The organism is Streptomyces sp. NBC_00385 (assembly GCF_035917155.1).
Lineage (GTDB): Bacteria > Actinomycetota > Actinomycetes > Streptomycetales > Streptomycetaceae > Streptomyces > Streptomyces poriferorum.
In genome coordinates this window covers 4,543,050-4,773,735 of record NZ_CP107951.1, presented here as the reverse complement: position 1 = coordinate 4,773,735, position 230,686 = coordinate 4,543,050, and the positions used below count along the sequence as shown (strand labels likewise).

Here is a 230,686-nt window from a genome sequence, read left to right as displayed (position 1 = left end):
AACCGCCGTAGTTGGCGAGCGCCGCGCCGAGGTTGCCGATGCCGACGATGGCGACCGGCCAGTCCTGGGTGAGGCCGAGCTCGCGCGAGATCTGGTAGACGAGGTACTCGACGTCGTAACCGACTCCGCGGGTCCCGTACGAACCGAGATAGCTGAAGTCCTTGCGCAGCTTCGCGGAGTTGACCCCCGCCGCCGCGGCGAGCTCCTCGGAGGAGACCGTGGGGACCGAACGCTCGGAGAGCGCGGTCAGCGCACGGAGATACAGCGGAAGTCGGGCGACGGTGGCCTCGGGAATTCCTCGGCTACGGGTCGCCGGTCGGTGATTTCGGCCAGTTGCCACGGTGCTCCTGCGGGATGAGCGGGGCTGCAGGCGGCCGTATGTCCCAAGACCGCCCCGTCGAATGCAGGCTATGTCTTTGTGAACGCGTGCACAAAGATAGTGTCCGTTTTGTCCGGTCAAAGTGACCGGGGTCACGCGCACTCGTCGCGCGATCCAGGAACCACGGATCGCATCAGCCCGTTGCAGGCCCGAAGGGGGCAAAGCGGAACACACTCCTCACAGCCACGCCCCCGAGACCACTCAAAACGCCCACGATGGTAACCAGGTTTCTCTCAGGAAAGCAGCGCGCTGCGCAGTCTTACCGGGTCCACCCGCCAGAACGTGTGCTGTTCGTTATCTACGAGCACCACGGGAATCTGCTCCCAGTACTCCTTGTACAGCTCCTCGTCCCGGGTGATGTCCTTCTCCTCCCAGGAGGCGCCGGTCTCCTCGCAGACCGCCCGCACCACCGCCCGGGCGTCGTCACAGAGGTGACACCCCGGCTTCCCGACCAGGGTCACCACGCGGTCGGCGGGCTTCTTCTTCGTACGACGCAGCAGGGCACTCATACCTCTCATTCTGCGCCGCTCCCGGCCCCGTTCCGCCCTTGAACCGGTACGCCCGGGAATCGCCCGTTTAACGCGTCGGTCTCCGAGAGTTCACGCCGCCGCATCCCGGCAGGTCGGGAAGGAGCGGGGTGACTGGCTATGCTCACGGCATGGCCGCTCTTGGATGGCTCACACCGCGTAGGCGTTCCGCGACAGCACGCAGCGTGCTGGCGGGCGAAGCGGCGGCGGAGGCAGCACGGAAGTCCTCGCTCGCCGCCGAACAGTCCGCCGGCGCCGAGGAAGGCACCGCGCAGGACGGGGAACCCGAGTTCCCCGTCGTCGGCGACGACCGGGCCGCCGCCTTCTTCGACCTCGACAACACCGTCATGCAGGGCGCCGCGATCTTCCACTTCGGCCGCGGCCTGTACAAGCGGAAGTTCTTCGAGCGCCGCGAGCTCACCCGGTTCGCCTGGCAGCAGGCCTGGTTCAGGCTGGCCGGCGTCGAGGACCCCGAACACATGCAGGACGCCCGCGACAGCGCCCTGTCCATCGTCAAGGGCCATCGCGTCTCCGAGCTGATGTCGATCGGCGAGGAGATCTACGACGAGTACATGGCCGACCGCATCTGGCCCGGCACCCGCGCGCTCGCCCAGGCCCACCTCGACGCCGGCCAGAAGGTCTGGCTGGTCACCGCCGCCCCGGTGGAGACCGCCACGATCATCGCCCGCAGGCTCGGCCTGACCGGCGCGCTGGGCACCGTCGCCGAATCGGTCGACGGCGTCTACACCGGACGCCTGGTCGGCGAACCCCTGCACGGCCCCGCGAAGGCCGAGGCGGTACGCGCCCTGGCCGCGGCCGAGGGCCTGGACCTGGCCCGCTGCGCGGCGTACAGCGACTCGCACAACGACATCCCGATGCTGTCCCTGGTCGGGCACCCGTACGCGATCAACCCGGACGCCAAGCTCCGCAAGCACGCACGCGCCCGGGACTGGCGGCTGCGCGACTACCGGACCGGCCGCAAGGCCGCCAAGGTCGGCATCCCGGCCGCCGCCGGCGTGGGCGCTCTCGCCGGCGGCACCGCGGCGGCCGTCGCCCTGCACCGCCGCCGCCACTGACCCTGCCGCCGCAGGCCGCCGGGGCCGGGCCACGCCCGGCCCCCGCCGCCAATCGGGACCCCATACCCACCGACCGCTCCGGCCAGTCGGGTTACCCGCACTCGACCACAACCCGTCGCGGCCTGTGACAGATCTCGAAGTAATCCGATCAATAACCGGTCACGATGTGCTACTTGATGCGTCGAATAGTCGCTACAGAAGCGACGTAATCGATGATTTGAGCAACTGGGTGTAGCACTGCCTGTACGAAGCGTTATTCTCCTCAGACGCATTCCGGAACCCACCACTCACTACGACGAGTGACGGTTTCGCACTGCACGTGATGGAAGCTCTGCCTCTGGGAGTCCCGTGTACCCACACGTCGGGGTTGACGCCTCGGGCCTGGCTACGCTGCGCGCAACGGTCGGCGACCGCTTGCGCGGCTTCGTCCCCACCGCGTACGCCGTACCCGCCTTTGCCACCCCTGCACCTGCCGGCCCCTGCTACGCCCTGGCCGAACGCGGCGCGGCGGTCGGAAGACGCAGCAACCGCGGCGCAACGACCACGTCCACCGTTCGTCGGCCGACCGCCGACAGCGACAGCGCGCGCATGATGGATCTCGTCGAGCGCGCACAGGCCGGTGAGGCTGACGCCTTCGGCCGCCTCTATGACCAGTACAGCGACACCGTGTACCGCTACATCTACTACCGGGTGGGCGGCAAGGCGACGGCGGAGGATCTCACGAGTGAGACCTTCCTCCGCGCCCTGCGGCGCATCTCCACCTTCACCTGGCAGGGCCGCGACTTCGGCGCCTGGCTGGTCACCATCGCTCGCAACCTGGTCGCCGACCACTTCAAATCCAGTCGTTTCCGACTGGAAGTGACCACCGGCGAGATGCTCGACGCCAACGAGGTCGAGCGCAGTCCCGAGGACTCCGTCCTGGAGTCCCTCTCCAATGCCGCACTGCTGCAAGCCGTGCGCCGACTCAATCCCCAGCAGCAGGAGTGCGTGACCCTGCGCTTCCTGCAAGGCCTCTCGGTCGCCGAGACCGCCCGGGTGATGGGCAAGAACGAGGGCGCGATCAAGACCCTGCAGTACCGCGCCGTCCGCACCCTCGCCCGGCTCCTTCCGGACGATGCCCGCTGACCCCACCCCCGGACCGAGTCACTCTCGGCGATATGTTCATCACGCACTGGTCCGATCATCTTTCGTGCGTAACCCCAATGCCGCGCCGCTCGTTGTGCCGGTTGCAGGCTCCCTGTCGTCACCCCATGTCCGCAGACACTCACTCAATCGTGTGGATGCGCTCAAGGTGTGCAACCTTCCGGACCCACAGGGGAGTCGACCGTCATGACGAGAGGAGGTGCCGCCAGTGATCGCAAACGTTTCGGCACACCGGCGGGCGAACGCCTTCGCCCAGGCCCTGGAGGAGCAGTCGCTCCGCGGTGCGGCGGCCGTACAGCCCGAGGACCCGGCCGAACAGGCCGACCCCGGACCGCTGTTGGCCCTGGCGAACGGCCTCGGTGAGCTACCGAAGCCGGAGTTGGACCCCGAGGTCAAAGTGGTGCAGCGAGCCCAGCTCGTCGCCGCCATGGAGGCCATGTTCGCCGAGGGCGGCGCGTCCGCGGACCCTACGGTGCCCGAACAACGGGGCAAGGGGGCCCACCGGGCCTCGCCACTCCGGAAACTGCGCCCCAGATCCCGCTGGACGAAGGGCCTCGCGGCCGGCGGGCTCACCGTCGGTGTGGCCGCGGGAGCCTTCGGCGGCGTGGCCGCTGCCAGTTCCGACGCCCTGCCGGGTGACTCCCTCTACGGGCTGAAGCGCGGCATGGAGGACATCCACCTCGGCCTGGCCGACGGTGACACGGACCGCGGCGAGGTCTACCTGGACCAGGCCTCGACCCGGCTCAGCGAAGCCCGCAGGCTGATGGAGCGCGCCCGCTCCGGCGACCTGGACCACGAGCAGCTCGGCGAGGTCAGACGCACGCTGGACCGCATGACCCACGACGCCACGGAGGGCCACCGCCTGCTCCACGCCGCCTACGAACGCGACGGCGGGATCGGGCCCATCCAGACCCTCGACTCCTTCTCCCGCACCCACCGCGACAGCTGGAGCAGCCTCCGCGACCGCCTCCCCGTACAGCTGACCGACATCGGCGACCAGGTGAGCTCGGTCTTCGCAGCCATAGACCAAGAGGTCGAACCGCTGCAGTCGCTGCTCCCCCGCCCCCTGGAGACGGACAGCGGATCCAAGGAGTCCGGCACCACCGGCAACGGCTCGGCACCGTCCTCCCGTTCGCACCCCCCGTCGCCCTCGTCGCCCTCCGGCACCCACGACAGCAGTGCGGGCACCAGCTCCTCGCCCCGCCCGTCGGGCTCGGGCAGCAGCCCCGCGGACGGCCTGATCGGCGGCGGCACGGATGGCCTGCTCGACCCGCCGTCCCCCGACGCCACCACACCGTCGCAGGACACACCGAGCACGACCCCGTCGCCGGACATCACCCTGCCGCCCCTGATCCCCGGCCTGATCGGCGGTCTGGGAATCGACGCCCAGGACGACAAGAACTGACGCACCCGGGGCGGCCTCACCAGGGCCGCCCCGCCCAGCCCTATCAAGCCCGTCCGGCGCTTGAGGACAAAGCCCGCGCCCCGGCGCACCCGCACCCGAGGCCAACCAACCCCAGCCCGTCCGGCGATTGAGGACAAACGCCACGCCCGGGCACCCGGGCAACGTCAGAAGAACACCGACCGCCGCTGCACCAGCAACTTGTACAGCGTGTGCTGAATCTGCTCCCGCACCTGATCCGTCAGGTTGAACATCAGCATCGGATCCTCCGCCGCCTCCACCGGATACCCGTCCGTGGGAATCGGCTCACCGAACTGGATCGTCCACTTCGTCGGCAACGGCAGGGCTCCCAGCGGCCCCAGCCAGGGAAACGTCGGCGTGATCGGGAAGTACGGGAAACCCAGCAGCCGCGCCAGCGTCTTCGCGTTTCCGATCATCGGGTAGATCTCCTCCGCCCCCACGATCGAGCACGGCACGATCGGCACCCCGGCCCGCAACGCCGTGGAGACGAAACCGCCCCGCCCGAAGCGCTGCAGCTTGTACCGCTCGCCGAACGGCTTGCCGATGCCCTTGAACCCCTCCGGCATCACGCCGACGACCTCGCCCTGCCGCAGCAGCCGCTCCGCGTCCTCCGCGCAGGCCAGCGTGTGGCCGGCCTTGCGGGCCAGCTCGTTCACGACCGGCAGCATGAAGACCAGGTCCGCAGCGAGCAGCCGCAGATGCCGCCCCGCCGGATGGTTGTCGTGCACCGCGACCTGGAGCATCAGCCCGTCCAGCGGCAGCGTCCCCGAGTGGTTGGACACGATGAGCGCCCCACCGTCCGACGGGATGTTCTCGATGCCCTTCACCTCGACCCGGAAGTACTTCTCGTACATCGGCCGCAGCATCGACATCAGGACCTGGTCGGTGAGCTCCTCGTCGTAACCGAACTCGTCGACGTCGTACTCGCCCGTGAGCCGCCGCCGCAGGAACGCGAGTCCGCCCGCGATCCGCCGGTCCCAGCCAGCGCCTCCCACGCCCTCAGGGGCCGCCACGGCCTCCTCCTGCCCCTCCGGCGGCAGCGCGGCCGCCGGCTGCCCGGGCAGGGCGCTGACGGACCCCGTGCCGCGTCCCGAGGTTCGCCGGCGCGCAGCACGCGGCACGCCTCCTGACCGCGAACGGTCGTCGTCGAACGGAATGACCTTGGCATCCGCCATCGTCGGTGCGCTCCTCTACCTGACGCTCGGAGTCGGGTGTGTGTCGCCGCTGCTCCCCGGGGCCCCGGCGAACGGCAGCGCGGCCAGCCGGTCGACGGCCCGGCCCACCGCCGCGGGCGGCAGCAGCCCCGGACCCCGGCTGCGCGCGAACTCGGCGAACGTCTCCGCCGTGGAGAACCGCGGGCGGAAGCCCAGCGTCTCGCGCATCTGGACCGTGGAGACCACCCTGCCATGGGTGAGCAGCCGGATCTGTTCCGGCGAGAAGTCCGTCATGCCGACGGTACGCAGCGCCTGCCCGACCCACGTCACCGCGGGCAGCAGCAGCGGCATCGTCGGCCGCCCCAGCCGCCGCGCGCACTGCGAGAGCAGCAGCACCCCGTCCCCCGCGATGTTGAACGTGCCGCTGTTCAGCGTCCCGCGCCGCGGCTCGCCCGAGGCGATACCGAGGACGTCGAGGACGTCGTCCTCGTGGACGAACTGGAGCCTCGGGTCGTACCCGAACACCGTCGGCAGGACCGGCAGCGCCAGATAGTCGGCGAGCGGCGAGTCCGGGTCGGGCCCCAGGATGTTCGCGAACCTCAGCACGCACACGGCCACGTCCGGCCTGCGGCGCGCGAAGCCCCGTACGTACCCCTCGACCTCCGCCGCGTCCTTCGCGAAGCCGCCGCCGGGCAGCGACTTGGGCGGGGTCGTCTCGTGGAAGACCGCCGGATCGCGGGGCGCGGAGCCGTACACGCCCGTACTGGACTTGACCACCATCCGCCGGACCGACGGCGCCTTCTGACAGGCGCCGAGCAACTGCATCGTGCCGATGACGTTGGTCTCCTTGACCGCGGTACGCCCCTGGGCCCCGAGCGCCTTGCCGCTGACGTCCAGGTGCACGACCGTGTCGACCATGTGCTCGGCGAGGACCCTGGCGATGGCGGGCTGGCGGATGTCCGCGCGCACGAAGACGGCGTCGCCCAGCCGGTGCCCGGGCGCGACCGCGTCGACCGCGATCACCCGGTCCACGTCCGGTTCACGCTGGATGCGCCGCACGAACCGGCCGCCCAGCTGCCGGGCCGCTCCCGTGACGAGCACGACCTTCCCCAAGATCAGCGCCTTCCGTCGGTCTCCGTGAGGTGATGGAAGGGGTGCCCGCGAAAAGGCACTCCCCCGGTCGTCACCGTAGCGGGTGGATGGTGCCCTGTGACGTCTGCGCGGCGGCGTTCTCCCGCGTCTTGGCCCGAATGTGCGCACCCGCCGCCCGCACCGCCGCGTACCGGGCCCGCACAGCACCGCAGCCCTCCCGCCTCATCGGCGAAAGGGCTGCGGATTTCACGAACTGCGTTCGCTTACTTCTTGTTGCGACGCTGAACGCGCGTGCGCTTGAGCAGCTTGCGGTGCTTCTTCTTGGCCATCCGCTTACGCCGCTTCTTGATAACAGAGCCCACGACTACCCTCGCTCACTTCTTCTTCACTGGTGCGGGGCGTCTGGGCCCACACGACCTACGTCGGCCTAGCCTACCCGCCACCGCGTGAGGTACGTAATCCGAGGGGAACGTCAGGCCGTCCCCACCCCCACGAAGGACTCGCGGAGATACTCGTGAACCGCTTGCTCCGGCACCCGGAAGGACCTTCCCACCCGGATCGCCGGCAGATGACCACTGTGCACCAAGCGGTACACGGTCATCTTCGACACTCGCATGACCGAGGCGACTTCCGCCACGGTCAGAAACTTGACCTCGTTGAGAGGCCTCTCGCTGTCAGCAGCCATGACCCACCTGTACCTTCCGCACGAGACGCGCACCGGCTTCCCCTCCGGTGACTCTTCGTCGTTGTGCGCTCACTCCCCAGATTAGGGGCGGGTGATGCGAGTGGGGAAGAGGAGAGACGATCGGCCGCCTACTGTGACAGACACGCCCGATTGAGCACATAGCGCGTCAGCGGCAGGTAGTAGGCGGACCGCACGCCGTCGTCGAGCGGAACGGCGACCGCGACCCGGCCCTCCGCCTCCCCGACGAACAGCGCCGGATCGTCCGTATCCGCCAGGCCCATCGCCTCGATGCCCAGCTGACCTGCCCCGCAGACCCAGCCGTGGTCCCCCACGACGAGTTCCGGCAGCGGCCCGCGGGCCTCCGCCGCGGCCTCCAGGGCCACCCTCAGCGGCAGCGGTGAGTGGGTGTGTGCGCCGGTGCCACCACCGGGCACCCGCGCGCCGGGTTCGCGCACCAGCGCGACTCCCCGTACGTAGTCGAGGTTGTACGTGCGTACCCCGAACCGGGTCGTTATGTCGATACGTCGCCCCTGCGCGGGGGTGAGTACGGCACACCCGACCGCCGACAGGGCGTCTGCCAGCGCTGCGTAGAAACCGATCAGCCGATGCGGATGCCCCGTCCCGAACAGCACCGGCGCCCGCCGGACCGCCGCGTCCGACAACCGCTCGGCAAACGCGTCAAGACCCGCCATCGTCCGCTCCGGATCGATCACGTCGGGACCCGACACATGGGACGGGTCGTCCGAGACCCCGCACTTGTCGGCCATGAGCCGCAGCAGGTCCCGCTCCCCCCACCCCCGTCCGGGATCGAGTCCCAGCGTCACCCGAGGGTCCCTGGCCGCGAACAGCCGATAACTCCGCAGGCTCGTCTCCCGCGAGGTGGCCACGGGCCCGGCCAGCCGGGCCGCCAGCAGATGCGCACGCAGCGCTCCGGTGCTCAACACCCTGCCGATGCTCCCCCACCGCCGGCGCCGGGGGGCCAAAACCCGGATTACGCCCCACAGTTGGCGTAACCGGAACGCGCCACCGCTCCAGCCGTCAGGTCAGCAGCCCCCGCAGCGGAAACGCCGCACGCCGGGTCGCGAGGACCGCCTGATCCAGCCGGTCCGCAGGGTCGTAGCCGTCCTCCCACGCCTTCCACGACGGAGTACGCCCGTCCGTCATCCGGGCCGGCCCCAGCTGCCGGGTCCGGGCGTAGACCTCGTCGCGCCAGGACGACGGGATCACCGACTCCGGATCCACGGGCGCGTGCGCGGCGATCCCCACCAGATGGGTCCAGGACCGCGGCACCACGTCCACCACCGCGTACCCGCCCCCGCCGAGCGCCACCCAACGCCCGCCCTCCGCGTACTCATGAGCCAGATCGTGGCAGGCCGCCATCACGGCCCGCTGCGCGTCCAGCGACACGGCGAGATGGGCCAGCGGGTCCTCGAAGTGCGTGTCGGCCCCGTGCTGCGTCACCAGGACCTGCGGCCGGAAGTCCGCCAGCAGCTCCGGCACCACCGCGTGGAACGCCCGCAGCCATCCGGCGTCCCCCGTGCCGGCCGGCAGCGCCACATTGACCGCACCACCCTCGCCCGCCCCGGCACCCGTCTCCTCCGGCCACCCGGTCTGCGGGAAAAGGGTGCGCGGGTGCTCGTGCAGCGAGATGGTCAGTACCCTCGGGTCCTCCCAGAACGCCGCCTGCACCCCGTCACCGTGATGCACGTCCACATCGACGTACGCGACCCGCTCCGCCCCCAGCTCCAGCAGCCGCGCGATGGCGAGCGCCGGATCGTTGTAGATGCAGAAACCCGCCGCCCCGCCTGGCATGGCGTGATGGAGCCCGCCGGAGAAGTTCACGGCGTGCCCGGTCTCGCCCCGCCACACGGCCTCGGCCGCCGCCACCGACTGTCCGGCGATCAGCGCCGACACCTCGTGCATCCCGGCGAACGCCGGATCGTCCGTCGTCCCGATCCCGTACTTCTGGTCCGCGGCCCGCGGATCGGCGGACGCGGCCCGCACCGCCGCCACGTAGTCCGACCGGTGCACGAGCCGCAGCGTCGAGTCCCCGGCCGCCTTCGCCGCCACGACATCCACCGCCCGGTCGAGACCGAACGCCCGTACCAGGCCCATCGTCAGGGCGAGCCTGACCGGATCCATGGGATGACTGTCCCCGAAGTCGTATCCCGTTACTGCGTCATCCCACATCAACTGTGCGCGGCCGCTCATGCCCGCCACCGTATCGGGCAGGCTCCGCGCCGAACGACTTGGCGTACACGAGCGTCGCGAGCACCAGCACCATCGGCACGAGCATCGCGCCCCGGTAGCTCCACGCGTCCCCGAGCGCCCCCACCAGGGGCGAGCCCACCAGGAACCCCACGTAGTTGAAGATGTTCAGCCGCGCGATGGCGGTATCGCTCGCCCCGGGGAACATCCGCCCGGCGGCCGCGAACGTCTGCGGCACGATCACACAGAGCCCGAGCCCCAGCATCGTGAACCCGAGCATCCCCACCCAGGCCCCACCCGCGACGGCCACCACCCCGAAACCGGCAGCGGCCAGCACACTCCCCGACCGCACCACGGCCACGGCACCGAACCGCCGCACCCCGAAGTCCCCGACGGCCCGCCCGAGCAGCGTCGTCACCATGTACACGTTGTACGGGACCGTCGAAAGCTGCTCCGAACTCCCCAGCACATCCTGCAGATACTTCGCGCTCCAGTTCGAGACCGTCGAATCCCCGATGTACGCGAAACACATCACCAGACAGAGCGGCATCAGCAGCTTGAACGAAACCGACCCGGCCGCACCCCGCGCCGCACCCTGCTGCCGCTCGTCCTCCTGCTTCCCCTCGACGTACCACCGGCTCCCGATGAACGCGACAGGCAGCAGCACGACGACCACCGGAAGGTACGAGACCAGCAGCGAGAGATCCCAGTGAGCTCCGGCCCACGCCATGGACGCCCCGGCGATCCCGCCCAGGCTGTACGCGGCGTGGAAGCCGAGCATGATGGAGCGCCCGTACGCCCGCTGGAGACTGACCCCCATCATGTTCATGGAGGCGTCCAGCGCACCTACGGACAGCCCGAACACACCGAGCGCCAGGGCCGCTTCCCACACCTCGCTCCCGGCACCGACGCCGAGCAGCGCAAGCAGCACCACCGGCTGCGCCCACCGCAGGACGACCCTCGGACGTACCCGTGCGACCACCTTCTCGGTGACCACGCTGCCCACACCGGCCAGGATCGGCACGGCGGCGAGGAACACGGGCAGCAGGCCGTCGGATATCCCGTACCGGTCCTGAATGGCGGGGATCCGGGTCACGAGGAGAGCGAAGGTGACGCCCTGCACGAAGAAGCTCAACGCAAGGGAGGCTCTGCCGTGCCGCAAACGTGCATCTGTCATGGGCGCGAGCGTAGGGCCAGTCTCTACCCATGGGTAGAGACGTCAGGCAAGCAATTCCCGCAGCTGTCCCATGTCGGAGAAATGCCCGGTCACACCGGTCAGCCGGTCCGCCGGCATCATCGACGTGAACCCGTACACGTCCATGCCCGCGGCCCTGGCCGCCTCGACGCCCAGCGGGCTGTCCTCGATGACGACGCACCGCTCGGGAGCGACACCCATCCGCTCGGCGGCGAGGAGGAACAGGTCGGGTGCCGGCTTCCCCCGGCCCACGTCCTCGGCCGAGAAGATCCACTCCTCCTCGAACCACTGATCGAGCCCGGTCCGGTGATGGCTGACCCGGATCCGCTCGTGGCTGCTGGAGGAGGCGACGCAGTACGGGATCCCGTCGGCGACGAGCTCCCCCAGCACCTCCTGCACGCCGGGGACGGGTTCCAGCTCCCGCTGGAACGCGGCGAAGATCCGTGAGTGGAGCGTGTCGTCGAAGTCCGCGGGCAGCTTCTCCCCGCCCCGCTCCTCGACGAGGTCGTGCACCCGGTGCACGGCGGACCCCATGTAGTCACGGAGGGACTCCTCGTACGAGGTGGGGTGCCCGAGCTCGGTGAGGTAGCCGGCCAGGATGGTGTTGGAGATCGGCTCGCTGTCCACGAGCACACCGTCGTTGTCGAAGATGACCAGTTCGTAGCGCATGCCACGACCTTAAACGGTCGGAACGCAGAAAAGCCCCGTGCCACAAGGGCACGGGGCTTAACTATCAAAAGGAGTTCGGCGGCGTCCTACTCTCCCACAGGGTCCCCCCTGCAGTACCATCGGCGCTGAAAGGCTTAGCTTCCGGGTTCGGAATGTAACCGGGCGTTTCCCTAACGCAATGACCACCGAAACACTATGAAATTAACCAACACCGGAACAAAACACGGCCGTTCGTTATTTCAGAACTAACACAGTGGACGCGAGCAACTGAGGACAAGCCCTCGGCCTATTAGTACCAGTCAGCTCCACCCGTTACCGGGCTTCCACATCTGGCCTATCAACCCAGTCGTCTACTGGGAGCCTTAACCCTTCAAGAGGGTGGGAATACTCATCTCGAAGCAGGCTTCCCGCTTAGATGCTTTCAGCGGTTATCCTTTCCGAACGTAGCCAACCAGCCATGCCCTTGGCAGGACAACTGGCACACCAGAGGTTCGTCCGTCCCGGTCCTCTCGTACTAGGGACAGCCCTTCTCAATATTCCTACGCGCACAGCGGATAGGGACCGAACTGTCTCACGACGTTCTAAACCCAGCTCGCGTACCGCTTTAATGGGCGAACAGCCCAACCCTTGGGACCGACTCCAGCCCCAGGATGCGACGAGCCGACATCGAGGTGCCAAACCATCCCGTCGATATGGACTCTTGGGGAAGATCAGCCTGTTATCCCCGGGGTACCTTTTATCCGTTGAGCGACAGCGCTTCCACAAGCCACTGCCGGATCACTAGTCCCGACTTTCGTCCCTGCTCGACCCGTCGGTCTCACAGTCAAGCTCCCTTGTGCACTTACACTCAACACCTGATTGCCAACCAGGCTGAGGGAACCTTTGGGCGCCTCCGTTACTCTTTAGGAGGCAACCGCCCCAGTTAAACTACCCATCAGACACTGTCCCTGATCCGGATCACGGACCCAGGTTAGACATCCAGCACGACCAGAGTGGTATTTCAACGACGACTCCACAACCACTGGCGTGGCCGCTTCAAAGTCTCCCACCTATCCTACACAAGCCGAACCGAACACCAATATCAAACTATAGTAAAGGTCCCGGGGTCTTTCCGTCCTGCTGCGCGAAACGAGCATCTTTACTCGTAGTGCAATTTCACCGGGCCTATGGTTGAGACAGTCGAGAAGTCGTTACGCCATTCGTGCAGGTCGGAACTTACCCGACAAGGAATTTCGCTACCTTAGGATGGTTATAGTTACCACCGCCGTTTACTGGCGCTTAAGTTCTCAGCTTCGCCGACCCGAAAGTCAGCTAACCGGTCCCCTTAACGTTCCAGCACCGGGCAGGCGTCAGTCCGTATACATCGCCTTACGGCTTCGCACGGACCTGTGTTTTTAGTAAACAGTCGCTTCTCGCTGGTCTCTGCGGCCACCCCCAGCTCAGGAAGCAAGTTCCCTCACCAGTGATGGCCCCCCTTCTCCCGAAGTTACGGGGGCATTTTGCCGAGTTCCTTAACCATAGTTCACCCGAACGCCTCGGTATTCTCTACCTGACCACCTGAGTCGGTTTAGGGTACGGGCCGCCATGAAACTCGCTAGAGGCTTTTCTCGACAGCATAGGATCATCCACTTCACCACAATCGGCTCGGCATCAGGTCTCAGCCTTAATGTGTGACGGATTTACCTACCACACGGCCTACACCCTTACCCCGGGACTACCACCGCCCGGGCTGGACTACCTTCCTGCGTCACCCCATCGCTTACCTAGTACAAGTCTGGTTCGTCGGCTCCACCACTACCCTCAACTCCGAAGAGATCGGGCCGGCTTCACGGACTTAGCATCGCCTGATTCAGTATTGGGCGTTTCAAAGCGGGTACCGGAATATCAACCGGTTGTCCATCGACTACGCCTGTCGGCCTCGCCTTAGGTCCCGACTTACCCTGGGCAGATCAGCTTGACCCAGGAACCCTTAGTCAATCGGCGCACACGTTTCTCACGTGTGTATCGCTACTCATGCCTGCATTCTCACTCGTGAACCGTCCACAACTCGCTTCCGCGGCTGCTTCACCCGGCACACGACGCTCCCCTACCCATCCCAGCCCCCGTTGGGGGTACATGCTGGAATGACACGACTTCGGCGGTACGCTTGAGCCCCGCTACATTGTCGGCGCGGAATCACTTGACCAGTGAGCTATTACGCACTCTTTCAAGGGTGGCTGCTTCTAAGCCAACCTCCTGGTTGTCTCTGCGACTCCACATCCTTTCCCACTTAGCGTACGCTTAGGGGCCTTAGTCGATGCTCTGGGCTGTTTCCCTCTCGACCATGGAGCTTATCCCCCACAGTCTCACTGCCGTGCTCTCACTTACCGGCATTCGGAGTTTGGCTAAGGTCAGTAACCCGGTAGGGCCCATCGCCTATCCAGTGCTCTACCTCCGGCAAGAAACACACGACGCTGCACCTAAATGCATTTCGGGGAGAACCAGCTATCACGGAGTTTGATTGGCCTTTCACCCCTAACCACAGGTCATCCCCCAGGTTTTCAACCCTGGTGGGTTCGGTCCTCCACGAAGTCTTACCTCCGCTTCAACCTGCCCATGGCTAGATCACTCCGCTTCGGGTCTTGAGCGCGCTACTAAATCGCCCTATTCGGACTCGCTTTCGCTACGGCTTCCCCACACGGGTTAACCTCGCAACACACCGCAAACTCGCAGGCTCATTCTTCAAAAGGCACGCAGTCACGACTGCATGTGCAAGCACACACAGCGACGCTCCCACGGCTTGTAGGCACACGGTTTCAGGTACTATTTCACTCCGCTCCCGCGGTACTTTTCACCATTCCCTCACGGTACTATCCGCTATCGGTCACCAGGGAATATTTAGGCTTAACGGGTGGTCCCGCCAGATTCACACGGGATTTCTCGGGCCCCGTGCTACTTGGGTGTCTCTTAAACGAGCCGTTGATGTTTCAGCTACGGGGGTCTTACCCTCTACGCCGGACCTTTCGCATGTCCTTCGCCTACATCAACGGTTTCTGACTCGTCTCACGGCCGGCAGACCATGAAAAAGAGATCCCACAACCCCGCATGCGCAACCCCTGCCGGGTATCACACGCATACGGTTTGGCCTGATCCAGTTTCGCTCGCCACTACTCCCGGAATCACGGTTGTTTTCTCTTCCTGAGGGTACTGAGATGTTTCACTTCCCCTCGTTCCCTCCACACTGCCTATGTGTTCAGCAGCGGGTGACAGCCCATGACGACTGCCGGGTTTCCCCATTCGGAAACCCCCGGATCAAAGCTTGGTTGACAGCTCCCCGGGGACTATCGTGGCCTCCCACGTCCTTCATCGGTTCCTGGTGCCAAGGCATCCACCGTGCGCCCTTAAAAACTTGGCCACAGATGCTCGCGTCCACTGTGCAGTTCTCAAACAACGACCAGCCACCCATCACCCCGCTCCGAAGAACGAGTTCACTGGGGCCGGCAACCGAAGGACAGACTCAAATGAGCCCGTACCTTCAGATACCCAACAGCGTGCCCGACCCGATCAACCCGTTCCCGTTTTCCACGCCGAAGCAGTACTAACGAAACCGTGCTCATCGTGCCGAATAGTCAACGTTCCACCCTTGAGCAACCACCGTCGAACATTTGCCGACGAAATGGTCTCTGGATTCCTTGCGGAATCTAGATGCTCCTTAGAAAGGAGGTGATCCAGCCGCACCTTCCGGTACGGCTACCTTGTTACGACTTCGTCCCAATCGCCAGTCCCACCTTCGACAGCTCCCTCCCACAAGGGGTTGGGCCACCGGCTTCGGGTGTTACCGACTTTCGTGACGTGACGGGCGGTGTGTACAAGGCCCGGGAACGTATTCACCGCAGCAATGCTGATCTGCGATTACTAGCAACTCCGACTTCATGGGGTCGAGTTGCAGACCCCAATCCGAACTGAGACCGGCTTTTTGAGATTCGCTCCGCCTCGCGGCATCGCAGCTCATTGTACCGGCCATTGTAGCACGTGTGCAGCCCAAGACATAAGGGGCATGATGACTTGACGTCGTCCCCACCTTCCTCCGAGTTGACCCCGGCAGTCTCCTGTGAGTCCCCATCACCCCGAAGGGCATGCTGGCAACACAGAACAAGGGTTGCGCTCGTTGCGGGACTTAACCCAACATCTCACGACACGAGCTGACGACAGCCATGCACCACCTGTCACCCGACCACAAGGGGGGCCGTATCTCTACGGCTTTCCGGGCGATGTCAAGCCTTGGTAAGGTTCTTCGCGTTGCGTCGAATTAAGCCACATGCTCCGCTGCTTGTGCGGGCCCCCGTCAATTCCTTTGAGTTTTAGCCTTGCGGCCGTACTCCCCAGGCGGGGAACTTAATGCGTTAGCTGCGGCACCGACGACGTGGAATGTCGCCAACACCTAGTTCCCAACGTTTACGGCGTGGACTACCAGGGTATCTAATCCTGTTCGCTCCCCACGCTTTCGCTCCTCAGCGTCAGTAATGGCCCAGAGATCCGCCTTCGCCACCGGTGTTCCTCCTGATATCTGCGCATTTCACCGCTACACCAGGAATTCCGATCTCCCCTACCACACTCTAGCCTGCCCGTATCGACTGCAGACCCGGGGTTAAGCCCCGGGCTTTCACAACCGACGCAACAAGCCGCCTACGAGCTCTTTACGCCCAATAATTCCGGACAACGCTTGCGCCCTACGTATTACCGCGGCTGCTGGCACGTAGTTAGCCGGCGCTTCTTCTGCAGGTACCGTCACTTTCGCTTCTTCCCTGCTGAAAGAGGTTTACAACCCGAAGGCCGTCATCCCTCACGCGGCGTCGCTGCATCAGGCTTTCGCCCATTGTGCAATATTCCCCACTGCTGCCTCCCGTAGGAGTCTGGGCCGTGTCTCAGTCCCAGTGTGGCCGGTCGCCCTCTCAGGCCGGCTACCCGTCGTCGCCTTGGTAGGCCATTACCCCACCAACTAGCTGATAGGCCGCGGGCTCATCCTTCACCGCCGGAGCTTTTAACCTTCCCCCATGAGAGAGAAAGTATTATCCGGTATTAGACCCCGTTTCCAGGGCTTGTCCCAGAGTGAAGGGCAGATTGCCCACGTGTTACTCACCCGTTCGCCACTAATCCACCCCGAAAGGCTTCATCGTTCGACTTGCATGTGTTAAGCACGCCGCCAGCGTTCGTCCTGAGCCAGGATCAAACTCTCCGTGAATGTTTTCCCGTAATCGGGTAGACACCACGAGAGCGGAACAACCGAGTCGGAATAGGACCGGCCGTTCGCTATGTCCTCGCTGTGTGCATTGCCTACCAAGCCGGTAAAGGCCTGGCAGGACTTTCAAAGGAACCTCGAACCTGCCGAAACAGGTCGGGGTATCAACATATCTGGCGTTGACTTTTGGCACGCTGTTGAGTTCTCAAGGAACGGACGCTTCCTTCGTACTCACCCTCTCGGGCTTTCCTCCGGGCGCTTCCCTTCGATCTTGCGTTTCCGACTCTATCAGACTCTTTCGTGTCCGGTTCCCGGTCGAAGCGGGTTTCGCATTCTCGCTTTCCAGTTCTTCGCTTTCGCGCTTTCCCTTTCCGGCGAGTCCGACTCTATCAGATCCTTTCGGGCCTGATTCCCAGTCAGCGGGGCTTGTCCTCGCGGCTGTTGGGCCGTTCCGACGAGTGAGACGTTAGCGGAATCCGGGGCCTCGACGCTAATCGGGGTCACGTTCCTTCGAACGTGGATTCCTCATTTCGCGAATGCGCACGCAGAGACAGGCGACAGCTGTCGCTCGCTCGTTGTGGTTACTGCGGAATGGCTGTCCGGGGACCGACCGGGGTCGGCGCTCACGTCGGACAACTCGGAGCACACTACGGATGCGAGGGGGGCGTGTCAACCCCGGTCCTCGTCGGGGTGCGGTGGAAGGCGAGCCGGTAGTCGCGGGGGCTGGTGCCCAGGTGGGTGGCGAAGTGCTGGCGCATGGTGATCTCGCTGCCGAAGCCCGTGCGGCGGGCCACCTCGGGCAGCGGGAGGTCCGTGCGCTCCAGCAGTTTCTGAGCTGCGGCGATGCGCTGGGCGATCAGCCAGCGCAGCGGTGTGGTGCCGGTGCTCGCCTGGAAATGGCGGGCGAAGGAGCGCGGCGACATGCCGGCCCGGTCGGCCAGCTCCGCCACCGTGTGCGGATCCGCCAAGCGGGTCAGGGCGAAGGCACGGACATCGGCGAGCGTGTCGGCGTCGCGGTCGGTGTGCGGCGTGGGGTGCTCGATGAACTGGGCCTGGGTGCCGGTACGGAAGGGCGCCGTGACCATCGACCGTGCGATCGTCGCCGCCGCCTCGGCGCCATGGGCCGTCCGGACGAGGTGGAGGCAGAGGTCGATACCGGCTGCCGTTCCGGCGGACGTCCAGAGATGGTCGTCGTGGACGAACAAAGCGTCCGGTACGACGGTCACGGCGGGATGGCGGGTGCGCAGGAGGTCCGTGAGGTTCCAGTGGGTGACTGCCCGCCGGCCGTCCAGGAGGCCCGCCTGAGCCAGGGTGAAGGCGCCACCGCAGAGGGCCGCGATCGGCGTCGCGCGGGCGTGAGCGCGGCGCAGGGCTGCGAGGACCGGCTCCGGGGCCGGTGTCACATGGTCGTCGAGCCCGGGGACGACGATCAGGTCGGCGCGGGCCAGCCAGCTCAGCGTGCGGTCGGGGGTCAGGGAGAGGCCGCCGCGCAACGGAATGGGGGCATCGGTGACCGCGGTGCGGTGCAGGTCGAACCGCGGCACTCCGCGGTCCGTACGGTCCACGCCCCATACCTCCGTGATGACCGAGACATCGAACGCCCGGACACCGGGGAAGGAGACGAGGGCGATCCGGGTGGGGGCGGAATGAGGAGTCCCAAGCGTCGGCATGCTGGCAGTAAAGCATCGATCGATGACTTTTTGACCTCTGGGCTGCCGGAGTCCCCAGCGGCAGGATCGTAGCCATGGAGATCGCAGGCAACGCAGCGCTGGTCGTGGTGGAAGTGCAGCAGGGATTCGAGGAGGAGGCGTACTGGGGGCCGCGGAACAATCCCGAGGCGGACGAGAACATCGCCGGGCTGATCGATGCCTGGCAGTCGAGCGGCCGGCCCGTCGTCTTCGTACGGCATGACTCGCCCAAGCCCGATTCGCCGTTGCGGGTGGGATATCCCGGGAACGACTTCAAGCCGTACGTGGAGGAGCGGCGGGGAAAGGGCGGCGGGGCGGAACTGTTCGTGGCGAAGAGCGTGAACTCGGCGTTCTACGGGACGCCGGATCTGGGTGCGTGGCTGAACGCCGCAGGAGTGCGGCAGATCGTGGTGGCCGGGATCCAGACCAATATGTGCGCGGAGACGACGGCGCGGATGGCGGGGAACCTGGGTTACGAGGTGTTCTTCGCGCTCGACGCGACGTACACCTTCGACGGGACCGGTCCGTGGGGGTGGACGCTCGGTGCGCAGGAGTTGGCGCGGGCCACCGCCGTGTCGTTGCACGGCGGTGGGTTCGCGAAGGTGGTGCGCAGTGCGGAGCTGATCGCTGCCGCGGAGTAGGACCCGGGTCGGGTCGTCCCGGGAAAGAAGAAGCGGCCGCGCGACGCCGCGGGGCATCCCCACCCGGGCCCTGGCTCAGCCGTTGCCGGAGGCGAGCTCGCGGCTGCGGTCGCGGGCCGCTTCGAGGGCGGCGATGAGAGCGGCGCGTACGCCGTGGTTCTCCAGTTCGCGGATGGCGCTGATCGTGGTGCCGGCCGGGCTGGTGACGGCCTCGCGGAGCTTGACCGGGTGCTCGCCGCTGTCGCGGAGCATCACGGCGGCGCCGATGGCGGCCTGCACGATGAGGTCGTGGGCCTGGGCGCGGGGCAGGCCGAGCAGGATGCCGGCGTCCGTCATCGCCTCGACGAGGAAGTAGAAGTAGGCGGGTCCCGAGCCGGACAGGGCGGTCGCCGCGTCCTGCTGGGACTCGGGGACGCGCAGGGTCTTGCCGACGCCTCCGAAGATCGACTCCGCGGTGGCGAGGTGTCCGGTGGTGGCGTGGCTGCCCGCGGAGATGACGGACATGCCCTCGTCGACCAGGACGGGGGTGTTCGGCATGACGCGGACCACCGGGGTGCCTGCGGTGAGGCGCTCCTCGATGAAGGCGGTCGTGATGCCGGCCGCGGCACTGATGACCAGGCGGTCGGCGGTGAGGTGCGGCGAGAGTTCGTCCAGGAGACGGCCCATGTCCTGGGGCTTGACCGCGAGGATGAGGATGTCGGCGCGCTTGGCGGCCTCCGCGTTGGTGACCGCGTCGACGCCGTAGCGGTCGTGCAGCTCGGCGGCACGCTCGGAGCGGCGGGTGGTGACCAGCAGGTTCGCCGGACGCCAGCCGGCCCGGATCATGCCGCTGAGCAGGGCCTCGCCGATCTTGCCGGTGCCGAGGACTGCAACTGTCTGGGTCATGCGCTTCACCCTCCGGGCGGTGCTCACGGTTCTCGTGGCGCCATCCTCGCACCGGCCCGTCAGGTGGTGCGGCGGCGGAGGGTGGCTGCGCCGAGGCCGAGGACGAGGAGGGCGCAGCCGCCGACGATCACGACGTCGCGGATGAAGTGTCCGGTGATGTCGGTGTGGTGGAGGACCTCGTTCATGCCGTCGACGGCGTACGACATGGGCAGGACGTTCGAGATCGCTTCCAGGACGGGGGCCATCCGGTCCCGGGCGATGAAGAGTCCGCAGAGCAGGAGCTGCGGGAAGATCACGGCCGGCATGAACTGGACGGCCTGGAACTCGGATGCCGCGAAGGCCGAGACGAACAGGCCGAGCGCCGTGCCCAGCAGGGCGTCGAGCAGGGCGACCAGGAGCAGCAGCCACGGTGATCCGGTGACGTCCAGGCCGAGGGCCCAGACCGAGAGGGCCGTGGCCAGGAGGGACTGGACGATGGCGACGGCGCCGAAGGCGAGCGCGTAGCCGGCGATCAGGTCGCCCTTGCCGAGTGGCATGGCGAGGAGGCGCTCCAGGGTGCCCGAGGTGCGTTCGCGCAGGGTGGCGATCGAGGTCACCAGGAACATCGTGATCAGCGGGAAGATGCCCAGGAGCGAGGCGCCGATGGAGTCGAACGTCTGCGGGCTCCCGTCGAACACGTACCGCAGCAGCGTGATCATCAGAACCGGGATCAGCAGCAGGAGCGCGACCGTGCGCGGGTCGTGCGTCAGCTGGCGCAGGACCCGGCCGGCGGTGGCGAGGGTGCGCGCCGCGCTCAGGGGCGGGGTGCCGGTGGTCGTCGTAGTCATCGGGCGTTCTCCTGACGGGTGGCGGCCGCGTCGACCAGGTGGAGGAAGGCTTCTTCGACGGTGTCGGATCCGGCGCCCCGGCGCAGGGCCTCGGGGGTGTCGTCGGCGAGGATCTCGCCTTCGCGCATCAGGAGCAGCCGGTGGCAGCGCTCGGCCTCGTCCATGACGTGGGACGAGACGAGCAGGGTGGTGCCGCGGTCGGCGGCGAGGCGGTGGAAGAGGTTCCAGAGGTCGCGCCTGAGCACCGGGTCGAGGCCGACGGTGGGTTCGTCGAGGACGAGGAGTTCGGGGGTGCCGAGCAGCGCGACGGCGAGGGAGACGCGGGTGCGCTGGCCGCCGGAGAGGGTGCCGGCGAGGTCGCCGGCGTGGCTGCTCAGGTCCACCTCGGTGATCGCGCGGGTGACGGCCGCGCGGCGGTCCTCCCGGTGCCGGCGGCCCGGCTGGAGGATCGCCGCGAAGTAGTCGAGGTTCTGCCGGACGGTGAGGTCGGTGTAGACGGACGGGGCCTGGGTGACGTATCCGATCCGTGGCCGGAGGGCGGGGTGGCCTGCCGGGCTGCCCAGGACTTCGAGGGTGCCGGTGACCTTGGCCTGGGTACCGGCCACGGCCCGCATCAGGGTGGATTTGCCGCAGCCGGAGGGGCCGAGGAGGCCCGTGATCCTGCCGGGTTCGACGGCGAAGCCGAGGCCCTTCAGGACGGTGCGGCTGCCTCGTACGACGGTGAGGCCACGGGCCTCGATGGCGGCACCCGAAGAATTCATCACGTGATGAATTTTGGTCCCGGTGGGCGCCGCCGTCAAGGGACCGGGCAGGGCCGGACTGTCAGCGGACGGCGACGTTCAGGTCGACGACGTATGCCTCCTCGACCGTGCCGTCCGGGAAGAGCCGCGCGAGGTGCTCGCGCTCCTCCGCGAGGAAGCGCCGGGTGGGTTCCTCGCCGAGGACCAGGAACGCGGAGTGGCTGCCGAGGTTGTCGAGGTGTGTGGTGAGGGCGACGCGCCGGGTCCAGGGGATACGGCGGTGCTCGAAGGCGAGCTCGGGCAGCAGACCGCGGGTGCGGGCGGGCGCGCCGTGGGCGCTTTCGTCCTCGGCCCCGACCTCGTCGCGGAAGAAGTGCCGCAGCCGGGTGTCCTGGTCGGCGACCCACGGGACGGTGTGGTCGGAGACGTTCCACCAGAGGGCGAGCGCCCCGCCCGGCCGCAGAACGCGCAGGGCCTCGGGCGTTGAGCGGGCGCGGTCGGTCCAGTGCCAGGACTGCGCGTACGTGATCAGGTCGGCCGAGGCCGGGGCAAAGGGGAGGCTGTTGCCGTCACCCCGCACCAGCGGAACGTGCGGCAGGGACCGGCGCAGTTCGGCCGCCATGCCGGGTCCCGGCTCCACGGCGACGACGCGGGCGCCGCGGTCGTGGAGGCGTCGGGTGGAGATGCCGGTGCCCGCGCCCACGTCGAGCGTGCGGGCACCGTGCAGGGGCAGGCCCGCGAGTTCCTCGACGGCGTCGAAAAGAGCGGCGGGGTAGCCGGGGCGGGCGGCGGCGTACTGGGCGGCCGCCCCCTCGAAGGACAGAGCGCGGGAGGGGCGCGCGGCGGCGTGTTCCGGGGAATCCGTTGCGGTCATGGGGCCATCGTGGCCCCCGGCCGTACGGGACGGGCCGGGTCCCCTACTTGCGCCGCGGCTTCTTCGCCTTGGCCGCCTTGCGGGCCGCCGGGTTGCCGGTCCTGGACGAGCGGCGCTTCGCGAACCGGACCTGGGCCGCCTCGTACTCCGCGCGGCGGAGCTTCTCGCCCGGCGCCTCGGTGAACGTACGGAAGAAGTACGCGAGGAGCGAGCCGACGAAGCCGATGGTCTTGAGGCCGCGCAGCGTGTCCTCGCGGGCCGGGTCGGCCGGGCGGCGGCTGAAGCCCTCCCACGTCTTGCGGAACGCGACCGCGCTGCAGATGGCGAACATCAGGACGACCAGCAGGCCGACGAAGCTGCCGACATCGGCGATCTCCAGGCCCTGGTAGGCGAAGCGGAGCACGAAGCAGGAGGCGACCGCGGCGGCCAGCGACCCGATGGCCGCTCCGGCCCTGCGGAGCCCGTAGTTGCCGTCGTGGGCGACCCAGGTCGTGCCGAAGAAGCGGATGGGCTCGGGCTGCGGGCCGGGGGCGGTCGCGGGGGTGCCGGTGGGCGTCGCGCCGGACTCGGTGGTGCCGGGAGCCGTGCCGTCGGGGGTGTCGCTGTTCTCGGTCACGCGACCGATTATCCCAGGGTCGGGGCGGAGCCCGGGCAGCCGTGCGCGGCGGCGCCGCGCACGGTGCGGGTGCGGGTGCCGTTCAGCCGCAGTGTTCCCAGGAACTCGTGTAGGTGTACGTGCCGACACCTGCCTCGATCATGCCGCCCCACTTCACACAGCGGCTGCCCGCGGCGAGCCTGACGGGTCCCGCGTACGAGGAGTACGCCCCCTGGTCCTTGGCCTGGCCCTTGCCGTCCCCGTCCACGTCGAGCCAGGCGCCGGTGGTCAGCGCGTAGCCGCTGGTGGAGGCGGAGTGGAAGGTGACGACGCAGTTGGACCTGGTGCTCGCGTTGTAGAGGAGATGGACGCGGGCCAGTTCGGTCGACGCGTTCCGGAACGCGTGCGAGTCGATCTGGGTGTACCCGGATCCACAGATCCCCGCCGGGGTGGCGGCCGCCGTGGCCGCGCCGGCCGGGGTGGCGCCGGCCGGGGTGGCGCCGGCCGGGGTGGCGCCGGCCGGGGTGGCGCCGAGTGCCGCGAGGGCGGCGACGGCCGCCGCGATGATCGCCGGGCGGCGTACGGAAGTGCGCATGCTCCCCCAATCATGATCCTTGCATGACAAGGGTGCGAGCCTACTGCGAGCAGACGGTCACGGGGAGTTGGTTTCACGCCACACGCGCTGTGGCGGACCGCGCTTCCGGCCCCTCCGGGGAGGGGCCGGAAGCGGGTGGCTCAGCCCAGCTTGGAGACGTCGCGGACGGCACCGCGGTCCGCGCTCGTCGCCATGGCCGCGTAGGCGCGCAGCGCCGCCGAGACCTTGCGCTCACGGTTCTTCGGCGCGTACACGCCGTTCAGCGCCTCGCGACGGGCGGTCAGCTCGTCGTCGGCCACGAGGAGCTCGATCGAACGGTTCGGAATGTCGATCCGGATCCGGTCGCCGTCCTCGACCAGCGCGATCGTGCCGCCGGACGCCGCCTCGGGCGAGGCGTGGCCGATGGACAGGCCCGACGTACCACCGGAGAAGCGGCCGTCGGTGATCAGCGCGCAGGTCTTGCCGAGGCCCCGGCCCTTGAGGAACGAGGTCGGGTAGAGCATCTCCTGCATGCCGGGTCCGCCGCGCGGGCCCTCGTAACGGATGACGACGACGTCGCCGTGCGTGATCTCCTTGCGGAGGATCTTGTCGACGGCGTCCTCCTGGGACTCGCAGACGACCGCCGGACCCTCGAAGGTCCAGATCGACTCGTCGACGCCGGCCGTCTTCACGACGCAGCCGTCCACGGCGATGTTCCCCTTGAGGACCGCGAGGCCGCCGTCCTTGGAGTACGCGTGCGCCACGTCGCGGATGCAGCCGCCGGCCGCGTCCAGGTCGAGGGTGTCCCAGCGCTCGGACTGCGAGAACGCGGTCGCGGAGCGGACACAGCCCGGGGCCGCGTGCCACAGCTCGACGGCCTCGGGGGACGGCGAGCCGCCGCGGATGTCCCAGTTCTTGAGCCACTCGGCGAGCGTGTCGGAGTGCACCGAGTGCACGTCCTCGTTCAGCAGACCGCCGCGGTGGAGCTCACCGAGGAGGGCGGGGATGCCGCCGGCCCGGTGGACGTCCTCCATGTAGTACGTACCGCCGGGGGCCACGTTGGGCGCGACCTTGGAGAGGCACGGGACCCGGCGGGAGACCTCGTTGATGTCGTCGAGGTTGTACGCCAGCTCGGCCTCCTCGGCGGCGGCCAGCAGGTGCAGGATCGTGTTGGTCGAGCCGCCCATGGCGATGTCCAGCGCCATCGCGTTGTCGAACGCGGCGCGGGTGCCGATGGCGCGCGGCAGGACCGTCTCGTCGTCCTGCTCGTAGTAGCGCTTGGTGATCTCGACGACCGTGCGGCCGGCGTCCTCGTACAGCGCCCTGCGAGCGGTGTGCGTGGCGAGGACGGAGCCGTTGCCGGGGAGGGAGAGACCGAGGACCTCGGTCAGGCAGTTCATCGAGTTGGCGGTGAACATGCCGGAACAGCTGCCGCAGGTGGGGCAGGCGTTCTCCTCGATCCGGAGGATGTCCTCGTCGGAGATGCTCTCGTCGACCGCGTCACTGATGGCGTTGACCAGGTCCAGCTTGCGGACCGTGCCGTCGACGAGGGTGGCCTTGCCGGCCTCCATCGGGCCGCCGGAGACGAAGACCGTGGGGATGTTGAGACGCATCGCGGCCATCAGCATGCCCGGGGTGATCTTGTCGCAGTTCGAGATGCAGATCAGCGCGTCGGCGCAGTGCGCCTCGACCATGTACTCGACGCTGTCGGCGATGAGGTCGCGGGAGGGCAGGCTGTAGAGCATGCCGCCGTGGCCCATGGCGATGCCGTCGTCCACCGCGATGGTGTTGAACTCGCGGGGCACCGCGCCGGCGGCCTTGATCGCCTCGGAGACGATCCGGCCGACGGGGGCGAGGTGGGTGTGGCCGGGGACGAACTCCGTGAAGGAGTTGGCGACCGCGATGATCGGCTTGCCGATGTCCTCGCTCGCTACGCCCGACGCGCGCATAAGGGCGCGGGCGCCCGCCATGTTGCGGCCGTGGGTGACAGTGCGGGACCTCAGCTGGGGCATCGTCTCTCGCTCCTTCGACAGAAAAGACTGGTTCCGAGCGTACGCCTCCGGTGCCAGGATCTGGACAGGGTGTCCGGAATGCGGGATGCGGTGCTCAGGGGGTGGGCGGGGGTGAGTGCAGTGTGGGTGCGGGGTGCGGGCGGACCGTGGGGGCCCCGATCTCAATCGCCGGAGGGGCTTGGATGGCCCGGGCCGTCCGGATCGGTGGAGGGGCTGGGGCTTGAGTTGTCCGTCAGGTAGCGCTGCAGGGTGGGGGCCACCATCTCGATGATCTTTTCCGGGGGCGCCGATGCCAGGGGCTCCGCCTTGAGCACGTACCGCAGCATCGCGATGCCCACCATGTGCGAGGCCGCCAGTTCGGCGCGGAAGGTGGCGTCGGGTACGTCGAGCTGTTCCGCGATCCGTCCGAGCAGGCGGCGCAGGACGAAGCCGCGCAGGACGCTCGCCGCCGCCTCGTTGGTCAGGGCCGACCGCAGGACCGCCAGCAGCGGTGTCCTGGACGCCGGGTTCTCCCAGATCGCGATGAAGTAGCGGGCCAGCCGCTCCCCCAGGCCGTCCTTGTCGCCGCCCAGGATCGTCGGGACCACCAGGGCGGGCTCGAAGGAGAGCTCGATCGCGGCGGCGAAGACCTCGTCCTTCGTCCCGAAGTAGTGATGGACCAGCGCGGGGTCCACGCCCGCCGTCTTCGCGATCCCGCGGACCGACGTCTTGTCGTAGCCGCGTTCGGCGAACTCCGTGCGGGCGGACTCCAGGATCCGGGTACGCGCGTCGGGACCCGCCGTCGCCGTGGTGCGGGCGGGACGGCCGCGGCGCCTGGGGCCCGGGGCTTCGGCACCCGGGGTCACGGGCGCGGCACCTGCGCGGAGGAGGCGAGGTGCAGCCGGGTGAAGGCGAGCGCCTCGGCGAGGTCGGCCTCGCGTTCGGCGGTGGACATCGCGCGGCGCGTGTTGACCTCGATGACGACGTGGCCGTCGAAGCCGGTACGGGCCAGCCGCTCCAGCAGTTCGGCACAGGGCTGGTCGCCCCGGCCGGGCACCAGGTGCTCGTCCTTGCCCGAGCCCTTGCCGTCGGCCAGGTGGACGTGGGCCAGCCGGTCGCCCATCCGGTCGACCATGGCCATGCCGTCCGTCCGTGCCGTCGAGGTGTGCGACAGGTCGACCGTGAAGTGGCGGTAGTCGTCGTTGGCGACGTCCCAGTCGGGGGCGTACGCGAGCATCTCGCGGTCCCGGTAGCGCCACGGGTACATGTTCTCGACGGCGAACCGGACATCGGTCTCGTCCGCCATCCGCCAGATCCCCGTGACGAAGTCGCGGGCGTAATTGCGTTGCCAGCGGAACGGGGGGTGGACGACGACCGTCGACGCACCGAGCTTCTCGGCGGCGGCGCGCGCCCGCTGGAGCTTCACCCAGGGATCGGTGGACCAGACCCGCTGCGTGATCAGGAGACAGGGGGCGTGAACGGCCAGGATCGGCACCTGGTGATAGTCGGAGAGCCGGCGCAGGGCCTCGATGTCCTGGCTGACGGGGTCGGTCCAGACCATGACCTCGACGCCGTCGTATCCCAGGCGCGCGGCGATCTCGAAGGCCGTCGCCGTCGACTCCGGATAGACCGAGGCCGTCGACAGGGCGACCTTCGCATCCGGGATGCGCACCACTGGTTCTGCCACGCAGACAGCGTACGGGCAGCGATGCGCGGCGCCGAGGGCGTCCGGCCGAAAGTGAGAAGGGCCATGACGGCGACACGCCCGGGGGCGGCCCCTTTCAGTTGAGGGCCACGTCCTCGCTCGACGTCAGGTGGTCCAGGCGGCGCAGGATCACTCCCTCGCGCAGCGCCCAGGGGCAGATCTCCAGGTCCTCGACGCCCAGGAGGTCCATCGCCCCCTCCGCGACCAGCGCGCCCGCCAGCAGCTGGGCGGACCGTCCCTCGGAGACGCCGGGCAGGGTCCCGCGCTCCTCCACCGTCATCGCGGCGAGCTTCGGCACCCACTCCTCCAGGGCCTTGCGGCTGAGGGTGCGCTGCACGTACAGCCCTTCGGTGGAGCGTGCGGCACCGGCGATCCTGGCGAGCTGCTTGAAGGTCTTGGACGTGGCCACGACATGGTCGGGGCGGCCGAAGCGGGTGAACTCGCCGACGCTGCGGGCGATCCGCGCCCGTACATGGCGGCGCAGCTCCTTCACCTGTGCCGGATCCGGCGGATCGCCCGCCAGCCAGCCGGCCGTCAGACGTCCGGCGCCCAGCGGCAGCGACACGGCCGCGTCGGGCTCCTCGTCGATGCCGTACGCGATCTCCAGCGAACCGCCGCCGATGTCCAGGACCAGCAGCTTCCCCGCCGACCAGCCGAACCAGCGCCGCGCGGCGAGGAAGGTGAGGCGGGCCTCCTCCGTGCCGCTGAGGACGGCGAGGTCGACACCCGTCTCGTCCCGCACCCGGGCGAGCACCTTGTCGGCGTTGCTCGCCTCCCGCACCGCGGAGGTGGCGAACGCCAGCACGTCCTCGCAGCCCTTGTCCTCGGCGGCCTGGAGCGCACCGGCGATCGTCGTCACCAGCCGGTCCACGCCGAGCGGGCCGATCGCCCCGTCCCCGTCGAGGAGCTCGGCCAGGCGCAGCTCCGCCTTGTGCGAGTGCGCGGGCAGCGGGCGGGCGCCGGGGTGCGCGTCGACCACCAGCAGATGAACCGTGTTCGACCCCACGTCGAGGACTCCGAGTCTCATATGCAGAACGCTACTGCGGCTTCGGGCGGGGGTGGACCGGCGCACTGTCTCCGCCCATGCGCCCCGCGGTCTTACTCTGGGCGCGTGCCAAAGACGAAAAAGGCGAAGCCGGGCAAAGTCACGAAGAAACAGAAGACGAAGCAGGAGATGCAGCAGCCGCAGACAGACGGACCCCAGGGGTCCGACGAGACGGGGATCGACTTCGCGCGGGCGTGGGTGGAGTTCCCGGACCCCGCCGATGACGAGCAGGTCTTCCGATGTGACCTGACCTGGCTGACGTCCAGGTGGACCTGCATCTTCGGCAGTGGCTGCCAGGGCATCCAGGCCGGTCGCGCGGACGACGGGTGCTGCACCCTGGGCGCCCATTTCTCGGACGAGGACGACGAGAAGCGGGTGGCCGGTCATGTCGCCCGGCTCACCCCGGACCTGTGGCAGTTCCACGACGTGGGCACGGAGTCGGGCTGGGTCCAGACCGATGACGACGGGGAGCGCCAGACGCGGCGCTGGGAAGGGTCCTGCATCTTCCAGAACCGTCCCGGATTCGCCGCGGGAGCCGGCTGCTCCCTGCACATCCTGGCGCTGCGGGAGGGCAAGGAGCCCCTGGAGACCAAGCCGGACGTGTGCTGGCAGCTGCCGGTCCGGCGTACGTACGACTGGATCGACCGGCCCGACGACACGCGCATCCTCCAGGTGACGATCGGTGAGTACGACCGCCGGGGCTGGGGACCGGGCGGGCACGACCTGCACTGGTGGTGCACGTCGGCGACATCGGCGCACGGTGCCGGAGAGCCGGTGTACGTGTCGTACCGGCCGGAGCTCACGGAGCTGATGGGCAAGCAGGCGTACGACCGGCTGGTCGAGCTGTGCGAGGAGCGGCTCTCCTCGCTGCTGCCGATGGCCCCCCACCCGGCGGACCCGGTGAACCCGGCGTAGGGCCCCCGGGCCCGTCAGTCCGCCGCCGGCGGGGTGCTCGGGCCCTTGCCCGGGTCCGCCGGGGACGGGGAGTCCGTCGTCGGGTCCGGGGACGGACTCGGTGAACCCGGGTCCGTCGGCGTCGGGGTGTCCGACGGGCCGGGTGTCGGCGTGGGCGTCGGGTCGGGGTCCGGTGAGGACGGCGACGGCTCCTGCGGAACGGGCGGGTGCGGGCGGACCGGGCCGCTCGGCAGGGGCGGCCGCGGTGCGGTGGTCGACGCCGGTCCGCCGTACCCGTGCATCGCCACGACCGACCCCGAGGGGGCGACGGCGATCCGTGCCGTCCAGTACCCGTCCGGTTCGCGCGCGTGGTCCACGAGGACGCGGACCGTGATGCTGTCGCCCGCCGCGAGCGTTCCCGAGGTGCTGCTCATGCGCAGCCAGGACTGGCCCGTGCCGGCCGACCAGACGACCGGGCCCGTCTTCGACGCGGTGAGCGTGATCGTCGTCGTGCCGCCGGAGGACCGGGCCTCGACGGTGAGGCGGCCCGCGGCGGCCCCCGCGCCGCCCCCGTCCGGGTCCGTACCCACGCTGATGACCTCGGCGGAGACGTCCGGGAGGCGGGCGCCGTCCGTGAAGCCGGGGCCGGGCTCGGGGCGGGCGTTGCCCGCGTTCTCGTAGTGGCCGTACGGGTCGTCGCTCTCGTGGTCGCCGTCCGCCTCGGTCGCGGTGACCGCCGAACCGTCGCGCCCCTCGCCGGTGAGCGGCGCGCCCCGGTAGGCGGACCACAGGGCGATCACGGGGGCGGCGACGACCGTGGCGACGACCGTCGTCGTCATGACCCTGGACCGCATCCGGTCCCGGCGCGCGGCGTGGTCCTTCGGGTCCATCGGGAAACCCGTCCGGTCGAACCGCGGAGTGGCGGACCGATTCTTCTGATGTTTCTGCGCGTACATCATCGCCACATAGGCGGAGGGGCGCGGCGCCTCGACGACCGCCAGCGCGGCCACGGGCGTGACCGCTGCGCCCGGCCAGGGGCCCTGGGCGCCGGCCCGCTCGGCGGCGCGGCGACAGCTCGGGCAGTCGTCCACATGCCGTACGAGCTCGCGGCGCAGGGTGGCGGAGAGCAGCACTCGGTGGTCGCCGGTGAGCCGGCCGACCGCGGGGCAGTTGCCCTTGTCGACGATCGCGAGGGCGGCCCTCGTCCGTTCCACTTCGCAGGCGGCTGCGGCCAGGAGCTCCCGGGCCGTCGCGGGTTCCAGCCCGAGGACGGCGGCGACCGCGCGCGGGGTGAGGCGGTGGCGGACCGCGAGCTCCAGCGCCTCGCGCTGTTCGGGGGTGGTGCCCGCCGCCTCGGGCCAGGCCAGCTGGGCCAGCTCCCGGCGGTGCGCCTCGGCGGATGCGGGGCTCTCCATGGGGACGGCGGAGGACAGGGGGACGGCGGGCGGGGCGGACGCCGACGCGGCGGACCGGAGCGCGGAGGACGTCGGGGGCGCGGAAGGCGCGGCGGGTGCTGCGGACGCCGGCTTCGTGGCGTGCGCGCCCCCGGGCGCACGCCGTCCCGCGCGGGCCCCCGGTACGGCGGTGGTGCGGTGGTCGTCCTGCGCCCTGGCCGGCTGCCTGCGCGCCTGCGGCCCGTCGGGCCTGCGGTGCGCCCGGCGGCCCTGCTTCTGCTCGCCGAGCCTGCGCAGGCACATCCACCTGGCCAGGGCGTACAGCCAGGTTCTGCGCTCCTCCTCGCCGGTGGGACACCGGCCGTTCTGCCGCTCGGCCAGCGCCAGTACGCCGCCGAGCGTCTCGGTGGCGGCGTCGTGGTCGCAGAGCACGGAGAGGCAGTACGTGAACAGGCCGTCGAGATGCGGCTCGTAACGGGCGGGAGGCCGCTTCGGCGAGGAGTGGGGCGCGCGGTGCTGCGCCCGGTGTGCGCCGGGGGTGTTCGTGGGGGTCTCCAGCCTGCTGCTCGTCACCTTGCGACCGTAGGCAGCGCGGGGCAGGGCCCTGGCACCCCTTGAGCACATTTAACCCTTACGGGTGAACGTATCGCTCAATAAGGGACAGGAATCCGTGATTCCGCGCCCACGCCCGGGCCCCGCCGCCCGCGCCCGCACCGCTGCGGGCCGCACTGTCCGACCCCACCTATACGGTGGCGCCATGGCTGCCCGTACGAAATCCGCGAAGGACCGGCCGTCCTACCGCTGCACCGAATGCGGCTGGACGACCGCCAAGTGGCTCGGCCGCTGCCCCGAGTGCCAGGCCTGGGGGACGGTCGAGGAGTTCGGCGGCGCCCCCGCGGTGCGCACCACGGCGGCCGGCCGCGTCTCCACCGCCGCGCTCCCCATCGGTCAGGTCGACAGCCGCCAGGCCACCGCCCGCTCGACGGGCGTGGGTGAGCTGGACCGGGTGCTGGGCGGCGGCCTGGTGCCCGGTGCCGTCGTGCTGCTCGCGGGCGAGCCCGGCGTGGGGAAGTCGACGCTGCTGCTGGACGTGGCGGCCAAGGCCGCGAGCGACGAGCACCGCACCTTGTACGTCACGGCGGAGGAGTCCGCCAGCCAGGTCAGGATGCGTGCCGACCGGATCGGGGCGATCAACGACCATCTGTATCTGGCCGCCGAGACGGACCTGTCCGCGGTCCTCGGCCATCTGGACGCCGTCAAGCCGTCCCTGCTCGTCCTGGACTCCGTACAGACCGTCGCCTCCCCCGAGATCGAGGGCGCGCCCGGCGGGATGGCGCAGGTCCGCGAGGTGGCCGGGGCGCTGATCCGGGCCTCCAAGGAGCGCGGTATGTCGACCCTGCTGGTCGGCCATGTCACCAAGGACGGCGCGATCGCCGGGCCCCGGCTGCTGGAGCACCTGGTCGACGTGGTGCTGTCGTTCGAAGGCGACCGGCATGCCCGGCTCCGGCTCGTGCGCGGCGTCAAGAACCGTTACGGGGCGACCGACGAGGTCGGCTGCTTCGAGCTCCACGACGAGGGCATCACCGGCCTCGCCGACCCTTCCGGCCTCTTCCTCACCCGCCGCGACGAGCCCGTGCCCGGCACCTGCCTGACCGTCACCCTGGAGGGCAAGCGCCCGCTGGTCGCCGAGGTGCAGGCCCTCACCGTCGACTCCCAGATCCCGTCGCCCCGGCGCACGACCTCGGGGCTGGAGACGTCCCGGGTCTCGATGATGCTGGCCGTCCTGGAGCAGCGCGGCCGGATCAGCTCGCTGGGCAAACGGGACATCTACAGCGCCACGGTCGGCGGCGTGAAGCTCTCCGAACCGGCCGCGGACCTCGCGATCGCGCTCGCCCTGGCCAGCGCGGCCAGCGACACACCCCTGCCGAAGAACCTGGTGGCGATCGGCGAGGTGGGGCTCGCGGGCGAGGTCAGACGGGTCACCGGGGTCCAGCGCCGACTGGCCGAGGCGTACCGTCTGGGCTTCACGCACGCCCTGGTCCCGACCGATCCGGGAAAGGTCCCGGCCGGTATGAAGGTCACAGAAGTGGCCAACATGGGCGATGCGCTCAGGGTGCTCCCGCGCCGCTCTCGCGCACAGGCCCCACAGGAGGACGGCGCACGCCGGTAGACTTTGCCCTGGTCTCGCCCGTCCGTACGAACGGTATGAGGGACATAGGGTCTTTCAACCGGATCGGGTTCGATCCGGACGAGAGGCCCCGAGGGGCACCGCAAACCTGTGACCGGAGGAGTGCAGTGGCAGCCAGCGACCGGGCAGCATCGCCCGGAAAGTCCGGCCAAGGCACCGGTAACGAGGCGCTGATGCGCGCCTCGTTGACCGCCGTCGCGCCCGGAATGGCCCTGCGGGACGGCCTGGAGCGCATCCTCCGTGGCAACACCGGCGGGCTGATCGTGCTCGGCATGGACAGGACCGTCGAGTCGATGTGCACCGGCGGGTTCGTGCTGGACGTGGAGTTCACCGCGACCCGGCTGCGCGAGCTCGCCAAGCTCGACGGAGCACTGATCCTCGACAAGGACATGACCAAGATCCTGCGGGCCGGCGTCCAGCTGGTCCCGGATGCCTCGATCCCCACCGAGGAGACGGGCACCCGGCACCGCACGGCGGACCGGGTCTCCAAGCAGTGCAACTTCCCGGTCGTCTCGGTCTCGCAGTCGATGCACCTCATCGCGCTGTACGTGGACGGGGAGCGCCGGGTCCTGGAGGAGTCCGCCGCGATCCTCTCCCGCGCCAACCAGGCGCTCGCCACACTGGAGCGGTACAAGCTCCGGCTCGACGAGGTCGCGGGCACGCTCTCCGCCCTGGAGATCGAGGACCTGGTGACGGTCCGGGACGTGACGGCCGTCGCCCAGCGTCTGGAGATGGTCCGCCGGATCGCGACCGAGATCGCCGAGTACGTGGTGGAGCTCGGGACCGACGGCCGGCTCCTCTCGCTCCAGCTCGACGAGTTGATCGCGGGCGTGGAGCCGGAGCGCGAGCTGGTCGTGCGCGACTATGTGCCGGAGCCGACCGCGAAGCGCTCGCGCACGGTGGCGGAGGCGCTCACCGAGCTGGACGCGCTGTCCCACACCGAACTGCTCGAACTCCCGGTCGTGGCAAGGGCGCTGGGCTACAGCGGCTCCCCGGAGACCCTCGACTCGGCGGTGTCGCCGCGCGGTTTCCGGCTGCTGGCGAAGGTGCCGCGGCTGCCCGGGGCGATCATCGACCGGCTGGTGGAGCACTTCGGCGGCCTGCAGAAGCTGCTCGCCGCGAGCGTCGACGATCTCCAGACGGTCGACGGTGTCGGCGAGGCGCGGGCGCGCAGCGTGCGCGAGGGCCTGTCGCGACTGGCCGAGTCGTCGATCCTCGAACGGTACGTGTAGCCGGGGCGGCAGCCCTGCCGGGAGCACCCGCCGCTCCGGCCGCTCCCGGTCGGTCCTCCGCGGCCCCGTCCCTCGCTGCCGTCAGCCGATCTCCGTCGCCAGCCGATCTCCGCTGTCAGCCGATCGCCGTCGTCAGTCCTTCGCGAGGACGAACGAGGCGCGCTGCACGGGCTCGCCCGGGGCCTTCGCCTCGACCAGGTACGTACCGGCGCCCACGGCCCCGGCGGGCGGCGTCGCGCACTTCGGGGCGCTCTTCGCGCGGTCCCACTCCACGGCGTGCTCGACGGTCGCACCGGCCGGCACCTTCAGCAGCACGGCGGCCGCGTCGCGCGGGCAGTCCTTGGAGGACCACACCTCCTCGTCGTCACCGCCGGCTTCCGTGACGGTGAGGACAGCGGACTTCGGGCCGAAGTCGGCCTTGCACGCGGTGGACGAGGTGTTCGTGGCGATCAGCCGGAACTTCGGCTTCTCGCCGGGCCCGTAACGGAGTTCCGTCTTCAGCGCCAGACGCAGCGCGGCGGGCGCGCAGTCCGGGAGCGAGGAGCCGGGTGGGAGCTGCTGCCCCGCGGTCGCGCTGCCTGAGCCACCGCCCGCGCCGGAACCGGCTTCCGTGTCAGCGCCGTTGCCGCTGTCGCCCGTTCCGTCACCGGTTCCGCCGGAGCCCGCGTCCGAACTTCCGCCGCCGCTCCCGCCGCTGCCGCCGGTGTCGCCCGACTCGTCGCGTCCGCCGGGCTGTTCACTGATCGCCGGGCCCGAACCGGAGGGGCCCGGCGTGATCGAGTTCACGGGACCGGAGCCGGGGGCCCGGGAGTCGTCGTGATTCCCCTTGCCGCCACCGTTGGTGACGGCCCATACGACCAGCAACGCGAGCAGCGCAATCAGCGTCGCCGCTACCGCCCTCCGTCGCCAGTAGATGGTGGAGGGAAGCGGCCCGATCGGATTACGCAGAGATCCCACGGCGCAAACTGTACGAGAGAACGGCACCAACTCCCGCCCCACCCGCCGCTACAGGCGTCCAAGTTTTGCGGATCATCATCCCGGGGCGGCCCGTTCCCGCTCCGCCCGCACGATCCGGACACCTCACGTGATCACGTAAACGCTTTGGGTGACCCCGCGCGGGGGCCATGGGCCAGTTGCCGCAACGGCTCGCGGGACGTGCGGCCACTTGCCGGAACGCGGGTACGGCGGGGCACGGAAAGAAGGGGGTCACTATCACTCCAAGGGCTGTCATGAGGGGCGACACCCCCGTGCCCCCGACCTCTCTCCACACTTCCGTGCCAGGATCGAGGGTGCGATGACTGCAACGACTGCGACACAGACGCCCCCCGCCTCCCTCCACACTCCCGTCATCGGGTGGTTCGACCAGCACGCCCGCGATCTGCCCTGGCGCCGCCCCGAAGCGGGGGCCTGGGGTGTGATGGTGAGCGAGTTCATGCTGCAGCAGACCCCCGTCAACCGGGTCCTCCCGGTGTACGAGCAGTGGCTGGCCCGCTGGCCGCGACCCGCCGACCTCGCAGCACAACCGCCGGGCGAGGCGGTCCGCGCCTGGGGCCGGCTCGGCTACCCGCGGCGGGCCCTGCGCCTGCACGGCGCCGCCCAGGCCATAACGGAACGGCACGGCGGCGACGTACCGAGCGAGCACGCCCAGCTGCTCGCACTGCCCGGGATCGGCGAGTACACGGCGGCGGCCGTGGCCTCGTTCGCCTACCGGCAGCGGCACGCCGTCCTCGACACGAACGTCCGCCGGGTGTTCGCCCGGGCCGCGACCGGCATCCAGTACCCGCCGAACGCGACCACCGCCGCCGAACGCAAGCTCGCCCGCGCCCTGCTGCCGGACGAGGACGAACAGGCCGCCCGGTGGGCGGCCGCGACGATGGAGCTCGGCGCCCTCGTCTGCACCGCGAAGAGCGAGGACTGCACGCGCTGCCCGATCTCGGAGCAGTGCGCCTGGCGGCTGGCCGGGAAGCCCCCGCACCAGGGGCCCCCGCGCCGCGGCCAGACCTACGCCGGTACGGACCGGCAGGTACGCGGCAGGCTCCTCGCCGTACTGCGCGAATCGGTGAACCCGGTGACGCAGTCGGCACTCGACGCGGTGTGGGAGGAGCCGGTGCAGCGGGCCCGCGCGCTGGACGGCCTGGTCGCCGACGGCCTGGTCGAACCGCTGGCGGGCGGTCAGTACCGGCTGCCGCTGACCTGACGGACCGGGCGGAGCCGTTCCCGTTCGCCGGGCCCTTTGTCCCTCTCCTCCTGCGCTGTTACACAACCGATGGGCAGCCGTGCGTCCGCGTACGGCTGCTCCGCACAGCCTCGTGACAACAGCTCCGTAGCGTCACCGACGTCAGCCCGACGACCAGGCGGCTGGCGGTGGTCTACGGGGTTTCACGGGGACGGAGGCGGTTGTCATGGCGCAGGGTGAGGTGCTCGGTTTCGAGGAGTACGTACGTACCCGGCAGGACGCGTTGCTGCGCAGCGCGCGCCGGCTGGTCCCCGACCCCGTGGACGCGCAGGACCTGCTGCAGACCGCGCTGGCCCGCACCTACGGCCGCTGGGACGGCATCGCCGACAAGTCCCTGGCCGACGCCTATCTGCGCCGCGTCATGATCAACACCCGCACCGAGTGGTGGCGGGCCCGCAAGCTGGACGAGGTCCCCACCGAACAGCTCCCCGACGCCAGCGTCGAGGACGGCACGGAGCAGCGCGCCGACCGCGCCCTGCTGATGGACGTCCTGGGCGTGCTGGCTCCCAAGCAGCGCAGCGTGGTCGTGCTGCGACACTGGGAACAGATGAGCACGGAGGAGACGGCCGCGGCGCTCGGCATGTCGGCCGGTACGGTGAAGAGCACCCTGCACCGCGCCCTGGCACGACTGCGCCAGGAGCTGGAGAGCAGGGAGGCGGCGAGCCGTGCGGAGCGGATCCGCGAGGACGGGGAGCGCGTGGCGGATGTCCGCGTCGTGGCGCCCCGGACCCCGGTCCGGTCGCGGGCACAGGCAGGGGCGACCCGGGAGGGGCGTCACGACGAGCGGGGGCGGGAGCGGTGCGCGGCCTGACAGGCAGCGGTGAGGGCGGCGGCGGGAGCGGCGGTCCACTCACCGGAGGACCCACGGGGGACGGGACCGGCTTCACCGGCGGACCCACGGGGGACAAAACCGGCGGCGGGCGGAGACCCCGGCTGACCACCTGGGCGGCGAGCAGCACGGCTCTGGCCGGCCTCGCCGCCTTCGGGCTGTTCGCCGTGAGCTGTTCCACCGGTGGCACCGGCACCCGGGACGAGGGCCCGGCGGGCACCCAGCCGGTCGCCCAGGTCACGCCCAGTGCCACGGACCCGTCCGCGGCGAGGCCGACGCCCCGGGTCGACGCGGTGGGGCTGCTCAAGGCGGATTCCGGGGTGAGCGAGCGGGTCAGGAGCGATCTGAGGCCCTGCACCGGTGACGAGTACCCGGTGGACACCTCGTACGGCACCCTGACCGGCGGCCCGTCCGCCGACGTGGTGGTGAACGTGATGACCTGCGGCGACTCGGTCGGCGTGGGCACCTATGTGTACCGGCCGCGGCCCGACGGTACGTACGAGAACGTGTTCACCATCGAGCAGCCCGCGGTCTACGGGACCATCGACCGCGGTGATCTCGTGGTGACGACGCAGGTGTACGGGAAGAAGGACGCGGTCGCCTACCCCTCGGGCGAGGAAGTGATCACGTACCACTGGGCGAACACCCGGTTCAGCGAGCAGGACCGGGTGCACAACGACTTCAACAGAGCCGTCGGTGCCGGGGACGGGGACTTCCCCGCGCCGGCCGAACCGACGAGGAACTGAGAGCAGTCCGATGGCCGAGACCCATGTTCTGTTCGTCGAGGACGACGACGTCATCCGCGAGGCCACCCAGCTGGCGCTGGAACGGGACGGCTTCGTGGTCACCGCGATGCCCGACGGCCTCCTCGGCCTCGAGGCGTTCCGCAGGGACCGGCCCGACATCGCGCTGCTCGATGTGATGGTCCCCGGCTTGGACGGGGTCAGCCTCTGCCGGCGTATCCGGGACGAGTCGACGGTTCCGGTCATCATGCTGTCGGCGCGGGCCGACTCGATCGACGTGGTGCTCGGTCTGGAGGCGGGCGCCGACGACTACGTCACGAAGCCGTTCGACGGAGCGGTCCTGGTCGCCAGGATCCGGGCGGTGCTCCGCCGCTTCGGCCATGCCGCGGGGAGCGGGGCGGGCGGCGGCGAGAGGGCCGAGGGGTCCGAGGGCGGCGTACTCGTCTTCGGTGACCTGGAGGTCGACACCGAGGGCATGGAGGTGCGCAAGGGCGGCGAGCAGGTGGCTCTGACCCCCACGGAGATGCGGCTGCTGCTGGAGTTCTCGTCCGCGCCCGGCACGGTCCTCTCCCGCGACAAGCTGCTGGAGCGGGTCTGGGACTACGGCTGGGGCGGCGACACCCGGGTCGTGGACGTCCATGTCCAGCGACTGCGTACGAAGGTCGGCCAGGACCGGATCGAAACGGTCCGCGGCTTCGGCTACAAGCTCAGGGCATGAGGCGCCCGGCCCTGCGGACGGGCGTCCGCTGGAAGATCAGCATCGCGATCGCGTCGGTCGGCGCCCTGATCGCCGTCGCGCTGAGCCTGGTCGTCCACAACGCCGCCAGGGTCTCCATGCTGGAGAACGCGCGCGAGGTCCAGCTGGAGCGGCTGAACTACGCCCAGCTGCTCTACGAGGCGACGAAGACGAAGAAGGCCGATCCCCGCTTCGGGGCGAAGCTCAACGATCCGACGATGCCGCAGAGCCTGCGCCAGGAGACCCGGCGCAACCGGCGCGCGACGCACGTCGAGGACGGCGGCGGAGTGCCCGACGTCTGGGCGGCCGTACCGCTGCCCGGCGGCGACGTGCTCTCGCTGCACACCCGGTTCGCCGACCGCTCCACCACGATCCTGGGCGATCTCGACCGGGCCCTGATCATCGGCTCGGTCTCGGTGGTCTTCGGCGGCTCCGCGCTGGGCGTGCTGATCGGCGGCCAGCTCTCGCGCCGGCTGCGCAAGGCGGCGGCCGCCGCCGGAAGGGTCGCGCAGGGCCATACCGATGTACGGGTCGGGGACGCCGTCGGCGGGGTCGTACGCGACGAGACCGATGAGCTGGCCGGCGCGGTGGACGCCCTGACGGACGCGCTGAACGAACGGATCGAGGCGGAGCGCCGGGTCACCGCGGACATCGCGCACGAGCTGCGCACCCCCGTGACGGGTCTGCTGACAGCGGCCGAGCTGCTGCCGCCGGGCCGTCCCACGGAGCTCGTACGGGACCGGGCGCAGGCGATGCGCACCCTGGTCGAGGACGTCCTGGAGGTGGCCCGGCTGGACAGCGCGTCCGAGCGGGCCGAGCTGCAGCAGGTCGCGCTGGGCGAGTTCGTCAGCCGCCGGGTGGCGCTGCTGGACCCCGAGGTGCGGGTCCAGGTCGTCCACGAGTCGTGGGTCAGCACCGATCCGCGCCGGCTGGAGCGCATCCTGTTCAATCTGCTGGGCAATGCCGCCAAGCACGGCTCCACCCCGGTGGAAGTGACGGTCGAGGGCCGGGTGGTGCGGGTCCGCGACCACGGCCCCGGGTTCCCGGCGGCGCTGCTGCGGGAGGGGCCGAGCCGGTTCCGTACCGGATCCACCGACCGGGCCGGGCACGGGCACGGGCTGGGGCTGACGATCGCGGCGGGTCAGGCCCGGGTGCTGGGTGCCCGGCTGACCTTCCGCAACGCGGCGCCCGAGGGCGCGGCCGAGGGCGCCGGCGGGGCGATCGCCGTCCTGTGGCTGCCCGAGCACGCGCCCACCGACACCGGCAGCTTCCCCATGCTCCAGCTGGGCGAGCAGCGCGGTCCCGAACCGAGGGCCGGCAGGAAGTCCGCCGGCCGCGGCGTCCACCCCGACCGCTGAGCGGCCGTTCCGCGCGGAGATGCGGGAAGGGCCGCGGGGTACGTACCCCGCGGCCCTTCCCGTATGAGGGGCCTTACACCGCGTCGACCACCGGGGCGGCCTTCTCCGGTCCTGCGCCCCGCAGCGGCACCTCCTTGACGAACAGCGCCGCCACCAGGGCGACCAGTCCGACCGAGGCACCGACCAGGAAGGCGATGTGCGTGCCGGACGCCACCGCGTACTCGTACGCCTCGCGCACCGGCACCGGCAGCTTCGCCAGGCTCGCCGCGTCCAGCTGGGCGCCGTGCATGGTGGCGCCCGCGCCGCCGCGGGCGGACATCTCGTCGCTCACCCGTCCGGTGAACAGCGCGCCCATGATGGCGACACCGAAGGAGCTGCCGAGCGTACGGAACAGGGTGGTGGAGGACGAGGCGACACCCATGTCCTTCATCTCGACGCTGTTCTGCGCGACGAGCATCGTGATCTGCATCAGGAAGCCCATGCCCGCACCGAGCACCGCCATGTAGATGCCCGAGGTGAACCGGGTGGTGTCCGTGTCCATCGTCGAGAGCAGGAAGAGTCCGGTGACCATCAGGATCGATCCCACGATCGGGAAGATCTTGTACCGGCCGCTGCTCGTGGTGATCCGCCCGGCGACCAGCGAGACGATCATCATCGCCAGGAGCATCGGCAGGAGCAGCAGTCCGGAGTTGGTCGCGGACGCGCCCTGGACGGACTGCTGGAACAGCGGCAGATAGAGCACCGCGCCGAACATCACGAAGCCCGCCATGAAGCCGACCACGGACATCAGCGTGAAGTTGGCGTTGCGGAAGATGTGCAGCGGGATGATCGGTTCCGCGGCCTTGGTCTCGACGAAGAGGAAGCCGGCGAGCGCGGCGACGCCGATCGCGATGAGCTCCATGATGACGGCGGAGTTCCAGTCGTACTCCGATCCGCCCCAGGTGGTCACCAGCACGATCGCGGTGATGCCGACGGTCAGCAGTCCGGCGCCGAGGTAGTCGACCTTCGCCTTGGTGCGTTCCCGCTTGGGCAGGTGCAGCACGGTGACGATCATGGCCAGGGCGACGGCGCCCAGCGGCAGGTTGATGTAGAAGCTCCAGCGCCAGCCGAGGTGGTCGGTGATGGTGCCGCCGACCAGCGGTCCGCCGATCATCGCGATCGCCATGACGCCGGCCATCATGCCCTGGTACTTGCCGCGCTCGCGGGGCGGCACGAGGTCACCGATGATCGCCATGACGCCGACCATCAGACCGCCGGCGCCGAGCCCCTGAATCGCCCGGAAGCCGATCAGCTGGCCCATGTCCTGGGACATGCCGCTGAGGACCGAGCCGATCAGGAAGATCACGATGGACGTGAGGAAGATGCCCTTGCGCCCGTACATGTCGCCGAGCTTGCCCCAGATGGGGGTGGAGGCGGCGGTGGCCAGGGTGTAGGCGGTGACGACCCAGGACAGGTGCTCCAGACCGCCGAGGTCACCCACGATGGTCGGCATCGCGGTGCCGACGATCAGGTTGTCGAGCATGGCCAGCAGCATGGCGATCATCAGGGCGAGCACCACCACCCGCACGCTGCGCTCTCTCGGGGCGGGTTTCTCCGCCGGTCCGGGCGGCGCTTCCGCCTTCCCGTCAGCCGCCTTCATCAGGTCCGCCATGTTCCCCAACTCCCCGGTTCCCCTGTACACCGGGCACTTACTTGCCGCCCGGCTAGTTGACTACACTAGGGGAAGGTAGCCCCGTAACTAGCCGGGCGTCAAGTAAGTTTTGGGAGAGCACCATGGGCAGCACGCCGCAGCCGCGCCGGGGCAACACCCGACAGCGCATCCAGGACGTCGCCCTGAACCTCTTCGCCGAGCAGGGCTACGAGAAGACCTCACTGCGTGAGATCGCCGAGCACCTCGACGTCACCAAGGCCGCGTTGTACTACCACTTCAAGACCAAGGAAGACATCCTGGTCAGCATCTTCGAGGACCTCAACCGGCCCGTCGAGGAGCTGATCACCTGGGGCGAGACGCAGCCGCGCACGCTGGAGACGAAGACGGAGATCCTCAGCCGCTACAGCGAGGCACTGGCGGGCGCCACCCCGCTCTTCCGTTTCATGCAGGAGAACCAGGCGACCGTGCGCGACCTGAGCATCGGCGTGACGATCAAGGACCGGGTCCTGGCGCTCGTGGACCTGATCAAGGATCCCCACGCACCGCTCACCGACCAGGTGCGGTGCTTCAGCGCGCTCTTCACCCTGCACGCCGGCATGCTCGCGCTGAAAGACGTCGACGGCGACCCCGAGGACAAGCGGAAGGCCGCCCTCGAAGTCGCCGTCGAACTGGTCACCCGGGCCCACGGCCCGGATTCCGCCCAGTAGCGGGGTGGTGTCGCGGTCGGATCAGACCGAGATGCCGTGCTTGTGCAGGTAGTTGACCGGGTTGACCGCCGAACCGTAGTTCGCGGTGGTCCGGATCTCGAAGTGCAGGTGCGGACCGCTGGAGTTGCCGGTGTTGCCGGAGAGAGCGATCTTCTCGCCCTTCTTCACGTGCTCGCCGATGTGCACCTGGATCTTCGAGAGGTGCGCGTACTGCGAGTACGTGCCGTTGCTGTGCTTGATCACGATGGCGTTGCCGTACGCGGGACCGTCGCCGCCGCCGTTCGGGCCGGCCTTCACGACGGTGCCGTTGTGCGCGGCCTCGACCTTGGTGCCGATCGGCACGGCGAAGTCCTGGCCGGAGTGCTTGTGCGCCCAGCGGGCTCCGTCGTTGCCGAAGGTCGCGCTCAGCTTGTAGTGGTGGACCGGGGTCTCCCAGGCGAGCTTCGCGGCCTTCTTGGCAGCGGCCTTCTTCTTGGCGGCCGCCTTCTTCTTCGCGGCGGCCTTCTTCTTGGACGCCTCGGCCTTCTTCGCCGCGGTGTGCTCGGCCGCCTTGCCCTGCGCGGCCGCCTGCTGGGCCACCGACTCGGCGGTGGTGGCGCTCGCGAGGCTCGCCGTACCGGTGGTGCCCGCCGTGCCGGCCGCGAACGCAGCGCCCGCACCGAGAACCATCGACGTCCCCAGGCCGGCTGCCACCACGGCGCCACGGACACGGGAAGCGGACGGGCGGCGGGTCTGGAACGTAACGCGCTTCGACATAAGCAGAAAACCTCCGGGATGACTGGACCCGGCGTCGTGCCGGGCTGGCCATACCTTGGTAACCCGCACCCCCGGATGCACTCAAACCCCCCATCTACGAAGAAAAGCCGTAGTCGGAGGCCCGGGAATTCGCTGCCACAGGGCCCGCTCCGCACCCCTCGACCGCTGCCGAAAGTCTTCGTCAGGACAGGTTTAACCCCAGTTCCAAACCATCCATACCGGACACAGCCCCGCCATCCAGGCAGTTCACCCCAAACCCCCGAAGGCCCCGCCGCACACCGGGCCGAAGGTCCCGCCCGCGATCAAGGCGTTTCCTCCTAACGCGCCTAGTAGGCCTCGAAAGGGCTGTGCGCCTTGTCACCGGCGGTGGGACCAAGGGCTGTCCGTTTCGGGACCTTCGGCCCGGGGTGTGACGGCGCTACCCGATGGGCAGCGCCGTCACCTTCTTCGCATGCAGAGCCACCAGCTGGTTCGCACCTGCGGCCAGATACCACCGCTGGAGGTCGCCACTGCCGTCGTTGTACGTCCAGTGCAGCTTCCCGCTACTGGGGTCGTAGGCGTGGATGCCGCCGTTCTTGTCGAACTCCGTCGCCCCGTAGAGGACGTCACCCACCTTCGCGAACTGCCAGGGGACGGCTACGTCCAGGCTCCCCTTTTCGTGCCAGTGCGCCTTCCCGGTCGCGGGGTCGGCCGCCCAGAGGCCGTGCGCGCTGTCGGAGACGTAGAGGACTCCGTCCAGGACCGCCGGGTCGTTGAACCGGCTGAACTCCTCGGTCCTGAAGGACCAGCGTTCCCTGCCGTCGGCCAGGTCGAAGGCACGCACCCGCTCCCCGTTGGCGAGGATGGCGAGACCGTCATGGACCACGAAACCGCGGTTGTTGGACCGGCCGATCTTCTTCGTCCAGATCTGGCGGCCCGTCACGGTGTCGCGCACCGTGAGGTTCTCCCGGAAGTCCGTGTAGACGAGACGCCTACCGGCCACCCGGGCGGTGATGCCGTTCTCCTCCGTCCCCTTGTCACGCTTCTCGCGCCAGAGGACCTTGCCCGAGGTGGTGTCGATCGCGGCGATCACGTTCTCCGGCGTCCTGAACTCCTTGTCCAGGATTCCCGCGACGACGTAGAGCCGGTTCGTGTCCACGGCGATGGGCCGGGGCTGGGAGTACTGCTTCCCCATATGGCTGCGCCAGGTGTCCTTGCCCGTCGCGGGGTCCAGCCCGACGACGTTCCCGTCGTAGCGGGCGCTCTGGAGGTAGAGCGTCCCGTCGCCGACCAGCATGGTGGCGCCCGGAGTGGTGACCTCGGCGCGGGACCAGATCTCCTTGCCCGTGGAGATGTCGCGGGCCACCAGCGGATCGCCCGAGACCAGGACGACGTTGCCCACGACCGCGATCGCGTCGATCCAGGCCAGTCCGTCGTATGTCGAGGCGTGCTGCCAGGAGGGCTTCGGCTTGCTCCCCACCGTCGGCGTGCTGGGCCTCGGCACGTCCGGTCCGCCGGCGCCCGGCTCGTCCTCCGGCCCGCAGGCCGATGCCCCGGCCCCCAGCAGTACCAGCCCTGCTCCCGCCAGCTTCACCAGCTGCCTACGTGACACATCGCTTCTGCGCATGATCCGCCCCGTCCCCCTCGCTGTTTCGTCCGCGCCCGGACGACGCGTCCGGAGCCGGGCCAGACTAGCCAGCGATTTTCCGCCCCTGCGCGGCGCGGACCCGACCGGGACATCTCTGTGACACGCCCGTCACTGTGTACGCAACAGCAAAGAGGCGGCCCCGAACCGGTGTGAAACCGGTCGGGGCCGCCTCTTCGTGCGCTCGGGCGCTAGGCGCCTGTCACGCTTCCTTCGTCATGTTCGGGCCGGCGCCGCCTGCCGCCTGCTCGATCGGGGGGACGTCGGGCAGAGCCGACTTCTCCTCGCCGCGGAAGGTGAACTTCTGCTCGTCACCCTCGCCCTCGGTGCCGACGACCACGATGTGACCGGGGCGCAGCTCACCGAAGAGGATCTTCTCGGAGAGGATGTCCTCGATCTCGCGCTGGATCGTCCGGCGCAGCGGCCGGGCGCCCATCACGGGGTCGTAGCCCTTCTTCGCCAGCAGGGACTTGGCGGCCGGGCTCAGCTCGATGCCCATGTCGCGGTCCCGCAGGCGCTCGTCCACCTTGGCGAGCATGAGGTCGACGATCTGGATGATGTCTTCCTCGGTGAGCTGGTGGAAGACCACCGTGTCATCGACACGGTTGAGGAACTCGGGCCGGAAGTGCTGCTTGAGCTCTTCGTTGACCTTCGTCTTCATCCGCTCGTAGTTCGTCTTGACGTCGCCCTGGGCGGCGAAGCCCAGGTTGAAGCCCTTGGAGATGTCCCGGGTCCCGAGGTTGGTCGTCATGATGATGACCGTGTTCTTGAAGTCCACGACCCGGCCCTGGGAGTCGGTCAGGCGACCGTCCTCCAGGATCTGGAGCAGGGAGTTGAAGATGTCGGGGTGGGCCTTCTCGACCTCGTCGAACAGGACGACGGAGAACGGCTTGCGGCGCACCTTCTCGGTGAGCTGGCCACCCTCCTCGTACCCGACGTAGCCGGGGGGAGAGCCGAAGAGCCGCGAGACCGTGTGCTTCTCGCTGAACTCCGACATGTCGAGGGCGATCAGCGCGTCCTCGTCACCGAAGAGGAACTCGGCGAGCGTCTTGGACAGCTCGGTCTTACCGACACCGGACGGACCGGCGAAGATGAACGAGCCACCGGGGCGCTTCGGGTCCTTCAGACCGGCTCGCGTACGGCGGATCGCCTGCGAGAGGGCCTTGATGGCGTCCTTCTGGCCGATGACGCGCTTGTGGAGCTCGTCCTCCATGCGCAGCAGACGGGAGGACTCCTCCTCCGTCAGCTTGAAGACCGGGATGCCGGTGGCGGTGGCGAGGACCTCGGCGATGAGCTCGCCGTCGACCTCGGCCACGACGTCCATGTCGCCGGCCTTCCACTCCTTCTCGCGCTTGGCCTTCGCCGCCAGCAGCTGCTTCTCCTTGTCACGGAGAGACGCCGCCTTCTCGAAGTCCTGGGAGTCGATGGCCGACTCCTTGTCGCGACGCACGCCCGCGATCTTCTCGTCGAACTCGCGGAGGTCCGGCGGCGCGGTCATCCGGCGGATGCGCATCCGGGAACCGGCCTCGTCGATCAGGTCGATCGCCTTGTCCGGCAGGAAGCGGTCCGAGATGTAGCGGTCGGCCAGCGTCGCGGCCTGGACCAGCGCCTCGTCCGTGATGGACACGCGGTGGTGGGCCTCGTAGCGGTCGCGCAGACCCTTGAGGATCTCGATGGTGTGCGGCAGCGACGGCTCCGCGACCTGGATGGGCTGGAAGCGTCGCTCGAGAGCGGCGTCCTTCTCCAGGTGCTTGCGGTACTCGTCGAGCGTGGTGGCACCGATGGTCTGGAGCTCGCCTCGCGCCAGCATGGGCTTGAGGATGCTCGCCGCGTCGATCGCGCCCTCGGCGGCGCCCGCACCCACGAGGGTGTGGAGCTCGTCGATGAACAGGATGATGTCGCCGCGGGTGCGGATCTCCTTGAGGACCTTCTTCAGGCGCTCCTCGAAGTCACCGCGGTAGCGGGAGCCGGCGACCAGCGCACCGAGGTCGAGGGTGTAGAGGTGCTTGTCCTTGAGGGTCTCGGGCACCTCGCCCTTGACGATGGCCTGCGCCAGGCCCTCGACGACCGCCGTCTTGCCGACGCCGGGCTCGCCGATGAGGACCGGGTTGTTCTTCGTACGGCGGGACAGCACCTGCATGACCCGCTCGATCTCCTTCTCGCGCCCGATGACCGGGTCGAGCTTGGATTCACGAGCGGCCTGGGTGAGGTTCCGGCCGAACTGGTCGAGCACCAGCGACGTGGAGGGCGTGCCCTCCGCGGGGCCGCCCGCTGTGGCAGCCTCCTTGCCGCCCGAGTAGCCGGACAGCAGCTGGATGACCTGCTGGCGCACCCGGTTAAGGTCGGCGCCCAGCTTCACGAGGACCTGGGCTGCGACGCCCTCGCCCTCGCGGATCAGGCCGAGCAGGATGTGCTCGGTGCCGATGTAGTTGTGGCCGAGCTGAAGGGCCTCGCGGAGCGACAGCTCCAGGACCTTCTTGGCTCGGGGTGTGAAGGGGATGTGGCCGGACGGGGCCTGCTGGCCCTGACCGATGATCTCCTCCACCTGCTGGCGGACCGCCTCGAGCGAAATCCCGAGGCTCTCCAGGGCCTTAGCGGCGACACCCTCACCCTCATGGATCAGGCCCAGGAGGATGTGCTCGGTGCCGATGTAGTTGTGGTTGAGCATCCGGGCTTCTTCCTGAGCCAGGACGACAACCCGCCGCGCGCGGTCGGTGAACCTCTCGAACATCGTTAATCGCTCCTCAGAGCGGTCAGGCAGTAAGGGGTCGGTCCCCTCCCTGTCCTTCCGCAGCTTAGTCCCGCAAGCGGGGACCGCTCATTTCAACTGCCGACACCCGGCCCTGCTTCCCGGGGGGATCTCCTGCCCCGAACGCCGACAACTGCTCCAACCCGATGGTGCGAGACGATGTTCCCGCAGGCCAGGCAGATACCCCTATCGCCTGTACGCCGATGGCGAACGTGAGACGTCCGTGGCTTGCGTGTCGCCCCTCCCACTAGGGATGTCTTACCCGCAATTACAGACAGTCCATGCGGCGTACGCGGGTTCCCTCCGCTACGGGCGAACATCTTCGTACTCCCGAATGCGCCCGTACGCCCCCAACCCGGACACAGTACGCGTTCGATCAAGGACTCTGCGTAACTCTTGGCGCGGCTCGGGAGTTCTTCCGTCATGACCCTCACCGTCCCGCCTCCCCGCACGGCGCTCCCCGCGGAGCGGAACAGTCGCGCCGGCGGTGTGTCACGGGGCACGTGTGCCCGGTGGTACGAGCAGGAGCTCGGCTGGGCCACGGCCGGCAGTGCGCCGGTGCGGCTGCTGACCGGGCTGCGGTTCGACGCGTTCGTCGTCCCGGCGGCCGCCGGTCATGCCGCGCTGGAACGGGTGGGCCGTACCGGCCCTGTGGCGCTGGCGGGCCGGCGGATGAGTCTGCTGGTGGCGCCCGGGAGCGCCGACGAGCTGCCGGGGCTGCTCGACTGGCTGGAGTGGGGCGGGGTCGCCCTCGAACTGACCGCGCTCGGTGCGGGCGGGCGGATCACCGCGCCGCCGCCGCCGGGCCGGCCGGGTCCGCCGGGGGCCGCCGTATGGCTGCGGCCCCCCAGCCCACCGCACGAGCAGGAGGGGGAGCCGGTGTTCCCGGCCCTCTCCGGCTTCGGGAGCAGGGGTGGGGATGCTCCCGATCTCATCCGGCTCGTGGACGCCGTGGCGACGGAATGCCACCGGGCACGGCTGACGCGTGCCCGGACGGGGTTGCCCCCCAGAAAATCGGCTGCTCAGCCGTTGGCCTTCTCGTAAGCCTCACGGATCTCCGCGGGAACACGGCCGCGGTCATTCACACTGTGGCCGTTCTCGCGCGCCCACTTACGGATCTCGGCGGTGTCCTTGTTGCCGCCGGGAACGGCACGGCCCTTGCCGCGACCGGATGCCGCACGGCCACCGGTGCGCCGGCCGCTCTTCGCGTACGGCTCCAGAAGGGACCGGAGCTTGTCCGCGTTGCTCGTCGTGAGGTCAATCTCGTACGTCTTGCCATCGAGAGCGAACGTCACGGTCTCGTCCGCCTCGCCACCGTCGAGGTCGTCAACAAGAAGGACCTGAACCTTCTGTGCCACCGGGATTTCCTTTCATCGAAAATGGAGTACGCGGAAAGGAAACCGCTTTTCACCGGAAAACACAAACCCCCGGGAGAGGTTCAGGAGCACAAGAAGACGGGAAACGTGCGCGATTCGGACATAGGGATCGGGCTTCTTCCGACGGTCACAGGTGCAGAAGCATCCGGCTGTTGCCCAAGGTGTTCGGCTTCACTCGTTCGAGACCCAGGAACTCCGCGACTCCCTCGTCATAGGAACGCAGCAGCTCGCTGTAGACATCTCCGTCGACCGGCGTCTCTCCGATCTCCACGAAGCCGTGCTTCGCGAAGAAGTCGACTTCGAAGGTGAGGCAGAAAACCCGTCGCACGCCCAGCCAACGGGCGGTCTGCAACAACTTGTCCAGTACTTGATGTCCGACTCCTGCGCCCTTGATGCTGTGATCGACGGCGAGAGTACGCACTTCGGCCAGGTCTTCCCACATCACATGCAGTGCACCGCAGCCGATGACCCGGGCGTCCTCGTCGCGTTCGGCGATCCAGAACTCCTGGATGTCCTCGTAAAGCGTGACCGTCGCTTTGTCGAGCAGGATGCCTTCTCGTACGTAGCCGTCGAGGAGGCGCCGGACCGAGGCGACATCGCTCGTCCTCGCACGGCGGACGGTGATGGCCATGTTTATAACCGACTGAGCGGTCTGGAAATCGGTATGCGGAAGCTCTGAGGACATACCCCGACGCTATCGCCCGGCGTCCGGCCCCGCGTCATCGGCTGCTTCGGTACCTTCACCGGATCCACCCCCGGTGTCTTCACCGGCGTCTTCACCAGTGCCTTCACCGGCACCTTCACGACCGTCTTCACCAGTACCTTCACCGGTCACCGGAACGGAACCCCCGGGAAGTGTGGGCAGAACGATCCGCATGGCGTCCCGGAGGGCATCGTGCTGATCGGCGGACATCATGCCGAAGAAGGCGACCAGTGCGGCGGCGGGGTTGTCGCTCTGCGACCAGGCTTCGTTCATCAGTGCGGCCGAGTACGCGGCACGCGTGGAGACCGCCGTATATCGATATGCGCGGCCGTCCACTTCCCGGCGGACCCAGCCCTTCTGATGGAGATTGTCCATAACCGTCATGACGGTGGTGTAGGCGATGGACCGCTCCTGCTGAAGGTCTTCAAGGACTTCCCGTACGGTTACCGGTCGGTTCCATTGCCAGACCCGCGTCATCACGGCGTCTTCCAGCTCTCCCAATTGGCGGGGCACAGCGTCACCTTAGTGCCAGATGTCTGGAATGGGCGGTTATTTACACAACAAAAGGGCGTACGGCCCCTGGGAGCCGTACGCCCTTCGTATGCGTGGTGCGCGCGCCGGGAGGTCAGACCCCGTCGGTACGCGGCGTGCGCTGCGCCGATTCCGCGCGGCTGATCGCGGCGTCCACGGCCGCGTCCTCCTTGGCCTTGTTCGGCCCGCCCTGGCTCTTGACGATCGTCACGACCAGGCCGATGAAGAAGGCGGCCATCACCACGGGGGGCACAAGCGCGGATACGTAGTCCATGGCGTCCAGAGTAGCGAGCCCGGCCGCCGCCCCCGATGCAGGGCCCTACCCCGCGGCGCGTTGCTGCGGCGGCGGCACAGGGCGGCGGCGGGGCGGGAAGACCTCGGAGGGCTTGGGCGCCGGACGCTCGGACGGCGCGGCCGGACGGGCCGGGGCCTCCGGGGCCTTCGGCTTCTCCGGCTCCGCGGCACGGCCGCCGGGCAGCGCGAGCAGTCGACTGCGTGGCGCGGGCGCCGTGGCGGGGACCGCGCGTCCGGCGAGACGGGCCCGCACCGAACGCTCGGCGAGCACCTGGCAGCGCTGCAGGAGCGCCGCGGCGACCGGTCCGCCGCGCAGGGCGCGCAGCGCGGCGAGATCCTCGGGGCGGGGGTCGTATCCGGCGGCCAGGGCGTCCTGGAGGCGCTCCAGATAGCCGCTGAGGGAGCCGGGGAGGGCGTTCCGGTAGCGGACGAGGTCGGCGAGGAGGAAGGCGCGCAGCCGTCCGGCCTCACCGACCGCCTCGTCGACGGCGCCTGCTAGCCGCAGGCAGTCCTGGACGTCCTCGTCGGGCAGGGGCGCGGGGTGGAGGGCGATGGCGAGGGCACGGCGGAGCACTCGCAGCTCGTCCGCGCTGAACGCCATACCGCCGCGTGATCCGTAGGGCGTGGGCATAGCGCGACAATACGTGCTAAATGGACAAAATCCGTTTAACTGGCCGTCGGCGGCGCGGCGGCTCCGGTGAGCCGCCGCGCCGGGAACCTCCCGGTCAGGGCCGCGTCGCTACAGGCGCGCCACATTGCGCTCGTACACCAGGCGCAGCCCGATGAGCGTGAGCCAGGGCTCGTGCTCGTCGATGACGGAGGACTCGCCCAACACCATCGGAGCAAGGCCGCCCGTCGCGATGACAGTGACGTCGTCGGGGTCGGCGGCCAGCTCCTTCTTCATGCGTCCGACGACACCGTCGACCTGGCCGGCGAAGCCGTAGATGATGCCCGCCTGCATGGCCTCGACGGTGTTCTTCCCGATCACGCTGCGCGGCCGGGCCAGCTCGATCTTGCGCAGCTGCGCGCCCTTGACCCCTAGCGCCTCGACCGAGATCTCGATGCCGGGCGCGATGACGCCACCGGTGTACTCGCCGCGGGCGGAGACCGCGTCGAAGGTGGTGGCGGTGCCGAAGTCGACGACGATCGCCGGACCGCCGTACAGGTCGACGGCGGCGACCGCGTTGATGATGCGGTCCGCGCCGACCTCCTTCGGGTTGTCCATCAGGATCGGCACCCCGGTCTTGATGCCCGGCTCGACGAGGACGGCGGGGACGTCGCCGTAGTAGCGGCGGGTCACCTCGCGCAGTTCGTGCAGGACCGCCGGGACGGTGGAGCAGATCGCGATGCCCTCGATGCCGTCGCCCAGCTCCATGCCCAGCAGCGGGTGCATGCCCATCAGGCCCTGGAGCAGCACCGCGAGCTCGTCCGCGGTGCGGCGGGAGTCGGTGGAGATGCGCCAGTGCTCGACGATCTCCTCACCGTCGAACAGCCCGAGGACCGTGTGGGTGTTGCCGACGTCGATGGTGAGCAGCATCAGACGCCGGCCCCGTCGGTGTCGCGGAAGTCCAGGCCGATGTCGAGGATCGGCGAGGAGTGGGTCAGCGCGCCGACGGCCAGGTAGTCCACGCCGGCCTCCGCGTAGGCGCGGGCGGAGTCCAGGGACAGCCGGCCCGAGGACTCCAGGAACGCGCGGCCGCCGACCAGCTCGACCGCTTCGGCGGTCTGCGACGGGGTGAAGTTGTCCAGCAGGATCAGATCGGCACCGGCGTCCAGAACCTCGGTGACCTGCTGCATCGTGTCGACCTCGACTTCGATCGCGAGGTCCGGGAACTCCTCCCTGACCCGCTTGAACGCCTCGGCGACGCCGCCCGCCGCGATCACGTGGTTGTCCTTGACCAGTGCGGCGTCGGACAGCGACATGCGGTGGTTGACGCCGCCGCCGCAGCGCACCGCGTACTTCTCCAGGGCGCGCAGGCCCGGAGTCGTCTTACGGGTGTCGCGGACCTCCGCCTTCGTGCCCTCCAGCACGTCGGCCCAGGCGCGGGTGGCGGTGGCGATGCCGGAGAGCCGGCACAGCAGGTTGAGCGCGCTGCGCTCGCCGGTGAGCAGGTCACGGGTACGGGTGGTGACGGTCAGCAGCTTCTGGCCGGGCACGACACGGTCGCCGTCCTCGACGTGCCGCTCGACCTCGAACTCGTCCGTGCAGACGATGGAGAGCACGGCCTCGGCGACCCGCAGACCGGCTACGACGCCCGCCTCACGGGCGGTGAAGTCACCGGTGGCCACCGCGTCCTCGGGGACGGTGGCGACGGTCGTGACGTCCACCCCGCCGTCGAGGTCCTCCTCGATGGCGACGTGCGCGACGTCCTCGACGGTGACCGGGTCCAGGCCCGCGTCCGCGAGGAGCTGGGCGAGTGCGGGGTCCAGGCCGCACTCCAGGGCGTCCAGGTCGTAGCCGTCCTCCCCGCCGCAGCCGCAGCCGTCACCGCAGCCGCCCGCGGCGGACGCGGGCGCGCCGATCTGGATCAGCGGTACGTCCACGGGTGTGGGGCGCGGATTCTCTTCGGGCGTGCTCACGGTTACGGCTCCTCGGGAGTGGGGTGGGTGGTGCCTGTCGCTGCGCAGTCTGCTGCCCCGGACGGCTGTACGGGCCCGAACGCCTCGGTATCCGTCCGACGGAGGACCAGCTGCCGGTCCGGGGTGAGCTTCACGACGAGGTGGCGGCGCCAGTCCTCGTCGTCGCGCTCGGGCCGGTCCTCGCGCCAGTGGCAGCCGCGGGTCTCCTCGCGCTGCCGGGCGGCGGCGACCAGGACCCGGGAGACGAGGAGCAGGTTGGTGACCTCCCAGGCCTCGACCCCGGGCACCGCGTCCTTGGGCTCGGCCGCCCCTGCCTTCAGGAACGCGCTGCGGTGCAGGTCCTCCAGCTCCTCGGCGGCCCTGGCGAGGCTGTCGGCGGAACGCACGACGCCGGCGCCGCGGGTCATGATGCGCTGGATCGTGCTCCGGGCCTCGGGGGGCAGGAGCGGGGAGGGCGCGGGGTGGTCGCCGACGGTGGCGGCGGCGGACCGGGGCCGGTCGGCGACGATGTCGGCCGCGATGCGCTCGGCGAAGACGAGGCCTTCCAGGAGCGAGTTGGACGCCAGCCGGTTCGCGCCGTGCACCCCGGTGCAGGCGACCTCGCCGCAGGCGTACAGACCGGGCACGGTCGTACGTCCTTGCAGGTCGGTGCGGATGCCGCCGGAGGCGTGGTGCGCCGCCGGGGCGATCGGGATCGGCTCGGTGACCGGGTCGATGCCATGGGTCCGGCAGGCCGCCAGGATGGTGGGGAAGTGCTGTTCCCACATCGTGGCGCCGAAGTGGCGCGCGTCGAGGTACATGTGCTCGGTGCCGTGCAGCTGCATCTGGCGGGTGATGGCCTTGGCGACGATGTCGCGCGGGGCCAGCTCCGCCAGCTCGTGCTGCCCGAGCATGAAGCGCGTGCCGTGTGCGTCGACGAGATGGGCGCCCTCGCCCCGTACCGCTTCCGAGACGAGCGGCTGCTGGCCCTCGGCACCGGCGCCGAGGAAGAGGACCGTGGGGTGGAACTGGACGAATTCGAGGTCCGAGACCTCCGCGCCCGCCCGCAGCGCGAGCGCCACGCCGTCGCCGGTGGCGACCGGCGGGTTGGTGGTGGCGGAGAAGACCTGGCCCATGCCGCCGGTGGCGAGGACGACCGCGGGGGCGTTGACCGCGCCGACCCCGTCGTGCTGGCCCTCGCCCATGACGTGCAGGGTGACGCCCGCGGTACGGCCTTCGGCGTCGGTGAGCAGGTCGAGCACGAGGGCGTTCTCAACGGTGTGCAGGGCGGCTTCGCGGACCGCTTCGACCAGGGCGCGGGAGATCTCCGCGCCCGTCGCGTCGCCGCCCGCGTGGGCGATGCGGCGGCGGTGGTGGCCGCCCTCGCGGCCCAGCGCGATGGTGCCGTCGTCCGCGGTGTCGAAGTGGGCGCCGGTGCCGATCAGCCGGCGTACGGCGTCGGGGCCCTCGGTGACGAGGGTGCGGACCGCCGTCTCGTCGCACAGGCCCGCGCCGGCGACCAGGGTGTCGTCCAGGTGCTGTTCCGGAGTGTCGCCCTCACCCAGGGCGGCGGCGACGCCGCCCTGGGCCCAGCGGGTGGAGCCGTCGTCGAGGCGGGCCTTGGTGACGACGACGGTGGCGAGGCCCGCGGCGGCGCAGCGCAGCGCGGTGGTGAGGCCGGCCACGCCGGAGCCGACCACCACGACGTCGGCGTCGATGGACCAGCCAGGGGCGGGGGCGGTCAGCCGTATTCCGGTCACGCGGTGGCTCCGAAGGTCAGCGGGATGTTGTCGATGAGGCGGGTGGTGCCCACCCGTGCGGCGACGGCGAGGATCGCGTCGCCCGCGGTGCGGTCGTCGGGGATCTCGGTGAAGTCCGCCGGGTCAACGAGCGCCAGGTAGTCGAGGGCGAGCGGGGGCTGCTCGGCCGCCGCGTCGTCCAGGATCGCGCGGGCCGCCGCACGCACGGCGGCGGGGCCCCCGTCCGGCCTGGCCCGGGCGACGGCCTGGGCGTCGGCCGCGAGCCTCGCCTCGCCGAGCCGGTTGAGTCCGGCGGCCCGGCCCTCCGTCGCGCCCGTCGTCTGCGCGCGGGCGTGCAGCGCCTGCTGGGCGGCGAGCCGGTCACGGGCCGCGAACAGGGCCCTGGACAGGGCGAGCGCGGTGTGGCGCTCGTACGCGTCGAGGAAGCGGTTGCGGCTGGAGAGGGCGAGGCCGTCGGCCTCCCGGGCCGTCTCCACGCCCACGATCTCCACCGGGAAGTTCAGATCGCGCACCATGCGGCGGATCAGCGCCAGCTGCTGGGCGTCCTTCTGCCCGAAGAACGCGACATCGGGGCGGGTCAGGTGGAGCAGCTTGGCGACGACCGTGAGCATGCCGTCGAAGTGTCCGGGGCGGGAGGCGCCTTCGAGCCGCTCGCCCATCGGGCCCGCGGAGATCCGGACCTGGGGTTCGCCGCCGGGGTAGACCTCGTCGACGGACGGCGCGAAGACCACGTCGGCGCCGGCCGCGCCGGCGACGGCGAGATCGGCGTCCAGGGTGCGCGGGTAGCGGTCCAGGTCGGCGCTCTCACCGAACTGGAGCGGGTTGACGAAGACGGTGACGACGACCTGGCCGCCCGGTCCGACAACCGCACGCGCGGTTTGGATCAGGGAGGCGTGCCCCTCGTGCAGGGCGCCCATCGTCATGACGACGGCACGCTCGGCCCGGTCCCCTTGAGGGGCGTACCCCGCCAGTTCGGCGGCGGTACGGAGCAGCGTGGCGGCGGATGCGGTCATCGGGACTCCTCCGGTCCGGTTCCGGCGCTGCCGGGGGCGCCCGAGCCGTCGGCCAGGACGTCGAGCAGGTCCTCGGCCAGCTCCGGCTTGAGCATGCCGTGGGAGAGGGCGCGGTCTGCGGTGGCGCGGGCCATCGCGACGTAACCGGCCACCGTCTGCGGGGCGTGGGTGCGCAGCTCGTGGATGTGCGCGGCGACCGTGCCCGCGTCGCCGCGGGCGACCGGGCCGGTCAGGGCGGCGTCACCGGAGCGCAGGGCGTTGTCCAGGGCGGCGCCGAGCAGCGGACCGAGCATCCGGTCGGGGGCGGCGACCCCCGCCGCGCTCAGCAGTTCCATCGACTGGGCGACCAGGGTGACCAGGTGGTTCGCGCCGAGGGCGAGTGCCGCGTGGTACAGCGGGCGGGACTCCTCGGCGATCCACTCGGGTTCGCCGCCCATCTCGATGACCAGCGCCTCGGCGGCGAGCCGCAGCTGCTCGGGCGCGGTGACCCCGAAGGAGCAGCCGGCCAGCCGCTGGACGTCCACGGAGCTGCCGGTGAACGTCATCGCCGGGTGCAGGGCCAGCGGCAGGGCGCCGGCCCGCAGCGCGGGATCCAGCACCTTCGTCCCGTACCGCCCCGAGGTGTGGACGATCAGCTGGCCGGGGCGGACCGCACCGGTCTCGGCGAGGCCCTCGACGAGCCCCGGCAGGGCGTCGTCGGGCACCGTCAGCAGCACCAGCTCCGCGCGCGCGAGGACCTCGGCGGGCGGTACCAGCGGGACATCGGGAAGAAGGGTGGCGGCGCGGCGCACCGAGGCGTCGGAGACGCCCGACACGGCGACCGGGCGGTGCCCGGCGAGCGCCAGGGAAGCGGCGAGAGCGGGGCCGACGCGGCCCGCGCCCACGACGCCGACGGTGAGCCGGGCGGGACGGTCCCTCGCGTCGAGGGGTTCTTGAGGGGTCATTGCGTTCACGCGGCGGTGGCCTTCCGTTCCAGTCCGCGGGGGGTACCGGACGATTTCTCTGCATGCTACGCCAGCACATCGCCCGGACCCCCGGCTGTCCACAGGCTGTGGACAGTCCCGGCCACGACGGCACCCGGCGTCCATATCCTGTGGGCAGGGGCTGCGTTCTGCGTGATGATCGTCCCATGGCAGACAGAGACGAGCAGGTGCGCGACGAGGCGACGGACGGGCCGCAGGCCCCCCGCGGATACGGGGACGAGGAGCCCGACCCGCAGCGGCTGCGCCGCGTCGCCGCGTGGCGGCAGGCCCGAATGCTCCTGTCCCGGTCGCCGGTGGACCGCCCGCTCGGCGAGCAGCTGGCGTCGCTGGCCGCGGACGCGGCCACGGTCACCGATCTCGACCGGCCCGCCGACATCTACGGCAACGGGATCGTCGCCGAGCTGGAGCGGCGGATCGCCGGACTGCTGGGCACCGAGGCCGCCGCGTTCTTCCCGACCGGGACGATGGCGCAGCAGGTCGCGCTGCGCTGCTGGGCCGGGCGCACCGGCAACCCGACGGTCGCCCTGCACCCGCTCGCCCACCCCGAGGTGCACGAACGCGGCGCCCTGTCCGCGGTCAGCGGGCTGCGTACGGTCCACCCGACGAACGAGCCGCGGCTGCCCACGGCGGACGAGATCCGCGACTTCGCGGAGCCGTTCGGCACCCTGATGCTGGAGCTCCCGCTGCGTGACGCGGGCTTCGTCCTGCCCACGTGGGAGGAGCTGGAGGCCGTGGTGGCGGCGGCCCGTGAGCGCGACGCGGTGGTGCACTTCGACGGGGCGCGGCTGTGGGAGTGCGCCGACCGCTTCGGCCGGGAACTGCCGGAGATCGCGGCGCTCGCCGACAGTGTGTACGTGTCGTTCTACAAGACCCTCGGCGGAATCTCCGGGGCGGCGCTCGCAGGCTCAGCCTCGCTCATCGAGGAGGCCCGTACCTGGCGGCACCGGTACGGCGGCCAGCTCTTCCAGCAGTTCCCGGCGGCGCTCGCCGCGCTGATCGGCCTGGACCGGGAGCTGCCGAAGCTGCCGTCGTACGTGGCCCGGGCGAAGGTGGTCGCGGCCGCGCTGGCCGAGGGGTTCACCGAGGCCGGTGCCGGGTGGTTCCGGGTGCATCCCGAACCTCCGCACACCCACCAGTTCCAGGTCTGGCTGCCCTACCCGGCGGACGTGCTGGAGGAGGCGTCGCTGCTCCAGGCGGAGGAGACGGGCGTGGCCCTCTTCCGCCTGTGGCACCCGGCCGCCACGGGCCCGCCCGGGGTGTCGTTCACCGAGGTCACGGTGTCGGAGGCGGGGCTGGAGTGGACGGCGGCCGACGTCCGCGCGGCGGCGGCGGAGTTCCTGGAGCGGGTGGCGCGGCAGCAGTGAGGCACGCCCGGCGGGCCGCCGATTGACGCCGGCCGTCAATCGGGGTCCGGACCGTCCCGCTCACCCCGCACCATGGACGGGTGAGCGTAACCATCGGCATCGCGGGCCTCGACCCCCGGCACGTCGTCTTCGAGACCTCGCCCCTCGTCGAGCTGGGGGTCGCCCTGCACGCGCTCTCCGAGCCGGGGCACCACCCCGGACTGCACGGCTGGGCGACGGCCACCACCACGTCCCTGGAACCGGACCTGGCCGACCGGCTGCACGAAGCGGACTTCCTGTGGCGGAACACGTTCTCGGACATCTTCATGCCGTTCGCCGGTGTCCTCGGCGGCAACGGCAGGACGGGCGCCGACCTCGCCGAGGACCTGGACATCCTGGACCGGCTGGACGACGAGCGGTTCGTGTCCGCGGCCCTGGAGTTCACCTGCGCGAACCTGTACGGGACCGGCGCGGCCTCCCCGCTCCACGATCCCGGCATGCGGGCCCGGGCCCTGGACATGGCGGCGGCGCGCGGACCGCGGCAGGTGGAGTTCACCCAGCGGCTGCTGGCCGACCCCGCCCCGGTACGCCGCTGGATCCGGCGCCTCTTCGAGGACTGCGACGAGGCGTTCTTCGCGGACACCTGGCAGCGGGTGCGGATCCCGCTGGTGGCCGACGCACGGCACAAGACGGATCTGCTGCGGCACAAGGGGATCGCCGAGGCCGTACGGGCCGTCTCGCCCGCCCTCTCCGTCGACGAGGACGGTGCCCGGATCAGCGTCGACAAACTGACGGAGGGCTCGACCGACGCCACCGACCCCGCCGTCGGCGCCGGACTCACCCTCATCCCGACCAGCCTCGGCTGGCCGCATCTGATGGTGCTGCACGCCCCGGGCTGGCGACCGGTGATCCACTACCCCGTGCACCGGCCCGAGCTGCCCTCGCCCGCCTCGGTGGAACTGCTCCAGCTCCGGATGGAGGCCCTGGCCCACCCGCTGCGGATGCGTCTGTGCCGCAACATCGCCCGCTCGCCCTACACGACCGGCGAGCTCGCCGACACGAACGGGATCACCGCCCCCGAGGTCTCCCGCCATCTCACCGTCCTCAAGAAGGCGGGCCTGGTCACGACGCGACGCCGCGGCCGGTACGTACTGCACCAGCTGGACCTGACGGTGGTGGCGCGGCTCGGCAGCGACTTCCTGGAGGGGATCCTGCGCTGAGCCCGGGGCGGTGCCGGACGCCCGTCTCAGTCGAACCGGATGTGCCGGATCCCCGTCCAGGCCCGCCGCACCCGGTGCCGCAGCGCGCTGTCCGTGTCCGGCAGCAGGGTGAGGCCCGCCGACGCGGCGATCCGGTCGGCGACCTGCGGGACCGTCAGCCGGTCGGTACGGATCTGCTCGGCGAACTCCGGGGCTTCGAGCCGCTCCAGGCAGTGGTCCAGTTTCGCGACGGCGAAGCTCTCACGCTTCAGCCCGCGTCCGAGGCCGCGCTCCCGCAAGCGCCCCAGCACCGTCTCGCGTTCGGCGAGCAGGGCGAAGTGATGCACCGTCCGCCCGTCCTCGCGCAGCCGCCCGACGATCTCCGCGAAGTAGCCGGGGTCGACCAGGGTCATCGGGGCGATGACCGTGCCGGGATGCCCGCTCAGGGCGAGAGCGAGCATGTCGTGCACCCCCTGGCGCCAGGCCGGCAGATCCTGGAAGTCGCCCCGCAGCGCGGGCGGCAGCGTCCGGTGCAGTCCGAAGCCGACGTGCTCCGGATCGCAGACCACGCTTCCCGGCAACCGACGCCGGAGTTCGTACGCCGTCTGTGTCTTACCGCCGCCGAACGGACCGTTGATCCAGAGGAGCGCCCCCATCGGTCAGCCCGCCCCGCCTCCGGCGCGCACCAGCCCGGTCTCGTAGGCGAGGACCACGACCTGCACCCGGTCGCGCAGGCCCAGCTTGGTCAGGATCCGGCCGACATGCGTCTTCACGGTCGCTTCGGAGAGCACCAGCCGCCCCGCGATCTCGCCGTTCGACAGGCCCTGGGCTACCAGCAGCATCACCTCGCGTTCGCGTTCGGTGAGCTTGGCGACGTCCTTGTGCTGCGGCTCGGCCGTGCTGCTGGGCAGCATCGGCGAGAAGCGGTCGAGCAGCCGGCGGGTGGTGGACGGGGCGACGACGGCGTCGCCGCTGTGCACGGAACGGATCGCGGCGAGCAGTTCGCCGGGCGGCACGTCCTTGAGCATGAAGCCGCTGGCCCCTGCCTTCAGCCCCGAGAAGGCGTACTCGTCGAGGTCGAACGTCGTCAGGATGAGCACCTTGGGCGCGTCGGGCTGCGCGCAGATGCGGCGGGTGGCCTCGACCCCGTCCAGCCGGGGCATCCGGACGTCCATGAGCACCACGTCGACGGCGGTGGCGCGGAGGTTCTCGATCGCCTCCGCGCCGTCGCCGGCCTCGGCGACGACCTCCATGTCCGGCTGCGCGGCGAGCACCATCCGGAAGCCCGTACGCAGCAGCGCCTGGTCGTCGACGAGCATCACGCGGATCGCCATGGGTCCCTGTCTCCTGTTCGTCCTGCGGTCGGTTCCGGCGTATCGGCAGGCCCGAAGGCCTCGTAGGACCTGAGGGGCCCCGAAGGCCCCGGAAAGGCCCTAGTTCGCGGCCTTGAGCGGCAGCAGCGCGCTGATCCGGAATCCGCCGCCGGGGCGCGGTCCGGCATCCAGTGTGCCGCCGACCATGCCGACCCGTTCGCGCATACCGATCATGCCGTGGCCCGCGCCGTCGGCGCCGCCGTCCTCGTACAGTTCGTGCGCCGCGCCCCGGCCGTCGTCCTCCACCAGAAGGCCGAGCCCGTCGTCGAAGTAGACCAGCCGCACACTGGCCCCGGCGTTCGGACCGCCGTGCTTGCGGGTGTTGGTCAGCGCCTCCTGCACGATGCGGTACGCCGTCAGCTCGACTCCGCTGGGCAGCGAGCGCGGGGTGCCCTCGATCCTGAAGTCGACGGCCAGACCGGCCGCTCTGACCTGCTCGATCAGATCCTCGATCTGCTCGACGTCGGGCTGCGGGACGTACTCCCCGGTCTCCGGGGCGTCGCCCGTGCGCAGGACTCCCAACAGCCGGCGCATCTCCGCGAGCGCCTGCCGGCCGGTGCTGGAGATCGTCTCCAGCGCCTGCCTGGCCTGGTCGGGGGCCGCGTCCATCACATAGGCGGCACCGTCCGCCTGCACCACCATCACCGAGACGTTGTGCGCGACGACGTCGTGGAGCTCGCGGGCGATACGGGCCCGCTCGGCCGCCACCGCGACCTTCGACTGCGCCTCGCGCTCCCGCTCCAGCCGGGCGGCGCGCTCCTCCAACTGGTCGAAGTAGGCCCGCCGGGTCCGCATCGAGTCGCCGAGCACCCAGGCCAGCACGAACGGCACCGTCATCACGACGACGAGGAAGACCGACTCGGCCCAGCCGCGCGGCATGTCCTCCCGCTCCGGCCAGCGGAGCTGGGAGAGCGTGGCCGCGCACAGACTGCACGCCAGGGCGAGCCGGGAGGCCCAGCGTTCGCCGACGGTGGCCACGGTGAAGGTGATCACCAGCATGGCGAAGTTCGCGACGGTCGGTCTGACCCCGAACGCCAGCTGGGCCACGCCCATCGCGATGGCGAGCAGCAGCATCTTCTCGGGTGCGCGCCGGCGCAGCGCCACGACGACGCAGAGGCCGATGACGATCGGCACGATGGCGACGCGCTCCGCGCGGCCGCCGTGCCCGACGTCGCCGACCACGATCGTCATGCCGGAGATCCCGAGGAGGAAGACAGCCCAGAAGCTGTCGACGCCCGTCGGGTGTCTGCGGATGAAGTCGTAGAGGCGCTGCACGTAACCCAGCGTAGGGAAAGGCGAGGGGGGCACGGGTCAGCCGAAGGACCGATCCGGGTCCGGAGACCGTACTCCCCAAGGTGGAGACTTGGGAACGTGACGGATGAGTGGCGTGGGTGGCAGGAGGCGGCCGAGACCGCTTTGTACGGGGACGGGGGGTTCTACCGGAGCCTGGAGGGGCCCGCGGGGCATTTCCGCACCTCGGTGCACGCGTCCCCGCTGTTCGCCGCGGCCGTCGCCCGGCTGCTGGTCAGGACGGCCGGGGAACTGCGGACCTCGTCCGTGGACCTGGTGGATCTGGGGGCGGGGCGCGGAGAGCTGTTGACGGGAGTGCTCGCCGCGCTGCCGGCCGAGGGCGGGGACGGCCTCACGGTACGGGCGTACGCCGTGGAGCTCGCCGCCCGTCCGCCCGGCCTGGACCCACGGGTCCAGTGGTGCGCGAAGCCGCCGCAAGGGGTGTGCGGGCTGCTCTTCGCCAACGAGTGGCTGGACAACGTGCCGGTGCCGGTCGCCGAGACGGACCCGGACGGGGTCGAGCGGTACGTCCTGGTGCGGACGGCGGACGGTGCGGAGCGGCTGGGCGAACCGGTGAGCGGGGCGGACGCGGAGTGGCTGCGCCGCTGGTGGCCCTCGGCCGGGCCGGGCAGCAGGGCGGAGATCGGCCGCCCGCGCGACGAGGCGTGGGCGGATGCGGTGGCCGCGCTGTCCGGCGGGCTCGCGGTGGCGGTGGACTACTGCCACGTACGGGAGGAGCGGCCGCCGTTCGGCACGCTGACCGGCTTCCGGGCGGGGCGCGAGGTGCGGCCGGTGCCGGACGGCAGCTGCGACCTCACCTCGCACGTGGCCCTGGACGCGTGCGCGGCGGCGGGCGGACCGGGCGCGGAGATCCGCACGCAGCGCGAGGAGCTGCGGCAGCTGGGCGTCACGGGTGAACGCCCGCCGCTGTCGCTCGCCTCCAGCGATCCGGCGGGTTACGTGCGGGCGCTGGCCTCGGCGGGGCAGGCCGCGGAGCTCACGGCCCGGGGCGGACTGGGCGACTTCGGGTGGCTGACGCAACGTGTCCGGGCCCCGTCCAGCCCCTCCGGCGATTGAGGAGCGGGGTCCGGGGCGGAGCCCCGGGAAGCCGGGCCGCAGGCAATACTGTCGGCATGACGGAGACGACAGTCGGCATCGGCGGCGCAGCGGAAAGCACCGACATGGTGCTCAACATCGGCCCCCAGCACCCCTCCACCCATGGCGTGCTCCGTCTGCGCATCGTCCTGGACGGCGAACGCATCCAGCACGCCGAACCGGTCATCGGCTACATGCACCGCGGCGCGGAGAAGCTCTTCGAGGCCCGCGACTACCGGCAGATCGTGATGCTCGCCAACCGCCACGACTGGCTGTCGGCGTTCTCCAACGAACTGGGCGTCGTGATGGCCGTCGAGCGGATGCTCGGCATGGAGGTCCCGGAGCGCGCGGTGTGGACCCGCACCCTGCTCGCCGAGCTGAACCGGGTCCTCAACCACCTGATGTTCCTCGGCTCGTACCCGCTGGAACTCGGCGGGATCACTCCGGTGTTCTACGCGTTCCGGGAACGCGAGGAGCTCCAGGCCGTGATGGAGGAGGTCTCCGGCGGCCGGATGCACTACATGTTCAACCGGGTCGGCGGCCTCAAGGAGGACCTCCCGGCGGGCTGGCTCGGCCGCGCCCGGGACGCCGTCGCGTCGGTCCGTTCCCGGATGGACGTCTACGACAAGCTGGTGCTCGGCAACGAGATCTTCCGGGGCCGTACCCGTGGAGTGGGCGTCCTGTCGGCGGAGGCGGTGCACGCCTACGGGGTGTCCGGGCCGATCGCCCGCGCCTCGGGCGTCGACTTCGACCTGCGGCGCGACGAGCCCTATCTGGCGTACGGGGAGCTCCAGGACACCCTGAAGGTCGTCACCCGTACCGAGGGCGACTGCCTCGCCCGGTTCGAGTGCCTGCTGGAGCAGACGCACAACGCCCTGGACCTGGCGGACGCCTGCCTGGACCGGATGGCGGACCTGGCGCCGGGTCCCATCAACCAGCGGCTGCCCAAGGTGCTGAAGGCCCCCGAGGGCCACACCTACGCCTGGACCGAGAACCCGCTCGGTGTCAACGGCTACTACCTGGTGTCCAAGGGCGAGAAGACCCCGTACCGGCTGAAGCTCCGCTCCGCCTCGTTCAACAACATCCAGGCACTCACCGAACTGCTGCCGGGCACGCTCGTCGCCGACATGGTGGCGATCCTCGGTTCGCTGTTCTTCGTCGTCGGCGACATCGACAAGTAGCCGCCTGCTCCGTCCCGTTCTACGAGATCGCGCTGCGGAGCTCCGCCACGTCCAGCTGCTCGGTCTCGTCGTGCGCGGTGAGGTCGATGACCTTGCCGACGGCCCGGTTCTCGGCCGCGCCCGTACGGTGCGCGGCCAGCGCCTCCTCGCCCACCACGTCGGCGAGGTCCTCGTTCTGCACGGACTCGATCGCGGCGTGCGCCTTCTGCGTACCGAAGAAGTCGAAGCTGCCCTGCGGCACCAGATGGCGGCGCGCCGCCGCGTAGGGAACGACCGCGCTGGCCGCCGGAACCGCGCGCGGAGCGGGCAGGGCCCGGTCCGGGCGGGTCGCGGGCAGGGCGGCCTGCGGACGACGGTGCTCGGCACCCGCCTGCCCGGCTGCTGCCTGCGGGTCCGCGGCCGCCGCGTGCTTCCCCTGCGGCTCCTCCGCCTCCCGGGCCCGCTCCGCGAGATCGCGCTTCCTGGCCTGCTCGGCGGTGCGCCGGGCCTCCTGGAGCGCCCCGTTGCGCGAGAGGTCGTCGAGGGCCTGGGCGGCCCGCAGATACGCGGACGGGGTGGGGGTGCTGCGTGCGGCGGGCAGTTCGCGGGGCGGCGCGGACGCCTCCAGCGCGAGCTGCCGACGGCTCTCCAGGACACTGGCGCGCTCGGTCTCCGCGTTGGCGTACCGCCGCAGCAGCGCGGCGTGCTCGCCCCGCAGCCCGGCGAGCTCCACGCGCTTGCGGCGCAGCTTCGTCTCCAGGCGGGCGCGCAGTTCGCGCGACTCCTCCAGATCGGCTTCCAGCTCCGCCACGCGTTCCTCGGCACGCCATTCGTCACTGGCGCGGGCGCGCGTCAGCTCCGCGACGCGACGGCCCGCCTCCCGGTCCCAGCTGCGCATCAGATACGCGCCGGTGACGGCGGCGGCCGCCGCGGCGGCGACCAGTCCGCGCAGGACCAGCGGCTCGGCGAGCAGCCAGGCCCCCGCGGCGCAGAGAACCGCCGCTCCGGCGACGACCGAAGGCGGAAGGATTCTGTGCAGAGGTGGCGAATGGCGATGGCGTCCACGTGGCATGGCCTGAAATTTACCGTGCGTACGGTCCGCTTGGGAGGCCGCCCGGCAATCTGTTCCCCGGCAGTTACCTGACGGCCCCTGAATCGCTCATTCCGCCCTTGCTACTTCTTGATCAGACCTTTCGTCTCCAGGTATTCCCTGGCGACATCGCCGGGCTTGGCGCGCTCGGCGTCGACCTTGCGGTTCAGTTCGGCCAGATCCTGTGTCGTGAGCGCGTCGGTGAGCTTGCCGAGAGCGTCGGCGATGTCCTGGGCACCGGCGTCCTCGGCATTGAGGACGGGCAGCACGTTGTCCGCGTTCTGCAGCTTCTTGTCGTCCTCCAGGAAGACCAGCCCGAAGGTGTCCAGCACCGCGTCCGTGGTCGTGGTCAGGACCAGCTGGTCCTTGCCGTCCTTGACCGCCTGCTTGGACTGCGGGGTGCCGACTCCCTTGGGGTCGATGCCGGTGACGTCGATGCCGTACGTCTTCTTCAGCCCGGGTGCGCAGAACGGCCGCACCTCGCACTCGTCACCCGCCGCGATCTTCACCTTGATCTTGGAGGCACCGAGATCCGAGAGCGTCTTGAGCTTGTTCTTGTCGGCGAATTCCTTGGTGACCGCGAACGCGTTCTGGTCGACGGCCGCACCGGCCGGCAGCACCTTCAGCCCGCGCGGAGTGGCGAGCTTCTCCAGAGCGGCGACCGTGGCCGCGGTGTCGCCCGAGGCGACCGGCTTCGCCTCGGCCGCCTTCGCCCCGTTCACCTTGGCGTTGAGGAATTCCGCGATCGTCGCCGCGTATTCCGGAACGACGTCGATCTCGCCCTTCTCCAGCGACGGTTCGTAGAGTTCGCGGTTCTTCACCGTGGTGACCGACGTGCTGTATCCGGCCTCCGACAGAACGCCGGCGTACAGCTCCGCGAGCACCTTGGACTCGGTGAAGGCGGCGGCGCCGACGACCAGCGAGCCCTTCTTCCCCGAGCCCTTGTCCGCGTCGGACGCTGCGGATCCGCCCTTGTCCTTCTCCAGGCTGTCGCCGCCGCAGGCGGCGAGCGAGCCCGCGAGCGCGACGATGCCGATGACCGCACCGGCCAGGCGCGAGGTCCTGCTCATACTGTTCTCCGTCCACGGCAACGAGGCCATATGCGATATGCGTTATCGGTTGAGTGGGCCGGCCGGACGCTCATGCCGTCCGGCGGCGGCGCAGCGGCGACAGCAGCCGGTCGATGCCGACCAGTGCCGTCTCCACCAGCAGCGCCAGTCCGGCGACCAGCAGGGCGCCCGCGACCACCTGCGGGGTGTTGTACGTGTTGAAACCGGCGGTGATGATCCGGCCGAGACCGCCCTGGCCGACCATCGCGGCGATCGTCGCGGTGGCCACGACCTGCACCGCCGCCGAACGCAGCCCGGTCATGATCATGGGGTAGGCCAGCGGGAGTTCGACCCGGAGGAAGAGCTGACCGCCGGACATGCCCATCCCCCGCGCGGCCTCCGCCACCGAACGGTCCACCTCCGTCATCCCGACGTAGGCGTTGGTCAGCAGCGGCGGTACGGCGAACAGCACCAGGGCGATGATCGTCGGTATGTATCCCGCGTTGCGCAGCGGCGAGACCATGAAGAGGGCCAGCACCGCGAAGACCGGTATCGCCCGCCCCACGTTGGAGATGTTGACCGCGAGCGCACCGCCCTTCCCGATGTGTCCCAGGTACAGGGCGATGGGCAGGGCGATGGCACAGGACAGGGCGAGCGCCACCCCGCTGACGTACAGATGCTCGCCGAGCCGGTGGGCCACCCCGCTCTCCCCCGACCAGTTGGCACCGGTGGTGAGCCAGGTCCAGGCCTCGCCGAGAACTCCCACGGTCAGACCGCCTTCGCCGGAACGGGTGCGCCCACGGCGTCGCGGGCGGCCGGTATTCGGGTCCAGGGGGTCAGCAGCCGCTGGACACCGAGCAGCAGCAGATCCGCGACCACCGCGAGCAGGACGCAGAGCACCGAGGCGGCCAGCACCTGGGCCTTGAAGAAGCTCGGCAGGGCGTCCTCGATGAGATTGCCCAGGCCGCCGCGGCCGACGATCGATCCGACGGTGGTCAGCGCGATCGTGGACACCGTGGCGATCCGTATCCCGGCCATCAACGCCGGCATGGCCAGCGGGAGTTCCACCTCCCACAGCAGGCGCACCGGCCCGTATCCCATACCCCGGGCGGCTTCCTTCGCCTCCTGCGGCACCGCCTGGAGACCCGCCAGGATGTTGCGTACGAGAATCGTCAGCGAATACAGCACGAGTCCGGTGACGACGAGCGCCGCGGAGAGTCCGAACAACGGCAGCAGGAGCGAGAACATCGCGAGCGACGGCACCGTGTAGAGCACCGTCGTCAGCCCGAGCACGGGTCCGGCGAAGCGCCGGCCGCGACGGGCGAGCAGCGCCAGCGGAAAGGCCACGGCCACCCCGATCGCCACCGAGACGGCGGTGATCCAGATGTGCTGCACCGTCGCGTCCGTCAACTCCTGGCTGCGGGAGCGGAGATACTCACCGCAGATCCAGTCGTTCGTCACCAGGCAGTTCCGTCCGGCCATCCGTCCCCCACCTCCCGATCGCCTCTCGTACTGATGTCCGGCGAGCCTATCCTCGACCACTGACAATCACCGAGGCCGTTGTATTCCAGCAACACGTCCTTCACAGAACACGCGCGACAATGGGGAACCATGATCCGTTTCGAGCACGTCACCAAGCGGTATGCGGACGGCACCACCGCCGTCGACGACCTTTCCTTCGAGGTCGCCGAAGGTGAACTCGTCACGCTCGTCGGGCCGTCGGGCTGTGGCAAGACGACCACCATGAAGATGGTGAACCGGCTGATCGAACCGACCGAGGGCCGGATATTCCTCGACGGGGACGACATATCCGCCATCGACCCCGTCCAGCTGCGGCGCCGTATCGGCTATGTGATCCAGCAGGTCGGTCTGTTTCCGCACCGGACCGTGCTGGAGAACACCGCGACCGTCCCGCATCTCCTCGGCTGGAAGCGAGGAAAGGGCCGGGCCCGCGCCGCGGAACTCCTCGACCTGGTCGGACTCGATCCTTCCGTTTATGGCGACCGCTATCCGGAACAGCTGTCCGGTGGTCAGCGCCAACGCGTCGGCGTGGCCCGGGCATTGGCGGCGGACCCCCCGGTGCTGCTGATGGACGAACCTTTCGGCGCGGTCGACCCGGTCGTCAGGGAACGCCTGCAGAACGAATTCCTGCGGCTTCAGGCCCAGGTCCGCAAAACCGTGCTGTTCGTGACGCACGACATCGAGGAGGCCGTCCGCCTCGGCGACCGTATCGCCGTCTACGGACAGGGCTCGATCGAGCAGTTCGACTCACCTGCCACCGTGCTCGGCGCCCCCGCCACCGACTACGTCGCCGACTTCGTCGGCGCGGACCGCGGACTCAAGCGGCTCTCGGTCACCCCCGTCGAGGAGAGCGACCTCGACCGGCCGCCGGTCGTCCATCTCGACGACCCGCTGGACCGGGCGACCGAGCGGCTGCGCGCGGAAGGGGCACGCTGGGCCGTGGTGCTGGACGGCGACGGCCGGCTGCACGGCTGGATCCCGGCCGATGACGCACTGAGCGGCGCCAAGGGCACGGTCCGCGAGCACGCCCGCCGGATGGAGGCCTGGCTGCCCGTCGGCGCCCCGCTCAAGCAGGCGTTCGCCACCATGCTCCAGCACGACGCCGGCTGGATCGCGGTCATCGACGAGCAGAGCGAGGGCCGGTTCCTCGGAGTGCTCACCCCGGCCCGGCTCCACGAGGCGCTGCGGCGTTCCATCAGCGCCGACGACCGGGCCGTTCCGCGCGCCGAAGTGGCCGTCGAGAGCGTGGCGGTCGTCGCGAAGACCACGGGGGACTGAGGCGGCCCGGCTCAGCGCCTCCGGTCAGCTCTCGCTCAGCCGGCCGCTCATCCACTCCAGCGCCGCGGGGATCTCCCGGCGCCAGGTGTTGAAGTTGTGCCCACCGCTGTCCAGCACGATCGACGAGACCCGCGCGGGCCGCTTCACCTCGGCCACGAACTTCCGCGTCGCGGCGTAGTTCGCCTCACCCCGGCGGGACGTCGTCACCAGGAAGGACGATTCGGGCTGCGGCCGGTGCTCCAGGGACCACAGCAGATCGGCACGCTCGCGCGCCCGCCGGTCGCCGTGGAAGAGGTCACCGGTCGTCGGGTCCTCGGCCGCCTTGTAGTACGCCGAGAGCCCCGCGCTCGCCGTGAAGCGTCCCGGATGGTGCAGGCCGATCTTCAGGGCGCAGTAGCCACCGGTCGAGTTGCCCATGATCCCCCAGTTCCGGGCGTGCCGCCCGACCCGGTACTCCGCCGAGACGGCGGACTGCAGGTCGTCCGAGAAGAACGTCTCGGTCTTCGGGCCGTCCTTTATGTCCACGCACTCGGTGTCCCGCGGCGGCGCCACGGTCGGCCGCAGCATCACCAGGATCATCGGCTGGGAGCGGCCCGCCCGCACCCGTCCGAGTGATGTCTTCGGGTAGTCGAGCCCCTTGATGAGGTTCTCCGCGGTGCCCGGGTAGCCGGTGAGCACCACGACCGCCGGGAACTTCCGCCGGGCGTACGCCTCCTGGAAGTACTCCGGCGGCAGGTACACATAGGCCGAGGTCTCGATTCCCGAGCTCCGCCCGGCGATCACGACCTTGTCGATCCGCCCGGCCGAGGCGGGACGGGAGCCCCCCGGCACATCGGGCCGCCGCGTCCCCACCCGGACGATGTTCTTCTCCGCCAGGGTCCCCTGGGCATGGTCGGTCACCACACCCAGATCCTGCTTCTGACCGAACAGATCGGCCCAGGAGCCGTAGAAGAGGAACGAGTTGTTGGCCATCAGGCCGACGGAGACGAAGACCGCCACCTGGGTCCCCAGCAGCAGCCCCACCCTGCCCAGCACCACGGGGACACTGCGCCGGGCGAGCCTCGGCCAGCACCAGATCGTGACGGCGAACAGCACGACGGCCAGCGTGATCGCCGAAATCAGCACGGCGTTGCCGGTAAGGCCCATGGCGGTAGAACTTTCTTGTCAGGAAATTTCCGGGTGCCGGGTGAACCCACGGCCCGGAAGCCTCGTCCTAGAGGTCGCACATCGTCCGCAGGGCTCCGGCCGACGGACTCCAAGAATCTCTCGCGGAACCACGGGAAGCGATGTCTGTCACGCTAGATGGGGATAAATCGGGATCGGTTCCGAATGGTGTACGCCGGTTCGTACACGGACCGCGACCCGAGACCGTGCCGGCACTCGTCGGCACCGCCAGCACCGCCGTCGGCCTGATCGACGTCGCGGCGGGCGTCTTCCCGCGCTTCCGGCACAGCCGGATGCACACCCTCGCCGAGGTGCTCCCCGGCGCCCTCGGCCCCTTCGCCGCCGCGCTCTCGCTGAGCGCCGGCGTCCTGCTGCTGCTCCTGGCCCACGGGCTGAAGCGGCACAAGCGCCGGGCCTGGCGGGCCGCCGTCGTCCTGCTCCCGGCCGGTGCGGTGGCCCAGTTCACCTACCGGCACTCGGTCCTGGGCGCCGTCGTCTCGCTGACACTGTGCTACCTGCTGGTGCGCCACCGGAGTGAATTCGCCGCGCTCCCCGACCCGCGCAGCCGTTGGAGGGCCCTGGCCAACTTCGTCCTGCTCGGAGCGGGTTCGCTCGGGCTCGGCCTGGTCATCGTGAGCGTCCACCCGGGCCGCCTGGTCGGGAACCCGAGCATCGCCGACCGGCTCCAGCACGTGCTCTACGGGCTGTTCGGCTTCGAGGGCCCGGTCGAGTACTCCGGCGACACCTCCTGGACCGTGGCCTACTCGCTGGGCGCGCTCGGCCTGCTGACCGCCGTCACCACGATCTACCTCGCCTTCCGGCCCGAACACCCGGCGGCCCGTCTCACCGAGGACGACGAGGCACAGCTGCGCGCCCTGCTGGAGCGGCACGGCCGCCGCGACTCGCTGGGCCACTTCGCGCTCCGCCGCGACAAGGCCGTGGTCTTCTCCCCCAGCGGCAAGGCCGCCGTCTGCTACCGCGTGGTGTCCGGGGTGATGCTGGCCAGCGGCGACCCGATCGGCGACGTGGAGGCCTGGCCCGGCGCCATCGAACGCTTCATGGACGAGGCCAGGGCGCACTCCTGGACCCCCGCGGTGATGGGCTGCAGCGAGACCGGCGGCGAGGTCTGGACCCGCGAGACCGGCCTCGACGCGCTGGAACTCGGCGACGAGGCGGTGGTGGATGTCGCGGATTTCTCGCTCGCCGGACGCGCGATGCGCAACGTGCGCCAGATGGTGAAGCGCATTGAGCGCGGTGGGTACGAGACGCGGGTCCGGCGCGTGGCCGACATCGGCGAGGCCGAACTGGCCCGCATCCGGCGGGCCGCCGCCGACTGGCGCGGCACGGACACCGAGCGCGGCTTCTCCATGGCACTCGGCCGGATCGGCGACGGCGCCGACCGGGACTGCTTCGTCGCCACCGCCCACAAGGCCGGGGAGCAGGACGCGGACTCCCCGTACGGCGATCTGAAGGCCGTGCTCCACTTCGTCCCGTGGGGCACCGACGGGATGTCCCTCGACCTGATGCGCCGCGACCGCGCCGCGGACCCGGGGATGAACGAGCTGCTGATCGTCGCCTCCCTGCAGGCCGCGCCCCGGCTCGGCATCACGCGTGTCTCGCTGAACTTCGCGATGTTCCGCTCCGCCCTGGCCCGCGGCGAGAAACTGGGGGCCGGGCCGGTTCTGCGGGTCTGGCGCGGGCTGCTGGTCTTCCTGTCGCGCTGGTTCCAGATCGAGTCCCTGTACAAGTTCAACGCCAAGTTCCGGCCCCGCTGGGAGCCCCGGTTCGTGGTCTACCGCACCGCCCGCGACCTTCCCCGGATCTCCCTGGCGGCGATGCAGGCGGAGGGCTTCGTCAGCTTCGCGCTCCCCCGCCCGCTGGCCCGCCGGCTGCCGGCGGGCGGGCGGCGCCCGTGCCCGCACATGCGGGCCTCCACGGGGGAGCACGGTGTCCGTCCGGCGTGACCGGTCTCCGTACGGGCCTACGCTGGTCGTATGAGTACGTTGCATGGACGAGGCACGGTGCAGGGCCTGCCGGAGTGGGACCGCTGCGCGGTCATGGGTGTCGTGAACGTGACCCCGGACTCCTTCTCCGACGGGGGCCGCTGGTTCGACACCACCGCGGCCGTCAAGCACGGCCTCGACCTGGTCGGCGAGGGCGCCGACCTGGTCGACGTCGGCGGTGAGTCGACCCGCCCCGGTGCGAGCCGGGTGGACGAGTCGGAGGAGCTGCGGCGGGTGGTCCCGGTGGTCCGCGGCCTGGCCTCGGAGGGGGTCACGGTCTCCGTCGACACCATGCGGGCCCGGGTCGCCGAGCAGGCCGTCGCCGCGGGAGCGGTCCTGGTCAACGACGTGAGCGGCGGGCTCGCCGACCCGGACATGGTCCCGGTCGTCGCCGCCGCCTCGGTGCCGTTCGTCGTCATGCACTGGCGCGGCTTCAGCGAGTCCATGAACAGCAGGGCGGTGTACGGGGACGTCGTCGCCGAGGTCGTCGAGGAGCTGCGGGTCCGGATGGACGCCGTGGTCGCCGGGGGTGTCGCCCCCGAACGGGTCGTGATCGACCCGGGCCTCGGCTTCGCCAAGGACGCCTCCCACGACCTGTCGCTCATCGCCCGCCTCGACGCGCTGCACGGCCTCGGCCGCCCGCTGCTGGTCGCCGCGTCGCGGAAGCGGTTCCTGGGGCACGTACTGGCCCGTGAGGGTGGGGCCCCGCCGCCCGCCCGCGAGCGCGACGCGGCCACCGCCGCGGTCTCCGCGCTCTCCGCCCGGGCCGGTGCCTGGGCCGTCCGGGTCCACGAGGTACGGGCCACCGCCGACGCCGTCCGGGTCGCCCGCGCGGTCGAGGGAGCCGCGTGAACGAGCCGCAGGACGAGCAGACCTCCGCCGCCGACGACATCGAGGCGGTCGAGCGGGCCAACACCGCCTTCTACGAGGCCATGGAGCGCGGCGACCTGGACGAGCTGACCGGGCTCTGGCTGCCCGGGGAGGACCTCACCGTCTCCTGCGTCCACCCCGGCTGGCCGGTGCTCACGGGACGCGGCGAGGTGCTGCGCAGCTACGCCCTGATCATGGCGAACACCGAGTACATCCAGTTCTTCCTGACCGACGTCGGGGTCTCCATGACGGGCGACACCGCCCTGGTGACCTGCACCGAGAACATCCTCAGCGGCGGTCCCGCCGAGGAGGGCAGCTCCCTGGGGCCGCTCGTCGGCCAACTGGTCGTCGCGACCAATGTGTTCCGCCGCACTCCGGACGGCTGGAAGCTCTGGTCCCACCACGGCTCGCCCGTACTGGCCGAAACCGGTGAGGAAGAGGACGAAGACTCCTCGTCCTGAATGGGTACAACGCCGTTATGGGCCCGAAAGGCAGCTCGGCGGGGTTGGAACCGGGCACATCGGGGTATCAGCGGCTACCAGTCCCGTACCGCCGTGTCCATAGCCCCCGCGGGGGAGGACTGTCGGCGCTCGCAGGTAGATTCGGAAATGGGTATGCGGCCGCCCGCACGTGGTTCCGTGCCCCTTCGACAACAACAGCAGGAGTGATTCGCGTGGATCGTGTCGCGCTGCGCGGCCTCAAGGCCCGTGGGCACCATGGCGTCTTTCCCCGGGAACGGGAAGAGGGACAGACGTTCATCGTGGACCTGGTGCTCGGCCTCGACACCCGCCCCGCGGCAGCCGCGGACGACCTCACCAGGACCGTGCACTACGGCGTGGTCGCCGAAGAGGTCGTGGCCGTGGTCCAGGGCGAACCGGTCGATCTGATCGAGACGCTCGCGGAGCGCATCGCCCAGCAGTGCCTCAAGCACGAAGGCGTCGAGGAGGTGGAGGTCGTGGTCCACAAGCCGGATGCGCCCATCACCGTCCCCTTCGACGACGTCACCATCACCATCACCCGGAGCCGAGCATGACTGCATTTTCTACCGAGGGGCAGAGCGACCCGACCGTACAGCCGGTTCCCGCCTCCGTGGTCGAGCAGGTGGACGCCGCGGACATCACCCTCTCCAACCCCAAACGCGCCGTGATCTCCCTCGGCTCCAACCTGGGCAACCGCCTGGAGACCCTCCAGGGCGCCATCGACGCTCTGGAGGACACGCCGGGCCTCCGGGTCAAGGCCGTCTCCCCCGTGTACGAGACGGAGCCGTGGGGCGTCGACCCCGGCTCCCAGCCGTCGTACTTCAACGCGGTCGTCGTCGTGAAGACGACGCTCCCCCCGTCCTCCCTCCTTGAGCGCGGCCAGGCCATCGAGGAGGCCTTCGACCGGGTCAGGGAGGAGCGCTGGGGGCCGCGCACCATCGACGTGGACATCGTCGCGTACGCCGACGTCGTCTCCGACGACCCGGAGCTCACCCTCCCCCACCCCCGGGCCCGCGAGCGCGCCTTCGTGCTCGCCCCGTGGCACGACGTGGACCCCGAGGCCCAACTGCCCGGCGCCGGCCCGGTCGCCGCTCTGCTGGCCGGTGTGGGGCGCGACGGCGTACTGCCCCGGGCCGACCTGGAACTCCGGCTGCCCGAGTAGTCGTTAGGCTCGAAGGAGACAGCAGGACATCCACAGGCCAGGCCTCCACGGGCCGGAACACGAACGGGCCTGGACATCCACAGGCGGCGAAGGGCGGCTCACCCGGTGAAGCAACTACGGCTCGGAGTACTGGCCGGCCTCTTCGCCGCGGCCGGGGTGCTGTCCTGGGGCGGCGCCCGCCTCTGGGACTCCCTCGGCACCCTGCCGAGCGTCCCGCTGTTCGCGCCCATCGTGCTCGCGGTGATCGCCGTGGTCCTGCTGGCGACGGCGCTCTCCATCCGCTCCCGGCTGCGCGCCCAGCGCGAGCGCCGGCCGGGCGCGAAGGGCGTCGAGCCCCTGATGGCGGCCCGTGCCGTGGTCTTCGGCCAGGCCAGCGCACTCGTCGTCGCCCTGGTCGCCGGAATGTACGGCGGCGTCGGCGTCTTCCTGCTCGGCTCCCTCGACATCCCGGCCCGCCGCGACCAGGCCATCTACGCGGGCTTCGCGGTCCTGGCGGGCATCGCGGTGATCGCGGCCGCCCTGTTCCTGGAACGCGTCTGCAAGCTCCCCGACGACGAGGACGACAACAAGAACGCGGCGGCGGCGTAGGCCGCCCGTTCCCGTCCCGGCCGGCGCGTCAGCGCGCCATGATCAGGCTCATGGCCTCGGCGCGCGTCGCGGGGTCGCGGAGCTGTCCGCGCACCGCCGAGGTCAGCGTCTTCGCGCCGGGCTTGCGGATCCCTCGCATCGACATGCACATGTGCTCGCACTCCACGACGACGATGACGCCGCGCGGCTCCAGAATCCCCATCAGGGACTCGGCGATCTGCGTGGTGAGCCGTTCCTGGACCTGCGGCCGGCGGGCGTAGACGTCCACGAGGCGGGCCAGCTTCGACAGGCCGGTGATCTTGCCGCTGGTCGCCGGGATGTATCCGACGTGCGCCACTCCGCGGAACGGCACCAGGTGGTGCTCACAGGTGCTGAACACCTCGATGTCCTTGACCAGCACCATCTCGTCGTGGCCCAGGTCGAACGTGGTCGTCAGGACGTCCTCGGGCTCCTGGTACAGACCCGCGAATATCTCCTTGTACGCCCGCGCCACCCGCCCCGGCGTCTCCCGCAGCCCTTCCCGGTCCGGGTCCTCCCCGACGGCGATGAGCAGCTCGCGTACGGCCGCCTCGGCCCGCTTCTCGTCGAACTCGCCAATCGAACCCTGGCCGTCCAGCGTCACCGGGTCGGTCATCTGTGCCTCGTTCCTCAGAGCTGTCACTGCGTGGACATCCGCGCAGGTGTACGGAAAAGCCGCGCCCCCACAGGCTAAAACCTGGGGGGCGCGGCATCCATTCCGGGCCCGGTGAAGCCCCCGTGACAGGGGCCACACCGGGGTCGGTGTCTAGCTCTCGGGACGCTCCTCGGGGATCGCCTCGGTCACCGGAACCGTATCCGTGACCGAGCCGTTCGCCGTGGTGGCGCCGTTGGTGAGGGCGAGCTCCTTCGGGGAGAGCACCGGCGGCCGGGTGGACGGCGTGCGCCGGGCGGAGCCGGTCCACGCCGGACGGGCCGGACGCTTGACGATCGGAGCGAAGATCTCGGCGATCTCCGCCTTGCCGAGGGTCTCCTTCTCAAGGAGCTGGAGAACCAGGGCGTCCAGAACGTCGCGGTTCTCGACCAGGATCTCCCACGCATCGTTGTGCGCGGTCTCGATGAGCTTCTTGACCTCTTCGTCGACCAGCGCGGCGACCTCTTCCGAGTAGTCGCGCTGGTGGCCCATCTCGCGGCCCACGAACGGCTCGGTGTTGTCGCCACCGAACTTGATCGCGCCGAGCCGCTCCGTCATGCCGTACTGCGTGACCATCGCGCGGGCCGTTGCCGTGGCCTTCTCGATGTCGTTCGCAGCACCGGTCGTCGGGTCGTGGAAGACCAGCTCCTCGGCCGCGCGCCCGCCCAGCATGTAAGCCAGCTGGTCGAGCATCTCGTTGCGCGTCGTGGAGTACTTGTCCTCCTCCGGGAGCACCATCGTGTAACCGAGGGCGCGGCCGCGGGAGAGGATCGTGATCTTGTGGACCGGGTCCGCCTGAGGTGAGGCCGCCGCGACCAGGGCGTGTCCGCCCTCGTGGTACGCGGTGATCTTCTTCTCCTTCTCGGACATGATCCGGGTCCGCTTCTGCGGACCCGCCACCACGCGGTCGATGGCCTCGTCGAGCATGTTGTTGTCGATCAGCTTCAGGTTGCCGCGCGCCGTGAGGAGCGCCGCCTCGTTCAGCACGTTCGACAGGTCGGCACCGGTGAAACCGGGCGTACGACGGGCAACGGCGCCGAGATCGACGTCCGGTGCGACCGGCTTGCCCTTCTGGTGGACCTTGAGGATCTCCAGTCGGCCCAGCATGTCCGGCCGGTCGACCGCGATCTGCCGGTCGAAACGGCCCGGGCGCAGCAGCGCCGGGTCGAGGATGTCCGGACGGTTCGTGGCGGCGATCAGGATGACGCCACCCTTCACGTCGAAGCCGTCCATCTCCACGAGCAGCTGGTTCAGCGTCTGCTCGCGCTCGTCGTGGCCGCCGCCCATACCGGCACCGCGGTGCCGGCCGACGGCGTCGATCTCGTCGACGAAGACGATCGCCGGGGCGTTCGCCTTGGCCTGCTCGAAGAGGTCACGGACACGGGAGGCACCGACACCGACGAACATCTCGACGAAGTCGGAACCGGAGATCGAGTAGAACGGGACGCCCGCCTCGCCGGCGACGGCGCGTGCGAGCAGCGTCTTGCCCGTACCGGGAGGTCCGTACAGCAGGACACCCTTGGGGATCTTGGCGCCGACGGCCTGGAACTTCGCCGGCTCCTGCAGGAACTCCTTGATCTCGTGGAGTTCCTCGACCGCCTCGTCCGAGCCCGCCACATCGGCGAACGTCGTCTTCGGGGTGTCCTTGGTGATCAGCTTGGCCTTGGACTTGCCGAACTGCATGACCTTGGAGCCGCCACCCTGCATCTGGTTCATCAGAAACAGGAAGACGACCACGATGAGGACGAACGGCAGCAGCGAGAAGAGGATCGAGACGAACGGGGACTGCTTCGACGGCGAGACGGTGTAACCGTTCTCGATGTCACCGCTCTCGAACTTCTTCTGCAGCGTATCGGCGAGCTCGACGCCCTGGTTGCCGATGTAGCTCGCCTGGAACTTGCTGCCGGACTCGCCCGAGAGCTTCTGGTCCTTTTTCAGCTCGATCTTGATGATGTGATCGTCACCGGTGGTGAGCTTGGCCTCATCCACCTGGTTCTTACTGATCGCCTGGATCACCTTGCCGGTGTCCACCGTCTTGTAGCCGCCACCCGAGCCGACGACATTCATCAACACGACCACGGCGAGGACGGCCAGCACGATCCACATGACCGGCCCACGGAAGTATCGCTTCACGTCCATCCATACGGAGCGAAGTCGCCCCGTCCCTCCTGCCCGTAGGTAAATGCTGCTGTGAGTAAAGACTGTTCTTCGGACGGTACCCCAGCATTGTCACCGACGACCGTCGGGGACGTCTGTCAAACCCGCCTTCGAAGGCTCAACGGCGGGAAATCGGTGAGGGTTCCCCGCCGCCGGGGCGGGTTCGCCGGTGCCGCCGTCAGCCGCCGTCAGCCGCCGTACACGTGCGGGGCGAGGGTGCCGACGAAGGGCAGGTTGCGGTACTTCTCCGCGTAGTCCAGCCCGTAGCCGACGACGAACTCGTTGGGGATGTCGAACCCGACCCACTTGCAGTCGAGCGCGACCTTCGCCGCGTCCGGCTTGCGCAGCAGGGTGCAGATCTCCAGCGACGCGGGCTCGCGCGAACCCAGGTTCGACATCAGCCAGGACAGCGTCAGGCCCGAGTCGATGATGTCCTCGACGATCAGGACGTGCTTGCCCTTGATGTCGGTGTCGAGGTCCTTGAGGATCCGGACGACACCGGAGGACTGGGTGCCCGCGCCGTACGACGAGACGGCCATCCAGTCCATGGTGACGGGGGTGGACAGCGCGCGCGCCAGGTCCGCCATGACCATCACCGCGCCCTTGAGGACTCCGACGAGGAGCAGGTCCTTGCCCGCGTACTCCGCGTCGATCTTCGCGGCCAGTTCGACGAGCTTCGCGTCGATCTCTTCCTTGGTGAGGAGCACCGACTGAAGGTCGGTGCCCATGTCCTTCTCGTTCACCCGCGTCTCTTTCTTTGCCTGCCGGGTCCGGGACGGTGCCCGGGCCTGCGCGGCCGCTCGCCTGCATGTCAGCCGCTTGTACGTCAGCTCTGCCGAATCACCAGTCTGCCACCCTGGCGCAGGGCTTCGACGCGGCCGGGGAGGTTGATGGCCTGCTGGCCGCGCCAGCCGGTGATGAGGCGGTCGACTTCCTCGATGTGCCGGGCGAAGAGGGACCCGGCCGGGGAGCCCGCCTCTATGGCCGCGCGGCGCAGGACGCGGCGGCGGACGGCGGGAGGCAGCGCGTGCAGCTTGGCGCACTCCAGCCGGCCCGCGTCGTCGCGTACATCACGCCCGGCCTCGGCGGCCCAGGTGTCCAGGGCGTCGGCGTCGTCGCGGGAGAGCTGCGCCGTGCGGGCCAGCGCCTCGACGACTCCTTTGCCCAGCGCCTTCTCCAGGGCGGGCAGGCCCTCGTGGCGCAGCCGGGAGCGGGTGTAGGCGGGGTCGATGTTGTGCGGGTCGTCCCAGACGGGCAGGGACTGGGCCATGCAGGCCGTGCGGGCGGTCTGCCGGTCGAGTTGGAGGAAGGGGCGGCGGTAGCGGCCGGCCGGTCCGGATGCGGCGGCCATGCCGGAGAGGGAGCGGATACCCGAACCGCGGGCGAGGCCCAGCAGTACCGTCTCCGCCTGGTCGTCGCGGGTGTGGCCGAGGAGAACGGCGGCGGCGCCGTGGCGTTCGGCGGCGGCGTCCAGGGCCGCGTAGCGGGCGTCGCGGGCGGCGGCTTCGGGCCCGCCGTCATGGCCGACCCGCACGGCGACGGCCTCGACCGGGTCGAGGTCCATGGCGGTGAGGCGGCCGACGACCTCGGTGGCGCGGGTGTCGGAGCCGTTCTGGAGGCCGTGGTCGACGGTGATGCCACCGGCCCGGACGGCGAGCTTCCGGGCCTCGAAGGCGAGGGCGGAGGCGAGCGCCATGGAATCGGCGCCGCCGGAACATGCGACCAGTACCAGGGGGGTATCGGTGCGTTCGGGAAGTGCGGGGCGCCGCCTGCCCGCCCCGGCCTCGGCGAGCTCGGGATGCGGGGCGCGCGGGACGCGCCCGGTGCGTTCGGTCTGTTCGGCGAATTCGGTGAGTACGTCGTGGAGTACGCGGCGGACCGCCAGGCGTATCGCCGCGACCGCAGGATGGGGACCCATGTCCGGTGCCCTTCGTGAAGTTCTGGAGAGGTGCCTCCGAGTGGCGGGACGGAGAAAAGTGCCGTCACTCAGAGTGCGTCGATGGTGACAGAGCAAACCCGTTCATCGAGCATTGCACGCCTTCCCATGCCCCTACGGTCCCTCGGATGGGTGATTACCGGCGCGTTGCCCTCGGGTCCCGGGCTCGTGCGCGAGCCGTGATCATGACTCTGCCTTACGGTGCACCCTCGCGATCCAGTCCTCCGGCCGGGCGATCTCCGCCTTGGTCGGGAGGGTGTTGGGCGAGGTCCAGACCCGGTTGAAGCCGTCCATCCCGACCTCGTCGACCACGGCGCGCACGAACCGCTCCCCGTCGCGGTACTGGCGCAGCTTGGCGTCGAGCCCCAGGAGCTTGCGCAGCGCCTGGTCGAGGCGGCTCGCGCCGCGCGCCCTGCGCTGCTGGAACTTCTCCCGGATCTCGCCGACGGAGGACACGACCTCGGGGCCGACGCCGTCCATCACGTAGTCGGCGTGCCCCTCCAGCAGGGACATCACCGCGGTGAGCCGGCCGAGGATCTCGCGCTGGGCGGGCGTCTGGACGATCTCGACGAGGCTGCGGCCGCCGTCCTCGCCCTCCTCGCCCTCGGGCCGGCCGCCGGCCAGCGACTGGGCGGCCTCGCGGAGCCGTTCGAGCACCGTCATCGGGTCGACGTCGGTCTCGTCGAGAAATGACTGGATCTCGCCCTGCAGATGGTCGCGGAGCCAGGGCACCGCGGTGAACTGCGTGCGGTGCGTCTCCTCGTGGAGGGCGACCCAGAGGCGGAAGTCGTGCGGATCCACCTCCAGCTCCCGCTCGACGTGGACGATGTTCGGGGCGACCAGCAGGAGCCTGCCGCCGCCGTCGGCCGAGGCCGGGAGCTCACGGGTGGCGGGGGCGAACGTCTCGTACTGGCCGAGAACCCGGGAGGCCAGGAACGACAGCAGCATCCCCACCTCGACACCGGTCACCTTGGAGCCGACCGCGCCGAGCACGGCGCCGCCCGCACCGCCGCCGCGCCGCTCCTCCATCTTCTCCAGGAGGGGGCGCAGCAGTTCCCGGAAGCCCGCGACGTTCGCCTTGATCCAGCCCGCCCGGTCGACGACCAGGACCGGGGTGTCCTCCGGTTCGGTCCCCTCCGGGATCATCCGGGTGAAGGAACGGACGTGCTCCTCCGCCGCCTTGGCATGCCTGCGCAGCTCCGCGACGACCTCTCGGGCCTCCTCGCGGCTGATCTCGGGACCCGGCCGCACAAGCCGGGTCGCTGTCGCGACCGCGAGATTCCAGTCGACCATCCCGGCACCACCGATGCTCGTCATGCGTCAACCGTACGTGCTCGGTCCTTGTTCGGGTGAGGTGTTGACCGGCTCATCGCCTGCCGGCGGCCAGTGCGGTCGCGAGCGCGTCGAGGGCGGACTGGGCCTCGGACGGGGCGGTGGTGCCCGACGCGAGGAAGGCGAAGGCGAGCAGCCGGCCGTGGGGGTCGACGACCGTGCCGGAGAGGCTGTTGACGCCCGTGAGGGTGCCGGTCTTGGCGCGGATCAGGCCGGTGCCGCCGGATTTCGTGGTGTAGCGGTCGCTGAGTGTGCCGCTGAAGCCGGCGACCGGGAGACCGGTGAGGACGGGGCGGAGCTCCGGGTGGTCCTGGTCGGCCGCGCGGGCCAGGAGCCCGGCGAGCAGGGCGGCGGTGACCTTGTCCTTGCGGTTGAGCCCGCTGCCGTCGGCGACGGTCACGCCCTTCAGCGGCAGACCCAGCTTCTTCAGCTGCGCGGTGACGGCCCGTCGGCCGCCGTTGAAGTCGGCCGGTTCGCCCGCGGCGAGCGCGGTCTGCCGGGCGAGTGCCTCGGCGATGTCGTTGTCGCTGTTGGTCAGCGCGCGCTCGACGAGGGCGGACAGCGGGGCAGACAGGTGCTTGGCGACGGGCCGGGACTTCGCGGCCGCCCGGCCGGGGGCGGCGCCGTCCCCGATGCCGATCCCGGCCTCGTCCAGCAGTTCACCGAAGGCGTCGGCGGCGTCGCGGGCGGGGTCCCCGCTGCGCGGCGCGGGGCCACTGGAGGTGTCGTCGAGCCGGCCCTCGTTCATCATCAGGGCGCTCACGGGCGCGATGTTCTCGTTGGGGCCGATCGGGTGGAGTGCGGGTCCCGAGTAGCCGGAGGTGTCGTACCGAAGCCGCACCGAGCGGACCCCGCCGTCCTTGAGGGCGCGGGCCGTGTCGGCGGCCAGGGAGCGCAGGGCCGCCCGGTCGAGGGTGGGGTCGCCGCCGCCGACCAGCGTCACGGTACGCAGATCGGCGGAGGCTCCGACGGTCGTGGGGATGCGGTGGGCCGGGCCGAGCGCGGTCAAGGCCGCGACCGTGGTGGCGATCTTGACGGTGGACGCGGGTGTCATGGGGGTGTCGGCCCCCAGCCCGTACAGCCGCTTGCCGGTGGCCGTGTCGATGACGACGGCACTGCGCCGGGTACCGAGCGCCGCGTTCTTCAGCAGCGGGTCCAGCACGGCACGGAGTCCGGCCGCTGCTCCGTCCGGGGCGGCCGCGGCGTCCGGCGCGGGCTCGTCGGTACCGGTGCCGAGCGCCGCGAGTACGGCCGGGGCGCTGGGCGCCGGGGCGGGCCGGGAGGGAGCGGCGGGCTCGTGATGTGCGCCACCTGTACGGGCCCGGGCGGCCGCCCAGTCCTGCTCGGCCTTACGCTGACCCGAGTCCCAGGGACCGGCGGCGAAGACGGCGCCGGCTGCGAGCGCCAGGCCCAGGGCAGCGGAGACGGCCGTGAACTGCCGGTTACTCAGTCCGCCGCGCACACCCAGGCGGTCCGCGAGAGCCGTCCCGGTCTGTGCGGAGAACGGATTGATCGACCGTCTTTTCACCGGCTCGGCCACCGTTGACCAGCCCCTTTCGCGAGCACACAACTCCGTGGGGGACACTTAACCATCAGTCGTATGTGTTGATCATGGAGGAGCCACCCGTGGAGTTCGACGTCGTTATCGAGATCCCGAAGGGTTCGCGGAACAAGTACGAGGTGGACCACGAGACCGGTCGGATCCGCCTGGACCGTCGACTCTTCACCTCGACCAGCTACCCGGCCGACTACGGCTTCGTCGAGAACACCCTCGGCGAGGACGGCGACCCGCTGGACGCGCTGGTCATCCTGGAGGAGCCGACCTTCCCCGGCTGCCTCATCAAGTGCCGCGCGATCGGCATGTTCCGGATGACGGACGAAGCCGGCGGCGACGACAAGCTGCTGTGCGTGCCGGCCTCCGACCCCCGGGTGGAGCACCTGCGCGACATCCACCACGTGTCGGAGTTCGACCGCCTGGAGATCCAGCACTTCTTCGAGGTCTACAAGGACCTGGAGCCCGGCAAGTCCGTCGAGGGCGCCGACTGGGTCGGCCGGGTCGAGGCCGAGGCCGAGATCGAGAACTCGTACAAGCGCCTCGAGGCGCAGGGCGGCGCGCACTGACGTTCCGCTTGCGGTTCTGAGCACGCTGCCGGGCGGCACACCTTCACGGGTGTGCCGCCCGTTCGCATGACCGCCCATAGGCGTGGCCATACTGGGCAGGAGTGCGGCCGAAGACGCGCAGCCGACGAGGAGCGAGGTCGAGTGGTAGCGGAACCGGGCGGTCCCGAGGACCAGAAGCCCCAGTCCGACGAGGCGCGCAGCGCCTTCTCCCAGCCCGCCGGGGTCGGGAGGTCCGCAGGCCCGCCGGACGACGACCATCCGACGTCGGAGTTCTCCCTGCCCTCGGGGCTGACACCCGAGCCACCGGGTCCGCCGTCCGGCCCGGGAACGGGTTCCGCTTCCGGTTCGGACACGATCGGTTCCGCTTTCGCCCCGCCGCGCACCTACGACGCCCGGAACTCCCCGCCCGCCTTCACGCCGGCGCACGGCATCCCGATGATCCGGCTGACCAAGGAAGCCCCCTGGCAGGACCGGATGCGCACGATGCTGCGGATGCCGGTCCACGACCGTCCGGCACCGGAAACGGTCCAGCGGCACGACGACGACGCGGGCCCCGCGGTGCCGCGCGTGCTCGACCTGACCCTGCGTATCGGGGAGCTGCTGCTCGCCGGCGGTGAGGGGGCCGAGGACGTCGAGGCGGCGATGTTCGCGGTGACCCGCAGCTACGGGCTCGACCGCTGCGAGCCGACGGTCACCTTCACGCTGCTGTCGATCTCGCACCAGCCGTCGCTGGTCGAGGACCCGGTGACGGCGAGCCGGACCGTACGGCGCCGAGGCACCGACTACACCCGGCTGGCCGCGGTCTTCCGGCTGATCGACGACATCACGACCGTGGAGGGCGAGATCTCGCTGGAGGAGGCCTACCGGCGCCTCGCGGAGATCCGTCGTAACCGGCATCCGTACCCCGGCTGGGTGCTCACCCTGGCCGCCGGCGGGCTGGCGGGCGCGGCATCGGTGCTGGTCGGCGGTGGGGCGCTGGTGTTCCTGATCGCCGCGCTCGGGGCGATGCTCGGTGACCGGCTGGCCTGGCTGTGTGCCGGACGCGGGCTGCCGGAGTTCTACCAGTTCGTCGTGGCGGCGATGCCGCCCGCCGCGATGGGCGTGGCGCTGACCCTCACCCACTGGTCGGACGTACGGCCGTCGGCGGTGATCACCGGTGGGCTCTTCGCGCTGCTGCCGGGGCGGGCGCTCGTGGCGGGGGTGCAGGACGGCCTGACCGGGTACTACATCACCGCGTCGGCGCGCCTGCTGGAGGTCATGTACTTCTTCATCGCGATCGTGGCCGGGGTGCTGCTGGCGCTCTACGGGGGTCTTCAGCTGGGTGCCGAGCTGGACCCGGAGGCACGGTTGATCTCCCATGACCGGCCGGTGACGCAGATCCTGGCGTCGATGGTGCTGACGCTGGCCTTCGCGATCCTGCTCCAGCAGGAGCGGTCCACGGTGCTGGCGGTGACCCTCAACGGCGGTGTGGCCTGGGTCATCTACGGGGCGATGGCGCGCACGGGCAATCTGTCCGCGGTGGCGGCGACGGCCGCGGCGGCCGGTCTCGTCGGGCTCTTCGGGCAGTTGTTCTCGCGCTACCGCTACACCTCGTCGCTGCCGTACATCACGGCGGCGATCGGTCCGCTGCTGCCCGGCTCGGCCACGTACTTCGGTCTGCTGGGCGTCGCGCAGAACGAGCTGGACCGTGGGCTCGCCTCCCTGTCGACCGCGGTGGCGACGGCGCTGGCCATCGCGATCGGGGTGAATCTGGGAAGCGAGATCTCCCGGCTGTTCATGCGAGTACCGGGAGCGGTCGGCGGAGCGAACCGCCGCGCGGCCAAGCGGACGCGCGGCTTCTGACGGGGGCCTGCGGGCGGGGCGGTGTCAGCGCTTGGCGTGGCGGCCGCCGCGGCGGCCCGCGGCCGTGCTGCCACCGGCGGCCGGGTCCTGGTGCTCGTCCTCGCCCGACGCGGCTTCCTTCTTCGACTTGCTGCGGGCGCGCAGGAACTCGATGCCGATCGGCACGACCGAGATCAGCACGATCAGGACGAGCATCGCCTCGATGTTCTTGTGGACGAACTCGATCTGGCCGAGCCCCGCGCCGAGGAGCGTCACTCCGACGCCCCACAGGATTCCGCCGATGATGTTGAACGTGATGAACGAGCGGTAGTTCATCCGGCTGACACCGGCGATGATCGGCGTGAACGTCCGCACGATGGGCACGAAGCGGGCCAGGATCAGCGACTTCGGCCCGTACTTCTCGAAGAACTCGTGGGCCTTCTCGACGTTCTCCTGCTTGAAGAGGCGGGAGTCCGGGCGGTTGAAGAGCGAGGGGCCGACCTTGCGGCCGAAGAGGTAGCCCACCTGGTCGCCGATGATCGCCGCCAGGGCGACCAGGACGCAGACCAGCCACAGCGGGGTGTCCAGCTTGTCCGTCGTCACCAGCAGACCCGTGGTGAACAGGAGCGAGTCGCCGGGCAGGAAGAACCCGATCAGCAGCCCGGACTCGGCGAAGACGATGACCAGCACACCGATCAGCCCGAACTGCCCGATGAGGTGGTCCGGGTCCAGCCAGCTCGGTCCGAGCGCAAGCGTATTCAAGGGTCCGGGCTCCAGGATGTGGTCGATGGCGGCTGCGTGGCCGCCCAAAGCTATCAACGCCGCAGCCCCCCTCCCGGTTCCACTGGCCCCCGTGGAGATGCACACAGGATGAACCGGGGCAAAACTCGGTCCCAGGAGGTGCCACACCATGGGCATTGAGGATTACGGCGGCGGTCAGACGGCACAGTCCGATGTGCTGGTCGTCACCACCAATGACGTACCCGGCCACCAGGTGACACAGGTCATCGGCGAGGTCTTCGGCCTGACGGTCAGGTCCCGCCATCTCGGCAGCCAGATCGGTGCCGGACTGAAGTCCATGATCGGCGGCGAGCTGAAGGGGCTGACGAAGACGCTCGTCGAGACCCGCAACCAGGCCATGGAACGGCTGGTGGAACAGGCGCGGGCCCGTGGCGCCAACGCGGTGCTGATGATGCGCTTCGACGTGACCGAGGCGGCGGACGTGGGCACGGAGGTCTGTGCGTACGGCACCGCCGCGGTGATCAGCAGGATCTGAGCGGCGTACGGGGGTGGGGCGCCCCGCCCCCGTACGCGCGGCCCCGGCTATTCCTGGCGCTCCGCGTTGGCGTTGATCGCGTCGCGCAGGTGCTCGGCCAGCCCCGGCCGCATCGAGTCGTAGAACGCCTTGAACTGCGGATCGGCGACATACATCTCGCCCAGTCCCCGGTGGATCTCCGTCGTGCAGTCGTAGAACCAGGTCGTGATGTGGAGCCGGTGCTCCTCGGCGAGGTCCATCGCGCGCTCACCGGTGGCCGGCTCGCCGTCCTCCATGAGCGCGTCGTAGCGCTCGCCCCAGGAGGCGACCTCGGCCTTCATCCGCTGCCAGTCCTCCTTGGTGTAGCGGGCGGCCCGGCGCTGCGACTCGGCGTAGGTGTCGCTGCCGCCCCAGCGGCGCTCGGCCTCCTCCGCATAGCGCTCCGGGTCCTTGTCGCCGAAGACCTCGAACTTCTCCTCGGGCGTGAGGTTGATGCCCATCTTCCGTGCCTCCATGGCTGTCTCGACGGCCGTGGCCATCCGCTGCAGTTCGGCGATCCGGTGCGACAGCAGCGCGTGCTGGCGGCGCAGATGCTCCTGCGGGTCCGCGTCCGGGTCGTCGAGCAGTGCGGCGATCTCGTCGAGCGGGAAGCCGAGCTCCCGGTAGAACAGGACCTGCTGCAGCCGGTCGAGGTCGGCGTCGTTGTAACGCCGGTGGCCCGCGTGACTGCGCCCGCTGGGCGAAAGCAGTCCGATGCCGTCGTAGTGGTGCAGCGTGCGCACCGTGACCCCGGCATACCCGGCGACCTGTCCCACGGAGTGCTCCATGGCTCCCCGCTCCTTCCGTGTGGTCGGTACGTGTCCGAGCCTCGGCCCTGACGTGACGTGAGGTGCAAGCCCGAAATACCGCAGACGCTGACCCATTTGAGGGGTTATAGGTCTTTTGCGTCGCTATGGTGAGCCGATGGCCATCGAATCCGCCGCCGGTTCCCCCGCCTCCACCGAACCGGCCCCCGCGCGCCGCCTGCTGATGCTCATCGTGCCCGCGCTGGCCGTCGGCGTGGTCTCGGCCCTCGTCCTGCTCGGCGTCAGCCTGCTCGCGGAGCAGTTGCAGGACGTTCTGTGGGAGACGCTGCCCGACGCCCTGTCGATCGGCCGGTACTCCTCGCTGTGGATGATCGTGATGCTCACCGCGATCGGCCTGGTGACCGGGCTGACCATCCGGACGGTGCCGGGCCACGCCGGACCCGACCCGGCGACCACGGGGCTGGTCGACCCGCCCCTGCCGCCGGCCGTCCTGCCGGGACTGCTGATCGTGACGGTGCTGGCCCTGGCGGGCGGGGTCAGCCTGGGTCCGGAGAACCCGATCACCGCCGCCAACATCGCGCTGGCCTGCTGGGCGGGCCGCCGGTTCGCGCCGAGCGCCCCGGCCGAGCTGTGGCTCGCGCTCGCCGCCGCGGGCACCATCGGCGCGCTGTTCGGCACCCCGGTCGCCGCCGCGCTGATCCTCACCGAGACGCTCGCCACCACCCCGGGCAAGGGCGCCCTCTGGGACCGCCTCTTCGGCCCGCTCGCGGCCGGCGCCGCAGGAGCGCTCACCATGACACTGGCCGCTCACCCCAGCTTCGACCTGTCGCTGCCCGCGTACACCGGAGCCCACTGGGGCGACCTGCTCTCCGCCGTCGTGATCGCCTGCGCGGGCGCGGCGCTCGGGCTGGCCGCGGTGTACGCCTTCCCCTATGTGCACCGCGCCTTCCGCGCCCTGCGCCACCCGGTCCTGGCCATGACGGCGGGCGGGCTGCTGCTCGGCCTGCTCGGGGCGCTGGGCGGCCACCTCACCCTGTTCAAGGGGCTGGACGAGGTGAAGGTGCTGGCCGCCGATCCGGACGGCTGGTCGGCGGGCGGTTTCGGGGGCATGGCGGTGGTGAAGACCGCGGCCCTGCTGGTCGCGGCCGCCTGCGGCTTCCGGGGCGGCCGGATCTTCCCGGCGGTGTTCTGCGGCGTCGCGCTCGGCCTGTGCGCGCACGCCCTGGTCGACGGGGTGCCGGTGACCCTCGCGGTGACGTGCGGGGTGCTCGGCATCCTGCTCGCCATCACCCGGCAGGGCTGGCTCAGCCTGTTCACCGCGGCCGTCCTGGCCTCCGACATGACCCTGCTCCCCCTGCTCTGCGTCGCCACCCTGCCGGCCTGGCTGCTGGTCACCGGGCGGCCGCTGATGCAACTGCGTGCGGACGGTACGCCGCTGCGCTGAGAACGCGGCGCGGTGCCGTGACACGCCCTGCGACCGGGCGGGCGTCCGTCCGGCGCGCCGGACGCCACCGTCATCCGTATCGTCAGACATTGTCCGTTTCGCCGGATTCATTCCGTCATGCCGGCGACAGCCGAGAAGGGCAGGTCTGCGATGGCTCTCCACAAGGGCTCCGCACACAGCACCGAACCGTCCGACGCGCGACGCCGGCTCGCGCTCAACCCGTTCTTCGGGGAGGCCGACCCGACCGCCGGGATGGCTTCCGCCCCGCCCCGGCACAAGCTGCCGGACGGACCGCTGCCGCCTGCCACCGCCTACGGCCTCGTCCACGACGAGCTGATGCTCGACGGCAACTCACGGCTCAACCTCGCCACCTTCGTCACCACCTGGATGGAACCCCAGGCCGGTGTGCTGATGAGCGAGTGCCGCGACAAGAACATGATCGACAAGGACGAGTACCCGCGCACCGCCGAACTGGAACGGCGCTGCGTGGCGATGCTCGCCGACCTCTGGAACGCCCCCGACCCCGCCACGGCCGTCGGCTGTTCGACGACCGGGTCCAGCGAGGCCTGCATGCTGGCCGCCATGGCGCTCAAACGCCGCTGGGCGGCCAGGAACGCCGACCGCTATCCGGCGACCGCCCGGCCCAACCTGGTCATGGGCGTCAACGTGCAGGTCTGCTGGGACAAGTTCTGCACGTTCTGGGAGGTCGAGCCGCGCCTCGTCCCGATGGAGGGCGACCGCTTCCACCTCGACCCGCAGGCCGCCGCCGACCTCTGCGACGAGAACACCATCGGGGTCGTCGGCATCCTCGGCTCCACCTTCGACGGCAGCTACGAACCCATCGCCGAACTCTGCGCCGCCCTCGACGCCCTCCAGGAGCGGACCGGCCTCGACATCCCCGTCCACGTCGACGGGGCGTCCGGCGCGATGGTGGCGCCGTTCCTGGACGAGGACCTGGTGTGGGACTTCCGCCTCCCCCGGGTCTCCTCGATCAACACCTCCGGGCACAAGTACGGCCTGGTCTACCCGGGCGTCGGCTGGGCCCTGTGGCGCTCGCCCGCCGAACTGCCCGAGGAACTCGTCTTCCGGGTCAACTACCTCGGCGGCGACATGCCCACCTTCGCGCTGAACTTCTCCCGGCCGGGCGCCCAGGTCGTGGCGCAGTACTACACCTTCCTGCGGCTGGGCCGGGAGGGCTACCGGGCCGTACAGCAGGCGTCGCGGGACGTGGCGATGGGACTGGCGAAGAAGATCGAGGAGCTGGGCGACTTCCGCCTGCTCACCCTGGGCGACCAACTGCCCGTCTTCGCGCTGACGACCAAGCCGGAGGTGACGGCGTACGACGTCTTCGACGTGTCGCGCCGGCTCCGTGAACGCGGCTGGCTGGTGCCCGCGTACACCTTCCCGGCCAACCGCGAGGACCTCTCCGTGCTCCGGATCGTGTGCCGCAACGGGTTCTCGTCCGACCTGGCGGAGCTGCTGCTGGAGGACCTGCGGCTGCTGCTGCCGGAGCTGCGCAGCCAGGACCACCCGCTGAGCGCCGAGCACGGCCCGGCGACGTCGTTCCACCACTGAGCGACTGTCACCGGCATGCTCCGGCCCCCGCCCGTGAACGCCGGGCGGGGGCCGGAGCCGTACGCGGCCGTCAGTGGCTGAGCCGCGCGAACCGCCGTACCGCCAGCGGGAAGAACACCGCCAGCAGCGCCAACGGCCACACGACCGCCAGCAGTCCGGCATGGTCGGCGGCCCAGGAGCCCCCGCCCCCGCCCGGGTTGCCGAACAGATCGCGTACCGCCGTGGCCGTCGCCGACATCGGGTTCCATTCGACGACCGCGCCCAGCCATCCCGGCATCGACTCCGGCACCGCGAAGACGTTGGACAGGAAGCCGACCGGCCAGACCAGGATCTGCACCGCCTGCACCATCTCCGGCCGCCCCGCCACCAGCGCCAGCAGGATGCCGAGCCACAGCATCGCGAACCGCAGCAGCAGGAGCAGCCCCAGGGCCCCCAGGGCCGCGAGCGGCCCGTGGTGCCAGCGCCAGCCGATCGCGTACCCCACCCCGGTCATGACGGCCAGCGCGGCCACCGACTGGAGCATGTCCGCGACGGCCCGCCCGACCAGCACCGCGCCGGAGGCCATCGGCATCGAGCGGAACCGGTCGACGACGCCCTTGTTGAGGTCCTGGGTGACCGCCAGCATCGTCGACTCCAGGCCGAAGGCCATGGTGAGGGCGAGCATGCCGGGCACCAGGTACTCGGTGGTGTCACCGTCGACCCCCCGGCCGCCGCCGACCAGGTAGTTGAACATCAGCAGCAGCATCACCGGGAAGACCAGCCCCACGACGACCTGCACCGGCTGCCGCGCCCAGTGCGCCAGTTCGCGCCGGGTCATGGTCCAGGAATCGACTGCCGCCCAGCCCGCCGTACTCATACCGCCACCTCCACGTCGTCCTGCCTGCTCCCTGTCAGGGACAGGAACACCTCGTCCAGCGTGGGCCGGCGCACCGCGATGTCCTCCGCCTCGATGCCCGCCTCCTCCAGGGCCCGTACGGTCCGCGAGAGCGTCGCCATCCGGTCCCCCGCGGGTGCGCCGATCAGGCGCCGGTCCGGGTCCGTCACTGTTCCGCCCGCGAGCAGGGCGGCCGCCCGTTCCAGTTGCGCGCCGTCGCGGACGACGACGTCGATCCGGTCGCCGCCCACCCGGGCCTTCAGTTCGTCGGCCGTGCCCTCGGCGGCGACGCGCCCGCCGTCGATCAGCGAGATCCGGTCCGCGAGCTGGTCGGCCTCCTCCAGGTACTGGGTGGTCAGCAGTACGGTCGTGCCACCCCCCACCAGGGCCCGCACCGCCGCCCACACCTCGGCCCGGCCGCGCGGGTCGAGTCCGGTCGTCGGCTCGTCGAGGAAGAGCACCTCGGGGTCCGTGATCAGCGAGGCGGCCAGGTCGAGCCGCCGCCGCATGCCGCCGCTGTACTCCGCGACCGCCTTGCGGCCGGTGTCCGCGAGACCGAACCGGTCCAGCAGTTCGTCCGCCCTGGCTCCCGCCCGGCGTGCGCCCAGGTGGTACAGCCGCCCGAACATCTCCAGGTTCTGCCGCCCGCCGAGCTGCTCGTCCACCGCCGCGTTCTGGCCGAGCAGCCCGATCCGGCGCCGGACCTCGCCCGGCCGCTGCCGCACATCGTGACCCGCCACCTCGACGCGGCCCTCGTCGTACCGCAACAGCGTCGACAGGATGCGGACCGCCGTGGTCTTCCCCGCCCCGTTGGGACCGAGCACCGCGTGCACGGTGGAGCGGGCGACCGTGAGATCGAGGCCGTCCAGCGCATGCTTCGTGCCGTAGCGCTTGTGCGCTCCTTCGACGACGATCGCGTCGTCGGACATCGCCACACCCCCCATTAGTCAAACTTGACTAGAACGGGAAAGGTAGCGGACCGTCCGGCATTCGTCAAACTTGATTAGTGAGTGTCCCCCGGATCGGCGACCCCGGTCGCGTACGGGTTCGTCTCGCCCTCGGCCAGCACGCCGACGAACGGATCACCCTCACCCGCGAAGGTGTACGCCCCGCCCTCGATGCGCTCGATCAGCCCCCGGGTCCATTCGGCGCCCGAGTCCGCCGAGTGCACCCACATGTTCATGATCTCGCCGATGTGCCCGATCGACTCGGGCCCCTCCTCGGGCGTGTAGTACTCGGTGACCGAGGTCCGCCACCGGGCGAGGCCCGCCACCCGCTCCTTGAGCAGGGCCACCGCCTCGGCCCGTTCCAGGTCGACGATCCCGCCCAGCCCGGCCGACAGCACGTCCAGCTTCTGGTCGTACGAGGTCAGCGCCGCGCGCAGCAGCGTGAAGTACTCCTCGTCGCCCTGCTCGGTGATCTCGTACTCGGTGCGCGGCGGGCCGCCCACCGTGCTCGGTGCGACCTCGTGGGCGAGCAGCACGCCCTGCTTCGCCATCTGCTTCAGTGCGTGGTAGATCGACCCCGGCTTGGCGTTGGACCACTCGTGCGCGCCCCAGTACTCCAGGTCGTTGCGGATCTGATAGCCGTGTGCCCGGCCGTGCTGCCGCACGGCGCAGAGGACCAACAACCGGATCGCTGACATCCCACCCACCTCTCTACTCAACTTTGACGAGAGTATCGGTGCGGTGATCGGGAACGGGGCAGGGCTCCGGGGTCAGAGCGGGAAGTGGCTCCGGCCGTGCTGGATCGATATCCACTTCTGGGTCGTGAAGGCCTCGACCGTCGCCTCGCCGTTCAGCCGTCCGTTCCCGGAGTTCTTCTCGCCGCCGAAGGCGACCAGCGGATCGTCCTGGACGGTGGCGTCGTTGACGTGGAACATGCCGCTGTCGATCCGCTGGGCGAAGCGCACTCCGCGTTCGGCGTCGGCGGTGTGCACGGCGCCGCTGAGGCCGTAGGGGCTGTCGTCGGCGATCCGTACGGCCTCCTCCTCGCCGTCGAACTCGAACAGCAGCGCCACCGGGCCGAAGATCTCCTGGGAGAGCAGCGGCGAGCCCTCCGGGAGCCCGGTGAGCACGGTGGGCTCGACGAGGTTGCCGCGGGTGCGGCCCCGGACCGGCGCCGTGGCTCCGTCCGCGAGCGCCTGGTCGACGAGGGCGGTCAGCGCGTCGGCCTGGAAGGTGTTGATGACCGGGCCGATCTGCGTCTCCGGGTCGCGCGGGTCGCCGGCCCGGAGCGCGGCAACCCGGGCGACGAACTTCTCGGTGAACTCGGGGGCGACGGCGCGGTCCACCAGGATCCGGTTGGCCGCCATGCAGACCTGGCCCTGGTAGACGAAGCGGCTGAAGACGGCGGAGTCGACGGCGTAGTCGATGTCCGCGTCGTCGAGCACCACCAGGGCGCTGTTGCCGCTGAGCTCGAGAATGGTGCGCTTGAAGAGCGCGCCCGCCGTCGCGGCGACGTGACGGCCCACGCGGTCCGACCCGGCGAACGAGATCACCTTGGGGACGGGGTGCTCGATGAACGCGTCGCCTATCTCGGCTATGTCGGTGACGACGACGTTGAGCAGCCCGGCGGGCAGCCCGGCCCGCTCGAAGATCCGGGCGATCAGCCCGCCGCCGGTCACCGGCGCGTTCTGGTTGGGCTTGATGACGACCGCGTTGCCGAGCGCCAGGGCCGGTGCGACGGACTTCATCGTCACCAGGAAGGGGAAGTTGAAGGGGCTGATGACGCCGATGACGCCGACGGGGAGCCGGTAGAGGCGGTTCTCCTTGCCGTCCACCGGGGAGGGCAGGATCCGGCCCTCGGGATGCAGCGCCTGATGGGCCGCCTCGCGCAGGAAGTCCTGGGCGGCGCTCAGCTCGTACAGCGCCTTCGCCCGGGTGCCGCCCAGTTCGTCGATGACCGCGTCGACGATGTCGTCGGCCAGCTCCTCGGTGATCCGCACGGCCCGCTCCAGAACGCCCCGGCGTTCGTACGGACTTGTGGCGGCCCACTCCCGCTGGGCGCGCTCGGCGGCGCGGTAGGCGGCATCGACCTCGTCCGCGGTGGCGACGGTGATGGCGGCGAGCTTCTCCCCGTTGTAGGGATTGAAATCGATGATGTCCCACGAGCCGGTGCCGGTGCGCCATTCACCGTCGATGTACTGGGCAGCCAGCTCGTGGAAGAAGGACATGCGATCCCTTACTGCAGGTGCAGACTCCTGTCGGTACCTCATGGTACTGAAATATCAGGAGAGTTGGAGAAGACCACGGAGCAGATCCCGGCTCTCCTCCGGCCCCGGGCTCTCGTGGTGGAGCCGGACCATCGCCTTTTCGTACTGGGCGACTTCTTCGGCCTTGTCCAGATAGAGCGCACTTGTCAGCTGCTCCAAATAGACAATGTCCGACAGATCGGATTCCGGGAATCGCAGCATCGTAAAGGAACCGCTCTCACCCGCGTGCCCGCCGAAACTGAAAGGCATCACCTGAAGCGTGATGTTCGGCCGTTCCGACATTTCGATCAGATGGCGCAATTGGGTGCGCATCACTTCCCGCCCGCCGTACGGGCGGCGCAGCGCGGCCTCGTCCAGTACGGCGTGGAAGCGGGGCGCCCGTTCGGACACGAGAGCCTTCTGGCGCTCCAGCCGGAGCGCGACGCGGCGGTCGATCTCGGCGGCGGGAGCGCCTCGCATGCCCCGCGAGACGACCGCGTGCGCATAGTCCTCGGTCTGCAACAGGCCGTGAACGAACTGGACTTCATAGATCCGGATGAGCGAGGCGGCGCCTTCCAGGCCGATGTACGTCTGGAACCAGCCGGGCAGCACATCCCCGTAACTGTGCCACCAGCCCGCCACGTTGGCCTCACGCGCCAGGCCGAGCAGGGAGTCGCGCTCCGCCTCGTCCGTGACTCCGTAGAGCGTGAGCAGGTCCTCGACGTCCCTGGCCTTGAAGCTCACCCGTCCCAACTCCATGCGGCTGATCTTCGATTCGGAAGCCCGGATGGAGTAGCCGGCCGCCTCACGCGTGATGCCGCGTGAGTCCCGCAGCCGCCTCAGCTGCGAGCCCAGCAGGATGCGCCGCACCACGGATCCACTCGACTCGCCTGCCGCCACCGGTCCAACCCTCCCCATCGCTTCCTGGGCATCGGGGTCCCCCCGAACCCCAAGAGCCGGATTCTGCCATCAAAACGCTTCAGCCCGTACTCATTCGATTACGGAAATGAGAAGACTTCCCGAAGGTCCCGAAACTGCACACAGGAAGAAATGAGCAAGAACCGGCACGGTATCGGACAGGTCAGGCGCGTGCACGTGCATCTGCCCTTGCATCTGCCCTGCGCATTCGGAACCATGGGCCTCGCGCACCTGCGTGCTCGTTCGTGTTGTGCCGCTGTAGCCGCGTACCCGCAGTACCGATACAGCCGCGATTCTCGGGAGTGCCTCGCATGGGGACGAATGGATCGACGATGCTCGAGCCGTTACGGCAGGGGCTTCCCCCCATCGACCCCTCCGCCGTCTCCGGATCAGCCACCTGCGCCCTGCCCGCTCGCTACGAAGCCGTCGGCGGGGCCCGGCAGTTCACCCGGGCGACCCTGAGCGGCTGGGGTTTGAACGAGCGCTTCGACGACGTCGCCCTGGTCGTGTCCGAGCTGGTCACCAACGCCCTGCGGCACGCCCTGCCCACCGACGGACCGCGCGAGCCCCAGGACCCGCCGGTCCGCCTGCACCTGATGCGCTGGACCTCGCGGCTGGTGTGCGCGGTGCGCGATCCCAGCCAGGCGAGCCCCGTCGCGTCCGAGGCGGAGGACTCCGCCGAGTCGGGCCGCGGGCTCTTCCTGGTGGACTCCTTCAGCGACTGCTGGGGCTGGCACCCTTCACCCGTACTGGCGACCGGGAGCACCGTCACCGGGACGGCGCCGCGCGGAAAGGTCGTCTGGGCACTCTTCCGGCTGTCCGAACGGGCCTGACGCCGCAACAGGTACGACGCACGGGCGAAAGTGCGGCGCGCAGAGGGCGTTCAGACCTCCGCCGCACAGAAAGCGCTCTCACGCCTCCGCTATGAGGTGGTCGAACTCGCCGTCCTTCACGCCGAGCAGCAGAGCCTCTATCTCCGCGGGCGTATAGACCAGCGCCGGACCGTCGGGGTGGCGCGAATTACGCATCGCCACATCGCCGTCGGGCAGCTTCGCGAACTCCACGCAGGATCCCTGGGAGTTGCTGTGCCTGCTCTTCTGCCAGACGACTCCGCGAAGCTCTGTGGCCGCCATGCCGTTGTACACGTGGTGCACAGGACGCTCCCCGAGTTGCAAAGTGCAAGTGTCAACTGTCTCGGATCATAGCTGTGTTCAATTTCTGATGCATGAGCGGATGCATCGGCAGATGCACGTGCACGCGGGGTGTTCCCCCGGTTACAGCTCTCCGCAGAAGAAAGACGAACGAGAGAGCTGTTCCGCTCCCGATTCAGGGAGTTGACCGCTCCGCCCCGATGGTGACCGGCTGGTAGCTTGGACGGTCATTCGTCTACCAGGGGGAATTCAGCATGCACAAACGCGTACGTACCGGCGCCGTCCTCGCCACCGGACTGCTGACCGTTCTCGCGCTGACCGGGTGCAGCAGCGACAGCGACAAGGAGAGCGCGGACAGGAGTTCCGGCTCCACCGCCACCCCCGCACCCGCCGGCAGCGCCGGCGACGACGCCACCTCCGGAACCGACGACGCCACCGGCGGCCTCAAGGCGCTGGAGGGCGCCTGGGCCGGGCAGACCGACGGCAAGGCCGTGGTGCTGTCCGTCGCATCCGGGAAGGCCGTGGTCGTCGCCGACTCCCATGTGTGCTCGGGGACCGCCAAGGACATGGGCAAGCCGATGCTGGCGCTGACGTGCGCCGACGGCGACACCGACCGGACCATGGGAGCCATCGAGTCCAACGACGGCAAGACCGTCGTCGTCTCGTGGGACGGCGGCACCAAGGACACGCTCGCCAAGACCGACGCCGACTCGCTGGAGGGCCTGCCCGACCTGCCGACCCCCTGACCCCGGGCGCCGGCCCGGGTCCTGACGGCCACTCAGTCACGGGAGGCGGCGCGGGAACTCGACGAGCCGCTCTCCAGGCCCTCGGAGAACTCCTCCAGGGCTTCGAGCAGGAGGTCGGCCCCGTTCCGCACCACCGGGTCCGCTCCTCCTTCGCGCAGCCGCTCCTCCTCGTCCCACTGGGCCAGCGCCTCCCGCACCGCCGTCCAGTCCGGTACCCGCCGCTCCCGTACCGCCTTGGCCCCCTGTTCGGTGGCCCGGCGCAGCGCGTCGGCGAGCGGAGCGGCCGCCGGTACGGGAGTGGCGCCGCCTTCCGGGAGATGCGCCTCCATCAGCATCGCGACGCGGCCGAGCTGGGCCAGCGCGTGCTGGGTGTCGTCGGCCGCCGTGTGCGAGAGGCCGCGGTGGCGCACCGGTTCGTGCTGGGCGGTGGCCACCGCCTCCTGCCAGGCGACGCGGGCGTTCCGGGTGGCGAGCAGGGCCTGGCGGACGTCGTCATGGCCGCGGTCGGCCGGATCCGCATACTGGTCGACGACCGAGGCGGCATACCGGCCGTCCTCCTTCAGCCAGTCGCCGAGCCGGCCGCGCAGCCGCGGGGTCTCCCATGCCGGGTAGACGGCGTACGAGATCATCGCCAGGACACCGCCGAGAAGCGTCAGCAGGACCCGTTCGAGCACGGTCTGCGAGAGGTCGTCGCCCGCCATGCCGAGCAGGAAGACCACGTACGCGGCGACGCAGGCCTGGCCGACGGCGTAGCCGGTGCGCATCAGCAGGTACATCAGCAGGGCGCAGACCACGGCGAGCACGGCGGAGAGCCCGGCGCGGGGGTGGGCCGCCTGGACGATGACGCTGGCGACGAAGACCCCCACGACGGTGCCGCCGAAGCGCGCCACGGACCGTTCGTACGTCCGGGAGAACTCAGGCCGCATCACCATGACGGCCGCCATCGGCACCCAGTAGCCGTGGCCGTACGGCAGGACCAGACCCAGCAGGTAGCCGGCCGTGGCGACGACGGAGATCCGGATCGCGTGCCGCAGGATCGGGGAGCCGTGGTGCAGCTCGCGGCGCATCGACGCGATCACGACCGGGATCAGCCGCAGCAGGGTCGGCCGCCGGTGGTGCTCGGCGGGGAGCCGGCCGCCCCGACCGGCCTCGATGGCGTCGGCGGCCTCCGCGGCCCCGGCCCGCTCCTCCCTCGTACCGTCGCCCTCGGCGGCCTCGATGACGTCGGAGAGCAGGGCGGCCAGCCGGTCGGCGGCGCGGAGCGGGGGGCCGGTGAGCAGCGCGCCGGTGTCGGGGGTCTTCAGCGCGGCGACGGCGGGGGCGGGCAGGCGTACCGGGTCGCCGTGGCGGATGGCCCGCGCGGCCGCGTCGAGCAGGGAGGCGGCGGCGGCCAGGAGCTCGCGGACCCGGTCGCGTTCGGGTCCCTCGGACGGGACGCCCATCGCCGGGTCCGCGAGCGAGGCGAGGACGGGCCTGATCCGCTCGGCGGCGCCGCGCGAGCCGTGCAGTTCGGCGGGGCGGCGCCGGGCCTGGCGGGCGGTGACGGCGGCGGCTCTGCGGGCTTCCATCAGGGGGACCGGGTCGAAGTGGGCGACCGGGTCGTGGCGCAGCCTGCGGGCGTAGTCGGCCTCGGCGGCCAGCGCGTCGGCCAGGGCGTCGCGCTGGGCACCCCATCTGCGGACCGGGAACATCACGATGAGCGCCGCCTGGACCACCCCGCCGAAGGTGATCATCAGGGCGTGCAGGGCCGCCTCGGCGACGGAGGTGGGCAGTGTGACCGTCACCAGCATGATCGCGACGTTGGACGCGGCGATGATGCCGCCCGTCGGGCCCGCCGCCCAGGCCAGCCCGGCCAGGAAGGTCCAGAGCACCAGCAGGACCATGAAGAGCGGGAGATGGGAGCCGGTGACGTAGCCGAGGAACGTCGACATGCCGAGGCTGAAGCCGGAGACCAGGGCGAGTACCGGCCGGGGCCGCCAGCTGCGCTGGAAGGTGGCGATCGCCGCCTGGTAGGCGCCGAACGCGGAGCTGGCGGCGACCACCGGTCCGAAGAGCGCGAGGCTCACCCCGATCACCAGGGCGAGACCCGCCGCGCCGCGGATGGCGATCAGCGGTTCGAGACGCGTCCTCTCGATCGTCAGCCCCGAGCGGGCGGTCTCCTTCAGCGCCCGGAGCCAGCTCATGCCCAGAGCCTAACCGGATTTCCCGATATGCCCGAGTTGTCGGGTCTCGATTCCGGTACGCGGACTGCTGCACGGGGAGGCGCCACCGGGGGCGGGGCCGTCCTCAGCCGGAGATCTCCGGCTCGATCCCGCCCATCCGGGCCCGGTCCGCCGCCGCCGTCCCGTGGGTCCACCCGTCCAGGTCCGTGGCGCCGCGGACCCGGGTGGTCGTGGTCTCGGGGAACATCTTCTCGGCGGCGCCGGTGACCGCCACGTCCCGTGCGGCCAGCACCGGCAGCAGCCCGGCCCCGGAGGCCGGCGCACCGGGGACCGCACCCTCGGCTTCGGCCTCGGCGGTGGCGCGGGCGGTGCCGTCGGCCAGCCGGGCACCCAGCCGCTGCGCGTAGGCCATCAGGAAGGACTGCCGGAAGGTCTTGGTCCGTTTGCGGCCGCCGGCTCGCTGCCCCGCTTCGGCCCGCGTCATCGCCGCCGTGCCCTGCACCAGCAGCGAGGTGTGGAGCAGTTCCACGGCCTCCAGGTCCGGCTCGAAGCCGACCACCGTCGAGAAGCCGAGGTCGCTGTTCCACACGGCCCGGCAGCGGTTCGCCGAGGCGACGGCGTCGAGCAGGATCGCCTTGGCCGTCTCGTACGGGGCGTCCACCCCGATCCGGCAGGCACCGGGCACGCTGCCGCTGTGCGTACGGGCCGCCAGCAGGGCCTCGTCGATGCTGTGCCGGGCCATCAGCTCCTGCGCCTTCGTCGTGAGCGCCTCCGCCTCCTCGGGAAAGCCCGTCGCCTCGGCCTTGGCCAGCAGGGCCCGGATCCGGGTCAGCATGCGCGGTTCGTCGTGCGCGGGCGGCAGGTGCAAGGCGTCGCGCAACGCGCCGGGCGGCGGCCCGACGGGTTCGATCGCGGGCAGCCGCAGCAGCAGCCGGTGGAGCGCGAGGAGTGCGGAGGCGTACGAGAAACGGTCCGGCCGCCCCGCCGGCGGCGGGGCGGGCAGCTCGTCCAGCTGGGCCCGCCAGCGGGGCGGGAGCACCTCGTAGCGCCGGACCTCCGAGCGGATCAGCCCGGCGGCAAGGCCGGCCGCGTGCTCGTCCAGTTCGCGGCGGACCAGGCGCACGAGGTCGGCCGGCAGCCAGCCGCGGTCCCAGGCGCGCCGGACGAACTCCTCGCCCCGGCGCAGCAGCTCCGCGTCGGAGGCCGGGTCGGCGGCGAGGAGGGATGCGCCGGTGTCGAGGCCGGAGTCGTCGTCCGAGTACAGGGCAGCCGCGAAGGCCTGGTCGATCACCGGTTCCATGAGGTCAGGGTAGGCATGGCGGGCTCACCGGAATTCATCCACACCCTGTGGACAACTTTGGCCGAGCGCCCTGCCCGCCCTCCCTCACGGCAGCAGCACGACCTTTCCGCGTACGTGCCCCGCCTCGCTCAGCTCCTGCGCCCTGACCGCCTCGTCGAGCGGGAACGTCTTGGCGACGGGCACCCTCAGCTCGCCGTCGGCCGCGCGGCGGGCGTGCTCGGCCAGCTGCTTCCCGGACCGCGAGCCACCGCCGGAGAACGCGACGCCGTGCTTGCCCGCGTCCGGGTCGGCGATGGTGACGATCCGGTCCGTGGTGCCGCCACGCAGCTCGATGGAGTCCGGCAGCGCGCCGCGCCCCGCCGCGTCGAAGACCGCGTCCACACCCTGGGGAGCGAGTGCGCGCACCCGGCCGATCAGCCCGTCCCCGTACTCCACCGGGGTCGCACCGAGCACCCGCAGGTAGTCGTGGTTGCCCGGCGACGCCGTGCCGATCACCGTCGCGCCGCGGGCCGCCGCCAGCTGGACCGCGGCCGATCCGACGGCTCCGGCGGCCCCGTGCAGCAACAGGGTCTCCCCCGCTTCCACGCCGAGTTCGTCCAGGACGCGCTGGGCGGTGTTCGTCGCGATGGTCAGGGCGGCCGCGTCCGGCCAGCTCAGCTCGGGAGGCTTGGGGGCGACGAGAGCGGCGTCGGCCAGGGCGTACTCGGCATAGGAACCGGTGGCGCTCCAGCCCAGCACCTCGTCGCCCACCGCGACGTCGGTGACCCCTTCACCGGTCACGTCGACCACCCCGGCGAACTCGACACCGGGGATCGCCGGGAGCGAGGTCGGGAACACGTCCTCCATCCAGCCCCGCCGGATCTTGTAGTCCATCGGGTTGACCGCCGCGGCCCTGACCTTCACCCGCACCTGCCCGGGACCGGGATGCGGGTCCTCGACCCGGGCGGGGTGCAGTACCTCGGGTCCGCCGAACTCCTCGAAAACGATCGCTTCCATCGTGTCGCCTGCCTCCTCGTCGCAACGGATCCGGACCGGGACGTGTCCCGAAAAGTCCCGCCTGCCCGGGCCCGGCCCATCCTTCCAGCGTCCCCGCCCGCGCGCGCTCCGCCTCGCTGTCAGTGCCGGGTGCCAGACTCGAATCCATGACCGAACGCTGGGCTGTGGCCGTCACGGAGAGCGGTGGCGCGTGCCTCGCCCCGCTGGACCGCACCGGCCGTCCCACCGCCCCGGCCGTCACCGAACCGGACCTCGCCGAGGCCGTCCGCTCGCGGCCAGGTGTCACCCGCTGGGTGTGGCGTTCGTCGGCCGAGGTCTACCCGAAGCTGCTGGCCGCCGGGGTCCCGGTCGCGCGCTGTTACGACATCGAGGTCGCCGAGTCCCTGCTGCTGGGCCACGAGGGCCGGCTCGGCGAACCCCGCTCCGCCGCCGCCGCCCACGCCCGTCTGCTGCGCGGCCCGGTGCCGCCCGATCCGCCGCCGCGCTCCGCCGTGCCGGGCTCCCAGTCCTCCCTGTTCGAGCCGCGGTCGGGGACCGGGCTGCCCTTCGACGCCCTGCTCCAGGTGTACGCGGACCAGCTCGCCCGGCACGACGCCACGGACCGGCCGGGCCGGATGAGTCTGCTGACGGCCGCCGAGTCCGCCGGCACGCTGGTCGCCGCCGAGATGAACCGCTCGGGCCTGCCCTGGCGGGCCGACGTCCACCGCGAGGTGCTGCACGAGCTCCTGGGCGAGAGGTACGCGGGCGGCGGCGAGCCCCGGAAGCTGGCCGAGCTCGCGGACGAGGTGTCCGCCGCGTTCGGCCGCAGGGTCCGCCCGAACCTGCCCGCCGATGTGGTGAAGGCCTTCGCGCAGGCAGGCATCAAGGTGCGGTCGACCCGCCGCTGGGAGCTGGAGGAGCTTGACCATCCGGCGGTACGGCCGCTCGTCCAGTACAAGAAGCTGTACCGGATCTGGACGGCCCACGGCTGGAGCTGGCTCCAGGACTGGGTCCGCGACGGCCGCTTCCGCCCCGAGTACCAGCCCGGTGGCACGGTCAGCGGCCGCTGGACGACCAACGGCGGCGGGGCGCTGCAGATCCCGAAGGTGATCCGGCGGGCCGTGGTGGCCGACGAGGGCTGGCGCCTCGTCGTCGCGGACGCCGACCAGATGGAGCCGAGGGTGCTGGCCGCCATCTCCCGCGACCGGGGCCTGATGGAAGTGGCCGGTCATGACGGCGACCTGTACACCGCGCTGTCCGACCGCGCCTTCCACGGCGACCGCGACCACGCCAAGATCGCGCTGCTCGGCGCGGTCTACGGCCAGACGTCGGGAGACGGGCTGAAGAACCTGGCCGCCCTGCGCCGGAGGTTCCCGCACGCGGTCGCCTATGTGGACGACGCGGCCAAGGCGGGCGAGGAGGGCCGGCTCGTACGGACCTGGCTGGGCCGGACCAGCCCGCCCGCCGCGGGCAGCGGGGACGACGGGGAGGCCGGCATGCCGCAGGAGGGCGACGACCCGCCGCCGGACGGTTCGGAGGCGGCGGACGGCGGATTCACTCCTGGCTACGCCTCCTCCAACGCCCGTGCGCGGGGCCGCTTCACGCGCAACTTCGTGGTGCAGGGCAGTGCGGCCGACTGGGCACTGCTGCTCCTGGCCGCGCTGCGGCAGTCGATCGCGGCGGCCGGGCTCCGGGCGGAGCTGGTCTTCTTCCAGCACGACGAGGTGATCGTGCACTGCCCTCAGGAGGAGGCCGAGACCGTGGTGGAGGCGATCCGGGCGGCCGGTGAACTGGCCGGGCGGACCGCCTTCGGTGACACGCCGGTCCGCTTCCCGTTCACCACGGCGGTGGTGGAACGGTATTCGGACGCGAAGTGAACCGGCCCGCAGCGGGGTTCGCGCGGGACCAGGGGGCCTTTCGTCCGGATCATCCCGGCCCCCGCGAGCCCGGCATGATCCGGACGAGAGGCCCCGGGGAAGCGGCCCGGGCCGGAAGGCTCCGGCCCGGGCCTGGCGCGCCGCACCCCCCGGGAAGAGGCCCGGGGCGTGCGCGCGCGGCGGTGGTACCCCGCCGGTCTGCCCGTCTACCCGCGCTCCCACAACGCGGGGACGTTCGACGGCTCCCAGCCGGTCAGGGCGGTGTGAGCCTGCAGACAGCGGTAGGTGACCCCGCCGTACGTGACGCGGTCGCCCGCGTTGTAGAGCGTCCCGGCCCTCCAGCTGCCGCCCGGACCGGTCGGCGGGTCCGTCGGGTCGGTCGGCGGATCGGTCGGGTCCTGGGCGACGTCGAGGACGAAGTCGAAGGTCCCCTCCTTGCCGGAGCCCACGGACCGGACGTTCATCAGGAGCGCCGGGTCGTACAGGGCGTCGGTGCTGTTGCGCGGTTCGCCCGGGAAGTACAGCTGGGTCGTGAGGATGCCCGAGCCGGGCGCCCGGGCCTTCACATGGATGTGCCGGGTGCGGCCGGGATACAGCCCCGCCACGATCGTCGTGAGCGTGAACGCGCCGGCCTGGTCGGTGAACTGGTGGCCGCGGAAGGCGTATCCGCTCATGTCGTACGCACCGTTGGTGTCGGCCTGCCAGAAGTCCAGCAGCACGCCGGGGACGGGCCGGCACTCACGGCCGAAGACATAGCCGCTGACCGTCAGCGGAACGCCGGGGGTTCCGGCGGTCACCAGGCTTTTGCGCAGCGGGGAGTTGGGCTTGAAGTACGGGCCCTCCATCTGGTCGTGCGTGGGCTCGTCGCCGTCGTCGCAGTCCGGCGTCGGGGCGAGCCGCACTCCGGCGGCACCGGCGTCGCGCGCCAGCGCGACCCCGCCCCCGGCGAGCAGCGGGACGGCGGTGGCGACCAGGGCCGCCTTGAGGAGGGTCTTGCGGCTGATGGGCCGGTCACCGGCGGAGCCGCCGGACGGGCCGGGTGCCGGATCGGGCATCGGGTCGGGGGTCAGGTCGGGGGTCATGGCTGATTCCTCGGGGTGGTGGGGGAGGGCACGTGCGGGGCGGGGCGGGGACCCGAGTTCAGGGCTCGGGCCCCCGCCCCCCGTTCCTCTGTCGCCGGAGGGGTTCGGCCGGGCAGGCGGGACTTTCGGAACACGCCCTACAGGGCCTGCCAGAGCGCGGGGACGTTCGGGGGTGTCCAGCCGGGCTGCGCCTGGTGTCCCTGGAGGCAGCGGTAACTGGCGGAGCCGTACGTCACGACGGCACCGGCCGCGTAGGTCGTACCGGCGGCCCAGCTGCCGCCCGGGTTGGTCGGCGGGTCCGTCGGGTCGGGCGGATCGGTCGGGGTGCCGCTGGTGACCAGGGTGAGTCCGTAGGCCTGGAGCGCCGGGTTCACGGGCTGGAAGTACGTCGTACCGCCCTGGGAGCAGTTGCCGCTCCCGCCCGAGGTGACGCCCTGGGCCTGGCTGCCGGAGATGAACGAGCCGCCGGAGTCGCCCGGTTCGGCGCAGACATTGGTGCGGGTCACGCCGGAGATGGTGCCCTCCGGATAGGTGACGCTGGTGTTGCGCTGCTGAATCGTGCCGCAGTGCCAACCGGTCGTCGAACCCGAGCGGCAGACCGACGCGCCCACCAGTGCGTCGGTGGAACCGGTGACCGTCACATCGCCGTTGCCGTAACCGTTCACCGTCGGACGCGGCGTCCAGTTGGCGTTCGTGGCGACCCAGGCGTAGTCACGGCCGGGGAAGGTGGATCCCTGGAAGGAGCCCTGGGCCTGCTGGTTGTAGCCGCTGGTGCTGACGCCGGGCGTTCCGCAGTGCCCGGCGCTGACGAAGCCGCTCTGGGTGCCGCGCTTGACGGGGAAGCCGATGGAGCAGCGCCCGGAGCCGTTCATGTAGTACGCGTCACCGCCGCGCAGATCCGCGAACGTGCGCGGCTGTTCGGCACTCCGAGTGATCGTCACCAGATCGCGCGCGACACCGGCCGCGGCGAGGAAGGTGTCGGCGGCGGTGGCCCGGCCGGCCTGGACGACGACACGGTTGGTGCGCACGTCGACGTACCAGACGGGCACGTCCTTCGGCGCCTTGCGCAGCGCCACCCGGTCCAGGGCGGCCTTGGCGGAGTCGAGTTCGGCCAGGCTGTGGTCGACGACGACGGCCCGGGCGCCGGCCTCGGCGATCCGGCCGGTGTCCGCGGCATCGGTCGTGGCGACGGTCAGCTCCGCCGCATCACCGCTCACCCGGGCACCGGCGAATCCGGTGCCGAGCGACCGCCGCAGGCCGGCGGCCACGGCGGCCGCACGGGACTCGTTTCCGATCCGTTCCGTCGCCTGGTCGGCGGTGAGTCCCAGGTCGCGCCGCATGGCCTTCAGCAGACCGGGCGAGAGCTGGTCCGTCGCGGCCGGCGACAGGCGGGGGAAAGGGTCGGCGGACGCGGTGCCGGTCAGCCCGGCCAGCCCGAGCGCGCCGACGGCCACGGTGGCGGTACACGCGGCCAGTGCACGTCTGCGGAGCATGGATCTCTCCACGGAACTCTCCTTGACTTCGGGGGAATTGCCGTCAACGTAGCCGCGTACACGTCATCTTCAGGAGATCCCGTCCGCCCCATCGCATCGCGTTATGGGGCAGTTCCGAGGCCGTCCCGACCGGCCCCGATACGGGGACACGCGCGAACGATCTCCCCGTGGGCGCCCGTCACGAGTAGGTTCCCCCCATGCGAATAGGCCAATTGCTGGGCAGCGGACGCGACGCCGACGTATACGAACTGGATGAGGCGTGGGTCCTGCGCCGCTACCGCTACGGGCTGGACGCCACCCCCGAACTGCCCGTCATGTCCTACCTCTCGGCCTCGGGCTACCCGGTCCCCCGGCTCGGCCCGCAGCCTCCGTCGGCCGGTCCCGGCGATCTGGTCCTGCAGCGGCTGACCGGTCCGACGATGCTGGAGTCCCTCCTCAGCGGCGGCATCGACGCCGCCGAGGGCTCCGCCCTGCTCGCCCGGCTGCTCGCCGAACTGCACACCGTCCCGGCCCGGCTCTCACCGGATCCCGAGGACCGGATCCTCCACCTCGACCTGCACCCGGACAACGTGATGCTGACGGCCGACGGCCCGGTGGTGATCGACTGGAGCAACGCCGAGGAGGGCCCGCCGGCCCTGGACCGGGCCATGTCGGCGCTGATCCTCGCCCAGGTGGCGGTCGATCCGGGCAGCCCGGCGGCGGACGGCGGGCGGGAACTGCTGACCGCCCTGATGCCGCATCTCATCGCGGACGGCGGTATCCCGGCCCGCCATCTCGCCGACGCGGCGGCCCGCCGGGACGCCAACCCGACGATGAGCCCGGCCGAACGGGACCTCATCGGCGAGGCGGCGGCCCTGGTCGGCACGCTCTCCCGCTGAGGCCCCGTCCGGCCGGACACCCGGACTACTCCCGCGCGCCCGCCCGTTCGACCGGTCTGACGCGCAGCGCGAGCGAGGCGGGCAGCACCGCGAAGACCACGGCCAGGAGCGCACTCACCGCGACGACCGAGCCGATGGTCCCCCAGGGGACGACCACCGCCGAGCGGACGTCGAGCAGTGCGAGCGCGGTCCGTACGCCGAGCAGGTTCAGCGCGGCCACCGCCCCGCCGAGCACCGCCCCCACCGCCACCACGACCAGCGCCTCCGCGCCCACCATCCGCAGCACCTGCGCCTTCGTCGCCCCCGCGAGCCGGAGCACCGCCAGGTCGCGCACCCGGTCCGAGGTGGCCATCACCTGCGTGTTGGCCAGGGCGATGCCCGTGTACACCACGGCGATGAGAAGGATCATCAGCAGCCCGAGACGGGTGTTCCCACCGGTCCGCCGGTGGTTCTCCGCCAGCCACCCGGCCCTCGTCGCCACCTCCGCCCCCGTCGCCCGTCCGGCCGCCGCCAGCTGCGCCGCCACCGCCGAACGCCCTTCTCCGTCAAGGACCTTGACGTCGAGCCGGTCGACTGCGGCTCCCCCGGCGTTGCGCGGGGTCACATACACCCCGTTGTTCCCGGTGCCGGTGCTCAGCACGGCCGCCACCCGCAGGGTGACCTTGCGGCCGTCGGCCAGCCAGACACCGACGCGCGCGCCGACCGTCGTGGTCATCCACTCCTCGTTGACGACGAGGGAACCGTCGTCGAGCCCGGCGAGGCTGCCCGCCACCACGGGGAGCTCCGACACCGCCGCCGCGTCGTCCGGGTCCACCGCCCGCGCCTCGGAGGTGACGAGTGCCGTGCCCTCCTCCAGCACGGTCACGGAGGTGGACCGCGAGGCGCTGACGACGGCGCCCGGAATCTGCCGGGCCCGCTCCACGAACTCCGGCGGGAGCGCGGCGCCCTCGCTGCCCGCCGTGACCACGAAGTCCGAGGTCACCTGGGTGCGCGCCTCGGTGGCCCGGGCCTCGTCGAGCGTCGCCGTGGTGCCCATCAGCGAGGCGGCCAGCGCCACGGTGACGATCACGGGTGCGGCGACCGCGGACGTCCTGCGCAGCCCGGCGGAGGCGTTCTCCCTGGCCAGCACACCGGTGGCGCCGCGCAGTTGGGCGGGTGCCCAGGCGAGGAAGCGGGTGACGGGACGTACCAGAACGGGGGCGAACTGGGCGCACCCGACGATCAGCAGCATCGGCTGGGTGACGTACGTCTTGCGCTTGAGGAGGCTCCCGGGGTCCTGGACGAGCGCGACACCCAGCAGCACGGCCCCGGTCAGCAGGACTGCCGCGCCCAGCAGCACGCGGCTCAGGGGCATCGAACCGCTGTCGACGGCGGATTCACGCAGCGCCTCGACCGGCCCCACCCTCCCGGCCCGGCGCGAGGCGGCGACCGCTCCGGCCAGCGCCACCGCGAGCCCGGTCCAGAAGGCGGTGTGGAGCGGCCAGTTCTGGTCACCGATCGCGAACCAGGGGGGTGCGATGCGCTCACCGGCCATCCAGGAGGCGAGCCGGGGCGAACCGAGCACGCCCAGCCTGCAGCCCGCCGCCGACGCCAGGACGCCGATGACGGCGGCTTCCGCGTACACCGTCCGCCGCACCTGACCGGGGGTCGCGCCCGCCGTGCGCAGCAGGCCGAACTCGCGGCGGCGCTGGGCGACCGCGAAGGAGAACGTCGAGGCGACCACGAAGACCGAGACGAACACGGTGATGCCGGCGGCCGTGCCCAGCAGCGCGTTCACGGAGACCAGCGCCTCGGCGTCCCGGTCCGGGTCGGGATCCGCCCGGCGGCGGTCGTCGCCGGTGAGCACCGCCATCCGGTCCTCGTGGGCCACGACCGCGCGCACCGCCGCCGGATCCGCGTGCACCACCACGGCGTCGACGGCCGGGGAGATCCTGGCCGCCTCGGCCGCGGTGAAGAACACGGCGGTCTCGAACCCGGCGGGGCGCACCGTGCCGACGACGGTCCGGGCGGCGGTCCCCGAGCCGGTGGTGACCGTGATCCGCTCCCCCGTACGCACATCGGTGCCGTTCCCCGCAGTGACGACGACCTCTCCGTCGGCGGCCGGGGCCCTTCCGGTGGCCAGCCGGTAGGGGGTGGCGGCCGCGACGGGCCACGGGTGGCCGACCGTTCCCTCGCCGTCCCCGTCGAGGCGGGCGCCGCCGACCGAGACGGAGAACGTGCGGTCCTCGACCGTACGGCCGAGCTCCGCGAGGGCGGTGACGAGCTCCGCCGGGACCGACCGGGGCGAGGTCAGCTCCTGTGTACGGACCCCGATCGGCGTCCGTACCCGCAGCCGGTCCTCCCCCCGGACCACGACGGGTGCCGCGGCGAACCGCTCCGGCCCGTGCCGGGGGGCGTCGAACGTGGCCGCGAGGGCCAGCCCGGTGGTGGCGACGATCCCCACCCCGAGGGCCAGCGCGAGGAAGGAGCCGACGAAGGTGACCCAGCGGGTCCGCATGCCGCGCAGCACGATGCTCAGCACGGGACGGCCGCCATTCGCGTCATGCGCGCCGCGACCTGCTCGGCGGACGGGGCGGACAGCTCGTCCCGCACCCGGCCGTCGGCCAGGAACAGCACCCGGTCCGCGAAGGAGGCGGCGACCGGGTCGTGCGTCACCATGATCACGGTCTGGCCGCCGTCCACCATGCTCCGCAGCAGCGTCAGCACCTGTCGGCCGGTCTCGGAGTCCAGAGCTCCCGTGGGTTCGTCGCCGAACAGCACATCGGGCCGGGTGACCAGGGCGCGGGCCAGGGCCACGCGCTGCTGCTGACCGCCGGAGAGCTCACCGGGCCGGTGCCCGGCCCGGTCGCGCAGCCCGACGCGCTCCAGGACGTCCAGGACCTCGGCCCGCTTCGGCCTACGGCCTGCCAGCCGGAGGGGGAGGGCGACGTTCTGCTCGGCGCTGAGCGAGGGCAGCAGGTTGAACGCCTGGAAGACGAAACCGATGCGGGTGCGGCGGAGCAGCGTCAGCTTCCGCTCGCTGAGCCCGGTCAGTTCGGTGTCGCCGAGGAACACCTGCCCGCCGGTGGGCCGGTCGAGACCGGCGGTGCACTGGAGCAAGGTCGACTTGCCGGAGCCCGACGGGCCCATGACGGCGGTGAACGTGCCCCGGGGGACGTCGAGGGTGACCCCGTCGAGTGCGGTCACCGCGCCGTTGTTCCTGCCGTAGGACCGGGTGACCGAGCGAAGCCGGACAGCTGCGTGATTCATGGCCACCACTCAACCGGCGCCGCCCCGGCGGCACATCGCAGCGAGAGGGAGTCCCGGGGGTGGAGTTGGCTCCACCCCCGGGCTCCACCTCGCCGGGTGGTCCGCCCCACCGGACCCGGCCTACCGTTCCCCCATGCCCTCCCCCGCCGCCCCCTTTGCCGAACCCCTGCCCTCCCCGGGCCTGTGGCAGGCCGTGCGCCGGCGCCGCTACCTGCGCGGCGCCTGGCCGTGGCGCGCCACGCTCTACCTGCTGACGAGCGTGCCCCTCGGCCTCGCGACCCTCACCGCGCTCCTCCTCCTGGCCATCGTGGGCAGCGCGCTCACCGTGATCCTGATCGGCATCCCGCTCCTCCTCACCCTCGTGCTCGCCGGCATCCCGCTGGCCGCCCTGGAACGGCGCAGGCTGCGGCTGCTCGACCCGCGGCCCCTCGCCCCGGCCCACCGCGAACCCGACGGCACCGGCCTCTCCGCCTGGCTCCGCACCCGCCTCCAGGAGCGGGCCACCTGGCGGGAACTGGGCTACGCGCTGCTGTTCGCCCTGGTCCTGTGGCCGCTGGAGGCGCTGGCCGTGGGCACCGCCCTCGTCGTCTGCGGCGGGCTGATGGCCGCTCCCGTGATGCTGGCGGCGAGCGGCGGCGAGGAGGCGCGCGTACTCAAGATCTGGCTGATCCACAGCTACCCGCCCGCCTTCGCGGCGCTGCTCGCCGGACTGGTGCTGCTCCCGCTGTTCGCGTATCCGCTGGGGGCCCTCGCGGCCGTCCGGGCGGCGCTGACCCGGCAGTTGCTCTCCGCGCCGGAGGCCGGCCTCGACTCCCGGCTGCGGGAGATGGGCCGCTCCCGGATGCGCCTGGTGGACGCCTTCGAGGCGGAACGCCGGCGGATCGAACGCGATCTGCACGACGGCGCGCAGCAACGGCTCGTAGCCCTGTCCATGACGCTCGGTCTGGCCCGGCTGGAGAACCCGGCCGAACCGCTGGCCGGGCTGCTCACCAAGGCCCACGAGGAAGCAGGGGTCGCGCTGGTGGAGATCAGGGAGCTCATCCAGGGCATCCACCCCCAGGTCCTCACCGACCGCGGCCTCCAGGCGGCGGTCGAGGACGTCGCGGACCGTTCGGTGGTCCCGGTGGACACGGACTTCGACCTGCCGGACCGGCTCCCCCGAGCGGTGGAGACGGCGGTCTACTTCGCGGTCTGCGAGGCGCTGGCCAACGTGGCCAAGCACAGCGGAGCGGGGCGCGCCCGGGTGAGCGGCCGGACGGAGCGGGGCCTGCTGGTGGTGGAGGTGTGGGACGACGGGGCGGGCGGCGCCGACACCCGCGGCGGCACGGGCCTCCAGGGCGTGGCCGACCGTATCTCGGTGCTCGACGGCCACCTGCTAGTGTCCAGTCCGCCCGGCGGGCCCACGGTGTTTCGGCTGCAGGTCCCCCTCTCACCTGCGGATACGAGGACGTGAGCGTGCGCATCGTACTGGCCGAGGACAGTGTGCTCCTGCGGGAAGGCCTGATCGGGCTGCTGGAGCGGTTCGGCCATCAGGTGGTGGCGGGCGCCTCCACGGCGGACGAGCTGATCGCGGCCGTGGCCGAACACGGCCCGGACATCGTGGTGACCGATGTGCGCATGCCGCCCGGCTTCTCCGACGAGGGCCTGCGCGCCGCGATCGAACTGCGCACCCGGCAGCCGGAACTGCCCGTCCTCGTGCTCAGCCAGTACGTCCAGCGCGCCTACGCCGAGGACCTCCTGGACTCCGCCGACGGTGCGGGCGTCGGCTATCTGCTCAAGGAACGCATCGGCAACGTAGAGGAGTTCGTCGACGCCCTGCACCGCGTCGCCGCCGGGAACACGGTCGTGGACCCCGAGGTGGTCCGCCAGCTGATCCGTCGCCGCCGGGACCCCCTCTCCCGGCTGACCGCGCGCGAGCAGGAGGTGCTGGCCCTGATGGCGGAGGGCAGGTCCAACGCGTCGATCGCCGCGGCGATGACGGTGAGCGAGGGCACGGTCAGCAAGCACTTCGGCAGCATCCTCGGCAAGCTCGACCTCGCGCTGGACGACACCACGAACCGCCGGGTGCTGGCGGTGCTCGCGTACCTGCGGGGCTGACCGGCGTCGCCGGCGCACCGGCACCCGCACCCGCACCCGCACCCGCACCCGCACCCGCACCCGCACCCAAAAGACATTGCCGGGGCGCGCACCCGTGACGCAGGATTCCACGCTGTGACCACAGCCGAACCACACCCACGTCCGCAGCCCTCCGCCTCGCCCCGCCCCCTCGCTCTGATCACCGGCGTCGGCCGCACGATCGGCATCGGCGCGGGCATCGCCCGCCAACTGGCCGCCTCGGGCTGGGACATCGCCTTCACCTACTGGACGCCGTACGACCGGCGCATGACCTGGGGCGAGGAGCAGGGCGCGCCCACAACCATCACCGAATCCCTCACCGCGCACGGCGCGCGCACGGCCGCGATCGAGGCGGACCTGGTCGACCCCGACGCCCCGTCCCGCATCTTCGACGAGGCAGAACGCCGGATCGGACCGGTCACCGCGCTCGTGCTGAGCCATGCCGAGTCGGTCGACTCCGGTCTCCTCGACACCACCGTCGAGAGCTTCGACCGGCACTTCGCCGTGAACGCCCGCGCCACCTGGCTGCTGATCCGGGAGTACGGACTCCGCTTCCGCGCCGCCCCGGGTTCCGGCCGGATCATCGCCCTCACCAGCGACCACACGGTCGGCAACCTTCCGTACGGCGCCAGCAAGGGGGCCCTGGACCGCATCACCCTGGCCGCCTCCCACGAGCTCGCCCACCTGGGAGTGACCGCCAACGTCATCAACCCGGGCCCCGTGGACACCGGCTGGATGAACGACGAACTCTCCCAAATCCTCGTACGCAACACCCCACTGGGCCGCCTGGGCACCCCGCAGGACACCGCGCACCTGGTGGACTTCCTCTGCTCGCCGCAGGGTCAGTGGGTCAACGGCCAGCTGCTGAAGAGCAACGGCGGGTCGGCATAGTCCTCACCGGCCGCGCAGAGAGCGCGGCCGGCCCCCGGCCCCCGGGAACTCAGGACATGAGCCGTTGCAGGCGAGGCTCGACAAGAGGCCGGAAGATCCGCTGCACCACAGCGGTCATCAGCACGACGGCGACAACGGCGGCCACGGCGGTCAGCGCCACCTTGCCCCACGGCGAATCGAGCCGGGAGTAGACCCCCGCGTCGACAGCCGCACGGTAGAGCAGCGGGTGCAGCAGAAGGGCGTACATGGTGCGCGTGCCCATGACCGTGAACCATGTCCTGCGGTTCGGGACGAGAGAGAAGAACGCCGCCGTCATGACAACTGCGGCAACGAACAGCGCGATCCGCATGAAGAACCAGAAGGAAAGCGATACGTGCAGCTCGGTGTAGTCGTGCCGCCAGCTGAACCATTCCCAGTCGTTCAGGCGCGGCGCCACCAGATAGGAGACGGGCAGAGCCAGGCACATCACCACGGCCGAGGCCACCCTGATATGCCGGGAGCGCAGCCATGCGAAGTGCTCCCGGCGCAGTTGCAGGCCCAGCACGAAGAAGGGAAGGAATTGGAGCACCCGGGCAAACTGCAGGATGTTCCCATTGCTGGTGAGGCCCGAAAGCATCGAGATCACGACAGCGACGGCCACCGGCCACCGCACAGCACGCCAGACAGGCGTGGTGATCCGCCAGATGAACAGAGCGACGAGGAACCAGCACACGAACCAGGGCTGGAGGATCGTGATGTCGATCTCGCCCTCGTCGAGGACGTACTGCCGGACCAGCGCGTAGAGGGTCTCGAAGATGAGGTACGGGACCAGAACCCCGGTGATCAGGCGCTTCACCTGATCCGGACGCCCGGTGTAACTGCGGGAGAGGTAGCCGGAAAGCACGATGAAGGCCGGCATGTGAAAGGAGTAGACCCAGGCTGCCGCGGACCTGACGGCATCGCTGTGGTTGATCCAGTCGGCCCAGAAATGCGCGCAGACCACCAGGACGAGCAGCAGGAACTTGGCATTGTCGAAAAAGGGATCCCTGCCGTCCCGACCGGGCGCGGGCGCAACCGTCCGTTCCGGTACCGGGGGCGCCGTCAGCACGGCTCTCTCGCTTGCCGGCCCCGGTATCTCCCCGCCCATGGGGCTTGTCATCCGCCGTCTCCTCCAGAACACCCTGCTGATCGGCTCCATTGCAGCGGCGCAGAATGCCGGCCGACCGGCCCGGGCGGTGATCATACACATCAGCCCCTGCCGGACGGCACCGTGGAGATCCCGCGCCGACCCACCGTATTCCCCTGCCGGCCACCGCCCGGCCACCGGGATGCGCGGCGCCTCCGGGCGTCCCGCCGACAGGAGCGGGCCGCGGGGTTCGGACATGAAAAAGCCCCAGGTCACGGCGAGTGAGTCCTGGGGCTGATCCGAGCCGCCTTCGGGATTCGAACCCGAGACCTACGCATTACGAGGGCCTGCAAGATCATCCCGAGTGGTGCTGGGCGGTGTCTGTGAATCCCGTTTCCCCAGGTAGGAGACCTGAACCGCCCGCTACGCGTACCACCCGATCCATCCGGTGCCGCCTCGTCCGCTCACGCAGCGCTCACGCACTCCGGGCACGTGATCGTTTATCAGCCAATACGCGCCGACTCGACGACGCCGAGCTGTACCAACACGACGAAGAACTATGAGCTCGGGAATCATCCGGCACACAGGCACTGATCGGTGGCAGATGAGGACTGCGGATATGCCGACGAAGGCAAGGAAGTGCTCGGGTTTGCGTTCGTAGCGGCGGTGCAGGCGTCGGCAGCCGGCCAGCCAGGAAGCGGTTCGTTCGACGACCCAGCGGTGGCGGCCGAGCCGGGCGGAGGCTCAACGCCCCTGTGGGCGCGGCGGTGACGTATGCCGCGCCTGCGGAGCCATCGCCGCAGATGGTCGTAGTCGTAGCCCTTGCCCGCGTGCAGCTTCCCCGGTCGCCTGCGGCGGGGCCCACAAGGGGATCGGATGGGCGGGATCCCGCGCACGAGCGGTTCCAGGCCCTGACGATCGTGCATGTTGGCGCCAGCGATACCCAAAGACAGCGGCAGTCCGTTCCGGTCGGTGACCAGATGGTTTCGATCCCAACTTGCCACGGTCAGTCGGATTCGGTCCCCTCAGAAGCCCCCTTTTGCCGCCCGGACGCTGACGGAGTCGATCGCGCACCGCGACCAGTCCAGCTCACCCCGCGCCCCGAGTTCGTCCAGGACCACACGGTGGAGCCGGGCCCAGACCCGGTCCCCGCTCCACTTGGCGAACCGCCGTTAGACCGTCTGCCAGGCCGGACCGAAAACCGGCGGAAGCTGCCTCCACGTGCAGCCCGACGTCGCCACGAACACGATTGCGGCCAGGGCCTCACGGTCACCAGCCCGACGCCTGCCCCCGCCCTGCGGACGCCTCACCTCTGTGGGCTGTACGACCCGCCGGAACAACACCCACAACGCATCCGGCACCGAACGCTCAACTAGTCCCGTATCAGGCAATGTCCGCCCTGTTCTGATGGGTGGGTTGTCGCCTGGTAGCGTCGCTCTCTTCGGCTGGGGCAGCCTGCTGGAGTCTTGATGGGGTGCACGGTGACTTCTCCAGATGGCGATGTCCTTGCCGCTGCGGTGGCGAGGGTCGCGACGACCTTCGGCGGCATGACGGCCCAAGCGGACGAGACTGTGTGCGGCCGGTGCTTCGATGAGGTCGAGGTCGAGCTCCTGCGGACTCCTGACGTCCGTCTCCCGACGGATCTTGTCGGCCGGGTCGCGCAGAAAGATCCTTTCCACTGGGACGACCAGCCCGCGATCATCCGTCGGGTCCTGCCGCAGCTCGTCGTGGTGCTCGCCGAGGGCGCGGTCGAGTCCACTCTCATGGCTCGTGGACTGGCCGCGGCGGGCTGGTCGCGGTGGCCCCGCGAGCAGGCTGGGGCGGTGGCCGGTTTCCTGGAGGCGTGGTGGACACAGGCCCTGCGGGTGGAGTCGCCACCGACCCCGGCGTGCGAGGTCTTCGAGAGCTGTGTGACCGCGAGTTCCTCAGTCGCCCCGTGGCTCGCCCGCTGGGAGGTGGAGAGGGGCACGGTCGCCCGCCACCATCTGACTGAGAGCGTCGGCTGGTGGCGGGAGGAGTTGACGTCCGACGACTCGCCGTTCACCTGGTGGTGGGGCACCGCGGCGGAGGAACAGGCCGCCTGGCACGAGGTTAAGACATGGCTGGCCGCTCAGACCCAGGCAACCGTGGTGCCGGACGGACTGTGGCCTGACCGGCAGTAGTGACCGCCGACGAGATCGGGTTCAGGCGACATTCGCTCCGGCCACGACCATGCGGAGGCGCTGGTCAGCAGCGTGGTTGTTCCGCCAGATGATGTAGCGGCGGATCATGCTGCCCTGTTCCTTGTGGTCCGCGTGGTCGGTGCCGTCGAGGGTGAAGTAGCGCTGGGCCGTGAACTGGGCCTCGATGCGGTTGAGCCAGGAGCTGTTGGTCGGGGTGTAGGCCATCTCGACGTTGTTCGCCGCAGCCCAGGTGCCGACGCGCTGGCACCTCTTCGTGGTCAGGTGCGGTGAGAAGTTGTCACTCACGATCGCGATCCGGACCTCGGGTCTGCTGCACCTTCAGGTGACAGGTTCAGTCACGCGGCCTGAAGGGCCGGTGTGGTCATGACGGTCTCGTATTCGACGGGTGTGAGTCGGCCGAGTCCTGTTTGTCTGCGGCGTCGGTGGTAGGTCCGTTCGATCCAGGTCACGATCGCGATTCGGAGTTCTTCGCGGGTGGCCCAGGTGCGGCGATCGAGGACGTTCTTTTGCAGCAGGCTGAAGAAGGACTCCATGGCCGCGTTGTCACCGGCTGCTCCGACTCTTCCTATCGAGCCGGCCATCCGGTGGCGGCCGAGGGCCTGGACGAATTTCCTTGATCGAAATTGCGATCCTCTGTCGCTGTGCAGGATGCACCCGGCGACGTCCTGGCGCCGGGCGACTGCGTTGTCCAGGGCGGTCACGGCCAGCCGGGACTTCATCCGTGCGTCGATGGAGTAGCCCACGATCCGGTTGCTGAAGACGTCCTTGACCGCGCAGAGATACAGCTTGCCCTCGCCGGTGGGGTGTTCGGTGATGTCGGTGAGCCAGAGCTGGTTCGGGCCGGTCGCGGTGAAGGCCCGGTTGACCAGGTCGTCGTGGACGGGCGGGCCCGCCTTCTTTGTCCGGCCGCGTTTCTTGCCGAACACGCTCCACCATTGGTTGTTCCTGCAGATCCGCCACGCGGTGCGGTCGGCCATGTCGGTGCCGGCGTCGCGGGCCTCGTCGGCCAGGAAGCGGTAGCCGAACTCCGGGTCGTCGCGGTGGGCGGAGAACAGCGCGTGTGCGCGATGCGCCTCGGCGAGCTCGGCTGGGGTCACCGGGTCGTCGAGCCAGCGATAGTAGGGCTGTCTGGCGAGCTTCAGCACCCGGCACGCGACCGTGACGGGCACTCCGCCTGCGGCCAGCTCTTTCACGAGCGGGTAGATCCTTTTCCCGGCAGGTTCGCCTGCGACAGATAGGCCGCCGCCCGCCGCAGAACCTCGTTCTCCTGCTCCAGCAGCTTGATCCGCCGACGGGCTTCCCGCAGTTCCACGCTCTCCTGACTGGTCGCCCCGGGCTTCGTGCCGTCGTCGATGTCGGCGCGGCGCATCCACTTCCACAACGTCATCGCGTGGACGCCGAAGTCGGCGGCCACCTGCTCGACAGTGACGCCCGGGCCGCGGTTCCTCGCGACCCGCACGACGTCCTCGCGGAACTCCTGGGGATAAGGCTTGGGCACAGCAACATCCTTCCCACCTGCCCTACACGGCAAGCCAGTTCAGATGTCACCCGTTCGTGCGGCAGACCCGGCGAAGGATCTTGTGAAGGACTTGTGACTACCATCCTCCTGTTCTGATCGTCTCCCGCTTGCCGGGAGTACCTGGGGGTGGAGAATGACTGGGCACAGCCTGAAATTCATAGGTAGATCGTTCATAGCCTTCGCGCTCTTAGCTTCGGTATCCGGGGTCGCCGGTAGCGCGCAGGCGACCACTACAGGGACCGACGGGGCGACCGTCTGCCACCTTCCTGAGGAAGGAGCGTTGAGCCCCACTGACCTGCCTGCCGGCGCCTCCGTGATCGACTGCGGGGCAGTCGGCCGCATCGTCACCTACGACGGAACCGGTGTGACTGTTCCCGAACCGGGCACGGCCGTGAGTGTCGACGCACTGACGACGAGCGGCGAGACGCACGGGTTCACGTTGGAGGTCGCAGCCAACGGCAAGGTCTCCTACAACCTGACCGACACAGCTACGGACTCCTCCACTGCGGGTTCCGACATTCCTGATGCCCTGTCAAACCCAGTGATTACTGCCAGGGACCTGTCGCAGGAGTCTGATGGGGCGGACGCAGATGCAGCTGACCCCTCCGCGCCGGAGGATGTCGAGGTGGCAGATGTCGATGCCACGGCCTCTCCAGGGGCTTGCAGCGATGGCGCCTACGCCACAGCAGATCGCAAGGAATACGGCTCCTACGAGTGGTGGATCGGTGACGGAGGAATGCCCGGCGCCCTGTCGCGCACAGACGCAATGTGGGCATTCTACGACGCCATCGACAACATCACCGATAGCTACAACAATTGTGGCTACACCGACCAGGTCCCCGCGAAACACAACTACAGGGCCCCCACAACCTATGAAGCAGACATCAACAGCACAGGCCAGTGCACCGATCGCGACGAACTGAGCACGTGGGACGCAGGGGACCTCAAGTCCGGCGTTGTAGCCTCGAGCTGCTCATGGACCTGGTCCATGCCAGGCGTCAAAAATGACCTCCGCGAGGCCGACGTCCGCTTCAACACCCACGACTACGACTTTACGAACAAGCCGGTCAGCGGCTGCTCAAACAAGTACGACATTCGATCCGTCGGCACGCACGAAGCCGGGCACATCTTCGGATTGAGTCATGTCAAATCCGGACACGAGAACCTCACTATGTACACGAACTCATTCACCTGCACGACAAAGGCAAGGACCCTGGGCAAGGGCGACATCCTCGCTCTTCGCAGCATCTACTGAAGGAGGATGTCCATGAGCTGGGCCGGAAGATCTACAGGTTTGCTACTGGCAGGGCTCTTAGCGATGACAGCGGCCGGATGCGGGGCCGATGCCAGCAGCGACGAAGGGTCGGGATCTTGCGCGCTCGAGTTCACCTACCAAGGGCGTACATACCGGGATGTCGCCAACGTGGACTTCACGGTATCCGACAAACTCGGCACTGCCGTCAAGCCGCCGTGTGACGACATCGGCGGCAAGGACGAAGCAGGGGGGGCGGGCACCACGGAGACTGCCTACAAGGTCAATGGCCTCTCCCCTAGGATGGCCATCGCAGTCGGAGACTCACCTGGTGACGCCGTGCTCGTCGTCTCCTACTCCGGCTCGAAAATTCCGCCAGAGGTACAGAAACTGATCGACGGCTCATAGCGCGCCATGAGGGGTGCCGCTACGTTGACGGTAGCGGCACTCCATGTGGGGTGCCGCTACGTTAACGGCAGCCTCACACGCACCTACACCTCGGCTCGCCTCAACTGGTCACCTGGTCCGGCCCCGCCGTTATCCCGCTGAGGGTGCACCAGGGCATGCCGTGCGGCAGTGATGTGGTCGGCGACGGTATTGGCCATGTAATCTCCGGAAGCACCAAGGCCGCCACGGGCTCTCCAGTGCCGCTGCTTACGTGGTCGGCGAAGCCGATCAGAGAGTAGTAGCGAGCACCCGAGCTGGCAGGCCACTCGACTGACCACCGAGGAGTGTTCCGAGTTGTCAGCGGTGCGCCTTCTCGATGGCTTCGAAGATGTCGGCGTCTGTTTCCTGCTGCCAGGACGGCAGGTCGGGCCAGTCCGCGACATACCCGGGCTTTGGGTCCTCGAAGTGCTTGAACATCTGGGCGGTCCAGCACGTGGCGACGAAACGGCTCTTCTGCTCGCGGGAGAGCTTCGACGTGTGGCCGTTGCTGACCTCGATGAATTGCCGTACCTGGTCGTGGACCGATCCGGCGGCTTCACGTTCCCACTGTGGGGTGTCGTCCCACGGGGTGATGTAGCCGGCCTTCGGCTCTCCGGGGAAGTGCTGGTGCACTCCGGCGATCCAGGTTTCCCGGAACAGTCGTGCACCTTCGGTCTGCGACATGCCTACCCCTCTCGTCACGGCGTGCTCAGCGTGGCGATCTCGGCCCCCAGCTCCGCCACGCGGTGGTCGCGGCTCAGTGGACCGAACTCGTCGCACAGGTCTCGGAGTCTACGGGCGACGTACCCGGATGCTGAGGCTCGGGCGAGGCTGATGGCTTCCCTTCCGTAGGCCACCACCTGTTCGGGGTCTCGCCGCTTAGCGCCGATGGCGGCCAGATCGGTAAGCACTGCTCCGCGCCGCCGGTACGACTGTCCTGACGCCAAGGCCGTCTGCTCCAGGGCATCCTTCAAGGCGTCCTCTGCCAGGTCGAGTCGGCCCAGCTGCACGTAGCGGGAGCCTCGTTCCTCGGCGAGGCGTGCACCGTCGAAACGGAGCCATCCGCCGTTGACGCTCTCCGCAGTGAGTTCGCGGACGGTCTCCGCTTGGTCCATCGCCCGCTCGCACGCGGCCAGATCACCGAGGCCCGCATACGCCTCGGCTTGGACAGAAGCGACCCAATGCCGGGTCGAGAGGTTGCTGTCACCCCGGCTGGCCAGCCTTTCAGCTGCACCCAGCATCTGAGCGGCCTGGCGATAGTGCTGCTCAGACATGTCTACGTAGGCGTGGCGAACGAGTGCGCACGCCCACAGGTCATACGCCTTGGCATCCTTGCTGACGGCAGCCGCTAGCGAATACGAAGCAGCGGCGTCGGAGTAACGGCTTCCGTCGAAGGCCACCTCGCCGGCCAATTGAAAGAGGTCGGCAGCCGCGTTCAGAAGTGGGCGTGTGCCCCCTCGGTTGCCTGCCAGAGCCTCGTTCAATGTGGCCAGTTGGTCGCGGACAACGGGGTAGACGGAGCCCTTTGAGCGCGCCAGTTGGTAGACCTGCCAAAGGTGACTGTTCATTCGTGTGAAGTCGGCTGGCATCCCCCTGCGGACGCCCTCCGTGAGCGCCTCTGCCTCGTCGGTCGGCAGAACGGTCAGCGCACCGCTGACAGTGAGTATGCGGAGGAATTCGCGGCGGATCATTTCGTCAGAGTCTCCCGCGTTCGGGGGGGTCGCTGGAATGGTGCCCGGCAAGCTCCTGGCCAGCGGCTTGTGGCGGTGTCAGAAGGGCTTCCAGCTCTTGAAGGCTGACTTCCAGGGCGATGGCCAAGCCTCGCCGCTGAGGCGGCTGCGGGTCGATCCTGCCGCTTTCCCAGCGCCCGACCGTTGTGCGGTCCACGCCGAGTAACTGGGCCAGTGTTTCTTGACTGTAGCCCAGGGTCTTGCGTCGTTTTGCCAGTCCCATGGCGCCCCCTTCCCGCGGCTTCGGCCCCTTCGGAGCCTGTGCACGGATCTGCGTCAAGAGTGCCGCATCGATGCCGTGGAGACCTCCGACTATGCGCGGTTTCCTGGGTGTTGTCGCAAACGAGGTGGGCCAGGAACTGCGGAAGGGTGCGGACATGGCAAATCGCAGTGATGCTGAGGGGCGCGGATACGAAGGAGCCTCGCGGGCGGCGGACCCGGCGGGCGAGAGCCGCGTTCTGATGACGCTTCGCGTGTCCCGCGACTCCGGACGTTCATGGTCACAGACGACCGCTATGCGGGAGGGCGACCCCTTCGTCATCCTCTCGAACCCGGGCTGCTTCCCTCCGTGCGAGTGTGCGCGTTGCGTGGGCCCGTCCGTGTCGGCTCGCGGGCTTCGCCGGGTGGCGGAGCCGGGGTCGGCTTAGTGGATGCCCTGTCGCGGTGGGTCCAGCGCCGGATCGGCCGGTTTGCAGGGCCGTTGTACGTCGCTTTGATCGTCGGCTCGCTGGGCCTGTTCGCCGCCGGTATCTACAGCACGTCGTAGCGGCTCTCGGCCTACCCGACTCCAGTCGTCCTGCCGGGCCTCCGGTGGGAGTTCCCCAAGTAGAGAGGGAAGTTCGATGATGGTAGAGAACACTGCTTCAGTGGCCGCTGAGGGGGGCTTGCTCGTGGCGAAGCGGAAGATCGTGGCCGCTCGCACCCGAACCGAGCAGGAGTCCGACGTCAGTGGCGGCCGTTCCGACGGCAACGACTGATCGGGCCGCCCACGATGCTTGATGCTGCCTCGTGGGCGGGGCGTCTGGGCGGGGACACGTTCCTCGCCCAGACGTACAACCGCTCCTACGCTCTCTTCCCCGGTGCCGCCGACACGGCGGGCCTCTTCTCCTGGGACGACCTGAACCTGATCATCGCCACTCAGCGCCTGGAGCCGCCCCGGCTAAGGCTCTCGGTGGACGGCGAGATGGTCCCTGTACACAAATACGCGGCCCCGACGACGACCCGCCGCGCGGTGACCTGGTCCCGCATCCTGCCGGCCGAACTGCACGCCCAGCTCAAGGACGGCGCCTCACTCGTCCTGGACTCGGTAGAGAAAATCCACCCGCCCGTCGGGATGGCTGCTGAGGGCCTGGAACGCTTCCTCGGCACCCCCGTGCAGGTCAATGCCTACGCTTCCTGGACGGAGCGGCAGGGCTTCGGGCTCCACTGGGACGACCACGATGTCGTCGTGGTCCAGGTGCATGGCTCCAAGCGATGGCAACTGTACGGATCCACTCGCGAGGCTCCGACGTTCCGCGATGTCGAGTCGCCGGAGAAGCCCGAGGGCGAGCCGGTTGCAGACCTCGTCCTGGCGCCCGGTGACGTGCTCTACCTGCCACGCGGCTGGTGGCACGCGGTCACCGCCGACCAAGGTACGGATTCGCTGCACCTGACGTTCGGCCTCGTCTCCCACACAGGCGCGGACCTGCTCCACTGGGTCGTGGACCAGCTTCGATCCGTCCTCGCGTTGCGCAAGGACATTCCGAGGTTCGCCTCGCTGCCTGACCAGACGGACTATCTCGTCGCGATGCGCCGGGAACTTCTGAATGAGCTGGCCGACCCCCGGCTCGTCGAACGGTGGGCGGAGTCCATCGATACCACCGACCACGGGCACGCGATCCCCTCCCTGCCCTACGTGGACGGGCTTCCCGCACGGCCGGAGATCTCCGTACGCCTGACTGCTCCGCGGAGCCGTGTGGCTGAGAACGACGGGCACAACACCGTCACGTTCTCGGCGGCAGGCACAGCTTGGGACTTTGCCCAGTCGGCCGCGCCGATCCTGCGCCGATTGCTTCTCGGCCGGTCGGCCACGTTGGGCGATCTCGCTGAATGTGCCGGGCTGGAAGTGAAAGACGTGGCCGCGCTCATTTCGGTCCTCGTCGAGGGACAGGCAGTAGCTGTTGTCGGGACTGCCCTGTGACGGCGGCCCTGTCCCTGGGGACCTATCGGGTCCGGGACGTGTGCGAGGCGGCCCGTATCGCTCTGCGGGCCGGTGCTCCCTGGATCGACACCGCACCGAATTACGCGGACGGTATGGCGCAACAGCGCCTCGGACCAGTCCTGCGGGAGCACCCTGGTTCCACGCAGACGGCCACCAAGACTGGCTTCTTCACAAGGAGTCAGGCTCAGACGGCCATGGCGCTCGGCGTCCTCACTGACGAGGATGCCGCCGTCGGGCACAGCCTCGATCCCCGGTTCGTCTGCCAACAGGTGGAGGAGGCCAGGGAACAGCTCGGCCGCGTGGACCTGGTATTCGTCCATAATCCCGAGCGAGCCGCTCGCAACGGACACCGCGCCGCATTGCACGGGCGCCTGAGAGAAGCGTTTGCAGTCCTCGAAGGGCTCGTGCAACTCCGCCGGATCGGCGGCTACGGGGTGGCCACCTGGTCAGGTCTCCGGGAGGGCGCCTTCAGCGTCCCCGAGCTGGTCACCCTTGCCCGGGAGGCATCGGGATCGGAAGGCCACCATCTGATCGGGATCCAGATGCCCGTAAGCCTGATCATGGACGCTCCGATCACCCAAGCACTCGATGGAGGCGGGGCATTGGTCGAGGCACAGGATGCCGGCATGCTCACCTTCGCCTCGGCACCCCTGCACGGCGGCGAACTCCTCGACGCCATGACACCCGAAGTGATCGACCTGATACGCCCCGGCCTCTCGCCTGGTGCCGCCGGCCTCTTGGCTGCCGCTTCCTGCCCGGCATTGGACGTCGTGTTGACCTCGGCCAGCAGCCTTGGTCACTGGGACGATGCCGCAAAGGCCCTGGCCGCGCCCCTCACCCGCGAACAGCTCAGGAGAGTGACCGATGAACTTGCCACCGGATGAGGCCACGCGAGCGCTGATGGAAGCCGCTCACCAAACGGCTGCAGAAGCGGTCGGCCTGACCTGCACGGGGCCGTTGGCGTGGGGCTTCGGGGGCTTCACTCTGGGCCGTCAGTCGGGCGCCTACTGGCTGCGTGTCAGCCGGAGTCTGGTGAAGAACGTCGGGCGCAAGCACGGGGAAGGGATCGTCGGAGCGGACCTCTTGGTACCGCGTGACGTGCCGCGTCCAGCCCTCCATGGAACGTATGACTGGGCTGAAGGGGACTACTCCTTCGAGGCTGAGGTACTCGACCTTGTAGAGGATCCAGTCATCTCACCTCGAAGGCCGGACCTCACCAGTAATCCGGCCTTGCCGGAGCAGTGGTGGGGCCTGCTGAGACAGGCTCTTGACCGCCTGGCGGAAGTGGACGGGAGGAAGGAGACCGTGAGGCAACAGTGGATCGAGCGGGCTTTCCCCCAGTTCCTGGGCATCCCCGCCCCGTCAAAGGTTGAGCGCGTCACTGGTCATGGTGACCTTCACTGGGGCAACCTCACCGGAATGCCGCTGACCCTGCTGGACTGGGAGCGCTGGGGCCACGTGCCGGTCGGGTACGACCCGGGCCTTCTCCACGCGTACAGCCTTCGCGTGCCACTCGTGGCCACTCGAATCCGCAGTCAGTTCGCCCACGTCCTCGACTCCCCCGCCGGCCGCATCGGTGAGCTCGCCGCACTCGCAGAAATGCTCCAGGCTGTGGCTCGGGGGTTCTATCCAGAGCTCGCGCCTCTCCTGCTGAGCCGTGCTGAAGAGCTGACTGGGGTTCGTCCACCGGTCTCGGCCCCGGCTGAGGTGACAGCCTGACCGGAAGTCTCCGCGGTTGGGTTTGGTAGAGCCAGGTGGAGCTCTGGGATCGGGCGCTCCTCTTCGAGATCAGCCAAGGGGACGCCCCGGCCGGCGGGCGGGAGCGGCTGTCGCCTTGAGCGGCCAGGTGTCGGGGGGCGGAGCGCTGACGCCCGTTGCCCTGGTGCTTCGCAGGCAGGCTGCTTCGGCGCGGCGGTTGGGTGCGGGGTTGCGGCTGGTGTGCTGGATGCGGGTGATCAGGACCCGGGCGGGGCTGTGGGCGGTGCCGAGTTCTCGTCGCGCGGCGGCTTCCTTGAGGAGCTGGTGGGGCTGGTGGCCTCCGGCTTCTGCGTCGGCAAGGACGGTGGCGAGGGCGGGCCAGCCGGGATCGGCGAGGATTCGCTCGGCGTGCTCGGGAACGGCCGCGCGTACGTCGCTGGCCAGGGTGTGACGGGCCTCCTCCGTGGGGCGGCGGGCTTCGAGTTCTGTGAGCGTCGGAGCGAGTGCATCGTCGGCGGCTGCCTCGAGGTGCTGCACGGCTTGGCGGGCGGCGTTGGCCTGGTGGGCGTGCCCCTTGGCCTCGTGCCAGCGTCCGGCGAGGATGGCGGCCCAGACGAGTGCGGCGGTCAGGGCTGCGAGGGCGCTGCCGTCGGGGCCGCTGGCTGTGTTGACGATGTCACGGGCTGCGGTCCGTAGAGCGCGGGCGGTGCGGTCTTCGGCCCGGATTTGAGAGCGTTCAGCGCGGGCGAAGGACCGGCTGGCTGAACGCAGTTGGCCACGGAGGTTGGCGTGGGTCTTCTGCGCGGTGGCTTCGATGAGTTCGCCCAGGGCGGTGATGTGCGCCTGAGCCCGCGCGTCCCCGCTGTCCCCGGCGCTCGTGTCGGTGAGCTCTGTGTGGAGCGTGTCGAGGGCGTCGGTGGCCTGATGCCAGGCAGTGGTGTGTCGGTTGCGACGGGCGGTGGGGTGTTCCTCAGGAGTGATGGTCTCCAGGCGGGCTTCCAGCTTGGGCAGAGAAAGGTCGGGGGCGATCTTCCCGCCGGGGTGGTAGATCTGCTGGCCGTCCTTGTTCAGGTCGCCGGGTCGGCCGACGGCGTAGCCGAGGAGATCTCCAGAGGGGCCGCGGCGTGGTTTGACCAGGATGTCGTCGGCTTCGAGGTAGGCGAGGAGCTGTTCGGCGCTGGTGGCGTGTGGGATGGCTGCGCGGATGCGGTCCTGGAGCCACTCACGGCTGGTCTGCTCCCAGCCGAGGCGCTCGGCCTTGTGCATCTCTGCCTGGGTGGGGCGCCGGGTGGCGGTGCGGTCGCCCTTCGTCAAGCGGCGCAGCCCGTAGTCCTTCTCGATCTCCCGGCACGCATCGCCGACCCGGATGCCGCTGTCGTGCAGCTTGGGGCGTCGGCCGTCTTCGCGGACGGTGGTCGCGAGGATGTGGATGTGGTCGTCGGCGTGGCGTACGGCGATCCATCGGCAGGCGAGGTCGTCGCCGTCGGGGGCGATGCCGGCTGCCCGGACGATGCGCTGTGCGATCTCGCCCCACTCGGTGTCGGAGAGGTAGCGGTCTTCGGGTGCGGCGCGGACGGGGCAGTGCCAGACGTGGTCGGTGACGGGCTTGCCGAACTCGCTGTTGCGCAGGAGTACGGGCTCGTCGAGGTAGTGGCCGAGTTGAGTCAGGGTGGTGTTCTCGTCGCGGCCGGGGTCGGGCATGCCGAGCATGGCGAATCCGGTCACGAGGTGTGGGTCGAGGTGTTCATCGTGTCGGCCGGGACCATAGAGGTAGGCGAGCAGACCGCGGGTGTTGGAGCCGGCGGGCTTGATGGCTGCGATCACGCGGATCAGACCACCCTTGCGTGGGTGGGCTCGCGCAGGGCCGCGGCGATGAGGGTGAGCAGGTCGTGGAGTTCGTCGAGACGCTGCCGGATGTCGGGCGGGGTGTAGTCGCTGTTGAGGGCGCGGGCGATCTGGTTGACGTTGACGCCGGTGCGGTTGAGGGCGCGCAGAACCTGGGCTCGGAAGATGTGGGTGCGGCGTCGGTCCTCGGACAGGGGGAGGTTCGCGGTGAAGCGGCCGTCGAGGAAGGCGAGGACGATGTCGGCGGCGAACCCGGATTCGCCCTTGTAGCCGTGCTCGGCTGCGGCCTCGCGCAGGCTGGTGTGCTCGTCATCGGTGAAGCGCATGGGGCCGACGCGCTTGGTGCGTTTGTCGCCGGTGAACCGGCGGATCGTTGGCTGGACGCTCTGCACAGCGGGCTCGCTGACGGCGAGGGCGGCGGCGCGTGTTGGGCGGAGGATCGCTTGCTGGCTGGCGTGAAGAGTGTCCGGGTCGGGGCCGTTCTCGGTCACGACCTTCTGGTCCGGCGCCCCCTGGCGCTGGGCCGTCTCCGCCACCCCTGGGGCGGAGACCCCCGAAGACCGGCCTTGAGTCGGACTCGGGGTACTACTGGCTCCGCCAGGGGCAGCCCGTCCGAACGCCCGACGCAAACGCTCCGTCAGCGTAGGTGACTGCGAAAACGCAGACGGCTCGGTGTGGGTGTCGTCGGGCAGGTGCTGGTTGTGCGTCAAGGAAGATGCTCCAAGTACGTCTGGGCTTACGGGGTGGCGATGCCTACGCGGCACGGCCATCGCGTTGGCCACGGCTGTGGAAGTCTGCGAATCGGTTGGCCAATGCTCGGGTGACCGGAAGGGTTCCGGTCACCCGAGCAGGCCAGGCGTCAGCGCCTGGAGACCTCGATACCGACGGCTTCGAGTTCCGGCCGAAGCCGCTCCATCACCTCGGTCTGCCGCTCACTGCCGATCGTCAGGTCTCGGTCCTTCACAGCCGCTCGGAGCAGGCCGCGCGTGAGTTTGCCGTGCTGATGACCGGTGGCCCGGCCGATATCCGTCAGCTCCGCGATGGTCGCCTTCGGCGGTCGGCCACCGCTCGGTTTGCTATCTGACGTCTGGGACGCAGGTTCCGTCCGCTCGTTATTCGAGGCTTGCGCACCATCGGGAGGGGAATCCGTTCGGTGGCTGTGGCTGATGTCGCCGACCGACCGGTCTTGTGCCTGTGCGGAACCGGTGTCCGAGCCGTCGTCGGACGGTGCGACGAGCTGGTGGATCTGTCGCATCAGGACGCCGAAGGCGACCATCGCGGCGGCCGGAGGAACAGCTGCGACCACGTAGTCGAGGAACGGGACGCTGCGCGCGTTGTCCGTGCCGCTGACCCCGGCGACGTTCAGCGCGATCGAGCCGACTGATCCGGCAGCTGTCACGGCTATCGCCCAGGGGTCGGTTGTCCGGCGCAGCACCGCGCGCAGCATGAGCAGTTCGCCCGCGACGATGAACGCGTCCAGAGTGGCGGGCCAGGCCCAGCGGCGGATGCGGGATGCGCCGAGCCCGTGCTGGCCGGCGACGTCGGCGAGGTGCGCGTAGGAGAGCCAGAACGCTCCGGCTGTCAGCGCGACGATGACGAGGCCGGCCGCACCGAGGACGAGTTGCTCGGCGTCAGCCCGCTTCTTCGGCTTCTCGTCGCTGCGGGCGTCGTCTCGTGGTCGTGTTGGTTGCGTGGTGAGGTGCGGGGCGGTCAAGAGGGAAGCTCCTGGGGGTAGTGGCGTGGGGCGTCTTTGCCGTCTTGGCCGTTGCACGTGCAGGTCAGCGCGGGACGGCAGCGCTCCGGACATACCGTTTCGGCAGGCAGCGCCACCGTCTTGTCCTGACTCGCGACAAGGAGGTGGCAGCTTCCTGCCAGGGCGCAGCCTGCCGCTGCCGGGACGGCTGCTTCGCGGCATCCGTCCCGGCGAGCAGGGCGGCGACCGGCGGCGATACGGCAAGGACGCCTGGGACGGGGCAAGACGGATCCGGGCGGTGTCTCCTGACTGGCGCGCTACCTGCGCGGAGACGCCTGCGTTGCCGTCTTGCCCTCGGCTGCCGTCTTGCCGGTATGTGCTCTGACCTGCGAGATCACGGCAGGGACGGCAAGTACGGCAACCAGGGAGGGTGGGGTTCAGTCCTCGCCGCGGGGGGCGAGGACCGGGTGGACGGTGGGGCAGTACCGCCGCCAGGCGTCGAGGAACTTGTTGCGCGTGTAGCCCTTGCGCTGCGACCGGTCGGCCATACGCACGTTGCCGGGACGGATGTCGTAGTCGCGCAGCATCGCTCCGAGTTCCCGGGAGGTCAGGCCGTAGCGCCCCCGCTCTCCCCACGGAGCTTCGTCGTCCGCGTTCAGGTGGTAGAGGAGATCCGCGGTGGAGAGGCTGTCCGCCTCACGCTGGGCGAAGAAGACCCGGCGGATGTCGGCGAGTATGCGTGCCCCGCTGGGATGGTCCTCCTCGGCCGCCACTTCGGCGGCGACCATCCGCGCGCAGGCAATCCGCGCGAGCCGGGGCCAGCTAGCGCCTGCCAGGTCGGCAACGATCACCAGGGGCTCCCATGTGTCGGCAGCACGGTCCTCAACCGGCATGTCCGGTTCCAGGTCTGCGGCGTCCTCCAACAGTGGGCGGGCCCAGGTGTGGATGCGGTCGCGCAGCTCGTGCAGGGCCGGGATGTCGCGCCGTGAGCGGAAAGGCTTGACCTTCTCGCCATCGGCCCGGCGCCGCATGCGGATGACCACCGACCGGTCCATCACCGTGTCCGGCAGGTCCCCGATACCCGCGATGGCCGCCATCGCGAACGTGGCGAACTTGTGCGGGGTGTGGTCGTTGCCGACGACCCGCGTGACATACCGGCCGCGCTGATGACCGGCGTTGAGCAGGCCACGCGTCTCCTCGTTCTTCTCCGCGACCTTGGGGCCGAAGATGGTGTCGGCCTCGTCCACCAGCAACGTCGGTGGCTCGTCCTCGTTGATCGAGCGGAAGATGGCCGCTGGTGTGGTGTTGATGGTGAGCATCGGCTCGTGAACCGTCTCAGTCAGCACGTCCAGGAGCCGCGACTTGCCGCAGCGCTTCGCCGGCCCCACCACCGCCAGACGTGGGGCGTGCTGCCACGCGGGCTGGAGATGTGTTGCCGCCACCCACAGGGTGATCGCGTCCAACGCCTCCGATGAGGGAGGGATCACGAACTGGGCTATCTGGGAACGCAGTTCGTCAAGCAGCTCCGAGCCCGGTGTCGGCTCCGCGTCGGGGATGGCCTCCAGCCTGTCCGCAGGATCCGCTTCGCTGGCGCTGGCGTCGGCCGTACCGTCGCTCGGGTCCGCCGCGGCACTGTCAACTTGCGAGTGGGCGCTCGGCCGGCCGGGGATGGCTGTGGCGGGCCAGGTCGCTCGGGCGGGGGCGGAATAGGACTCGGGGTCCTCGGGTTGCACTGGGCGACTCCTCGTCTGGCGGCGTTGGGCTAGCACGCCCCTGCCGCCGGGTCGGTTCTCACGGGATTGCTGGGGAGTCTCGGGGCCTCCGGCGTTGCACCGCCGGAGGCTCTCCCCCTTCTCGCGGGGCTTTCGGCACCGCGAGCGACCACGGACAGTACGTCCACGCCGCACCACAGTCCAGCGTTTCTGTGTCAGCTCAGCGCAGAAGCCCCCGACATCCATCTGACGCCTCACGCTGCCAGCCCCAGTAGGGACAGCAGGTCTGCGGTCACCACCCGGTAGGCGTTCCCGAGCCTGAGCACCTTGCACGGGTACTGGCCACGCTTGGCCAGCTCATACCCCTTGCTCCGCCCAAGCCCCAGAGCCCGGTTGCCCGTCTCCAGGTCAACGGACACAGGAAGCTCCAGAAGCTCCTCGCGGCTCATCCCCTTCGCCCGGCCGGCCTCTTCGTTCTCACGCATGCGCGCTCCATCCATGACTGAGCCCACGGCGAACGCGGCTGCCGCGCTCGTCTCCAGGTCTTGGAATCAACGCTAAGCAAGCTAATGTGTCTACATGACACAACGCCGCAGCCATCATGGATCTAAGAAGGCCGACGACGAGGACGACGTCCTGGAGTGGGTGGATCAGGTCATGGCCACCGTGGCCATCGAGGTCCGCAGACGACGGAAGGAACTGGGTTGGAGCGCGCAGGACTTGGCCGACAAGTGCGCGGAGATCGGCCATCCGATCCCCCGCAACGTGATCGCCAACATGGAGTCCGGGCGCCGCTCCAACCTGCCTCTGGTCGACGTCATGGTCCTGGCCCAGGCACTGAACACCCCGCCCATCTGCCTCATCTATCCCGTCGGCTACATCGACGACGTACAGCAGCTCCCGCTCCAGGACTCCACCTCCGCACTGAACGCGCTGCGCTGGTTCACCGGGGAGGAGACCGAACTCGGCGCGGACGACGACATGCTCCGCTACTTCCGGGCTCATCACGCCGCCCAAGAGCGACTGCGAAGCGCGCGACGCGACGAGGAGTACGCCCGCTACCACGCCCAGACCGCACCAAATGCCGACCGGAAGGCCGAGGCCCTCCGCTCCCAGGCCCGTGCCGCCGAGGCGGCCGACGACGCCGAAGACCGCCTGCGCAGGGTTCGCGCCTTCATCGAGGAAGAGGGCGTCACGCCCCCGTTTCTGTGGCCGGACGTGGCCGGCGTAACCGACTCCCCCGAGAGCGATCCCGACACCACCGAGGAGAATGATCTTTGAAGGGCTCCACCTACCGCCGCTGCTCCTGCCGCGACCCCAAGTCCGGCAAGGAACTCGGCACCTCCTGCCCCAAGCGCAACAGCAGGAACCACTGCACCTACTCCGTACGCCAGGAGCTCTCACCCCGCGAGGACGGCAGCCGCCGCTCCTTCGCCCGGGGCGGATACGGCAGCCTCAAGCCCGCCCAGGCCGACCTCGACCACGTACGCGCCCTCCTCGGACTCGCCGACTCGGACGACCCCGAGGGCACCGAACTCATCGCCGAGATGCTGGCCGAGGTCAGCCGCGAACGGTCACCCCTGCCGGAGGTCGAGGAGACGAGGCGGCGGCTCAACGCCGGCCAGGACCTCATCGGCAGCCTCACCGTCGCCGAATGGCTCGACCGCTGGCTGGCCGGCAAGCGCATACGCAAGTCCGGCCTCAACCGCTACGAGACCGACATCCGCATCCACCTGAAGCCGCACATCGGCGGCCGGCGCCTCGACCGGCTGCGCGTCAGCCACCTCAGCGAGATGTTCACCGACATCCGCGACGCCAACGCCCAGATCCTGGAGGACAACACCCAGCGCCGAGCCGCGATCGACGAACTGGCGACCGTCCCGTGGAAGGGCGCGGACAACCGAGCCCGCCGCAAGGCGATGAAGGCCGCCATCGACGAGATGCCGCCCTACCGTCGCATCACCGGACCCGCCACGCGCCAGCACGTCAAGGCCACCCTCCGAGCCGCTCTGAACGACGCGATCGGGCAGCAGATCATCACTTTCAACCCCGCCGCCCACGTCGAGATCGACCCCGTACGCAAGCCGAAGGCGCTCGTATGGACCGACGAGCGGGTCGCCAAGTGGGAGCAGACGGGCGAGAAGCCGTCCCCGGTCATGGTCTGGACACCCCAGCAGACCGGCGCCTTCCTCGACTTCGTCGCCAAAGACCGGCTGTACGCCATGTGGCACCTGATCGCCTTCCGTGGCCTGCGCCGGGGCGAAGCGTGTGGGCAGCCCTGGTCGGAGACCAACCTCGCCACCCACTCCCTCACCGTCTCCGCCCAGCTCGTCCAGGACGGATGGGACGTCGAGACCTCCGAACCCAAGACCGACAGCGGCTTCCGCGTCGTCGCACTCGACAATGACACCGTCGAGGTCCTGGAACACCACCGCGCACAGCAGAACGCGGACCGAGCAGAGTGGGCCGCAGCCTGGGTCGACACCGGCCTCGTCTTCACCCAGGCCGACGGCTCCTGGCTCCACCCCGGCAAAGTCACCGACCTCTTCGAGAGGCTCGTCGCCGCGTCCGGCCTCCCACCCATCCGCCTCCACGACCTCCGGCACGGCGCGGCCACGCTCATGCTCGCCGCCGGCATCGACGTCAAGATCGTCTCCGACACCCTCGGACACAGCGACACCCGGATCACGCGGGACATCTACCAGAGCGTCCTGCCTCACGTCGGAAAGAGCGCGGCCGAGGCCGCGGCCAAGCTGGTCCCCCTCCAGCGGCGGACCGAGGCCGAGCAGGCCGCCCGCAAGGCCGCGAAGGCCGCCAAGAAGGCGAAGACCAAGGAGAAAGCCCAGGCCATGAGCAAGAGGAAGGGCAAGGCCAAGCGGCCCAAGAAGTAGATCGCTGAGCCGCTCCGCTCACGCATCGCTCACGCATGCACTTCCACGACATCCCGTCGTGCGGCTCGTCACGCCCCGGGCATGAAAAAACCCCAGGTCACGGCGAGTGAGTCCTGGGGTAATTCCGAGCCGCCTTCGGGATTCGAACCCGAGACCTACGCATTACGAGTGCGTTGCTCTGGCCAACTGAGCTAAGGCGGCACGCCCTGTCGCACCATGATGCGATCAGCAGCGACGCCAAGTCTACACAGTTTCGAGGGGTGCTCCGTACCGCCCCGATTCCACGCCTCAGCCGCAGGTCAGGAGCACTTCTTGCCGTCGTCCGGCGCGGTGCCCTCCAGGAGATACGTGTTGATCGCCGTGTCGATGCAGTCGCTGCCGCGGCCGTACGCCGTGTGCCCGTCGCCCTCGTAGGTGAGGAGCGTGCCCGACGACAGCTGGCCGGCCAGGGACTGCGCCCACTTGTACGGGGTCGCCGGGTCCCGGGTGGTGCCGACGACCACGATCGGGGCGGCGCCCTCGGCCTTGATGGGGTGCGGGGTGCCGGTGGCGGGGACCGGCCAGTACGCGCAGTTCAGGGAGGCCCAGGCGAAGCCCTTCCCGAAGACCGGCGAGGCCTTCTCGAAGGTGGGCAGGGCCTGGGTGACCGCCTGGGAGGTGGCGAAGGCGGGCGGGAGGTCGAGGCAGTTCACGGCCGCGTTGGCGTACATGAGGTTCGCGTACGTGCCGTTCGGCTCGCGCTCGTAGTAACTGTCCGCCAGGGAGAGCAGCCCTGAGCCGTCGCCCGCCTCGGCACCGGTGAGCGCCTCGCGGAGCTGGGGCCAGGCCGTCTCGTCGTACATGGCGGCGATGACGCCCGTGGTGGCGAGGGACTCGCCGAGCTTGCGGGACTCACCCGTGGCGATCGGCTTCGCGTCGAGGTCGCTGAACAGCTTCTTCAGGTTCGTCGCCGCATCGGCGGCGGACGTCGTGCCGAGCGGGCAGTCCGCCTTCTTCACGCAGTCCGCCGCGAAGGACTGGAACGCGGTCTCGAAGCCCGCGGTCTGGTCCCGGTTCATCTCGGCCGAAGGAAGCGAGGGGTCCATCGCACCGTCGAGCACGAGGCGTCCCGCCCGCGCCGGGAAGAGCTCGGCGTACGTCGCACCCAGGAACGTTCCGTACGAGGCGCCGACGTAGTGCATCTGCTCGTCCCCGAGGAGCTCCCGCAGGATGTCCATGTCGCGGGCCGTCTCCACGGTGGAGACGTGCGGCAGGATCTCGCCCGAGCGCTGCTCGCAGCCGGTGGCGAACTTCTTGAACGAACTGCTCAGCTTCGTGACCTCGACGGCGTCGTCGGGGGTCTGGTCGACCTGGGTGTAGGCGTCCATCTGTGAACCGGTGAGGCACTCGACGGGCTCGCTGCGCGCCACCCCGCGCGGATCGATGGCGACCATGTCGTAGCGGGCGCGCACCTGGGCGGGGTAGCCGATCGCGGCGTATCCCTGGAGATAGCCGATGGCCGATCCGCCGGGACCTCCGGGGTTGACCAGGAGGGAGCCGATCTTCTTGCCGGGACCGGTGGCCTTCTTGCGGGAGACCGCCAGCTTGATCTCGCCGCCGTCCGGCTTCGCGTAGTCGAGCGGCGCCTTCATCGTGGTGCACTGGAATCCGGTGACCCCGCAGTCCCGCCAGCCCAGTTGCTGGGCGTAGAACGGCTTCAGCGCCGCCGGTACGGCGGAGGGTGTGGCCGAGGCCGCCTGCGCGGGCGACGAGGCTCCCGTCGTCGAACCCCCGTCGGTACAGCCGGAGATGAGGAGGCCGGCGGTGCCGAGCGCTAGGGCGAGGGTGCGGAGCGGACGCCTGGTATGCATGTCGGGAGCGTAGCCGCCGGGCGTCGGCTCGTCCGATTCCCTGCTCTTTCGGGTGATTCGGAGATCGGCCGGCCTGTGCGACCGTCGCGCCGTGACCGGCGGTCTCAGCCCGCCCGCAACGCCATCGTCATCGCCTCCACGGCGAGCAGCGGCGCCACATTGCGGTCCAGGGCCCGGCGGCAGGCGGTCACCGCCTCGATCCGGCGCAGGGTGCGCTCCGGTGTGGACGAACGGGCGATGCGGTCGAGGGAGTCCTGGGCGTCCGCGTTGGCGATGGCGATCCGGGAACCCAGCTGCAGGGCGAGCACATCGCGGTAGAACCCGGTCAGTTCGGTGAGCGCCAGGTCGAGGCTGTCTCGCTGGGTGCGGGTCTTACGGCGCTTCTGCCGGTCCTCCAGCTCCTTCATCACCCCTGCGGTACCCCGCGGCATCCGGCCCCCGGCCGAGGCGCCGAGTGCGGCCTTCATGTCTTCCGTCTCCTTGACGTCGACGTCCTCGGCCGCCTGCTTCGCGTCGTCGGTGGCGGTGTCGATCAGTTCCTGGGCGGCCTTGAGGCAGCCGCCGATGTCGTCGACCCGCAGCGGCAGTTTCAGGACGGCCGCCCTGCGGGCACGCGCCCGCTCGTCGGTGGCGAGGCGGCGGGCCCGGCCGATGTGTCCCTGGGTGGCGCGGGCGGCGGACGCGGCCCGCTCCGGATCGATACCGTCGCGCCGGATCAGGACATCGGCGACGGCGTCGACCGACGGCGTGCGCAGCGTGAGGTGGCGGCAACGCGACCGGATCGTGGGCAGCACATCCTCCAGCGAGGGCGCGCAGAGCAGCCACACCGTGCGCGGCGCGGGCTCCTCGACCGCCTTGAGCAGCACATTGCCCGCGCCCTCGGTGAGGCGGTCGGCGTCCTCCATGACGATGACCTGCCAGCGCCCGACGGCCGGCGAGAGCTGGGCACGGCGGACCAGCTCGCGGGTCTCCTTCACGCCGATGGACAGCAGATCGGTGCGGATCACGTCGACATCGGCGTGCGTACCGATGAGGCTCGTGTGACAGCCGTCGCAGAAGCCGCAGCCCGGCGCCCCGCCCAGGGCACGGTCCGGGCTGGTGCACTGCAGGGCGGCGGCGAAGGCCCGGGCGGCGGTGGACCGGCCGGAGCCCGGGGGGCCGGTGAACAGCCAGGCGTGGGTCATCTTCGAGCCGGGCGGCACCGGCTGCCCCGTGGAATGTGCGGTGACCAGCGCGTCGGCGTCCCGGGCGGCGGCGCCGAGCTGCTCCTGAACGCGGTCCTGGCCGACCAGGTCGTCCCATACGGACATGGGTCACCGCCCTTCCGGTGGTGTGCGAGCCGAGCCGCCGTTCCGGTGGAACGGGGTGCGGCCCGTGTGGCTCTCGTCACGGCTGTCACGACTGTCGCCGTGATGTTCGTCGGTCCGGTTTCCCATTGTGGGGGACGGGTCTGACAATCCCGGCAGACTGCCGGCGAAACGAAGCCGGCCCGGACGGCCGGACGCCGATGGCCCCGCGCCTGTTCGCGCGGGGCCATCGGCGTCGTACCCGGTCAGCGACGCGGGCGGCGTCCCCGGCCCCTGGGCCCGGGGTCCTCGTCGTCGTGGTCGCCGAGCAGCTCGTCCGCCAGCGTGGGCAGATCGTCCAGCGGCGTCTCCTCCGCCCAGTCCGGGCGCGGACGCCCCGGCCGGCCGGACGCCCCCTGCCGGTCCCGGTCCGCGGGCGGGTTCGCCTGCGGGTCGGTGATCTGCGGCAGTTCGCGGGTGCGCTCGTTCTCGCCCTCCGGGGCGGAGGCCGCCGGGCGCTCGTCCCGGAAGATGCCGCGCGGTACCCGGTCCGCGGGGTCGGCGTCGCGTGCGGAGTTGTGCCGCCCCTCGTCCCGTACCGGCGGCAGCACCGCCGTCTCGTCCGCCGCACCGGGATGCCCGGGCGCGTCGGAGATCTTCGGGATCATCGCCGTCTCGGCCTCGTCCGAGGGCCAGGGCGCGGACGGCGACGCGCTGCGGGGCCGGCCGGAGCCGGACTGCGGATCCACCGGGGAAGGCACCGGCTGCGTGATCTCGTTCGGATTGACGATCGGGGTCGGCACCGTCAGCTCGCTGTCCGACACGGAGGGCTCGGACGACTCGGACCGCCCGGACGACCCGGGCCGCCCGGACGACCCGGACCTCTCGGTCGCACGCGAAGCCTGCGCGGCCTCGGCGGCCTCCGCGTCGGCTTCCGCCTGCGCGGCCGCCGCCCGGGCGCGGGCGCTCTCCGCGGCGGCAGCGGCCTCCGCCTCTGCCTGCCTCCGGGCCGCCTCGGCCCGGAGCAGGGCCTCCTCCGCCTTGCGCTGCTTTTCGAGCCGCCGGGCCTCGGCTTCCTGGCGCAGCCGGGCCTCTTCCTCGGCCTGGCGGCGCAGCCGGGCCTGCTCGGCCTCGCGGGCCGCGTCCTCGGCCTCGACCCGGGCGCGCTCCTCCTCGGCGATGCGGCGGGCCTCCTCGGCTCGCTGCCTGGCCTCCTCCGCCTGGCGTTCGGCCTCGCGCCTGCGGGCTTCCTCCTCCTCGCGGCGCTTGCGCTCCTCCTCCTCGGCGCGGAGCTTGGCGAGCTGCTCCTGGCGCTCGCGCTCCAGACGCTCCTCCTCCGCCTTGCGCGCGGCCTCCTCCTCGGCGAGGCGCCTGGCCTCTTCCTCGGCGGCCTTGCGGGCCTCTTCCCTGGCCTTGATCTCGGCCTCGGAGAGCGGAAGGAGCTGGTCGAGCCGGTGGCGTACGACCGTGGTGATCGCCTCCGGTTCCTGGCCGGCGTCCACCACCAGGTAACGCGTCGGGTCGGCGGCGGCCAGCGTCAGGAAGCCGGAGCGGACCCGGGCGTGGAACTCCGGCGGCTCGGACTCCAGCCGGTCGGGCGCTTCGGTGAACCGTTCCCTCGCGGTCTGCGGGTCGACGTCCAGAAGCACCGTCAGATGCGGTACGAGTCCGCTCGTCGCCCAGCGCGAGATCCGGGCGATCTCGGTCGGCGCGAGATCACGGCCCGCGCCCTGGTAGGCGACGGACGAGTCGATGTAGCGGTCGGAGATGACGATCGCGCCCCGCTCCAGCGCCGGACGCACGACCGAGTCGACGTGCTCGGCGCGGTCGGCGGCGTACAGCAGTGCCTCGGCCCGGTTGGAAAGCCCTGCCGACGAGACGTCGAGCAGGATCGAGCGCAGCCGTTTGCCGACGGGGGTCGCACCCGGCTCGCGGGTGACGACGACCTCGTGGCCCTTGGCACGGATCCACTCGGCGAGCGCCTCGACCTGGGTGGACTTGCCCGCTCCGTCACCGCCCTCCAGGGCGAGGAAGAAGCCGGTCCCGGCGGGCGCGACCGCCGGGTCGCCCCCACGCAGCGCCTCGCGCAGATCGCGGCGCAGCGGCACTCCGGAACGGTCGTCCGTCTTCGCGAGGACGATCGCGGCGACCGGCAGCAGCAGGGCACCGATCAGCATCAGGGTGAAGGCGGCGCCGCCGTGCGCGAAGACGAAGTCGCCCGCGGTCAGCCGGTGGGTGCCGATGGCGGCGGCCACCAGCGGGCCGCCGACCGCGCCGAGCGCGATCAGGACCCGGACGACGGCCTGGAGGTGCTCGGTGGTCCGGGCCCGGCGGAACTCCTCGGTCTCCTGGTCGACGAGCACGTGGCCGGTGTTCGCGGCGACACCCGCCGCGTATCCGGCGAGTACGGCGAGCAGGAGGACGGTCGCCGTGTCGGGCACCAGGCCCATCGCCAGGAGGGCGACTCCGGTGACGGCGGTGGCCAGGGAGAGCAGCCGCCGCCGCGACAGGGTGGGCAGCACCTTCTGGGCGGTGCGGATGCCGACACCCGTACCGCCGGTCAGGGCGAGGATCAGCAGGGCGAAGGTGGCGGGGCCGCCGCCGAGGTCGGCGGCGTCCAGCACGGCGACGGCGGCCGCGGCCGCGATGGCGCCGGCGACCGCGGCGCAGGTCGCGACGATCAGCGGGACGGCGCCGGTGCGGCCCTTGTCCGGTCCGCTGCCGGCGGACGGCCGGCGCAGCCCCTCCAGGGGCGAGCGCGGACGGGGCGTCGGCGTGCCGGGCAGTTCCAGGAAGTACAGCGTGGAGATCGAGGCGGAGAACAGCCCGGCCGCGACGTACGAGCCGAGGGCCGCCTGGTGGAAGGAGAACCACTCCAGGCCCGAGCCCAGCAGGTTGCCGATCAGCGTGGCGACCAGCAGAACGGCCGCGGCGGCGGGAACGGCGGCGAAGTCCGTACGCAGGGACAGCCGGCGCAGTGAGTCGAGGTGGTCCGGCAACGGGCGCACCGCGGCGCCCTCGATCGGCGGCGCGGGCAGCAGCGCGGGCGCCGCCCCGTCCTTCGCGATCGTCCACAGGCGCTCACCGGCGCCGGTGACGAAGACGGTGATGAGGATCATCATGAGCGCCCTGTCGGGCATCCAGTCGATCCACAGGGGCGCGACGACCAGCAGCGCGAGCCGCAGCCCGTCGGCGCCGATCATCAGCCATCGCCGGTCGAGCGGCCCTCCCGGCGCCGTCAGGGTCGTCAGCGGCCCCAGGAGTACGGCTCCGAAGAGCAGGGTGGAAATAATCCGGGCCCCGAAGACGGCGGCGACGGCGAAGGCCGCCCCGCGGTATCCGGATCCGAATGAGCCCTCAAGGACCGCCGCTTGCAGCGACAGCAACACCAGCACGAGAAGGGCGAGTGCATCGCCGGTACTGCCGACGAGCTGGGCGCTCCACAACCGCTTCAGCGGGGGAACACGCAACAGGGCTCGTACGGCGCGCTCGCGTGAGTCTGCGGCAAGTGTGTCGGAGGTGGGGCTCACGACCGTTGGCTGCTCGGCTCGCGTCATCCGCCCAGCCTATCGGGAGCGGGACGGTGCCCGGGGTCCGCGTCCGAACATACGGCCGTCGACCTCACGATCCGACCCATCCGACAAGCATGCGGACCCGGCTTCGGGAGCCACGGCACCAGTCCTCGCCCCTCACGAGCCCACGGCCTCTCCGCCCCACCATCCAGCCCCTCCGGCGTTTGAGGAGCGGGGGTCCGGGGGCGGAGCCCCCGGTTACGGGAAGGGGCGGGGAGGGAACAAGGCCCGCCGCAGGCGCACCCCACCCCACCGGCCCCGACTCCCGCCCGCCCGGGAAACGGCAACGGCGGAGGGGCTGGACACGCGTCCAGCCCCTCCGCCGTTCAGGCCCCCAGGACCCAGAAAGGTCAGTCCTCCGCGGAAGCCGAGGAAGCAGCCGTCTTCTTGACCGCGGTCTTCTTCGCCGCAGTGGTCGTCTTCTTCGCCGCAGTCGTCTTCTTCGCCGCGGTCTTCTTGGCAGCCGTAGCCGTCTTCTTCGCCGCGGTCGCCTTCTTGGCCGGCGCCTTCTTTGCCGGGGCCTTCTTCGCCGTCTTCTTCTTGGCCGGCCCCTTGGCCCGCTTCTCGGCGAGCAGCTCGTAGCCGCGCTCCGGCGTGATGTCCTCGACGCTGTCGTCGGTCCGCAGCGTCGCGTTCGTCTCGCCGTCCGTGACGTACGCGCCGAAGCGCCCGTCCTTGACGACGACCGGAGCACCGCTCACCGGGTCGGTCCCCAGCTCCTTCAGCGGCGGCTTGGCAGCGGCCCGCCCGCGCTGCTTCGGCTGGGCGTAGATGGCGAGGGCCTCTTCGAGCGTGATGTCGAAGAGCTGGTCCTCGGAGGTCAGCGACCGCGAGTCCGTGCCCTTCTTCAGGTACGGGCCGTAGCGGCCGTTCTGCGCGGTGATCTCGACGCCTTCGGCGTCCTCGCCGACGACACGCGGCAGCGACATCAGCTTCAGCGCGTCGGCCAGCGTCACCGTGTCCAGTGACATCGACTTGAAGAGCGAGGCCGTCCGCGGCTTCACCGCGTTCTTGCCGGTCTTCGGGGTGCCCTCGGGCAGCACCTCGGTGACGTACGGGCCGTAGCGCCCGTCCTTGGCGATGATCTGGTTCCCGCTGACCGGGTCCGCGCCGAGCTCGAAGTCGCCGCTCGGCTTGGCCAGCAGCTCCTCCGCGTACTCGACGGACAGCTCGTCGGGCGCCAGCTCCTCGGGCACGTCCGCGCGCTGGTGGCCCTCGGAGTCCTTCTCGCCGCGCTCGATGTACGGGCCGTACCGGCCGACCCGCAGCTTGATGTCGTTGCCGACGGGGAACGAGGAGATCTCCCGGGCATCGATCGCGCCGAGGTCCGTGACGAGCTCCTTGAGCCCGCCGAGGTGGTCGCCGTCGCCGTTGCCCGCGTCGGAGGCCTTTCCGGCGCCGGCCGCGTCGTCGCCCTCCTGCGCACCGAAGTAGAAGCGCTTCAGCCACGGCACGGACTGGGCCTCGCCCCGCGCGATGCGGTCGAGGTCGTCCTCCATACGGGCCGTGAAGTCGTAGTCGACGAGCCGGCCGAAGTGCTTCTCCAGCAGGTTGACCACGGCGAACGACAGGAACGACGGTACGAGCGCCGTGCCCTTCTTGAACACGTATCCGCGGTCGAGGATCGTCCCGATGATCGAGGCGTACGTCGACGGACGGCCGATCTCGCGCTCTTCGAGCTCCTTGACCAGCGAGGCCTCGGTGTAGCGGGCCGGCGGCTTGGTCGCGTGGCCGTCGACGGTGACCTCGTCGGCGGTCAGCGCGTCGCCCTCGGCGACCTGCGGCAGCCGGCGCTCACGGTCGTCGAGCTCGGCGTTCGGGTCGTCGGCGCCTTCGACGTACGCCTTCATGAACCCGTGGAAGGTGATCGTCTTGCCGGAAGCGGAGAACTCGGCGTCCCGGCCGTCACTCGCCCGGCCACCGATCTTGACGGTGACGGAGTTACCGACCGCGTCCTTCATCTGGGAGGCGACGGTCCGCTTCCAGATCAGCTCGTAGAGCCGGAACTGGTCACCGGTGAGACCGGTCTCGGCAGGGGTGCGGAAGCGGTCGCCGGAGGGGCGGATCGCCTCGTGCGCCTCCTGCGCGTTCTTGACCTTGCCGGCGTACGTGCGCGGCTTGTCCGGCAGGTAATTCGCACCGTAGAGCTGCGTGACCTGCGCACGGGCCGCGGAGATCGCGGTGTCCGAGAGGGTCGTGGAGTCGGTACGCATGTAGGTGATGAAGCCGTTCTCGTACAGCTTCTGGGCGACCTGCATGGTGGCCTTGGCCCCGAAGCCCAGCTTCCGGCTCGCCTCCTGCTGGAGGGTCGTCGTACGGAAGGGGGCGTACGGGGAGCGGCGGTACGGCTTCGACTCGACGGACCGCACGGCGAACGTGGAGTCGGCGAGCGCGGCGGCCAGGGCGCGGGCGTTCGTCTCGTCCAGGTGCAGCGTCTGGGCGGAGCCGGCCTTGAGCTGCCCGTCCGGACCGAAGTCGCGGCCCTGGGCGATGCGGCGCCCGTCGACCGCGCTGAGGCGGGCGGTGAGCGTCGAGGGGTCGGAGGCGTCACCGGTCCGGCCGGTGGCGAACGTGCCGGTCAGGTCCCAGTACTCGGCGGAACGGAAGGCGATGCGCTCGCGCTCCCGCTCGACGACGAGGCGGGTGGCGACGGACTGGACACGGCCCGCCGACAGTCGCGGCATGACCTTCTTCCACAGGACCGGCGAGACCTCGTAGCCGTAGAGGCGGTCGAGGATACGGCGGGTTTCCTGGGCGTCGACCATGCGCTGGTTGAGCTCGCGCGGGTTGGCGACGGCGGCCCGGATCGCGTCCTTGGTGATCTCGTGGAAGACCATCCGGTGGACCGGGACCTTGGGCTTGAGCACTTCCTGCAGGTGCCACGCGATGGCTTCGCCCTCGCGGTCCTCATCGGTGGCGAGGAAGAGTTCGTCGGACTCGGCCAGAAGCTGCTTGAGCTTCCTGACCTGGGCCTTCTTGTCGGCGTTGACGACGTAGATGGGCTGGAAGTCGTTCTCCACGTCGACGCCGAGACGGCGTACCTCGCCGGTGTACTCGTCCGGCACCTCGGCGGCGCCGTTCGGGAGGTCGCGGATGTGCCCGACGCTCGCCTCGACGACGTATCCGGGGCCGAGATAGCCCTTGATCGTCTTCGCCTTGGCAGGCGACTCGACGATGACGAGTCGGCGGCCGCCCTGTGCGGTCTCGCTGGTCGGGGACAACTTCGCTCTTCTCTCCGGTCGACGCTCGGTGGGCATCAGGGCAGCGCGATGGCGCTGCCGACAGTGCTGTCGCTGCGGAGTGTGACGGTACAACCCGCCCCCGTGTCAAACGGCAAAAGCCCGCAACGGCCACTCGAACGGTAACCCGACTTCCGCCATTCCTGCCGCCCGGCCCGCTCCGTCCGCCGTCTGCGCGGCCGCTGCCTGCGGGTTTCGGCGGCGCTGTGGCCGCCCTGCGGACGAGAAGCCCCCGGGGCGGCCGGCCCGGGCGTGTTCCCGGGCGGGCCCGGGCGGCCGGGGGGCCGGAGCGGGTTCAGATGCGAGTGAGGCACCACACCCCGAGGACGAGGAAAAGTACGCCGAACACAGTGGCGAGTGCGGTGGAGGCGACGGGGCTCACCCCGTGCGCCACCGGCGCACGGTGCAGCACACGCGCCCCCGTCCACAGCAGCAATGCGGTGCCGAACAGCGTGAACACCGTTCCGGCGAAGACAGCAGGTCCGCTCTCCATACCCGTACGCCTCCCCGTCCCGGCGCGGCCCGGCACGGTCTGCCCGCCCGGTGCCGCCCGGTTCGGGGGGAGGTTCCCACCGCGGAACGTCGCAGGCACGAACTCCGGGTGAACAGCCGGGCCGTGGTGGACATCTCACGGTTGACGCGCCCCCGATGCATCACCGCAGGCGTGGCAACCATGGCCGAATTCACATCATGGCGCGGTCCGGTCCCCGCGCCGCACGGCGCTGCGTTCGAACTCCGTCGGCCGTACGAAGGGTGAGCAGCGCGGACCCCGCTCCTGTCACACCTTCCCCTGTACCGCCGCCTCGGCCCCGGTGCTCGGCAATGGAGACGTCTTCCGCGGACAACTCAGGTTCGGCTCAGGCCTCGTAGCGCTTCGGCGGAACGTCCCCGACGGCACGCGTCCACGCCCGCAGGTCCGGGCAGTACCCATCCGGAATCCGGTGCCGGAGCAGCAGCCATGCCGCAGCACCGGGGTAAGGCACTGGTGACAAGGCCCTCCGGCACATACGCCAGAGGCACCCGGCCCCGGACCGGAGCCCGCCCCCGGGGCTCAGCGGACCACTGACGAGCAGCCCTGAGCAGGACGCAGCCCGCAGCCCGCAGCCCGCAGCCCGCAGCCCGCAGAGCACCTCCCCCGGCCGCCGCGGTTCACCCGGCCCGGTTCAAGCTCACCCAGCCATCCGCCCGGCCTGGGGCAGGGGCTCCAGGAAGCCCTCCTCGACCAGCAGCCGGATGGCCTGAGGGGTGCGGTCGCGCAGCAGGACCGGGTCCTCGTTCATCAACTGGGCGATCGCGTCCAGGATCCGGCCGGCGGGCAGCGATCCGTCGCACACGCCGGCGAAGCCGGCACCGACCGCGTCGACCTTCGTCGCGCGTCGCATACCGCGGTTCTGACGCAGCACCACATGCTCGGGGTCCTCGGCCCCCGGCAGGCCCACCTGCTCCTGCACGACCTCGGCGGCAAGGGTGAAGTGCGCGGCCAGCAGCGCCGCGTCGTCCTGCTCCCGCAGATAGTCCTGGCGGGCGAAGTGCGCCTCGACGGCCGGCCCGAGCGGCTGCTCCACCGCATGCGGCCACTCCTCGATCACGATCGAGGGCTCCCCGGCCGCTGCCGCGGCGGACTTCCGCAGCGTGATCCAGCCGAAGCCGACCCCCTTCGTGCCATGGGCCTCGAACTCGTCGAGCCAGGCGTCGTACCGCGCGGCGTACTCCGCGGGGTCCGTACGGTGGTCGCCGCTGTCACGCAGCCACAGCTCTGCGTACTGCGTGACGTCCTGCACCTCGCGCTGCACGATCCAGGCATCGCAGCCCTGCGGTACCCAGGAACGCAGCCTGTCCTGCCACTCCTCGTCCTCGGTGTGCTGCCAGTTGGCCAGGAAGTGGGCGTAGCCGCCCTCGTTGAGCCGGTCGCCGGTCTGCTGCACGAGGGTCCGGCACAGGTCGTCGCCCGCCATGCCGCCGTCGCGATAGGTGAGGCGGGCGCCGGGCGAGATGACGAAGGGCGGGTTGGAGACGATGAGGTCGTACGTCTCCGTGCCGACGGGCTCGTACAGCGAGCCCTCGCGCAGGTCGGCCGGGGCCGCGCCGGACAGGGCGAGGGTGAGCCGGGTGAAGTCGAGGGCACGTGGGTTGAGGTCGGTGGCGGTGACCCGGGTGGCGTGCTGTGCCGCGTGCAGCGCCTGGATGCCGGAGCCCGTACCGACGTCCAGGGCGGAGCCGACGGGCCTGCGGACGGTGATCCCGGCGAGGGTGGTGGACGCCCCGCCGATCCCGAGGACGACGCCCTCCTCGTGCGAACCGATTCCGCCGGCGCCGCCCACGGCGCAGCCCAGGTCGGAGACGATGAACCAGTCCTGCTCCTCCGGACCGCTGTACGGCCGCACGTCGACCGTGGCCCGCACCTCGCCGTCCGCCTCGGTCAGCCAGCCGTCCGCCACGCACTCCGCCAGCGGCAGCACGGCGGCTGCCCGTTCGGCGGTGACCGGGCGCTGAAGAAGGAAGAGGCGCACGAGCGTGTCGAGCGGCGCGTCGCCCCGGGTGGCCCGCAGCGCCGGGACCGTCTCGCTGCGGGCGAGCGCGGCGTAGGCGGGTGCGCCGAGCAGTTCGAGGAGCCCGTCTGCGGTGAAGGCGGCGGCGACGAGGGCTTCGCGGAGCCGGGTCGCGTGGTCTGCTGCGGGAAGGCTGGTCTTACTCACATGCCCCATTGTGACGGCTACCGCTGACAACGGCAGCGGCCCGGCGGCCCACCAGGGACGCCGGGCCGTTCGCGGGCCCGGCTACGACTCCTTGCTGGGCGAGGCGGACGCCTCCTTGGACGGCGCAGCCTCCTTCGAGGCACCGGCCGAGGGCGACGCCGAGGCGGTGGGCTTCTGGCAGCCCTTCTGCTTGGCCATCGCTTCACCGACCTCGCCGGACTGAAGCTTCTTCAGCGCCTGGTCGCCGTTGGTGCTGATCTTGTTCAGTTCGTCGGCGATGCCCTTGAGACCGTCGGCGAACTCCGCCTGGTCCTTCGTGTCCAGGGCGTCGACCTTCTTCTGCAGATTCGCGTAGGCCACGGAGGAGGCGTTGAGCTCCTTCACGGCTTCCTTCTGCGTCGTCTCGCCGTCGTCGACCGGCGGCGGACCCGCCGAGTCGACGGCCGAGCCCAGCGCCTTGTACGCCTGCGAGATCTGCTGGAAGGCGGCCGAGTCGGTCTCCTGGACGTCGGCGGGCTTGCTGTTGTCGGCGGTCTGCTGCTGGATCGAGGCGTTGGCGTTCGCGATCTTCTGCAGCTGGGGCTGGACCTGGTCACAGACCTGCTTGGCCCAGTCGTTCACCTTGTTGTCGCTGTCGTCGCTGCAGCCCGACAGCGTAAGTACCAGTACCGCACCGCCGGACAGCGCGGCCGCTAGCTTCTTGTTCACCGGATTGGTCCCTTCCAAGGCTCTCGGCCCCGGAACTTACACGCCGAGCGCCCTCCATCCGGGTGCCGGGCGTCCGGTGGATGGCCTTTTGCAGCCATTTGCACCAAGGGAAATGAGGGAGATACAACTCACCCGCACAGCCCCCGAGCACGGGAACACCCGAACGATCGCCCACTCCTTCGGACACAGAACCGGGCGGACGCGACATCAGGATGCCGCTCCCGCCCGATTGCTGATCCTCCATCATTCAGTGGTCGCGCACGTCACGCCGATTCCGGCTCACTGAGCGGCTGCCGGGTCCGCCGGCCTGGCCGTACCCTCCCCGTCACCGCCCTCGGAACCGCCGTCCTCGCCCACGGTGATCCCCCTCCTCTTGGAGACGTAGACGGCGCCGACGATGACCCCGATGGCCAGCACCGCCACCACCGCCCGCACCCCCGCGCTCGCGTCCTCGCCGTAGCTGAACTGCACCACCGCGGGGGCGATGAGCAGCGCCACCAGGTTCATCACCTTGAGCAGGGGGTTGATCGCCGGCCCGGCCGTGTCCTTGAACGGATCGCCGACCGTGTCACCGATGACGGTCGCGGCATGGGCCTCGCTGCCCTTGCCGCCGTGATGACCGTCCTCGACGAGCTTCTTGGCGTTGTCCCACGCACCACCGGAGTTGGCGAGGAAGACGGCCATCAGCGTTCCCGTGCCGATCGCGCCCGCCAGATACGAGCCGAGCGCCCCGACCCCGAAGGTGAAACCGACCGCGATCGGCGCCAGCACCGCCAGCAGACCGGGGGTGGCCAGCTCGCGCAGCGCGTCCTTGGTGCAGATGTCGACGACACGCCCGTACTCCGGCTTCTCCGTGTAGTCCATGATCCCGGGATGCTCGCGGAACTGCCGTCGCACCTCGTAGACCACGGCGCCCGCCGACCGGGACACCGCGTTGATGGCCAGGCCGGAGAAGAGGAAAACGACCGCGGAACCGAGGATCAGGCCCACCAGGTTGTTGGGCTGCGAGATGTCCAGACTCAGCCCCATCTCCCCGGCCGAGGCGCCGACGTCGTCGACCGCGGTGGCGATCGCGTCCCGGTAGGAGCCGAAGAGCGCCGCTGCCGCCAGAACCGCCGTGGCGATGGCGATGCCCTTGGTGATGGCCTTGGTGGTGTTGCCCACGGCGTCCAGGTCGGTGAGGACCTGCGCGCCTGCACCGGTGACGTCACCGGACATCTCGGCGATGCCCTGCGCGTTGTCGGAGACCGGGCCGAAGGTGTCCATGGCGACGATCACCCCGACGGTGGTGAGCAGCCCGGTACCGGCCAGCGCCACCGCGAAGAGCGCCAGCATGATCGACGTACCGCCCAGCAGGAACGCTCCGTAGACGCCGAGCCCGATCAGCAGCGCGGTGTAGACGGCGGATTCCAGCCCGATGGCGATACCCGCGAGCACCACGGTCGCCGGTCCGGTCAGTGAGGACTTGCCGATGTCCCTGACGGGGCGCCGGCTGGTCTCGGTGAAGTAGCCGGTCAGCTGCTGGATCAGGGCCGCCAGCACGATGCCGATGGCGACGGCGACCAGCGCGAAGACCCGCGGGTCCCCACCGTGCGAGGTGATGGCCGCATCGGTGACTCCGTCCAGTTCCGCGTACGAGGACGGGAGGTAGAGGAAGACCGCGACGGCCACCAGTACCAGCGAGATGACCGCGGAGATGAAGAAGCCGCGGTTGATGGCGGTCATTCCGCTGCGGTCGGTGCGGCGTGGGGCGACCGCGAAGATCCCGATCATCGCGGTGACCACACCGATCGCCGGCACGATGAGGGGGAAGGCGAGGCCCGAGTCGCCGAAGGCGGCTTTGCCCAGGATGAGGGCGGCGACCAGCGTGACGGCGTACGACTCGAAGAGATCGGCCGCCATGCCCGCACAGTCGCCGACGTTGTCACCCACGTTGTCGGCGATGGTGGCGGCGTTGCGCGGGTCGTCCTCGGGGATGCCCTGTTCCACTTTGCCGACCAGGTCGGCACCGACATCGGCCGCCTTGGTGAAGATGCCTCCGCCGACCCTCATGAACATCGCGATCAGCGCCGCACCGAGCCCGAAGCCCTCCAGCACCTTCGGCGCGTCGGCGGCATAGACGAGAACCACGCAGGAGGCGCCCAGGAGCCCCAGTCCCACGGTGATCATGCCGACCACGCCGCCCGTACGGAATGCGATCTTCATCGCTTTGTGCGAAACGGCAGTGAGATCCTTTTCCGGTTCGCCTTCCGCGGGGGTCGCCTCACGCGCGGCGGCCGCCACCCGGACATTACTCCGTACGGCCAGCCTCATGCCGATGTATCCGGTGGCTGCCGAGAAAAGCGCACCGACCAGGAAGAACACCGAACGGCCAGCGCGCTGCGACCAGTTGTCGGCCGGAAGCAGCAGAAGCAGGAAGAAGACCACGACGGCGAATACGCCGACCGTACGCAGCTGCCGCGCCAGATAGGCATTCGCACCCTCCTGGACCGCGGCCGCGATCTCCTTCATGCGCTCGGTGCCCTCACCCGCCGCCAGCACCTGCCGTACCAGCAGCTGGGCGACGATCAGTGCGGCGACGGCGACGACCGCGACGACGATCACGATGATGCGGTTGTCATCGGTGAGTACCGCGGCCGCGAGAGTGGTGGGTGGGTCGGAAAGTGCGGAAAACTGCGTCAGTTCTGCCAGTGGTGTGGTGCCGAACCCCGCCATACGTCCTCCTTGACGCTCAGCGCTCAAGACGTGGACGGATTGTAGGGAGCGGAACACGATCAAAACAGTGCGCGGTAAATGTAATTGACCTTCATCCACCGAACGGCAATTGATCGAGATCTCCACATGGACCGAATGCAGTAATGGGACAGATGCATTTCCGGAAGATCACCGGTGGAGCAGAAACGAAAAAGGCCCTGCTCAGCAGGGCCTCGGAAAACTGGATCAGGAACGGCCGACTACGCCGTCGGGGTGACTGAGCCACCCCGGGACCCGAGCAGCCTCAGGGAAGAGCGATGGCTGGTGTCTTCGGCCAGCTCATGCGGATCACTCCGCCGTCCGTGCCGGACCTGACCTCCACGTCGTCGACCAGACCGCTGATGACCGCCAGGCCCATCTCGTCCTCACCGTCGCCGTCGGCGTCCGGTTCCGGTTCGTCCGGTCCCACGCCGGGCGCGGCGTCGCGGTGTCCCGAGACGCCGGGCACGGAGCCGTCGGCACCCGGGCCGGGGACCTCGTCACCGACCTCGATGGAGAAGGACTTCTCGTCCTCGATCAGGACGACCGTGACGGGAGCCGTGATGCCGTGGCTGCGGTGCAGCCCGACCGCGCGGCTGCAGGCCTCTCCCACGGCGAGTCTGACCTCGTCGAGCACTGCCTCGTCGACCCCGGCCCGGCGCGCCACGGCAGCCGCCACGAGGCGGGCCGTTCTGACGTGTTCGGGCTGGGCGCTGAAGCGGAGTTCAACGGTGGCCATGCGATCCCCCTCGAACGTACGTAAGTGCATACACAGAAGCCGGGCACGCGGCCCGGTACTCCTGAGCTCTGTCTGCTCAGCTCTGCCTGCGTGAGCTCAGCCTGCGAAAGCTGCTGATCGGCCGGCCGCCGGACATCGTCCGACAGCCGTTCAGCGGTCCGACAACAGCCGGACCGCTGATCCGACCGCTGGCCGATCGCGTGACGACCGACCGTCGGCCGACCGATGAATGTCAGCCGGATACCGCCGAACGGGTGACGGAAGGATGCCGAACCACAGTGACCGGGGGTCACCGGTCACCGATGAACGGGCACCGCCACCCAGGTCGCCCTGGTGCGGAAATGCTGTCGCACCGGCCACCGCCGGACCGGCTGCAGAGCCGGCCCGACCGCGGACGGGACGTCAGTCGGTTGCCGCCACGGCCTCATCGACCGTGGTGTGGATGGGGAACACCTTGGTCAGACCGGTGATCCGGAAAATCTTGAGAATGCGCTCCTGGTTGCACACCAGGCGCAACGAGCCCTCATGGGCCCGCACACGCTTCAAACCGCCCACGAGCACGCCGAGGCCGGTGGAGTCGAGGAAGTCGACACCTTCCATGTCGACAACCAAGTGGTAGCTGCCGTCATTCACCAACTCGACCAACTGCTCGCGCAGCTTGGGCGCGGTATACACATCAATCTCGCCACCGACCTCGACGACCGTACGGTCGCCACCAGGGCCGGACACATTGCGAGTCGACAAGGACAGGTCCACGGATCCTCCAGCACCTTGCTATCGAGCGGTCGCCCCTCGGTCTCCCCGGCGGAGCCAGGGGACGGATCGCCAGCCGCCATGGCATTCAATCACTTACGGGCAGCCATGCACGACGCCTTGGGACCATTGTCCGTCCTGCCAGTGACACACTCGGTGCCGATGGCCAAGAATCACCGCCCCAGCGAACCGCCCGGGAGCGGGGGCTCCCGCCCCTCTCCCGACGTGGTCCTCGACCGGCTCGCCGCTGCGGCGGGCCGGTCCTCGCGCATCACTCATACGGAGCACTTGCCCCCGCGCGCGGGAACCCATGCCATCTGGCCCGATCGCATCCGTCCGGAAGTGATCGCCGCCATCCAGAAGGCCGGCATCGATCATCCCTGGACCCATCAGGCCACCGCGGCGGAGCACGCCCTGGACGGCGAGTCGGTCGTGATCGCCACCGGCACGGCGTCCGGAAAGTCGCTGGCCTACCTCGCCCCGGTCCTCAGCGCCCTGCTGGACGGCTCCGAAGCCCCCAACGGCCGCGGGGCGACCGCGCTCTACCTCTCCCCCACCAAGGCTCTGGCGGCCGACCAGCGGCGTTCGGTGAAGGAACTGGCGGCCCCGCTGGGCAACGGGATCCGCCCCGCTGTCTACGACGGCGACACTCCGGTCGAAGAACGCGAATGGGTGCGCCAGTACGCCAACTACGTGCTCACCAATCCCGACATGCTGCACCGCGGGATACTCCCGTCCCACCCCCGCTGGTCCTCCTTCCTGCGTGCCCTGCGCTACGTCGTCATCGACGAGTGCCACACCTACCGGGGGGTCTTCGGCTCGCACGTCGCCCAGGTAGTACGCCGTCTCCGACGTCTGTGCGCCCGCTACGGCGCCGATCCGGTCTTCCTCCTCGCCTCCGCCACCGCCGCCGAGCCCTCGGTCGCGGCCGGCCGTCTCACCGGCCTGACGGTCACCGAGGTCGCCGACGACGCCTCCCCGCGCGGTGAACTGGTCTTCGCCCTGTGGGAGCCGCCCCTGACCGAGCTGTCGGGCGAGAAGGGCGCTCCGGTGCGCCGTACCGCCACGGCCGAGACCGCCGATCTGCTCACCGACCTGACAGTGCAGGGCGTGCGCTCCGTCGCGTTCGTACGCTCGCGGCGTGGCGCCGAGCTCATCTCCGTCATCGCGAAGGAACGCCTCGCCGAGGTCGACCGGTCCCTGCCCTCCCGAGTGGCCGCCTACCGCGGGGGCTACCTTCCCGAGGAACGCCGTGCCCTGGAGCGCGCACTGCACTCGGGCAGCCTGCTCGGCCTCGCCGCCACGACCGCCCTCGAGCTCGGAATCGACGTCTCCGGCCTGGACGCGGTCGTCATCGCCGGGTACCCGGGCACCAGGGCTTCGCTGTGGCAGCAGGCCGGCCGCGCCGGGCGGGCAGGCCAGGGCACCCTCGCCATCCTGGTGGCCCGCGACGACCCGCTGGACACCTTCCTGGTCCACCATCCCGAAGCGCTGTTCCAGCAGCCCGTGGAGTCCACCGTCCTCGACCCGGACAACCCCTACGTCCTGGCTCCCCACCTGTGCGCAGCCGCCGCGGAGCTACCGCTCACCGAATCGGATCTGACCCTCTTCGGACCCGCCGTGACCGGGCTTCTTCCGCAGCTGGAAGCCGCGAAGCTGCTCCGCAGACGGGCCTCGGGCTGGCACTGGACCCGGCGCGAACGGGCCGCCGACCTCACCGACATCCGGGGCGAGGGCGGCCGCCCCGTCCAGATCGTCGAGGGGGGCACCGGCAGGCTGCTGGGCACCGTCGACGAGTCGGCCGCGCACACGGCCGTCCACGAGGGCGCCGTCCACCTCCACCAGGGCCGCACCTACCTGGTCCGGAAACTGGACCTGGAGGACTCGGTCGCCCTGGTCGAGGAGGCCAGTCCGCCGTACTCGACGACCGCACGCGACACCACGGCCATCGCCGTCCTGGACACCGACACCGAGATCCCCTGGGGAGACGGAAGGCTCTGCTACGGCTCCGTCGAAGTGACCAACCAGGTCGTCTCCTTCCTCCGTCGCAAACTGATCACCGGCGAGGTGCTCGGCGAGAGCAAACTGGACCTTCCGCCCCGCACCCTGCGCACCCGGGCCGTGTGGTGGACGGTCACCCAGGACCAGCTCGACGCCGCACGGATCAACCCGGAGATCCTCGGCGGCGCGCTGCACGCCGCCGAGCACGCGTCGATCGGGATGCTGCCGCTCTTCGCCACCTGCGACCGCTGGGACATCGGCGGGGTCTCCGTACCGCTGCATCCGGACACCCTGCTGCCGACCGTCTTCGTGTACGACGGCCACCCCGGCGGCGCCGGCTTCGCCGAACGCGCCTTCCACACCGCCCGGGCCTGGCTGACCGCCACGCGCCAGGCGATCGCTTCCTGCGAGTGCGAAGCGGGCTGCCCGTCGTGCATCCAGTCCCCCAAATGCGGCAACGGCAACGAACCCCTGCACAAACGAGGCGCCGTCCGCCTGCTCACGGAACTCCTCCGATCCGCCCCGCCCGGCCCGGGGGAGCCGGACGGGGCGAGTGGCCGGTGGGCGCCGCCGTCGGCGGACCCGCCCGGGACCTGACCTCGGGCGCGTACGGCCCACGGCGCACCCGGGCCGTCACATCGGCGATCTCCCCCTGGACGGCGCACCGCACCACTTCCGCCCCCTGCGCCGCTGCCACGTCCCGGGCCGACCCGCAGGCGGCAGCGGCTCCCTCCAGAGCCCGGTCCGCCGCAGCCAGCGCGGCCAGGTCTGCCGCGCCTGCGGCCCGGTGCCGGACCACCACCACCTGTCCGAGGGCCAGCACCACGGCGAAGACGACACACAACGTCGCCGTGGTCACCGCCACCCATACGGTCGCCAGCCCCTGATCACGCGGCCTCCCACACATCCGCAGCCGGCTCAGCCCCCGGGCCGTCCTTCGGGAACCGGGCCCCGCCGTCATGGCGCCACCCCCGCATTACCTTCGTCCGCCGCCATGCCCTCGGCACCGGACCCGTCCTCGGCCCAGGCCTCGGCACCGGCCATGTCCTCAGCCCCGGCCTCGTCCTCGGCCGCCGCCGCAGCTTCCGCGCTCAGTGTCACGGCCAGCGGTCCGGGGCCCGGAGCCGGTGCGGTCACCGTGACACGCCACAACTGCCCGGCCCGCTCCACCTCGACCCGGGCCCGCTCGGGCGCCGCCGACAGGGCGGCCTCCCTCACCTGCGTCTCCGGTTCGGAGCGGGCTGCCGCCCTGGCACCGGCCCGTGCCGCGTCCACACACCGGATCTGGCCCGAGGCGGCCATCAACGCCCACAGGAGGACAAGCGCGAAGATCACCATCACCGGAATCACCATGGCCGCCTCCGCCGTCACCGCGCCCCGGTCACGCCACCGTCCGGCCGGCCCGGCTCCGTCCCGGACGCGTCTCTCCGGCCCGGCCGTCTCCCCTGTTCCGACGCCCTGTACCGCTCCGGCTCCGACCTCAGAACTTCGCATCGAGCGCGTCCTTGAGCAGCGATTGCATCTGTGCCATGACCGGCGCGCTGGTGACCACCTTGTAGAGCACGGCGGCAAAGGCGCAGGCCGCAATCGTTCCGACCGCGTATTCCGACGTCGTCATCCCGGTGTCCGCCCGAACTTTGCGCGCCACGGTTCGCACCCAGCACATGATTGTCCGCATCACTTCAAACCCCCGATTAACCGATATATATGAAGAAATTGCTCTTGTACGGACCTTTTGGCCATCAAGGCTGGAGCAGCCCTCCCGCCAACCCGATCACCACAGGCGCCACGCCCACGGTCAGAAAGGCGGGCAGGAAGCAGAGCCCGAGAGGTGCGGTGATCAGTACGGCCACCCGCTGGGCCCGCGCCACCGCCGCGCTCGCCCTCTCGGCCCTCATGGCCTCGGCCAGCCGGGCCACCGACTCCGCCGCGGGAGCGCCGGTCGACCCGGCCCGGTCCAGGCAGCGCGCCAGGGCGGCAGCTCCCGGTATCGCTCCGAACCTCCCCCAGGCGATGGCAGGATCACCGCCGAGCCGGATCTCCGCTGCCGTACGCGCCAGTTGCTCTCCGACCGGCCCGCCCAGCGACTCCCCGACCGCCTCGGCCGCCTCGCGCGGACCGGCGCCCGCAGAGATGCAGGCCGCCAGCAGATCGGCCGCCAGCGGAAGCTGACGCACCGACTCCGCTGCTGTCGCCGCCGCCTCGGCAGCGGCTCGAGGTGCCTGCCGGCGCCGCACCCGCTGCCATCTCCAGGTGCCGCAGGCCACCGCCAGGCCAGCCGCCCACCCCGCGGGGCCACCCACCAGGAACCAGCCAGTCAGAACGGCGCCCAGCACGGCCGCCCACTGTCTGGCGCCGGCGCCGGAGACCGATATCCGCAGCCGCCCTGGATGCACGCCCAGCCGGCCCGCACGCCCGCTCAGGGCCGCCGGAACGGCAGAGCCCACGGCCAGCAGAGTCAGACCGCGCCGGCGCACACGCTGCCCGGTCCGGCGCCGGGCCAGAGCGAGAGCAGGCTGGACGCACACGCCCAGCACCAGCCCCGCCACCCCCACCCTGTGCACAACCTCACCCACCACGGCGCTCATGCCGCTTCTCCCTTGCGGACGATCCGAGTCGCCCAGACGAGCCCGGCCGCTTCCATCGATGTGCCCAACACCAGACAGCCCAGCCCGACGGGACCGTGCAGCAACACCGCCAGCGGGTCCGCCCCGAGTGCCGACCCCAGCCCCACGCCCAGCACCGGCAGCAGTGCCAGCACGACGACCGTCGACCATGGACCGGCCAACTGCGCCCTCAGTTCCTCCCGCTGACGCCGCTCGGCCCGTAACGCACCTTCCAGCCGGTCCAGACCGGCGGCGAGCCCTGCACCACCGTCCGCTGCCACCCGCCAGCAAGCCGCCACTCCCGCGAGGCCCTCCAGGCCCGGCTCACCCGCCGCCTGCCCCAGGGCTCGGGGAACATCGCCGCCGAACCGCGCCGCGGCCGACACCCCGGGCCCCGCCGCGCCCAGTGCCCCAGTGGCATGGACCGCGACAAGCAACGCCTGCCCCGGTTCATGCCCGGCCCTCAACTCGCCCACCACCGCGCCACACAGGTCCACCACCCCATCGGCCCGGCGCTCCCGCTCCTTGCGCAACTCCCTTCTCCTCAGCCATCGCCCCACGACGGGGGCCGCGACCACCCCTGCGATCACAGGCAGCACGGACTCGCCGAGGACGGCCAGAACCAGAGCGACCGGCAGGCACAGCCACTCCCGCCGCCCCCGCAGCCACGTTCCCCACCGGATCCGGCCGTTCGCCCAGCCCTCACAAAGGGGTGACTGCACCATCCCGGGTCCGAACAACACCCGCGCTCTCCGGTGCCCTCGGCTCCGCCCCGCCACCACGAGCCCGGCCGCCGCCCCCGCACACAGCGAGGCCGCATGTACCGCCTCCGGCAGCCCCACCGCCGTACCGCTCACCGTCCGTCCCCGATCAATGCCCGCAGCCGGTCCCAGCCCCGCTCCCGCTCGAAACCGGCGGCTCCCCACCGCAGAGCCGGAACGGTCACCACCAGCCCCGCTCCATCGCGTTCCAACACGTGGATCTCGGAGATCCTCCGCAGGCCGGTCCGGTCCCGTACGAGATGGACCACCACCGACAACGCCGCCGCCAGCTGACTGTGAAGCGCCGTCCGATCCAGTCCCGCGGCGGTCCCCAGCGCCTCCAGCCGGGCCGGTACGTGCTCGGCGGCATTGGCGTGAACAGTTCCGCAGCCACCCGGGTGTCTGACCTAACCGTCCATGGCGGGTAGGTCTCCGACTCCCTTCAGGGAAGACATGAAGACCGTCGTCATCTATGACCGACTCAGCCGCTTGTTCGCTGAGGAAGCGCCGGATCACCGCATAGCCATCTGCCGCGCCTACGCCGAAGCGCGCGGGTGGAAGGTCGTACACGTCGCCTCGGACACGAACGTCAGCGGTGCAAGCAAGCTCGAAGACCGCCCCGGAATGCGCGAAGTGCTGTCGTGGCTTCCGCGCGTTGACTATGTGCTTGCCGCAAAGCTCGACCGGTACGCCCGAAGCGTGCTGGAGTTTCAGCGTCTTCTCGACGCCGCGAAGTCGACTCACTCAACGGTCGTCACGGCGGACGGCGTTGTATCGCCGGAAAACGCGTCCATCATCATCAACGTTCTTGCCGCATTCGCTGAGTACGAGCGCGACATGATTACGGCGCGCATCACTGACAGCAAGAAACACTTCAAGGCACGTGGTAACCACCTGGGCGGATTGGCACCGTACGGCTACAGCGTGACGGGACCAATCAACGACAAGCGGTGGGCAATTGACGAAGACGCCGCAAAGGTCATCCGTGAATGTGCCGACAAGCTCATCAATCACGGTGCCACATTGACGGGCCTTACCCGCGAACTCAATGAACGCGGAACCTTGCCCCCGGCAGACCATGCACGACAGCGCGACGGGCGCAAGCTCAGTCACGAACGCGAAGGGCGCGACGGGCGCAAGAAGAATCCCCAGCGTTGGCACTCCACAACGCTGCGGGATGTTCTCTACACGCCCGCCCTTCGCGGCTGGCTTGTCCAGTCCGTACCCGGAAAGAAACGGGGTGCGCTTACGAATCAACCCGTGCTCGACACCGAAGGGAAGCCCCTTTGCGCCGGACCCGAAATCCTCAACGCTGAAACGTGGTCCGCACTGCGCGCGATTCTCGACGGAAAGGCTAAGGGTCGGGGCGCTGAGCGCACGGGTAAAGCCCTACTTCTTCACGTCGCGCTGTGCTCAGAATGCGACGGACCGATGTACCGGCAGCGCCGAGCGGTCAACGGCAAAGACTACTCGACTTACGTTTGCCGGAACGGAGTTGGCAAGCTCGGAACTCACCGGCCCAACGTCATCACTGCACCAATGCTGGACGACCTTGTCACCGCCGATTACCTGAAGCGTTTCGGCCGCATTGCTCTTCAGCGCTGGACGGAGCCGGACGGCAGCGCGGTACTACAGCTCAGCGAAGTCACAACCCAAATCGAGCGGCTTGCAGGGAACCTTGCCCAGCTCGAACCGAACGGCACGGCGGCACGCATGGCCATTACCCAACTGAACGCGCTGGAAAGGCGACAGGGAGCATTGCGCACGGAAGCCGACCACGCTGAAGGCCGCTGGGTGGACGCTGGGAGCACCATTGCGGCTGAATGGCAGCGGCGTACGGATGAAGGCCGCACAGAGCTTCTGAACGACCTGGGTGCCGTTGTAGTCGTCCGCCCGACAACACCCGGAGCACCCAAGCGGTTCAGCCCGGCGCGAGTCGCGATTGATTACGAGGGTCCGACCTGGGTGCGCAACGATCCGGCGGCAGCGGAGCTAGCGGCCATTGCGCAGACTGAAGCGCTCATCACCGAAGAGCGGCGCGCCGTGCACGCCTAGCCCGCACGCCGCAGGAAGACAAACAGCCCCCGGTTCCCACGATGGAGCCGGGGGCTTCTGTATGCCCGCCTATGGCACTGCGAAGGGCGCGGAGCTATCGGCGGACGGCAAACCGCTCAGCGGTGCTCAGGCGGGCTCGTATGGCTTCGAGCCCCGTTGGTGTGGTGACGCGGGAGTGACGACCGCAGCGGAAGGAGTGGCGCTAGCGTCACGCTTCAAAACGCTCTGACCTGGGACTTTCTTAAATTTCTTCTCTTGAGTGACGCTGTTACGTCATTTCAGGAATCACATAAGAGATCTCATAGGGCAATCCTTGAGTGACGGAACTGCGTCACAGACCAGAGACACACCCGCTGACCTGCTGAAATACCCGCGCCGGCGCATGCCTTGCCGCTGTAGCGCGTCACGACTCCCCGATAAGTCACCGACTCCCTTCACATAGGTGGAGGCGCTTTACGGCGTCGCTACTGCGGACGGGCTGCACCCGTAAAAGAGTCCGCGACACAAGCCCCCTCGCGTGGGAGCGGTAGCAACCTTGCCCCGCACATACGCGAACCTAACGGCCCTAACAGGTCGAGCGGAATTAGTTGGAGTGCAGCCCAACTGATGCCCGCTCCCTGTTAGGGCCGTTTTTCATTTTGGCACACCAAAGGAACTTCCCATGCCCATTGGCGACCCGTATGCCGACGCGCTCAAAGCGGTTGAAGCCGCTTACGGTCCTGCTACGGACTTCGGCTGTATCCACTGCACCAACAACGCTTCCCGCTGGGTGGTGGACAACTCCAGACCCGCAACCCTTGACCCTCGAATGCGTCGGTTCAGCGCACGGCACACGGACTATTGGCCGTTCTGCACCCGCTGTGCGCACGAATACGAAGACAGCGCGTCCGGCTTTCCTCCCGTGGTATTCCGGCGCGTGAACGTCTTCGCTGAGCGCCACTGGTTCACGGCTTGCTTTCAGGTGGACGCTAGCCGCTCTGTTCTGCTGAGCGATGCTTACGCCACTTACTTGGATTTCTCCCGCGAGGAACAGGCACCCGCTCAGGAAGTCATGACGCGGCTTGCCTTCAAGAAGGCGCTACTTCGCCATGGTGCGACTGCCAAGCGCACGAATCGGGGAGTCGCGTTTGTTGGTGTGCAGCTCCGCGCGAACTAAACAGTCAGGGTCCAGCCGGCTGGACCTAATGCCCATTCCGAAAGGCTTTCCATGGTTCCCACTATTGAAGACTTCCTGACTGCTCGTACAGCGCCCGGAGCAAACCGGTCTGTACCCCTTGAGCTTTTGCGCAACGCGTGCGCGACCTGGGCACGTAAGCACAGTGCGCCCTTTCCTGAAATGGGAGCGCTCGAAGATGCCCTAAAGCGGCGCGGCGTGCGAATCGTCATGGTCGGTTGGGCACCTGTCGCAAAGGGCGTCGGGCTGAAGCCTCATAATCCCGCTGCGGAAGCCATGCGCAAGGTAGCTGAGGCGGCGCGCAAGTGAGCGAGATTCGCAATCAGGTGTGGGACTTCCTGCGAAAGGAAACCACCGAAAGCGACAACGCCTGTGTGTGGCTCGACGCCTTCATGCGCTGCCTGGGCGGGTGGTCTGCCAGACATGGACTTCCGCACTTGCAGGGTAACGACGTTGCGCCCTGTATTCGCGCGGCCGGATATCACCTTGCAGTCGCCAATAACGGTGGCGTCGTGATTATCGGACTAACTATGTCAGGGGCGCGACGCCCGAATTTCACAGACAGTCTCGTTCCGCCGGAAGCAATGCCAGTCGGTGCGCTGGACTGAATGAGCCTACTCACGTGAGTAGGCACAGGATGCGCCCGACGAGGAACGAAGCGGGCCAACTAACCATCACAGTAAGGAAATTCCCTCATGACTCTTAACGCCACCCTTGCCGCTGACCACATGGCCAAGCGTGAAGCGGCTACCGTCAAGCTGACTGCTCTTCAGGCGAAGTACGGCAGCAATCTCCCTGCCGGGGCGAAGGAAACCGAAGAGCGCCTTCTCTCCGAAATAGCGCAGCATGACAAGACCGTGCGTGGCCTTGTGGGCAACGCCATCGAGCATGACGCGTACGTTGCTGAGGTTCGCGCGACTGGTGCAATGCAGCGACCCGATGCCGTTCAGCGACGCGCACTTGAAGACGTTCGCGTTCTCGGAATGCCGCTTGTGCGCGCTGAGGGCTTCGTGTTCGCTGAGCGTTCCGCCGACGCCCTTGACGCCCTCGACACCGGTAATTGGAATGACGCGCCGATCATGCTCGCTGAGGCTCCGAACGGTTCTCAGCTTATCGGTCGCATTCAGACCTTCACTCACAACTCGACTCGCGGATACGTTCCGGTCGTTCCCCAGCTCACTGCCGCTATCGCCGGTCGGAATGCACCGATGGGTCCTGGCGATCTCAAGAGCGCCAGGATTGGCACCTTCGAGACGGTGAAGATTGCCGCGTACGTCAAGGCTGATCGTGACGAAATTCAGGACTACCCCCAGCTTGAGACATGCATCGACGCGGCGATTCTCTCCGCTCTCGGTGCGGGGGTTGACGACCTCATTGTGAACGGCGGAACCGACGGAGACGTGACCGTTCCCGGCCTTCTCGCACTGGGCACCGTTACCGCTGCGACTGTCAGCGTGGCAAGCGTGCTGAGCGCCATTGCCCGAGTGAAGACGGCGCGCGTTGCGCCTGACACGATCCTGATGCACCCGGACACGGAAGCGGCCTTCCTGGGCGCGATTGATGGTGCTCTTCTCGGAAAGCTTCCTGAGATCGTGGCCATTCCGTCCGTTGCAGCCGGCGTAGCCATTGTGGCAGCGCTGGGGAACACTGCTGTGGCTATGCGCGAGAACCTGGGCGTGGCTTCCGCCACCGATCACCCGGACCTGTTCAAGCACGATCAGGTTGCCTTTGCCGGTCGCGCCCGGATTAGTGATGTGGTCGTTGCGAATGCTGCCCACGTGCAGATCGTGAAGCCTGCCGCCTAATGCTCCGAGACTGGGAACGATGGGAAGCCGCCCGGGAAAAGCTTGCGTCCGCTGCTGTGGTTGCGGGCTTTCCCGGTCGGCTCCCCTGCGTAATGTGCGGCAAGTGGTACTCGCCGGAAGAAATTCAGTTCGCTGACGCTCAGGTTGTGCACGATCGAACGAAACTCTGGTTCTACGTGGAGCAGTCGACGGAAGGCGAGTCGAAGCGATACCGCAATAGGCGACAGAAAGCGCGAGACATAACGCTATGCCGCCCTCACTACGGCAGGCTTTTGCGCATCGCCTTTTATCGTGACGGGCTGGACGATGAGATGTGATATAGCGACCACGCACACCGGGACAGCTGACTTTGCGGCTGAGGGCTTGTCGCGCTTCTACGTTGCACACCTGAAGGCGCGCTTCGTGAATCCTCCGCTTACCGGCGACGGCATGGTGTGCGCTGAGTGCGAGCAATGGTTGAACCTTCGATCCTGGGGACTGGTAAGCGATGTTTGAGAAGACACGAAAGCGACTCGCGCAACGACGAATTCGCCGCGACCGAGAACTGATCGGATACGGCGCATCCCGCGCGCGACACTATGAGTTCACGCCTGTTCGCTGCGCCGAGTGCGACACCTTCGGGCCCGTTGCTGGGGCTGTGGCAGTCCGCACCGAAGCGGGCAACTTCATCGTGCTGGATTGGCGCTGTGCACGAGAAAAGAAGCTTCACTTCCTCCCGCTTTCCGAGTGTGTGCAGCGCGCTGCCGAACTGGGTATTGAGCTGAGCGCGCCACGACAGCGCGGATACATCGACGTCGGACCGGTTGAAACCGCCGCCGTGCTTTACAACGCTCAGACAAAGACCTTCACCGCGAGTCACGCGGCAATGGTCGGCAGTGGCGTAAAGCCGGGTGCACCTATCCACTTCAAGGGGTAGGGGGGTGCTCCCGGAATAGGGGGCGCTCACAAGGTAGGGGGGTGCCTGGGAAACCGGGTGCCCCTTCGTCCTGACACGACGATCACCGCGGGCAGTGACACCCGCCGAAGAACAAGGCTGCTGAGTCCATCGAATACCCAGCACAGCGAAGAGCCTGGGTCGCTGAGTACCCGATCAGCCTGAGTCCCAGGCAAGCCACGCTGACACACACGCGCGGCTGATCTCGATTAGTGCGTTGGGGCTGAGCAATGACCGACGCGCCCGACTCCATCCCGCTGATTCCTGACCGTTCGCAGTGTGCGCCTGAAGAAATTTTGGGGCGGCAGCCGGCGGGCTGATGGAAGAGCATTCGACAAGCGCTGAGCGACAGCAAGTCACTGCTTCTCGCTTCACGGGTTCGGGTATCGGGTCCAAAGTTCAGACCGTTTCCTCTCAGCGATCCCGGTCCCAGCTCGGAAAACGCACGCTACGCGCTGCCCCTTGCTTGGGGCGATTGAAGGTGAACCGATGACTAAGAACTGTGCCTTCTGCGGAACGGCATTCACAGCGGGCAAGACTCACGCGGAGTATTGCGGTCGGTCTTGTCGCGATAAGGCGTACCGGTCCCGCAAGGCCGCTGAGTCGCCCCGTAAGCCCCTGGGAACTATGTCGGGTGCTCCACTGCCGGATGACGACCGGGAAGCGCTCAGGGACCTATACCGCGCTGCTATCACGCGCATCATTGCCGATGGGCTTGTTGTTCCCGGACGGCGCGGAGAAGCCGACGTTGCCCACCCGCTAGCACGTTTCGTCGGGCAGTGGTTCAGCGCGTTGGGATACGCCGCGAAGCCTGCCAATGGCGAGGGCGACGACGACCTTGACGCACTCATTGAGTCGCTGCTGAAGAACACGGATGACAAGGGGGCGAAGCTGTGAGCCTGAAGCCGACGACGTCGGAGCTTGCGAACCGGATTGCGCGCGCTTCTGTCTCGCACGCTGAGGCTGAGGCGCACCCGCTGTTCCCAGCGTTCCGATTGGCGTTCGCACGCGACACTCGAACGATCCCGACGGGTGCCGACGTGTTCGCCGCTGTGAGCGACCCGGAAGTGTTCTGAGCGCCCCTGCACCACAACGAAGCCCCGTAGACACCTAGGAACGATCCTGGGCCGTCTACGGGGCTTCTGTGCGTTCCGGCCTGCCCTCTTGCGCTGATCACGCGTACGGGGAACGCTCGTGCACGGACGTGCAACCGACTCGGCGAAGGAGTGCCCAATGGCCCTAAAGTTCCTGGGGATTTGGCCCAACACCCCGGACGACGGATCACCCACCATCTGGCTGGACGACACGACCGGCGACCTGATCATTCAGTCATGGACGGCGGACGCTGACACGGTCCGGCAAGCTCAGGAAGTCGGTTCGGTGCCCGGCCACTCGACCGATGTTCCGGACCACGAAAGCGTGATCCGGCTCCCCGCAAACATGCTCCAGTTCATCCCCCGCCCGGACAGTGAGGCCAACGGTGGCAACAGCGGTACGTGAAGCGCTCGCCAAGGCGCAACGCTCAGCGATGCATCTTGAGATGCGGGACAGCTACATGCGGGATGACCCGGAGTTCATCCGTTGGCAGGAGGGGCACCGCTACAACCCGAACAACCGCGAATCGTGGTGGCGATCATGGCTGGACGTCGTGGTTGAGACGACCGGTCGGGGGGTCCACATGCGCCGCCTACGCGTCATCTCGGAGCCGCTGAGCGACTACGTGCGTTACGAGTACGACGGCACCTTTACGAACGTCGCAGCGGGTGAAGACGTGCGATGGTTGCCCCGCTCGAACGCCCGTGGCCTGTTGCTCCCCGCGCTGGACGGTTGGGTCATGGACGAGGAAACCGTGATCTTGCACCACTTCAGCGGCGAAGGTCAGTGGACCGGTCCGCGCATGGAGGTCCATCACGACTCGGAGCTAGGCGCTCAGTACGCGGCGGCTTACGAAGCAGCGTGGGAGCGAGCCATTCCCCACGCGGAATACCGGCCTGCCTGACGATCACGCACCATGGCTCTTTCTGCGTCTTCCAGTGCCCAGCAGGCCCGGCAGGCTCTCGCGGATCGTCTCGCGGAACTCTGCCGGGATGCTGGGCTGTCCGGGCTCGACCTAGCGGAGCGCTGCGAGTGGAGCCGTTCCAAGTCGTCCCGGATCATGAACGCTCGTACGCCCCCGTCCGCTGACGACATCCGGGCATGGTGCAAGGCGTGCGGGGCCGAGGAATACACCGAAGACTTGATTGCCATGCTGCGGACCGCTGAAGGCATGTGGGTCGGTTGGCGGCGCATGGAGCGGGCTGGGCTCAAACAGGCTCAGGAAGCCCGCTTGCCGCTGTACGAGCGCACCCGGCGGTTCCGGTCCTACTCCTCATGGCTTGTACCCGGAATGATCCAGACACGCCCGTACACGACGGCAGCGCTTCAAGCGATCCAGCGACGGCGTGGCTTGGTGGACGACGTGGCCGAAGCGGTTGCGGCCCGCGTGGAGCGTCAGCGGGTGCTGTACGAAGGAGACCGCACGTTCGCGTTCCTCGTTGAAGAGTCGGTGTTGCGGTCCGGGATCGGTGGCGTTGAGGTCATGGCCGGACAGCTTGGCCATCTCATCTCCGTCGCCTCAACTCCCAACATAAGCCTGGGAGTTGTGCCCATGCGGCCAGATCGTGAGCGTTGGCCGGCTGAGGGGTTCTGGATCTATGACGCGGCACAAGTCAACGTCGAGTTGATCTCCGGCTATCTCACGCTCACACAGCCCAGCGAAGTAGCGATGTACGCCGAGACGTTCGCTGAACTAGCAGCGTTGGCCGTCTATGGTGCCGCCGCTCGAACGCTGATCACATCGGCTATGGATGCCCTGAGCTGACTCGCGTGCAACCTCGTGCAATCCGCTGTGAGTTGGGTTGCCGTTCTTTCTAGCGTTGTCGCGATCGGACCGCGTGAGGGGACGGCGAGCATGGCAGTAGCAGAGTCACGAGAGATCGTTTCAGGTCAGTACCCGGAGATGCGCGCAACCGTGTCCACGGGGTGTGGCGTGTGTGGCGCACTCGCCAAGCAGTGGGACGAGAAGCACGACCGGGACTTGTTGATTGAGATCAACAACCACCCGCACGCCGAACCGAAGCTCTCACGAGTCAAGTCATGGGTGGCACAGGGGACTTCGGTCGGATGACGGCCCCCGTGAAACACGTCAGCGCCCGTGTGAGCGCCTTACCTGAGCCGAAGCTAGTCAGCCTCCTAGACACGCCCGGAAGCCCGTACGCGGACTCTCCGGCCGGTTGGTGGGATGAGTACGGCGGAGCGCTCGACGCCCGGTCGGGGGTTGCCTACCTGCCCCCGGGAAGCCCGAAGCCCCCATACGTCTTTCCGCCGTGCGCAATGTGTGCGCGTAGGGAGGTGGCAGCGTGAGCGTCACCCGGAAGGACATTGGAAAGCGGGTCACGGACGGCGAGCGAACCGGCGTGCTGCGGGACGTTGACCTCAAGTGGATGGACCCGTCTTCGCCAACACACGCGCGTCGCTTCCTGCCGCAAGCCTGGGTGAAGTTCGACGGGCAAGGGGAACGTCAGTTGCACCCGTCCGCTATCGAGCGGGTGTGAAGCGCGTTCTTGCCGTTGTCGCGTGGTTCGCCTGGGTAGCCGTTGTGGCGCTCATAGTGGCCCGTGGCGTGGCTGCATAGGTCTCCGCTGTCCCCGTGCTCGCGGCGGCGCTGCGCGGTAAGAGCGGAAGCCCTCACGTTGGCGGTGGTCCCGCTAGCGTGAGGATGAGAAGCCCCGTCCGTGCGTCTGTCCCCCGTGGCGCGTGGGCGGGGCTTCCTACGCCTGCCAACCCGGGCCATGTCTATGTATGGTTTGGGCAGGCACCCGCCCTCGTGCCCCGTGTTGAGGGCCGCGAGCAGCTCGGTGACCTCGGCACCTCGCACTTCTCCGACGACCAGCCTGTCGGGGCGCATGCGAAGGGCCTGCCGCACCAGGTCCCGAAGGGCCACGCGCCCGGCACCCTCCTGATTCGCAGGGCGCGATTCGAGGCGCACCACGTGTGGGTGGTCCGGCCGGAGCTCGGCCGAGTCCTCGGCGAGCACGATGCGCTCCCGCTCCCCCACCGCACCGAGCATGCTGGACAGGAGCGTCGTCTTCCCCGCCCCCGTCCCGCCACTGATCAGGTACGAGACCCGGGCCTCCACCAGGGCCCGCAACACTCGGTCGCCATCCGGCGGTACCGTCCCCGCCGCGACCAGCTCCCCCAGTGAGAAGGCCTTCGGCCGGACCACCCGGAGCGACAGGCAGGTCGATCCGACCGAGACCGGCGGTAGCACGGCATGCATGCGGGTCCCGTCCGGAAGCCGGGCATCCACCCAGGGCCTGGCATCGTCCAGACGCCGCCCCGCGACGGCCGCCAGCCGCTGAGCCAGCCTGCGGACCGCCGCAGCGTCCACGAAGGTCACCGCGGTGAGTTCGAGCCCGCGGCCCCGGTCCACCCACACCCGGTCGGGCGCTGACACCAGCACATCCGTGACCGCCGGATCGGCGAGCAGCGGCTCCAGCACACCGCTCCCGATCAGCTCCCCACGCAACTCATCAGCGGCTCCAAGGACTTCGGCGTCTCCGAGCAGCCTCCCCTGCGCCCTCAGCGCGGCCGCCACGCCCGCCGGAGTGGGCGCCGCACCGCTCTGCGCCAGCCGCTGCCTCACCGCGTCGAGCAACGCCTCGGTCATGACGCACCCCCCATGACCTGGCCCCCGGCCGCTTCGCCCGCAAGAGCCCGGTCCCAGAAGGCCGTACAGAACCTGGCCAGCGGCCCGCGGGGACTTCCCCCGGGCGGCTCCCCCATGTCCTGCTCGGCCAGCAGCCCCGGCTCCAGGGGCAGTTCACCAACGAGCGGCAACCCCATCGCATGCGCCACCCACTGGTCGTCGAGTCCGGAGGCGTACGGCCCTCTCGCCACCACACGGAGGTCCTCCAGAACCATTCCGGCCATCGATGCCACCCGTTTCGCCGCAGCGACCGCCCGCAGCTCCCCCGGCACCACGAGTAGCCCGAGGTCCAGCTGCGCCAGCGCCTCGGCCACGGCCTCGTCGACCCGCCGCGGCAGATCCACGACCACCACTCCGCCGAGCCGGCGCGCGGCGCCCATCACCGCTTGCATGGCCTGCGGCGGGATGACCACCCAGTCGTCACGGCCCCAGCTGAGCACCCGCAGTCCGTGCAGCGCGGGCAATGACTCCTCCAGCGCGCCGCCACCGACCCGCCCCTTGGAATGAGCGAAATCAGGCCACCTCATCCCCTCGGCCCGCTCACCGCCGAGCAGCACGTCAATGCCGCCACCCAGGGGATCGCCGTCGATCAGCATCGTCCGCCGCCCGGACCTCGCCGCGGTCACCGCCAGCGCACAGGCCAGCGTTGACGCGCCGGAACCACCCCTGCCACCGATCACCCCGACGGTCAGCGCGGGCCGTCCGACCCCCTCAGCCGCGTTGGCGATCTGGTCGACCAGCCAGTTCTCCGAATCGGGGAGGCGCAGCACGTACTCGGCCCCGATCTCCACGGCCCTGCGCCACACGTCGGGAGCATCCTGATCCCGGCCGACGAGCATCACCCCCCGCCTGCGGGCCGCCCCGCGGCAACGTGCGGCCGCGTCGTCCCCCACGAGGACCATGGGAGCCAGCTCCCACCCCCCTCTGCGGTCGGGCATCGTGTGATGAACCTCGGGCTCCGCTCCGGCGGCTGCGCACAGCCTCAGCAGATCGTCGAGCAGTTCCACATCCTCGGTGACAATCAGCGGTCCGCCCCGACGGGCCTCGCCAGCCGGCAGACGATCCCGTGCACTGGATTCAGCCACGATCTCCGCCCCCTTCTTCACTCACCTTCACCGCGGTTCGCGGCGATCTCGAAGCCTTCCGAGACGGTGATTCCGGAACCCGTGGACTTCACGGGTGGAATCACGGTGCAGCGCTTCGGAAAATCATGTGGATCTTGCTCAAGAACTGTGGACAACGCTGCCGTTGTGAATAACTCCGTCGCCCGAACCGGAGACTTCCGAGAGCAGCCCTTCCGTGACGCTCCGTGACGGTGCATGCTGATCGGAGTCGCCCACGGACACAGGCCATGAGGGCCGAAAAGGAGGAGAAGTGTGTGATTCCGAGCGGCAGAACCGCGTCCGGACATGCGACGACCCCCGCCGGGGGGGAGAGCGGGGGTCGTCCCCACGGCCGACTCGGGGGGGGGGAGGAGTCGGACCGGGTTAGCACGGTCGCGAACGATCCGTGACTTCCATGGTGTACCCGAGACCCTTCTCAGGCAAACCCACGCGCCGGGGTTTACGCCGAATGGTGGGCCCCTATGCTCTGCCTTGTGGAAAACCGCTTCTTGCCGCGCACAGCCGCCTTCTTTGACCTGGACAAGACGGTCATTGCGAAGTCATCGACGCTGACCTTCAGTAAGTCCTTCTACCAAGGTGGACTGATCAACCGCCGCGCCGTACTGCGCACCGCGTACGCACAGTTCGTGTTCCTCGCCGGGGGTGCAGATCACGACCAGATGGAGCGGATGCGTGAATATCTCTCATCGCTCTGCAAGGGCTGGAACGTGCAGCAGGTGAAGGAAATTGTCGCCGAGACCCTGCACGACCTGATCGACCCGATCATCTACGACGAAGCAGCGACCCTCATCGAGGAACATCACACCGCCGGACGCGATGTGGTCATCGTGTCGACCTCCGGGGCCGAGGTGGTGGAACCGATCGGTGAACTCCTGGGCGCCGACCGCGTCGTCGCCACCCGCATGGTCGTCGGCGACGACGGATGCTTCACCGGCGAGGTGGAGTACTACGCGTACGGACCGACGAAGGCCGAGGCCATCAGGGCTCTCGCCGCGTCCGAGGGCTACGACCTCGCCCGTTGCTACGCATACAGCGACTCCGCCACCGATGTACCCATGCTGGAATCCGTCGGTCACCCGCACGCCGTCAACCCGGACCGCGCACTGCGACGCGAGGCAACCCTGAGGGAATGGCCGATTCTCGTCTTCGACCGCCCGGTCCGGCTCAAGCAACGCCTGCCCACGCTCTCGATGCCGCCGCGGCCGGCGCTGATGGCCGCCGCGGCAGTGGGCGCGGCGGCCCTCACCGCCGGGATCGTCTGGTACAGCGCCCGGCGTCGCGCCACTACGGTGGCGCGCCTGCCCGTTTGAACCAACTCGTCCGTAATTGAACCTAAAAGTAAAGAAGTGCAGCCAGCACTTCCGCTCACCCGACCCCTGGAGTACAAAGGACTCAACGGCCCGCGAGACCAAGGACATCCGCGAGGATGACCTGTAACGCAGAGAAGGCCCCACGGACCGCGCATGAAAGCCGGGCACCCACGCGACGTCGACCCGTCGATTACGGGCCAGCCGCACCAGGAACGGGCAAAGCACCCGACCTGATGGGCACATATCGAGGACGCTTGGTAACTGGGCGGACATGCCAGCGGCGGTACCGATTCGGTACCGCCGCAACCCTTACCACCGGACGTCAAGACGACCGGACGCCAAGATCACCGGACGCCAGAGCCACCGGAGTCAAGCGACCAGCACCGTGCGAGGCGCGCCGGGCACGAAGCGACCCGCACCGGCCGATCACCATCCCGGCAGCAGAAGCCGGCCGCTGCCCGGGCTCCCCCACCAGCACTCCGCGCAGCCCCGCGCTTACGCGGCTCCCCGTTGAAGCGCCTCGCATACGGCAGTCGATTCCCGGACGCCCAGTTCCACGGACCGCCCGCAGTGAGTGATCCAGGCGGCCATACCTTCCGGCGTGCCCGCCAGGTACCCCTCGAAGGCGGCGACGTAACCGGCCCTCCCCTGCTCGGCGTGACCGACCTCGGCCGGGCAGATCGACTTCGGGTCCAGCCCGCTCCCGATCAGCACGATCCGCTCGGCGGTCCGCGCGACCAGGCCGTTGTACGAGCCGAAGGGGCGCAGCGCCAGCAGCTCGCCGTGCACGACGGCGGCCGTCACCAGAGCGGGCGCCGCACTCCCCGAAAGAATGAGCCCACTGAGCCCTTCGAGCCGCCCCGCGACCTCGCCGGCGCCCGGCAGGGGCGCCTCGATCAGAGGCTCATCCACCGGTTCGTCCGCCAGTCGGGGCCGCCCGACGGCGTCCTCGGGCGTCGCGCCACCCGCAGCCACCAGGTGAAGCCGCGCAAGAACCCGCAGGGGCGACTGCCGCCAGATGGAAAGGAGTTGGCCCGCTTCGGCCGACAGGCGCAGGGCCGCACCGATCACGTGCGCCTCGCCGTCACCACTGAAGTCGGTGCGTCGGCGTACCTCCTCAAGGTTCCAGTCAGCGCCCGAGAGCGCAGCCGAACCCCGGGCGCCCCGCAGGGCCGCCTCGGCGGTCACCTCGTTGCTGCGACGCCGCATGACACGGTGCCCGTAGACCCGGTCGACAGCCTTGCGTACAGAGTCCACCGCATCGGCCACCCCAGGCAGGGAGCCCAGAGCGGCGAGCGGGTCCGAGGAAGTCGTACTCATAAGTAGCGAGGCTACGCGCCCCTTGCACACCTACCGGCCCGGAGTGGCGTTCTTCACGAACTTCGACAGCGGAACGCAATCATTCCGCTACCCTAGGTGAACATGAAGATCGCTTTCGTAGGGAAGGGCGGCAGCGGCAAGACCACGCTGTCCTCGCTCTTCATCCGCCACCTTGCCGCCAATGAAGCTCACGTCGTCGCGGTGGACGCCGACATCAACCAGCATCTCGGGGCCGCGCTCGGCCTCGACGAACAAGAAGCGGCGGCACTGCCCGCCATGGGAGCGCAGCTGCCACTGATCAAGGAGTATCTGCGGGGCAGCAATCCCCGCATCGCCTCCGCCGAGACGATGATCAAGACGACGCCGCCGGGCGAGGGGTCCCGGCTGCTTCGGGTGTGCGAGGACAACCCCGTCTACGACGCCTGCGCCCGCACCGTCGGGCTCGATGACGGGGACATCCGGCTGATGGTCACGGGGCCGTTCACCGAATCGGACCTGGGGGTGGCCTGCTACCACTCGAAGGTCGGTGCGGTCGAGCTCTGCCTCAACCACCTCGTCGACGGCCCCGAGGAGTACGTGGTGGTCGACATGACCGCCGGTTCGGACTCCTTCGCCTCCGGAATGTTCACCCGCTTCGACATGACGTTCCTGGTGGCCGAGCCGACCCGCAAGGGCGTCTCGGTCTACCGCCAGTACAAGGAGTACGCACAGGACTTCGGCGTCGCGCTGAAGGTGGTCGGGAACAAGGTGCAGGGCGAGGACGACCTGGAGTTCCTGCGCGCCGAGGTCGGCGAGGATCTGTTGGTCACCGTCGGCCATTCCAACTGGGTGCGAGCCATGGAGAAGGGCCGCCCTGCCCGCTTCGAGCTGCTGGAGGCGGACAACCGGATGGCCCTGCAGGCCTTGCAGAACGCCGCTGAGGACTCGTACGGGCAGCGCGACTGGGAGCGCTACACGCGTCAGATGGTCCACTTCCACCTGAGGAACGCGGAAAGCTGGGGCAACGAGAAGACGGGCGCCGACCTGGCGGCCCAGGTCGACCCCGCGTTCGTACTCGACGAGCGGTTCGCGCGAGCCGAGGCCGCCCAGCCGGCCTGATCGGCCGCCGCTCCAGGGACCGTCCACTCCCGGCCCGCAGAGCCAGTCCTTGGGCGCCCCTGGAGCGGACCACCCACGACCGTCCCTGAAGCGGACGCGCCCGGGGCGGGCCTTGGAGCGAACGCCACCTGGGGCGGGTCCTGGAGCTGACGCCACCCAGTTCAGGCCCAGTACCCGGGCCGGCCGCCGGGGCGCCCTCAGCGGGTCCGGCGGTCGAACGGCTTCCCGCAGCCGGCCCGACGACGGGCCGACCGCGGGTCGACAGCGGGGCGGCGGCGGTCGGCCCTCCGTGGGCGGTCTAGCGGTCGGCCTGCTTCCCCGCGGCCCCGACAGGCTCCTTCGCCTCAGCCTGGCCCTGCCCCTCACTCTTGACCGGGCTCGCGGCCTCACCGAGGAACGACGCCCAGCCGGTCTTCGGCGCCTTGCCGACCTTCAGCGTGCCGAGCTTGGCGAGCGTGGCCGGGTCCTGCGCGTCCAGCCAGTCCGCAAGCTGCCTGAAGGACACGCAGCGCACACCCTCCTTGGTACACACCGACTCGATCGTCTCCTCGATGGCGCGCATGTACGTGCCACCGTTCCAGGACTCGAAGTGGTTGCCGATGATCAGCGGGGCACGGTTCCCCTCGTAGGAGCGGTCGAAGGCCTGGAGCAGACCGTCGCGCATCTGATCGCCCCAGTACTCGTGCTGGTCCGGATCACCCTGTGTCGTGCCGGACTGGTTGAACATGAAGTTGTAGTCCATCGACAGGGTTTCGAACTCGCGCCCCGGCACCGGTACCAACTGCATCGAGAGGTCCCAGATGCCGTCCTTCTTCTTCGGCCAGACCTGGTCGTTGACTCCACTGGAGTCGTAGCGGAAGCCCATCGAGCGTGCCGCCGCGACCATGTTCTTCTGCCCCTCGAGGCAGGGAGTCCGGCCGCCGATCAGCTCCTGGTCGTAGTCGAAGGGCAATGACTTCTCGCCCTCGAGCTCCGGATCGTTGCTCTTCCAGCCCTTCACGAACGACTTGGCCTGTCGGATCTCGCTCTTCCACTCGTCCACCGACCAGGTGCCGACGCCACCGTCCTTGCCGCAGAAGTGGCCGTTGAAGTGGGTGCCGATCTCGTTGCCGTCCAGCCAGGCGCCGCGGACCTGGGCCAGGGTGTCCCTGATGCCTTCGGTGTCGTTGAAGCCGATGTCGGAGCTGCCCGCGTTGTGCTTGGGCGGGTCGTAGAGCTCACGCTTCGCCTCCGGCAGCAGGTACACGCCGCTGAGGAAGTACGTCATGCTCGCGTGGTACTTCTTCCCCACCTCGCGAAAGTGCGAGAAGAGACGCTGGCTGTCCTCCCCTGCCCCGTCCCAGGAGAACACCACGAACTGCGGCGGCTTCTGACCGGGTGCCAGGCGCTGTACGGCCGGCTGTTTCGGCTGGGCCCCCGTGAAGGCGGTCGACCCGTCACCGATGACACGGACCGCGCTCCGGGGGGCCGCTTCGGCCGCCTTCTTCTTCGCTCCTGCGGCGCCGTTCGCGGCACCGGGTCCGGAGCTGTTCGGGCCGGACCCCGCCCCGGAGCAGCCCGCCACTCCCGCGACCAGCGCGACGGCCATGACACCCAAGGCGAACCTCTTCGCGGCGGCCATCATCCGCCCACCCTCTTCCTTGCAGGTAACTTGCGCTGACGTGCCGAGACGGCGCGGCCAAAGTCGCACGCACTGCACACAAATTCGGGCGACAGGCCGCATGAAAAGCTGCCTATTCACTGGAACGGGTGCTTCAATGGCCCATTTGCCCTTAATCCTGGACACACATCTTTACTCTCCATTACGATCTGTTTACCGAGAGTTGAGATATCCCGCCGCTGCACGCCGTGACCCACGGCCGCGTCCCCACGTTCCGCGACCGCGCTGCCCCGGAGGAGACGGGAAACATGTCTGCCTGCGTCCCCACTCGTCATGACCACTCATCCCGCAGTTCGCGCCCTCCCCGATCCTCGGGAGTCAAGCGACCGCACAGCCCGCCACCGCCGCACCGCGGCGGACGATTCCGCATCGCGGGCGCCGACCTGTCCGCATCGATCACCGTCTTCCTCCTGGCCATCCCCATGTCGCTCGGCCTGGCTGTCGCCATGGACGCTCCACTGGAAGCGGGCCTCATCTCCGCCGCGGTCGGCGGCATCGTCGCCGGCCTGCTCGGCGGAACCCCCCTGCAGGTCTCCGGGCCGTCCGCCGGACTGACCGTGGTGACAGCCGAGTTGATCCAGATCTACGGCTGGCGCACCACCTGCGCGATCACCATCGGTGCAGGTCTTCTTCAGATCGTGCTGGGCTCGCTGCGGACCGCGCGCAGCGCACTGGCCGTCAGCCCCGCCATCGTCCACGGGACGCTCGCCGGCATCGGTGTGGCGATCGCGCTCGCCCAGCTGCACATCGTGCTCGGCGGCTCGCCCCAGAGCTCCGCTGTCTCCAACGCACTGCATCTACCGGCCCAGTTGGAGCGGGCCGGCCCGGCGGCACCGTTGATCGGCGGGCTCACCATCGCCGTCCTCGTGCTCTGGCCTCGGATCCCGGGACGCGCCGGACGGAACATGCGTCGGATCCCCGCAGCCTTGGCCTCGGTCGCCATGGCGACTGCCGTGGCCGCTCTCGCAGCCCCTTCGATCGCCCGGGTCGACCTGCCGTCCTGGCGCTCGCACGCCCTGCCGGAAATGCCTCAGGGGCCGCTGCTCGGCCTTGCCACAGCCGTATTCACGATGATGCTGGTGGCCAGTCTGGAATCCCTGCTCGCCGCCGTCGCAGTGGACAAGCTGGCTGCGGACCGCAGCCGCGAGCAGTCGGCCGGGCCCGTCGCCGGTAGCGACGGCACCCGGGCCGGCGAGCTCTCCACCGGTAGCGACAACGTCCGGACCGGCGAACCCGCAGCCGATGCCCCGGACGGAGCCCCTGCCGCGGCCGCTCCCCCCGTCAGGCGCTCCGATCTCGACCGCGAGCTCCGCGCACAGGGCATCGCCAACACCATCTCCGGTCTGCTCGGCGGCCTGGCGGTCTCCGGTGGCGCGGTGCGCAGTTCGGCGAACGTACGGGCCGGAGCGACCGGGCGCGCGTCCACAGTGCTGCACGGCGTCTGGGTCCTGCTCGCCACCGGGTTCCTGGTCACCGCGCTGGAATGGATCCCGCTCGCCGCTCTTGGTGCGCTCGTGATGGTGGTCGGCATCCAGATGGTGAACTTCGCACACATCCGCAACGTCCACAGGCACCGGGAGTTCCTGGTGTACGGCGCGACGATCACCGGAGTACTGCTCTTCGGTGTGCTCAAGGGGGTGGCGATCGGGATCGCCGTGGCGGTGGCCGTCGCCCTGCACCGGCTGGCCCGGACACGGATTTCCACGTCCGACCACGACGGACAGCATCTGGTGGTGGTGCGGGGACAGTTGACGTTCCTTGCGGTGCCCCGGCTCAGCAGAGCGCTGGGCCAGCTGCCTCAGGACGCGGACGTGGTCGTCGAGTTGGACGGATTCTTCATGGATCACGCGGCGTACGAGCTGATCCATGACTGGAGCAACGCCCATGCCGCCCACGGCGGCCGGGTCGCCTTCACCGGTCGCTCCGGGGGCAGAATCGCCGAGCCCGCCTCTGCGGCGCACTCCTGCTGCCGCCCCTGGACGCCCTGGCGCAACCACCACTGCCACGACGGACCCGAGCACGTGCCCGTCACCGCCACGGGTAGCCCCGCACCCGCCCGCACGAGCACGGAACCGAGCACGCCGGGACCGGCGCCGGCAGCTACGGCTGCGACTGCCGCTGCGACTGCGGTAACGGCTGAGGGCAAGGCTCTGCCCACCCACCCCACGGCCGAAGCACCGGAAGCAGCACCGCCGCCCGCGTGTCCGGATCACCACGCGCCGGACACGAGCGGGACACGGTCCGGTCCCCCACTCGCCCCGGAAGCACTCGGCCACGCAGATGGAGACGCCCGCCCCTCACCTGATCACGCCGACCACTTCGCGCCCGATCATCGGTCCGCACGACCGCTGCCGGCCGGCAGCCAACGGCTGGTCAGCGGCCTCAGCTCGTTCCAGCGCAACACGGCCCCGCTGGTCCGCGAGGAGCTGGCGAGACTGGCCAAGGAGGGGCAGCGCCCCTCTCAGTTGTTCATCACCTGCGCGGATTCCCGACTCGTCACGAGCATGATCACGGCAAGCGGCCCCGGCGATCTGTTCACCGTCCGCAATATCGGCAATCTCGTCCCCCCGTCCGACTCCGAGACCGGCGACCACTCGGTCGGTGCGGCCATCGAGTACGCGGTGGACGTGCTGGGGGTCGAGTCCATCACCATCTGCGGGCACTCCGGCTGCGGTGCGATGAACGCACTGCTCAGCACCAGGCCGGAAGGTTCTGAGACAGCTCTCTGGCGCTGGCTCCGGCACGGAGTCCCCAGCCTGGAGCGGATGGCCTCGCGCGACCGGGCCTGGGCCCGGATCTCCGGCCGGATGCCCGCGGATGCGGTGGAGCAGCTCTGTCTCACCAACATCGTCCAGCAGCTGGACCATCTACGGGCCCACCCGTCCGTGGCACGGCGCCTCGCCGAAGGCACCCTCCAGCTCCACGGCATGTACTTCCACGTGGCCGAGGCACAGTCGTATCTGCTGACCGAGGGCGCGAGTGCCGGCAATGGGCTCGACGAGGTCTTCGACCCGGTCAGCCCGTCTCATCCATCCCCGTCACCATCACCCTCCTCGTCGCCTTCGTCCGCGCCCTCGCCTGCGCATGCACCGACTGATCCGGCCGAGTTGGCACGTACGGGCGCCTGAACCGCACGGCCCCCAGGTCCGTGAGACCTTGTGATCCCGCTTCCGCACCCCCCGCACACCAGCACCTCGCCCACGCACTGCGTGCACCACCACCCCGCCGCGGAAGCGGGATCATGTCTCCATACACGAAGACACAGGTCTAAACCAATTCCCGGCAGGCACTTGTCACCCGGCCCTTGGCCTGATGAGCTAGGCCCCGGGACACAACGGACACCCTGGGACTGGGAGATGTCGTGAGCAACGAAAGCTTGGCCAATCTGCTTCGTGAGGAGCGGCGGTTCGCACCGCCTGCCGATCTGGCCGCGAACGCCAACGTCACAGCAAAGGCGTACGAGCAGGCCGAGGCGGACCGGCTGGGCTTCTGGGCCGAGCAGGCCCGCCGCCTGACCTGGGCCACCGAGCCGACCGAGACGCTCGACTGGAGCAACCCGCCCTTCGCGAAGTGGTTCGCGGACGGCGAGCTCAACGTCGCGTACAACTGCGTGGACCGTCACGTCGAGGCGGGCAACGGCGACCGGGTCGCCATCCACTTCGAGGGCGAGCCCGGCGACAGCCGTGCCATCACCTACGCGGAGCTGAAAGACGAGGTCTCGCGCGCAGCGAACGCGCTGACCGAGCTCGGTGTCGGCAAGGGCGACCGCGTCGCCGTCTACCTGCCGATGATCCCCGAGGCCGCCGTCGCGATGCTGGCCTGCGCCCGTATCGGTGCCGCGCACTCGGTCGTCTTCGGCGGTTTCTCCGCCGACGCCATCGCCGCCCGCATCCAGGACGCTGACGCGAAGGTCGTCATCACCTCCGACGGCGGCTACCGCCGCGGCAAGCCCTCCGCGCTCAAGCCCGCGGTCGACGACGCCGTCTCCCGTATCGAGAGCGTCGAGCACGTCCTCGTCGTCCGCCGCACCGGCCAGGACACCGCGTGGACCGAGGGCCGCGACGTCTGGTGGCACGAGATCACCGCGCGCCAGTCCACCGAGCACACCCCTGAGGCGTTCGAGGCCGAGCAGCCGCTGTTCATCCTCTACACCTCGGGCACGACCGGGAAGCCCAAGGGCATCCTGCACACCTCCGGCGGCTACCTCACCCAGGCCGCCTACACACACCACGCGGTCTTCGACCTCAAGCCCGCAACCGACGTGTACTGGTGCACCGCCGACATCGGCTGGGTCACCGGCCACTCCTACATCGTCTACGGGCCGCTGGCCAACGGCGCGACGCAGGTCATGTACGAGGGCACGCCCGACACCCCGCACCAGGGGCGCTTCTGGGAGATCGTCCAGAAGTACGGGGTCACGATCCTCTACACCGCGCCGACCGCGATCCGCACGTTCATGAAGTGGGGAGACGAGATCCCCGCCAAGTTCGACCTGAGCAGTCTCCGGGTCCTGGGCTCGGTCGGTGAGCCGATCAACCCCGAGGCGTGGATGTGGTATCGCAAGCACATCGGCGCCGACAAGTGCCCCATCGTGGACACCTGGTGGCAGACCGAGACCGGCGCGATGATGATCTCGCCGCTCCCCGGCGTCACCGAGACCAAGCCCGGCAGCGCCCAGCGCGCCCTGCCCGGCATCAGTGCCACCGTCGTCGACGACGAGGCACGTGAGGTCCCGGACGGCGGAGGCGGCTACCTCGTCCTCACCGAGCCGTGGCCCTCCATGCTGCGCACCATCTGGCGCGACGACCAGCGGTTCCTCGACACCTACTGGTCTCGCTTCGAGGGCAAGTACTTCGCGGGCGACGGCGCCAAGAAGGACGAGGACGGCGACATCTGGCTGCTGGGCCGCGTCGACGACGTCATGCTGGTGTCCGGGCACAACATCTCGACCACCGAGGTCGAGTCCGCGCTCGTGTCGCACCCGGCAGTCGCCGAGGCCGCCGTCGTCGGCGCCGCCGACGAGACCACCGGTCAGGCCATCGTCGCGTTCGTCATCCTGCGCTCCACCGCCACCGCCTCCGACGACCTCGTCGCGGAACTGCGCAACCACGTCGGCACCACCCTCGGTCCGATCGCCAAGCCCAAGCGGATCATGCCGGTCGCCGAACTCCCCAAGACCCGCTCCGGCAAGATCATGCGACGCCTCCTCCGCGACGTCGCCGAGAACCGCGCCCTGGGCGACGTCACCACACTGACCGATTCCTCGGTCATGGACCTCATCCAGACCCAGCTGCCGCAGTCCTCCTCCGAGGACTGAGACCGGCCCCAAGGGACCCGCCTCGGCTCCCGAAGGGCCCTGGGGCCATAGGCCCCCAGAAGCAGCGCCCGCCCCGAAGGGCATCCGGCTGACGCGCCGGATGCCCTTCGGGCATTTAGGGTGACGATCACCGGTCACCGCCCCGCACACCCCGGGTACAGTGGCAGCTGATCAGTAAAACGATAAGAAATCTCCACAGGGTGTGCCGGGAAGTCTGGTCGGCAAGTGCATCAGCCATGCCGTCGCTGCCGTACCGACCCGGAGGTCTCCCCCCGTGGCCACGCCCACCCCCGCACCCCCCTCCCCCCGCCGTACCTTCCTGGGCCGTCTGCCGCTACCCGAGCGGAACTACCTCACCGACGCCCTGCGTACGGAGACGGTCGGCGGAGTCATACTCCTGGTCGCCGCCGTGGCAGCCCTCGTCTGGGCGAACACCTTCGGATCGAGCTACTCGAGCGTCAGCCACTTCCACTTCGGGCCCGGGGTGCTCGGCCTCCACCTGTCCGTCGCGCACTGGGCGGCCGACGGACTGCTCGCCGTCTTCTTCTTCGTCGCGGGAGTCGAGCTCAAGCGCGAACTCGTCGCGGGCGAACTGCGCGACCCCAAGGCGGCCGCGCTCCCGGTCGTCGCCGCACTGTGCGGCATGGCGGTACCGGCGGTCGTCTACACGCTCGTGGCTGTGCTCGGCGACGGCTCCACCGGCGGCTGGGCCGTGCCCACGGCCACCGACATCGCGTTCGCGCTCGCCGTCCTCGCCGTCATCGGCACCTCGCTGCCCGCCGCGCTCCGCGCGTTCCTGCTGACCCTCGCCGTGGTCGACGACCTCTTCGCGATCCTGATCATCGCGGTCTTCTTCACCGAGAACATCGACTTCGTCGCGCTGATCGGCGCCTTCGCCGGCCTCGCCGTCTTCTACCTCCTGCTGCGGTTCAACGTCCGGGGCTGGTACGTCTACGTACCGCTCGCCCTGGTCATCTGGGGGCTGATGTACAACAGCGGCATCCACGCCACCATCGCCGGCGTCGCCATGGGCCTGATGCTGCGCTGCACCCGGCGCGAGGGCGAGGAGCACTCCCCCGGCGAACGCATCGAGCACCTGGTCCGCCCGCTGTCGGCCGGTCTCGCCGTACCGCTGTTCGCGCTCTTCTCCGCCGGTGTCTCCCTCTCCGGCGGTGCACTGGCGGGCGTGTTCACCCGGCCCGAAACGCTCGGTGTCGTCCTGGGGCTCGTCGTCGGCAAGACGATCGGCATCTTCGGCGGTACGTGGCTGGCCACCCGGTTCACCAAGGCGGAGCTGAACAAGGACCTGGCCTGGGCCGATGTCTTCGCGGTCGCCGCACTCGCCGGCATCGGCTTCACCGTCTCGCTGCTCATCGGGGAGCTCGCCTTCGTCGGCGACGACGACATGATCAACGAGATCAAGGCATCGGTTCTCATCGGATCCCTGATTGCCGCCGTACTCTCCGGTGTACTGCTCAAACTGCGGGTACGCAGATACCGGGCGCTGTTCGACGCGGAGGAACTCGACGAGGACGCGTCCGGGATTCCGGACATCTACGAGCAGGACGATCCGGAGTACCACCTGCGAATGGCCGCGCTCTACGAGAAGAAGGCGGCCGAGCACCGCCGCCTTGCCCAAGTGGCGGGGGCAGCGAGCAACAAGCCGGACAGTCCGGCATGATCTGACATCGGATGTGTTGAACAGGAGAGGGAGTCAGGGATGAGCGACCCCGGCAATTACGCGGGCAGCGCCGACCGCAGTCTCGGTCAGCTGGTCGCCTCGGCGACGGCCGAGCTGTCGGCGCTGGTGCACGACGAGATCGCCCTGGCCAAGGCCGAGGTGCGACAGGACGTCAAGCGTGGCGTCATCGGCAGCGTGGCGTTCATCGTCACGGGCGTGCTGATCCTGTTCGCGATCCCGGTGCTGAGCTTCGCGGCCGCGTACGGAATCCACAACCTGGGACTCGGCCTCGCCTGGTCGTTCCTGATCGTGGGCGGTGCGTTCATCCTGCTGGGGATCCTGCTCGCGCTCTTCGGCTACGCCAAGTTCAAGAAGGTCAAGCCGCCGGAGAAGTCCATCGCCTCGGCGAAGCAGACCGCCGCCATCCTCCAGGGGGTCAAGCCGCACCCGCGTGCGAGCGTCGGCGCGGACGCGATCCTGCCGATCGGCGGCAGCACACTTGCGGACAAGGCCATCGAGAACCGTCCGGTCCAGGACAAGGCGTCTGCTGTGGCACGCTCATCCACATGACGGTCCCCGATTCCAGCGCATTTCGCCCCGTGGCCCCCGAAGACCGGGCAGGCCACGAGAAGCCGGCCGTCCCGGCTCCCGGCGGTCCAACGGGTCCCGCGTCCGCGGCGGGCGGTCCCGTCCGTCTCGACGGCCCCTGGACCCATCGGGACGTCGCGGCCAACGGCGCCCGCTTCCACATCGCCGAAATGGGCGAAGGCCCGCTGGTCCTGCTCCTGCACGGTTTCCCGCAGTTCTGGTGGACCTGGCGCCATCAGCTTCCGGCACTCGCCGACGCGGGCTTCCGCGCCGTGGCGATGGACCTGCGGGGGGTCGGTGGCAGCGACCGGACGCCCCGCGGCTACGACCCCGCCAACCTGGCACTCGACATCACCGGCGTGATCCGCTCGCTCGGCGAACCGGACGCCGCGCTGGTCGGCCATGACATGGGCGGCTACCTGGCCTGGACGGCCGCGGTGATGCGTCCCAAGCTGGTGCGCCGGCTGGTGGTCTCCTCGATGCCGCATCCGCGCCGGTGGCGCTCCTCGATGCTCTCCGACTTCGCGCAGTCCCGTGCCGGCTCGTACATCTGGGGCTTTCAGCGGCCCTGGGTGCCTGAGCGTCAGCTCGTGGCGGACGACGCGGCGTTGGTGGGACGGCTGATCCACGAGTGGGCGGGCCCGGGGACCGCGGAGTTCCCTGACGAGGCAGCGGTGGGCGTGTACCGGCGTGCCATGTCCATCCCGTCGACCGCGCACTGCTCGATCGAGCCCTACCGCTGGATGGTGCGCTCGCTGGCGCGGCCGGACGGCATCCAGTTCAACCGGCGCATGAAGCGGCCGGTGCGGGTGCCGACCCTGCATCTGCACGGTTCACTCGATCCGGCGGTCCGCACCCGTAGTTCGGCGGGGTCCGGCGAGTATGTCGAGGCACCGTACCGTTGGCGACTTTTCGACGGTCTCGGTCACTTCCCCCATGAGGAGGATCCGGCCGGGTTCTCGGCCGAACTCATCAACTGGCTCAAGGATTCCGAGCCCGACCGCTAGCCGGCGGGCACACATGTCCGACGAACAGCCACTTGCCTGCCGCATAGGCCAATTGGCTGGCGGATGGGCGGTTACCGACCATGCGTCACGGGCAGACGTCCCGGTATGGGCTGGACGCACGACTTCGGTGACGCAGCACGCAATCGTCGCTCGACCGCCACGGCGGTACCGGGCACTCATGAGGGGGGCGGCCCCCAGGGCCGGGTGCACGCTATGCATGTTCTGCATGATCCCCGGCTCGGCATTCCGCGCATCCTCCGCCGCAGGGCCCGCTGGGTCTCGGCGCGGCTGCGCCACCCGCGCGGATGATCCGCGGTCCCGCCACCCCGCAGGCGGGACCTTCGACCCACGCTCCTAGAGCGCGCACCCCTGGCTGTCGACCTGCTGGTTGGCGGAACGGCCCTGCGTGATGTCCTGACGGATCTCGTCGGCCGTGAGGGCGTAACCGGTGTCGGGGTCGTCGAGCGATTTGGCGAAGACGACTCCGTACACCTTGCCGTCGGGCGTCAGCAGCGGACCGCCGGAGTTGCCCTGACGGACCGTCGTGTAGAGCGAGTAGACATCGCGGCGGACGGTGCCGCGGTGGTAGATGTCGGGCCCGTTCGCGTCGATTCGGGCCCGGACACGCGCGGAGCGCACGTCGTACGAGCCGTTCTCCGGGAACCCCGCGACGATCGCGCTGTTCCCGGTCGCGGCGTCGTGGTCGGTGTCGGTGAACTGCAGCGGCTTCGCGTCGAGGTCCGGCACGTCGAGTACGGCGATGTCGCGCTGCCAGTCGTAGAGGACGACCTTCGCGTCGTACAGACGTCCCTGGCCGCCGATCTGCACGGTCGGTTCGTCGACGCCGCCGACAACGTGGGCGTTGGTCATCACCCGGCGGTCGGAGAAGACGAATCCGGTGCCTTCGAGGACCTTGCCGCAGCTCGGTGCCGTACCGACGACCTTGACGATCGACTCCTTGGCACGGGCCGCCACGGGGCTGCCGGCCAGAGCCGGGTCGGGGGCCCTGACCTCGGTGATGGGCTCGTTGGCGAACGGGCTGAAGACCTGCGGGAAGCCGTTCTGCGCGAGGACCGAGGAGAAGTCCGTGAACCAGGTGGAGGCCTGGGGCGGCATCACCCGGGAGATGCCCAGCAGCACGGAGGAGCTGCGGACCTCCTTGCCCAGGGTCGGCAGGGACGTACCCGCCAGCGCGGAGCCGATCAGCCAGGCCACCAGCAGCATCGCGACGACGTTGACGAGGGAGCCGCCGGTCGCGTCGAGGGCGCGCGCGGGCGACCACGTGATGTACCGGCGGAGTTTGTTCCCCAGGTGGGTGGTGAAGGCCTGGCCCACCGAGGCGCAGACGATCACGATGACGACCGCGACGATGGCCGCCGTCGACGAGACCTCCGAGCCGTCCGTCACCTGGTCCCACAGGATGGGAAGCAGATAGACGGCGACGAGACCGCCGCCCAGGAACCCGATCACCGACAGAATGCCGACGACGAACCCCTGGCGGTAGCCGATGACCGCGAACCACACGGCGCCGGCCAGCAGCAGGATGTCCAGCACGTTCACCGTCTATTGCCTCGCAGATTCGTCACCGGGCCCGTACGTCTCCCCGTGGCCGGGAAGGCCCGGCGGCGGAGCTCGGGAGTCAGCCTGTCATGCGCGCCAGTCGAGCGGCACCTGCTTGGCCCTGTCCCAGGGGCGCTCCCAGCCCGCGAAGTGCAGAATCCGGTCGATCACCCCTGCCGTGAACCCCCATACGAGTGCGGATTCGACCAGAAATGCCGGGCCGCGGTGGCCGCTGGGGTGGCGCGTGGTCACCCGGTTGGCCGGATCCGTGAGATCCGCCACGGGCACCGTGAAGACCCGGGCGGTCTCGGCCGGGTCGACGACCCCGACCGGGCTGGGCGAACGCCACCAGCCAAGGACCGGAGTCACCACGAAGCTGCTGACCGGGATGTAGAGCCGGGGCAGGACGCCGAAGATCTGCACCCCGTGCGGATCGAGGCCGGTCTCCTCCTCCGCCTCGCGCAGCGCGGCCCGCAGCGGCCCCGTCGTCTCCTGGTCGCCGTCGGCCGGATCCAGCGAGCCGCCGGGGAAGGAGGGCTGGCCCGGATGGGAGCGCAGGCTTCCGGCGCGCTCCATCAGAAGCAGTTCCGGCCCGTGTGCGCCCTCGCCGAACAGGACGAGCACCGCGGACTGCCGCCCGGCTCCACTCGCGGGCGGCAGAAAGCGGCTGAGCTGCTGCGGCTGGATGGTTCGCGCGGCTCGGGCGACGGGATCCAGCCAGTCGGGCAGGCCCTCGGTCGTGACGTCGATCGCGGCGCCGTCGGCGATGTCGTCGGCGGCGTCCTGTGCAGCGGCGGCGGCCGCGTCCGTGCTGTGTTCATGCGTCTTCATAGGCACCCCTCGTTTCACAACGCCTGTCCTCACGCATTTCGTTCCGGAGCGCCCCGCCGGGTCAGCCTGCGCCCAGCGCGGGGGCGGGACTGCCCGGGTAGTCCGACGGCGGTTTCAGCCGCTGGCCCGGCTGACCGCCCATCTCGTACTTCAGCAGCTTCCTGGCCTTCTCGGGGTCCGTCTCGCCCTCCCCGTACGAAGGACAGAGCGGGGCGACCGGACAGGCACCGCAGGCGGGACGGCGGGCGTGGCAGACGCGGCGGCCGTGGAAGACGACGCGGTGCGAGAGCATCGTCCATTCACTCCTGGGGAAGATCGTCGCGATCTCCGCCTCGACCTTCTCCGGGTCCTCCTGCTCGGTCCACTTCCAGCGGCGGACCAGTCGGCCGAAGTGCGTGTCGACGGTGATGCCAGGTACGCCGAAGGCATTACCGAGGACGACGTTGGCGGTCTTGCGGCCGACCCCGGGCAGGGTCACGAGATCGGCGAGACGCCCCGGCACCTCGCCGCCGAAACGGTCCCGGAGAGCGACGGAGAGGCCTATGAGCGACTTGGTCTTGGCCCGGAAGAAGCCCGTCGGCCGGATGATCTCTTCCATCTCCTCGGGAACGGCCATCGCCATGTCCTCCGGAGTCGGGTACTTCGCGAACAGCGCCGGCGTCGTCTGGTTCACCCTCAGGTCCGTCGTCTGCGCCGACAGCACGGTGGCCACCAGCAGCTCGAACGGCGACTCGAAGTCCAGCTCCGGATGTGCGTACGGATACGTCTCCGCCAGGACACGGTTGATCTTCCGCGCACGCCGCACCATCGCCAGGCGCGACTCCGGTTTCCCCGGCTTCGCAGCCGCCTTCACCGCGGGTTCGGCCACGGGCTTACGGACCTTGCTCTCTGCCATGCCCGAAGGCTACGCCGAAGGGGCGAGGCGCCGGGGCGGGTTCTCTTCGGGCGCGGACCGGGCCGTGGGCGCTTCAGTGCTGGTGGTCCCCGTCGTGCTCCGCGGAAGCCGAGGCGGACACCGCAGCAGTGGGGGAAGCCTCCGCCGGGCTGTCGGCGGCGGTGACCGTGAAGGCCGCGGTACGGACCACGCCCCCGTGCCGGAAGTCCAGGAAGAGGCGGTAGCCGCCCCGGCTCGGCGCGGTGGTGGTGAAGGTGATGTCCGGGCCGGGCGCGGTGCCGTCGCCGGGCTCTCCGTCGGGGTGGACGTGCAGGTAGGCGAGGTCACCGGCGCGCAGGGCGACCAGGTGGCCGTACGCGCCGAGGTAGGGCTGGAGATCGGTGACGGGTCTGCCGTCCTTGGCCACGGCGAGGCCGATCCGTGTGGAGCGGCCCGGGACGAGGTCGCCGGTCAGGGTGACCTGGTATCCGTCGACGGTGACGGTGCGCCCTGTCCTGGCCGGCGGTACGGGGCGCAGGTCGCCGGCGGCGTGCAGATCGGCGCCGAGGGTGAGGCCCTGCGAGGCGCCGGCCGGGGTGAAGTCGGCGAAGACGCGGTACTCGCCGGCGGTGGGCAGGGCGGCGGAGGTCCGCCAGGTGCCGTCGGCGGCGCGGGTGGGATGCAGGTGCTGGAAGGTGGAGAGGTCGCGCGGGGCGACGATGAGGTGCAACTCCTTGCCGTGCGCGGTCCGGTAGGCGGTGACGGGTCGGCCGTCCGCCCCGAGGATCCGGAAGCGCAGGTCGGCGGGGGCGCCGGCGGTGACGTAGGGGTCGCTGAGGCTGAGCGTGTAGCCGCCTTCGGAGATCTGCAGGCCCCCGGGCAGCAGGCCGGCGCCGTCCGAGGCGGTGTCGCCGCCCGGGGAGGCCGGATCCGAAGACGCGGCCGAGGCGTGACCCGCGTGGGCGGCGGTGGCCGGCTTCGCGGACGGGCCACCGGTGGCGTGGCCGATGCCGTACGAGGCGCCGAAGACGGTGGCGAGACCGGCGGTGAAGGCGGTGATCTTCAGGGTGGTGTTCATGGCGGACTCCTCGGCTGACCGGGCGGGCGGGATACCTGCGGGGGCGGACCCACGCCAGCAGTAGATACCCCCTAGGGGTATGAGGTCAACCCGAATATCGATACTGGGCAGGGGTATGCATTACGGGAGGGAACCCTCCGGCCCACAGCCCCCGCCCCCCACACGGAGGGCCGTTCGCCAGCCACTCCGCGACCGCGGTTCGACAGCCACCCCGCGGCCACTGACGGCATGTTCGCCCACAGCTGAATCGCGCCCCACCGACACCCGGTCAGCCCCTCGGCCGGCACGCTCACCGGCGCCCAAGCCACCCGTCCGGCCCCGGCATCCACCCCGCTCGCGGGAGATCCGCCCCCAATCGGCCCCCTGCCGTACGCTCCGGCACGCGCGTGCGTCAAACTGGTTTGTGATTGATCGCACTGTTTTACCGTCCGGCATGATGGGGACCACGGTTCCCTGAACAGGCCGACAAGGAGAGAACTCGTGGACGACGTTCTGCGGCGCGCCCCGCTTTTCGCGGCGCTCGATGACGAGCAGGCCGCGGAGCTCCGCGCCTCGATGAGTGAGGTGACCCTCGCGCGCGGCGACGCGCTGTTCCACGAGGGTGACCCGGGTGACCGCCTCTATGTGGTGACCGAGGGCAAGGTGAAGCTCCACCGCACCTCCCCCGACGGGCGCGAGAACATGCTGGCGGTCCTCGGCCCCGGCGAACTGATCGGTGAGCTGTCGCTCTTCGACCCGGGCCCGCGTACCGCCACCGCGACCGCGCTGACCGAGGTCAAGCTCCTCGGCCTCGGCCACGGCGACCTTCAGCCCTGGCTGAACGTACGCCCCGAGGTGGCCACGGCCCTGCTGCGCGCCGTCGCCCGGCGCCTGCGCAAGACCAACGACCAGATGTCCGACCTGGTCTTCTCCGACGTGCCGGGCCGAGTCGCCCGCGCCCTCCTCGACCTGTCGCGCCGCTTCGGCGTCCAGTCGGAGGAAGGCATCCACGTCGTGCACGACCTGACGCAGGAGGAGCTGGCCCAGTTGGTCGGCGCGTCCCGCGAGACGGTCAACAAGGCCCTCGCCGACTTCGCCGGCCGCGGCTGGCTGCGGCTGGAGGCCCGTGCGGTGATCCTGCTGGACGTGGAGCGGCTGGCCAAGCGGTCCCGCTGACCCGTCGTCGTACGCAACGCCCGAGGGGCCCCGCCGACACCGGCGGGGCCCCTCGCGTACGTCACGGGGCGGGGCACGCCGGATCCGTACGGGGCAGGGCCGCCCGGATCCTTACGGACGGGCCCGTCAGATCAGTCCGTGCTCCCGCAGATACTCCAGCTGCGCCCGCACCGACAGCTCCGCCGCGGGCCACAGGGAGCGGTCCACGTCCGCGTACACGTGTGCCACCACCTGGGACGACGTCAGATACCCGGCCTCCACGGCCGTCTCCACCTGGGCCAGGCGGTGTGCACGGTGTGCCAGGTAGAACTCGACCGCGCCCTGGGCGTCGTCCAGCACCGGGCCGTGGCCGGGCAGCACGGTGTGCACCCCGTCGTCGACCGTCAGCGAACGCAGCCGCCGCAGCGAGTCGAGGTAGTCCCCCAGCCGCCCGTCCGGGTGCGCCACCAGCGTCGTCCCACGCCCGAGGATCGTGTCGCCCGTCAGCACCGCGCGGTCGGCGGGCAGATGGAAGGAGAGCGAGTCCGCGGTGTGGCCCGGGGTCGGCACCACGTACATCTCGAGCCCACCGGTCGTGATCACGTCACCCGTGCCCAGGCCCTCGTCGCCGAGCCGGAGCTCCGGGTCCAGGGCCCGCACCTTCGTCCGGGTCAGCTCGGCGAAGCGGGCCGCCCCCTCCGCGTGGTCGGGGTGCCCGTGGGTGAGGAGCGTGAGCGCGATCCGCCGGCCCGCGCGCTCGGCCGTGTCGATGACCGCCCGCAGATGGGCGTCGTCCAGCGGGCCCGGGTCGATGACCACCGCGAGGTCCGAGTCGGGCTCGGCGACGATCCAGGTGTTGGTGCCGTCCAGCGTCATGGCCGACGCGTTCGGCGCGAGGACGTTGACCGCACGGGTGGTGGCGGGGCCGGACAGCACCCCGCCGCGCGGCTGTCCGGGCAGCGCGGCCGCGTCACTCATGCGGAACCACCGCCCGCCGGGATGTGCTTGGTGAACTCCTCGTGCCCCGGCCAGCTCAGCACCAGCTCTCCGCCCTCCAGGCGGGCCTGTGCGAGCACGGGGGCGAGATCCTGGCCCGATGCCGCCTCCAGCGCCTGCGCGGCGGTGGCGTACGGCCTGAGCGCACGCAGTGTGGAAACCGTCGGCGGCATCATCAGCAGCTCACCCCGGTCGTATCCGTCGGCCGCGTCGGCCGGCCCCATCCACACCGTGCGGTCGGCCTCCGTCGAGGCGTTGCGCGTGCGCTGACCGGCCGGGAGCGCGGCGACGAAGAACCAGGTGTCGTAGCGGCGCGGTTCGAACTCCGGAGTGATCCAGCGCGCCCAGGCGCCGAGCAGATCGGAGCGGAGCACCAGCCCGCGCCGGTCGAGGAACTCGGCGAACGACAGCTCCCGCGCGACCAGCGCCTCGCGGTCGGCCTCCCAGTCCGCGCCGGTGGTGTCCGTGACGACCGTGCCCGCGGTCGGGCCTGCGAGCAGGACGCCCGCCTCCTCGTACGTCTCGCGGACCGCGGCGCACACGATGGCCTGGGCCTCGGCCGGCGTACCGACACCCAGCCGCTTCGCCCAGTCCTCCAGCGCGGGTCCGGCCCAGCCGACGAGCCGGTCGTCGTCGCGCGGGTCGACCCCGCCACCCGGATAGGCGTACGCACCTCCGGCAAAGGCCATCGAGGTGCGCCGGCGCAGCATGTGGACCGTGGGCCCGTCCCCGGTACCCGCGGCGGAGTCCCGGAGCAGCATCACGGTGGCGGCCCGCCTGGGGGTCGCCGCCGTCAGTTCGCCTGCGGCGAGGGCCCGGATCCGGTCGGGCCATTCCGGTGGGTACCACTGACCATTGGACATGGCCGGAGGCTATCCGGAACCGTGACGATGTTCGAGGGGCGCGGTGATCCGTACATGCCCCGTACACAGATGATCCCGCCCGGTCGTCACGACCGGACGGGACCTCACGGAATCGGGGCGGCGCCCCGGCAGCGGTACGGCTTCGGCTCAGGCTCCGGTCAGCTCGACCTGGACCTCGACCTCGACCGGCGCGTCCAGCGGCAGCACGGCCACGCCGACGGCGCTGCGGGCGTGCACGCCCTTGTCGCCGAGCACCGCGCCGAGCAGCTCGCTCGCACCGTTGATCACGGCGGGCTGGCCGGTGAAGTCCGTGGCCGAGGCGACGAACCCGACGACCTTCACCACACGGGCGATGCGGTCCAGGTCACCCGCGACCGACTTGACGGCGGCCAGCGCGTTGAGCGCGCAGGTCTTCGCCAGTTCCTTCGCCTCGTCGGGCGTGACTTCCGCGCCGACCTTGCCGGTGACGGCGAGCTTGCCGTCCACCATCGGCAGCTGGCCCGAGGTGTACACGTACACCCCGGACTGCACGGCGGGCTGGTACGAGGCGAGCGGCGGTACGACGTCCGGCAGCGCAAGCCCGAGTTCGGCGAGCTTCGCCTCGACGGCGCCCGCCATCAGCCCTTCTCCCGCTTGAGGTAGGCCACGAGCTGCTCGGGGTTGTTCGGGCCGGGAACGACCTGGACCAGCTCCCAGCCGTCCTCGCCCCAGGTGTCCAGAATCTGCTTGGTCGCGTGCACGAGAAGGGGCACGGTCGCGTATTCCCACTTGGTCATGGCCCGACTGTAATGCCTGGCCGGTCCACGGGACGCCCAGCCTCGTGCGTAGCCCGCGGCGCGACTGGTTAGGCTCGAATACGTGAGCAGGTTCCAGGTCGTCAGCGGCAAGGGCGGTACCGGTAAGACCACGGTCGCCGCCGCCCTCGCGCTCGCCCTCGCGACCGAGGGCAGGCGCACCCTCCTCGTCGAGGTCGAGGGCAGACAGGGCATCGCCCAGCTCTTCGAGGCGGACTCCCTCCCCTACGAGGAGCGCAAGATCGCCGTCGCACCCGGCGGCGGCGAGGTGTACGCACTCGCGATCGACGCCGAGCGCGCCCTCCTCGACTACCTCCAGATGTTCTACAAGCTCGGCAGCGCGGGCCGGGCCCTGAAGAAGCTCGGCGCGATCGACTTCGCCACCACCATCGCGCCCGGTGTCCGGGACGTCCTGCTGACGGGCAAGGCGTGCGAGGCGGTGCGCCGCAAGGACAAGCGGAACCGGTTCGTCTACGACCACGTGATCATGGACGCCCCGCCGACCGGCCGGATCACCCGCTTCCTCAACGTGAACGACGAGGTGGCGGGGCTGGCCCGGATCGGCCCGATACACAATCAGGCGCAGGCCGTGATGAGGGTGCTGAAGTCCCCCGAGACGGCGGTGCACCTGGTGACCCTCCTGGAGGAGATGCCGGTCCAGGAGACCGCCGACGGCATCACGGAACTGCGGGCCGCCGAACTTCCGGTGGGCCGGGTCATCGTGAACATGGTGCGCCCGCACCTGCTGGACGAGGACGCGCTGCGCACCGCCGCGGGCGGGCGGCGCAAGGAGATCGCCAAGACCCTCACCCGGGCAGGCGTGACCGGCTCCGCAGGACTCGTACGCCCTCTGGTCGAGCAGGCGGCCGAGCACGCCCAGCGGGTGGAGCTGGAGCGTGAGCAGCGCGCCGTACTGACGGGGCTGGGGCTGCCGTCGTACGAACTCCCGCTGATCGGCGAGGGCGTGGGCCCGGCCGGGCTGTACGAACTGGCGGTGGAGCTGCGCAAGCAGGGCGTGGGCGACGGGGCGGCGGAACAAGGGGTGGGTTCATGACATCGGGCACGGGCACGGAAGCGCGTACCGGGGCGGACACCGGCACCGGTACGGCCCCGGCCCCCTCCCTGGACACCGACGCCCTGCTCGACGACCCGGACATCCGGATCGTCGTGTGCTGCGGTTCGGGCGGCGTCGGCAAGACGACGACCGCGGCGGCCCTCGGCGTACGGGCGGCTGAGCGCGGCCGCAAGGTCGTCGTCCTCACCATCGACCCGGCGCGCCGGCTGGCCCAGTCCATGGGCATCGACTCGCTGGACAACATCCCCCGCCGGGTGGAGGGCGTAGGGGCCGAGGGCGCCGGCGAACTGCACGCCATGATGCTCGACATGAAGCGGACCTTCGACGAGATCGTCGAGGCGCACGCGGACGGGGAGCGGGCCCGGGCGATCCTGGAGAACCCCTTCTACCAGTCCCTGTCGGCCGGTTTCGCCGGCACGCAGGAGTACATGGCGATGGAGAAGCTCGGTCAGCTGCGGGCGCGCGACGAGTGGGACCTGATCGTCGTCGACACCCCGCCGTCACGGTCCGCCCTGGATTTCCTGGACGCGCCGAAGCGGCTGGGCTCGTTCCTGGACGGGAAGTTCATCAAGTTGCTGATGGCCCCGGCGAAGATGGGCGGCCGGGCCGGAATGAAGTTCCTCAACGTGGGCATGTCGATGATGACGGGAACGCTGGGCAAGCTGCTCGGTGGCCAGTTCCTGCGGGACGTGCAGACCTTCGTCGCCGCGATGGACACCATGTTCGGCGGATTCCGCACCCGCGCCGATGCCACGTACAAGCTCCTCCAGGCACCCGGCACGGCGTTCCTCGTCGTGGCGACACCCGAGCGGGACGCGCTCCGCGAGGCCGCGTACTTCGTGGAGAGGCTGGCCGCGGAGGACATGCCGCTGGCCGGTCTGGTGCTCAACCGGGTCCACGGCAGTGACGCCGCCCGGCTCTCCGCGGAGCGGGCGCTGGCCGCCGCAGAAAATCTTGATGCCGACGGCATTGTGGATCAGGGGGCCGGGAAGGCTGGACTTCGTGAGCCCGCCGAATCCCCCGCGGCCGGTTCCGCACCGACCCCGGACACCGCAGGAGCCGCCACCCCCGAACCGTCCGAGCACGCCTCGGAGCACGACCCCGCCGACCTCCCGGACGCGGAAGCGGACACCCGTACCGACGCCGTAACGAACACAGCTGCCCCTGACGCCGTGACCGTCGAACAGCTGACGGCCGGTCTGCTGCGCCTGCATGCCGAACGAATGCAGGTGGTCGCGCGCGAACAGCACACACGCGACCGCTTCACCGCGCTGCATCCCGAGGTGGCCGTGACCGCGGTGGCCGCGCTGCCTGGAGATGTCCATGACCTCGCAGGGCTGCGAGCCATCGGGGACCGGCTCGCGACCGGTTCCGCCTCGGCCGGAGCTGCGTAGTCTCCCCGTCGTCCGTCCTGCCCCCGGGGCTACCCCACGGCGGCGAACGTCTCGTGCAGTTCGTCGTCCTCCAGCCCGATCGCCACGGGCAGGATGCCCGTGGACCGCTCGTACTCGCTGCGTGCGGTCTCCAGCAGCCGGCGCCAGGACGTGACGGTCGGACGCCGGCGCAGCAGTGCGCGGCGCTCCCGCTCGGTCATTCCGCCCCACACGCCGAATTCGACGCGATTGTCGAGCGCATCGGCAAGGCACTCGGTCCGCACCGGGCATCCGGTGCACACCGCCTTGGCCCTGTTCTGCGCTGCCCCTTGTACGAACAGTTCATCCGGATCGGTAGTGCGGCAGGCTGCCTGCGCACTCCAGTCGGTTACCCAGCCCATCCCGGCGCCGTCCTCTCCCGAATCGAGGCTCCCCCACGGCGGCAGCGGCATATTCACCGCTGCCAGTTGAGGACGTTACGGAAGGTGGCGACAGCACAACACCCCCTTCGGGCCCAATCTTGAATGGCCCGAACGGACTATGCGTATGCGGCAGATCACCCAGGGGAGTGAGGTGAGGACATGCGCGACTATCCCGGCAGAATCGGGACAGACCACCTGAGACATAACGGACGGTCGATGACACACGAGGCGATTTCGGGAGCGCCTGAACTCGTGGCCGGGTCATGCACAGGGTCATGCAGGGGGGTTGATACAAAACCGGACTGCTGTGACAGTTGAGAGCAGCTTAGGCCAAGGCATATACGTGTGTCCGGCGAATGAGAACGTAGGCTGCCCCCATGCCAAAGAAGCGCTCGGGCGGGGGTCTCACGACGACCCAGCAGGCCGCCAAGTTCCTCGGTGTCGCCGCACTCTCCGGAGTGGTCCTGGCGGGCATCGCGCTGCCGGCCGCCGGAGCACTGGGTCTCGCCGCCAAGGGAACGGTCGACGGATTCGACGAGATCCCGGCCAATCTGAAGACTCCGCCGCTGAGCCAGCGCACCACGATCCTGGACAACCAGGGCGGCCAGATCGCCACGGTGTACTCGCGGGACCGCACCGTCGTGCCGCTGACGAAGATCTCCCCGTACATGCAGAAAGCGATCATCGCGATCGAGGACGCCCGCTTCTACGAGCACGGCGCGGTCGACCTCAAGGGCATCCTGCGCGCGATGAACCGCAACGTACAGGCGGGCGGGACCGCGCAGGGCGCGTCGACCCTCACCCAGCAGTACGTGAAGAACGTCTTCGTCGAGGAGGCGGGCGACGACCCGACCAAGGTCGCCCAGGCCACCCAGCAGACGCTGGGCCGCAAGGTCCAGGAGCTGAAGTACGCGATCCAGGTCGAGGAAGAACTCGGCAAGAAGAAGATCCTGGAGAACTACCTCAACATCACCTTCTTCGGGCAGCAGGCGTACGGCGTCGAGGCAGCCTCCCAGCGGTACTTCTCGAAGCCGGCGAAGGACCTCAAGCTGGAGGAGGCGGCGATGCTGGCCGGCATCGTGCAGTCGCCCAGCCGCTACGACCCCGTCAATGACAAGGAAGAGGCGACCAAGCGTCGCAACACCGTCATCCAGCGGATGGCCGACGTCAAGGACATCTCGCAGGAGGAGGCGGACAAGGCCAAGTCCACCCCGATCAAGCTGAAGGTGAAGCGGCCGAAGAACGGCTGCATCACCGCGGTCAGCGGATCCGGCTTCTTCTGCGACTACGTGCGCCAGATCGTCACGAGCGACCCGGCCTTCGGCAAGACCGCGAAGGACCGCGCCAAGCTCTGGGCGACCGGCGGACTCACCATCAAGACGACCCTGGACCCGCGCTCCCAGGCCGCCTCCAACGAGGCGGCGACCTCCCGGGTCAACGAGACCGACAAGGTCGCGGCCTCGGTCGTCCAGGTCCAGCCCGGCACCGGCCAGATCCTGGCGATGGCGCAGTCCCGCCCGTACGGACTGGACGCGTCCAAGCACCAGACCGTGCTGAACCTCTCCGTCGACCACGAGATGGGCGGCAGCTACGCCGGCTTCCAGGTCGGATCGACCTTCAAGCCGATCACCGCGGCGGCCGCGCTGGAGAAGGGCATCAGCCCGGCCCAGAGCTTCACCACCCCCCACGAGATCTCCCTGCCCGGCGAGAGCTTCCGCACCTGCGACAACCAGCCCGCGGACGACAAGCCGTGGGAGGTGGGGAACGAGCTCGAGACGGAGAAGGGCATGTTCGACATGACCAGCGCGCTGGGCAAGTCGATCAACACCTACTTCGCGAAGCTGGAACAGAAGACCGGCCTCTGCGAGACGCTCGCGATGGCGAAGAAGGTCGGCTACAACCGCGGCGACAACAAGCCGCTGTGGCAGGTCGCCAACACCACGCTCGGCGGCCAGGAGTCGACGCCGCTGGCGATGGCCTCGGTCTACGCGACGTTCGCCAACCGGGGCACGTACTGCTCCCCGATCGCGGTCCTCTCGGTGACCAAGCCGGACGGCAAGCAGATCGACGTACCGAAGTCGTCGTGCGACCGGGCCATGAGCGAGCACACGGCCGACACCATCAACCAGATGCTCAAGGGCGTCGTCGCGGACGGCACCGGGCAGTCGGCCGGTCTCAGCGACCGCGACAACGCGGGCAAGACCGGTACGACCGACGAGCGCATCAACGCCTGGTTCGTCGGCTACACGCCGAACCTGTCCACGGCGGTGTGGGTCGGCAGCGACGGCGCCAAGCAGATCCCGATGAGCGACATCTACATCGGCGGTCAGTACTACGAGGACGTCTGCGGTGGCTGTCTGCCCGGCCCGATCTGGAAGACGGCGATGACCGGCTCCCTCAACGCCTCCGAGACTCCGGCCTTCAACCCGGTCAACGTACCGCGGGCGAAGCCGAAGGAGGACAAGGAGAAGAAGGAGAAGAAGAAGCCGGGCGAGGAGGACGACAAGCCCGGCGACGACACGCCCTTCCCCGGCATCAGCATCTCGCCGGACCTGATCGGTGGCAACGACGGCAACGGCCGCGGCCAGAACGACGGCGGGATGAACGGCCCCTGACCAGGCCCGTTCCCGCGTAGGTCGGACATGAAGGTGGGGCGCCCCCGGACCGGGGGCGCCCCACCTTCATGTCCGACACCTGCCGGGCCGCGCGGACCTTTCGGCCTCTTGAGCCCTTTCGGCCCGCGGCCCTCAGCCCGCGAGGAGCTTCTTCACCGTGGCGGCCACCCGGCCGCCCTCGGCGCGCCCCGCCACCTTCGGGTTCACGATCTTCATCACGGCCCCCATCGCGCGCGGCCCCTCGGCCCCGGCGGCCTTCGCCTCGTCGACGGCGGACGACACGATCGCGGTCAGCTCCTCGTCGCCCAGCTGCTGCGGAAGATAGGCGTCGAGCAGCTCGCCCTCCCTCTTCTCCCGCTCGGCCTGCTCGGTCCGGCCTCCCTTGGCGAAGGCCTCGGCCGCCTCGCGGCGCTTCTTGGCCTCCTTGGCGATCACCTTCTGCACCTCGTCGTCGGAGAGTTCGCGGGCCGTCTTGCCGCCGACCTCCTCCTTGGTGATCGCGGTGAGGGTCAGCCGGAGCGTGGACGAGGTCAGCTCGTCGCGCGCCTTCATGGCCGTGGTGAGGTCTTCCTTGAGCTTGGACTTGAGCGTGGTCATGGGGTGATTGTGGCAGGTGCGGGGTGCCCGCCGCCCGCCGGTTTTCCCGTGGACACGCACCGTCTGCGACGATGGGCGCATGCGCGCACGCTACGGAGTACCCCTGAAAATCACGGCGGTCACCGCCGCGGCCGGCGCCGCCGGTCTCGCCTACGCGGCAGGATTCGAGGCCCGCTCGTTCCGTCTGCGAAGGGTCACCATCCCGGTACTCCCGCACGGGGCACGCCCGTTGCGCGTCCTCCAGGTCTCCGACGTCCACATGGTCAGCGGCCAGCGCAAGAAGCGCGCCTGGCTGCAGTCCCTGGCCGGGCTGCGCCCGGACTTCGTCGTGAACACCGGCGACAACCTCTCCGACCCGGAGGCCGTGCCCGAACTGCTCGACGCGCTGGGCCCGCTGATGGAGTTCCCGGGTGTGTACGTGTTCGGGTCCAACGACTACTACGGCCCCAAGCTCCGCAACCCCGCCCGCTACCTCTTCGAGAAGACGGCGGGCAAGCACGGCCTCAACGGGAACGCCCCGGCCGTCGGCGTCGTCCACAACCCGTGGGAACCGATGCGCGACGCCTTCGACGACGCGGGCTGGCTGAACCTGTCCAACACCCGCGGACGCCTGAAGCTCGACGGCCTCGAGCTGGCCTTCACGGGCCTCGACGACCCGCACATCAAGCGCGACCGCTACGCGGAGGTCTCGGGCGGCCCCGAGACGGGCGCCGACCTCTCCATCGGCGTGGTCCACGCCCCCTACCTGCGCTCGCTCGACGCCTTCACCGCGGACGGCTACCCGCTGATCCTGGCCGGCCACACCCACGGCGGCCAGCTCTGCATCCCCTTCTACGGAGCCCTGGTCACCAACTGCGACCTGGACACAGACCGCGTGAAGGGCCTCTCCAGCCACACGGCCGACGGCCACCGCGCCTACCTCCACGTCTCGGCGGGCTGCGGCACCAACCGCTACACCCCGGTCCGCTTCGCCTGCCCGCCGGAGGCGACCCTGCTGACCCTCACGGCGCGGGACGTGTGACCGAGGGTGCCCGGCCGCTGACCACTGGCGCCCGCGCGATCGGCACAAAAAGCGGATTTCGTCTCCGGCCGCCGGTGGGCTAAAGTAATCGATGTCGCCGGGAGACCGGCGGCGATCGGGGTGTAGCGCAGCTTGGCAGCGCGCTTCGTTCGGGACGAAGAGGTCGTGGGTTCAAATCCCGCCACCCCGACAGCCGTAAGACCAGGTCAGGGGCCTGATCCACTTAGTGGATCAGGCCCCTGAGTGGTTTCCGGGGGCGTCTTGGGAGCCGTTGGGGAGAAGACCTCCCGCAGCCGTGGGTACGCAGGAGCAAGCCGTCTACAGCTGCCGCAGCGCGCCGCCGTCGATGGCCCATTCCGCGCCCGTGACCTGTGTGGGCGCGCGGGGACAGCAGGTAGGCGATGACCCCGGCCACCTCCTGCGGGGTGCCGATGCGGCCGGTGGGCAGGCGGCGCTCGGTGCGGATGAAGCGGTCCACGGCCTGCTCGCGCGGCAGACCGTAGCGGGTGGCGAGCCGGTCGGCGAATCCGCCGGAGGCGTCGAACAGCGCGGTGCGGGTGGGGCCCGGGGAGACGACGTCGGAGCGCACCCCGCTGGGGCCGAGCGAGGTGGCGAGGGCTTTGGACACCGACAGCAGGGCCGCCTTGGACGCGGCGTAGTCGGCGATCGAGGCGTCCGGCAGGCGGGCCGCCTCACTGGCCACATGGACGACGGCCGCGCCGTCCGGATTGCCGCGCAGGAGGGGCAGCGCGGCGCGGGTGACACGGACCGCGGCGTGCAGGTTCAGTTCGAAGGTGCTGTACCACTGGGCGTCGTCGATGGCCTCGAAGGAGTCACGGGAGATCAGCGAGCCCGCGTTGTTGACCAGGCCGTCGATGCGGCCGTGGCGGGCCAGCACATGGTCCACGGCCCGCTGCGCGGTGGCCGGTTCGGACAGGTCACCGAGGAACAGGTCCACGTCGATGGGCAGTTCGGCGTCGGAGCGGGCGACGGCCACGACCTGGGCCCCCTCGTCGGCCAGCAGTTGGGCGGTGGCGCGCCCGATGCCGCTGGTGGCACCGGTGATCAGGATGGTCTTGCCGGTCAGATGGAGATCCACGAGAGCTCCTCGGGGTGGTGGTGCGGTCGGGACGAGGCAGCGGGTCAGATCAGGGGTGTGCGCTGCACTTCGCGGGCCATGGCCGCATAGCCGGCGTCGTTCGGGTGCTTGCGGTCTCCGCTGTCGTAGGCGGCAGGAGATGGAGGCCTTCCTGGCACTGGCCGAGGAGTTGCACTTCGGTGCCACGGCAAGGGTGCGAACCTTCGTGGAAGCCCTGCGAACGGCGGCCGCCCAGGGAGCCGGTTCCTCGTGAGGGGCGGCTGGGAGCCGGCTGCCCGACCGGCTCCCGCCATGTCGGCCGGCCCGAGGATTTTACTAAACCTTGACCTAAACTAAACGCGTTACTAGACAACGTTGTCAGCACCCGTCAGAGTGTGCTCCGGAGCGAAGGACTCCCGCTTCCTTCACGAAAGGTGTGGTGACGTGACGGTGTACGGATCACTGGACATCGGCGGCACGAAGATCGCCGGCGCGCTCGTGGACGATGCGGGCACGCTGCTCGCACGCGCGCAGAGGCCTACCCCCGCGCAGCGGTCCGCCGGTGAGCTCATGGCGGCGGTGACCTCGGTACTCGACGAACTGGCGCTCCACCCGTTGTGGGACGAGCTGACCTGTCTCGGCATCGCCAGCGCTGGTCCGGTCGACACCGCCGCGGGCACGGTCAGCCCGGTCAACATTCCCGCGTGGCGGCGCTTCCCGCTGACCGAGCGGGTGGCGGCGCACCCGCGGCTGCCCGCAGGGCTGCGGCCCGTGCTGGTCGGGGACGCGGTGGCCATGACCGCCGCGGAGCACTGGCTGGGCGCGGCACGCGGGTTCGACAACGCGCTGTGCATGGTGGTGTCCACCGGGGTCGGGGGCGGCCTGATCCTCGACGGCCGGCTGCACACCGGCAGGACGGGGAACGCGGGCCACATCGGCCACATCACGGTCGATCTGGACGGTTCGCTGTGCCCGTGCGGGGCTCCGGGCTGCGTCGAGGGGTTCGCCAGCGGTACGGCCATCGCCGCGCACGCGCAGGCGGCCGGGTGGTCCGCGCCGGCCGGGGTGGCCCCGACCGCGGCAGCGGTCGCGGACGCGGCGCGGGCGGGGAACCCGCACGCACGGGGGGCCTACGAACGGGCGGCCCGGGCACTCGCCGCCGCCGTCGCGGCGACGGCCGCTCTCGTCGAGCTCGACCTCGTGGTGATCGGCGGAGGCGTGGCCCAGGCCGGCGACACGCTCTTCGCTCCCCTGCGCCGGCACATGGCCGACTACGCCGTCCTCGACTTCACCCGCGGGCTGCCCGTCGTGCCGGCGCTCCTGGCCCTGGATGCCGGGCTGATAGGTGCGGCCGCCGTCGCTTCCTCACAAGCCGGCGCCGCCTCCTCACAAGCCGCCGCCGCCTCCTCGCAGGACGGCGTCCCCGCCCTCGCCTCGGGGCTGCGCCCGTAAGCCGGCCCTCCCCGAGGACACGGCTCCGTTCTCAGTTCCGGACGGGTGCCTGTGCGGTGGAACCGCGCGGAGTGAGGGACGGGGTCGGCACCTGTACGGAACCGGTGTGCTCACCCTCTATGACGGCGAACAGGGTGCGGGCCACCTGCGCCCCGAAGCTGTGCACGTCGTGGCTCATGGCCGACAGCGTGGGATGCGTGATCCGGCACAGCTGCGAGTCGTCCCAGGCGAGCAGCGACACGTCGTCGGGGACCGCGAAGCCCATCTCCGCGGCGACCCCCGCTCCGGCCACGGCCATGATGTCGTTGTCGTAGACGATGGCCGTCGGGCGGTCTGCCGACATCAGGAGGGAGCGGGTGGCCCTGGCTCCCTCGCTCCCGTCGAAGCCGGTCGCTATCTGGCGGCCCTCGTCCAGTCCCAGCTCCCGGATCGTGGCCGCGAAGGCGGTGGCCCGGATGGCGCTGTGGCCGAGCCCGACCGGGCCGCCGACGCGGGCGATGCGCCGGTGGCCGAGCGCCGCCAGATAGCGGACGGCCTCGGCCGCGGCCGTGGCGTCGTCGGTCCACACCGCGGGAAACGAGCCGGTGAGCGACGGGTGCCCGACAGCCACCGCCGGCAGCCCGATGGGCTGCAGCGACGCGACCCTCGGATCGTTCTCGTGGAAGTCGACCAGGATGGCGCCGGCGATCGTCTGGCTGCGCCACCAGGACTTGTACTGCTCGGTCTCCTCGTCGAGATCCCGCACCAGCCTCAGGAGCAGTGAGTACGACCGTTCCGCGAGGACGCTCTCGATGCCGGAGATGAAGTCCATGTAGAACGGTTCGAGGCCGAGCAGCCGGGCGGGACGGCACAGGGCCAGGCCGATGATGTCGACCTTCTGGCTGGAGAGGCTGCGCGCGGTGAGGTTCGGGGCCCAGCCCAGTTCCTTCGCGGCCTCGAAGATCCTCCGGCGGGTGACGTCCGAGACGCCCGGCTTCTGGTTGAACGCCAGTGAGACGGCGCCCTTGGACACGCCTGCGCGGGCAGCGACGTCCTTGATGGTCACACGTGCGGGACTGTTCACCTCGCGTCCGCGCAGATGCGGGCAGTCCGCGCCCTCTTCCCGTCCACGGAACCGCAGCCGGTCACGCGGAACCGGGCCTGCTCGCCGGGCAGTAGCGTCCGCAGGCCCTGCCCGGCCGCGGCGTGCGGGTCGAGGCGGTCGGTCCGAAGGAGGAGGTCTCTCAGCAGAGTGTGCTCACTTACCACGACGCCGACTGTATCTCCCTGGCCCGCCACTGCTTCCACCGTGACGTCGCGCTCCGGCCGCGGGCACGGCGAAGGCCCCCGCGCGTGGGTGCGGGGGCCTTCGCCGTACTGCGGGCCGTCGGGTCAGCGGATGCGCCGGCGGCTGACCGTACGGGCCGTCACTCCTCCCACGAGGGCCAGCGCGGCAGCCAGGATGCCGAGGACGGTCCAGGTCCAGGCGCCGGTGTCGGCCAGGTGGCCGTCGTCGTGCTCCGGTCGGCCGGCTCCGCCGTCCTGGCCCGGGTGGCCCCCACCGTCGTGGTCCCCACCGTCGTTGCCACCGCCTCCGTTGTCCCCGCCTCCGTTGTCCCCGCCGCCGTGGTGGCCGCCGTCCCCGTCCGGGTCCTTCTCGAAGGTGTTGGTCACGTCGACCGACGCCTCACCGGCGACGACGACCGTGCCGTCCGCCCCGTCGTCGGACGCGGTGACGGTGACCGTGTCCCCCTCGGGGACGTTCAGCTCGGTCACGGTGCACTCCGCGCCCTCGGGCACGCTGATCTCGCGCTCGCCGCCGTCCTTCAGGGAGAACGCGCGGTCGTCCGCCGCGAGGGCGACATCGCCCTGGCCGGTGGTGCAGGCGAGACCGAAGTCGTACGGCCCCGAGCCGCCGTTGACCACGTGCTTGCTGACGGTCAGCTTCGCCGCCGGGAAGGTGTTGGTGACGGTGATGACCGCCCCCTCACCCTCCGAGCCGTCCGCCGTGACCACGGCCGGGTTGTCGGGCGAACCGTGGTCGACGACGGCCTTGGCGGCGCCGCCCGTGTCCACTTCCTCGGCCCAGCAACGGCTGTTGGCCGGGAGCGGCTTCACCGTGACGGGCTCCCCCGTCTTCACCTCGTACGTCTTCTGCAGGACCCGGTCACCGGCCGCACCCGAGGCGTCCGGCAACGTGCAGGAGACGTCGACCTTGAACGTGCGGTCCGTGGCATAGTCCGCCGCTTCGCCCTCCAGGTCCTTCCTGAGGGTCAGTTCGCCGAACCGGAACGTGTTGGTGATCTCCGCCGTCTGCACCGGTTCGGTGCCGTTGCCCGGCTCGATGGTCACCACGACGGGGTTGCCGGCGGTGTGGTCGGCGCTGCCGCCGCGGGCGGACGTCTCCCACACGGAGCACTGTGCGCCGGCCGGGAGGCCGCCGACGGTGACGGGCCGGTTCACGGACACCCGGTAGTCCTTGTCGAGGACCGTTCGCGGCTCACCGCCCTGCGGGTCGATGACGCAGGTGACGTGGTACGGGAAGGGCATCCGCTTCAGGGCGCCGTCCAGTTGGCCGGGGTGGTCGCCGAGTTGCTTGACGAGCTTCAGAGCGCCGTAGGAAAGGGCGACCCCGACCCGGATGGGTTCGTTGGCCTGGAGCACGCGGGGTGATCCGGCGCGGTCGGTGGTCTCGTTGTGCGCGTAGGAGTTCCAGGCGATCGTCGGGTCACCGTTCCTGGCGACGTCGAGCGGGGTGTCCATCGCGTACGTGATGTCCACGGTGCCGCCCGGGGCGAGTGCCGGGCTGAAGGTGAGCTCCATCCGGGCGCCGGCCGCCGCGGCACCGTAGGCGTCGTTCCAGGTGGAGGACGGGCACGGGTCGGCGTTCGAGCCGGCGCCGCCCATGTCGAGGTCGTCGGTGCACAGCGGCTCGTCGTTCTCGTAGGCGACGGCCATGGTGCCGGGCCCCTCCAGCTTCGGCTCCGAGGCGAGGGTGGGCCGCTTGTCCCACGCGGTCCCCCGCTGCTCGTCGAGGATGACGCCCTTGTCACCCTGGACGGGGAAGCGGTCCACGATGCGCATGGCGGTGCCGGACTCGGTACCGGCGTTCTGGACGCGCATCAGGTAGTGGTACTGGTCGCCGGGGTTGACCAGGGCGATGCACGGGTTGGCGGTGTAGCGGCGGCCGGTGGCATCGGTGGCGGTCAGACACGAGTCGTCACCGGCCTCGACGATGGCGCCGGAGCGGGTGTTGTACCAGCCCAGCTCGTCGTTGCCGGAGACCCACTTGCGGGCCATGAAGGCGGCGCCGGACTTGGCGGTCAGGGTGGCTTCGGCGACGCAGTACAGGCCGTCCCCGAAGGAGCCGTCGCTCTGCGACGTGCCCGCGCAGGTCGTGTCCGGGTCGGAGGAGGTGGCGCCCATCGTGTTGGTGACGACCTCACCGGCGTCGATGCCGGCCTCCAGCCGCACATGGATCTCGATGGTCAGGGTGGCTCCGGGAGCCAGCACCCATGCCGAGCCGTCCGCGTTCTTCGAGAAGTCCCAGCTGAGCGCGGAGACGCGCCCGTCACCGGTGGTCTCGTCGAACACGGGCGTGGGAACGGGAGGCGTGCCGTCGGGCACCTCGGTGTCGATGACCTTGTACGGCTCGCCGTTGTCGCCCTCGAAGGTGTCGACGAACGCGATGCCCTCGGGAAGCGCGTCCTTCACCACGAGGTTCGGGACGTTCGCCGTCCCGGTGTTGGTGACCTTCAGGTAGAAGGGCGCGTCCTCGCCGGGCGCCAGCGCCGTGTTGGGCGTCTTGCTGACGTCCAGCTCCGGGTCGCCCTTGACCAGGTCGAGGGTGGCACTGACCGGTGCGATGTCCTTGGGGGTGTCCTCGTCCTCGATCTTGGTGAGGAAGCTGCCGCCCAGGGTGTCCTCCAGATGGCTGGGGACGGGGCCGCCGCCGTCACGCAGGGCCGGTCGGGGGCTGACGTCGAGCACCAGCACACCGGAGCAGGCGGTCTCGGCGCACGGGGTGACCGTGTATCCGTCGTTGAATCCGCTGGTCGAGGAGTACGTGGCACGGATACCGGTGACGTCCGCGGCGTTCACGCCCGAGGGCAGGGCCGCGGAGGCCGACGGCGTGCCGTTGGCCCAGGCCCCGTCGACGTACGCGTCGATCCGCACCCGGTCGGCCCCGGCGGGCATGGTGTTCGACTTGACCGACACGAGGTCGACGGCGTCGAAGAAGTCGCTGTCCTGGTCGGTCATCTGCAGGTACTTGGCCGACATGTTGCCGGTGTTGCGCACGGTGAGTGAGGCGTCCGCGTGCTGCCGGGGGAGTCCGGGGACGTACTCCGGGAGTTCACCGGGGCTGATCGACTTGTTGAGGGAGGCCGAGTCGTCGGCGGGACCGGTGGTCAGCTCGGGAGAGCACACCGGGTCGCCGGCCGCGTAGTCGCCGCCCGCGGAGATCGAGTAGCAGTTGGTGAACGTCCCGCCGTCCTCGACGCCTTCGCGGCGCTCGGTGACGAGGTCGACCGTGAAGCTCGACTGGGGCGGCATGTCCCCCTCGTAGGACGCGCGTACGCCCGTGGCCCGGTGCAGCAGCGCGGTGTCGGAGGCGTCGTACGCGACCCAGGCGCCCGTACCGCCGCCCGCTGTCGGGTCCCAGAGTTCGATGGTGACCGGGGCGGACGACGGCGAGACCGACACGGAGTCGATCTGGAGCACGTCGAAGGGGCTCGGGCCGGCGGGCCTGCCGTCCGCGTCGGCGGGCGGGTCGGTGAGGACCGGGTCCACCAGCACCTTGTTGCCGTTGTTGCTGAGCTTGAGGTGCATCGGGATGGGCTGGCCCGGCGGCACGTCGGTCTGGTCGACGGTCTTGGAGCCGGACCCGGAGGTGTTCGGCGACTCGACGACCAGGTCCTGGCAGGCGGTGCCCGCCGCGGTCCCGCTGCCGTCCGTGCGGCCTGCGTCCCCCTTGAAACCGGCGCAGTTGGCGATGCCGGGGCTGGTACCGGAGGGCAGGTCGTCGGCGGTGACGGCGTCGGTCAGGGTGCCGTGGAGGTCCAGGCCCGCATCGGCGCCCGCCTCGATCGTGGGGTTCCCGTCGCCGTCGACGCCGGTGTACACGACCTCCACCCCGGTGACGGAGGTGCCGTCCTTGGCGACATCGACGGCCCGGTTCTCCGTGTACGTCTCCGTGGTGCTGGTGCCGTCGGCGTAGGTGACGGTCAGCTTCGCCTCGGTGGCGCCCGCGGGGAGGCGCAGCCGGACCTGGCTCACCGCGACCTTGCCGAACTCACCGGCCGCACCCGCGTCCGGTTCGGTGACCGTGACCGACTTCACCGGGAACGGTGAGTTGTTCGTGACGTCGACCATCATGCTGACCGGCGAGTTCACACCGAGCACGGCGTGCTCGCCGTTGTCCTGCGTGTAGTCCCCGTCGGTGTCCGGGAAGAACTTCTTGGCCCCGTTGAGTACGAGGACGTCGGGCAGGATGTCGTACGTGTCGCAGGCCTGTGTACCGACAACCTTGCCGTCGGTGGTCTCCTGGGCCGACGGGACCGCGCAGTTGTTGACGGTGATCTTGTCGGTGGGCCGCAGCGGCGAACCGTCCGAGCGCTCGGTCTCACGGAGCTTCAGTCCCACCTCGACGGTGCCGCCGGTCGCGTCGTACGGCAGCGGGTCACCCCCGCTGTCGGTGAAGACGACCTCGAACCCGATGACATCGCCGGCGGCCACCCCGTCGGGCAGCGGCAGCTCGCCCGGCGAGGTGATGGTGTCCCCGGTGTGCGTGACCTCGTCGGCCGTGGTGACGACCAGGTGCGCCCGGTCGGCGCCCTCGGGGAACGCGGTCACGGAGGCTGAGGTGAAGTCGAAGTACTCGAACGTCTCCGCGCTCGTGTCGGAGACGGACAGCTCGGTGACCTCGGCCGACGAGGAGGAGTCGTTGCGGACCCCGAGCGTGATCGTGGACTCCTCGCCGGTGCCGGCGACCGCGGAGCCGTCCTCCCAGGTCTTCGTCGCCACCGGCTTGACGGCCCGCGGGATGGAGACGGTCACATCGGTGTCGGAGGACTTCGGGTCGGCGTTGCCGGCCGAGACCTCCGCGGTGTTGCCGATGGTGGTGCCGTCCGCCGCCCGGGTGTCGGCCGGCAGCCGCATCCCGATCTCGACGGCGCCCGCCTGGCCTGCCCGCAGGCCGGTCTTGCCCTCGGGATTCTGCAGCGGCTGCTTGTAGACGACGGTCAGCTTCCGCGTCGACTCGTCGTACGTGACATCACGGGTGGTGGTGGACTGGGGGAGGCTGGTGACGTCCAGGCCCTCGGGAAGGGTGTCGGTGACGGTGAAGTCCACACAGTCCACGGTCAGTCCCGAGCACTGTCCGTTGAGCGTGTAGACGAACTCGTCCCCGGGCTCCAGCGGGTCACCGCCCGTGCTGTTGGTCTTGGTGATCCCGACGGAGCTCATGGGGTCGTCCGCCGCCGCCTTGAGCGGCATCGCGGCGCCCTGGGAGACGAACAACAGGGTCAGTACTGCCGTGATGCCCACCGGCAGGCGGGCGAACCTATGCCGAAGTCCGGACATGAACCAACCCTCTTCCCTTCACACCGACGCCCGTCCGCGACAGCGCCGCCGGTTCCGACCTCAGACAGTTACCGTGAGCGAACGTAGGCACCGGACACTCGGACGGCCGAGCGGACCGCGCCATTGATCTGATGATCAGTCACGGATTTCAGCCATTCGGGTGCCTCGGACGTCTGTGCGGTGGCTGTCCGCCCAGTGGATAGCCTCGGTCGGGCCCGTACGGCCGCCCCCGCGTCCGCGCGGGGCCGAGAAGGCAGCCACGCGAAGAGAGCGACAGCACTGTGCACCAGTACGAGAAGGACGGACCGGCCATCTATCGCCAGTCCTTCGCCACCATCCGGGCCGAGGCCGATCTGACGGGGCTGCCGGCCGATGTGAGCCAGGTCGCGGTCCGGATGATCCACGCCTGCGGCATGGTCGACCTGGTCCGCGATCTCGCCTTCACCACGGACGTGGTGAGCCGCGCCCGTGCGGCGCTGCGGGGCGGCGCGCCGATTCTGTGCGACGTGGCGATGGTGGCCAGCGGCATCACCCGGCGGCGGCTGCCCGCGGACAACGAGGTGGTGTGCACCCTGTCCGACCCGGCCGTTCCCGGTCTCGCGGCGGAGCTCGGCACGACCCGCAGCGCCGCCGCGCTGGAGCTGTGGCGGGACCGGCTGGACGGTGCGGTCGTCGCCGTCGGGAACGCGCCCACCGCGCTGTTCCGGCTGCTCGAACTGATCGAGGAGGGGGCGCCGCGACCCGCCGCCGTCATCGGTGTGCCGGTCGGTTTCGTCGGCGCAGCCGAGTCAAAGGACGCCCTGGCCGCGCACCCGTCGGGCCTCGCCCACCTGATCGTGCGGGGCCGGCGGGGCGGCAGCGCGATGGCGGCCTCGGCGGTCAACGCCCTGGCCTCCGAGGAGGAGTGAGCCGGCGGCCGGTCAGCCCGGGTGGCCGAGCTGGGCGCGCAGCCAGATGACGGCCTCTTCCGGCGTGCCGGCCACCGCCACGCCTTCCGGCACAGGTGGCCGGCGCACCACGACCACCGGGATCCGGGCCTCGCGGGCCGCGGCGAGTTTGGGGGCGGTGGCGGCGCCTCCGCTGTCCTTGGTGACGAGGACGTCGATGCGGTGGCGGCGGATCAGCTCGCGCTCGCCGTCGAGGGTGAACGGCCCCCGGTCCCGCAGCGTCTCCATGCGGGCGGGGTACGGCGGTTCGGGGGCGTCCACCGACCGCGACAGGAACCACAGGCCTTCCTGCCCGGCGAAGGCTGCCAGGCCGAGGCGCCCCGTTGTCAGGAACACGCGCCGTCCGAGGGCCGGGAGCACCGCCGCGGCCTCCTCCAGGGAGGCGACCGGGTGCCAGTCGTCGCCCGGGCCGGGCACCCAGCCGGGGCGGCGCAGAGCGAGGAGAGGAACATGGGCGGCAGCGGCACCGGCGGCCGCGTGGAAACTGATCGTCCCGGCGAAAGGATGGGTGGCGTCGATGAGCGCATCCACCCGGTGCGTACGCAGCCATGCGGCCAGGCCCCCGGCTCCGCCGAAGCCCCCGATGCGCACCTCCCCGGGCGGCAGCCTCGGTCCGGCCACGCGGCCGGCCAGCGAACTGGTCACCCCGGCCCCTTCGGGCAGCTCCGCCACCAGCAGCCCGGCCAGCCGACGGGCCTCCGTCGTGCCGCCGAGTACGAGCACGTGCATCGGATCCCTCCGTGGGTGAGGCGTCGGGCGGGCCCCTCAAGGGTGAGGCGTCGGGCGGGCGCAGCGCCCAACTCAAGCACACGGGTCTGCGGCCCGGCTGGACCACCGGCGCCTGCGCGACCGCGGCCACCACGGCCGCGTACACGGCCCTGCTGACCGGCGACTTCCCCGACCCGGTGACCATCACGCTGCCCGGCGGGCAGACCCCTGCCTTCGCGCTCGCGGTCGAGGAGCTGCACGACGGGCGGGCCACGGCCGGCATCGTCAAGGACGCGGGCGATGACCCCGATGTCACGCACGGGGCTCTCGTCCGGGCCACCGTACGGCTGCTGCCGCCCGGCTCGGGCGTGGTGTTCCGGGCCGGTGCCGGCGTGGGCACCGTGACGCTGCCCGGCCTGCCGCTCGATGTCGGCGAGCCCGCGGTCAACCCCGTGCCGCGCCGGATGATGCGCGAGCACGTGGCGCGGGCCGCGGCCACGCACGGGGGCACGGGGGACGTGGAGATCACCCTCTCCGTGGACGACGGCGAGGAGATCGCCCGCTCCACCTGGAATCCGCGTCTGGGCATCCTGGGCGGGCTCTCGATCCTGGGCACGACCGGTGTGGTGGTGCCGTACTCCTGCTCGGCGTGGATCGACTCGATCCGGCGCGGTGTGGACGTGGCGCTGGCCGACGGGCAGACCCATGTGGCTGGCTGCACCGGTTCCACCTCGGAGAAGACCGTGGTGGCCGAGTACGGGCTGCCGGAGATCGCCCTGCTGGACATGGGTGACTTCGCGGGCGCGGTACTCAAGTACGTACGCCGTCATCCGGTGGAGCGGCTCACCGTCTGCGGGGGTTTCGCCAAGCTGTCGAAGCTCGCCGCCGGCCATCTGGACCTGCACTCCGCACGCTCCCAGGTCGATCCGTCGTTCCTGGCCGCACTGGCCCGGCGGGGCGGCGCGGACGAGGCCCTGGCCGCCGAGGTGGCCGCGGCCAACACGGGTCTCGCGGCGCTCCGTTCCTGCCTGGCGCACGGCATCCCGCTCGGGGACCTGGTGGCCTCGGCGGCGCGGGACGAGGCGCTGACGGTGCTGCGGGGCGCGCCGGTCGCCGTCGACGTCATCTGCATCGACCGGGCGGGCGCGGTGGTCGGGCGCAGCACGGTGCGCTGAGGCCTGCCGGGCGTTCCGGCGTCACCCTTCCTTCTCCTCGTGATCTCCTCGCATCTCCTCGCAGGACATTCCACCGCCACCTCCGAAGTGATGAGCGGATGGTCCTCAAACCTTTGTTTCAGGGCTAGTTGGAGGTTTATCTACGCGCGGAGCTATGACTACCGAACGATCATTAGGGCAAATCCGGCACGTTCTCACGAAGCCATTACCGGTGGGTACCCGAAGCTGCTACAACAGGTGACGCTTCATCAATCCCCCACCCACCCCCCACACTTCGGAGGGCTGACAGTTATGTCAGTACGGAGATTCTGGGCTTCCGCATCCACTCTGCTCCTCGCCGCGGCCGCCGCTCTCGGCATGGCCCAGCCGGCCTCGGCCGCCGCCGGCGGGTACGTCGCCCTGGGCGACTCGTACTCGTCCGGCGTCGGCGCCGGAAGCTATATGTCCGACAGCGGCGACTGCCGTCGCAGCACCAAGTCCTACCCCTACCTGTGGGCGGCGGCGAACTCCCCCTCGTCCTTCGCCTTCGTCGCCTGTTCGGGCGCCACAACGAGCTCCGTGGCGAGCAGCCAGCTCGGCTCGCTGAGCTCGTCCACCACGCTCGTCAGCGTCACCGCGGGCGGCAATGACGTCGGCTTCGCCGATGTCATGCAGGACTGCGTGCTGTCCGGTGAGGCCGCCTGCCTCGCGGGTGTCAGCACGGCCGTCGGCCAGATGAACAACACGCTGCCGTCCCGGCTGGGTTCGCTCTACACGTCGATCCACTCCAAGGCCCCGCAGGCGCACGTCGTGGTGCTGGGCTACCCGCGCTTCTACAAGATCGGCGGCAACTGCATCGCCGGTCTCACGGAGAAGGAGCGCACCGCCATCAACAACGCGTCCGACGTGCTGAACGGCGTCATCGCCAAGCAGGCGGCGAACGCCGGATTCACCTTCTCCAGCGTCGTCGACGAGTTCACCGGGCACGAGCTGTGCTCCGGCAGCCCGTGGCTCCACAGCGTCACGATCCCCGTCTACAACTCGTACCACCCCAGGGACTCCGGCCAGCTGGGCGGCTATCTGCCCGCCTTCCGTTCGGTCGCGTAGGGTCGGCACGGTTGTACCGGGCGCGGCATCGCTTCGGAGTTCCCGGCTCCTGAGCGGTGCCGCGTCCGTGCGTACCGGTCGCCTTCCCGCCGCTCAGTACCGCTCCACCAGATGCTCCCGGCCTGCCGGGGGCTCGTACGGCTCGGGCCAGAAGTCGGTGATCCCGCAGATCCGCCCCTGCGCGTCGAAGGTGAAGAAGTGGACGGCGTGCGACTCCTGCCCGCCGTCCGTGAACAGCGTCCGGACGGCGGCCTGCCGCCCGCCGCCGTCGGCCACGACCCGCTCGACACGCACCCGCCAGTCCCCCGGGTACTCCCGGTTGAACTCCATGTACCGCTCCTTGCCGCGAATGCGCTCGCGGGTCTGCGGCAGGTCGTACAGCACCTCGTCGGCGAGTGTTGTCGCGAAGGTGTCCCAGTCACGGACGTCGGCCGCGGTCCAGTACCTCTCGACCGTGGCACGCAGATCAGCCGTCGAATCAGCAGTCGTGGTCATGCTCCGAGTCTGGACCCGACCACTGACAATCGGTCCCGGCCCCGGCGAACGGCCCCGGACGGCCGCCCCGTTGCGCTATCGGCGACTGCCCGGTCCGTCCGGCCGGCTCGCCTTGACCGAGTACATCAGCGGAATCCGCGGCCGCTCCGCCGGGAAACGGTAGTAGCCGTCCGATCCGTGCTCCAGCACCGGGAACCGCGCGAAGAGCGAGGCGTCGTGCTCGTGCAGGAACTCGATCCGCAGACCGGCCGCTGCCAGCGCGGAGACCACACTGCCCACCGGGTGCTGCCATTCGACGCTGCGGTTGTGGACGGTCGGCGCGTCGAAGTCCGCGTACGTGCCCGGTGTCTCGTCCACCCACGCGTCGCGGGAGAAGTAGTCGTGCGCGATGCGCGAACCGGTCGCGTCGTCGAGGCAGTCGGTGAGCGGATGGAACTCCGCCAGATAGAGGAACCCGCCGGGCGCGACGAGGGAGGCCGCCGTCTCGGCCCAGCGGTCGATGTCGGGCAGCCAGTTCAGCGCGCCGATGCCCGTGTAGACGATGTCGTACGCGTCGTCCGGCACCGCCTGTGCCGCGTCGTGGACGTCGGCGGCGACGAACGCGGCCCGGTCCGGGCCCATGCCCAGCTCCCGGGCGAGCGCGCGGGCGGTCTCGACGGCCGGTTCGGAGAAGTCCAGGCCGACGACCTGCGCGGCTCCGTGCCGGGCCCAGGACAGGGTGTCGACACCGATGTGGCACTGCAGGTGCAGCAGCGTCCGGCCGGTCACGTCCCCGACCTCCGCCAGCTCGAAGTCCCGCAGGGCGTCCTTGCCCGCGCGGAAGGAGTCGAGGTCGTAGAAGTCGCTCTCGGCATGGATGGGCACACGCTCATCCCACATCTTGCGGTTGGCCTCGCGCCAGTCGGCGGGTATCGGAGCAGGCATGTCGGCGAGGTTATCCACAGGCTGAGGACGACGCGAACGGATTGTCGGCCGTCCGGCGCAGAATGGGGGCATGACTGAGACCACTGGTTCGAGAGACGATTCCGCCCCGGCGTGGGAGCAGCGCTTCCGGGCTCCCCGGGTGTCGCTGCCCGACTGGGCGGAGGACGCGCCGGACCGCGCGCTGTTCGTCTCCAACGCGACGGGGACGTACGAGCTGTACGCATGGGACCGGTCGACGGGCGGGCAGCGCCAGGTGACCGACCGGCCGAACGGGACGACGGACGGCGTGCTGACGCCGGACGGCGAGGCCGTGTGGTGGTTCAGCGACACCGACGGGGACGAGTTCGGGGTGTGGATGCGCCAGCCGTTCAGCGCCGGGAGTGAGGAAGCGGTGGACGAACCCGCGACTCCCGGTCTCGATCCCTCCTACCCTGCCGGGCTCGCCATCGGACGCGACGGCACCGCGGTGATCGGCCGTTCGACGGACGAGGACGGCACGACGGTCCACGTCGTCAGGCCCGGGGCGGCGCCCGTGGAGATCTACCGCCACCGCGAGTCGGCGGGGGTCGGCGACCTGTCGCACGACGGCTCGCTGATCGCGCTTGAGCACACGGAACACGGCGACGCGATGCACTCGGCGCTGCGCGTGGTGCGGCCCGACGGCACCGCGGTCGCGGAGCTGGACGACACCGAGGGCGGCACGAAGGAGCTCGGCCTCACCGTCCTCGGCTTCGCTCCGGTCGCCGGGGACACCCGGCTGCTGGTCGGGCATCAGCGGCGCGGCCGCTGGGAGCCGATGATCTGGGACCCGGTGGCGGGCACGGAGACGGACCTCGCCATCGATCTGCCCGGCGATGTCGGTGCCGAGTGGTATCCGGACGGTTCCGCGCTGCTGGTCGAGCACGGCTTCGAAGCCCGCAGCGAGCTGTGGCGGTACGGGCCGGCGGCGGCCGACGGGACCCTGGTGCGGGTGGAGACGCCCGCAGGTTCGGTCTCGGGCGCCACGGCCCGGCCGGACGGCACCGTGGAGTACCTCTGGTCGTCGGCCGCCGAGCCGCCCGTCGTCCGCTCCACCACCGGCGCGGTGGTGCTCGATCCGCCCGGCGCGAAGGCCCCGGTGTCCGTCCCGGTCGAGGACGTGTGGGTGGACGGGCCCGGAGGCCGCATCCACGCGCTCGTCCAGCGCCCGGCCGCTCCGGCCGAGGGCCCGTTCCCGACCGTCTTCGAGATCCACGGCGGACCGACCTGGCACGACAGCGACGCCTTCGCGGCCGGACCCGCCGCCTGGGTGGACCACGGCTACGCGGTCGTCCGGGTCAACTACCGCGGATCGACCGGCTACGGGCGGGCCTGGACGGACGCACTCAAGCACCGGGTCGGCCTGATCGAGCTGGAGGACATCGCGGCGGTGCGGGAGTGGGCGGTGAAGTCCGGCCTCGCGGACCCGGCGAAGCTGGTGCTGGCCGGCGGCTCCTGGGGCGGATATCTGACGCTGCTCGGTCTCGGCACCCGGCCCGGCGACTGGGCCGTGGGCCTGGCCGCGGTCCCGGTCGCGGACTACGTCACGGCGTACCACGACGAGATGGAGGCCCTGAAGGCCATGGACCGCACGCTGCTGGGCGGGACTCCGGAGGAGGTGCCCGAGCGGTTCGAGGCCTCCTCGCCCCTCACCTATGTCGACGCCGTGCGGGCCCCCGTCTACATCTCGGCGGGCGTCAACGACCCGCGCTGCCCGATCCGCCAGGTGGAGAACTACGTCGACCGGCTGAAGGGCCGCGACGCCGTGCACGAGGTCTACCGGTACGACGCGGGCCACGGCTCGCTCGTCGTGGAGGAGCGCATCAAGCAGGTGCGCCTGGAACTCGACTTCGCCCGGCGCCACCTGGGAGACCCGGCCGAGGGCGCCCGACGGTGACGTAGGGGCCGGATAAAGGGCGGTGTACGGGGTGCCCCAGCTCCGGGGAGCCGGAGCGGGGACCGTACCGTGGAGGGGTGTACCGGTTCCTGCTGACCCCGCGATGGTGGGGGATCAACCTCTTCGTCGTGCTGGCCATCCCGTTCTGCGTGTTCATGGGCACCTGGCAGCTCGGCCGCTTCGAGGACCGCGTGCAGACGCACGAGGCCGCCGAGAAGCAGCCCGCACCCGGCTCGATGGCCGCCGAGCCGCTCGACGAGCTGCTGCCCGTCGACACGAAGACCTCCGGCCGTCCCGCGACCGCGAGCGGCCGGTACGCCGATCAGTTCCTCGTGCCCGGCCGGAAGCTGGGCGACCGCAGTGGCTTCTACGTGCTGGACATGCTGCGCACCGACAGCGGCAGGGCCCTGCCGGTGGTACGCGGCTGGCTGCCCGGGAAGGCCGGACAGACCCCGGTGCCGGCCGCACCGGCCGGCCGGGTCACCGTGACCGGCGACCTCCAGGCCTCGGAGAACACGGGGACGGACGGCGTCGACGCGAAGGGCGGCCTCCCCGACGGCCAGGTCGGCATGATCAGCGCCGCCTCCCTGGTCAACCTCGTGCGGTACGACGTCTACGACGCCTGGGTGACCCTCCAGGACACCGGCACCCGCACGGGTGCGTCCGGGACCGGTGCGTCCGGGACCGCCGATGCCGCCCTCACCGACGCGCCGGGAAAGGGCGGTGCCGAGCTGCGCCCCGTACCGGCCACCGCACCGGAGGGCAGTGGGCTCGACCTGAAGGCGTTCCAGAACCTCGGCTACACGGGTGAGTGGTTCGTCTTCGCCGCGTTCGTCGTCTTCATGTGGTTCCGGCTGCTCCGGCGCGAGGCCGAAGCAGCCCGGGACCTGAAGCTCGGCCTCGTCGCCGACGAGGACACCCCGGCGAGCTGAGACACGCCCCACGCCTACGACGGGGGTGCGAGCACGCCCGTCCGGTAGATCGTGCCCGCGCAGGCGTTGGCGATCGTCGTCTCGGCGACCGGCGCCCCCGGCTCCGGTGTGTGCATCACGGACACGGTGCCCTTGGCCGCATCGTCGCCCTCGTCGCTGCCGAGCTGCGTCTCCGTACCCGCTTCGCCCTCCCCGGTCCCGCTGCCCGTCGTGGAGCCGGCCGCGACCCCGGTACTGCCGGCCGCGCCGTCCGTGGGCGTCGGTGAGGGTGAGCTGCCGGTGGTCGGACAGGTCTCCTGGGGCACCCAGGCGAACTGCACCTCGTAGACCATGGCCGGCTTCAGGAGCACGCTCGCCTCCTCCTGTGCAGGATCGGGCAGCCCGGACGCCGGATCCCCCTGCGTGTGCCGGACGACCACGATCCTGGCCGGGTCGGCCGCGCCCGCCGCCGCGAAGCCCACCGTGCCGCCGCTGCTCACCGAGCAGTCCTTGCCGGACACGTTGGCGATGCGGAAGGTCCCGTACACCGTGCCGTCGGCACCGACCGCGCCGGTGCTCGCCGAGGCGACCCCGAGCTGGTCCGGGGCGCAGGCCGGCATGACGGCCTGCGCGCTGGCCGCCGGATCGTCCGCGGAGCCGCCGTTCGTCTCCTCGTCCGCGCCCTGACCGCTGCTGTCCGAGGGGGTCGCCGTGCTGTCCGGAAGGCCCTGTGTACCGCTCTGCTGCCCGTCGCTGCCGCCGGTGCCGCCCCCGTTGGCGGACTCCGCGCCGGGCTCCTCGCCGTTGCCGCCCTGTGCCTGCTCACCGTGACCGGCGATGGCGGGGCTGGCGGTGTTGGAGCCCTCGGAGCCGGCCACATGGACGAAGGCGGGGACCGCGGTACCCATGAGCAGGGCGGCCGCGGCCACCCCGACGAGCGCCTGCCGGCGCCGCGCACGGCGGGCGGGCACCGCGCGGTACAGATGGTCGAGGGTGCCGTCGCTCGGTTCGAGGCCCTGCACGGCGCCTTGCATCATCCGGCGCAGCGCGGCCTCGTCGAGGAGGTCGCCGCCGAGGGAGCCGGGGCCCGGACCGAACGGGGCGGAAGCGGCGCCATCGGCACCCGAAGGCGCGCCCTGGCCCGATTCGCCGTCCCTGTGCGGAGTGTTTTCCGGCCCGTGGTTCACAATTCCGTTTCCAGTCCGGTCAGTCCGATGTCCGCGGGCAGGCCGGCGCCGGTCCCCGTTCCCGCGCACGTGATCGTCGTCGTGGCGCCCGCTCATGCCTGCGCCTCCATCACCACACGCAGCGCCGCGATACCGCGGGAGCCGTACGCCTTCACCGAGCCCAGGGATATCCCCAGCGTCTCGGCGACCTGCGCCTCGGTCATGTCCGCGAAGTAGCGCAGCACCAGCACCTCCCGCTGGCGCCGTTGCAGCCCCCGCATCGCCTTGATCAGCGCGTCCCGCTCCAGCTGGTCGTACGCCCCCTCCTCCGCGCTCGCCATGTCCGGCATGGGCTTGGAGAGCAGCTTCAGCCCGAGGATGCGGCGGCGCAGCGCGGAGCGGGAGAGGTTGACGACGGTCTGACGCAGGTACGCGAGCGTCTTCTCGGGCTCGCGTACCCGGTTGCGCGCCGAATGAACGCGGATGAACGCCTCCTGCACGACGTCCTCACAGGATGCCGTGTCGTCCAGCAGCAGGGCGGCGAGGCCGAGCAGCGAACGGTAGTGGGCGCGGTAGGTCTCGGTGAGATGGTCGACGGTGGTTCCGGCTGCCACGCTCTCCTCAGCGCCCTCGCGCTGCGACGGCAGCCCCGCAGCGCGCGTTGCGGGCATGGGCGCGATCACCGGCATACCACCGGACGCGCGGGGCCGTCTGAGCGGTCGCACCGAAGCGCCGCGCAGGGGGCCCACCACTGTGATATCGAGAACCTCTGCCACGCCAGTTGGACACGTTTCCCCCCGTCAGGGTTGTACGCATACGGCACCGCGTTTGGCTCCATGCGATAAGCCCTCATACGTACCCGATCTTCCCCAAATACCCCGAATGTGCGCCCCACCGCGCAAGAAGTGACCGCTGAGACGCCTGCCGGCCGGCCGGCGGTTGCGACGGGCCGAAAGGTCATCGTCGGCCACCGCGATACCCCAGCTCAAGAGGTTCAGACCAGCAACTTGCTCACAGGGCATTCACAGAGCGTACAAAACAGGTTCGATCAGGACCGGGGAAATTCCGCAGCGACCGCTTCGGCGATCTGCGCCACGTTCAGCGCCGCTCCCTTACGGAGGTTGTCGCCGCAGAGGAAGAGTTCCAGCGCCCGGGGGTCGTCCAGCGAGCGGCGGACCCGGCCGACCCAGGTGGGATCGGTGCCCACCACATCGGACGGGGTGGGGAAGTCACCGGCTCCGGGGTTGTCGTAGAGCACCACACCCGGCGCGGTGGCCAGGATCTCATGGGCCCGGTCGACCGCGACCTCGTTCTCGAAGCGGACGTGCACCGACATCGAGTGCGTGGCGATCACGGGCACGTACACACAGGTCGCCGAGACCTTCAGCGAGGGCAGATCGAGGATCTTGCGGCACTCGTCGCGGATCGCCAGTTCCTCGGACGACCAGCCGTCGCCCGCGTCCGTACCGGCCCACGGCACGACGTTGAGGGCCACGGGTGCGGCGAACGGGCCGCCGTCCGTGTCGCCCACGACGCGGCGTACGTCGCCCGGCTTCGTACCGAGTTCGGTGCCGGCCACCATCGAGAGCTGTTCGCGCAGTACGGCCACGCCGTCGCGCCCGGCCCCGCTCACGGCCTGGTACGACGAGACGACCAGCTCCCGCAGCCCGAACTCGGCGTGCAGGGCGCCGACCGCGACGATCAGCGACAGCGTCGTGCAGTTCGGGCTCGCGACGATGCCGCGCGGCCTGATCCGTACGGCATGGGGGTTGATCTCGGGCACGACCAGCGGGACCTCGCCGTCCATCCGGAAGGCCGCGGAGTCGTCGATGACGACCGTGCCCTTGGACGCGGCGAGCGGTGCCCAGCGTGCGGACACCTCGTCGGGCACCAGGAAGAGCGCCACGTCGACGTCGTCGAAGACGTCCTCGGTGAGTCCGAGAACCTCGGCCTCCTCACCGCGCACCACCAGCTTGCGGCCGACGAGACGCGGTGAGGCGATCAGTTTCACCTCGCCCCAGACATCCGCGTGTTCCGAGAGGATCTGGAGCATGACGCCGCCGATCACCCCGGTCGCGCCGACGACCGCGAGCGAAGGGCGGCGTGCCGTCATCGGCCGGTGCCCCCGTACACGACTGCCTCGTCGGAGTCGCTGTCGAGACCGAAGGCGGTGTGCACGGCGCGCACGGCCTCGTTGACGTCATCGGCGCGGGTGACCACCGAGATGCGGATCTCGGATGTCGAGATCAGCTCGATGTTGACGCCGACGTCGGACAGCGCCTCGAAGAAGCCCGCGGTGACCCCCGGGTTCGTCTTCATACCCGCGCCGACCAGAGAGATCTTGGCGATCTGGTCGTCGTAGCGCAGCGACTCGAAGCCGATGCCGGCCCGGCTGCGCTCCAGGGCGTCGATGGCCTTGCGGCCCTCCGCCTTGGGGAGCGTGAAGGTGATGTCGGTCAGACCGGTCGACGCGGCGGAGACGTTCTGCACCACCATGTCCATGTTGATCTCGGCGTCCGCGATGGCGCGGAAGATCGCTGCGGCCTCGCCCGGCTTGTCGGGCACGCCGACGACCGTGACCTTGGCCTCGGAGACGTCGTGGGCGACTCCGGAGATGATGGCGTGCTCCACCTGCTGGTCCCCTTGCGGCTCGTTGCTGACCCAGGTTCCGCGCAGCCCCGAGAAGGACGAGCGGACGTGGATCGGAATGTTGTAGCGGCGTGCGTACTCCACGCAGCGGTGCAGCAGCACCTTGGAACCGGACGCGGCCAGCTCCAGCATGTCCTCGAAGGAGATCCAGTCGATCTTCTGGGCCTTCTTCACGACCCGCGGGTCGGCGGTGAAGACACCGTCCACATCGGTGTAGATCTCACAGACCTCGGCGTCCAGCGCCGCCGCGAGCGCCACCGCGGTGGTGTCCGACCCGCCGCGGCCGAGGGTGGTGATGTTCTTGCCCTCCTGGCTGACGCCCTGGAACCCGGCGACGATGGCGATGTTGCCCTCGTCGATCGAGGTCCGGATGCGGCCGGGCGTGACATCGATGATGCGCGCTTTGTTGTGGACCGAGTCGGTGATGACACCGGCCTGGCTGCCCGTGAAGGACTGGGCCTCGTGGCCCAGGTTTTTGATCGCCATGGCCAACAGGGCCATGGAGATCCGCTCCCCGGCGGTCAGCAGCATGTCGAACTCACGCCCGGCCGGCATCGGAGATACCTGCTCGGCGAGATCGATCAACTCGTCCGTCGTGTCACCCATCGCGGACACCACGACAACCACCTGGTTGCCGTTCTTCTTGGCGTCGACGACTCGCTTGGCGACCCGCTTGATGCCCTCGGCATCGGCTACGGAGGAGCCTCCGTACTTCTGCACGACAAGGCCCACGTGCGCTCCTCGCTCAATCCATTTATCGCGGTCGGCTCAGTTTAACGAGCAGTCCGGAAACGCCCCGTTAATACCACATGCTGAGATGTCCCGCTCACCACGTGATCATCGGCGTGTCGCTCCGAACTGCTCGTACGAGGGCTGCTGCCCGCTGATCACCGCGCCACTCCCCCATGTGGCCCAGCCCACACGCCGGGTGGTCGAAGGGCCTGCCCGGCCCCGCACGGCCGACCAGGTACCCGGTCCCGGGCGCGGGCGCCGCGCCCCGATTTGCGGTTCACGGCCGTCGTCCCAGGATCGGTCAGTGGGGGATCGGAAACCTTGTCGAGTTTCACACGGCGACGCCGGCGCCCGCCCGGCGCCGCCCCCTTCGCCGAAAGGACCGGCCATGCCTGTCTGCACCACCCGCGACGGTGTCGAGATCTTCTACAAGGACTGGGGCCGGGGCCGGCCCGTGGTGTTCATCCACGGCTGGCCGCTCAACGGCGACGCCTGGCACGACCAGCTCAAAGCGGTGGCCGACGCCGGGTTCCGCGGCATCGCGCACGACCGGCGCGGCCACGGACGCTCCACCCCGGTCTGGGACGGCTACGACTTCGACACCTTCGCCGACGACCTCGACGACCTGATCACGGGCCTGGACCTGCGGGACGTCACGCTCGTCGCCCACTCCATGGGCGGCGGCGAGCTCGCCCGCTACATCGGGCGTCACGGCACCGAGCGCATCCGGTCCGCCGTCCTGCTGTCGGCGGTGCCCCCGCTCATGCTCAAGTCCGGCACCAACCCGGAGGGCGTGCCGGAGGAGGTCTTCGACGAGATCAAGGCGGGCATCCTGAAGGAGCGCTCGCAGTTCTGGAAGGACACGGCGGAGGGCTTCTTCTCCGCCGACAGGCCCGGCAACAAGGTGACGCAGGGCAACAAGGACGCGTTCTGGTACATGGCCATGGCACAGACCATCGAGGGCGGCGTCCGCTGCGTCGACGCGTTCGCCTACACCGACTTCACCGGCGATCTGAAGAAGTTCGACGTCCCCACCCTCATCGTCCACGGCGACGACGACCAGGTCGTGCCCCTCGACGCCACCGGCCGCAAGTCGGCGCAGATCATCTCCGACGCCGAGCTGAAGGTCTACGAGGGCGGCTCCCACGGCATCGCGCTGGTCCCCGGCGACAAGGAGAAGTTCAACAAGGACCTCCTGGACTTCCTCAAGAAGTAGCCCGCGGGAGCCCGGGCGCGCCCGGGGAAACCGGCCGGAACGCGGCCCGCGGCGCCCTCAGACCGCCGCGTCCGGCCACTCCTCGCGCAGCATCGCGAACAGCACCGTGTCGTACCGCCTGCCCGCCACCCGTACGGTCTCCCGGCGCCGGCCCTCCTCCCGGAAGCCCGCCCGGGTGAAGGCGCGGACGGCCCGCTCGTTGCCGCTCCAGGTGTCGAGCTCGATCCGGTGCAGCCCGAAGGCCCCGAACAGATGCCCCACCAGCAGCCTCAGCGCCTCGGAGCCGTAACCGCGGCCCCAGTGGTCGTGGCTTCCGACGGTGACGCCCACCGTCACCACCCCGGCGAACGGGTCCAGGTCCCGGTAGTCCGCCATGCCGATCACCGTGCCGTCGGCCAGGTCCTCGACCGTGAGGACGGCCGACTCCCTCGGGGGCAGCCGCAGCATCGTCTCGAAGGCGAGCGCGAGCGCCTCCTGTGTGACCGGCCCGAAGCACGGGTCACCGGCCGTGGCCCAGTGCACGACCTCCGGGTCGTTGCGCCACCGGAGGTGGTGCGCCGCGTCCTCCGCGCGCAACGCGCGGAGCCTTACCGATGCGCCTTCGATCATCCGGTGATCATATTCCCGGCCGGGAACGTGGTGATCTTGGAAAGCGGGCGCCCCGAAGCTACTTCACCGGACGCAGCCCCAGCGGGCCCGCGATCTCCTCGACCATGACGCGGCCGGCCTCCTCGGCCAGGTCGTCGTCGCCGGCGTCCTGGTCGGTGTCCAGGCCGTCGAGCTCCTGGAGCGGCTGGTTCAGCCGGATGTGCGCGATCAGGGACTGGAGCGCGCGCAGGGCGGCGGAGGCGGTGGAGCCCCAGTTGGAGAAGTAGGAGAACTGCCACCACCACAGGGCCTCGGTGGTGCGGTCCTCCTCGTAGTGGGCCAGGCCGTGGCGCAGGTCCGTGACCAGGTCGGCCAGGTCGTCGGAGATACGCGCCGGGACCGGTGCCTTGCGGGGCTCGTACGGGTCGAAGACCTCGGAGTAGACGTCGATCGGCTCCAGCAGGTTCGCGAACCGCTCCCGCAGCCCGTCAGCGTCCGGCTCCGCGCCCAGATCCGGCTCGTAGCGCTCGTCGGGAAGGATGTCCTCGTACGCACCCAGCCGGCCGCCGGCCAGCAGGAGCTGGGAGACCTGGAGGAGCAGGACCGGAACGGCTTCCTCCGGCTCCTCGGCGTGGGACACCTCGGTGACCGCGACGATGAACGTCTTGATCTGGTCGGCGATCTGGACGGCGAAGTCGTCCGGGTCCTGAGTGACAGTGTTCAGCGTGGCGTCAGACATCGAGGAGACCTCCCGTGGGCACGGTCGCAGACGGTGAGAAGAAGATAACGGCGCTGAACGTAAAGCCGTCGTGAGGCCGCCGGTCGACGGCCGGAAAGCGATCAGACATCGAGCAGGCGCCTCCCCTCGAAGGCGCGGCCGAGAGTGACCTCGTCCGCGTACTCCAGGTCGCCGCCCACCGGCAGGCCGCTGGCCAGCCGGGTGACGCGCAGACCCATCGGCTTGACCATCCGCGCCAGGTACGTCGCGGTGGCCTCGCCCTCCAGGTTGGGGTCGGTCGCCAGGATCAGTTCGGTGATGGAGCCGTCGGCGAGCCGGGCCAGCAGCTCGCGGATGCGCAGATCGTCCGGACCGACGCCCTCGATGGGGCTGATCGCCCCGCCCAGAACGTGGTAGCGGCCCCGGAACTCACGGGTCCGCTCGATCGCCACGACGTCCTTCGGCTCCTCGACCACGCAGATGACCGTCCGGTCGCGGCGCGCGTCACGGCAGATACCGCACTCCTCCTGCTGGGCCACGTTGCCGCAGACGGCACAGAAGCGGACCTTGTCCTTGACCTCCAGGAGGGCATGGGCGAGACGGCGCACATCCGTGGGCTCGGCCTGGAGGATGTGGAAGGCGATCCGCTGCGCGCTCTTGGGACCGACGCCGGGCAGCCTGCCCAACTCGTCGATGAGGTCCTGAACCACGCCTTCGTACAACGGAACGCCTTTCGGGCCGGGTCGGCTGCTTCGTGGTACGTACCGTAGGGGGTACGCACCGTCTTGGGTATGTCCGCGGTCGTGTGCGGTATGTGTGCGGTCGCGCGCGGTGCGTCCGCGGCCGTGTGCGGTGTGTCCGGGGTCAGAAGGGGAGGCCGGGCATGCCGCCCAGGCCCTGGGTGAGCGGGCCCAGTTTCTGCTGCTGGAGCTGCTGGGCGTTCTCGTTCGCCGCCTGGACCGCCGCCACGACGAGGTCCGCGAGCGTCTCGGTGTCCTCCGGGTCCACCGCCTTCGGGTCGATCACCAGGCCGCGCAGTTCGCCGGAGCCGTTGACCGTCGCCTTCACCAGGCCACCGCCCGCCTGGCCGTCGACCTCGGTCCTGGCCAGCTCCTCCTGGGCCTGGGCGAGGTCCTGCTGCATCTTCTGAGCCTGCTGCAGCAGCTGCTGCATGTTGGGCTGACCACCACCGGGAATCACGGTCACTCCAGGCATTTCGACGACAAATGTTTCGGTAAGCCGAGCCTACGTGCTCCCCGGGCGGCGCGCCCCACCCACTGGCGAGCAACTCTTTCGAGTGAGTTCTCGCGAACCATGGCGGGGCTCCTATACCTGACCAGAGGCCCTGTGCACCCGGGAATACCGCGATTTCGACCCCACGGCCCACCATTCGGCGGTAGGAAGGGGTGCGTCCCGGTACGCGCACGCGCATCTCCCGTCACGCAAGGTTACGCACGGGGGACTGCGGGTCGCACCGAGGGCCAGTGAGCAGCGAGTGCACAGAGAGCAGAGATCCGCCCATCGTCGAGTACGCGGTCGAGAACACGCGTCGCTATGCAGCATGCAGAGGAGTACCCCGGTGAGTCAGCCGGAGATGCAGCCCGAAGGGCCGCCCCGCAACGAATCCGGTGTGCCCGGTCCGGCCGCTCCTGCCGGTGCGGGCTCCGGCGCTCGGAACCGTGAGGCGCAGGGCAGGGACCTGACCGGGACGCCGTTCCCGCTCGGCGACTGGGGCGAACCCGCCCAGCGGCTCGACGAGCTGTACCGATGGGTCGAGGCCGACGCGCTGCGCACCGCGGACTGGTATCTGGGCGACCGGGTGTGGAAGCGGCGCGGCGCCAGGGCGCTGCGGCTGGGGACCGCGGCCGGCGCGGTCGCGGGAGCCGCGCTGCCGCTGCTGGACCTGACGGGCGCGCTGCACGGCGCGGCGGGCTGGGGGTATCTGTCGCTGCTGCTGGGCGCCGCGTGCATGGCGTGCGACCGGTACTTCGGCCTGACCTCGGGCTGGATAAGGAATCTCGCCACGGCCCAGGCCGTACAGCGCCGGCTCCAGGTGCTCCAGTTCGACTGGGCGTCGGAGTGCGTGCGCGAGGTGCTCGGCCCGGCCGAGGGGACGGCGAGCGAGGCGGCCGAACGGTGCCTGGGGGTGCTGCGGCGCTTCTCGGAGGACATCACGGAACTCGTACGGTCGGAGACCGCGGACTGGATGGTGGAGTTCCGGGCCGGTCCTGCCCCGATGGGCATGCAGGCGCTGGTCTCGGGCGGCTCGGGCGGCGGGCGCGCGGAGCCCGGGGTCCAGCCGGGAAGGTTCCCGCTGCAGTCGATGGGCCGGCCGAACATGCCGCGGCAGCGGCCGCCGGAGTCCCCGCGGTGACCGGTCACCGGTGACCACCGCGGGGAGCGGCCTGGTCCGCACCCTCAGCTGAAGATGATCATCGAGCCCTGGGCGAGGCTGCGGGTGACCGCCGCGTGCAGGCCGAGCCAGACGTGGCGTTCCCGGGCGAACGGGTTGTTGTCGTACGGGACCGGCATCGCCGGTTCCTCCAGCGAGGTGGGCGCTGCGGGCGGCAGCGGGGCGGGCGGCGGGTTGGCCGGGTCGATGCCGATGGACGGGGCGACGAACTGCAGCTCGCGCAGCAGTCCGTGCGCCGAGCCGAGCGGACCGCCACCCTCCAGCAGGGCGTCGGTGGACAGCGGCATGGCGAAGTCCACGGGGACGTACGCGCCCGCGTGGTCGTAGTGCCACACCAGGTGCGACTGCTGGGCGGTCGGCTCGAACATCTCCAGCAACTGCTCGTAGTCCCCGCCCAGTTCGTCGACGGGGGTGACGGCGAGGCCGCTGAGGTGGAGCAGATAGGCACGGCGCAGGAAGTGCAGCGCGTCGTAGTCGAAGCCCGCGACCGGGGCCACGTCACCGGTCAGCCCGGGCATGTACGCGTAGACGGGCACGGGCGGCAGCCCTGCCTCGCCGAGCGCTTTGTCGTAGACGGCTATCTCTTCGGCGAAGGGGTTGTCGGGGCTGTGGCACAGCACATCGACGAGGGGGACCAGCCACAGGTCACAGGCCACGAAGTCTCGCTCTCATGCGGGGATGCGTGCGGTGGTGCGATGGTCGGGACAGCGTAATGCGGTCGGAGCGTCGCGGACAGTGGCCCATCGGAACCGGCTCGTGCCTGCTCCACCCGACGTGTCCGTACGGGTCGCGCCGTCCGCCGGGACTGTTCAGTGCGTCGGGCGTGCGCGGTCCGCGGGCCCGTCCGGCCCGTCCGGCCGCAGCGCGTCTCCCGGACGGGCCGCATCCCCGGCCGCCAGCCGGTCCGCCCAGCTCAGGGCATGGTTGTTGTAGTCCTCGACGGCCCTGCGCAGGGCGTCACGGTCGCGGTGCGAGATCGCGGCGACGAGTTCGGGGTGCCCGTTCCACAGCCAGTTCCGCGCATCGCCGTCGCCCCGCAGGTACGGCACGGCGAACACCCACGCCTGGACGCGCAGCCGGTGGAGGAAGTCGGTGATGTAGGTGTTGCCGACGAGGGCGCCCAGTTCGCGCCAGAAGCGCAGGTCGTAGCCGATCAGGATGTCGAGGTCGCCGCCGCGCGCCGCGCGGGCGGCCTCCTCGGCCCGGCGGCGTACGGAGACGAGCGCGTCCCGGTGGACGGCCTGGCGCGCGGGGGCGGGGAGCGGCCCCGAGAAGACGTCCCGGATGATCCCGTCCATGACCAGGGCGCGGGCCTCCACCATCGCGCGGTAGTCCGCCACGGTGAACTCGTGGACGCGGAAGCCGCGGTGCTGGTCGGATTCGAGCAGGCCCTGCGCGGAGAGGTCGAAGAGCGCCTCGCGGACGGGCGTCGCGGAGACCCCGTACTGCTCGGCGATCTGCTTGACGGTGAACTCGCGTCCCGGCTGCAAACGCCCGGCGAGCACCTCGTCACGCAGCGCGTCCGCGATCTGCTGCCGCAACGTACTGCGTGTGACAGCTCCGCTCGCGCGCATGGCGCCCCTCCCCGTTTCGGCCTCGGGTCACCTTAGACGAGGGCGGCGGGAAGGGGCGCGGCAGCGTTACGCGGTGTGCTCGTCGGCCACGGACAGTGCGGCGTCGAGAGCGGCCAGGCCCTCCTTGGCCTCGGCCTCGGTGACGTTGCAGGCAGGAACGGCGTGCGTGCGGTTCATGTTGATGAAGGGCCACAGGCCGTTCTTCTTCGCAGCGGCGCCGAAGGCCGCCATCGGCGCGTTGGCCTCGCCCGTCGCGTTGTACGGGACCAGCGGCTCGCGGGTCTCCTTGTTACGCACCAGCTCCAGAGCCCAGAACGCCCCGAGGCCCCGGACCTCACCGACCGACGGGTGGTTCTCCGCGAGTTCGCGCAGACCGGGACCGAGGACGTTCTCGCCGATGTGGGCGGCGTTCTCGATGACCTTCTCGTCCTCCATCACCTGGATGGTGGCGACGGCGGCGGCGCAGGCCAGCGGGTGGCCGGAGTAGGTGAGGCCGCCCGGGTAGGGGCGGGTCTCGAAAGTGGCGGCGATCTCGGCGGAGATGGCCACGCCGCCGAGCGGGACGTAACCGGAGTTGACGCCCTTGGCGAAGGTCATCAGGTCGGGCGTGACGTCGAAGTGGTCGGCGGCGAACCACTTGCCGGTGCGGCCGAAGCCGGCCATGACCTCGTCGAGGACGAAGACGATGCCGTACCGGTCGCAGATCTCGCGGACACCGGCGAGGTAGCCGGGCGGCGGCGTCATGATGCCGGCGGTGCCCGGGATGGTCTCCAGGATGATCGCGGCGATGGTCGAGGGGCCCTCGTAGGCGAGGGTGTCCTCCAGGTGCTGGAGCGCGCGGGCGCACTCCTCCGCCTCGGTCTGCGCGTAGAACGGCGAACGGTAGAGGAACGGGGCCCAGAACCGGACGACGCCCGCCGAGCCGTTGTCGGACGCCCAGCGGCGCGGGTCACCGGTCAGGTTGATCGCGGTGGAGGTGGCGCCGTGGTACGAGCGGTAGGCGGAGAGCACCTTCGTGCGGCCGGTGTGCAGCCGGGCCATCCGGACGGCGTTCTCGACGGCCTCGGCACCGCCGTTGGTGAAGAAGATCTTGTCCAGGTCGCCGGGGGTGCGCTCGGCGATGAGACGGGCGGCCTCGGAGCGCGCCTCGACCGCGAAGGCGGGCGCGAAGGTCGTCATCTTCCCCGCCTGCTCCTGGATCGCGGCGACGACGGTGGGGTGCTGGTAACCGATGTTGGTGAAGACGAGGCCGCTGGTGAAGTCCAGGTAGCGGTTGCCGTCGTAGTCCCAGAAATACGACCCCTCGGCGCCGGCGACGGCGAGCGGGTCGATCAGGCCCTGGGCGGACCAGGAGTGGAACACGTGCGCGCGGTCGGCGGCCTTGACGGCCGCGCCGGCAGCGGAGTCGACAGGGAGATGAGGGGTCATGCGACGAGCGTAGGCGGCGGTGGGCGGCGTCCGGTATGGCCACCTTGTATGGCGTGGGCCGCCTGGTTCGGCAGGGTGTCGGGTTGCCGGACACTCCCGAGATATTGACAACATACTGTCGAAGAGACAACATGTTGTCATTAACGTTCTTCCCGTCGAGGAGGCCGTCATGACCCTCAGGACCGCACATCTGGCCGTGTACGACACCTACGCCGACTGGGAGACCGGGCACACGACCGCCCATCTCGCCCAGAACGGCTTCACCGTCCGGACGGTCGGCCCCACCACCGCCCCCGTCACCAGCATGGGCGGACTGACCGTCCGACCCGATCTCCCGCTCGCGGAGCTGAGCCCCGAGGACAGTGCGCTGCTGATCCTGCCGGGCGCCGCGCTGTGGGACTCCGGCGACGCACTCACCCCCTTCGCCCGCACCGCGCGCACCTTCCTGGACGCGGGCGTGCCGGTCGCCGCGATCTGCGGGGCGACGGCGGGGCTGGCCCGCGAGGGACTGCTCGACGAGCGGGCGCACACGAGCGCGGTCTCGTTCTACCTCGCGGCCACCGGGTACGCGGGCGGCGCGCAGTACACCGAAGCCGATGCCGTCACCGACGGCGACCTGATCACCGCCGGACCCACCGAACCGGTCGCGTTCGCCCGCGAGGTCTTCGCCCGTCTCGGGGTGTACGACGAGAAGAAGCTCGACGCCTGGTACCGACTGTTCCACGATTCGGACCCGAGCGCGTACGAGGTGCTGCAGGGATGAGCCACGCGGACCAGGACCGGCTGAGCCGGACCGCCCTCGGGATCTTCCACCTCAACGGCCGGTTCCTCTCCGTGGCGGAGAAGCTGGCCGCTCCGGCCGGCCTGACCGCCGCGTGGTGGCAGGTGCTCGGCGCGGTGATCACGGAGCCGCTGCCGGTCTCCGGGATCGCCCGCTCGATGGGCATCACCCGGCAGGCCGTGCAGCGCATCGCCGATCTGCTGGTGGGCAAGGGGCTCGCGGAGTACCACCCCAACCCGGCCCACCGCCGCGCGAAGCTGCTCCGGCCCACGGAGGAGGGCCGGGCCGCGATGTCCCGGATCAACCCGGGCCATGCGGAGTTCGCGGCGCGCCTGGCGCGGGAGTTGGGGGACGAGGACTTCACGGAGACGGTTCGGGTACTGGAGCGCCTGACCCGGGCATTGGAGACCGTCGGGTCCCCGAACCCACCCGACTCCGCGATCCTGCCCGACTCCCCGCCCCTGGCCGACTCCCCCGGTCCGTCCGGCGATTGAGGGCACGGTCCGCGTCCGCCCCTGACCGACGCCCCCGCGGACAAGCCCCGCCCACCGGCCCCCGCCGGGGCGACCCGCGCCGCTATTCTCGTCCCCGTCCGGCGTGTCGCCGTACGGGGGAGGACTGCACACCATGGAGAAGCTCGGGTCCGCCGATCCGCAACGCATCGGCGCCTACCGGCTGCTGGGCCGGCTCGGCGCAGGCGGTATGGGCCAGGTGTATCTGGCCCGTTCCGACCGCGGGCGCGTGGTCGCGCTCAAACTGGTCCGCGAGGAACTCGCCGCACAGCAGGAGTTCCGCGACCGGTTCCGGCAGGAGGTACGGGCCGCCCGCCGGGTCGGCTCCACCTGGACCGCACCCGTGCTGGACGCCGACACCGAGGCCACCGTTCCCTGGGTCGCCACCGGTTACGTCGCCGGCCCCTCCCTCCAGACCACAGTCACCGGGCGCGCGTACACCGCGGCCGGCCCCGCCCCGGGGGCGTACGGCCCGCTGCCCGACCGCTCCGTCCACATCCTGGGCACCGGTCTCGCCCACGCACTCCGGGCCATCCACGCCGCCGATCTCATCCACCGCGACCTCAAGCCGTCCAACATCCTGCTGACGATCGACGGCCCGCGGGTCATCGACTTCGGCATAGCCCGGGCGCTCGACACCGTCACGGACGGCGGCCTCACCCGCACCGGGGCCCTGGTCGGCTCCCCCGGCTTCATGTCGCCCGAGCAGGTACGCGGCGAGCGCGTGACCCCGGCGTGCGACGTGTTCTGCCTGGGGGCTGTGCTCGCGTACGCCTCGACCGGACGCCTTCCGTTCGGCGCGGCGGCCAGCGGGGTGCACGCGCTGCTGTTCCGGATCGCGCAGGAGGACCCGGACCTGACCGGGGTGCCGGTCGACCTCGTGGAACTGGTCCAGGACTGCCTGCGCAAGGACCCGGCGACCCGCCCGTCGCCGGACGAGATCCTGGAGCGGCTGGACGAGGGAGACACCGCCGAGCCCTGGCTGCCGGGCGCCCTCATCGCCCAACTCGGCCGCCACGCCGTGGGGCTGCTGGACTCGGAGGACCCGACGGGCTCGGTCCCGAAGGACACGTTCCCGGCGGACGGGGGTCCGGAGGACGGGGAACCGGCCGACGCAGTCCCGGCCGACACAGCCATCGTCCCGACTCCCCCACAGGAAGCCCCACAGGAAGCGACACCCGCGGAAACACCGGGTCGAGTACCGGCACCCGAACCGGCACCTCCCGCGCCCCCCGCACCGCCCGCCCCCGCGACCGCCCCCGCCGTCGGCTACGTGCACGCACCGCCCACCATGGTCGAGCCCCCCACGCCCGCTCCCTCCCCGGCCGAACCCCCACGGCCCGGGACGCCCTCCCCCGCGTACGGCTATCCGCAGCTGCCCGCACAGCCGCACCCGGGCCAGGGATACGGCTATCCGCAGCAGCCGAACCCCAACCAGGGCTACGCGTACGGCTATCCGCAGCAGCCGGGGTTCGGGCCCACGCCCCCGTACGGCCCGGGCGGGCCGGCCGGCGTCCAGCCGCCGCCCGCGCGCCGCGGTGCCGGGTCGACCATCGCCCTCGTCGCCGTCGCGGTGCTCGTCGCCATCGGGGCGGGCGGGTCCGTCTACGCGCTCATGAACGACCGCGGCGCGGGCACCACGGCCTCCCCCACCGACTCGGCCGATCCCTCCCCGGTGGACGGCTCCTCCGGCTCCCCTTCCCCGGACGACCCTCAGGACCCGTCGCCCAGCGACGACGGGCAGAACGGCGACGCCGAGGGAGCCGTCCCGGAGGAGTACGTGGGCACCTGGTCCGGCAGCATCGACAACGCCGCCGGACACTCCACCCGCGAACTCGTCATCCAGCAGGGCCAGGTCGGCGACGCCGTGCTCACCCTCACCGCGGAGGGGCCGCTGGACACCGGCGGCACCTACCGCTGTGTCTTCCAGGCGGATCTCGCGACGGAGCCGTCCGAAGGCGAACCGGTCAGCATCGGCCCGTCCGCGGTGACGGAAGGCGAGCCGATGACGTCCTGCACACCGGGCAGCTCCACCACGCTCACCCTGCTCCCGGACGGCACTTTGAGCCGG

General features: G+C 70.1%; 203 protein-coding genes, 2 tRNA genes, 3 rRNA genes and 3 pseudogenes (2 of these 211 only partly in view). 81 read left to right on the top strand and 130 right to left on the bottom strand.

The window, feature by feature from the left end; all coding sequences use genetic code 11:
- Together OG959_RS21325 and OG959_RS21320 are read right to left on the bottom strand one after the other, a co-directional pair.
- A protein-coding gene (locus OG959_RS21325; protein WP_326660714.1) for a redox-sensing transcriptional repressor Rex crosses the window boundary here: on the bottom strand, positions 1-340 show its 5' portion. 434 nt of this gene lie to the left of the window's left edge; only the first 340 of its 774 coding nucleotides appear in the window; its start codon is at positions 338-340; its stop codon lies beyond the left edge, outside the window.
- A gap of 272 nt (positions 341-612) precedes the next feature.
- Positions 613-888, bottom strand: a complete 276-nt coding sequence (locus OG959_RS21320; protein WP_219573192.1) for a glutaredoxin family protein — start codon at positions 886-888, stop codon at positions 613-615.
- Positions 889-1,037: 149 nt separating this feature from the next.
- Here OG959_RS21320 and OG959_RS21315 point away from each other — a divergent pair, with 149 nt between their 5' ends.
- From OG959_RS21315 to OG959_RS21305, 3 genes are all read left to right on the top strand, one after another.
- Entirely contained in the window at positions 1,038-1,982 is a 945-nt protein-coding gene (locus OG959_RS21315; RefSeq protein ID WP_326660712.1) for an HAD family hydrolase, read from the top strand.
- 348 nt (positions 1,983-2,330) lie between these two features.
- A complete protein-coding gene (locus OG959_RS21310; RefSeq protein WP_024490754.1) occupies positions 2,331-3,107 on the top strand; it encodes an ECF subfamily RNA polymerase sigma factor, BldN family in 777 nt (258 codons plus the stop codon).
- Positions 3,108-3,333: 226 nt separating this feature from the next.
- Complete coding sequence (locus tag OG959_RS21305; protein WP_326660709.1) at positions 3,334-4,530, top strand: DUF5667 domain-containing protein; 1,197 nt, start codon at positions 3,334-3,336, stop codon at positions 4,528-4,530.
- A 164-nt stretch (positions 4,531-4,694) separates the two neighbouring features.
- Here the strand turns inward: OG959_RS21305 and OG959_RS21300 are convergent, their stop codons facing one another.
- The 12 genes from OG959_RS21300 to OG959_RS21245 all read right to left on the bottom strand — a co-directional run bounded on the left by OG959_RS21300 (position 4,695) and on the right by OG959_RS21245 (position 18,439).
- Complete coding sequence (locus OG959_RS21300) at positions 4,695-5,723, bottom strand: lysophospholipid acyltransferase family protein (RefSeq protein WP_326660708.1); 1,029 nt, start codon at positions 5,721-5,723, stop codon at positions 4,695-4,697.
- A gap of 15 nt (positions 5,724-5,738) precedes the next feature.
- Positions 5,739-6,815 carry an NAD-dependent epimerase/dehydratase family protein gene (locus OG959_RS21295; protein WP_326660706.1) on the bottom strand — a complete coding sequence of 359 codons (1,077 nt, stop codon included), beginning with the start codon at positions 6,813-6,815 and terminating at the stop codon, positions 5,739-5,741.
- A 242-nt stretch (positions 6,816-7,057) separates the two neighbouring features.
- Positions 7,058-7,156, bottom strand: coding sequence for a 30S ribosomal protein bS22 (locus OG959_RS21290; protein ID WP_003948845.1), 99 nt, complete (start codon positions 7,154-7,156; stop codon positions 7,058-7,060).
- A 110-nt stretch (positions 7,157-7,266) separates the two neighbouring features.
- A complete protein-coding gene (locus OG959_RS21285) occupies positions 7,267-7,479 on the bottom strand; it encodes a helix-turn-helix domain-containing protein (RefSeq protein WP_123460011.1) in 213 nt (70 codons plus the stop codon).
- Between the two features lie 128 nt (positions 7,480-7,607).
- Positions 7,608-8,423 (bottom strand): phosphatase, encoded by an 816-nt coding sequence (locus tag OG959_RS21280; protein WP_326660703.1) that lies wholly within the window; start codon positions 8,421-8,423, stop codon positions 7,608-7,610.
- Positions 8,424-8,517: 94 nt separating this feature from the next.
- Positions 8,518-9,690 (bottom strand): acetoin utilization protein AcuC, encoded by a 1,173-nt coding sequence (locus OG959_RS21275; RefSeq protein ID WP_326660701.1) that lies wholly within the window; start codon positions 9,688-9,690, stop codon positions 8,518-8,520.
- The gene (locus OG959_RS21270; RefSeq protein ID WP_326660699.1) at positions 9,659-10,864 is read right to left on the bottom strand and encodes an MFS transporter; all 1,206 of its coding nucleotides are present in this window, start codon (positions 10,862-10,864) and stop codon (positions 9,659-9,661) included. Before OG959_RS21270 ends, OG959_RS21275 begins: the two co-directional genes overlap by 32 nt.
- A gap of 42 nt (positions 10,865-10,906) precedes the next feature.
- Entirely contained in the window at positions 10,907-11,551 is a 645-nt protein-coding gene (locus OG959_RS21265) for an HAD family hydrolase (RefSeq protein WP_326660697.1), read from the bottom strand.
- A gap of 73 nt (positions 11,552-11,624) precedes the next feature.
- Positions 11,625-11,741, bottom strand: a 5S ribosomal RNA gene (gene rrf, locus OG959_RS21260).
- 79 nt (positions 11,742-11,820) lie between these two features.
- A 23S ribosomal RNA gene (locus tag OG959_RS21255) occupies positions 11,821-14,945 on the bottom strand.
- Between the two features lie 301 nt (positions 14,946-15,246).
- Positions 15,247-16,772, bottom strand: a 16S ribosomal RNA gene (locus OG959_RS21250).
- Together the 16S, 23S and 5S rRNA genes form the textbook arrangement of a ribosomal RNA operon.
- Positions 16,773-17,416: 644 nt before the next feature.
- Positions 17,417-18,439, bottom strand: coding sequence for a GlxA family transcriptional regulator (locus tag OG959_RS21245; RefSeq protein WP_326660695.1), 1,023 nt, complete (start codon positions 18,437-18,439; stop codon positions 17,417-17,419).
- A 74-nt stretch (positions 18,440-18,513) separates the two neighbouring features.
- Here OG959_RS21245 and OG959_RS21240 point away from each other — a divergent pair, with 74 nt between their 5' ends.
- Positions 18,514-19,098 carry a cysteine hydrolase family protein gene (locus tag OG959_RS21240; RefSeq protein ID WP_326660692.1) on the top strand — a complete coding sequence of 195 codons (585 nt, stop codon included), beginning with the start codon at positions 18,514-18,516 and terminating at the stop codon, positions 19,096-19,098.
- A 75-nt stretch (positions 19,099-19,173) separates the two neighbouring features.
- Here OG959_RS21240 and proC read toward each other — a convergent pair whose 3' ends face one another.
- The 10 genes from proC to OG959_RS21190 form a co-directional block, all read right to left on the bottom strand.
- Positions 19,174-19,983 (bottom strand): pyrroline-5-carboxylate reductase, encoded by an 810-nt coding sequence (gene proC / locus OG959_RS21235; RefSeq protein WP_326660690.1) that lies wholly within the window; start codon positions 19,981-19,983, stop codon positions 19,174-19,176.
- A gap of 59 nt (positions 19,984-20,042) precedes the next feature.
- Positions 20,043-20,810, bottom strand: a complete 768-nt coding sequence (locus OG959_RS21230; RefSeq protein WP_326660688.1) for an ABC transporter permease — start codon at positions 20,808-20,810, stop codon at positions 20,043-20,045.
- Complete coding sequence (locus OG959_RS21225; RefSeq protein WP_326666524.1) at positions 20,807-21,571, bottom strand: ABC transporter ATP-binding protein; 765 nt, start codon at positions 21,569-21,571, stop codon at positions 20,807-20,809. Before OG959_RS21225 ends, OG959_RS21230 begins: the two co-directional genes overlap by 4 nt.
- A gap of 61 nt (positions 21,572-21,632) precedes the next feature.
- Complete coding sequence (locus tag OG959_RS21220) at positions 21,633-22,424, bottom strand: class I SAM-dependent methyltransferase (protein ID WP_326660686.1); 792 nt, start codon at positions 22,422-22,424, stop codon at positions 21,633-21,635.
- Between the two features lie 43 nt (positions 22,425-22,467).
- Positions 22,468-23,040, bottom strand: coding sequence for a hypothetical protein (locus tag OG959_RS21215; RefSeq protein ID WP_326660684.1), 573 nt, complete (start codon positions 23,038-23,040; stop codon positions 22,468-22,470).
- 82 nt (positions 23,041-23,122) lie between these two features.
- Complete coding sequence (locus tag OG959_RS21210; protein ID WP_326660682.1) at positions 23,123-23,614, bottom strand: acetyltransferase; 492 nt, start codon at positions 23,612-23,614, stop codon at positions 23,123-23,125.
- Positions 23,615-23,754: 140 nt separating this feature from the next.
- Positions 23,755-25,605 (bottom strand): dihydroxy-acid dehydratase, encoded by a 1,851-nt coding sequence (ilvD, locus tag OG959_RS21205; protein WP_326660680.1) that lies wholly within the window; start codon positions 25,603-25,605, stop codon positions 23,755-23,757.
- Between the two features lie 161 nt (positions 25,606-25,766).
- Positions 25,767-26,450: a TetR/AcrR family transcriptional regulator gene (locus OG959_RS21200; protein WP_326660678.1), complete on the bottom strand. Its 684-nt coding sequence runs from the start codon at positions 26,448-26,450 to the stop codon at positions 25,767-25,769.
- The gene (locus OG959_RS21195; RefSeq protein ID WP_442805753.1) at positions 26,447-27,256 is read right to left on the bottom strand and encodes a sugar phosphate isomerase/epimerase family protein; all 810 of its coding nucleotides are present in this window, start codon (positions 27,254-27,256) and stop codon (positions 26,447-26,449) included. The genes OG959_RS21200 and OG959_RS21195 overlap by 4 nt, the downstream gene beginning before the upstream one ends.
- A gap of 109 nt (positions 27,257-27,365) precedes the next feature.
- Positions 27,366-28,316 (bottom strand): Ppx/GppA phosphatase family protein, encoded by a 951-nt coding sequence (locus OG959_RS21190; protein WP_326660674.1) that lies wholly within the window; start codon positions 28,314-28,316, stop codon positions 27,366-27,368.
- Positions 28,317-28,400: 84 nt separating this feature from the next.
- On the opposite strand from OG959_RS21190, the gene OG959_RS21185 reads away from it, so the two are divergent.
- Positions 28,401-29,249 carry a hypothetical protein gene (locus OG959_RS21185; RefSeq protein ID WP_326660672.1) on the top strand — a complete coding sequence of 283 codons (849 nt, stop codon included), beginning with the start codon at positions 28,401-28,403 and terminating at the stop codon, positions 29,247-29,249.
- A 14-nt stretch (positions 29,250-29,263) separates the two neighbouring features.
- Here OG959_RS21185 and OG959_RS21180 read toward each other — a convergent pair whose 3' ends face one another.
- Entirely contained in the window at positions 29,264-31,195 is a 1,932-nt protein-coding gene (locus tag OG959_RS21180; RefSeq protein ID WP_326660670.1) for a hypothetical protein, read from the bottom strand.
- Between the two features lie 184 nt (positions 31,196-31,379).
- On the opposite strand from OG959_RS21180, the gene radA reads away from it, so the two are divergent.
- A complete protein-coding gene (radA, locus tag OG959_RS21175; RefSeq protein ID WP_148020034.1) occupies positions 31,380-32,792 on the top strand; it encodes a DNA repair protein RadA in 1,413 nt (470 codons plus the stop codon).
- Positions 32,793-32,917: 125 nt separating this feature from the next.
- Positions 32,918-34,042: a DNA integrity scanning diadenylate cyclase DisA gene (disA, locus tag OG959_RS21170; RefSeq protein WP_114245192.1), complete on the top strand. Its 1,125-nt coding sequence runs from the start codon at positions 32,918-32,920 to the stop codon at positions 34,040-34,042.
- Between the two features lie 132 nt (positions 34,043-34,174).
- On the opposite strand, the gene OG959_RS21165 is transcribed toward disA, so the two are convergent.
- A complete protein-coding gene (locus OG959_RS21165) occupies positions 34,175-34,957 on the bottom strand; it encodes a hypothetical protein (RefSeq protein ID WP_326666523.1) in 783 nt (260 codons plus the stop codon).
- A gap of 379 nt (positions 34,958-35,336) precedes the next feature.
- Between OG959_RS21165 and OG959_RS21160 the strand changes: the two genes are divergently transcribed.
- From OG959_RS21160 to cseC, 5 genes are all read left to right on the top strand, one after another.
- A complete protein-coding gene (locus OG959_RS21160) occupies positions 35,337-36,239 on the top strand; it encodes an A/G-specific adenine glycosylase (RefSeq protein WP_326660668.1) in 903 nt (300 codons plus the stop codon).
- 205 nt (positions 36,240-36,444) lie between these two features.
- On the top strand, positions 36,445-37,089 hold the full coding sequence (locus tag OG959_RS21155; protein WP_326660666.1) for a SigE family RNA polymerase sigma factor: 645 nt from the start codon (positions 36,445-36,447) through the stop codon (positions 37,087-37,089).
- Positions 37,077-37,853 carry a hypothetical protein gene (locus OG959_RS21150; RefSeq protein ID WP_442805607.1) on the top strand — a complete coding sequence of 259 codons (777 nt, stop codon included), beginning with the start codon at positions 37,077-37,079 and terminating at the stop codon, positions 37,851-37,853. Before OG959_RS21155 ends, OG959_RS21150 begins: the two co-directional genes overlap by 13 nt.
- A 10-nt stretch (positions 37,854-37,863) precedes the next feature.
- A complete protein-coding gene (gene cseB / locus OG959_RS21145) occupies positions 37,864-38,568 on the top strand; it encodes a two-component system response regulator CseB (protein WP_326660664.1) in 705 nt (234 codons plus the stop codon).
- A complete protein-coding gene (gene cseC / locus OG959_RS21140; RefSeq protein WP_326660662.1) occupies positions 38,565-39,944 on the top strand; it encodes a two-component system sensor histidine kinase CseC in 1,380 nt (459 codons plus the stop codon). The genes cseB and cseC overlap by 4 nt, the downstream gene beginning before the upstream one ends.
- 73 nt (positions 39,945-40,017) lie before the next feature.
- Here the strand turns inward: cseC and OG959_RS21135 are convergent, their stop codons facing one another.
- On the bottom strand, positions 40,018-41,595 hold the full coding sequence (locus OG959_RS21135) for an MDR family MFS transporter (RefSeq protein WP_326660660.1): 1,578 nt from the start codon (positions 41,593-41,595) through the stop codon (positions 40,018-40,020).
- A 122-nt stretch (positions 41,596-41,717) separates the two neighbouring features.
- Here OG959_RS21135 and OG959_RS21130 point away from each other — a divergent pair, with 122 nt between their 5' ends.
- Positions 41,718-42,302 carry a TetR/AcrR family transcriptional regulator gene (locus OG959_RS21130; RefSeq protein WP_326660658.1) on the top strand — a complete coding sequence of 195 codons (585 nt, stop codon included), beginning with the start codon at positions 41,718-41,720 and terminating at the stop codon, positions 42,300-42,302.
- 21 nt (positions 42,303-42,323) lie between these two features.
- Here OG959_RS21130 and OG959_RS21125 read toward each other — a convergent pair whose 3' ends face one another.
- The 3 genes from OG959_RS21125 to OG959_RS21115 form a co-directional block, all read right to left on the bottom strand.
- Entirely contained in the window at positions 42,324-43,058 is a 735-nt protein-coding gene (locus OG959_RS21125; RefSeq protein WP_326660656.1) for a M23 family metallopeptidase, read from the bottom strand.
- Positions 43,059-43,476: 418 nt separating this feature from the next.
- On the bottom strand, positions 43,477-44,664 hold the full coding sequence (locus tag OG959_RS21120) for a PQQ-binding-like beta-propeller repeat protein (protein WP_326660655.1): 1,188 nt from the start codon (positions 44,662-44,664) through the stop codon (positions 43,477-43,479).
- Between the two features lie 220 nt (positions 44,665-44,884).
- The gene (locus OG959_RS21115; RefSeq protein ID WP_148020025.1) at positions 44,885-47,413 is read right to left on the bottom strand and encodes an ATP-dependent Clp protease ATP-binding subunit; all 2,529 of its coding nucleotides are present in this window, start codon (positions 47,411-47,413) and stop codon (positions 44,885-44,887) included.
- A gap of 441 nt (positions 47,414-47,854) precedes the next feature.
- Here OG959_RS21115 and OG959_RS21110 point away from each other — a divergent pair, with 441 nt between their 5' ends.
- Positions 47,855-48,475: an SCO3374 family protein gene (locus tag OG959_RS21110; RefSeq protein WP_326660653.1), complete on the top strand. Its 621-nt coding sequence runs from the start codon at positions 47,855-47,857 to the stop codon at positions 48,473-48,475.
- On the opposite strand, the gene OG959_RS21105 is transcribed toward OG959_RS21110, so the two are convergent.
- The 10 genes from OG959_RS21105 to OG959_RS21060 all read right to left on the bottom strand — a co-directional run bounded on the left by OG959_RS21105 (position 48,454) and on the right by OG959_RS21060 (position 56,620).
- The gene (locus OG959_RS21105) at positions 48,454-48,789 is read right to left on the bottom strand and encodes a histone-like nucleoid-structuring protein Lsr2 (RefSeq protein WP_148020023.1); all 336 of its coding nucleotides are present in this window, start codon (positions 48,787-48,789) and stop codon (positions 48,454-48,456) included. The two genes, OG959_RS21110 and OG959_RS21105, sit on opposite strands and share 22 nt — an antisense overlap.
- Before the next feature lie 145 nt (positions 48,790-48,934).
- Positions 48,935-49,438, bottom strand: a complete 504-nt coding sequence (locus OG959_RS21100) for an amino-acid N-acetyltransferase (protein ID WP_219572043.1) — start codon at positions 49,436-49,438, stop codon at positions 48,935-48,937.
- Positions 49,439-49,501: 63 nt separating this feature from the next.
- Complete coding sequence (locus tag OG959_RS21095) at positions 49,502-50,023, bottom strand: BlaI/MecI/CopY family transcriptional regulator (RefSeq protein ID WP_326660650.1); 522 nt, start codon at positions 50,021-50,023, stop codon at positions 49,502-49,504.
- A gap of 112 nt (positions 50,024-50,135) precedes the next feature.
- Positions 50,136-50,315, bottom strand: a complete 180-nt coding sequence (locus OG959_RS21090; RefSeq protein WP_148020020.1) for a hypothetical protein — start codon at positions 50,313-50,315, stop codon at positions 50,136-50,138.
- A gap of 45 nt (positions 50,316-50,360) precedes the next feature.
- Positions 50,361-50,936, bottom strand: a complete 576-nt coding sequence (locus OG959_RS21085; protein ID WP_326666519.1) for a hypothetical protein — start codon at positions 50,934-50,936, stop codon at positions 50,361-50,363.
- Between the two features lie 138 nt (positions 50,937-51,074).
- Entirely contained in the window at positions 51,075-51,872 is a 798-nt protein-coding gene (locus OG959_RS21080; protein WP_219567364.1) for a type III pantothenate kinase, read from the bottom strand.
- Complete coding sequence (nadC, locus tag OG959_RS21075; RefSeq protein ID WP_326660646.1) at positions 51,872-52,915, bottom strand: carboxylating nicotinate-nucleotide diphosphorylase; 1,044 nt, start codon at positions 52,913-52,915, stop codon at positions 51,872-51,874. The genes OG959_RS21080 and nadC overlap by 1 nt, the downstream gene beginning before the upstream one ends.
- A 2-nt stretch (positions 52,916-52,917) precedes the next feature.
- Complete coding sequence (locus tag OG959_RS21070) at positions 52,918-54,654, bottom strand: L-aspartate oxidase (protein WP_326660644.1); 1,737 nt, start codon at positions 54,652-54,654, stop codon at positions 52,918-52,920.
- Entirely contained in the window at positions 54,651-55,667 is a 1,017-nt protein-coding gene (gene panC / locus OG959_RS21065) for a pantoate--beta-alanine ligase (RefSeq protein ID WP_326660641.1), read from the bottom strand. Before panC ends, OG959_RS21070 begins: the two co-directional genes overlap by 4 nt.
- Positions 55,664-56,620 carry a Rossmann-like and DUF2520 domain-containing protein gene (locus OG959_RS21060; RefSeq protein WP_326660639.1) on the bottom strand — a complete coding sequence of 319 codons (957 nt, stop codon included), beginning with the start codon at positions 56,618-56,620 and terminating at the stop codon, positions 55,664-55,666. Before OG959_RS21060 ends, panC begins: the two co-directional genes overlap by 4 nt.
- Positions 56,621-56,796: 176 nt before the next feature.
- On the opposite strand from OG959_RS21060, the gene OG959_RS21055 reads away from it, so the two are divergent.
- Positions 56,797-58,014: a threonine aldolase family protein gene (locus OG959_RS21055; RefSeq protein ID WP_442805606.1), complete on the top strand. Its 1,218-nt coding sequence runs from the start codon at positions 56,797-56,799 to the stop codon at positions 58,012-58,014.
- An 80-nt stretch (positions 58,015-58,094) separates the two neighbouring features.
- Positions 58,095-59,213 carry a DUF5937 family protein gene (locus OG959_RS21050; RefSeq protein ID WP_326660637.1) on the top strand — a complete coding sequence of 373 codons (1,119 nt, stop codon included), beginning with the start codon at positions 58,095-58,097 and terminating at the stop codon, positions 59,211-59,213.
- Positions 59,214-59,239: 26 nt separating this feature from the next.
- Here the strand turns inward: OG959_RS21050 and OG959_RS21045 are convergent, their stop codons facing one another.
- From OG959_RS21045 to OG959_RS21035, 3 genes are all read right to left on the bottom strand, one after another.
- Positions 59,240-59,848 (bottom strand): AAA family ATPase, encoded by a 609-nt coding sequence (locus tag OG959_RS21045; protein WP_219567357.1) that lies wholly within the window; start codon positions 59,846-59,848, stop codon positions 59,240-59,242.
- A 3-nt stretch (positions 59,849-59,851) separates the two neighbouring features.
- Positions 59,852-60,526, bottom strand: coding sequence for a response regulator (locus tag OG959_RS21040; protein WP_148020011.1), 675 nt, complete (start codon positions 60,524-60,526; stop codon positions 59,852-59,854).
- Positions 60,527-60,625: 99 nt separating this feature from the next.
- A complete protein-coding gene (locus OG959_RS21035) occupies positions 60,626-61,840 on the bottom strand; it encodes a sensor histidine kinase (protein WP_326660633.1) in 1,215 nt (404 codons plus the stop codon).
- Between the two features lie 96 nt (positions 61,841-61,936).
- On the opposite strand from OG959_RS21035, the gene OG959_RS21030 reads away from it, so the two are divergent.
- On the top strand, positions 61,937-62,932 hold the full coding sequence (locus tag OG959_RS21030) for an SAM-dependent methyltransferase (RefSeq protein WP_326660631.1): 996 nt from the start codon (positions 61,937-61,939) through the stop codon (positions 62,930-62,932).
- Between the two features lie 56 nt (positions 62,933-62,988).
- On the top strand, positions 62,989-64,131 hold the full coding sequence (locus OG959_RS21025; protein ID WP_219567351.1) for an NADH-quinone oxidoreductase subunit D: 1,143 nt from the start codon (positions 62,989-62,991) through the stop codon (positions 64,129-64,131).
- A 19-nt stretch (positions 64,132-64,150) separates the two neighbouring features.
- Here OG959_RS21025 and OG959_RS21020 read toward each other — a convergent pair whose 3' ends face one another.
- The 4 genes from OG959_RS21020 to OG959_RS21005 form a co-directional block, all read right to left on the bottom strand.
- Complete coding sequence (locus tag OG959_RS21020) at positions 64,151-65,182, bottom strand: hypothetical protein (protein WP_326660628.1); 1,032 nt, start codon at positions 65,180-65,182, stop codon at positions 64,151-64,153.
- A gap of 101 nt (positions 65,183-65,283) precedes the next feature.
- A complete protein-coding gene (locus OG959_RS21015) occupies positions 65,284-66,270 on the bottom strand; it encodes an ABC transporter substrate-binding protein (protein ID WP_326660626.1) in 987 nt (328 codons plus the stop codon).
- A gap of 70 nt (positions 66,271-66,340) precedes the next feature.
- Positions 66,341-67,015 (bottom strand): ABC transporter permease, encoded by a 675-nt coding sequence (locus OG959_RS21010; RefSeq protein ID WP_326660624.1) that lies wholly within the window; start codon positions 67,013-67,015, stop codon positions 66,341-66,343.
- 2 nt (positions 67,016-67,017) lie between these two features.
- Positions 67,018-67,731, bottom strand: coding sequence for an ABC transporter permease (locus OG959_RS21005; protein ID WP_326660622.1), 714 nt, complete (start codon positions 67,729-67,731; stop codon positions 67,018-67,020).
- A 129-nt stretch (positions 67,732-67,860) separates the two neighbouring features.
- Here OG959_RS21005 and OG959_RS21000 point away from each other — a divergent pair, with 129 nt between their 5' ends.
- Positions 67,861-69,048, top strand: coding sequence for a betaine/proline/choline family ABC transporter ATP-binding protein (locus OG959_RS21000; protein ID WP_326660620.1), 1,188 nt, complete (start codon positions 67,861-67,863; stop codon positions 69,046-69,048).
- Between the two features lie 24 nt (positions 69,049-69,072).
- Here the strand turns inward: OG959_RS21000 and OG959_RS20995 are convergent, their stop codons facing one another.
- On the bottom strand, positions 69,073-70,194 hold the full coding sequence (locus OG959_RS20995; protein WP_326660618.1) for an alpha/beta hydrolase: 1,122 nt from the start codon (positions 70,192-70,194) through the stop codon (positions 69,073-69,075).
- A gap of 140 nt (positions 70,195-70,334) precedes the next feature.
- On the opposite strand from OG959_RS20995, the gene OG959_RS20990 reads away from it, so the two are divergent.
- The 6 genes from OG959_RS20990 (at position 70,335) to OG959_RS20965 (ending at position 75,314) form a co-directional block, all read left to right on the top strand.
- Positions 70,335-72,176, top strand: a complete 1,842-nt coding sequence (locus OG959_RS20990) for a phosphatidylglycerol lysyltransferase domain-containing protein (protein ID WP_326660616.1) — start codon at positions 70,335-70,337, stop codon at positions 72,174-72,176.
- A 30-nt stretch (positions 72,177-72,206) separates the two neighbouring features.
- A complete protein-coding gene (gene folP / locus OG959_RS20985) occupies positions 72,207-73,067 on the top strand; it encodes a dihydropteroate synthase (protein ID WP_442805605.1) in 861 nt (286 codons plus the stop codon).
- Positions 73,064-73,546: a nuclear transport factor 2 family protein gene (locus OG959_RS20980; RefSeq protein ID WP_219567338.1), complete on the top strand. Its 483-nt coding sequence runs from the start codon at positions 73,064-73,066 to the stop codon at positions 73,544-73,546. The genes folP and OG959_RS20980 overlap by 4 nt, the downstream gene beginning before the upstream one ends.
- Before the next feature lie 212 nt (positions 73,547-73,758).
- Positions 73,759-74,118, top strand: coding sequence for a dihydroneopterin aldolase (folB, locus tag OG959_RS20975; RefSeq protein WP_148020000.1), 360 nt, complete (start codon positions 73,759-73,761; stop codon positions 74,116-74,118).
- A complete protein-coding gene (gene folK / locus OG959_RS20970) occupies positions 74,115-74,726 on the top strand; it encodes a 2-amino-4-hydroxy-6-hydroxymethyldihydropteridine diphosphokinase (protein WP_326660613.1) in 612 nt (203 codons plus the stop codon). Before folB ends, folK begins: the two co-directional genes overlap by 4 nt.
- A 105-nt stretch (positions 74,727-74,831) precedes the next feature.
- Positions 74,832-75,314 carry a DUF3180 domain-containing protein gene (locus OG959_RS20965; RefSeq protein ID WP_148019998.1) on the top strand — a complete coding sequence of 161 codons (483 nt, stop codon included), beginning with the start codon at positions 74,832-74,834 and terminating at the stop codon, positions 75,312-75,314.
- Between the two features lie 28 nt (positions 75,315-75,342).
- Here the strand turns inward: OG959_RS20965 and folE are convergent, their stop codons facing one another.
- The 6 genes from folE to dacB form a co-directional block, all read right to left on the bottom strand.
- Positions 75,343-75,948 (bottom strand): GTP cyclohydrolase I FolE, encoded by a 606-nt coding sequence (gene folE, locus OG959_RS20960; RefSeq protein ID WP_326660608.1) that lies wholly within the window; start codon positions 75,946-75,948, stop codon positions 75,343-75,345.
- A gap of 150 nt (positions 75,949-76,098) precedes the next feature.
- Complete coding sequence (gene ftsH / locus OG959_RS20955; protein WP_148019996.1) at positions 76,099-78,123, bottom strand: ATP-dependent zinc metalloprotease FtsH; 2,025 nt, start codon at positions 78,121-78,123, stop codon at positions 76,099-76,101.
- A gap of 206 nt (positions 78,124-78,329) precedes the next feature.
- A complete protein-coding gene (hpt, locus tag OG959_RS20950) occupies positions 78,330-78,869 on the bottom strand; it encodes a hypoxanthine phosphoribosyltransferase (protein ID WP_037777945.1) in 540 nt (179 codons plus the stop codon).
- Positions 78,870-78,967: 98 nt separating this feature from the next.
- Positions 78,968-80,059, bottom strand: coding sequence for a tRNA lysidine(34) synthetase TilS (gene tilS / locus OG959_RS20945; RefSeq protein WP_326660605.1), 1,092 nt, complete (start codon positions 80,057-80,059; stop codon positions 78,968-78,970).
- A gap of 201 nt (positions 80,060-80,260) precedes the next feature.
- Positions 80,261-81,394, bottom strand: coding sequence for a zinc-dependent metalloprotease (locus tag OG959_RS20940; RefSeq protein ID WP_219567327.1), 1,134 nt, complete (start codon positions 81,392-81,394; stop codon positions 80,261-80,263).
- Between the two features lie 49 nt (positions 81,395-81,443).
- Entirely contained in the window at positions 81,444-82,949 is a 1,506-nt protein-coding gene (gene dacB, locus OG959_RS20935) for a D-alanyl-D-alanine carboxypeptidase/D-alanyl-D-alanine endopeptidase (RefSeq protein WP_326660602.1), read from the bottom strand.
- Between the two features lie 86 nt (positions 82,950-83,035).
- Between dacB and OG959_RS20930 the strand changes: the two genes are divergently transcribed.
- Complete coding sequence (locus OG959_RS20930) at positions 83,036-83,530, top strand: inorganic diphosphatase (protein WP_123525235.1); 495 nt, start codon at positions 83,036-83,038, stop codon at positions 83,528-83,530.
- Positions 83,531-83,671: 141 nt separating this feature from the next.
- Positions 83,672-85,372 carry a threonine/serine ThrE exporter family protein gene (locus OG959_RS20925; RefSeq protein ID WP_326660601.1) on the top strand — a complete coding sequence of 567 codons (1,701 nt, stop codon included), beginning with the start codon at positions 83,672-83,674 and terminating at the stop codon, positions 85,370-85,372.
- A gap of 24 nt (positions 85,373-85,396) precedes the next feature.
- Here the strand turns inward: OG959_RS20925 and OG959_RS20920 are convergent, their stop codons facing one another.
- Complete coding sequence (locus tag OG959_RS20920; protein WP_326660600.1) at positions 85,397-86,113, bottom strand: DedA family protein; 717 nt, start codon at positions 86,111-86,113, stop codon at positions 85,397-85,399.
- Between the two features lie 148 nt (positions 86,114-86,261).
- On the opposite strand from OG959_RS20920, the gene OG959_RS20915 reads away from it, so the two are divergent.
- Positions 86,262-86,627, top strand: a complete 366-nt coding sequence (locus OG959_RS20915) for a YbjQ family protein (protein ID WP_326660599.1) — start codon at positions 86,262-86,264, stop codon at positions 86,625-86,627.
- A gap of 47 nt (positions 86,628-86,674) precedes the next feature.
- Here the strand turns inward: OG959_RS20915 and OG959_RS20910 are convergent, their stop codons facing one another.
- Positions 86,675-87,433 carry a MerR family transcriptional regulator gene (locus tag OG959_RS20910; RefSeq protein ID WP_326660598.1) on the bottom strand — a complete coding sequence of 253 codons (759 nt, stop codon included), beginning with the start codon at positions 87,431-87,433 and terminating at the stop codon, positions 86,675-86,677.
- A gap of 136 nt (positions 87,434-87,569) precedes the next feature.
- Here OG959_RS20910 and OG959_RS20905 point away from each other — a divergent pair, with 136 nt between their 5' ends.
- Positions 87,570-88,856, top strand: coding sequence for an ion channel protein (locus OG959_RS20905; protein ID WP_326660597.1), 1,287 nt, complete (start codon positions 87,570-87,572; stop codon positions 88,854-88,856).
- A 150-nt stretch (positions 88,857-89,006) separates the two neighbouring features.
- Entirely contained in the window at positions 89,007-90,431 is a 1,425-nt protein-coding gene (locus tag OG959_RS20900) for a glutamate decarboxylase (RefSeq protein WP_326666511.1), read from the top strand.
- 70 nt (positions 90,432-90,501) lie between these two features.
- On the opposite strand, the gene OG959_RS20895 is transcribed toward OG959_RS20900, so the two are convergent.
- The 5 genes from OG959_RS20895 to OG959_RS20875 all read right to left on the bottom strand — a co-directional run bounded on the left by OG959_RS20895 (position 90,502) and on the right by OG959_RS20875 (position 95,416).
- Complete coding sequence (locus OG959_RS20895; protein ID WP_326660596.1) at positions 90,502-91,287, bottom strand: ABC transporter permease; 786 nt, start codon at positions 91,285-91,287, stop codon at positions 90,502-90,504.
- Positions 91,284-92,234: an ATP-binding cassette domain-containing protein gene (locus OG959_RS20890; RefSeq protein ID WP_326660594.1), complete on the bottom strand. Its 951-nt coding sequence runs from the start codon at positions 92,232-92,234 to the stop codon at positions 91,284-91,286. Before OG959_RS20890 ends, OG959_RS20895 begins: the two co-directional genes overlap by 4 nt.
- A 74-nt stretch (positions 92,235-92,308) precedes the next feature.
- Positions 92,309-92,950: a PadR family transcriptional regulator gene (locus OG959_RS20885; RefSeq protein ID WP_326660592.1), complete on the bottom strand. Its 642-nt coding sequence runs from the start codon at positions 92,948-92,950 to the stop codon at positions 92,309-92,311.
- A gap of 72 nt (positions 92,951-93,022) precedes the next feature.
- Positions 93,023-94,480, bottom strand: a complete 1,458-nt coding sequence (locus OG959_RS20880) for an aldehyde dehydrogenase family protein (RefSeq protein ID WP_326660590.1) — start codon at positions 94,478-94,480, stop codon at positions 93,023-93,025.
- 54 nt (positions 94,481-94,534) lie between these two features.
- The gene (locus OG959_RS20875) at positions 94,535-95,416 is read right to left on the bottom strand and encodes a helix-turn-helix domain-containing protein (protein WP_326660588.1); all 882 of its coding nucleotides are present in this window, start codon (positions 95,414-95,416) and stop codon (positions 94,535-94,537) included.
- 332 nt (positions 95,417-95,748) lie between these two features.
- Here OG959_RS20875 and OG959_RS20870 point away from each other — a divergent pair, with 332 nt between their 5' ends.
- Positions 95,749-96,249, top strand: a complete 501-nt coding sequence (locus OG959_RS20870) for an ATP-binding protein (RefSeq protein ID WP_326660586.1) — start codon at positions 95,749-95,751, stop codon at positions 96,247-96,249.
- A gap of 78 nt (positions 96,250-96,327) precedes the next feature.
- Here OG959_RS20870 and OG959_RS20865 read toward each other — a convergent pair whose 3' ends face one another.
- Positions 96,328-96,570 (bottom strand): DUF397 domain-containing protein, encoded by a 243-nt coding sequence (locus OG959_RS20865; RefSeq protein WP_250969074.1) that lies wholly within the window; start codon positions 96,568-96,570, stop codon positions 96,328-96,330.
- Between the two features lie 251 nt (positions 96,571-96,821).
- Between OG959_RS20865 and OG959_RS20860 the strand changes: the two genes are divergently transcribed.
- Positions 96,822-97,313: a hypothetical protein gene (locus OG959_RS20860; RefSeq protein ID WP_326660582.1), complete on the top strand. Its 492-nt coding sequence runs from the start codon at positions 96,822-96,824 to the stop codon at positions 97,311-97,313.
- A gap of 32 nt (positions 97,314-97,345) precedes the next feature.
- On the opposite strand, the gene OG959_RS20855 is transcribed toward OG959_RS20860, so the two are convergent.
- The 3 genes from OG959_RS20855 to OG959_RS20845 form a co-directional block, all read right to left on the bottom strand.
- The gene (locus tag OG959_RS20855; RefSeq protein WP_326660580.1) at positions 97,346-99,496 is read right to left on the bottom strand and encodes an FUSC family protein; all 2,151 of its coding nucleotides are present in this window, start codon (positions 99,494-99,496) and stop codon (positions 97,346-97,348) included.
- A 103-nt stretch (positions 99,497-99,599) separates the two neighbouring features.
- A complete protein-coding gene (locus tag OG959_RS20850) occupies positions 99,600-100,775 on the bottom strand; it encodes a DUF2786 domain-containing protein (RefSeq protein WP_326660578.1) in 1,176 nt (391 codons plus the stop codon).
- An 84-nt stretch (positions 100,776-100,859) separates the two neighbouring features.
- Positions 100,860-101,771 (bottom strand): NADP-dependent oxidoreductase, encoded by a 912-nt coding sequence (locus OG959_RS20845; protein ID WP_326660577.1) that lies wholly within the window; start codon positions 101,769-101,771, stop codon positions 100,860-100,862.
- A 146-nt stretch (positions 101,772-101,917) separates the two neighbouring features.
- Between OG959_RS20845 and OG959_RS20840 the strand changes: the two genes are divergently transcribed.
- On the top strand, positions 101,918-103,627 hold the full coding sequence (locus tag OG959_RS20840; protein WP_326660576.1) for a bifunctional 3'-5' exonuclease/DNA polymerase: 1,710 nt from the start codon (positions 101,918-101,920) through the stop codon (positions 103,625-103,627).
- Positions 103,628-103,833: 206 nt separating this feature from the next.
- Here OG959_RS20840 and OG959_RS20835 read toward each other — a convergent pair whose 3' ends face one another.
- Both OG959_RS20835 and OG959_RS20830 read right to left on the bottom strand, forming a co-directional pair.
- Positions 103,834-104,682 (bottom strand): carbohydrate-binding protein, encoded by an 849-nt coding sequence (locus OG959_RS20835; protein ID WP_326666510.1) that lies wholly within the window; start codon positions 104,680-104,682, stop codon positions 103,834-103,836.
- Positions 104,683-104,846: 164 nt separating this feature from the next.
- Entirely contained in the window at positions 104,847-106,202 is a 1,356-nt protein-coding gene (locus tag OG959_RS20830) for an alpha-lytic protease prodomain-containing protein (protein WP_326660575.1), read from the bottom strand.
- A gap of 197 nt (positions 106,203-106,399) precedes the next feature.
- Between OG959_RS20830 and OG959_RS20825 the strand changes: the two genes are divergently transcribed.
- Positions 106,400-107,080, top strand: coding sequence for a phosphotransferase (locus OG959_RS20825; protein ID WP_326660573.1), 681 nt, complete (start codon positions 106,400-106,402; stop codon positions 107,078-107,080).
- A gap of 25 nt (positions 107,081-107,105) precedes the next feature.
- Here OG959_RS20825 and OG959_RS20820 read toward each other — a convergent pair whose 3' ends face one another.
- Both OG959_RS20820 and OG959_RS20815 read right to left on the bottom strand, forming a co-directional pair.
- Positions 107,106-109,601 (bottom strand): ABC transporter permease, encoded by a 2,496-nt coding sequence (locus tag OG959_RS20820; RefSeq protein WP_326660571.1) that lies wholly within the window; start codon positions 109,599-109,601, stop codon positions 107,106-107,108.
- Positions 109,595-110,329 carry an ABC transporter ATP-binding protein gene (locus tag OG959_RS20815; protein ID WP_326660569.1) on the bottom strand — a complete coding sequence of 245 codons (735 nt, stop codon included), beginning with the start codon at positions 110,327-110,329 and terminating at the stop codon, positions 109,595-109,597. The genes OG959_RS20820 and OG959_RS20815 overlap by 7 nt, the downstream gene beginning before the upstream one ends.
- Positions 110,330-110,462: 133 nt before the next feature.
- Between OG959_RS20815 and OG959_RS20810 the strand changes: the two genes are divergently transcribed.
- The 3 genes from OG959_RS20810 (at position 110,463) to OG959_RS20800 (ending at position 113,335) form a co-directional block, all read left to right on the top strand.
- The gene (locus OG959_RS20810) at positions 110,463-111,782 is read left to right on the top strand and encodes a sensor histidine kinase (protein ID WP_326660567.1); all 1,320 of its coding nucleotides are present in this window, start codon (positions 110,463-110,465) and stop codon (positions 111,780-111,782) included.
- Positions 111,783-111,784: 2 nt separating this feature from the next.
- Positions 111,785-112,426: a response regulator transcription factor gene (locus OG959_RS20805; protein WP_326660565.1), complete on the top strand. Its 642-nt coding sequence runs from the start codon at positions 111,785-111,787 to the stop codon at positions 112,424-112,426.
- A 114-nt stretch (positions 112,427-112,540) separates the two neighbouring features.
- Positions 112,541-113,335, top strand: coding sequence for an SDR family oxidoreductase (locus OG959_RS20800; RefSeq protein WP_326660563.1), 795 nt, complete (start codon positions 112,541-112,543; stop codon positions 113,333-113,335).
- Positions 113,336-113,384: 49 nt separating this feature from the next.
- Here OG959_RS20800 and OG959_RS20795 read toward each other — a convergent pair whose 3' ends face one another.
- Together OG959_RS20795 and OG959_RS20790 are read right to left on the bottom strand one after the other, a co-directional pair.
- Complete coding sequence (locus OG959_RS20795; RefSeq protein WP_326660561.1) at positions 113,385-114,473, bottom strand: acyltransferase family protein; 1,089 nt, start codon at positions 114,471-114,473, stop codon at positions 113,385-113,387.
- Between the two features lie 555 nt (positions 114,474-115,028).
- Positions 115,029-115,831, bottom strand: a pseudogene (locus tag OG959_RS20790) (IS5 family transposase); the annotation flags it as partial.
- 156 nt (positions 115,832-115,987) lie between these two features.
- On the opposite strand from OG959_RS20790, the gene OG959_RS20785 reads away from it, so the two are divergent.
- The gene (locus OG959_RS20785) at positions 115,988-116,602 is read left to right on the top strand and encodes a hypothetical protein (protein ID WP_326660559.1); all 615 of its coding nucleotides are present in this window, start codon (positions 115,988-115,990) and stop codon (positions 116,600-116,602) included.
- A gap of 21 nt (positions 116,603-116,623) precedes the next feature.
- On the opposite strand, the pseudogene OG959_RS20780 reads toward OG959_RS20785, so the two are convergent.
- Positions 116,624-116,929 (bottom strand): annotated as a pseudogene (locus OG959_RS20780) (IS630 family transposase); the annotation flags it as partial.
- Between the two features lie 29 nt (positions 116,930-116,958).
- Positions 116,959-118,121 (bottom strand): IS3 family transposase gene (locus tag OG959_RS20775; protein WP_326660557.1). Its coding sequence is split into 2 segments (ribosomal slippage): positions 116,959-117,834 and positions 117,837-118,121, totalling 1,161 coding nucleotides; the frame shifts between segments, so codons are not numbered across the junction.
- Positions 118,122-118,422: 301 nt separating this feature from the next.
- Here OG959_RS20775 and OG959_RS20770 point away from each other — a divergent pair.
- Positions 118,423-119,397: a matrixin family metalloprotease gene (locus tag OG959_RS20770; protein WP_326660555.1), complete on the top strand. Its 975-nt coding sequence runs from the start codon at positions 118,423-118,425 to the stop codon at positions 119,395-119,397.
- A 12-nt stretch (positions 119,398-119,409) separates the two neighbouring features.
- Positions 119,410-119,802: a DUF6281 family protein gene (locus OG959_RS20765; protein WP_326660553.1), complete on the top strand. Its 393-nt coding sequence runs from the start codon at positions 119,410-119,412 to the stop codon at positions 119,800-119,802.
- A 336-nt stretch (positions 119,803-120,138) separates the two neighbouring features.
- Here the strand turns inward: OG959_RS20765 and OG959_RS20760 are convergent, their stop codons facing one another.
- Genes OG959_RS20760 through OG959_RS20750 form a run of 3 tightly spaced genes read right to left on the bottom strand, consistent with a single transcriptional unit; the run spans position 120,139 to position 121,773 of the window.
- Entirely contained in the window at positions 120,139-120,504 is a 366-nt protein-coding gene (locus OG959_RS20760) for a hypothetical protein (RefSeq protein WP_326660551.1), read from the bottom strand.
- 14 nt (positions 120,505-120,518) lie between these two features.
- Positions 120,519-121,511, bottom strand: coding sequence for a transcriptional regulator (locus tag OG959_RS20755; protein WP_326660550.1), 993 nt, complete (start codon positions 121,509-121,511; stop codon positions 120,519-120,521).
- Between the two features lie 4 nt (positions 121,512-121,515).
- Positions 121,516-121,773: a helix-turn-helix transcriptional regulator gene (locus tag OG959_RS20750; RefSeq protein WP_326660548.1), complete on the bottom strand. Its 258-nt coding sequence runs from the start codon at positions 121,771-121,773 to the stop codon at positions 121,516-121,518.
- Positions 121,774-122,541: 768 nt separating this feature from the next.
- Here OG959_RS20750 and OG959_RS20745 point away from each other — a divergent pair.
- Genes OG959_RS20745 through OG959_RS20735 form a run of 3 tightly spaced genes read left to right on the top strand, consistent with a single transcriptional unit; the run spans position 122,542 to position 125,469 of the window.
- Positions 122,542-123,729 carry a JmjC domain-containing protein gene (locus OG959_RS20745; protein WP_326660546.1) on the top strand — a complete coding sequence of 396 codons (1,188 nt, stop codon included), beginning with the start codon at positions 122,542-122,544 and terminating at the stop codon, positions 123,727-123,729.
- On the top strand, positions 123,639-124,634 hold the full coding sequence (locus OG959_RS20740) for an aldo/keto reductase (protein WP_326660544.1): 996 nt from the start codon (positions 123,639-123,641) through the stop codon (positions 124,632-124,634). Before OG959_RS20745 ends, OG959_RS20740 begins: the two co-directional genes overlap by 91 nt.
- On the top strand, positions 124,615-125,469 hold the full coding sequence (locus OG959_RS20735) for a phosphotransferase (protein ID WP_326660542.1): 855 nt from the start codon (positions 124,615-124,617) through the stop codon (positions 125,467-125,469). Before OG959_RS20740 ends, OG959_RS20735 begins: the two co-directional genes overlap by 20 nt.
- A 69-nt stretch (positions 125,470-125,538) precedes the next feature.
- Here the strand turns inward: OG959_RS20735 and OG959_RS20730 are convergent, their stop codons facing one another.
- From OG959_RS20730 to OG959_RS20710, 5 genes are all read right to left on the bottom strand, one after another.
- Positions 125,539-127,272, bottom strand: a complete 1,734-nt coding sequence (locus tag OG959_RS20730; RefSeq protein ID WP_326660540.1) for a relaxase/mobilization nuclease domain-containing protein — start codon at positions 127,270-127,272, stop codon at positions 125,539-125,541.
- A gap of 5 nt (positions 127,273-127,277) precedes the next feature.
- Positions 127,278-127,829: a plasmid mobilization relaxosome protein MobC gene (gene mobC / locus OG959_RS20725; protein ID WP_326660538.1), complete on the bottom strand. Its 552-nt coding sequence runs from the start codon at positions 127,827-127,829 to the stop codon at positions 127,278-127,280.
- Positions 127,830-128,152: 323 nt separating this feature from the next.
- The gene (locus OG959_RS20720) at positions 128,153-129,007 is read right to left on the bottom strand and encodes a DUF2637 domain-containing protein (RefSeq protein WP_326660536.1); all 855 of its coding nucleotides are present in this window, start codon (positions 129,005-129,007) and stop codon (positions 128,153-128,155) included.
- Positions 129,008-129,423: 416 nt separating this feature from the next.
- Entirely contained in the window at positions 129,424-130,719 is a 1,296-nt protein-coding gene (locus OG959_RS20715) for a DUF3631 domain-containing protein (protein ID WP_326660535.1), read from the bottom strand.
- A gap of 233 nt (positions 130,720-130,952) precedes the next feature.
- Positions 130,953-131,183: a hypothetical protein gene (locus tag OG959_RS20710; RefSeq protein ID WP_326660533.1), complete on the bottom strand. Its 231-nt coding sequence runs from the start codon at positions 131,181-131,183 to the stop codon at positions 130,953-130,955.
- 94 nt (positions 131,184-131,277) lie between these two features.
- Here OG959_RS20710 and OG959_RS20705 point away from each other — a divergent pair, with 94 nt between their 5' ends.
- Both OG959_RS20705 and OG959_RS20700 read left to right on the top strand, forming a co-directional pair.
- The gene (locus OG959_RS20705) at positions 131,278-131,979 is read left to right on the top strand and encodes a helix-turn-helix domain-containing protein (RefSeq protein ID WP_326660531.1); all 702 of its coding nucleotides are present in this window, start codon (positions 131,278-131,280) and stop codon (positions 131,977-131,979) included.
- Positions 131,976-133,589, top strand: a complete 1,614-nt coding sequence (locus OG959_RS20700) for a tyrosine-type recombinase/integrase (RefSeq protein WP_326660529.1) — start codon at positions 131,976-131,978, stop codon at positions 133,587-133,589. Before OG959_RS20705 ends, OG959_RS20700 begins: the two co-directional genes overlap by 4 nt.
- A 127-nt stretch (positions 133,590-133,716) precedes the next feature.
- Here OG959_RS20700 and OG959_RS20695 read toward each other — a convergent pair.
- The 11 genes from OG959_RS20695 to OG959_RS20645 all read right to left on the bottom strand — a co-directional run bounded on the left by OG959_RS20695 (position 133,717) and on the right by OG959_RS20645 (position 151,168).
- Positions 133,717-133,790: transfer RNA gene (locus OG959_RS20695), tRNA-Thr, on the bottom strand.
- 98 nt (positions 133,791-133,888) lie between these two features.
- A complete protein-coding gene (locus OG959_RS20690; RefSeq protein ID WP_326660526.1) occupies positions 133,889-135,439 on the bottom strand; it encodes an alpha/beta hydrolase in 1,551 nt (516 codons plus the stop codon).
- Between the two features lie 104 nt (positions 135,440-135,543).
- Entirely contained in the window at positions 135,544-136,749 is a 1,206-nt protein-coding gene (locus OG959_RS20685; RefSeq protein WP_326660524.1) for a DNA polymerase III subunit delta', read from the bottom strand.
- 242 nt (positions 136,750-136,991) lie between these two features.
- Positions 136,992-140,282 carry a dTMP kinase gene (tmk, locus tag OG959_RS20680; RefSeq protein WP_326660522.1) on the bottom strand — a complete coding sequence of 1,097 codons (3,291 nt, stop codon included), beginning with the start codon at positions 140,280-140,282 and terminating at the stop codon, positions 136,992-136,994.
- A 365-nt stretch (positions 140,283-140,647) separates the two neighbouring features.
- Positions 140,648-143,518 (bottom strand): type I DNA topoisomerase, encoded by a 2,871-nt coding sequence (gene topA / locus OG959_RS20675; protein WP_326660520.1) that lies wholly within the window; start codon positions 143,516-143,518, stop codon positions 140,648-140,650.
- A 313-nt stretch (positions 143,519-143,831) separates the two neighbouring features.
- Positions 143,832-144,029, bottom strand: coding sequence for a hypothetical protein (locus OG959_RS20670; RefSeq protein ID WP_326660518.1), 198 nt, complete (start codon positions 144,027-144,029; stop codon positions 143,832-143,834).
- A gap of 676 nt (positions 144,030-144,705) precedes the next feature.
- Positions 144,706-146,241 carry a DUF7059 domain-containing protein gene (locus tag OG959_RS20665; RefSeq protein WP_442805604.1) on the bottom strand — a complete coding sequence of 512 codons (1,536 nt, stop codon included), beginning with the start codon at positions 146,239-146,241 and terminating at the stop codon, positions 144,706-144,708.
- A gap of 72 nt (positions 146,242-146,313) precedes the next feature.
- On the bottom strand, positions 146,314-146,940 hold the full coding sequence (locus OG959_RS20660; RefSeq protein WP_326660515.1) for a small secreted protein: 627 nt from the start codon (positions 146,938-146,940) through the stop codon (positions 146,314-146,316).
- 279 nt (positions 146,941-147,219) lie between these two features.
- On the bottom strand, positions 147,220-149,655 hold the full coding sequence (locus OG959_RS20655; RefSeq protein WP_326660513.1) for a sodium-translocating pyrophosphatase: 2,436 nt from the start codon (positions 149,653-149,655) through the stop codon (positions 147,220-147,222).
- Between the two features lie 283 nt (positions 149,656-149,938).
- The gene (locus OG959_RS20650; RefSeq protein ID WP_326660511.1) at positions 149,939-150,412 is read right to left on the bottom strand and encodes an ATP-binding protein; all 474 of its coding nucleotides are present in this window, start codon (positions 150,410-150,412) and stop codon (positions 149,939-149,941) included.
- 402 nt (positions 150,413-150,814) lie between these two features.
- The gene (locus OG959_RS20645) at positions 150,815-151,168 is read right to left on the bottom strand and encodes an STAS domain-containing protein (protein WP_003967428.1); all 354 of its coding nucleotides are present in this window, start codon (positions 151,166-151,168) and stop codon (positions 150,815-150,817) included.
- A 78-nt stretch (positions 151,169-151,246) separates the two neighbouring features.
- Between OG959_RS20645 and OG959_RS20640 the strand changes: the two genes are divergently transcribed.
- A complete protein-coding gene (locus OG959_RS20640) occupies positions 151,247-153,763 on the top strand; it encodes a DEAD/DEAH box helicase (protein WP_326660509.1) in 2,517 nt (838 codons plus the stop codon).
- On the opposite strand, the gene OG959_RS20635 is transcribed toward OG959_RS20640, so the two are convergent.
- The 6 genes and pseudogenes from OG959_RS20635 to OG959_RS20610 form a co-directional block, all read right to left on the bottom strand.
- Complete coding sequence (locus OG959_RS20635; RefSeq protein WP_326666509.1) at positions 153,666-154,073, bottom strand: Rv3654c family TadE-like protein; 408 nt, start codon at positions 154,071-154,073, stop codon at positions 153,666-153,668. The genes OG959_RS20640 and OG959_RS20635 overlap by 98 nt on opposite strands.
- A gap of 50 nt (positions 154,074-154,123) precedes the next feature.
- The gene (locus tag OG959_RS20630; RefSeq protein ID WP_442805603.1) at positions 154,124-154,660 is read right to left on the bottom strand and encodes a TadE family type IV pilus minor pilin; all 537 of its coding nucleotides are present in this window, start codon (positions 154,658-154,660) and stop codon (positions 154,124-154,126) included.
- Positions 154,647-154,844, bottom strand: a complete 198-nt coding sequence (locus OG959_RS20625; protein WP_326660507.1) for a DUF4244 domain-containing protein — start codon at positions 154,842-154,844, stop codon at positions 154,647-154,649. The genes OG959_RS20630 and OG959_RS20625 overlap by 14 nt, the downstream gene beginning before the upstream one ends.
- 64 nt (positions 154,845-154,908) lie before the next feature.
- Entirely contained in the window at positions 154,909-155,754 is an 846-nt protein-coding gene (locus tag OG959_RS20620; protein ID WP_326660505.1) for a type II secretion system F family protein, read from the bottom strand.
- Positions 155,751-156,629 carry a type II secretion system F family protein gene (locus OG959_RS20615; RefSeq protein WP_442805602.1) on the bottom strand — a complete coding sequence of 293 codons (879 nt, stop codon included), beginning with the start codon at positions 156,627-156,629 and terminating at the stop codon, positions 155,751-155,753. The genes OG959_RS20620 and OG959_RS20615 overlap by 4 nt, the downstream gene beginning before the upstream one ends.
- Positions 156,626-156,934: pseudogene (locus OG959_RS20610) on the bottom strand (ATPase, T2SS/T4P/T4SS family); the annotation flags it as partial. The pseudogene OG959_RS20610 and the gene OG959_RS20615, both read right to left, overlap by 4 nt.
- A 52-nt stretch (positions 156,935-156,986) precedes the next feature.
- Between OG959_RS20610 and OG959_RS20605 the strand changes: the two are divergent.
- From OG959_RS20605 to OG959_RS20560, 10 genes are all read left to right on the top strand, one after another.
- The gene (locus OG959_RS20605; protein WP_326660502.1) at positions 156,987-158,588 is read left to right on the top strand and encodes a recombinase family protein; all 1,602 of its coding nucleotides are present in this window, start codon (positions 156,987-156,989) and stop codon (positions 158,586-158,588) included.
- Positions 158,589-159,249: 661 nt separating this feature from the next.
- The gene (locus OG959_RS20600; RefSeq protein ID WP_326660500.1) at positions 159,250-159,744 is read left to right on the top strand and encodes a hypothetical protein; all 495 of its coding nucleotides are present in this window, start codon (positions 159,250-159,252) and stop codon (positions 159,742-159,744) included.
- A 323-nt stretch (positions 159,745-160,067) separates the two neighbouring features.
- Positions 160,068-160,370, top strand: coding sequence for a hypothetical protein (locus OG959_RS20595; RefSeq protein ID WP_326660498.1), 303 nt, complete (start codon positions 160,068-160,070; stop codon positions 160,368-160,370).
- An 87-nt stretch (positions 160,371-160,457) separates the two neighbouring features.
- Positions 160,458-161,567, top strand: coding sequence for a phage major capsid family protein (locus OG959_RS20590; RefSeq protein WP_326660496.1), 1,110 nt, complete (start codon positions 160,458-160,460; stop codon positions 161,565-161,567).
- Between the two features lie 487 nt (positions 161,568-162,054).
- On the top strand, positions 162,055-162,483 hold the full coding sequence (locus OG959_RS20585; protein WP_326660494.1) for a hypothetical protein: 429 nt from the start codon (positions 162,055-162,057) through the stop codon (positions 162,481-162,483).
- Between the two features lie 645 nt (positions 162,484-163,128).
- Positions 163,129-163,398, top strand: a complete 270-nt coding sequence (locus OG959_RS20580) for a hypothetical protein (protein ID WP_326660492.1) — start codon at positions 163,129-163,131, stop codon at positions 163,396-163,398.
- A 336-nt stretch (positions 163,399-163,734) separates the two neighbouring features.
- Positions 163,735-164,001 (top strand): hypothetical protein, encoded by a 267-nt coding sequence (locus OG959_RS20575; RefSeq protein ID WP_326660491.1) that lies wholly within the window; start codon positions 163,735-163,737, stop codon positions 163,999-164,001.
- Positions 163,982-164,500 (top strand): DUF6879 family protein, encoded by a 519-nt coding sequence (locus OG959_RS20570; RefSeq protein WP_442805601.1) that lies wholly within the window; start codon positions 163,982-163,984, stop codon positions 164,498-164,500. Before OG959_RS20575 ends, OG959_RS20570 begins: the two co-directional genes overlap by 20 nt.
- A 12-nt stretch (positions 164,501-164,512) precedes the next feature.
- On the top strand, positions 164,513-165,361 hold the full coding sequence (locus tag OG959_RS20565) for a helix-turn-helix domain-containing protein (RefSeq protein ID WP_326660490.1): 849 nt from the start codon (positions 164,513-164,515) through the stop codon (positions 165,359-165,361).
- Positions 165,362-165,899: 538 nt separating this feature from the next.
- Positions 165,900-166,094 carry a hypothetical protein gene (locus OG959_RS20560; RefSeq protein ID WP_326660489.1) on the top strand — a complete coding sequence of 65 codons (195 nt, stop codon included), beginning with the start codon at positions 165,900-165,902 and terminating at the stop codon, positions 166,092-166,094.
- On the opposite strand, the gene OG959_RS20555 is transcribed toward OG959_RS20560, so the two are convergent.
- Together OG959_RS20555 and ssd are read right to left on the bottom strand one after the other, a co-directional pair.
- On the bottom strand, positions 166,061-167,209 hold the full coding sequence (locus tag OG959_RS20555) for a TadA family conjugal transfer-associated ATPase (protein WP_326660487.1): 1,149 nt from the start codon (positions 167,207-167,209) through the stop codon (positions 166,061-166,063). The two genes, OG959_RS20560 and OG959_RS20555, sit on opposite strands and share 34 nt — an antisense overlap.
- Entirely contained in the window at positions 167,206-168,306 is a 1,101-nt protein-coding gene (ssd, locus tag OG959_RS20550; protein WP_326666501.1) for a septum site-determining protein Ssd, read from the bottom strand. The genes OG959_RS20555 and ssd overlap by 4 nt, the downstream gene beginning before the upstream one ends.
- A 527-nt stretch (positions 168,307-168,833) precedes the next feature.
- Here ssd and OG959_RS20545 point away from each other — a divergent pair.
- Positions 168,834-169,682, top strand: coding sequence for an HAD family hydrolase (locus OG959_RS20545; protein WP_326660485.1), 849 nt, complete (start codon positions 168,834-168,836; stop codon positions 169,680-169,682).
- Positions 169,683-170,177: 495 nt separating this feature from the next.
- Here the strand turns inward: OG959_RS20545 and OG959_RS20540 are convergent, their stop codons facing one another.
- Entirely contained in the window at positions 170,178-171,002 is an 825-nt protein-coding gene (locus OG959_RS20540; protein ID WP_326660484.1) for an oxidoreductase, read from the bottom strand.
- A 102-nt stretch (positions 171,003-171,104) separates the two neighbouring features.
- Between OG959_RS20540 and OG959_RS20535 the strand changes: the two genes are divergently transcribed.
- A complete protein-coding gene (locus OG959_RS20535; RefSeq protein ID WP_326660482.1) occupies positions 171,105-172,100 on the top strand; it encodes an ATP-binding protein in 996 nt (331 codons plus the stop codon).
- Between the two features lie 298 nt (positions 172,101-172,398).
- Here OG959_RS20535 and OG959_RS20530 read toward each other — a convergent pair whose 3' ends face one another.
- Positions 172,399-173,724, bottom strand: a complete 1,326-nt coding sequence (locus OG959_RS20530) for a hypothetical protein (protein WP_326660480.1) — start codon at positions 173,722-173,724, stop codon at positions 172,399-172,401.
- A 284-nt stretch (positions 173,725-174,008) separates the two neighbouring features.
- On the opposite strand from OG959_RS20530, the gene OG959_RS20525 reads away from it, so the two are divergent.
- The 6 genes from OG959_RS20525 to OG959_RS20500 all read left to right on the top strand — a co-directional run bounded on the left by OG959_RS20525 (position 174,009) and on the right by OG959_RS20500 (position 182,662).
- Positions 174,009-176,888, top strand: coding sequence for a bifunctional SulP family inorganic anion transporter/carbonic anhydrase (locus tag OG959_RS20525; protein WP_326660478.1), 2,880 nt, complete (start codon positions 174,009-174,011; stop codon positions 176,886-176,888).
- A 221-nt stretch (positions 176,889-177,109) separates the two neighbouring features.
- Positions 177,110-179,077: an acetate--CoA ligase gene (gene acs / locus OG959_RS20520; protein WP_326666499.1), complete on the top strand. Its 1,968-nt coding sequence runs from the start codon at positions 177,110-177,112 to the stop codon at positions 179,075-179,077.
- Between the two features lie 274 nt (positions 179,078-179,351).
- Complete coding sequence (gene nhaA / locus OG959_RS20515; RefSeq protein ID WP_326660476.1) at positions 179,352-180,758, top strand: Na+/H+ antiporter NhaA; 1,407 nt, start codon at positions 179,352-179,354, stop codon at positions 180,756-180,758.
- A 39-nt stretch (positions 180,759-180,797) separates the two neighbouring features.
- Entirely contained in the window at positions 180,798-181,328 is a 531-nt protein-coding gene (locus tag OG959_RS20510) for a phage holin family protein (protein WP_326660474.1), read from the top strand.
- On the top strand, positions 181,325-182,353 hold the full coding sequence (locus OG959_RS20505) for an alpha/beta fold hydrolase (RefSeq protein ID WP_326660472.1): 1,029 nt from the start codon (positions 181,325-181,327) through the stop codon (positions 182,351-182,353). Before OG959_RS20510 ends, OG959_RS20505 begins: the two co-directional genes overlap by 4 nt.
- A 105-nt stretch (positions 182,354-182,458) precedes the next feature.
- Complete coding sequence (locus tag OG959_RS20500; RefSeq protein WP_326660470.1) at positions 182,459-182,662, top strand: hypothetical protein; 204 nt, start codon at positions 182,459-182,461, stop codon at positions 182,660-182,662.
- 45 nt (positions 182,663-182,707) lie between these two features.
- Here OG959_RS20500 and OG959_RS20495 read toward each other — a convergent pair whose 3' ends face one another.
- The 4 genes from OG959_RS20495 to OG959_RS20480 all read right to left on the bottom strand — a co-directional run bounded on the left by OG959_RS20495 (position 182,708) and on the right by OG959_RS20480 (position 186,696).
- Positions 182,708-183,913, bottom strand: coding sequence for a MarP family serine protease (locus OG959_RS20495; RefSeq protein ID WP_326660468.1), 1,206 nt, complete (start codon positions 183,911-183,913; stop codon positions 182,708-182,710).
- Between the two features lie 87 nt (positions 183,914-184,000).
- On the bottom strand, positions 184,001-184,744 hold the full coding sequence (locus tag OG959_RS20490) for an NUDIX hydrolase (RefSeq protein WP_442805600.1): 744 nt from the start codon (positions 184,742-184,744) through the stop codon (positions 184,001-184,003).
- A 61-nt stretch (positions 184,745-184,805) separates the two neighbouring features.
- Positions 184,806-185,639 carry an endonuclease III gene (gene nth / locus OG959_RS20485; protein WP_326660465.1) on the bottom strand — a complete coding sequence of 278 codons (834 nt, stop codon included), beginning with the start codon at positions 185,637-185,639 and terminating at the stop codon, positions 184,806-184,808.
- A gap of 73 nt (positions 185,640-185,712) precedes the next feature.
- Positions 185,713-186,696, bottom strand: a complete 984-nt coding sequence (locus tag OG959_RS20480) for a hypothetical protein (RefSeq protein WP_326660463.1) — start codon at positions 186,694-186,696, stop codon at positions 185,713-185,715.
- Positions 186,697-187,176: 480 nt separating this feature from the next.
- Here OG959_RS20480 and OG959_RS20475 point away from each other — a divergent pair, with 480 nt between their 5' ends.
- Positions 187,177-187,851, top strand: coding sequence for a Crp/Fnr family transcriptional regulator (locus tag OG959_RS20475; protein WP_123460131.1), 675 nt, complete (start codon positions 187,177-187,179; stop codon positions 187,849-187,851).
- 126 nt (positions 187,852-187,977) lie between these two features.
- On the opposite strand, the gene OG959_RS20470 is transcribed toward OG959_RS20475, so the two are convergent.
- The 4 genes from OG959_RS20470 to OG959_RS20455 all read right to left on the bottom strand — a co-directional run bounded on the left by OG959_RS20470 (position 187,978) and on the right by OG959_RS20455 (position 190,465).
- Positions 187,978-188,808 carry an MBL fold metallo-hydrolase gene (locus tag OG959_RS20470; protein ID WP_326660460.1) on the bottom strand — a complete coding sequence of 277 codons (831 nt, stop codon included), beginning with the start codon at positions 188,806-188,808 and terminating at the stop codon, positions 187,978-187,980.
- Positions 188,805-189,689, bottom strand: a complete 885-nt coding sequence (locus tag OG959_RS20465; protein WP_326660458.1) for an NUDIX hydrolase — start codon at positions 189,687-189,689, stop codon at positions 188,805-188,807. The genes OG959_RS20470 and OG959_RS20465 overlap by 4 nt, the downstream gene beginning before the upstream one ends.
- 147 nt (positions 189,690-189,836) lie before the next feature.
- Positions 189,837-190,307 (bottom strand): RidA family protein, encoded by a 471-nt coding sequence (locus OG959_RS20460; protein ID WP_219573178.1) that lies wholly within the window; start codon positions 190,305-190,307, stop codon positions 189,837-189,839.
- On the bottom strand, positions 190,307-190,465 hold the full coding sequence (locus OG959_RS20455; protein WP_019888269.1) for a DUF4177 domain-containing protein: 159 nt from the start codon (positions 190,463-190,465) through the stop codon (positions 190,307-190,309). The genes OG959_RS20460 and OG959_RS20455 overlap by 1 nt, the downstream gene beginning before the upstream one ends.
- Before the next feature lie 82 nt (positions 190,466-190,547).
- On the opposite strand from OG959_RS20455, the gene OG959_RS20450 reads away from it, so the two are divergent.
- Together OG959_RS20450 and OG959_RS20445 are read left to right on the top strand one after the other, a co-directional pair.
- A complete protein-coding gene (locus OG959_RS20450) occupies positions 190,548-191,537 on the top strand; it encodes an ArsA family ATPase (RefSeq protein WP_326660453.1) in 990 nt (329 codons plus the stop codon).
- Entirely contained in the window at positions 191,534-192,952 is a 1,419-nt protein-coding gene (locus OG959_RS20445) for an ArsA family ATPase (RefSeq protein ID WP_326660451.1), read from the top strand. The genes OG959_RS20450 and OG959_RS20445 overlap by 4 nt, the downstream gene beginning before the upstream one ends.
- Before the next feature lie 29 nt (positions 192,953-192,981).
- Here the strand turns inward: OG959_RS20445 and OG959_RS20440 are convergent, their stop codons facing one another.
- Positions 192,982-193,332, bottom strand: a complete 351-nt coding sequence (locus OG959_RS20440; protein WP_018551136.1) for a WhiB family transcriptional regulator — start codon at positions 193,330-193,332, stop codon at positions 192,982-192,984.
- A gap of 398 nt (positions 193,333-193,730) precedes the next feature.
- On the opposite strand from OG959_RS20440, the gene OG959_RS20435 reads away from it, so the two are divergent.
- A complete protein-coding gene (locus OG959_RS20435) occupies positions 193,731-195,968 on the top strand; it encodes a transglycosylase domain-containing protein (RefSeq protein ID WP_326660449.1) in 2,238 nt (745 codons plus the stop codon).
- 132 nt (positions 195,969-196,100) lie between these two features.
- Here the strand turns inward: OG959_RS20435 and OG959_RS20430 are convergent, their stop codons facing one another.
- Positions 196,101-196,565: a GatB/YqeY domain-containing protein gene (locus OG959_RS20430; protein ID WP_326660447.1), complete on the bottom strand. Its 465-nt coding sequence runs from the start codon at positions 196,563-196,565 to the stop codon at positions 196,101-196,103.
- Between the two features lie 79 nt (positions 196,566-196,644).
- Here OG959_RS20430 and OG959_RS20425 point away from each other — a divergent pair, with 79 nt between their 5' ends.
- Both OG959_RS20425 and OG959_RS20420 read left to right on the top strand, forming a co-directional pair.
- Positions 196,645-197,586 (top strand): metallophosphoesterase, encoded by a 942-nt coding sequence (locus OG959_RS20425; RefSeq protein ID WP_326660445.1) that lies wholly within the window; start codon positions 196,645-196,647, stop codon positions 197,584-197,586.
- A 116-nt stretch (positions 197,587-197,702) separates the two neighbouring features.
- A tRNA-Pro gene (locus OG959_RS20420) sits at positions 197,703-197,776 on the top strand.
- 33 nt (positions 197,777-197,809) lie between these two features.
- Here OG959_RS20420 and OG959_RS20415 read toward each other — a convergent pair.
- Positions 197,810-198,685 carry an SDR family NAD(P)-dependent oxidoreductase gene (locus tag OG959_RS20415; RefSeq protein ID WP_326660443.1) on the bottom strand — a complete coding sequence of 292 codons (876 nt, stop codon included), beginning with the start codon at positions 198,683-198,685 and terminating at the stop codon, positions 197,810-197,812.
- A gap of 423 nt (positions 198,686-199,108) precedes the next feature.
- Here OG959_RS20415 and OG959_RS20410 point away from each other — a divergent pair, with 423 nt between their 5' ends.
- Positions 199,109-200,116: an ROK family protein gene (locus OG959_RS20410; RefSeq protein WP_326660442.1), complete on the top strand. Its 1,008-nt coding sequence runs from the start codon at positions 199,109-199,111 to the stop codon at positions 200,114-200,116.
- 31 nt (positions 200,117-200,147) lie between these two features.
- On the opposite strand, the gene OG959_RS20405 is transcribed toward OG959_RS20410, so the two are convergent.
- The 3 genes from OG959_RS20405 to OG959_RS20395 form a co-directional block, all read right to left on the bottom strand.
- Positions 200,148-201,179, bottom strand: a complete 1,032-nt coding sequence (locus tag OG959_RS20405; RefSeq protein WP_326660440.1) for a LacI family DNA-binding transcriptional regulator — start codon at positions 201,177-201,179, stop codon at positions 200,148-200,150.
- Positions 201,176-201,364, bottom strand: coding sequence for a hypothetical protein (locus tag OG959_RS20400; RefSeq protein WP_442805599.1), 189 nt, complete (start codon positions 201,362-201,364; stop codon positions 201,176-201,178). Before OG959_RS20400 ends, OG959_RS20405 begins: the two co-directional genes overlap by 4 nt.
- A 123-nt stretch (positions 201,365-201,487) precedes the next feature.
- The gene (locus OG959_RS20395; protein ID WP_326660438.1) at positions 201,488-206,677 is read right to left on the bottom strand and encodes a DUF5979 domain-containing protein; all 5,190 of its coding nucleotides are present in this window, start codon (positions 206,675-206,677) and stop codon (positions 201,488-201,490) included.
- Positions 206,678-206,958: 281 nt separating this feature from the next.
- Between OG959_RS20395 and OG959_RS20390 the strand changes: the two genes are divergently transcribed.
- The gene (locus OG959_RS20390; RefSeq protein ID WP_326660436.1) at positions 206,959-207,585 is read left to right on the top strand and encodes a precorrin-8X methylmutase; all 627 of its coding nucleotides are present in this window, start codon (positions 206,959-206,961) and stop codon (positions 207,583-207,585) included.
- Positions 207,586-207,597: 12 nt separating this feature from the next.
- Here the strand turns inward: OG959_RS20390 and OG959_RS20385 are convergent, their stop codons facing one another.
- The gene (locus OG959_RS20385) at positions 207,598-208,353 is read right to left on the bottom strand and encodes a cobalt-precorrin-6A reductase (protein WP_326660434.1); all 756 of its coding nucleotides are present in this window, start codon (positions 208,351-208,353) and stop codon (positions 207,598-207,600) included.
- A gap of 11 nt (positions 208,354-208,364) precedes the next feature.
- Here OG959_RS20385 and OG959_RS20380 point away from each other — a divergent pair, with 11 nt between their 5' ends.
- On the top strand, positions 208,365-209,507 hold the full coding sequence (locus OG959_RS20380; RefSeq protein WP_326660432.1) for a cobalt-precorrin-5B (C(1))-methyltransferase: 1,143 nt from the start codon (positions 208,365-208,367) through the stop codon (positions 209,505-209,507).
- 291 nt (positions 209,508-209,798) lie between these two features.
- Positions 209,799-210,593 (top strand): SGNH/GDSL hydrolase family protein, encoded by a 795-nt coding sequence (locus OG959_RS20375; RefSeq protein WP_219570017.1) that lies wholly within the window; start codon positions 209,799-209,801, stop codon positions 210,591-210,593.
- 93 nt (positions 210,594-210,686) lie between these two features.
- Here the strand turns inward: OG959_RS20375 and OG959_RS20370 are convergent, their stop codons facing one another.
- Together OG959_RS20370 and OG959_RS20365 are read right to left on the bottom strand one after the other, a co-directional pair.
- Complete coding sequence (locus tag OG959_RS20370; RefSeq protein WP_326660428.1) at positions 210,687-211,088, bottom strand: nuclear transport factor 2 family protein; 402 nt, start codon at positions 211,086-211,088, stop codon at positions 210,687-210,689.
- Between the two features lie 75 nt (positions 211,089-211,163).
- On the bottom strand, positions 211,164-212,012 hold the full coding sequence (locus tag OG959_RS20365) for a class I SAM-dependent methyltransferase (protein ID WP_326660427.1): 849 nt from the start codon (positions 212,010-212,012) through the stop codon (positions 211,164-211,166).
- Positions 212,013-212,082: 70 nt separating this feature from the next.
- Here OG959_RS20365 and OG959_RS20360 point away from each other — a divergent pair, with 70 nt between their 5' ends.
- Both OG959_RS20360 and OG959_RS20355 read left to right on the top strand, forming a co-directional pair.
- Positions 212,083-213,927 carry a S9 family peptidase gene (locus OG959_RS20360; RefSeq protein WP_326660424.1) on the top strand — a complete coding sequence of 615 codons (1,845 nt, stop codon included), beginning with the start codon at positions 212,083-212,085 and terminating at the stop codon, positions 213,925-213,927.
- A 77-nt stretch (positions 213,928-214,004) separates the two neighbouring features.
- Entirely contained in the window at positions 214,005-214,859 is an 855-nt protein-coding gene (locus tag OG959_RS20355; protein WP_326660422.1) for an SURF1 family protein, read from the top strand.
- Positions 214,860-214,873: 14 nt separating this feature from the next.
- Here OG959_RS20355 and OG959_RS20350 read toward each other — a convergent pair whose 3' ends face one another.
- From OG959_RS20350 to OG959_RS20335, 4 genes are all read right to left on the bottom strand, one after another.
- Positions 214,874-216,025, bottom strand: coding sequence for a hypothetical protein (locus OG959_RS20350; RefSeq protein ID WP_326660420.1), 1,152 nt, complete (start codon positions 216,023-216,025; stop codon positions 214,874-214,876).
- Positions 216,026-216,117: 92 nt separating this feature from the next.
- On the bottom strand, positions 216,118-216,693 hold the full coding sequence (locus tag OG959_RS20345; RefSeq protein WP_148019926.1) for a SigE family RNA polymerase sigma factor: 576 nt from the start codon (positions 216,691-216,693) through the stop codon (positions 216,118-216,120).
- Between the two features lie 359 nt (positions 216,694-217,052).
- The gene (locus OG959_RS20340; protein WP_326660417.1) at positions 217,053-218,117 is read right to left on the bottom strand and encodes an aspartate-semialdehyde dehydrogenase; all 1,065 of its coding nucleotides are present in this window, start codon (positions 218,115-218,117) and stop codon (positions 217,053-217,055) included.
- A complete protein-coding gene (locus OG959_RS20335; RefSeq protein WP_326660415.1) occupies positions 218,114-219,385 on the bottom strand; it encodes an aspartate kinase in 1,272 nt (423 codons plus the stop codon). Before OG959_RS20335 ends, OG959_RS20340 begins: the two co-directional genes overlap by 4 nt.
- 388 nt (positions 219,386-219,773) lie before the next feature.
- On the opposite strand from OG959_RS20335, the gene OG959_RS20330 reads away from it, so the two are divergent.
- Positions 219,774-220,601, top strand: a complete 828-nt coding sequence (locus OG959_RS20330; RefSeq protein WP_326660413.1) for an alpha/beta fold hydrolase — start codon at positions 219,774-219,776, stop codon at positions 220,599-220,601.
- Between the two features lie 57 nt (positions 220,602-220,658).
- Here OG959_RS20330 and OG959_RS20325 read toward each other — a convergent pair whose 3' ends face one another.
- From OG959_RS20325 to OG959_RS20310, 4 genes are all read right to left on the bottom strand, one after another.
- Complete coding sequence (locus OG959_RS20325; protein WP_326660412.1) at positions 220,659-221,210, bottom strand: GNAT family N-acetyltransferase; 552 nt, start codon at positions 221,208-221,210, stop codon at positions 220,659-220,661.
- 58 nt (positions 221,211-221,268) lie between these two features.
- Positions 221,269-221,928, bottom strand: coding sequence for a DUF5063 domain-containing protein (locus OG959_RS20320; RefSeq protein ID WP_326660410.1), 660 nt, complete (start codon positions 221,926-221,928; stop codon positions 221,269-221,271).
- Between the two features lie 101 nt (positions 221,929-222,029).
- Positions 222,030-222,629 (bottom strand): recombination mediator RecR, encoded by a 600-nt coding sequence (recR, locus tag OG959_RS20315; RefSeq protein ID WP_148019920.1) that lies wholly within the window; start codon positions 222,627-222,629, stop codon positions 222,030-222,032.
- A gap of 142 nt (positions 222,630-222,771) precedes the next feature.
- A complete protein-coding gene (locus OG959_RS20310; RefSeq protein WP_148022075.1) occupies positions 222,772-223,107 on the bottom strand; it encodes a YbaB/EbfC family nucleoid-associated protein in 336 nt (111 codons plus the stop codon).
- A gap of 379 nt (positions 223,108-223,486) precedes the next feature.
- Between OG959_RS20310 and OG959_RS20305 the strand changes: the two genes are divergently transcribed.
- Entirely contained in the window at positions 223,487-224,281 is a 795-nt protein-coding gene (locus OG959_RS20305; RefSeq protein WP_326660407.1) for an SLATT domain-containing protein, read from the top strand.
- A gap of 44 nt (positions 224,282-224,325) precedes the next feature.
- Here OG959_RS20305 and OG959_RS20300 read toward each other — a convergent pair whose 3' ends face one another.
- From OG959_RS20300 to OG959_RS20290, 3 genes are all read right to left on the bottom strand, one after another.
- Entirely contained in the window at positions 224,326-224,976 is a 651-nt protein-coding gene (locus OG959_RS20300) for a hypothetical protein (RefSeq protein ID WP_326660405.1), read from the bottom strand.
- A gap of 153 nt (positions 224,977-225,129) precedes the next feature.
- Positions 225,130-225,894, bottom strand: a complete 765-nt coding sequence (locus tag OG959_RS20295) for a GntR family transcriptional regulator (RefSeq protein ID WP_326660403.1) — start codon at positions 225,892-225,894, stop codon at positions 225,130-225,132.
- A 66-nt stretch (positions 225,895-225,960) separates the two neighbouring features.
- A complete protein-coding gene (locus OG959_RS20290; RefSeq protein WP_326660401.1) occupies positions 225,961-227,322 on the bottom strand; it encodes an aspartate aminotransferase family protein in 1,362 nt (453 codons plus the stop codon).
- A 169-nt stretch (positions 227,323-227,491) separates the two neighbouring features.
- Here OG959_RS20290 and OG959_RS20285 point away from each other — a divergent pair, with 169 nt between their 5' ends.
- From OG959_RS20285 to OG959_RS20275, 3 genes are all read left to right on the top strand, one after another.
- The gene (locus OG959_RS20285) at positions 227,492-228,085 is read left to right on the top strand and encodes a DJ-1/PfpI family protein (RefSeq protein ID WP_326660399.1); all 594 of its coding nucleotides are present in this window, start codon (positions 227,492-227,494) and stop codon (positions 228,083-228,085) included.
- Positions 228,082-228,597: a MarR family winged helix-turn-helix transcriptional regulator gene (locus tag OG959_RS20280; protein WP_326660397.1), complete on the top strand. Its 516-nt coding sequence runs from the start codon at positions 228,082-228,084 to the stop codon at positions 228,595-228,597. The genes OG959_RS20285 and OG959_RS20280 overlap by 4 nt, the downstream gene beginning before the upstream one ends.
- A gap of 133 nt (positions 228,598-228,730) precedes the next feature.
- Positions 228,731-230,686 carry the 5' portion of a serine/threonine-protein kinase gene (locus tag OG959_RS20275; RefSeq protein WP_326660395.1) on the top strand. Its footprint extends 48 nt past the window's final position, so the window shows 1,956 of its 2,004 coding nt (coding positions 1-1,956); its start codon is at positions 228,731-228,733; its stop codon lies off the right edge, out of view.

Coding starts and splice junctions, on each gene's coding strand:
- OG959_RS21320 (WP_219573192.1), bottom strand. CDS start 888: ATGAGTGCCCTGCTGCGTCGTACGAAGAAGAAGCCCGCCGACCGCGTG.
- OG959_RS21315 (WP_326660712.1), top strand. CDS start 1,038: ATGGCCGCTCTTGGATGGCTCACACCGCGTAGGCGTTCCGCGACAGCA.
- OG959_RS21300 (WP_326660708.1), bottom strand. CDS start 5,723: ATGGCGGATGCCAAGGTCATTCCGTTCGACGACGACCGTTCGCGGTCA.
- OG959_RS21285 (WP_123460011.1), bottom strand. CDS start 7,479: ATGGCTGCTGACAGCGAGAGGCCTCTCAACGAGGTCAAGTTTCTGACC.
- OG959_RS21275 (WP_326660701.1), bottom strand. CDS start 9,690: ATGAGCGGCCGCGCACAGTTGATGTGGGATGACGCAGTAACGGGATAC.
- OG959_RS21270 (WP_326660699.1), bottom strand. CDS start 10,864: ATGACAGATGCACGTTTGCGGCACGGCAGAGCCTCCCTTGCGTTGAGC.
- OG959_RS21265 (WP_326660697.1), bottom strand. CDS start 11,551: ATGCGCTACGAACTGGTCATCTTCGACAACGACGGTGTGCTCGTGGAC.
- OG959_RS21245 (WP_326660695.1), bottom strand. CDS start 18,439: ATGCCGACGCTTGGGACTCCTCATTCCGCCCCCACCCGGATCGCCCTC.
- OG959_RS21240 (WP_326660692.1), top strand. CDS start 18,514: ATGGAGATCGCAGGCAACGCAGCGCTGGTCGTGGTGGAAGTGCAGCAG.
- proC (WP_326660690.1), bottom strand. CDS start 19,983: ATGACCCAGACAGTTGCAGTCCTCGGCACCGGCAAGATCGGCGAGGCC.
- OG959_RS21230 (WP_326660688.1), bottom strand. CDS start 20,810: ATGACTACGACGACCACCGGCACCCCGCCCCTGAGCGCGGCGCGCACC.
- OG959_RS21225 (WP_326666524.1), bottom strand. CDS start 21,571: ATGAATTCTTCGGGTGCCGCCATCGAGGCCCGTGGCCTCACCGTCGTA.
- OG959_RS21220 (WP_326660686.1), bottom strand. CDS start 22,424: ATGACCGCAACGGATTCCCCGGAACACGCCGCCGCGCGCCCCTCCCGC.
- OG959_RS21210 (WP_326660682.1), bottom strand. CDS start 23,614: ATGCGCACTTCCGTACGCCGCCCGGCGATCATCGCGGCGGCCGTCGCC.
- ilvD (WP_326660680.1), bottom strand. CDS start 25,605: ATGCCCCAGCTGAGGTCCCGCACTGTCACCCACGGCCGCAACATGGCG.
- OG959_RS21190 (WP_326660674.1), bottom strand. CDS start 28,316: ATGAGACTCGGAGTCCTCGACGTGGGGTCGAACACGGTTCATCTGCTG.
- radA (WP_148020034.1), top strand. CDS start 31,380: ATGGCTGCCCGTACGAAATCCGCGAAGGACCGGCCGTCCTACCGCTGC.
- OG959_RS21160 (WP_326660668.1), top strand. CDS start 35,337: ATGACTGCAACGACTGCGACACAGACGCCCCCCGCCTCCCTCCACACT.
- OG959_RS21155 (WP_326660666.1), top strand. CDS start 36,445: ATGGCGCAGGGTGAGGTGCTCGGTTTCGAGGAGTACGTACGTACCCGG.
- cseB (WP_326660664.1), top strand. CDS start 37,864: ATGGCCGAGACCCATGTTCTGTTCGTCGAGGACGACGACGTCATCCGC.
- cseC (WP_326660662.1), top strand. CDS start 38,565: ATGAGGCGCCCGGCCCTGCGGACGGGCGTCCGCTGGAAGATCAGCATC.
- OG959_RS21135 (WP_326660660.1), bottom strand. CDS start 41,595: ATGGCGGACCTGATGAAGGCGGCTGACGGGAAGGCGGAAGCGCCGCCC.
- OG959_RS21130 (WP_326660658.1), top strand. CDS start 41,718: ATGGGCAGCACGCCGCAGCCGCGCCGGGGCAACACCCGACAGCGCATC.
- OG959_RS21125 (WP_326660656.1), bottom strand. CDS start 43,058: ATGTCGAAGCGCGTTACGTTCCAGACCCGCCGCCCGTCCGCTTCCCGT.
- OG959_RS21120 (WP_326660655.1), bottom strand. CDS start 44,664: ATGCGCAGAAGCGATGTGTCACGTAGGCAGCTGGTGAAGCTGGCGGGA.
- OG959_RS21115 (WP_148020025.1), bottom strand. CDS start 47,413: ATGTTCGAGAGGTTCACCGACCGCGCGCGGCGGGTTGTCGTCCTGGCT.
- OG959_RS21110 (WP_326660653.1), top strand. CDS start 47,855: ATGACCCTCACCGTCCCGCCTCCCCGCACGGCGCTCCCCGCGGAGCGG.
- OG959_RS21100 (WP_219572043.1), bottom strand. CDS start 49,438: ATGGCCATCACCGTCCGCCGTGCGAGGACGAGCGATGTCGCCTCGGTC.
- OG959_RS21090 (WP_148020020.1), bottom strand. CDS start 50,315: ATGGACTACGTATCCGCGCTTGTGCCCCCCGTGGTGATGGCCGCCTTC.
- OG959_RS21085 (WP_326666519.1), bottom strand. CDS start 50,936: ATGGCGTTCAGCGCGGACGAGCTGCGAGTGCTCCGCCGTGCCCTCGCC.
- OG959_RS21080 (WP_219567364.1), bottom strand. CDS start 51,872: ATGCTGCTCACCATCGACGTCGGCAACACCCACACGGTCCTCGGGCTG.
- panC (WP_326660641.1), bottom strand. CDS start 55,667: ATGACCGCATCCGCCGCCACGCTGCTCCGTACCGCCGCCGAACTGGCG.
- OG959_RS21055 (WP_442805606.1), top strand. CDS start 56,797: ATGGCAGACAGAGACGAGCAGGTGCGCGACGAGGCGACGGACGGGCCG.
- OG959_RS21045 (WP_219567357.1), bottom strand. CDS start 59,848: ATGGGGGCGCTCCTCTGGATCAACGGTCCGTTCGGCGGCGGTAAGACA.
- OG959_RS21040 (WP_148020011.1), bottom strand. CDS start 60,526: ATGGCGATCCGCGTGATGCTCGTCGACGACCAGGCGCTGCTGCGTACG.
- OG959_RS21025 (WP_219567351.1), top strand. CDS start 62,989: ATGACGGAGACGACAGTCGGCATCGGCGGCGCAGCGGAAAGCACCGAC.
- OG959_RS21020 (WP_326660628.1), bottom strand. CDS start 65,182: ATGCCACGTGGACGCCATCGCCATTCGCCACCTCTGCACAGAATCCTT.
- OG959_RS21015 (WP_326660626.1), bottom strand. CDS start 66,270: ATGAGCAGGACCTCGCGCCTGGCCGGTGCGGTCATCGGCATCGTCGCG.
- OG959_RS21005 (WP_326660622.1), bottom strand. CDS start 67,731: ATGGCCGGACGGAACTGCCTGGTGACGAACGACTGGATCTGCGGTGAG.
- OG959_RS21000 (WP_326660620.1), top strand. CDS start 67,861: ATGATCCGTTTCGAGCACGTCACCAAGCGGTATGCGGACGGCACCACC.
- OG959_RS20995 (WP_326660618.1), bottom strand. CDS start 70,194: ATGGGCCTTACCGGCAACGCCGTGCTGATTTCGGCGATCACGCTGGCC.
- OG959_RS20990 (WP_326660616.1), top strand. CDS start 70,335: ATGTCTGTCACGCTAGATGGGGATAAATCGGGATCGGTTCCGAATGGT.
- folP (WP_442805605.1), top strand. CDS start 72,207: ATGAGTACGTTGCATGGACGAGGCACGGTGCAGGGCCTGCCGGAGTGG.
- folK (WP_326660613.1), top strand. CDS start 74,115: ATGACTGCATTTTCTACCGAGGGGCAGAGCGACCCGACCGTACAGCCG.
- folE (WP_326660608.1), bottom strand. CDS start 75,948: ATGACCGACCCGGTGACGCTGGACGGCCAGGGTTCGATTGGCGAGTTC.
- ftsH (WP_148019996.1), bottom strand. CDS start 78,123: ATGGACGTGAAGCGATACTTCCGTGGGCCGGTCATGTGGATCGTGCTG.
- hpt (WP_037777945.1), bottom strand. CDS start 78,869: ATGGGCACCGACCTTCAGTCGGTGCTCCTCACCAAGGAAGAGATCGAC.
- tilS (WP_326660605.1), bottom strand. CDS start 80,059: ATGGGTCCCCATCCTGCGGTCGCGGCGATACGCCTGGCGGTCCGCCGC.
- OG959_RS20940 (WP_219567327.1), bottom strand. CDS start 81,394: ATGACGAGCATCGGTGGTGCCGGGATGGTCGACTGGAATCTCGCGGTC.
- OG959_RS20915 (WP_326660599.1), top strand. CDS start 86,262: ATGGGCATTGAGGATTACGGCGGCGGTCAGACGGCACAGTCCGATGTG.
- OG959_RS20910 (WP_326660598.1), bottom strand. CDS start 87,433: ATGGAGCACTCCGTGGGACAGGTCGCCGGGTATGCCGGGGTCACGGTG.
- OG959_RS20905 (WP_326660597.1), top strand. CDS start 87,570: ATGGCCATCGAATCCGCCGCCGGTTCCCCCGCCTCCACCGAACCGGCC.
- OG959_RS20900 (WP_326666511.1), top strand. CDS start 89,007: ATGGCTCTCCACAAGGGCTCCGCACACAGCACCGAACCGTCCGACGCG.
- OG959_RS20895 (WP_326660596.1), bottom strand. CDS start 91,287: ATGAGTACGGCGGGCTGGGCGGCAGTCGATTCCTGGACCATGACCCGG.
- OG959_RS20890 (WP_326660594.1), bottom strand. CDS start 92,234: ATGTCCGACGACGCGATCGTCGTCGAAGGAGCGCACAAGCGCTACGGC.
- OG959_RS20885 (WP_326660592.1), bottom strand. CDS start 92,950: ATGTCAGCGATCCGGTTGTTGGTCCTCTGCGCCGTGCGGCAGCACGGC.
- OG959_RS20880 (WP_326660590.1), bottom strand. CDS start 94,480: ATGTCCTTCTTCCACGAGCTGGCTGCCCAGTACATCGACGGTGAATGG.
- OG959_RS20875 (WP_326660588.1), bottom strand. CDS start 95,416: ATGGGGAGGGTTGGACCGGTGGCGGCAGGCGAGTCGAGTGGATCCGTG.
- OG959_RS20870 (WP_326660586.1), top strand. CDS start 95,749: ATGCTCGAGCCGTTACGGCAGGGGCTTCCCCCCATCGACCCCTCCGCC.
- OG959_RS20860 (WP_326660582.1), top strand. CDS start 96,822: ATGCACAAACGCGTACGTACCGGCGCCGTCCTCGCCACCGGACTGCTG.
- OG959_RS20855 (WP_326660580.1), bottom strand. CDS start 99,496: ATGAGCTGGCTCCGGGCGCTGAAGGAGACCGCCCGCTCGGGGCTGACG.
- OG959_RS20850 (WP_326660578.1), bottom strand. CDS start 100,775: ATGGAACCGGTGATCGACCAGGCCTTCGCGGCTGCCCTGTACTCGGAC.
- OG959_RS20845 (WP_326660577.1), bottom strand. CDS start 101,771: ATGGAAGCGATCGTTTTCGAGGAGTTCGGCGGACCCGAGGTACTGCAC.
- OG959_RS20840 (WP_326660576.1), top strand. CDS start 101,918: ATGACCGAACGCTGGGCTGTGGCCGTCACGGAGAGCGGTGGCGCGTGC.
- OG959_RS20835 (WP_326666510.1), bottom strand. CDS start 104,682: ATGCCCGATCCGGCACCCGGCCCGTCCGGCGGCTCCGCCGGTGACCGG.
- OG959_RS20830 (WP_326660575.1), bottom strand. CDS start 106,202: ATGCTCCGCAGACGTGCACTGGCCGCGTGTACCGCCACCGTGGCCGTC.
- OG959_RS20825 (WP_326660573.1), top strand. CDS start 106,400: ATGCGAATAGGCCAATTGCTGGGCAGCGGACGCGACGCCGACGTATAC.
- OG959_RS20815 (WP_326660569.1), bottom strand. CDS start 110,329: ATGAATCACGCAGCTGTCCGGCTTCGCTCGGTCACCCGGTCCTACGGC.
- OG959_RS20810 (WP_326660567.1), top strand. CDS start 110,463: ATGCCCTCCCCCGCCGCCCCCTTTGCCGAACCCCTGCCCTCCCCGGGC.
- OG959_RS20795 (WP_326660561.1), bottom strand. CDS start 114,473: ATGACAAGCCCCATGGGCGGGGAGATACCGGGGCCGGCAAGCGAGAGA.
- OG959_RS20785 (WP_326660559.1), top strand. CDS start 115,988: ATGACGGCCCAAGCGGACGAGACTGTGTGCGGCCGGTGCTTCGATGAG.
- OG959_RS20765 (WP_326660553.1), top strand. CDS start 119,410: ATGAGCTGGGCCGGAAGATCTACAGGTTTGCTACTGGCAGGGCTCTTA.
- OG959_RS20760 (WP_326660551.1), bottom strand. CDS start 120,504: ATGTCGCAGACCGAAGGTGCACGACTGTTCCGGGAAACCTGGATCGCC.
- OG959_RS20755 (WP_326660550.1), bottom strand. CDS start 121,511: ATGATCCGCCGCGAATTCCTCCGCATACTCACTGTCAGCGGTGCGCTG.
- OG959_RS20750 (WP_326660548.1), bottom strand. CDS start 121,773: ATGGGACTGGCAAAACGACGCAAGACCCTGGGCTACAGTCAAGAAACA.
- OG959_RS20745 (WP_326660546.1), top strand. CDS start 122,542: ATGCTTGATGCTGCCTCGTGGGCGGGGCGTCTGGGCGGGGACACGTTC.
- OG959_RS20740 (WP_326660544.1), top strand. CDS start 123,639: ATGTGCCGGGCTGGAAGTGAAAGACGTGGCCGCGCTCATTTCGGTCCT.
- OG959_RS20735 (WP_326660542.1), top strand. CDS start 124,615: ATGAACTTGCCACCGGATGAGGCCACGCGAGCGCTGATGGAAGCCGCT.
- OG959_RS20710 (WP_326660533.1), bottom strand. CDS start 131,183: ATGCGTGAGAACGAAGAGGCCGGCCGGGCGAAGGGGATGAGCCGCGAG.
- OG959_RS20705 (WP_326660531.1), top strand. CDS start 131,278: ATGACACAACGCCGCAGCCATCATGGATCTAAGAAGGCCGACGACGAG.
- OG959_RS20690 (WP_326660526.1), bottom strand. CDS start 135,439: ATGCATACCAGGCGTCCGCTCCGCACCCTCGCCCTAGCGCTCGGCACC.
- OG959_RS20685 (WP_326660524.1), bottom strand. CDS start 136,749: ATGTCCGTATGGGACGACCTGGTCGGCCAGGACCGCGTTCAGGAGCAG.
- tmk (WP_326660522.1), bottom strand. CDS start 140,282: ATGACGCGAGCCGAGCAGCCAACGGTCGTGAGCCCCACCTCCGACACA.
- OG959_RS20670 (WP_326660518.1), bottom strand. CDS start 144,029: ATGGAGAGCGGACCTGCTGTCTTCGCCGGAACGGTGTTCACGCTGTTC.
- OG959_RS20665 (WP_442805604.1), bottom strand. CDS start 146,241: ATGGGGCATGTGAGTAAGACCAGCCTTCCCGCAGCAGACCACGCGACC.
- OG959_RS20655 (WP_326660513.1), bottom strand. CDS start 149,655: ATGGCGGGGTTCGGCACCACACCACTGGCAGAACTGACGCAGTTTTCC.
- OG959_RS20650 (WP_326660511.1), bottom strand. CDS start 150,412: ATGGCCACCGTTGAACTCCGCTTCAGCGCCCAGCCCGAACACGTCAGA.
- OG959_RS20640 (WP_326660509.1), top strand. CDS start 151,247: ATGGCATTCAATCACTTACGGGCAGCCATGCACGACGCCTTGGGACCA.
- OG959_RS20635 (WP_326666509.1), bottom strand. CDS start 154,073: ATGTGTGGGAGGCCGCGTGATCAGGGGCTGGCGACCGTATGGGTGGCG.
- OG959_RS20630 (WP_442805603.1), bottom strand. CDS start 154,660: ATGCGAAGTTCTGAGGTCGGAGCCGGAGCGGTACAGGGCGTCGGAACA.
- OG959_RS20625 (WP_326660507.1), bottom strand. CDS start 154,844: ATGCGGACAATCATGTGCTGGGTGCGAACCGTGGCGCGCAAAGTTCGG.
- OG959_RS20620 (WP_326660505.1), bottom strand. CDS start 155,754: ATGAGCGCCGTGGTGGGTGAGGTTGTGCACAGGGTGGGGGTGGCGGGG.
- OG959_RS20605 (WP_326660502.1), top strand. CDS start 156,987: ATGAAGACCGTCGTCATCTATGACCGACTCAGCCGCTTGTTCGCTGAG.
- OG959_RS20600 (WP_326660500.1), top strand. CDS start 159,250: ATGCCCATTGGCGACCCGTATGCCGACGCGCTCAAAGCGGTTGAAGCC.
- OG959_RS20590 (WP_326660496.1), top strand. CDS start 160,458: ATGACTCTTAACGCCACCCTTGCCGCTGACCACATGGCCAAGCGTGAA.
- OG959_RS20585 (WP_326660494.1), top strand. CDS start 162,055: ATGTTTGAGAAGACACGAAAGCGACTCGCGCAACGACGAATTCGCCGC.
- OG959_RS20580 (WP_326660492.1), top strand. CDS start 163,129: ATGTCGGGTGCTCCACTGCCGGATGACGACCGGGAAGCGCTCAGGGAC.
- OG959_RS20575 (WP_326660491.1), top strand. CDS start 163,735: ATGGCCCTAAAGTTCCTGGGGATTTGGCCCAACACCCCGGACGACGGA.
- OG959_RS20565 (WP_326660490.1), top strand. CDS start 164,513: ATGGCTCTTTCTGCGTCTTCCAGTGCCCAGCAGGCCCGGCAGGCTCTC.
- OG959_RS20555 (WP_326660487.1), bottom strand. CDS start 167,209: ATGACCGAGGCGTTGCTCGACGCGGTGAGGCAGCGGCTGGCGCAGAGC.
- OG959_RS20545 (WP_326660485.1), top strand. CDS start 168,834: ATGCTCTGCCTTGTGGAAAACCGCTTCTTGCCGCGCACAGCCGCCTTC.
- OG959_RS20540 (WP_326660484.1), bottom strand. CDS start 171,002: ATGAGTACGACTTCCTCGGACCCGCTCGCCGCTCTGGGCTCCCTGCCT.
- OG959_RS20535 (WP_326660482.1), top strand. CDS start 171,105: ATGAAGATCGCTTTCGTAGGGAAGGGCGGCAGCGGCAAGACCACGCTG.
- OG959_RS20530 (WP_326660480.1), bottom strand. CDS start 173,724: ATGATGGCCGCCGCGAAGAGGTTCGCCTTGGGTGTCATGGCCGTCGCG.
- OG959_RS20525 (WP_326660478.1), top strand. CDS start 174,009: ATGTCTGCCTGCGTCCCCACTCGTCATGACCACTCATCCCGCAGTTCG.
- OG959_RS20510 (WP_326660474.1), top strand. CDS start 180,798: ATGAGCGACCCCGGCAATTACGCGGGCAGCGCCGACCGCAGTCTCGGT.
- OG959_RS20505 (WP_326660472.1), top strand. CDS start 181,325: ATGACGGTCCCCGATTCCAGCGCATTTCGCCCCGTGGCCCCCGAAGAC.
- OG959_RS20500 (WP_326660470.1), top strand. CDS start 182,459: ATGGGCTGGACGCACGACTTCGGTGACGCAGCACGCAATCGTCGCTCG.
- OG959_RS20490 (WP_442805600.1), bottom strand. CDS start 184,744: ATGAAGACGCATGAACACAGCACGGACGCGGCCGCCGCCGCTGCACAG.
- nth (WP_326660465.1), bottom strand. CDS start 185,639: ATGGCAGAGAGCAAGGTCCGTAAGCCCGTGGCCGAACCCGCGGTGAAG.
- OG959_RS20480 (WP_326660463.1), bottom strand. CDS start 186,696: ATGAACACCACCCTGAAGATCACCGCCTTCACCGCCGGTCTCGCCACC.
- OG959_RS20470 (WP_326660460.1), bottom strand. CDS start 188,808: ATGAGTGACGCGGCCGCGCTGCCCGGACAGCCGCGCGGCGGGGTGCTG.
- OG959_RS20465 (WP_326660458.1), bottom strand. CDS start 189,689: ATGTCCAATGGTCAGTGGTACCCACCGGAATGGCCCGACCGGATCCGG.
- OG959_RS20460 (WP_219573178.1), bottom strand. CDS start 190,307: ATGGCGGGCGCCGTCGAGGCGAAGCTCGCCGAACTCGGGCTTGCGCTG.
- OG959_RS20455 (WP_019888269.1), bottom strand. CDS start 190,465: ATGACCAAGTGGGAATACGCGACCGTGCCCCTTCTCGTGCACGCGACC.
- OG959_RS20445 (WP_326660451.1), top strand. CDS start 191,534: ATGACATCGGGCACGGGCACGGAAGCGCGTACCGGGGCGGACACCGGC.
- OG959_RS20440 (WP_018551136.1), bottom strand. CDS start 193,332: ATGGGCTGGGTAACCGACTGGAGTGCGCAGGCAGCCTGCCGCACTACC.
- OG959_RS20435 (WP_326660449.1), top strand. CDS start 193,731: ATGCCAAAGAAGCGCTCGGGCGGGGGTCTCACGACGACCCAGCAGGCC.
- OG959_RS20430 (WP_326660447.1), bottom strand. CDS start 196,565: ATGACCACGCTCAAGTCCAAGCTCAAGGAAGACCTCACCACGGCCATG.
- OG959_RS20425 (WP_326660445.1), top strand. CDS start 196,645: ATGCGCGCACGCTACGGAGTACCCCTGAAAATCACGGCGGTCACCGCC.
- OG959_RS20395 (WP_326660438.1), bottom strand. CDS start 206,677: ATGTCCGGACTTCGGCATAGGTTCGCCCGCCTGCCGGTGGGCATCACG.
- OG959_RS20385 (WP_326660434.1), bottom strand. CDS start 208,353: ATGCACGTGCTCGTACTCGGCGGCACGACGGAGGCCCGTCGGCTGGCC.
- OG959_RS20375 (WP_219570017.1), top strand. CDS start 209,799: ATGTCAGTACGGAGATTCTGGGCTTCCGCATCCACTCTGCTCCTCGCC.
- OG959_RS20370 (WP_326660428.1), bottom strand. CDS start 211,088: ATGACCACGACTGCTGATTCGACGGCTGATCTGCGTGCCACGGTCGAG.
- OG959_RS20365 (WP_326660427.1), bottom strand. CDS start 212,012: ATGCCTGCTCCGATACCCGCCGACTGGCGCGAGGCCAACCGCAAGATG.
- OG959_RS20360 (WP_326660424.1), top strand. CDS start 212,083: ATGACTGAGACCACTGGTTCGAGAGACGATTCCGCCCCGGCGTGGGAG.
- OG959_RS20345 (WP_148019926.1), bottom strand. CDS start 216,693: ATGCCGGTGATCGCGCCCATGCCCGCAACGCGCGCTGCGGGGCTGCCG.
- OG959_RS20340 (WP_326660417.1), bottom strand. CDS start 218,117: ATGACGGCACGCCGCCCTTCGCTCGCGGTCGTCGGCGCGACCGGGGTG.
- OG959_RS20330 (WP_326660413.1), top strand. CDS start 219,774: ATGCCTGTCTGCACCACCCGCGACGGTGTCGAGATCTTCTACAAGGAC.
- OG959_RS20325 (WP_326660412.1), bottom strand. CDS start 221,210: ATGATCGAAGGCGCATCGGTAAGGCTCCGCGCGTTGCGCGCGGAGGAC.
- OG959_RS20320 (WP_326660410.1), bottom strand. CDS start 221,928: ATGTCTGACGCCACGCTGAACACTGTCACTCAGGACCCGGACGACTTC.
- OG959_RS20295 (WP_326660403.1), bottom strand. CDS start 225,894: ATGCGCGCGAGCGGAGCTGTCACACGCAGTACGTTGCGGCAGCAGATC.
- OG959_RS20290 (WP_326660401.1), bottom strand. CDS start 227,322: ATGACCCCTCATCTCCCTGTCGACTCCGCTGCCGGCGCGGCCGTCAAG.
- OG959_RS20285 (WP_326660399.1), top strand. CDS start 227,492: ATGACCCTCAGGACCGCACATCTGGCCGTGTACGACACCTACGCCGAC.
- OG959_RS20280 (WP_326660397.1), top strand. CDS start 228,082: ATGAGCCACGCGGACCAGGACCGGCTGAGCCGGACCGCCCTCGGGATC.